We start from the raw sequence: 226693 nt of genomic DNA on the forward strand, positions 1-226693 counted from the left end.
TCGCGTGCCTCCCTCTGAAACCGAGCGAGCGCAGCTCGCTCGGCGCTGGCGTCGCAGCGACGATCCACCGGATCGTCGCCCCCAGCTCCAGCGCGCGGCGACGCGCTCACCTTGGGTCGTTGAAAACGGCCCCCGGTTTTCATGCGCGTGACGTCGTTCTGGCAGTGAAACCGACGCGTCCCCACCGTGCAACTACGCAAATGCGGCAGACCGACCCCTTATACGGCCCCGGTCTGCTTCATTCACGGAGTTACCCGGTCACGCGACCGAGAACCGGGGGCCGTACTCGCCGCGGTAAGGCTGCACGCACGCCAGGACGCGCCGCGCAAGCGGCACGGCGCGTCCTGGCGTGCGCGCAGCATGTCGCGCGCCGCCGGGCAAGGACCGGCGGCGCCTGGTGGTTCGACGCCGCGCAGCGGCATCGAACCACCAGCAGCTAAAGCGGAATATTCCCGTGCTTCTTCGGCGGCAGCGAGGCCCGCTTCGTGCGCAGCGCCCGCAGGGCCTTCGTGACCGAGACGCGAGTGGCCGCCGGTTCGATGACACCGTCGAGCTCGCCGCGCTCCGCCGCGAGGAACGGCGACGCGACGTTGTAGGTGTACTCGTTCGCGAGCTTCGTGCGTACCGCCGCCACATCTTCGCCCGCCTCCTCGGCGCGCTTGATCTCACCGCGGTACAGGATGTTCACCGCACCCTGCCCGCCCATCACGGCGATCTCCGCGGTGGGCCAGGCGAGGTTGATGTCGGCTCCGAGCTGCTTCGAGCCCATCACGATGTAGGCACCGCCGTAGGCCTTGCGCAGAATCACCGTCACCAGGGGCACGGTGGCCTCGGCGTAGGCGTAGAGCAGCTTCGCGCCGCGGCGGATGACGCCCGTCCACTCCTGGTCGGTGCCGGGCAGGTAGCCGGGAACGTCGACGAGCGTCAGGATCGGGATCGAGAACGCGTCGCAGAACCGCACGAACCGGGAGGCCTTCTCACCCGCCTCGATGTTGAGGGTGCCGGCCATCGAGTTCGGCTGGTTCGCCACGATGCCCACCGAGCGGCCCTCGATGCGGGCGAAGCCCACCACGATGTTGGGTGCGTAGAGCGGCTGCGTCTCGAGGAAGTCGCCGCCATCGACGAGGTGCTCGATGACGGTGTGCACGTCGTAGGGCTGGTTCGGCGAATCCGGGATGATCGTGTTCAGCTTGCGGTCGGCATCCGTGATCTCGAGCTCGACCTCGCTGTCGTACACGGGCTGCTCCGCCAGGTTGTTCTGCGGCAGGAAGCTCAAGAGGGCCCGCGCGTAGTCGAGCGCGTCGTCCTCATCCGAAGCCAGGTAGTGCGAGACGCCCGACACGCTGTTGTGCGTGAGCGCGCCACCGAGCTCCTCCATGCCGACGTCTTCTCCGGTGACCGTCTTGATGACGTCAGGACCGGTGACGAACATCTGCGACGTCTTGTCGACCATGATCACGAAGTCGGTGAGCGCGGGGGAGTACACCGCGCCGCCGGCCGCCGGGCCCATGATGATGGAGATCTGCGGGATGACGCCCGACGCGGCCGTGTTGCGGCGGAAGATCTCGCCGTACTTGCCGAGCGCCACGACACCCTCCTGGATGCGCGCGCCGCCGGAGTCGAGCATGCCGATGATGGGCACGCCGGTCTTCAGCGCCAAGTCCATCACCTTGATGATCTTCTCGCCGGCCACTTCGCCGAGCGAGCCGCCGAAGATCGTGAAGTCCTGGGCGTACACCGCCACCTGGCGGCCGTGGATGGTGCCGGTTCCCGTCACCACCGCGTCGCCGTAGGGCCGCGACTTCTCCATGCCGAAGGCGTGGGTGCGGTGCCGAACGAACTCGTCGATCTCCACGAACGAGCCGTGGTCGAGCAACTGCTCGATGCGCTCGCGGGCGGTCTTCTTGCCGCGCTTGTGCTGCTTCTCGATGGCGGCCTCGCCGGATGCCGTCACGGCTTCGTGATAGCGGTTCTTCAGATCGGCCAGCTTGCCCGCTGTGGTGTACATGTCGGGCTGCGTCGTCAGGTCTTCACTCACGCCGTTCACTCTACCGGCCAGTGCTCCGGCCTCCGCGTTGACGAAACCCTACAAATGCGGCTCCCGGGCTTGTGGATGGTCCGGGCGCGCCGCAGGGCGCCCCGGGTAGTTTGGGGCCATGGACCTGCCGCTCTCCGCCCCGCTCTCCCCCCGCCTCGTCTGGATGCCGGAGGCCGGCTCCACCAACGACGTGCTGGTTCAGGCGGCGGGCGGCACGGATTCGGCTGCATGGCCCGAGCTCGCGGTGGTGGCCACCGACAACCAGGTCGCGGGGAGGGGCCGGCTCGGCCGCACCTGGACCGCCCCGGCCGGGCGATGCCTCGCGGTGTCGGTGCTGCTGCGCCCCCGGATGCCCGGGGGCGAGCCGATCCCGGTGGAGCGCTGGGGGGTTCTTCCGCTCCTCGCGGGCGTGGCGATGGCGAAGGCGGTGACCTCTGCGCTGCAGTCGGCACCTCAGAGCGCGGAAGGCGCTCCGGATGCGGCGGACGCGCCAGCGGCGGCCACCGCCTCGCCGACTCCGGCTCCCGCTCCCGCAGCCGTCGCCGTCAAGTGGCCGAACGACGTGCTGATCGGCGAGAAGAAGGTGTGCGGCATCCTCGGCGAGCTCGTGCCCGGCGGTCTCGTGCTCGGTGCCGGCGTGAACCTGAGCCTCGGCGCCGACGAGCTGCCGACGCCGATGTCGACCTCGCTGACGCTGGCGGGAGCGGCATCCGGAGCAGCCACGGCCGACGCGGTGCTCGCCGGCTACCTGAGTGAACTGACGGCCTTGTACCGCCGCTGGCTCGCCGCCGGCGGCGATGCGGTCGAGAGCGGACTGCTCGCCGAAGCCGACGACTGGTCGGCCACCCTCGGCCGGACGGTGCGGATCGAACTGCCCGGCGGAACCTTCCGCACGGGCACGGCGCGAGCCATCGATGAGACGGGACGACTCGTGGTCGACCTGCTCGATTCCGCCGACCCGCTCGTGGTCTCGGCGGGCGATGTGACGCATCTCCGGCACAGCGACAGCTGAATCGGAGCATCCGGGGTGACAATGAGGCCCATGGCCAGACGTCCCCCGCCGCCCGCCACGAGCGACGACTCGTTCGGTGCGCTCCTGCGCGGTGACGCGCCGGGGTCGCCCGCGCGGCGCGATCCCGCCGCCACCGAGCGCTTCGGCTGGGGGGCCGCCGTGGTGCAGCCACCGCCCGCGCCCGCGCAGCCCCGGGCCCACCCGTCCGCGCCGGCCGGCCACGCCGCACACCCGGGCTACGGCGGGTACACCACCGCCGTCGAACCGATCCCCGAGACGGTGATCGCCCGCACCCGCCCGCACGCCAGGCGGCTCACGCTGCCCGTGCTCATCCTCTTCGCCACCGTCACGGCCTTCGGCTGGTACGGCGGCCGCTTCGCCGAGGAGTGGCAGAACTGGACGGCGCTGGGCGTCGCCATCGCCCTCGTGTTCTTCGCCACGCTGCTGCCATTTCTGGCCTGGCTCGGCCACCGCTATACCATCACCACCCGCCGCGTCATCGCCCGCCGCGGGCTCTTCGTGAGCCAGCGGCAAGACGTGTACCTCGCCCGCGTGAGCGACGTGCGGATGCGGCGCACCCCGCTTCAAGCGGCATTCGGCTCGGGTAACATCCGCGTGGTGGCGGGCCCGGAGCTCACGGTCGTGCTGCACGACGTGCCGAGCGCCCGGCTCGTGGCCGACCTGCTCGGCGAGCTCACCGAGCATCCGACCCCGATCGCGCCGCAGCCGCGCGGTACCCTATGACCATGTCGGACTCCACACCCACAGACTTCAACGGCGAGAAGCACGAAGAGATCTTCGTCGGCAATCAGCACGTGGCCAACGTGCGCAAGGCCCCGGGTCACGAGGGCGCCTTCGTGATCGAGGCCGTCGACGGCACGGTTCTGCACGAGGTGGAGCACCTGCACCTGGCCGAGGTCTGGGTGGCGCAACACGCCGACGACATCATCGGCCGCCTGACCTGACCCGCCGGGTCGCATGATTTGTCGCCGGATGCGCGTCTACGCGACATTTTCTGCGACCCCACGCGCACGGCCTAGGCTGGACGCGTGACTTTTCGTGTGGGTGTGATCGGCGGCGGACAACTCGCGAGGATGATGGTGCCCCCTGCCATCGAGCTCGGCATCGACATCCGCGTGCTCGCCGAGACCGAGGGCATGTCGGCGGCCATCGCCGCCACCGCGGTGGGCGACTACACCGACCTCGGCACCGTGCGGGCCTTCGCCCGCGATGTCGACGTGATCACCTTCGACCACGAGCACGTGCCGCAGGCGGTGCTGCGCGCCCTCGTCGAGGAGGGCGTCGCCGTCCATCCCGGCCCGGATGCGCTGCAGTTCGCCCAGGACAAGCTGCGCATGCGCGAGCGGCTCGGCGAGCTCGGCATCCCGATGCCCGACTGGGCCCGCATCGAGACGCCCGCCGAACTCGACGCGTTCATCGCCGACCACGGCGGCGAAGCCGTGGTCAAGACCGCGCGTGGCGGCTACGACGGCAAGGGCGTGCGCGTCGTGTCGTCGGCCGCCCAGGTGGAGGAGTGGTTCTTCGCCCTCGATGAAGACGGCCGTGGCGGCGCGCTGCTCGCCGAGGAGAAGGTCGAATTCAGCCGCGAGCTCGCGCAGCTGGTGGCCCGGCGCCCCTCGGGCGACGTGACGCTCTGGCCGGTGGTCGAATCCGTGCAGCGCGACGGCGTGTGCGCCGAGGTCTTCGCGCCGGCGCCGCGCTCGGCCGGCCGTGTCGCCGAGATGGCCGCGCGCATCGGCACCACCATCGCCGAGGAACTCGGGGTCACCGGTGTGCTCGCCGTCGAACTGTTCGAGACCACGGATGAGCGCCTGCTCGTGAACGAACTCGCCATGCGGCCGCACAACACCGGTCACTGGACCATCGACGGCTCCACCACCAGCCAGTTCGAACAGCACCTGCGGGCGGTTCTCGACCTGCCATTCGGCGCCACCGGGCACGTGGAGCCGTGGTCGGTGATGGTGAACATCCTGGGCGGCCCCGCCGACGGCGATCTGGATGCGCCCGTGGTGGCGGCATCCGCCGACCAGCCGACGGCGAAGATCCACCTCTACGGCAAAGAGGCGCGGCCGGGCCGCAAGATCGGTCACATCACCGTGAGCGGCGAGGAGCTCGACGAGGTCGTGTTCCAGGCACGGGCCGCGGCCGCGTTCTTCCAGGACTGAGGGGATCGACGACGGATGAGAGGTCCACGGGAAAGCCCGAGGCCCGTGCGGATCGTGGTGCACACGATGGAAGGTCTCGGCGCGAGAATGGCCGGGCCGGGCATCCGTGCCCTTCGGATCGCCGAGCACCTGAGCGCGCACGCTGAGGTGCGCCTTATTTCGTCGTCGCGAGCAGAGCTCGACGGCGAAGCGTTCGGAGTTCACCTGGCGGATGACGCGCAGTTGTTCGATCACGCGGCCTGGGCCGATGTCCTCATCCAGCAGCAGCCGCTCACGACTCTCGTGCCCGCCGTGCTCGACCTCGATGTGGTGGTGGTCTCCGATCTTTACGACCCGTTCCTGCTCGAGCAGTTGCAGCGCGGGCTCTACCTCGACGCGCCTGACTCGGCCGACGAGACCTCGCGCACAGTCGCGATGGTCAACGACATGCTCACTCACGCCGACTTCATCGTGTGTGCGTCCGAGAAGCAGCGCGACTTTTGGCTCGGGCAGCTCACATCGCTCGGGCGCATCAACGACCTGACGTACCGTGCCGATCCGTCGTTACGGAACCTGATCGATGTGGTCCCGTTCGGCATCGACGAGGCGCCACCCGTGCAGGAGCGTCATGGCATCCGAGGGGCGGTCGAGGGCATCTCCGAGACCGACAAGGTGGTGCTTTGGGGTGGTGGCATCTACGACTGGTTCGACCCGCTCACACTCATCCGTGCCGTGGAGTCGCTGTCTCGGCGGCACGACGACCTGCGGCTGTTCTTCCTGGCCACACAGCACCCGAATCCGGACATCGGCGCCATGCGCATGGCGGTTGACGCCCGCACGCTCGCCGCCTCCCTCGGCGTTCTCGGCACTTCTGTGTTCTTCAACGAGCGTTGGGTGGCGCACGACCGACGCGCGGACTACTTCCTCGACGCCGATCTGGGTGTGAGCACCCATCTCGACCATCTCGAGACATCCTTCAGCTTTCGCACGCGGCTGCTTGACTACCTGTGGGCGGGACTACCGATCGTGAACTCGGCAGGGGACGCGTTCGGAGGGGTGATCCGCGACGAGCGACTTGGACGGGTCGTGCCGCCGGGCGACGTGGAGGCGCTAGAATGTGCCCTCGAAGAACTGCTTTACGACGCAGATGAGGCGGCTCGGGCTCGGGCGGCCGTGGCGGCGTACGCGCCCGGACTGCGTTGGAGAACCGCCGTCGCGCCGCTGCTCGCGTTCTGCGCGAACCCGGAACCCGCTGCTGATCGGCGGCGGCTGCAGGTCGCCGGTGCGGCTGCGCGCGAGGCGCTGGCCATCGAGGCGCTGGCCTCCGCAGGCGAGCGGGCTGCCCTCCGGAGCGACGCCGACGCCCTGCGTCGCCGCGTGGTCGAACTCGAGTCGAGCACGTCCTGGAAGGTGACGGCGCCGCTTCGCGGTCTCATCCGTGCTGTGCGACCGGGTCGCGAGCACTGAAGCCGAAACTGTTCTCCCGGAACGCTCCTCCGAGCTTGCCCATCCGGCGCGTGCCGTTGCGGCCTTCTTCCAGAACCCGCACTTAGCATGGGGCTCATGCCCGAAGTGAAGCCCCTGGTGGGCGTCGTCATGGGGTCGGATTCCGACTTCACCGTCATGAGCGACGCCGTGCAGACGCTCTCCGATTTCGGTGTGCCCTGCGAGGTGCAGGTCGTCTCCGCCCACCGCACGCCCGAGGCCATGATCGCGTACGGCAAGTCCGCCCGTGAGCGCGGGCTCAAGGTCATCATCGCGGGCGCGGGGGGAGCGGCCCATCTGCCCGGCATGATCGCATCCGTCACCACGCTGCCCGTCGTGGGCGTGCCCGTGCCGCTGGCGCGGCTCGACGGCCTCGACTCGCTGCTCTCGATCGTGCAGATGCCCGCCGGCATCCCCGTCGCCACCGTCTCGATCGGCGGCGCGAAGAACGCCGCGCTGATCGCTGTCAGCATTCTCTCGACCTCGGATGATGGGCTGGCCGCCGCCCTCGACCGCTACCGCACCGGCCTCTCCGAGCTCGTCGCGCAGAAGAACGAAGACCTGCAAGCCCGACTATGACCACTGCGAACATGACCGGTAGCCCCATCCGCTACCCCGATGTGTCCTCCTCGAAGGTCATGACGGTGCGCGGGTGGTGGCTCGTGGTGCTGAACCTCCTCATCCCCGGCTCGGCCCAGGTGCTCGCGGGCAACCGCAAGCTCGGGCGCTTCGGGTTGGGGTTCACCCTCTCTCTTTGGTTCCTGGCCGTCGTGGGCGTGATCGTCTACCTGATCTGGCCACAGGTGATCTTCTCCATCGTCACGCTGCCCATCCCGCTCACCATCGCGCAGATCGTGCTGGTGGCGTACGCGGTGCTGTGGGTGATCCTCACCCTCGACACGCTGCGGCTCGTGCGGCTGGTTCGGGTCGGTCCGCGGGCGCGCCCCGCGCTCGCCGCGTTCTCGGTGCTGCTGCTCGTTCTCACGGCGGGCGGCGCGGCCGGCGCTGCATACTACGCGAACGTGGCCCAGTCGGGACTCGGCAGCGTGTTCTCGGCCTCGGCGCCGCCGGAGCCGCCGGTCGACGGGCGGTACAACATCCTCCTGCTCGGCGGCGACGCCGGCCCCGACCGCGACGGCATGCGACCCGACTCGATGACCGTGGTGTCGATCGAGGCCGACACGGGCCGCGCCACCATGATCGGCGTACCGCGCGACCTGCAGCAGGTGCCGCTCAAGGAGGGATCGCCGCTCATCGGCAGCGACTACGCGCCCGACGGCACCTACGACTGCGGCAGCGACTGCCAGATCAGCTTCCTCTACCCGCGGGTGATGGCCTACGACCAGGACCTGTACCCGAACGCGGAGGCCGAGGGCTCGAACGCGGGAGTCGAAGCCACGAAGGATGCGATCGAGGGCGCCCTCGACATCACCATCCAGTACTACGTGATGATCGACATGCAGGGCTTCTCCGACCTCATCGATGCGCTCGGCGGGGTCGACATCAACGTCACCGAGCGGCTGCCCATCGGCGGGGATGAGCAGCTCAACGAGGTGGAGGGCTGGATCGAGCCCGGGCAGCAGCACATGGACGGATACACGGCCCTCTGGTACGCGCGCTCGCGTCACTCCACGAGCGACTACGACCGCATGGAGCGCCAGCGCGAGCTGCAGACGGCGATCCTCCAGCAGTTCCAGCCGGCGAACGTGCTCACGAAGTTCCAGGGCATCGTGGAGGCGGGCACCCAGGTGGTGCAGACCAACATCCCGCAGTCGACCCTGGCCTACTTCCTCGATCTGGCGCTGAAGACCAAAGACCTGCCGATCGACAACGTCGAACTCACCCCACCCTTGATCGACCCGGAAGACCCCGACTGGGACCTCGTGCGCTCGACGGTGGCCCAGGCCATGGTGCTCTCGACCGCCACCACCTCCCCGTAGCGGCTTGCCACAAGTTGTGGCATGTGGCGGTCGCGCGCAACGTTGAGCGCCAAGTGGATGGGGCGGCGCGCGCGGGTGGGATCGGCTTGCCACAAGTTGTGGCAAGTGGAGCGCGCGTGCAACGTTTGGCGGCAAGTGGGTGGGGCGGCGCGCGCGGGGTGGGGTTGGCTTGCCACAAGTTGTGGCAAGGGGCGGGCGGGCGCAACGTTATGCGGCAAGTCGATGGGACGACACGCGCACTCGGCGAGGCCGCGACGCGGGACGGCTACAGGTCGGCGTGCAGCTGCCAGACCTTGTCGGCGCTGTCGCGCCACGAGAAGGCCCGTGCCCGGTCGAGCCCCGAGATGCTGAGCCGCTGGCGAAGCGCGCTGTCGCTCGTGACCGCTTCGATGGCGTCGGCGAGCTGGCCCGCGTACGCGTCGGCGGTGGTGCGCTCCACGACCTGCGTCGAACCCGCCGCCACCTCGAGCAGTGCCGGCACATCGGCGTGGATGACCGGAGTACCGAAGTTGAACGCCTCGATGAGCGGCAGACCGAACCCTTCGGCGAGGCTCGGGTAGACGAACACGGTGGCGCGCTCCATCACGAGCGCCAGATCGGAGTCGCTGAGGAAGCCCAGAACCCGGATGCGCGAGGCATCGACCCCCGCAGCGGCCGCGACCGTGGCCACGTCGAACTCACCCCAGCCCTCGGGCCCGGCGATGAGCAGCGGCAGGCCTCCGGTGGCGGGCAGCGCCAGCGCCTGGATGAGTGCCGCGAGCCCCTTGCGCGGTTCGAGCGTGCCCACGGCCAGGATGTACCGCGACGGCAGGTCGAGCTCCAGCGCCCGCACCGCGGGATCGGAGGGCAGCCGCAGCTCGTCGCTGACGGCCCCGCCGATCACGCGCACGCGGTCGCCGAAGTTGAAGTACCGCGAGAGCTCTTCGGCCACGGCGTGCGTCGGCACCACGATGGCGTCGGCATAGCGGTGCGCCCGCTTCGCCATGGCCCGGTGCCAGGTGACGCCCCGGGGCGTCAGGGTGGCCGGATGCGTCCACGGAACGACATCGTGGATGGTGACCGCGGTCTGGGTGCCGACGGCGGCCCGGCGGTTGTGCTTGCGCAGCGGCGCGAGCAGAGACGTGGCGTGCACCATGCCCTCGCCGGAGGACCCGATGATGCCGTGCTGCCAGGCGGCCGACAGCTCGCGGCGCGGCAGGGAGGCGCGGTGCAGGCCGGAGAGACCCGGGAGCTTCGCGGTGAGCTCGTCGGCCGTCTCCTGCGGAACAGCCGAGATGATGCCCTCGACGTCGCAATTGCGGGGCGCCGTCAGCACCAGCTGCTTGGTGAGCTCGAGGGTGTAGCGGCCGATGCCTCCGGGAACGGGAGCGACCAGTTGGTCGATGATCACCCGAAGCGTTGCCATCAGTCTCCAAAAACTCCCGAGGTCGCCGCTTCGTGCAAAGCGGCACGCCAGTCTCGCATGGGCTCTAATCCTGCTCGGGACCACGCGTCGTGCCCGAGTACGGAATACGCGGGACGCGGGGCAGGACGGACAAACTGCGAACTGTCTGTGGGCTCGACCTTAGCAGGATCGATTCCGGCTTCCTGAAAGGTTGCCTGGGCGAATTCGAACCAGGATGCCTGCCCGGAGTTGGTGCCGTGATACACCCCGGCAGGGGCATCCGAGTCGGCCAGCAGAACCAGCTGGCGGGCGAGATCGGCGGTCCAGGTCGGCTGCCCGACCTGATCGGCGACCACCTGCACCGAGTCGCGCTCGCGCCCGAGCCGCAGCATCGTGGCGGGGAAGTTGGCGCCGTGTTCGCCGTACAACCACGCGGTGCGCACGACGTAGCCGCCGGCGGGATTCAGCCGCAGAACGGCCTCCTCGCCCTCGGCCTTCGTGCGCCCGTAGGCGTTCAGCGGATGGCGGGGCTCGTCTTCCGGGTAGGGCGAGCCGGCGGTGCCCTGGAACACGTAGTCGGTGGAGAGCTGGAACAGCTTCGCGTCGTTCGCGGCGGTGGCTTCGGCGAGGGTGGCGGGGCCGACCGCGTTCACGCGGCGGGCCGTCTGCTCGTCGGTCTCGGCAGCATCCACCGCGGTGTAGGCGGCGCAGTTGAACACCACGTCGATGCCGGCGAGAGCGGATGCCACGGCGGCAGCATCGGTGATGTCGAGCTCGGCGCGCGAGAGGGCGACGACGTCACGGCCGGCGAGGGCGACCTGCAGGTCGCGCCCGAGCATGCCGGCCGCGCCGGTGATGAGGTAGCGCGTCATGTCCGCACGGAATCCGGGTGGAGGACGGGCTCAGACCAACGCGGCGCGAGCCTTGAGGGGCTCCCACCACTGCCGGTTGTCGCGGTACCACTGCACGACGTCGGCCAGGCCCTGCTCGAAGGGCACGAGTGGCTCGTAGCCGAGCTCGGCCTTGATCTTCGAGATGTCGACCGAGTAGCGCAGGTCGTGGCCGAGGCGGTCGGCGACGCGGTCGACGTACGACCAGTCTCTGCCGGTCGCATCCAGCAGCAACTGGGTGAGCTCCTTGTTGGTGAGCTCGGTGCCGCCGCCGATGTTGTAGATCTCGCCCGCACGGCCCTTGGTGAGCACGAGGGCGATGCCACGGGTGTGGTCGTCGACGTGCAGCCAGTCGCGGATGTTGTTGCCCTCACCGTAGAGGGGCACGTGCTTGTCGTCGATGAGGTTCGTGACGAACAGCGGGATGACCTTCTCCGGGAAGTGGTAGGGCCCGTAGTTGTTGGAGCAGCGCGTGATGGAGACGTTCATGCCGTGCGTGCGGTGGTACGAGCGGGCGAGCAGGTCGCTGCCGGCCTTCGAGGCCGAGTAGGGCGAGTTCGGCTCGAGCGGGCGGTCTTCGGCCCAGGAGCCCTCGGCGATGGAGCCGTAGACCTCGTCGGTGGAGACGTGCACGAAGCGGGGGAGGTTGTTGCGCAGCGCCGCATCCAGCAGCTGCTGAGTGCCCAGCACGTTGGACTCGACGAAGATCGAGGCGTCGCGCACCGAGCGGTCGACGTGCGACTCGGCGGCGAAGTGCACCACGGCGTCGAGACCCGGGAACAGGTCGTCGAGCAGCTGGCCGTTGCGGATGTCGCCGTGCACGAAGGTGAGGCGGGGGGAGTCCTTCACCGGCAGCAGGTTGTCGAGGTTGCCCGAATAGGTGAGCGCGTCGAGCACGACGACCTCGGCCCCTTCGAGACCCGGGTAGGCGTCTTCGAGAGTGCGGCGAACGAAGTTGGAGCCGATGAATCCGGCTCCGCCGGTCACAAGAATCTTCATGGTGGGGGGAGATCTCCTCGAATCGCGGTCACCCGATTCTAGCGGGAGGGTGTCGCGAGGCATTCTCAGGCGCGACCGCCTAGAGTGACACGCGTGACTCAGCAGGGCGAACCAGACGGTGAACAGCGCCCGGGACTCATCCTCCGGCTCGTCAAAGACCAGCGGATAGCGTTCCTCCTCGTCGGCGCCACCAACACCGGCGTGGGCTTCCTGCTCTTCATCTTCTTCGATCTGACGGTCGGCCAATGGCTCGACGCCGCGATGAACGAGACGATCGGCTCGCTGGGCGTGCTGTTCTGCGCCCATGTGATCGGCGTGCTCTTCGCCTTCGTGCTCTACCGCACGTTCGTGTTCAAGGTCAAAGGCCACGTCTGGCGAGACCTCGCCCGATTCGAGAGCGTCTACCTGGTGTCGATCGGCATCAACGCCGTGGTGCTGCCGATCCTCGTGAACATCGGCTGGAACCGCATCCTGGCCCAGCTCTCGATCCTCATCGTCACCACGCTCATCAGCTATTTCGGCCACAAGGGCTTCTCGTTCAAGAGGCCCGCGGAGGCCGCCACCGAGCTCGACCTGGAGCGCGAAGAGGGCATCGAACCGGACCGCCGGTAGACTCGCGGCGTGGAATTCCGCGAACTCAGCATCCCTGACAGCTATGTGATCACCCCGAAGCAGTTCGGAGACGACCGCGGGGTCTTCCTCGAGTGGTATCGCTTCGACAAGCTCGAAGAGGTCACCGGGCGCTCCATCGATCTCGCTCAGGCGAACACGTCGGTGTCGAAGCGCGGTGTGGTGCGGGGCATCCATTTCGCGCAGATCCCGCCCTCGCAGGCGAAGTACGTCACGGTCGCGCACGGCGCGGTGCTCGACTACGTCGTCGACATCCGGGTGGGTTCGCCCACCTACGGTCAGTGGGAGTCGGTGCTGCTCGACGACGTCGACCGCCGCGGTGTGTTCCTGGCCGAGGGTCTCGGGCATGCCTTCGTGGCGTTGACCGACGACACGGTCGTGAGCTATCTCGTGACGGCGACGTTCAATGCCGAGCGCGAGAAGGGCATCAACCCGCTCGACCCCGAGGTGGGGCTGGTCTTCCCGCCCGAGGCGGGCGAGCCGCTGTTGTCGCCGAAAGACACGGATGCTCCGAGTCTCGCCGAGGCGGCCGCATCCGGTCTTCTGCCCACCTGGGACGAGGCGAAGGCCTTCTATTCAACGCTCCGCAAGAGAGAGGACCGCTCGTGAAGGGCATCATCCTGGCCGGCGGTTCCGGCACCCGGCTGTGGCCGATCACGAAGGGCATCTCGAAGCAGCTGATGCCCATCTACGACAAGCCGATGATCTACTACCCCTTGTCGACCTTGCTGATGGCAGGGATCAACGAGATCCTGATCATCACGACGCCGGAGTACAACGAGCAGTTCAAGGCGTTGCTCGGCGATGGTTCGGCCCTCGGCATCCGTCTCGAGTACGCGGTGCAGGCGTCGCCGGATGGTCTCGCACAGGCGTTCATCATCGGCGAGGAGTTCATCGGCGACGACAGTGTCGCGCTGGTGCTCGGCGACAACATCTTCCACGGCACCGGTCTGGGCACGGCTCTCCGCAACAACGAGGGTTTCACCGGGGCTCAGATCTTCGCCTATCACGTGTCGAACCCGCGCGCCTACGGTGTGGTGGAGTTCGATGACGACAACGTGGCCGTGTCGATCGAGGAGAAGCCGGTCACACCGAAGAGCAACTACGCGGTGCCCGGCCTCTACTTCTACGACAACGACGTGGTGCAGATCGCGAAGACCATCGAGCCCTCCGCGCGCGGTGAGCTCGAGATCTCCACGGTGAACGAGCGCTACCTCGATGCCGGTACGTTGCGGGTGCAGGTGCTCGACCGGGGCACCGCCTGGCTCGATACCGGTACCTTCGAGTCGATGATGCAGGCCTCCGAGTACGTACGGGTGATCGAAGACCGTCAGGGCTTCAAGATCGGATGCATCGAGGAGATCGCGTGGCGGGCCGGCTGGATCGACGACGCGCAATTGCGCGCGCTCGCCCAGCCCCTCGTGAAGAGCGGTTACGGCAGCTACATGCTCGGACTGCTCGGCGAGTAGCCGGGCAGTCCGGCCGGGTCAGGCCAGGCCTGCCGAGACGGGTCAGCCCGCCTGGATGCCGCCGACGATGTCGAGCATCGTCGCATGGATGCCCGCGGGCAGCGGCGTGAGCGGCCGCTCGTCGAGCTCGGGCCAGACCACGGAGCGCAGCCGCAGGTCGAGTGCCTGCATCGACACCGTGGGCGAGCTGCCCAGCATGATGTTCGGGTTGTGCCGGGCGACGCCGCGGAAGTAGCCGATCAGCGAGCCGATGGTGACCGCCTGACCCGATGCGATGATCTTGACGACCTGCTGGGCCCGGGCATCCGGCGCATCGGCCGCGCCGCGCGCGACGCCGAGCCGGTCGATCCCATCGCAGATGAGCGCGGCACAGTCGGTGACGTAGATGTAGTCGCGCACCGTGTCGAGCGGCACAAAGATGTTCGCCGGGCTCGGTGAGTACTGGGCCTTGGCCATGTGCGAGATCAGGCCCTGCATCTTGCCGAGCTTCTGACCTGGTCCGTAGACGTTGGCGATGCGGCCGATGAGCAGCGAGATGCCGGAGCGCTCGGAGAACCGAACGGCCACCGCCTCCATCCGCAGCTTCGTGGCGCCGTAGGGCGACAGCGGAACGGGGGCGGTGTTCTCGGTGTAGGGCGGCGAGGCCGAGCCGCCGTAGACGCCACCGGCGGAGGAGGAGAAGAACACCGAGCCGCGCGGTGCGGCGGCTGTTCCGCCGGCCTCCTGGGCCACGACGTCGAGAACCGCGGTGAACTGCTCGATCTCGCGGTCGAGCTGCTCGGGAGAGGTGCCGATGACGCCGGCGCCGGCCGCCCAGATGATGCTCCAGTCGGCATCCGCCTCCGCGGCCTCGTGGATCAGGGCGCGCACGGCGGTGCGGGCGAGGTCGGTGACGGCATCCGGATCGGCCCACGGGAGGGCCGGCGAGGGAAACAGGGTCCAGCCCGGACGCTGGGCGACCTCGACCGCGATGGCGCCGCCGAGCAGACCGCCCGACCCCACCACCCACGCGATCCTGGTCACGCGGAGGTCTCTGGGCCGTCCGGCTGGCGGGATCCGCGCTGGAACTGATGGGCGCGGCCGAGGGGACCGGATGCCGGATCTGTGGTGATGAGGTACGGCGGCTTGCCCATCGCCATGTTCACATTGATGCCGATGTACTCGGCGATGATGCCGAGCGAGAACAGGATGACGCCGGTGCTCACCAGTACCAGCACCGTGGTGGAGGCCCATCCGGCCGGAACCTCGGAGGAGGCGAGACGGGCGATGAGGATGTAGAGCGCCACGAACGCGCCCACCACGGCGAAGAGCACGCCGAGCACGCTGACGATGCGCAAGCCCCGGGTGCCGCTCGAGAGCACCATGCGCCAGAAGTGGGCTATGAGGCGCGGGAGCGAGTAGCCCGACGGACGGTCGCCCTCCTGGCGGAGCGTGACGGGGGCTGTGGCCACCTTGTTGGCCACCCAGCTCATGGCGATGTCGAGGTAGACGCCCGAGCCCGAGTAGGCGGCGACGCTACGGGCGATCGACCCGAGAACGAGGCGGTAGCTCTGGAAGCTCGCCGCGCTGCCGCCGCCGGCGAAGCGGGTCAATACCCACTTGGCGCCCTTCGAGGCGGTGTTGCGGAAAACCCCGTGGGGCGGGGGGTTGATCGGCTTTGCATAGACGACCGCCGCCTGCTCGCGGAGTGCTGTGTCGAGAAGGGTGCCGATTTCGGTGGGGTCGTGCTGGCCGTCCTCGTCGAGCGTGACGATCCACTCACTGCCCGCGGAGGCCATTCCCGCAAGGGTGGCGGCATGTTGACCGGAGTTCTTGCTGAGCCATACCGCTCGAACGAATTCATGCTCTGCCGCGAGTCTGCGCAGCACTGTGGCCGAGTCATCCGGACCGTTGTCGAATACCAGGAGCGTTTCACGAACAACCCACGGGTAGCCCTCGGCGGAAGATTGGATAGTGGTGAGAGGCAGAATCTCCCCGATCAAGTCATCGAGAGTTCTTTCGCCCTGATAGACCGGGATCACGATCGATATCTCGTGCGGCCGGATACCGGCCGTATTCAGTTCATCAACCACGGGAGTCGACATTATCACGGGCCCGATGCGGGAGCTTCGGAAGGCAATCCATCGAGAAAGGCTTGCAGAAGCCCATCTTGCGAGGTGACGTGCGATATCTCGATCGTCACGGGTGCAGAGCTGCTGGACCCAGCGGCCTGGAGGCGGACTTCGCTGGAGCCAGGCTCGAGCACGAAGGCGTGAGAGACTACGACGCCCTCCTTCCCTGCGGCCACTGTCGTCGACTGGCCGTCAGGATAGGTGACGGTCACGTCGCCTGCAGTATCCGGCAGGGACACGGTCATCGTCAACACCACCGGAGTTGCGGAACCTGTCGGATTCACAAGCGTGAAGGCCGGATTGACTGATTTCGAATGAACCGATGTTCCTGCTGTGAGATCCGAAGTGGTGAATCCCGTGAAGTCCGGCTGGAGAAAGGGAGTGACGGGCACCGTTATCCGGGACGCGATCGCATCGAGTTCTGCGGGGTCCACTTCGCTCTCAAGCGACTGCCGGATGGGTCTCAGGTCGAAGAACTCCCACCGGCCGTCTTCGCTGGAGAGCGGCTCTCCGGCGATCGAGCGGAGGGCGGGCTCCAGATCGGTGTCGCCGCCGCGAAGCGCCGCAGTGTCGAGCAGGATGCCTGATGCGCCGGCGGCAGCGGCAAGAGTTGCGATCTCGGACGGTGGTCGTTCCGACAGCCCCTCGGGCCACTCCGACGCTGGACGGCCCTTGATTCCACCTTGCGTCCAGCGGATGCTCGTGGAGTGGAGATAGGGGATCAGTTCTTCGGAGCTCTCGATCCCCGTCGGTGACGTCGATTCCGGGTAGGGCACGAAGGGTAGCTGCAAGACCATCGAATCCGCCGGGAGCTCTGACTCGATCGAGGAGAAGAACTGATCCTGCATCTCGTACTGCTGCTCGATCGACGCGTAGGACGCACTCGGATCACGAGGGGTTTGATCGACGTAGGCCACGCCGATCAGTCCAATAGATACGACGGCGACGAGCGCCACGCGCCACGCGCGACCGAGAGCGGCGCGAGTGACGAACCTCTCGACGACGATGTGAAGCACGACACCGAGGACGGCTAGAGCCAAGGCGGCGATCACGATCGACATCCGATTCCAGCCTCGCAGCGCATCTGTGAGGAACGAGATGAAGGTCGACAGTCCACCGACGGTCGAGAAGAGGAATGCGATGAAGATCAGCGCGGAGAGATGGCTGATGGTGACGGATCGCGGAGAGGCTCTGCGCAAGCCGCGCCTACCCAGGGAGACCGCGGCGTAGGCGAGGAATACGAGCGCGATGACCATGCCGACAGCGCCGAGCAGTCCGAGGGCGGGCTGTTCCGAAACCAGGGGGTACGACGAGTCGTAAGCGGACCTGAGCGACTGCAACGCATCGATCCTGTGACCGGGCCACGGGAGGAGGAGCTGGCTGAGCTTGAGCGCGTAGATCTCCGCTTCAGCATGACCTCGCAGAAATCCGCCCAGGTTCGGGCCGGCGGTGATCGAGTAAAGGATGTCGGGTGCCATGTTGATCAGCATCACCACGACGGTCACCACACCGATTCCGGCGGCACCGAAGAATCGTCGCCAGCTGCGGTCACGAATGAGAACGAGGAGGCCGACAGAGGCGAGGAGTAGGAGGAAGAAGACCGAGTAGTAGGTGGAAGACGTCGCGAGCAAGGCCACCGCCACCACAGCGAACGCGCCTCGACCGGTTAGAACGCCAACTATCCGCCATCGCGACGGCCGGGCGGTCCAGAGGGAATCGCCGCGCAGGATCATGATCAGAAGCCCGAGGCCGAGCGGGATGCAGTAGTACGATGCGAGCCACAGGTGGGCTTCGCCTCTCATGAAGTGGTAAGGGGCGATAGCGTAGGCCACGGACAGGGCCACGGAGATCGCGGGCATGATCCTGCACAGCCGGAGGAGCCAGAAAGCCGACAGCGCCGCGAGCAGAAAGCCTGCAAAGAAGTAGAAGTTGATCGCGACCGGCCAAGAATCGGTGAACAGCCCGATAATCTTGGCCGCGATCATGTGCAGATTGTCTGCGGTGGGGAAGTCATTGTAGACCTGGCCGGACGGTGCACCCAGTGAGGGCTGGTACTCGTACCAACCTTCCTCGAGGACGGTCTTGAAGTGCGCCGCGGTCGAGAGACTATCGCCCTGGTAGAGCCACGGAATATCCAGCCGCGCTGACCATAGGGCGAGCGCGAAATAGGTGACGACGCTGGTGACCCCGGCGGTAAGGGCGTACCACGGGGCATCCGAGCGCAGAAGTCGCCAGAGAGAGGCCGATGGCATCGGGCCGCGGGAACCCGAGGAGTCGACTTCGGTGGATGAGCTCACACGGTCACCTTCATTCGCGCGCGGAGGCGCCAGTAGACGATCCTGCGGAGACGGGCCAAGACAGCCGCCCTGGCATTTCCGATTGCAACGTCGCGCGCGGAGACAACGTCCGGGTGTTCGACTCGCACCCACCGGTGGAATGCGGCAGCCTGGCTCGACTGCTCTTGTGCCAATTCCACGCTCCACTGGGTGTCACTCAGACGGAACGCGGCGAGCGGCACGTCCACCGTGACGAGCGACCCCTGCAGGAGTACTCGTGCATAGGTCGCTTCATCGATCAGGTAGGGGAATCGAGGGTCCCAGAGACCGATCTCGACAAGGGTGGAGCGGCGGATCAGAACGCAGCCCGGCTCACCGAAAAGGTTCGTTCCTGCGGCCACGGTGCGGCGGACGGCGGCCGCACCAGGGGTCGTGCCCGTGAGTCCTCCCAGTCCTCTGTTCGAGATCACCACGGCGCCTCGAGCATCGATGATGTCCCGAGGTGATGCGACCATGGTAACCGAGGGGTCGGTCTCGATGGCCTGGAGCTGGAGGCGGAGGTTGTCGGGGTACACCAGATCATCGCCGCAGACGAGCTTGATGTACTCGCCCTGGGCCGCCTCGGTCACGCGGTTCCAATTGCGAGGCGCGCCCCCTCCCGCGGGAGTGGTGAGAATCGTGACGCGCGGGTCGTCGGCGTACCGCTCGATGATCGCCTTCGTGTCATCGGTCGACGAGTGATCAGCGATGATCAGCTCGAAATCGGTGAACGTCTGCGCCAGCACCGATTCGATCGTCTCCGCAATGAAGTCCGCGTTGTTGTACGCGGGGATGACCACCGAGACCTTGGGGGTAGCCGTCACCACGAAGCGGCACCCGGCTGATTGAGATTCACAGACGGGATACTACTTGGTTGTTGCTGAGTGGATGAACTCATCTCACCTCAGCGGAACACGACAGAAAGGCCGAATACGACAAGCCACACCAGACCGAGACCGAGGAGCCACCGATCGCCCAACACTGTGTCTTCGGGAGCGCCGGCTGTTCCCTTGTCGATGCTGTATGCATAGCGCAGGATGGCCATGCTGAACGGGATGATCGAGACGGCCGGGAGAATGTGGGTGTTGAGATCCCCCAGTACGAAGGCCCACAGCGAGTAACTCACCATCGCGACACCCGCTGACATCGCCCAGACGAAGCGGAGGTAGGACGCGGAGTACTCTTCGAGCGATCTCCTCGTGGCGGCACCGCTGCCTTCCATCTTGATCTTCTCTGAGAACCGCTTGCCCGCGACCATGAAGAGGGAGCCGAACGCGGCCACCAGGAGGAACCACTGGGACACCGGGATCGACAGTGCGATCGCCCCGGCGATGGCCCGGATCAGGAATCCGCTCGACACGATCACGAGATCGATCACGACCACGTGCTTGAACCAGATGCAGTAGGCGATCTGGATCGCTTCATAGAGCACGACGACCGTGAAGAATCCGATCGGGGCGAAGAGGAGGGCTGCAAGCGGGGCAACGACGAGAAGGATGATGCCCGCCGTCCACGCGATGGTGATGCTGAGTTCGCCTGATGCGATCGGCCGCCGCCGCTTCTCCGGATGCTGACGGTCGGATTCGACATCGAGCAGGTCGTTGATGAGGTACACACCCGATGATGCAGCGCAGAAGACCACGAACGTGAGCGTGATGGGCAGCCAGACAACGGGGTCGAACAACACTCCGGCGGCGAGTGGTGCGGCGAAGACCAATACGTTCTTGAGCCACTGGCGAGGACGCATGGCCCGGACGAGGGCTGGAGCTTTCACGACAGGTCCTTCTCCAAATGGCTGAGCGGATAGGGTGGCTAGGGTTTCCGCCCACTGCCCTTAGGACTCTACCGTGCCAACTCGACCGCCCCAGGATGCACGCGTGCGCACCGCGGTCGTTGGTCTCGCAGCGCTCGTGTCCGGGGTCGGTAGCTATGTGCTCCTGATCGTCGTGTCCCGCAGCACGAGCCAACTCGCATATTCCGAGTTCGCGGTCTTCTGGTCGCTCACCGTCACCATCGGACTCGGTATCTTCTACCCAGTCGAACAGGAGACTGCTCGGGAGGTCTCAGGGCGATCGGATGTGCGTAGCGGCGGCCTCACGCGGTTCGTGCTCTCAGCGGCCGGAGCTCTGGCAGCTGCGGCGACCCTACTATCACTCGTGCTCTTCACCCCTCTTGGATTGGCATTCATCGGACTTCCCGGCCTGGTGATCGCCCTCATTGCGTCGTTCATCGCTTATGCCGTCCAGTTCCCGCTTCGAGGCTTGCTCTCCGGCAGTGGCCTGACCACGACCTATTCCGGGGTCATCGCGACAGAAGGGTTGCTCCGGATCGTGCTCCCGCTCGCGCTGGCATTGCTCGGGGTGACCAATCCGGTTGTGTTCGCGTTCGTGGTCGCAGTAGCCGCCGCCGTGGCCGTTGTGCCCGCGCTGCTGGGCTCCGACAGATCCTGGCTCGTCCACACGGCGCCGCGCCGACGGGTCTTCGCTTCGCAGGCCGGCCGTCTGATCGTGGCGGCACTGTCGATCCAGCTCCTCCTCAACAGCAGTACGTTGCTTGCCAAGGCGGTCGCTGAGGGCTCAGACGGCGTGCTCGCCGGGCAGATCCTCACCTGCCTGTCGATAGCTCGAATCCCGATCTTCGTCTACCAGGTGGCTCAGATCCTCTATCTTCCGCGGTTGGCCGGGGAATGGACGAAGGGGGAACTTCGCTCCGTGCGGCGCACTCTGGCGATCGCTCTTGCCGCGGCAGTCGTCGTGGGCGTTCTCATCACAGGAGGCATGGCGACACTCGGTCCCTGGATCACGTCGCTCCTATTCGGCCCGGACCTCGTTCTCTCTCTGCAAGGCACGGTTCTCGTCAGCGCGGGAGTTGCCTTCTTCATGGTGGCCGTCGTCGCGTCCGACGGAGCGGTCGCCTTGGGAGCGCACACCCTCGTGCTCCGCTCCTGGGTGGTTGCAGTGCTCTGCGCTATCCCGGTGGCATTGTTCGCCGGCGACCTGCTGCTTCGCGTCACCGGTCCCTTCATCGTTGGCGCCCTTGCCGCCTTCCTGCAACTGATCGCGGGGGTTGTCCACCGCTACCGGCGCCGGCTCAGAGACCTAGAAGGTTCTGCTCGTTAGTATTGGTCGGATCGCGAGGCCGATCCGCCGAGCGTGGGGATGTCCTCCCGCGGCAAGAGGGGACTGCAATGAAGAAGCGCTATGACGTCGTGATGGCGTTGAACTACTATGCGCCGTACGTCAGCGGCTTGACCGAAGCGGCGCGCGTCGTCGCCGAGTCGATGGCGGCTGAGGGCAAGAAGGTTCTTGTCGTCACCTGCAGGCATGACTCGACGCTTCCCACCCGCGAGGTCGTGAACGGAGTGATGGTTCATCGCACCCCGGTCGTCGCACGCATAGGGAAAGGACTCATCAGTCCCCTCTTCGTTCCCGCAGCGATCCGATTCGGACGGATGGCCCACGTCGTCAACCTCCACCTGCCGATGATCGAGAGCGGGCCGATCTCCGTCGGTCTGCGAGGAGTGCCGATTGTGCTCACCTACCAGTGCGACATCTCGCTCCCGCCGAGCGTGTTCAACCGCCTTCAGTCGACGGTCATGGACTGGTCGAATGCGATTGCCATGCGACTGAGTTCGGCGATCGCCCCATCCAGTGACGACTACGCCCGCGCGTCGCGCTTGGCAGCGCTCATCGTGCCTCCGAAAGAAGTTCCGATCTCCCCACCTACGCGACTCCGTGACGGTGGAAAGCCGTCGTTCCGTCGAGGTGACGGGATGCACGTGGGATTCTTGGGCCGATTGGTTGAGGAAAAGGGTCTCGAGTATCTTGTGGAGGGCTTCAGGAAATTCGATGATCCGGAGGCCCGACTCCTCATCGGCGGCGACTATCTGAAGGTCGCGGGCGGCAGTGTGGTGGAGAAGGTGCGTGCCGCGATGGGGAATGACACCCGCATAGAGCTCCTCGGCTTTCTCGCCGACGATCAGCTCGATGACTTCTACGCGTCTCTCGATGTCTTCGCGCTGCCTTCGGTCAATTCCTTCGAGGCCTTCGGCATCGTGCAGGTCGAGGCAATGAAGGTCGGGGTCGCGGCGCTCGCATCGGACCTTCCGGGCGTGCGCACCCCTGTTCGCAACACAGGGTTTGGAGTGGTCGTCGCGCGAAAGAACTCCGGCGCCATCACGGAGGGGTTGAGAGAGCTCGCTGCTTCACCGCCCGACCGCATAGCCGGAGCGGCCGCTGCGAACCACTGGTACTCGGACGAGATCACCACTCGGGAGTACTCCGAACTCTTCGATCGCGTGCGCGCGGATGGGAAGTAGGCCGACATCGTCGCGATCATCAGTGTCGTAGTCGGCGCGCTTCTTCTCTTCGCCCTCGTGGGTGTCACGGCACTCGTCTGGATTCCACGCGCACAGCGCACTCAGCTGGTTCCCGCCATACCGGTGATCGGAGCCGCCGGTCTCGTGGTGCTCCTGCACGTTACAGGCCTCGTCCTTCCCGTGCGGGTCGGTATCTGGATCATCGTGGCCGCATGCCTCGTCCTTCTCGTGGTCGCCGCGGTGGTCGGGCGTTTCCGATCTTTCGTTTCCGGTCGCTCTCTCATTCACCTTGTGTTGGTGCTCGCGACCGGGGCCATTGGCGCTGTGGTCGCGTTGTGGCCGTCGCTGGCCGCGCGCTCACCGTTGGCCGCGCAGCCGAGCCCCAATAACGACGCCTTCTATTACGTCGGTTCGGCTGACTGGTTCTCGGAGCACAGCGTTCTTCAGTCGCCGTCGATCGGTCAGGGCCCGAGCTCAGGCCTCGATTCCCCCGCGTTCGGTCCGGCAGCCGAGTCGATCCGACTTGGCCTCCGGGTGGGACAGGACATGCTGCACGCGGGCGTGAGTGACGTGCTCTTTCGCGACCCGGTCGCGACCTTCACGCCCCTCATCGCAGTCTATGTGCTGCTGATACCAGGAAGCGCTTGGGTTCTGGGTTCGGCTTTCCGGATCACCGCCGCCGCCAGGGTGCTGTTGGGCGCCGCCCTGGTAACTACGTTTACTCTCGTCAACCAGGTGCAGAATCAGAACGCAGCATCCATTCTGGGGATCGCCATGGTCCCACTGGTCATCGGCGTCGTTGCCATGCGGACCAGGAGGCGCAGCGATGATATCGAGGACACTCGGGTGCCGCTGTGGGTGGCGGCGATTGCGGTTAGCGCTCTCGTCGGCACCTACACCGAGTATGCCGTCTTCGCGGGTGCCGTCATCGCGGGGGTCGTGCTCGTCGGCCCTATCCGCTCCCTTGCGACCAGGCTCAAGCGGGCTGCGGCCGTCCTCGCGGTCGCGGTCGCGGTCGGGCCGCTGATCTGGGTGCGCGCGATCTACGGCATCACGATCACATTCCAGATGACCGCTTCGAATGGCAAGGGCGGATCAGATCTACTGAGCGTGCTCGGTGTGTTCGCCAGTCCCTATGTTGCGCTCCTCAGTGCCCAGCCTCCGACCGTCGTAGGAGAGCTCAGTCGCGTAGCGGTGATCGCGTGCGGGGTGGCGGCAGGTCTAGGGCTGCTGTTCGCCTTGGTGTTCACGTGCTCGCGGGGGCTGGCGGTCGGGATCGTGATCGCCATCGTGGGGGCCGCCTACATCGGCACAAGAGGAAACGACTACGTCACGGGGCGCGCTTCAGATATGGTCACGCCGTTGATCATCTGCGCCGCCGTCATTGGATGGGCCGCACTGGTGGAGCGCTTGCAGGGTGCTGGCCCTTCCGGAGGTGCGGTCAAACGAGTTACCGGTGCAGGGCTCGTGGCCGTGGCGGCTGGTGTAGTCGGCCTCTCGGCGCTGGGAGCCTGGAATTTCGTCGTCGTCAACGGCCCCGACGACAGGTTCGTGACGAACGATTTCTCCGACGCCGCCGGATGGGTGAAAGGCGTCCAGGAAGCTGGTGGCGCCGATATCACAGTCGCTACAGCGAGTCTCTTCGACCAACTCTGGATCTCGGAGTCACTTCGTTCACTCCCGGATGTGAGTTACATCAGTCTTCGCGGTGACCTGGGATACCGGTCGGATCTTGCGATGACTTCTTTCTGGGAGGGGGAACGCGATCGCTACGTGCTGGTCGGGCCCGGCGGCTACTTCGACGGAGACGCTGATGTGATCGAGCGGAACTCCACGTTCGCCTTGCTCGACTTCGACAATCCGGCGGTCGTGGCGACGCCGGTGGTCGACGTCCCTGGCAGTGCGACCTGGGGATATGGGGTCGATCCCGCGGGTGTCATCCGTTCTGGTGGGCATGGGCCTGCGCCGGTAGATCTACTCACCAACCGTGCATCCCTGGAGGGAAGCTCGCTGCTCGTCTCTGTGGACGGTGTACCGACAGGATCTGAGATCGCGGTTGTTCAGGACGGGTTGGTCGTGGACACGGAGGTCGCGTCAGGCGGTGTCGTCGCGCTGGATCTGAGCGGCGTGGCTGTGAATGGAAGCACGGCTCGTGTCTCAATCGAGGTCGTGGGCCAACCCGAGCAGATCATCGGGCTGGTGGGTATAGGTGGTTGAGGGGGTCCGCCGCTTCGTTGATCGCACCCAGCACCTCGTTCCGATTGCGGTGCTAGTTGTTGTCGTCGTACTCGTCTGGGGATGGCCTGTGCTCGGTGACTTCTCGCAGGAGCAGCTGTCGAGCCCCGGTGACTCCGCATCGTTCGCCTACTACCTGACCTGGAATCTGCACGCTCTCACCAGCGGGCTGGATCCGTTTTTCACTCCGAATCTCTACGCGCCGGACGGCCTCGACATCGGGAACGCGATATCGATCCCCTCTGTGTCGATCCTGGTTGCTCCCGTGACGTGGCTGTTCGGCGGCACCGTCGCCTTCAACGTCGCGGTGATCCTGTCCATCGTCTTGTGCGCCCTTTCCGTCTACCTCCTGTCACATGAGCTCTTCCGTAACCGTTCGGGAGCGCTGCTCGCCGGGCTGATTGCGAGCCTCAGCCCCTACTTCGCGGGTCACATCCTCGGTCATCTCAACCTGATGTGGATCTTCGGCCTGCCCCTGCTCGCCTACCTGGTTGCCAGGGCAGCGAACAAGCGTCTGCGGAGGCGCTGGCTCATTCTCGGTGTTGCTCTGATCGTCGTGTTCACCCTGGGGGCATCGACGGAGCTCTTCGTGACCGAGTCGCTTTTCGCCGGAGCGGCGCTCGTGATCGCGCTGGCCGTGGGTTCCGCGCCGACGCGGACCCGACTCGTGCGGCTCCTCTTGCCCATCGGTGCTGGATACGTCGCCGGTGTCGCACTCGGTTTGCCTGTGATCTTCGCCGCATTGAGGTCCGGCGTGCCGAGCGAGCCGGTGAACCCGCCTTCGATCTACGTCACCGAGTTCACAAATCTCTTCATTCCGACAGAGGTCACCGCGATTGGGGGGAATATCTTCACTGATGCACGGGAAGCCTGGCTTGCCGGTGCATCGGAGAACACGGCCTACATTCCGATCACGCTGATCGTGCTCATGGCCCTCGTGCTGCGTGCGATGCGGGAGCGCCGACCCCTGGGAATCGCGGTCTTCGCCGTCGTCTCCCTAGTTGCCAGCTTCGGCCCGCTGCTGATGGTCAACGGGAAATGGACAATCCCGATGCCGTGGGGGCTCATCGTCGAGATCCCGCTGATCGATCACGCTCTGCCTATGCGATTCAGCGCGTTCACGTTCATGGCCCTGGCCGTTCTCGTGGCCTACCTGTGGTCGACGAGGCGCCCGCGCCGGGTCATCACGGGAGCCCTAGCGCTGGCCACATGCGTGCTGCTCATCCCTACCACGGAGGGGATCATCTACCCGGTCCAGGCTCGCGATCCGGAATTCGTGACGAGTGGACAGATCGACGACTACGTGCAGTCTGGAGACAACGTCCTGGTGCTTCCGGCCGGCCAATGGGGACCGGGAATGAGGTGGGTGGCCGAGTCCGATTTCCGGTTCACCACACCGACCGGGAACGGTGGGGGAGCGGCGCTGCCCGCGGCATTGCGCGACCCGACCGGCGTCGCCCTCTACGTGGATGACTTCGACTACGATTTCGCCTCGACCCTTCCCACGTATCTTGCAAAATATGACGTGGACACGATCCTTGTGCCCGAAGAAGAGGCGAACTGGAAGGCCGTTGTAGACGGCGCGATCACGGCCCCCGGAGAGCTGCATGGGGGAGTCTGGGTATACGAACTCGGGCCCTCGCATCAATCACCGCGGTGATGCTTTCGCCGCGCGTCAGGCGACGTGACGCACGGTACTCTGTCAAACTGACAAGGTGAGTATGTTCCGCCGAACCGCCAGCGTTCTCGCTGTTACATGCCTTGCTTTCGCGTTGGCCGGATGCGTCGGGGCGGATGCGTCAGGGTCTACGCCGAGCCCCACCTCCAGCAGCCCTCACGCGACCGCGACCCCGAGCCCTCGACCCACGTCGACTTCACCGTCCGGTGCGACCGCGACGCCGTCTCCAACCGCCGCGGCGACACCTACCCCGGCAAGTGAGCCGAGTGCACCAGCAGAGCCCGCGGTTTCCGAAGCGACCCAGGCGCAGGCCTGGCAGTCGTGCGTCACCGCCAGTCAGCAGCTCTACCCCGAGTGGGCGAGCTACGAGCCGTTCGCTGTTGGAGCAGTCACTGCATCCGGGTCCGACACCTACATCGCGCTGGTCTCGTGGAAGGACGAGTTCCAGGGCAAAACAGCGTCGATGGTCACCACCTGCGAGATCGCATCCGATCTGAGCGTGATAGGGCTGAGCGCGCAGTCCCTCGGCTAGTTCTGAGGGAACCTCTCCCGAGCTCTGATGAGGTATTCGGCGCTCGTGACGATCGCCGTTCTGGCGGCTTGATCGCCCTGACCTGTGATCAGGGGCACCCAGCTCTTCACCCCGGAAGGGTCGACATCCCGTTTCAAGAATTGATTGTAGACCGTGTTCAATCGAATGGTTCCTGACTCGTAGGAATTCCAGATCATCGACACGACGGTGCCAGTGCCTTGGGCTGCCGCTATCTTCACCCAGTTGACGATCTCGCTGTCCGTGGCTTGGCGTCTGAGCATTGTACGGTAGAGGACACCGATGAATGCAGTGTCCGTTCCGCCTGCCGCGAGGTAGTACTCGAGGCTCCGAGTGAAGGTCATCCTGATCTCATCCACACTCGTCGTGCCCGTCTGCATCCGGCGGTGCCAGTCGGCCCGGCCGATCGGATCGGGATCACGGTTGAGGATCTCGCGATAAGCGGCATCGATCCTCTGGAGGTAGTACTCATCGCTGTACAGGATCCCGTTGGCCACGCTCATGGTTGGTGCACCTTGCTTGACAAGGGCATTTCGCCAGGATGCAAGCCCGACTTCATCCGGCTTTCTGACCAGAATGTCCTGGTAGAGGGCGTACACCAGCGACGTAGCGTCAGGCACTGTCATCGCGGAGACGTACGGCTCGATGTCCAGGTTCGAGCCGTCGAACCACCCGCTGATGTGCAGGTGAGGCCCGTACCCGTAGTCAGAGCCGAACCCCGATGCTCCGGATCGAGCGATGACCTGACCGACGGTCACGGTCTGGCCCGCTTGTACATAGAGTTCGGACAGGTGCAGGCTGTCGGTCTGGACCTTCCGATACGGTCCCATCGAGCCGTGGTCGATTCGGATGTAGCGGCCACCGCTGCCGGAGGTGGTCCAGTCGGCGGTGGTGACCGTGCCGTTCGCCATCGCTCTCACCTCGCTCCCATAGATTGCGATGTAATCGGTGCCGCCCGCAGAACCGCGGGCCCGGTGAGCCGCCCAGTCGTCGCTCACGCGCCGTTCGTCGCAGGGATACACGAAGGAGAGAGCGGGCGCGGCCGCCGCGCCCTCGACGCCTGCCGCGCTCACCAGTCCGACCATTGCTGCGGCACCGATCGCTCCCGCCGTCACCTGCCGACGCGTCAGAGTGCGACGGTGGGGCGCGGCAGAGTCATCGTGAGCTGAGGTCATCTGCTATTCCATCACGGGGTTGACGACGACCTGTGGATCGTTTGGATCGCCCTGCACCAGGCACACACGGGTCGCGTCGACCTCTGAGCCGTTCTCGGTGACCTGGCCGGTCAGGTGTACGACATAGCCGTCGAGCGTGGGATCCCAGGTGACGTCGTCGTCGTCGAAGGGGTCGATGCTGCTTCCTTCCGCGAGCGGGAACTCCGCAAGATGCGCTCGATAGCAGGCATCCCACGCTCCCTCAGAACTCCATCCCGCAGAGGTCGGTTCCGGTTCGGGCGTGACGGTGGGAGTGGGGCTTATGGTCGAGGTAGGTGAGGGAGAGTCGACGGGGCCGCTGCCTGTGCCGGCACCGCCCTTCGAGGCGCACCCGCTGAGCAGCATCACGCAGAGGGCAGTCAGTGCCAGAGTTCGCATGCGCATAGCCGTGCCTCCTTATCCTTGTGGGAATCTGTCTCTGGCCTTGAGCAGATACTCGAGGCTACTCACGACTGCCGAGCGCGCGGCTTGATCTCCCTGACTGGTGAGCAGCGGCACCCAGCTGCTGATGCCGCCGGCATCTATGCCGCGATCGAGAAATTGGTTGTAGATCCGTGTGAGCCGGATGGTCCCTGATTCGAACGAATTCCAGATCGCGTTGGCGACATAGCCGTGTCCTTGGAGCCGGATCTGATTTACCCAGTATGCGATGTCGCCCGGTGCGGCATCCCGACCGAGCATGGTGCGATACAGCACGGCGACATACCCGTCGTCTGTTGCCCCTGCTTTGTCGTAGTACTCCTGGCTTCGGGTGAACGTCATGCGGATCTCATCCACACTCGTAGTTCCCGTACGCATCCGATTGAGCCAGTCGGCGCGACCGATGGGGTCGGGTCCTCGGCCGAGCACTTCCTGGTATGCGGCATCGATTCGCTGCAGGAAGTACTCGTCGCTGTACAGGATGCCGTTGGCGACACTCACGGTCGGCCACCCCTGTCCGATCAAGTAGTTGCGCCAGGTATTCACTCCGCCTTCGTCGGGCGTGCGAAGGAGGATGTCGTCGTACAGGGAGTAGATCAAGGACACGGCGTCTTTGGAGTCGATCCCGGAGATCGTGGAGCCGAACCAGTCGGTGTACAGCCTCCAGAAGTTGCGGTTGCCATAGGCTGAGCAGCCGTCGCCGGTGCCGTACAGATTGCTGAGAGCGGCGTCGTTTGGAGTGTACGGGGTGTAGACGTAGAGGCTTGCGGTCGCCTGATTCTCGATGAAGACGTCTTTCGTGCCGCAGGCGCGATTGGGGTTGTACAGGATGCTGTTCACCCGACCGGCGCGGTAATTGAAGAGGGTGGGGTTCTGGGCATAGACCTGGAACTGCCGCGCCGCGTAGTAGACCTGGTAGGCGAATCCTGAATAGCGCGTATCGCACGGCGCGGTGTCAGGGCAGGAGAACCCTGTCGCGGCGTTGTACTGGCCGGTCGTCGGCCAGGTGTCGGTCACGAGGGACTGCTCCTTCTGCAGCAGCACCAGCAGCACTTTCGGGCTGATCCCGCAGCCCACCGCCGCCTTCACGATGATCGCGGCGGCGCTGTCGCGACCGGACGCGGCGAACCCGCCCGGGCAGTACCGATCTGCGGAGATGTTCGGAGTCGCCTGGGCGTAGTCTTTGAGGCAGGTGTATCCGCTGCGGCACGAGGAGACCTGGGAGTTCAGGAATGCCTGGGTCTGATCGACATTCAGCGATGTGGATGCGTAGAACACGGAGTCGCTCACGATCCGCCCCGCATTGAAGTCGCTCCCCGTCGCGGCGTCAGCGGGTGTGGCCGGGCTGACAGCGGCGGACAAGAAGCCGGCGATGAGGGTTGCGACAACACCGACCACGATCTTCTGGATCAGTGATCCACGTGCGCGCCCTGGGGCATTTGATGCGTTCATCATTGTCTGATCTCTCCCCGAGGCAGTGCTGCCAGCAACGCTGGAACACTAGCATTCGGTCGTGTCACGCGCTTGGAGCACACGCCTTGTGGCGGCATCGCCGGACGGCCGAAGGGATGTGAAGCGACGGGATCTGGAAGGATGGACGTCGTGCCCAATCGAATCCATCTCGTGCGCCACGGTGAGGTCCACAACCCCGACGGCCTCCTCTACGGTCGACTACCTGGCTTCCATCTCTCGCGATCAGGCGTTCGGATGGCTCAGCTCGCCGCTGACGAGCTGGTCGCGCAGGGTTACGAGGTGAAGACCGTGATGACCTCTCCTCTGGAGCGCGCTCAGGAGTCGGCCGAGCCCATCGCCGCAGCATTCGGGCGCCCCGCGAGCGTTGATGTGGCGCTCATCGAGGCCTCGAGTCGGCTGGAGGGTGGCCGGTTCCAGATGAATCTCGGCATCCTGGCCAAGCCAGCCGCGTGGCGGTTCCTTGTGAATCCGCTCCGACCGAGTTGGGGTGAGCCCTTCGCCGCGGTCGCGGCCAGGATGATGTCTCTCATCCAGTCGGTGGCGGGTGATGACTCGCCCGGCGACGTGGTCATGGTGAGTCACCAGCTACCCATCTGGATGGCGCATCGCGCGGTCTTGGGCACGAGACTTTTCCACGACCCACGGAAGCGGCGGTGTTCGCTCTCGAGCATCACATCGTTCGAGGTGCGTGACGGCGCAATTCGCGAGGTCGGCTACTCCGAGCCTGCCGCGGCCCTGATCGCTCGTTCGAAGGATGTCGGCGCGGTCTGACAAACTCGAACCGATCACGACTTGAGGCGGGCACGCACGAACAAGCTCATCCTCAAGATCGTGCGGAGTGGCCAGAAATACCAGGCCGAGTACTTCTTACTGAGGTAGAGAGCCGCGCTCGAGTGGTGCGCGATGAGCATCCGACGGGAGTAGCGGGCTGTCGACGATCCCCCTGCATGCTCGACGGTGGCAGCGGGAGCATATATGTTGCTCCAGCCGGCTTCACCGAGGCTCTTACCGAGGTCGACATCTTCGAAGTACATGAAATAGCGCGGGTCGAATCCGCCGATCTCGGTGAAGGCCGTCCGCCGAACGAGAACGCAGGCACCGCTGAGCCAGCCCGCCGGCACCGGATCGGAGCCAGGCCGCTTGTAGACGGACGAACGGAGGTACCGCGCCGTCCACGGATTAGTCGGCCAGACCCGTGAGAACAAAGCATGGCCGGTTCCCGTACGAAGGGAGGGCAGGGAACGGGCCGAGGGGTACACCGACCCGTCGGAGTTCGTGATCCGAGGTCCGACGGAGCCGATTCTCGGGTCGGACTCGCCCACGGCCATGAGGGTATCGATCGCACCCACGCCGAAGACCGTGTCGGGATTCGTGACGAGGATCCACTCGATCTCGGGACCGAGGGTCTCGACGGCCCGATTGACGGCGCGACCATAGCCCAAGTTCTCGCCCGTCTCGATGAAGACGGCCTCCGGATTCTCCGCCATCACCGTTCGCACGCTGTCGTCGCTCGTGGCGTTATCGACCACGACCGTAAGCGTCGGAGAGGTGCTTGCGCCGGGGATCGAAGCGAGGCAGAGCGGAAGGTCGTGTGAGTGGTGGGTCACGATCACCACAGCCACACTCGCGCTCACGTGTTCGCCGCCGCTCTGTCATAAGCGCCTACGTGAGCGATCGCGCTGTTCGTCCATGTGAATTCGCGAGCTCGGATGAGCGCTCGTGACCCGAGCTCGGCTCGCCGATCTGGGTCGGCGAGAAGCGAGGCGAGGCGTCGACCGATCTCGACCGCGGATGTTCCGGTGTAGTCGACGGCGTCGCCCCCGACCTCCGGCAGCGACAGCTCGCGGGTGGTGAGTACGCACGCCCCCGTGGCCATCGCCTCGAGCACCGGGAGACCGAATCCCTCCCCGAGGCTCGGGTACGCCACGATGGTCGACCCTCCGAGGAACGCGCTCAGCTGCTCGAGGGGGAGATATCCGAGTGCCCGCACATCGGCTCCGGCAGCAGCGGCCCGGCGGAGTGCCGGATCGACCTCGTCGTCCCAGCCTGGTCCTCCGGCCAGGAGCAAGGGGGGTGCCTTGCGTTCTGCGTCATGTACCGCCTGGAGGTAGCCGTCGATAAGTGCGACAACATTCTTCCGCGGTTCCAGCGTTCCCAGGAACGCGATCCAGCCCCGATCGCCGGTACCGAGGTCAGCGCGCAGAGCATCTATCGAAATGGTCGATGGGGGTGAGAAGAGTTCGGCGTCAAAGCCCAGGCGTGCGACGACGACACGATCGCCGTTCGCACCTGTCAGCCGTACGTACTCATCTGCGGTAGCGCGGCTCGGGGTCACGATCGTAGCCCGAGCCCGTTTCGTGGCCCGGATCCAGAAACGGAAGAAGCGTCGCTTCACTGCGGTGTGCAGCTCCGGATGAGTGAAGAAGGTCAGATCGTGAACGGTCACCACGTGAGGCAGGCGCGTCGCCAGCGGGAATGTGTAGTGAACAGAGTGGATCACGTCGGCGCCGATCCGACGCGCCAGTAGGGGCAAGCCGAACTGCTCCCAGAGCAGCCTGCCGGCCGTGCTGCTCGTCAGTCGCGGAGCCGGGAACACGTGGGCTCCGGCCTGCTCGAAGTTCGCTAGGTCGCCCGGTTGACTCACGACGCTGAGATCGACACCTGCATTGATGAGGGCAGGGACTAGCCCGTCGACATAGCGACCGACACCACCGCGACTCGCGGGGAGGGCGGTCGCGTCTAGGAGCACGTGTGGAGTGTGTTCGGCTCTCATCCTCGGGTATCTAGGCCGCCTCGAACGAGGCGAACATCTTCGTCGACCATTGCGTCGACAATGCCTTCGAACGTCATCGTAGGCCGCCAGTTGAGTTCTGCCCGGGCCCGCGACGCATCGCCGGACTGCTCGATCGGGTCGACAGGGCGGCTGAACGACTCGTCGATCGACACGACCGACTTCCAGTCGGCGATCCCCACCCGAGCGAAGGCCCGTTCCACGAAATCGGCGATCGAGTGGGTCTCTCCTGTCGCAATCACGTAGTCGGATGCCGTCGGTGCCGTTGCCGCCAACCTGAGGGCCTCGGCGAAGTCGGGTGCCCACCCCCAGTCGCGGCGGGCCGTCAGATTGCCGAGCTCCAACGACTGCTGCAGACCGGCGGCGATGCGGGCGGCGCTCGCGGTGATCTTGCGGGTGACGAACGCTTCAGGCCGGCGCGGGGATTCGTGGTTGTAGAGGATGCAACTTGTCGCGAAGAGCCCGCGCTGGCGGTACACACCTACCATGTGGTGGGCATAGGCCTTGGCGGCGCCGTAGGGACTCGACGGATTGATCGGCGTCGACTCGTTCTGAGGGGAGACGGTGGCCTGGCCGAACAGTTCGGCGCTCGAAGCCTGCGCGAAGCGCACGGGTCGGCCGAGACGTTGCTGGAGACTCCACGCCGACTCGAGGAGCTGTGCCACCGGCAGGGCATTGACTTCTGCCGTGTGCACGGGCTCCTGCCACGAGCGGAACACGCTGCTGACGGCGGCGAGGTTGTAGATCTCGTCGGGCTCCACCTGCGCGACCGCCGCCGAGAGGGCGGCAGGAGCCGCAATGTCGATCTCGTGCAGGGTCACATTCGGATTCTGCAGGGCGGGAAAGTCCTCTGGCGCAGCGGAGCGTACGACACCGTGCACGGTGTAACCGCGCGTGAGCAATGACTCCGCGAGATAGGAGCCGTCTTGACCGGAGATCCCGGTGATGAGCGCGACGGGCATCGGGCTCCTAGAGGCCTGCGAGACGCTTCTGCTCCGCCACGTCGTTCTCCACCATCATGCTCACGAGGGTGGGGAAGTCGACCTTCGGAGTCCAGCCCAGCCTCTCCCGAGCCTTGGTCGAGTCGCCGATGAGGAGGTCGACCTCCGCAGGTCGCATGAAGCGGGGGTCTTGCTTGACGTAGGAAGACCAGTCATCAATGCCGACAGCCTTGAAGGCCAGCTCGAGCAGTTCGCGGATCTCGTGGGTTTCGTTGGTGGAGATGACGTAGTCGTCGGCTTCGTCCTGCTGCAGCATGAGCCACATCGCCTCGACGTAGTCTCCGGCGAAGCCCCAGTCGCGGCGCGCGTCGAGGTTGCCGAGAACGATTTCAGACTGTAGCCCGAGCGAGATGCGGGCGACTGCCTGCGTCACCTTGCGTGTCACGAACTCCGGGCCACGGCGGGGCGACTCGTGGTTGAACAGGATGCCGCTCGAGGCGTGCATGCCATACGACTCGCGGTAGTTGATGGTCATGTAATGGCCGTAGACCTTGGCCACTCCATAGGGTGACCGCGGCCACAGGAGCGTGTCCTCGTTCTGCGGCACGCTCTGCACCTTGCCGAACATCTCCGACGACGACGCCTGGTAGAAACGCACCTTCTGCGGGTCGTCGTGCGAGTAGAGACGAACAGCCTCGAGGGCGTTCAGTACGCCCATGCCTGTGACTTCGGAGGTGAGATGGGCGTTCTCCCAGGAGTAGGCCACGAACGAAATCGCACCGAGGTTGTAGAACTCATCCGGCTGTGACGTCTCGAGGGCGCGGAGGAGGCTCGACAGATCGGTCAGGTCGCCAGTGAGGATGTGAACGCCGGGGACGGTCTGCTCGACGAGCTCCCGCTTGGGGTTGTTCTGCCCGCGCATGAGGCCGTAGACCTCGTAGCCCTTGCTCAGCAAGAGCTCTGCGAGATAGAGGCCGTCCTGACCGGTGATACCTGAGATGAGGGCGCGAGGCATGAAATTCCTTCTGGCTATTGGCGGACGCAGCAGGGCCGCAGTGAGTGTGCAGCTCTCAGCAAAGACGCGGCAACGAACTCCGCCAGTGTACTGGACGCGAACGGATGTCGACATGTGAGCGGATCCGCTCGGAGGGAATACCGCTATAAAGGATTGCATGCCCAACGATCGTCCGATCCGCTCCGAACTGGTGTCATCACGCCAGATCAATTCCTGGTTCACCGGTCTGGGTGCCGCGTTCTTCGCAGGCGATGTCAGCGCGGAGGCGATGAGGTCGAGCGTGAGCTGGCGTGTAACGGCACCGCTTCGCCGGGTTCGAGCGCGTGAGCGGATCGGCCGGCTTCGAGCGGGACGGCTTCCGGTGCTGCCCTCAGGCAGTGAGCAGTTGTTGCTCGCGAGGGCAGCTCTCGAGAGGCGACTTCGAGCGGTCGCCCCCCACTTTCTCGGGGCCTCATCCGAATTGCTGATGGAGGTCGGGCTCGAGGAGTTGCTCGTCTCCCTCGTCGAGCGCGTGCATCCTAGAGACGACACGCATGACGTCTGGTTGCTCCTCGCCGCCGTGAGCGGCTGCATCCCTGACGAGGCGTTCCTCCGTGGCCTCATCAGAGATCTCCGCGGTGCCGACAACGCAGAAGCCGTCCACCGAATTCTGGGCCATTCCGGGGTCTGGATGGGTCGACACGACTCCTTTCTGCGCGAGATCGAGGTCGTGACCGACCGGCCCGTGGTTTTCGTCGATTTCACTGCCCGGCACGGCTTCAACTCGGGAGTGCAGCGGGTCACCCGTGAAGTGGTGCGGGTGTGGACTGCCGAGAAACGGCAACTGACGTTGGTCGGTCTGAGCGACAGCGGTGTGGCCCTTCGGAGACTCGACGCATCCGAGGAGGCGCGAGTACGGGACTGGGACCAGTCGAAAGCCGGCGAACGTTCGGATCGCGTCGAGATGAATGTGCCACTCGTCGTGCCGTGGAAGACGACGGTCTTCGTGCCGGAGAACACCCACGAGGGAGCATCAGCCACCCTCGCGTCGATCGCGCGATTCTCCGCCAATCGCACCGTGGTGCTCGGCTACGACGCCATTCCGGCAACCAGCGGCTCGACGGTTGGCGCGGTGGAACGTCTCCGCTCCGCCGCCTATCTGGCGTTCCTGAAACACGTCGATCTCATCGTCGCCATCTCCGCTTCCGCCGGTGTCGAGTTCTCCGGTTTCACCGACGCGCTGGTGACCCAAGGGCTTCCCGGTCCGCGGGTGACCTCAGTGCTTCTCCCTCTCGAGCGGATTCCAGTCGACGACGATTCGAGCGAGGAGTCCGAGCAGAGAAGCTCGTCACGGGTCGTGCTCGCCGTAGGGAGCAACGAGCGGCGCAAGAACCACCTCACAGTGCTGTACGCGGCCGAGACGCTTTGGCGAGAGGGTCTCGACTTCTCCCTGGTGATAATGGGCGGGGCAGGGAGCCCTGCCTACACTGAGGTGACCGATGCTGCGGCCGCCCTGATCCACCGCGGCCGTCCGCTAGCCGTGCGTCACGATGTCAGTGAGACGGACCTCGCGAGGGCTTACCTCTCGGCCCGGTTCTCAGTCTTCCTCTCCGTCCATGAGGGCTACGGGCTTCCTGTCGCGGAATCGCTCGCGGCAGGCACTCCCGTGTTGGCGACCTCTTTCGGCAGTACGGCGGAGATCGCCGACGGCGGCGGCTGTCAGTTGGTCGACCCGCGCGACGACGAGAAGGTGATTGCGACGATGCGCGTGATGCTGCAGGACGATGCGCTGATCGCTGAACTCGAGCGCCAGATCGCGGCTCGCGATGACTCCAGCTGGACCGACTACGCGCACGCGATCTGGGCCGCGGTCACCGATCCCGGCTTCGCCGACCACGAAGGGGCGCACGCATGACAGCGTCCGACTCGACTCCCTCGGCCGTGCGGAGCGGGGCCGCCGACGTGGTGCGCGAGCACGCTATAGACGTAGCGGGAGATCCCGCCGCTCTCGTGGCGGCACTCGCCCTCCAGCTTGACGTCGGCCCGCCCTCGGACGCGGATATCTGGCTCGCCTGGACAGCCATCCGTGGGGAGTTGCCCCGCGAGGACGATGTGATCGCGCTCCGTCGCAGCATCGCGTTGAACGGAGCGATGTCCGCGCTCACACTGCTCGGTGGCCGCACTGACGCCACGGTGTTCGGCCCGCGCAACGGTTTCGACGTGGTGACCGGGGCGATCCTCGTCGACGTGACGCACGCGAGCAGCACCGACAGCATCTCCGGCATTCAGCGAGTGGTGCGCGAGACGGTGCGCCGATGGGACGGGGCGCATCCAATCGTGCTCGTTTCGTGGACATCGGATTACAGGGCTCTCCGCCATCTGACGTCTTCAGAGTACCGTCGGATCCGCGAGGTTACCGCCGGCACCATCTCGACAGATGTGGCGCGCGGGGGGTCCGACGGTCCCGATGACGCCCCTGCTCTGGTGCTACCCGTCGGAGGGCTGTATATCGTGGCAGAGATCGCCGCCGAGCCCGAGCGCGCCGAGCGGATTCTGGCGCTAGGCCGCTTCGCGCAAGCGCGCGTCGCGGCCATTGGTTACGACATCGTCCCGCTCACCTCGGGCGAGACGGCGACCCCGGCGATGGCCACTCTCTTTCCTCTGTATCTGGAAGCACTCTCCTATGCCGATCGCATCGGCACGATCTCGACGGCGACGGCGACGGAATTCCAAGGATGGAAAAGGATGCTTTCTGCGAGCGGCAAGACCGGCCCGGACATCCGTGCGGTCTTCCTGGGGGGCGACTCTCCGTCGCCCCTGACAGGCGATGACTCGTCAGCGGCGGAGCAGCTCGGCATCCTGGAGGGTGAACCACTCGTGCTCGCCGTGGGCAGTCATGAGCCGAGGAAGAACCACTTGTCGATTCTCACTGCAGCACGGTCGTTGTGGAATCAGGGACTGTCGTTCAGACTGGTCTTCATCGGGAGCGGGACGTGGTCGAACGAGGGATTCAGCGCGCTGGCGGAGGTGATGATCGGGGAAGGCCATCACCTGCAGGTGCTCACCGGATCAACTGACGAGCATCTCGCGGCGGCGTATCGACTCGCCGACGTCACGATTTTCACCTCGACGCACGAGGGGTTCGGCCTTCCGATCGTGGAGTCGCTTCGATCAGGGACGCCCGTGATCGCGTCGGACGTGGGCAGTATGCGGGAGATCGCCGAACATTACACCGGTGTCGTACAGGTGAATCCCCACGACGATCGTGCGCTGGAGCGGGAGCTCACTCGGCTTCTCACATCGCGACCAGCCCTCGATGAGCTCACGACAGCGGCCAGAGCCAACTCGTTCCTCAGTTGGGACGATTACGCTGACGAACTGTGGGACTATCTCACCGCGTGACCTGACTGGGTCGGTCCCGCGGCGTCGGCCCGCTAAACTGATCGCTTGTTTTGACGTGGATCACCGCGTGAGGGCATCCCTGGACCATAGACAGCAAAGGACCAATCGTGTCGGACGACCGTGAAAAGGAACTCGAGCGTGAACTCTCCGAGCTGCGCGATGCTGTTCTCAGCGACTGGGTGAAGGTCGCGTCACATGCCACCGATACCCTCTGGGCCATGGAACAGACTCTGTCCTGGCGCATCACAAAGCCGCTCCGCGCGGCAAAGCTCCTGCGCAACAAGGTTCGGCAGGTCGGGCCCTCGCGCGCTATCCGGATCGCCGGAAACCAGCTGGCCACGAAGTTGAGGCCCGGCCGATGACGTCGACCGAGGCGTTGCAGTCCGCGATGCTCGCCCGGCTCGGAGTGGCAGCAGAAGCCCTCGGTATCGAGGTGGGGGATGTCGCGCCGGGTGATCTCCTCCAAATCCTTTCGCGGCGCATCGTGGAGTCACGTCGAACTGACGAGGCGTGGCTCGTCTACATCGCCGTCTCCGGATCGTTCCCCACTCCTCACCAGCTCACCAACTTCCTGAGTTTGATCGAACTCAGCACTACCGCGACCGCGATGCTCGCGGTTCTCGAAGGCACTCTCGCGGGAGCCTCTCAGCGTCATGTCCTGGGCCGAACGTTGAGAGTTGAGTCGGAACGAGTCGTGGTCGACGCCAATTTCTGCGCCACCCAAGAGCACAACACGGGCATCCAGCGGGTCGTGCGCGAGACACTCCCGAAATGGGAGAGGCAAGGGCGTTCGATACGGATCGTCGCCTGGACCGCAGATTCGACTGTCATGCGCGAGATCGACGAGTACGAGACCGATCGCGTGCTCTCTTGGAACGAGCGGCGCTACCCGGTCGGTCACCGGCACCCGATGGAAAGCGTCGAGTTCACCGAGACAATCGTTGTGCCCTGGAAGACGGATGTCTTTCTGCCGGAAGTGCCGCTGCCCTCCACGACGGCCGCGCTGGCCTGCTTGGCCGAGTTTTCCGGCAATTCCGTCACACTCATCGGTCACGATGCGATTCCCCTCGTGAGCGCGGAGGGCCAGCCCAATTCCGAGTCGGAGCGGTTCGCTCACTTTCTCACTGTGGTGAAGCACGCGCACCGAGTGATCGGTGTGAGTGAGTCGGCCGCATCCGAGTTCAGAGGGTTCGCCTCCGCTGTGCGGGCCCAGGGGCTGGCCGGCCCGTCCGTCACCGCTGTTCCGCTTGCGGGCGAGGTGCCGGCTCGAGCGGCTGGGACCAGGCGACCGGGCCCGCGAGAGCTGCCTCTCGTCCTCTGCGTCGGAAGCCACGAGCCCCGCAAGAACCAAGAGGCGGTTCTGTTCGCGGCGGAGTATCTGCACCATCAGGGGCATCGTTTCCGCATAGTCTTCGTCGGTAGAGGTAGCCGAGCCGTCACGCAGGATTTCGATGCCCGCGTGCGTCGACTCCGGCGTCGCGGGCTCGACGTCCGCTCGCTGCGCTCGCTCGACGACGAAGGGCTCTGGGCGCTCTACCAGGAGGCGCGGTTCACGACCCTTGTTTCCTTGCACGAGGGGTTCGGCCTGCCGGTCGTGGAGTCGCTCGCACTCGGCACTCCGGTACTCACGAGCAATTTCGGAAGTCTCGCGGAGATCGCTGCGCAGGGGGGATGCCTCGCGGTCGACCCACGGAGCGACGTGGAGATCATCGAAGGAATGCGCCGCCTGCTCGACGATGATGACCTCATCGCGCGGCTTCGCAGCGAGGCATCGAATGCGGCGTCACGGACCTGGAGCGAATACGCCCAAGAACTGTGGCAGGCGGCCGACTTCGAACTGGCGGTCCGCGGATGAGCAAAGATGACTTCCTGATCCCGCGCCTGCGCGAGATCGCGCGCGCCCTCGGCATCGCCGTCACCGGTCGATCCGTAGATGCCCTCATCTCGGAGATCGTGCGTGCGACACCGTCGCCCGATGACCTGGTGAGCTACCTCGCCATCGCCGTCATCAATGGTGCCGTGCCGAACCCCCGCCGGGTGGAGGCGCTGACCCGCCGATGGCGCCTCGAGGGACTTGCCGTGCTGCTCAAGACCGAGTGCGACAGGGCGAACCGCAACCGGCTCATCGTGAAGAAGAACTCGTCGCCTGTGCGCGTGTCGGGCGGCGTGATCGTCGATGTCACAGATACCGGGCGGAGCACGTTCACCACAGGAATCCAGCGCGTCGCTCGGGAGACGCTCACCCGCTGGGTGGGCCTGCACGAGGTGCAATGCGTGAGCTGGACTCAGGACGGCCGATCACTTCATCGCGTCACGCCGCTGGAGTACGAGCGCGCGACCCTGCACCCTGCACCCGAGTCGCTCAGCGGGGAGCCGCCCGTCGTGATCCCCTTCCGCGCGACGTTCGTGCTTCCCGAAATCGCCGTGGACCACGAGCGGGCACTGCGTATACGAACCATCGCCGAGTTCAGCGGCTCACGCACGGTCGCTGTCGGCTTTGACACGATCCCGGTCACGAGCGCCGAAACCGCCGGAGCCGGCATGCCGGGCGCCTTCAGCAAGTATCTCGCGACCCTCGCTCGGTTCTCTTCGGTCGCCACCATCTCGTCGGCGGCTCAGATCGAGTATGTGGGATGGCGCAGCATGCTCCCCTCCACGGGCCTCGTGGGGCCCGAAATCGTGCAGGTTGACTTGCCGGCGGGTATCGGGGAGGTCTCGGTCGAAACAGTGGAGCGCGTGAGGCACGACCTCGAACTCGACGACGTGAACGTCGTGCTCGCGGTGGGCAGCCACGAGCCGCGCAAGAATCACCTACGGCTTCTCGTGGCGGCCGAGCTGCGCTGGCGCCAGGGTGATCAATTCGCCCTCGTCATGGTTGGCGGCAACTCGTGGGACACCTCGCGGTTCGATGCCATGGTCGAGCGGCTACGAGCAGCCGGGCGCCCGATCATCCTGCTTTCGAATGCCAGCGACGAGGTCGTTTGGAGTCTCTACCGCATCGCTCGCTTCAGTGTCTTCTGTTCACTCAATGAAGGCTTCGGTCTTCCGATTGTCGAGTCGCTGGCATCGGGAACCCCGGTCGTCACCTCGGATTTCGGCAGCATGCGTGAACTTGGCGAGGGGTACGGTGCCGTGTTGGCCGATCCTCACGACGCCTATTCGATGGCCCGCGCAATGGGCGAGCTGCTCTCGGGTGACGAGGTTCTCGAACGCATGCGCAGGGAAGCCGAGAATCTTCCACTGCGATCTTGGGACACCTATGCAGATCGACTTTGGCTCCTCGTCGATCCGACTACCCGTGACTGACCACCCAGATGCACTACGTACTATTGGCGGGGACGTGTTCGAGTGTCCCGAAATGACGAGGATGAATGACTGACCAGGCAACGGAACGCGCTCAGCGTCTAGCTACCCTTCCCTTCGAGTCGTCCGGACCCACGTCGGTGCGGTCGGTCGGAGGCTTCGTCTCCGCGGTGCGGGAGATCTTCGGGCAGAAGGAGCTCTTGGACCTCCTGATTCGCCGCGAGCTGAAGTCGCGATACAAAGACAGCAGCCTGGGATTCGTCTGGTCCCTCATCCGGCCGCTGACGATGCTGCTCATCTACTACGTGTTCATCGGACAGGTACTCGGCGCCGCGCGGGGTGTGCCAGACTTCGCCATCTTCGTCTATGCAGGCTTGACGCTGTGGGGGCTGTACAGCGAGATTGTCACCGCCGGAACCAGCTCGATAATCACGAATGCGGGTCTGATCAAGAAGGTCTACCTCCCCAGAGAGATCTTCCCTCTCGCCAGCGTCGGCTCGGCGTTGTTTAACTTCGCCATCCAGATGGGCATTCTGCTGCTCGCGACAATCGCCCTGGGGCAGTTCCCGCTCTCCTGGGATCTGCTGTATGTGCCTGTCGCGGTGATCATCGTGATCATCTACGGCACAGCGCTGGCCCTGTTGCTCTCAGCGTTGAATGTGTACCTGCGCGACGTCCAGTACCTGGTCGAGGTCGCTATCCTGTTGTTCTTCTGGGCGAGTCCGATTGTGTACTCGTGGTCGTTCGTGGTCAACGCGACCGTGCAGCGAGGAGCGTCGTGGCTCGGTGAGTTGTATCTGCTCAACCCCATCTCGATCAGCATGATCGCCTTCGATCGCGGTATCTGGAAGGCCGGAAGTGAGCAGCGTGTCATCGAGGGGAACGTCATCCCGGCTCAGCCGTGGCCTGAGCACATGGACATCCGGCTCGTGATCACGGCGATCGTCGGACTCGTCTTCGTCGTGATCGCGCAGCGGATTTTCGCACGCCTTCAGGGCAACTTCGCGCAGGAGATCTGAATGTCCTCACCAGCACCTGAATCGACTCCCGTGGTCGTTCGCGCCTCCGATGTCTCTAAGCGATTCGTGATCCGCAAAGACAAGTCGCTCAAGGAGCGGGTCGTCAACTTCGGCCGGTCGAACAAGCACAAAGATGACTTCTGGGCCCTCCGCGACGTCAGCCTGGAGATATCGGCCGGATCGACGGTCGGTCTAGTCGGCGCAAACGGCTCTGGGAAGAGCACGCTCCTCAAGGTGATCGGCGGAATCATCCAACCCGACACAGGGATCGTGCAACGACGTGGCCGGCTGGCTGCCCTGCTCGAGCTCGGAGCAGGATTCCATCCCGACCTCACTGGCCGCGAGAACGTGTTCCTGAACGGTGCGATCCTCGGGCTCAGCCGCAAGCAGACCGAACAGTACTTCGATTCCATCGTCGAATTCTCGGAGATCGGCGACTTCATCGACACCCAGGTGAAGTTCTACTCATCGGGCATGTACGTGCGGCTCGCATTCGCGATAGCCGTGCACGTCGATCCAGACCTCCTCCTCGTCGACGAGGTGCTGGCGGTGGGTGACGAGCCGTTCCAAGAGAAATGCATGGCGAAGATCCGGGAGTTTCAGAAGGAGGGTCGCACGATCGTGTTCGTGTCGCACAGCTCCGCTCAGATCGAAGACCTCTGTGATCGTGTCGTGGTGCTGTCGCACGGTGAGGCTATTTTCGACGGAGGCACGGTCGATGGACTCGAGGCGCTTCGGGAATCGTTCGGTCGCTGAGTGGCCTCATCCTCAGCGGACAGGTTCACTCGGGTCATCTCGACTTGCGTGCCCGGCGTCGCGCTGCGACGAGACCCGCACGCCACTTGGCGATTCCGATAACGCCTCTGTTGTCGAGGTCATGAAGCCGATGATTCAGTTCATCGGCGCGACTGGTCACGGTCCTGAGCTCGTCTCGCAGGGTCTCAACCTCGGCGATCTTGGTTTCGACCTCGGTCGTTAGGTGCTCCAGCTCGAACTCACGGCGTTCGATGTGACGTTGATGATGCTCGAGCGTGGCCGCCATGGCATCGAGTCGCGCTTCGAGCCAGGCCGCGTAGCGCTGGGCCAGCGAGAGCGCGGTCGACGGGGCGCCTGCGGTGATCTCATCCGCTGTCGGGAGCGTACGCCCGTTCGTGATGGCAGAGGCGTCGCCCCATTCGCGCACCGGGGCGAGGACGCTCAGCGGCGCGTCCGGCTCCGGCGCATGAGCGAGAACGTCCGCCCACCGATCCTGGAACACTCGTGAGCCATGCCACGACGCCCATTCTCGGTATCGGCCACTCGCCGATGTCGAGGCCCCGGAAACGTGCTTCACCTGAGCAGAGGGCTCAAAGATGATGTCGCCGCCCGCGAGGCGCAGTCGGAACTGCAGGTCGACATCCTCGTAGTAGGCGGGCTCGAAGGCCTGGTCGAAGGCGGCGACGGCACGGAACGCGGTGGCCCTGACGAGCAAAGCGGCTGCCGAGCCATAATCGATCTCGCGGCGAGAAAGTAGCCCCTGGGATGCCGCCTCTTCCAGCGACATCCCTCTGCCTAGCTGGGCCGTTCCATCGGCGAGTACGCGGCTACCCGCTTCTTGGAGGGTGCCATCGGTGTTGCGGAGAAGACTTGCAATCGCCGACGCTGACGGTAGGTCGCGCGCCGCAGAGACGAGCCGTTCGAGCCACGACGGATCCACCACCGTGTCATCGTTGAGGAAGATAATGAATTCACCTCGGGCAACGCCAGCTCCGGCATTGCATCCGCTTCCGAAGCCTACGTTGCTCGGCAGATCGACGATGACAGCGCCGGAGACGCGGCTTGCCACGAGGTCGCGGGCGGCCGTGCTCGCGCCATTCAGAACGACGATCATCTCGAACAGCGGGGCGTTTTCGGACATTGCCACCGATTCGAGGCACGCGAGGAGTGTCTCCTCCATCTTCCAGGCGAGGACAACAACGCTGGCGACCGGAGAATTCGATGGTGGGAAGATGACGGGATCGATGAGCGTCAGCCTTTCATTCGCGACAACACTGTCGGCGTTCTATGAGGCACTACAGTATTCGAGGACTGGGTATTGGACGCCCGGGCCGGAAGCGGGTTGACCCGCTCCGCGCCGTTCGCGAGGTCGAGTGACACCGCGGTCTGGTCGAGCTTCGACTTCAGCGCGAACACCACGAGCACGAGCCAGCCGGCGTGCGCGAGCGGCCCGGCGTCGAAGAAGGTCTGCACGATCAGCGCGGTGAACACCAGCGCGGGCGCGAGAGTGATCGGCACCTGACGGATCGGCAGTCCCAGCGAATCGAGCGGATCGTCGATCGCGAACCACCACAGCCGGTGCCAGGTGCCCACCACGAGGGCTGCGGCGAGCAGCACGCCCACCACGCCGAGCTGTGACCAGACGCCGTTCCAGACGTTCTGGGTCTGCAGCGTGGGCGCGAACACGAGAACCGCCACCACGGCGAGGGCCGTGACCACGGCGATCCCCACCATCACGGCCACCCGGCGGCCGGGGCCGAGGCGACGGGCGAGCAGCAGGGCCCCGAGCATCGCGGCCGCGATCACGAGGGCGGCCAGGGCCACGAGCGAGCGGGTGAGGGCGAGGAGTGCCACGGCGATCCCGATCCACACCAGCGTCGGGATGCGACGGCGCAGCCTCTGCGCGAGCTGCACGCCGAGCACCAGCCCGGCGAGCACCGCCACGAAGGCGAGCAGGCCGCTGTCGCCCACGATGCCCTGCACGGGGCCTCCGGTGAAGAGCGCCGCCTGCGTCCAGGGGGTGGTCGAGCCGCCCCAGAACGGCAGGATCGGGGCGCGCACGAACACGGCGGCGATGAGTTCGAACGCCACGGAGAGCCCGAGGATCCAGCACAGTGCCGTGCTCAGGGCGGCCACGAGCCGCGGCCAGCTGAGGGCGACGCAGAGGAAGAGGGCGCCGAGCGTGACGGCGGCCTGCGCGACGAGCCCGAGAGCCGAACCGCCGGGCGATGCCGACCAGGCGACCGACACCACGGCGAAGGCGGCCACGAGCACGAGGGTGCGGGGGAAGCGCCGCGGGTCGAGGCGCCGCCAGAGCCGTCGGCGTGTCATCACGACCGCCACGGCCGCGGTGATCGCCACCGCGAGGGCGAGATGGCCCCAGCCGCCGAGGAGGTTCTGCCAGAAGTCGCCCGCGAACACCGTGAAGAACAGGAGCACGCCGAGCGAGCGCGTGGTGGCGTCGGTCGGGTAGCGCATAGGGAGAAGCCTACTCAGCCGGGGATGCCGGTGCGGCCGCCGCCACCGGGGCGACGACCGTCACACGAAGGCGGCGAACCCGGTGAGACTCCGCCCCACGATCAGCGTGTTCATCTCACGCGTGCCCTCGTAGGAGTAGAGCGCCTCGGCGTCGGCGAAGTGGCGGGCCACGTCGTAGTCGAGAACGATGCCGTTGCCGCCGAGGGCCTCGCGGCACCAGGCCACGGTCTCGCGCATCCGGGCCGTCGTGTAGGCCTTGGCCAGGGCGGAGTGCTCGTCGCGCTGGGTGCCGTCGTCGAGCATCTGCGAGACGCGCACCACCATGCCGAGGCTGGCCGTGATGTTGCCGATCGACTTCACCAGCAGGTCTTGGATGAGCTGGTGCGAGGCGATCGGCTTGCCGAACTGCACGCGCTCCTTGGTGTACCGCAGGGCGGCCTCGTAGGCGCCCACCGAGTTGCCCACGGCGGCCCAGGCCACCTCGGCGCGGGTGAGGCGCAGCACCGCCGCGGTGTCGCGGAAGGAGTTGGCGTTCTGCAGCCGCAGCGATTCGGGGAGGCGCACGTTCTCGAGCGTGATGTCGGCGTTCTGCACGATGCGCAGGCTCTGCTTGTTCTCGATCTTGGTGGCCGTGTAGCCCGGGGTGCTGGTCGGCACGATGAAGCCCTTGACCTGGCCGTCGGCCGCATCCTTGGCCCAGATCACCGTGATGTCGCTGAAGGTGGCGTTGCCGATCCAGCGCTTCGATCCGTTCAGCACCCACTCGTCGCCGTCGCGGGTGGCGATCGTGCGCAGGCCCTGCGCGGAGTCGGAGCCCGACTGCGGCTCGGTGAGGCCGAAGGCGCCCACCACGTCGCCCGAGGCCATCTTCGGCAGCCACTCGGCGCGCTGCTCGGCGGAGCCCGCGATGCTGATCGAGCCCATGGCGAGCCCGTTCTGCACGCCCACGAGGGTGGCGACGGATGCATCGACGCGCGCGAGTTCCAGTGCCACGAAACCGCGGAACACGGCCGAGTTCTCGAACGGCTTCGTCTCGTCCCACGCGAAGCCGAAGACGCCCGTCGCGGCCAGGCCCTTCATGATGCCGTCGGGATAGGTCGATTTCTCCCAGTGCTCGTTCACGACCGGCTTCACCTCGGTCTCGAGGTAGTGGCGGAGGTCGGCGAGTGCGTGCTTCTCCTGGTCGGTGAGGAGGGTCTCGTAGCCGTAGAAGTCGCTGGCGAGGGGCTCGAAGGTCATGTCTGCTCCGTTGCGGGTGGTGGGCCCGGGAGTTGCCCGGGTGGGTTCGGCGTGGTGAGCCTAGTGCGAGGTGCCGCGCGCATCCTGGGCGCTTGGTAGTTTTGTCCAATCCGGCCGAATCCTCGGGAGCCCCGGATTGTAGGTCGCTGATAACAGGAGTGCACCATGTTCGTCCAGATCGTCAACACCCCGCGCGATTACGCCTGGGGATCGACGTCGGCCATCCCCGAGCTGCTCGGCACGGCCGAGACGGGTGAACCCCAGGCCGAGCTGTGGCTCGGTGCGCATCCGGGCAGCCCCTCGCGCATCGTTCGGCCCGAGCAGACCGGCGGAGCGGCCGACCTCGCCGAGTGGATCGCCCGCGAGCCCGGTCGCGCCGTGGGGGAGAAGGGCTCGCTGCCGTATCTCCTGAAGGTGCTGGCGGCGGCCCAGCCGCTCTCGCTGCAGGCGCACCCCACGCTGGAGCGCGCTCGCGAAGGCTTCGCGCGGGAGAACGCTGCCGGCATCCCGATCGACGACCCGTCCCGCAACTACAAGGACGCGCTGCACAAGCCCGAGATCGTGGTGGCCGTGAGCGAGCGCTACGAGGCGCTCTGCGGTTTCCGTCCGCTGGCCGAGGTGCGCGAGATCGTGGAGCTGCTCGTCACCATCGACAACTCGCAGACGGCGCCGCGCTGGGAGCTCTACGGCCCCATCGTGCACCTGCTCGAGGACTCGGTGACCGAGCGCGAGACCGACGCCGAGGTGCTGCGCTCGGTCGTGGCGTGGCTGCTCGCCGGGGGCGACGAGGTCTCGGCGCTCGTGGGTCACCTCGTGCGCACCGCCGAGAAGGCGCTGCACCCGGCGCACGCGCACATGACCGACCCCTACACGCTCGCCCTCGAGACCGTGGTGCAGTTGCACGAGGAGTACCCCGGCGACCCCGGGATCATCCTGTCGCTGCTCCTGAACCGGGTGACGCTGAAGGCCGGTGAGGCGCTGTACCTGCCGGCCGGCAACATCCACGCGTACCTCAAGGGACTCGGCATCGAGCTGATGGCGGCTTCCGACAACGTGCTGCGCGGTGGGCTCACACCCAAGCACATCGACGTGCCCGAGCTGCTCGAGGTGCTGGAGTTCGAGGAGATGCCCGTGCCGTTCCTCGTGCCCGAGCATCCGGCCCCCGGTCTCTCGGTGTTCCGGCCCGACGTGCCCGACTTCGTGCTCACCCGGGTGGAGCTCGGTGGTGGTGGGCCGGGGGCCGGCCACGAGATCGAGGCCGCAGCGCCGGCCGATGGTGTCGTGATCACGCCACAGGGGGCCGCGATCGTGCTCTGCACCGCCGGGTCGATCTCGATCGCGGGAGCCTCGGGACTCTTCTCCCTGGTGCGCGGCGAATCGGTGTTCGTCACCCCGGATGAGGGCGAGCTCGCGTTCACGGGCACGGGCACCGCGTTCGTGGCGGCTCCGGGCGCCCCGGCGGCCGAGCTGCCCTGACCCGTGCGGGAACCGACGGAGAATGGCTGCGACACGCGGCTGAGACTCCGTCGTTGCCGGGATCGGGGCCGAAACTCCGTCGTTGTCCTCGGAGCCTCGGTGCCTCAGGCGGTGGCGCGCAGGGAGAACGTGCGGCGGTACGCCGCCGGCGTGGTGTTGAGGCTCTTCCCGAAGTGGTGGCGCATGACGGCGGCGGTGCCGAACCCGCTCTCTGCGGCCACCGCATCGAGGCCCAGGTCGCTCTCCTCGAGGAGGTGCTGGGCCCGGAGCAGCCGCTGGCGGTTCAGCCACGCGGCGGGCGTGGTGCCGAGGTCGGCTTTGAAGCGCCGGGCGAAGGTGCGGGAGGACATCAGCGCCCGCCGCGCCAGCTCGTCGATCGGCAGCTCCTGATCGAGATGCCGCAGCATCCAGTCGGTGACCTCGGCGAACGAGTCACTGCGAGACACGGGGATGGGGTTGGCGATGTACTGGGCCTGACCGCCCGAGCGCTGCGGGGGCACCACCATGCGGCGGGCCACGACGTTGGCGGCCGCCGCGCCGAGCTCGCTCCGGATGAGGTGCAGGCACGCGTCGATGCCCGCGGCCGTGCCCGCGCTGGTGATGATGCGACCGTCTTCGACGAACAGCACGTCGGGGTCGACCGTGATCTCGGGGAACTCGCGGGCCAGGCGGTCGGCGTGCATCCAGTGCGTCGTGGCGGAGCGGCCCGTGAGCACGCCCGCCCGGGCGAGGGTGAAGGCGCCGCTGCAGATGCTGATGATCCACGCACCGCGGGCGACCGCATCCTGCAGCACCTGCACGATGGCGGGATGCACGGGGGCATCGACGACATGCGCCGGAACCGCGATCAGATCGGCGTCGGCCGCCGCCTCGAGGCCCTCGGTGATGACCATGTCGTAGCCGAGGCTCGTGCGCACGGGGCCGGGCTCGGCGGCCGCGATGGAGAACTCGAATACCGGACCGCCGTGCTCGCTCCGGTCGATGCCGAACGCCTCGCAGACCACACCGAACTCGAAGGGGGCGACACCGGGGATGGCGAGGAGGACGACTTTTCGCAGCATGTCGGCAGGATATCGATGAACCACGAACAAAGTCCACTCGAGAACTGTGGCTGAGTGCTGCCCGCACGTGGCCGACGGATTCTGCACGGAGGCATGATTCGGGCCGTGTCGCAACTCTCGACGACCAGTTGAGGGTTTACGATCTGCGACTTGACGCGGGGGAACTACAACGGTGTAATTAGACAACGGGGTTGTCGGCAGGTCGCAAACGAGTTCAGAGGGTGGAGCGTGATATGGCGTTGTCAGAGTATCGCTCAGGCGTTCCGGATGACTGGTTCGTCGATCCCGTCCGTCTCGGCGTTCCGGGTGTTCGCAAGCCGAGCACCGAGGGAGTCGATGACAACCCTCTCGGCTGGCAGGCCGACTCGCTCTGCGCACAGACCGATCCCGAAGCCTTCTTCCCCGAGAAGGGCGGCTCCACGCGAGACGCCAAGCGCATCTGCACCTCCTGTGAGGTCAAGGCCCAGTGCCTCGACTACGCGTTGCAGAACGACGAGCGCTTCGGTATCTGGGGCGGCCTGAGCGAGCGCGAGCGCCGCAAGCTCCGCAAGAGGGCTGTGTAGCCACTTCCCTTCCGGGTCTCGCTCGGGATTCGGGCCTCACACCGGATTCATAAGATACCGGCACGCCGACCGGGACTGCAGGATGCGGGCATCCGCCCCTTTAGAGTCGTTGCGATATGCACGCCCGAGTCACTGCCGTCCTCGTCGCCTCGAACGGAGCCGACCACCTTCCGCGCACCCTGGAGGCGATCGCGGCGCAGACCCGAGCGCCGGATGCCCTGGTGGTGGTCGACTGCGCCTCCTCGGATGCGACCTCGACACTGCTCGCCGCCGCGCAGCCCACGCGCTTCATCTCGGCCTCGAGCCGGCTCTCGTTCGGCACCGCCGTCACCCACGCGCTCGGCGTGGCCCCGCCGCCCACCTCGGAGAACGAGTGGCTCTGGTTGCTCGCCCACGACACCGCTCCCGAGCCCGGTGCTCTCGCGGCCCTGCTCGCCGCCGTCGAGGTGAACCCCTCGGTGGCCGCCGCCGGCCCGAAGCAGATGGAGTGGGACGACGGCGACTACATCAGCGAGTTCGGCGAGACCATCACCCGCCTCGGCGCGAGCGTGCCCCTCGTGGAGACCGAGCTCGACCAGGCCCAGCACGAGCGTATGAGCGATGTGCTCGGCGTGGGCGCTGCCGGCATGCTGGTGCGCCACACCGTGTGGAACGAGGTGGGCGGTTTCGACCCCGCTCTGCCGACCGCCGACAACGGTCTCGACTTCTCCATCCGGGTTCGGCTCGCCGGCCACCGGGTGATGGCCGTGCCCTCGGCGCGCGTGGCCAGCGACGGCGACGGCTTCTCGGGGCCCGGCCGTTCCACCCGGGGTTCTGCGCGGCGCAAGCGCCAGACCGCCCGACGGGCAGCCCAGCTGCACCGCCGGCTCGTCTACGCGCCGCCCTTCGCGGTGCTCTTCCACTGGCTCTCCCTCGTTCCGCTCGCCGTGGCGCGGTCGCTGTTCCAGCTCGTGCGCAAGCAGCCGGGAGCCATCGGCGGCGAGTTCGCCGCCGCCTTCAAGACCGCCTTCGGCTCGAAGATCGGCGAGGGCCGACGCCGGCTGAAGGCGTCGCGCCGCGTCGGCTGGAAGGCGATCGCGCCGCTGCGGATGCCCGGAGACGAGATCCGGCGCCGTCGCTCCCTGCAGCGCGAGATCGCGCTCACCTACCTCAGGGGCGATCGCGACCGCATCCAGTTCATCGCCTCGGGCGGGGTGGCGACGGTGCTCCTCGTGGCCCTCGTGGGCTTCGTGATCTTCCTGCCGGTGTTCGGCGCGGCCGCCATCACCGGGGGAGGGGCGTTGCCGCTCGAGACCACGGTCGGTGGGCTCTGGTCGCAGATCGGCACCGGATTCCGCGATCTCGGTCTCGGCTTCGTCGGCGCAGCGGATCCGTTCGCCGCCGTTCTCGCGGTGCTGGGCTCCATCACGTTCTGGTCGCCGTCGTTCGCGATCGTCTGCCTCTACCTCGTGGCCCTGCCGCTGGCGGCCCTCGCGGCCTGGTTCTGCGCCGCACGGCTCACCGACCGGCCCGTGCTCCGTTCGGCCGCCGCCGTGCTGTGGGTGCTCGCGCCGTCGTTCCTCGGAGCTCTCGACGCGGGGATGATCGCGCCGATCATCGCGCACCTGCTCCTGCCGTGGCTGGTGCTCGCGGGGCTCGCCGCTCCGAAGTCGTGGTCGGCCTCGGCCATGGCGTCGATCCTGTTCGCCGCCGTGCTCGCCGTCGCGCCCTCGCTGTGGCCCGCGCTGCTCATCCTGTGGCTGGTGGCCACCGTGGCGGCGCGCCGCGATGTCGCGCGGCTCATCGGCATCCCCCTGCCGGCGCTGGCTCTCTTCGCCCCGCTGATCTGGGACCAGTTCCAGCGCGGCACGCCCCTCGCGTTGCTCGCCGACCCCGGACTGCCGGTCTGGCGGCCGCAGGTGCCCGTGATCGAGCTGCTGATGGGGCTGCCCCAGTCGGGCCTCGGCGGGTGGGAATTGCTCGCCGCGACCGTGGGCGTCAGCTCGAGCGTCGTGCTGCTCGTGCTGGCCGTGCTCACCGTGCCTCTCGTGATCACCGCACTGGCCTCGCTCGTGCTCCCCGGCAGCTACCGGGCCGTGGTGGCCGTCGTGATCGCGATCCTCGGTTTCGGCACCGCCGTGGCCGCCGGCCAGCTCTCGCTCGCCACATCGGGCTCGAACGCCGTGTCGATCTGGCCCGGATCCGGCCTCAGCCTCTACTGGCTCGGACTCGTGGGCGCCGCTGTTCTCGGACTCTCGAGTCTGCCGAAGCTGGCGGGGCTGCCCGCGGTGATCGCCTCGGTGGCCGTCGGAGTGATCGTGCTGCCATCGGCGCTCGGTGTGCTCCTCGGCACGGCCGATGTGACACCGGGCAGCGGCCGGCTGCTGCCCGCCTATGTCACCGCCGAGGCCTCCAACTCCCCGCGGGTGGGCACGCTGGTGCTCTCGCCGCAGTCCGACGGCGGGCTCGGCGCCAGCGTCGTGCACGGCGCCGGGGCGACCCTCAACCAGCAGTCGACGCTGGGTGCCACCGCCGATGCAGCCGACGCCGACCGCACGGAGCTCGCCTCGATCGTGGGCAATGCCGCATCCATCTCCGGTGCGGATGTCTCGAGCCGCCTGACCTCGCTCGGTGTCGAGTTCATCCTGCTCGCCCCCGCCACCGCGACGCAGTCGGGTGCCGCGGCCGACGAGATCGTCTCGCGCTCGGCCAACGCTCTCAACAGCAACCCGCAGCTCACGTTCATCGGCGACACCTTCGCCGGGCGCCTCTGGCAGGTCTCCGACGACGGCACCCTGGCATCGCTGCCCGACCCCAGCCCCACCAACACCGGTACTCCGCTCGGCATCCTGGTGCTCGTGATTCAGGGCTTCGTGTTCGCCATGGCGCTGCTGCTCGCCCTGCCGGCCGGCCGTCTGCAGGTGCAGGGCAACCGCGCCGTCAGTGCCACAGCACACGTCGGGCCGGCCGACTCCGTGGAAGAGGAGCTCGCCACGGAGAAGGGCCCCGAGTACGACGACGACGTCCCGGTCGGCGAGGAGCCCGAAGCCCTCGAGACGGTCGAGGAGCAGGACCTGCCTCCGGATGCTGCGGCTCCGGTGGTGGCAGGCGCGACGCTCGCCGCGACCTCCCTGTCCGACGCACCGGCCGCCGGCGTGGACGACGCACCGCCGTCGGACCCCGCCGCAACGAGTGTGGAGACCGCAACCGGCATCTACGCGGCGGAGTACGTGACGGATGCCCCTGTGGCCGACGAGGGGGAGGAGACTCCGGCCGGCGAGCAGGTCGTGTCGACGGAACAGGCGGACACGGAATCGCCGACGCCGGCGCCGACCGGACCCGTGGACCCTGAACCGCCCGTGGAGGCTGAGCCGCCCGTGGAGCCCGAGCCGCCCGTGGCTGTCGAGCCCGCGCTGTCTGCCGAGCCCGCTCCGGCCGTGGAGACCGACCCTGTCGACACGGTGGAAGCCGACTCGGCGCCGGGTGCGCAGCCGGAGCCGGCCGCCGGAATCGAGCCCGAGCCCGGATCTCTCGCCCAGCCCGCGCCGATCCCCGCGATGGACCCCGACTCCGCCGTCGTCCCGACCGAGGTCGGAACTACCGCGGTGCCTGTGGCCGGCGCAGATCCGGGAGCCGAGCGCGACGCCGGCGTCGATGCCGCCCCGGCCGAGCCTGTCTCACTGCCGCCCGCATCCGGAGCCCCGATCGCGCCCGACCTCGACGACTACGACCCCAACGACGAGACCGTGCTGAGCATCCGCGACGCTCTCGACCGCGACGCGGCGAACGACGCCGGCGGCGATGCCGACACCGATCCCGCCCGCCTCGACCCGAAGGGTTCCGACGATGGCCGCTAAGCGCCCCTCCCTGGCCACCGGCGCCCGCATCGTCACGGGCGTCGTGGTGGCGGCCGTCGCCGTGGTGGCCGCCGGTGCCGCCCTGGCACTGCCGTTGCCCTCTGTCACGGCGCAGCCGACTTCCTTCACGGTCGACCCCGCCCCGGCCGAGGAAGTGCGCGCCTGCAGCGGACCGCTCGTGCGCCTCTCCGACGACTCCGGCCAGGATGCCACCGCCATCAGCGGTGTGGGTTCGGCCAAGGTCGTCGCGGCGAGCGGCGACGCGGCCGTGCCGCTCGAGCAGAGCGCGCTCGCCTCGCCCGACGATCGGACCTCCACCGGGTCGAACGCCCCCCAGCGGGTGGCGCTCACCCCCGATGCCTCGGGCGCCGACACGCTGTTCGCGGCCGCTCAGTCGCAGACGGCCTCATCCGGCGATCTCGTGGGTCTCGCGGCGGCCTCGTGCGGCGAGGCATCCGCCGACAGCTGGCTCGTGGCCGGATCGACCACGGTCGGCCGCACGAGCTTCGTGACCCTCGCCAACCCGGCCGACGTGGCGGCGGTCGTCGACCTCTCGCTCTACGGCGACCAGGGACCCATCGTGTCTCCCGGCGCGAAGAACCTCGACGTACCGGCGCGCTCGACCCGGATCGTGTCGCTCGCGGGGCTCGCGCCCGACCAGGCCGACCCCGTGGTGCACGTGGTGGCGAGCGTGGGTTCGGTCACCGCCTCGGTGCAGCAGAGCGTGGTGCGCGGACTCGAGCCGGGAGGCGTCGACGTCGTCGGCGTCACCGCCCCGCCGTCCACCTCGCAGACCGTGGCCGGACTGCAGATCTCCGGCACCTCGGCCATCGCGGAGAAGCTCGCCGACGCGAACTACTCCGACCTCACGAGTGTGCTGCGCCTGCTCGTTCCGGGTGACCAGCCCGCATCCGTCTCCATCCGCATCGCGGAGCAGAAAGACGGTGGCGCGCAGACCGAGTACCAGGTGGGACTCACGCCCGGCGTCGTGACGGAGTTCCCGCTGCAGGATGTGCCCGACGGTACGTACACCGTGACCGCCGACTCCGACCAGCCGATCGTGATGTCGGCCCGCACGTCGACTCTCGCCAACGGCGTCACCGACTTCGCCTGGTACCAGGCCGTGCAACCGCTCGCGACGACGTTCTTCGTGGCCGTGGCCGACGGGCCGAATCCGCAGCTGACCGTGGTCAACGCCGGCGACGCACCCATCGACCTGACCTGGACCGCGCTCGACGGGGGAGTCGGCACCGCATCGATCCCGGTCGGCGCGCGTTCGGTTCCGCTTCAGGCCGGCATGTCGTACACCGTGGCGGCGTCGGCACCGGTCTCGGCGGCGATGACCTACTCGGGCGACGGACTGCTCGCCTCGTTCGGGATCGAGGCGCCGAGCCCCGCTGCGGCGCCGATCGTCGTCTACCCCTGATCCCGCTCCCGAGAACTCGTCTGCTCCGGGTACCTCGGCGGGGCGGCGGATCGCTCGGCCCGCAGGCGGTTCAGAAGTGCCCGAAACGGTCGGGAGCCAGGTCCCACGGGTCTTTGCCGAGCAGTTCGGCCACGGCGCGGAACACGCACGACTCGATGGCGAGACGGCGGTGTACCTCGTCGTCACGGTGGAGGTGCGACATCCGCTCGATGGGCAGGCGGAACAGGATGACGCGGGTCTTCGTCACCGACCACCGGTCGACGTGGTCGGGCGAGCCGAACTGGCCGAACGGCATGGTGGCCACCTCGAAGCTCACGTTCGCGAGCTCGTTCGGCCAGACGCTGCGGAGGTACTCAGCCGTCGACGAGACGGTCATGTCGAAGAGGTCGATGCGAGAGCGCAGGAACGGCAGGTGCGGGCCGGCCGCCGAGGAGCGCAGATCGCGCCCGTGACGGTTCCTGGTGCGTGCCCGGATGGTGGCGGCACGCGGTGCTCTGCGGGAACGGGCCATGCGCTCAGTCTACGGGCGCGAGCGCGACACGGGCGTGGCCTGACGGCGTTCCGCGGGGGCGCGCGGCTAGGGTGGAATCGATGACGATCAGGGAATGCACCCGGCCCTCGTGCCGGGGTGAGGCCACCACCACCCTCACCTACGACTACGGTGATTCACTCATCGTCGTGGGCCCGCTGAGCCCGCTTCCCGAGCCGCACAGCTACGACCTCTGCGCCCGTCACACGGAGCGCCTGTCGGCCCCGCAGGGCTGGCAGATCATGCGCCACGCCTACGTGCAGTAGGCGCCTCCCTAGCGGTCGGGGAAGCCGTTCGGAAGCCCGCGGAGGATGGGGTCGACCTGCTGGAGGCGGGCGCGCTCGAGCATGAGCGCACGGAGCTCGCGGTCGCGGCGGATGGCGGCCACACCCACGAGGAAGGTGTGCGGGTGCACATCGGGCAGCGGGGAGACGTGCGGCGCCGTCTCGGCAGCCAGTTCGAAGGCCAGACGGTCACGGGTGGCGGGAGTCATCCGTTCGACCTGCGTGAGGTACTGCACCACGCGGCGGGCGAGCCGATCGGGCAGCTTCGCCACATCGGCGGTCTGGGCCCACACCATCAGCTCCGGCGGGATCGGGATGGCGAGTGACGGCGGATGCGGCACCCGCTCGTGCTGGCTGTAGGTGCCGGCGAGCAGGTCGCCGAGGCGCTTCGAACGGGAGTTGAGCATCGAGGTCACCACCGCGATACCGCCGAGCGTGGCGAAGATCTCCACGAAGCCGAGCAGCCCGCGGATGACGGAGTGCCGCAGGGTGATGGCCCCGCCGTCGTCACGGACGATGCGCGCGCCGATCGCGAGGCGCCCGAGAGAACGGCCTCGGCTGGCGATCTCGACCACGATCGGCGCGATCACGAGGAAGCCGACGATGAGCGAGACGAGGAGCGCCTGCGCGAGTGCGGGGTCGATCGAGGAATCGGCGAGAGCCACGGCGATGAAGAAGTAGAGAGCGGCGGCGAGAGGTGTGGTGTACACCAGGAAGTCGATGACGCCGCTCGCACAGCGCAACAGGAAGCCCGCGGGCCGCACGTCGAGGGCCACTGCCTCGCCCGTGAGCAGCTCGTCGTCGGCCAGCATCCCGGCCTCGGCAGCACGGAGGCCGGTCGCGCTCTCTGGTCCGAACGGCTGCGTCACGATTATCATCTAAGCAGATGGACCTCGACGCCTACAGTTCCGCGCATCGTGACGAATGGGATCGCCTCGATGAACTCGGGCGACGGCGGGAGTTCACGGGGCGTGAGGCCGACGAGCTGATCGAACGCTACCAGTCGGGGTCGACGCAGCTGTCGGCCATCAAGACGGTGGCCGGGTCGACCGCCCAGGGCGACCGGCTCTCGGTGTCGCTGTCGCGGGCGCGGTTGCGCTTCACCGGGGCGGGCACGAATGTCTTCCGGCAGCTGCCGATGTTCTTCGCCATCCAGTTGCCGGCGGCGCTGTACCGCATCCGGTGGCTGACGCTGGCGGTCGCAGTGGCCACCATCGCCATCGCCGCGCTCTACGCGGTCTGGATCTCGCAGAACCCTGCCGTGCTGGCCGCCCTCGGCGACAACGCCGACCTCAAGAAGTTCGTCGACGAAGACTTCGTCAACTACTACTCCGAGAACCCGGCGGCGTCGTTCGCAGGACAGGTGTGGACGAACAACGCCTGGATCGCCGCCCAGTGCATCGCTTTCGGCATCCTCGGGGTCTACGTTCCGTCTGTCATCATCCAGAACGCCCAGAACCTCGGGATCAGCATGGCGGTCATGTTCGACGCCCAGCGGGGTGACGTCTTCTTCCAGTACATCCTCCCGCACGGGATGCTCGAGCTCACCGCCATCTTCGTGGCCGCGGCCGCGGGGCTGCGCATCTTCTGGGCGTGGGTGGCGCCGGGCCCCCGCACCCGGGCGCAGTCGCTCGCCGAGAACGGCCGCTCGCTCATCACGGTGGCGGTCGGCCTCGTCTTCGTGCTCTTCGTTTCGGGCGTCATCGAAGGCTTCGTCACCCCGGCGCCGTGGCCCGTGTGGGTGAAGATCAGCATTGGCGCGATCGCCCTGCTCGCATTCCTGTTCTACATGATCGTGATCGGTGGGCGGGCTGCGCGGGCGGGCGCCACGGGCGACCTCGACGAGTTCGAGGCGGGGGCCAAGCAGCTGACTAGCTGCTGACTGTTCGTTGCCGCTGTGCGGCGTCGAACAGTCAGGCGCCGCCGGTCCCTGCCCGGCGGCGCGCGACATGCTGCGCGCGCGCCAGAACGCGCCGTGCCGCTTGCGCGGCGCGCCCCGCCCTGCCGCGCGTGCAGCCTTGCCAAGACGAGTACGGCCCCCGGTTCTCGGTCGCGTGACCGGGTAACTACGCGAATGAAGCAGACCGGAGCCCTATCGGGAGTCGGTCTGCCGCATTTTCGTAGTTGCACGGTGGGGACGCGGCGGTTTCACTGCCAGAACCACGTCACGCGCGTGAAAACCGGGGGCCGTTTTCGACGACCCAGGGTGAGCGCGCCGCCGCGCGCTGGAGCTGGGGCGACGATCCGGTGGATCGTCGCTGCGACGCCAGCGCCGAGCGAGCTGCGCTCGCTCGGTTTCAGAGAGAGGCACGCGAACATGTCGCGACCCGCGGCGGCGCCGCCGCGCAGCGGCACAGCCGCCTGCGGCAGCAAACACAGCGGGACACGAGCGACCCACATTCGGGCGGAGCCAATCTAGCGGCCCACTCAGGGGCGGCGCCAACCCCCGCGGCCCGCCGACCCGCGCCCCTAGAGGCGGCCCGCGGCCTTCAGGGCCAGGTACCGGTCGGCCACCGCGGGTGGGAGGTCGGCCGGGGAGCCCGTCACCACATCGGCGCCGTAGCGCTTCAGCACGGTGGTGACGCGGGCGACGTCGAGCAGGGCACGTTCGGCGGCGGCGGCGCGGTAGACCTCGTCGCGGTCGCCGCGCTGCAGCACGCCGGCGAGCACATCCGGGTCGGTGACCGAGCTCACGAGAACGGTGTGGTTGCGTGTGAGCAGCGGCACGATCGCCATCAGCTCGCGCGAGATGCCCGGCGCATCGATGGCGGTGGCGAGCACCACGAGCGAGCGCTGCGTGGTGACCTGCCGCACGAGCCCGGGCACGGCGGCCCAGTCCATCTCGATCAGGTCGGGTTCCACGGGTGCCATCGCATCGACCATGCGCGACAGCAGCTCCGGCCCGGATGCCCCGTGCACCCGCCCTCGCAGCCTCCGGTCGTACATGATGAGGTCGACGCGATCACCGGCCCGGGTGGCCAGTGCGGCGAGCAGCAGGGCGCTCTCGAACGCGGTGTCGATGCGCGGCTCGTCGTCGATGCGGGCTGCTTGCGTGCGCCCGGTGTCGATCACGATCACCACGCGCCGATCCCGTTCCGGCCGCCAGGTGCGCACCATCACGTCGGAGTGCCGCGCCGTGGCCCGCCAGTCGATCGAGCGCACGTCGTCGCCGCGCACGTACTCGCGCAGGCTGTCGAATTCCGTGCCCTGCCCGCGGATCATCACGCTCGTGCGCCCGTCGAGCTCGCGCAGTCGCGCCAGCCGGGAGGGCAGGTGCTTGCGCGAGTTGAACGGTGGCAGAACCCGGATGCGCCCGGCCGAGCGCAGGGTCGCCTGCCGAGCGGCCAGCCCGAGCGGGCCGAACGACCGCACGGTCACGCGTTCGGTGCGCCGTTCGCCACGACGGAACGGTGTGAGCGTGAGGCTGACCATCCGGCGTTCACCGGCGGGGATCTGCACGCTCGAGCGCGTGGTGGAGGCCCCTGCGGAGGGCTGCCAGGCGTCGCGGACGACGCCGCGCAGCATCCGTCGCCCGGTGTTGGTGAGGTAGAGCGAGCTCTGAACGGTTTCGCCGAGACGCACCCGTGCCGGGAGCGCACGGTCGAGGGCGAGCCTGCGGGGTGAGGCGGCGGCGACCAGATCGATCACGACGAGCAGCACGACGAGAGCGATCCAGGCGAGCAGGGCCTCGAGCGCGCGATCGTAGAGCTCGCCGATCAGCACCACCGGCACGACACCGAAGGCGATGAGGGCGACCAGCCGCCCGGAGAGCGTCACGCGCCCCTCCCCACGCGGGCCGTCGTCATCAGATCGGCACCCGCACCTGGGTGAGGATCGAGCGAAGGATGGCGTCGACCGACACGCCCTCCAGCTCCGCCTCCGGCCGCAGCTGGATGCGGTGCCGCAGCACCGGCAGCACCATCGCCTGCACGTGGTCGGGTGTGACCCCGGGCGAGCTGTTGAGCCAGGCCCACGCCTTCGCCGCGGCGAGCAGGGCGGTGCTCCCTCGGGGGCTCACGCCGAGCTTCACCGATGGGCTCTGCCGCGTCGCGCGGGCGAGGTCGACGATGTAGGCGAGCACGTCAGGCGAGATCTGCACGCCCAGAACGGCCTGCTGGGCGAGCTTCAGCTCGGCCGCGCCGATCACGGGGGTGACCCCGGCGGCCACCAGGTCGCGGGGGTTGAAGCCGCCCGCGTGCCGGGCGAGCACCGCCACCTCGGTGTCGCGCTCGGGGAGGTCGAGCACCAGCTTCAGCAGGAAGCGGTCGAGCTGCGCCTCGGGCAGCGTATAGGTGCCCTCGTACTCGATGGGGTTCTGCGTGGCGGCCACGAGGAACGGGTCGGGCAGCAGCCGGGTGACGCCGTCGGCGCTCACCTGCCGCTCCTCCATGGCCTCGAGCAGGGCCGCCTGCGTCTTCGGGGGCGTTCGGTTGATCTCGTCGGCGAGCAGGATGTTCGTGAACACCGGCCCCTCACGGAACGAGAACTCGCCGGCCTTCGCGTCGTAGATGAGCGAGCCCGTGATGTCGCCCGGCATCAGGTCGGGCGTGAACTGCACGCGCTTCGTGTCGAGCGAGAGTGCCTGGCTGAGCGACCGCACGAGCAGCGTCTTCGCCACGCCGGGAACACCCTCGAGCAGCACGTGTCCACGGGCGAGCAGCGCGATGATGAGGCCCGTGACGGCGCCGTCCTGGCCCACCACCGCCTTGCCCACCTCGCTGCGCACGCGCGCGAGCGACTGGCGCAGCTCGTCGGGGCTCGGGGAATCGGTGTGGTCGGTCATCCGGCTTTCCTTACTGTTGGGGCTTCACAGTGCAGCATTTCGGAGTGCAGCATCTCAGAATCGGGCGGCATGTCAGAGCATCCTCGTGACGCGCGTGGTGTCCTGCTCGAGCACGAGCAGCTGGTCGGAGAGCGCCAGCAGCTCGGCCTCGTTCCGAGGCATCGCCCCGACGAGGATCGAGTACACCTCGTCGACGTTCCGGCCCGTCACGGCTGCGACGGCGCGGCTCACCTCGACGACGGATGCGTGCCGTGGCAGCGCGAGCAGCACCGTGAGCCGCGACACGGTTCCGATGCGCAGGGCGTCGAGAGCCCGGGCATGGGCCGACTGTCGTGCGTAGAGGCGGGCACGGCCCTCCATGGTCTCGCTCGCCCGCACCGTGACGGGCAGGTTCTCCACCACGACCGGGCCGAAGCGACGTCCGCGCCAGATGCCGGCGGCCACGACGACGAGCACGAGCAGGAGGATCACGGGCGTGACCCAGCCCGGCGTGAGTGACCCGAGCGTGGCGGGGGCGCCGCCCTCGAGGTCGTCGGGCCCCGGCCGGTACCAGACGAGGGTGTCGCGCTCGCCGAGCACGCCGAGGGCGAGGGCCGCGTTGCCCTCGTCGGTGATGACGCCGTTCGTGAGGGCGTCGCCGGCACCGAACACGGTGACCGATCCGGATGCGGAGCCCACCGGCTGCTCGATGAGTGCGTACGTGTCGTCACCGGCGGGAAAGCAGGCCGCCGTTCCCGCGACGTCGCCGAGGTCGCGGTACACCGCGACGGGGGCGGTGATGGTGCCGGCGCGCTCGGCAGCGGGGAGCGTGCATCCGGAGCTCACGGAGCCGGATGACCCGGGGGCGCCCGCGTTGGCGATGCCGTCGGTGAGGGCGCGCAGCTGAACGGCGTCGGGTTCCACGAGCACCAGACGCGCGCCCTCCTGGGCGAAGGCCTCGACACCGGCCAGATGGTCGGCGTCGAGGTAGGCGTAGGGGTCGGAGAGCAGCACCGTGACACGGCCGCCCGCTGCATCGACGGCATCCTGGGCCTCGGCGAGGCTTCCGGCGGCCACGACGTCGACGCCCTGCTGGCGCAGAACCTCCGCCACCGCGCGGCTGCCCGCGGGGGCGGCATTCTCGATCGAGTAGCGGTTGGCGTCGGTGGTGGCGGAGGTACCGAGCCCGATGGTCACCACGGCGGTGACCAGCGCCACGACCACGACCACGATCCAGAACAGGCGCCGGCGCAGGGTGGTGCGCACCCGGGGCGTCTCGGTCTCGGCATCCGTCACCCCGGTCGTCGCCCGGGCCGCGGCGGGTGCGGATGACGGCGCGGCGCTCACCGCACCACCAGCGTCTCGACGGCCTCGAGGGCGGCCGGGCGCTCGGACTGCACCCGCCGGTCGAGGGCGGCGATGCCGTCGTAGCCCTCGCGGGTTCCCGCCTGGTCGAGGTAGCGCACACCGTCGAACCGGGCGGCTCCGGCAGCCAGCTCGGCCTGCAGGGCCGGGAAGGCCCGACCGGCGCGGCGGGCGAAGTCCTGTGCCGTGGTGCCGGGCGCGGTGCTCAGGACGGTGCGCTCGGCGAGACCCCGGGCGAGCCCGCGGAACGCCTCCTGGATGGCGAGCGTGAAGTCGCCCGCGGCGGCCGCTCGCGCCGCAGCAGCGCGCAGCTCGTTCGCGGAGCGCGCGTCATCCTCACCGAACAGCGCGCCGGCGGAGTACTGGCTCCGGCGGTTCAGCCGTGGCCGGCCGAAGACGAGGAACGCCACCAGCACGAGAATCACCACGATGATCACCACCACGAGGGGGATGAGGCCGCTGAAGCCCGATCCATCCGGCACGCGCAGGGAGGCGATCCAATCGCCGAACGCCTTCGAAGCCAGATCGAACCATGTCGGCCGCGCCTCCTGGTAGGCCGGCTTGCCGAGCTCTCCGAGCAGCAGGTCGCGCGCCGTGTCGGCGTCGGGGTCGACGGGGACGTCGGCCAGGAGGTGCAGGGGGATCATCCGCGGGCCGTGGGGAGGTACGGGTCGGCCCAGACCTCCGAGCCGTCCTGCCGGGCCTCGACGAAGCGCTGAAGCTCGCTGTCGAGCCCTTCTTTGCGCATGCGGAGGTCGATGTAGATCACGGCCACGAGGGCGGCCTGCACCACCGAGGTGACCGCGGAGATCACGATCGTGAAGGCGAGGTAGACGATGTAGACGGCGATGAAGGCGATGATGCCCGATCCGGAGCCGTTCGGGTCGACCACCGACGTCGCGATCGGCGCGAGGAAGGAGAACGGCGCCTGCAGGATCTGAGTGGCGAAGGTGAGGATCAGCCACACCAGCACGAGAACGCCGAGCGTGCGCCAGAAGTGGCCGGTGGTGAGCTGCCACGACCGGCGCATGGATGCGAATACACCGCGTCGTTCGAGCACGATCACCGAAGGGACGAGTGCCAGTTTGGTGCCGATCCAGAAGGCACCCACCACGAAGGCGAGCCCGAGCACCACCGACACGAGGATGGAGATCACGAGGCCGGCGCTGCCGAGCGCGGCACCCAGCGCGACGATTCCCACGATCACGGCGATAGCTGCGAGCAGGGCCAGCCCGATCAGGACGAGCCAGCCGGTGAGCGGGAGGATGCGCTTGAACGCGGCCTTCCAGAGCTCGCCGAGCTTGCGCTCCTCACCGAGGGTGGCCCGGGCCACCTCGATCACCAGCACGCCCTGCAGCAGGGCGGAGGCGAAGAGGGACAGCACGACGGGGATGAGGAGCGAGAGCAGGATGATCGCGTAGTTGCCGGCGGAGATGGCATCGGAGTCCGACGACGAACTGGAGACCGAGCTCCAGCGCGAGAAGGCCCACACCACGGCTGCGCCGAGGAACAGGGCCGTCACGACGCCGACGATCACCTGGATGAGCAGCCCGCTGCCGAAGGTGGCCTTCGGGTTGCGGCGCAGCACCTGGAACGGCGCGCCCAGCAGGGTGCCGAAGCCGAGCGGCCGCAACGGGATGAGACCGGGCTTCGGCGGCGGCGCCCACCCGGTGGGGCCGTGCTGCGCACCGGGCTGTGCGTACTGCCAGGCGGGCTGCTGCGCGGGCGGCGGGGCGGTCTGCCACACCTGGGGCGGAACATACTGCCCGTACTGCGGGGGAGCCGGCGGAGCGTACTGGCCGTACTGCGGCTGCGGGGGAGCCGGCGGCGGGGCGTACTGGCCGTACTGCGGCTGTACAGGAGGAGATGAAGGTGGCGCGTACTGCCCGTACTGCGGCTGTGCGGGAGGAGACGCAGGTGGCGCGTACTGCCCGTACGGCGGCACAGGCGGCAGCGGAGGGGCAGGCGGCACAGCCGCCGCGGGCACGTCGTCGCCCGAGCCAGGTGCCGTCCAGGTGTCGTTATCGCTCATCGGTGGTCCTAACACTCCGCGCCGGTCCCCGACCCGCCTCGTCCGTCCTCGACCATGCTTTCACACTCGTTGAGACTTTTCTCGGCAAGTGTCGAGAAGCCTGCTGGTGCGCTCGACTACTCTTGTCGCAACCCAGCCTGAATCGGGGAACACGCGGTGCCCACCCTCACCGCCGTCCCCCGGATGACGCGAAAGAATCAGCAGACATGGACCCTCGCATTCTCGTGGTCGACGACGACACGGCTCTTGCGGAGATGATCGGCATCGTCCTGCGCGCGGAGGGCTTCGATCCGGTGTTCTGCGCCGACGGCGGAGAAGCGCTCGCCGCCTTCCGCGAGTCGCGCCCCGACCTGGTGCTGCTCGACGTCATGCTGCCCGGCATCGACGGCATCGAGGTGTGCGGCCAGATCCGCGCCGAATCGGGCACTCCCATCATCATGCTCACCGCGCGCACCGACACCTCAGACGTCGTGAAAGGCCTCGAATCGGGCGCCGACGACTACGTGGTGAAGCCGTTCAACCCGAAAGAGCTCGTGGCCCGCATCCGCACCCGGCTGCGTCCCACTCCCGAGTCGACGCCCGAGACCCTGCAGATCGGCGACCTGCACCTCGACGTGGCCGGCCACGAGGTCAAGCGCGGCGACGAGCGCATCAACCTCACCCCCCTCGAGTTCGATCTGCTGCTCGCCCTGGCCACGAAGCCGCAGCAGGTGTTCACCCGCGAGATGCTGCTGGAGCAGGTCTGGGGCTACCACTACAAGGCCGACACGCGTCTCGTGAACGTGCATGTGCAGCGCCTGCGCGCGAAGGTCGAAGAAGACCCCGACAACCCCACCATCGTCATGACGGTTCGGGGCGTCGGCTACCGCGCGGGGAACGCGTGACCCTCTGATGAGCGCCACGGGTGCGCGCAGGAGCCGCCTCGGCCCCACGGTGCTCCGCAACTGGCGGGCCTGGCCGCGTCAGCTGGCGCGCCTGTGGCGGCGTTCGCTGCAGTTCCGCACCATCGTCATCACGGTCACCCTCTCGGCCATCGCCGTGGTGGCCACCGGAACCTACATGTCGATCTCCATCGGCAACGACCTGTTCCAGTCGAGGCTCAATCAGGTGCTCGTCGAGTCGAAGAACGCCACGAATGCCGCGCAGACCATCTTCGACTCCGCGGATGCCTCGGGCGAGGCCTCCACCATCTCCCTCTTGAACTCCGCCAAGTCGGCCATCATCGCCTCCTCGTCGAGCCGACTCATCGCGCTGTACGCGACACCGGGCCAGACCTCCAGTTCGACCACCGTGCTCTCGTTCGCGAGTCCCGAGCTGCCGGGCGTGATCTCCACCGACCTGCGCGATCAGGTGGCGGCGGGCGGCGATTCGGCCCAGCAGTACTGGCAGTCGGTGTCGTTGCCGAGCGAGTCGGGCGGCAGCGATCCGGGCATCATCGTCGGCTCACCGCTCACCATCCCGGGCGCCGGCCGGTTCGAGCTCTACATCGGCTACAACCTCTCCGAGGCCGAGCAGACCCTCGTGTTCGTGCAGCAGACCCTGTGGCTCGGCGGGCTCGCGCTCGTGGTGCTCATCGGTCTGGTGGCCGGGGTGATCGTGCGGCTCGTGGTGAAACCCATTCGCGTGGCCGCCGACACCAGCGAGAAGCTCGCCGCGGGCCAGCTCGAGGTGCGCATCCCCGAACGCGGCGAAGACGTGATCTCCACCCTCGCCCGCTCGTTCAACGGCATGGCCGACAGCATGCAGTCGCAGATCACGCAGCTGGCCGACCTCTCGCTCGTGCAGCAGCGATTCGTGTCGGATGTCTCGCACGAACTGCGCACCCCGCTCACCACCATCCGGCTCGCCGGCGACGTGCTCTACGACCAGCGCGACACCTTCCCGCCCGCCACCGGCCGCACGGCGGAGCTGCTGCACACGCAGACCGAGCGATTCGAGGTGCTGCTCTCCGACCTGCTCGAGATCAGCCGGTTCGACGCCGGATCCGCCTCGCTCGACACCGAGCCCACCAACCTGGTGCGGCTCGCCGAAGACGCCATCGAGCAGATGGAGTCGCTCGCCGAGCAGGCGGGCTCCGATCTGCGGCTGGTGGCACCGGGCGGCTATTTCGAGGCCGAGGCGGATGGCCGCCGCATCCGCCGCATCGTGCGCAACCTGCTCGGCAACGCGATCGAGCACGGCGAGGGCAGGCCCATCGTGGTGAGCGTCGACAGCGATGCGCGCGCGGTGGCGCTCTCGGTGCGCGACTACGGCAGCGGTATGAGCGAGGCGGAGTCGGAGCGGGTGTTCGACCGGTTCTGGCGCGCCGATCCCTCGCGCAAGCGCACCATCGGCGGCACGGGGCTCGGCCTCGCCATCTCGCTCGAAGACGCCACCCTCCACGGCGGCGCCCTCGAGGTGTGGTCGGCTCCCGGCGCCGGCAGTTGCTTCCGGCTCACGCTGCCCCGGGTGCAGGGCAGGCCCCTCGAGAGCTCGCCGCTGCCGCTCGAACCGGCAGATGCCTACGGCGAGGCGCCCGCGGTGGCCGCGCTCCGTCAACCCGGCACGCACACACAGCCCACCGGCCTCGCGGTCGAGGGCTCCCCGCGCGCCGTCAGCAGGGAAGGACGAGCGGATGCGTAGCCCCCGTCGTTGGAACCGCGTCGCTCTCGCCGCCCTGGGTGCCGTCGTGCTCGTGCTCGTCACGGCCTGCAGCGGCATCCCGCGCACCGGCCCGGTGCAGGAGGGCGACGCCATCGGCACCGCCGACGACATCGACGTGATCTTCCTGGCGGCGGGCCCCACGGTCGGCGCGTCGCAGCAGGAGATCCTTAACGGCTTCATCCAGGCCGCGAAGAGCCCGCAGGACGACTACGCCATCGCCCGCCAGTATCTCGAGAAGTCGGCCGCCGACTCCTGGAAGCCGAACGCCGGCACCACGGTCGACATGGGCACCCGCCCCACCACCGCCGTGACCGACACCACACTCCAGATGTCGATCACCCCGGTGGCCGACGTGGATTCCAACGGGTCCTACCTCGAGAGCCCGTCGAGCGCCCCCACCACGCTGCAGTTCGGCTTCACCCAGGTCGACGGCGAGTGGCGCATCAACCAGCTCGCCGATGGCATCGTGATCGAAGACCTCTTCTTCGACCAGGTGTTCAGCCCGCACTCCCTCTACTTCTACGACCCGACCTTCACGTACCTCGTGCCCGACCTGAGATGGTTCCCCACCTCGACGGCGGTGGGCACCCGGGTCGTGAAGGCACTCCTGGCCGGGCCATCCGCGTGGTTGGGCGATGGTGCCGTGGTCACGGCGTTCCCCGACGGCACCCAGACACCGGCCGTGGTCACCACCGGCGGGCAGGCGAGGGTGGAGCTCTCGAGCAACGTGCTGCAGGCCGACACCACCGATCTGCAGCGCATGCAGTACCAGTTGAGCGAGAGCCTCAAAGACCTGGCGTCGGCCTCGAACGTGGCCATCTCGGTCGACCAGAACATCGTGCAGATCCCTGCCAACTCCGTGAAGCAGCCCGACGCGGCTCCTCGGGTGAACGCGCAGCCGCTCGTGCAGCGCGACGGGTCGGTCGGCTACCTCTCCGGATCGGGCGTCACCTCGATCGCCGGCATCACCGACTCCGTCGACGCGCTGCAGCCCGACGCGGTGTCGTACTCGGCCACAGCGGGAACCGCGGCGGTGAGATCGACGGCCGGAGGCGTGTACGCGGTGCGCGCCGGAGCCTCGTCCGGGGTTCTGCTCGATCCCCGCGACGGGCTCGTCGACCCGGCCGTCGATCCGTTCGGCTATGTGTGGAGCGTGCCGGCGGATGCTCCCACCGCACTCACGGCCTACGCGCGCGACGGCAGCGCGGTGCAGATCCCCACCAGCTGGGACGGCGCAACCGGTATCACCTCGCTCGAGATCTCCCGCGACGGCACGCGCGCCCTCGCCTTCCTCACGGTGGGCGACCTCCCGAAGCTCGTGGTGGCCGCCGTGATCCGCTCGCCCGACGGGGTTCCGCAGCGGCTCGGGCAGCCGGTGGAGCTCTCCACCGCCGCGGGCACTCCGGTCGACGCCACCTGGGTCGACCAGCTCTCCGTGGCCTCGGTCACCCGGCTGGCCTCGGGGGAGAGCCGCGCGGTGCTGCAGCAGATCGGTGGGCGCAGCCGCCCGCTGGGGTCGCCTCCGGATGCCGTGTCGATGGCGGGTGGCAACGACGCCGACGGACTGCGGGTGCTGTCATCCGATGGCAGCCTGCTGCAGCAGCGGGGGAGTGCCTGGCAGGCGACGGTCTCGGGGATCACGCGGCTCGGGGTTCAGAACTAGGGCGTCCCTCTTCTCCTGCACATCCAAGGGCCTGGCAGATCCGTCCCCTGATTCCGCCGTCGTGGCCTGCCGTGCGGGCGCGCCGCCGAGCATGGAGGAGTGAATCGCACCCTTCGTCTGGTCTCGCCCCTCGTCGCCTCCGTGCTCGGCGACGCGGCCGCTGTGCTGGCGCCGGTGAGCTGCGCCGGATGCGGGCGGGCCGACCGCGCCCTCTGCGACGCGTGCCGGGTTCAGCTCGCAGTGCGTCCGCGCACGGTGTGGCTGAGTGCGGATGAGGCGCTCGAGCCGCGAGGAGCGCTCGCCGTCGCCGTCTCGCTGAGCTACGAGGGCGTCGCCGCGCGGGTGCTCGGCGCCGTGAAGGAGCACGGCCGAACGGATGCCCTGCCCGCGCTCGCTCCGGCGATGCGTTCGGCGCTCCTCAGAGCAGAGGCGCTGTGCGACGGCCGCCGCGGGCCGCCACTGTTGGCCCCCGTTCCCTCGGCGAGGCGCGCCGTGAACCGGCGGGGGTTCCGGCCGGTCGACGTGCTCATCCGTCGGTCGGGTCGCACGGCTCGGCGCCGTCCGCTGCTCGGTCTCGTGCGCGAGACCGACGATCAGGCCGGGCTCGATGTCGCCGCGAGGCAGGCCAACCTGCGGGGTGCCATGCGCGCATCCGGGGCCGTCGACCGCAGAGACGTCGTGCTCGTCGACGACGTGCTCACCACCGGGGCGACCCTGATCGAGGCCCGGCGCGCCGTGATCGAGGGCGGCGGCCGGGTCGTCGCTGCGGCGTGTCTGGCATACACAGCCAAACGAAAGGTGACCGGCAGGTAATTGGTCGGTGACACTTCGGGGCGCCCGTACTAGCGTGAGCAGAACAAGGACGCGAATGATCCCGACCTTGTCGGATCTGCGTCATCCACATATGGCTAGGAGGTCTCCATGGAAGTCAACATCACTGGAAGAAACCTAGGGATCACTGATCGTTTCCGCGAGTACGCGGGCGAGAAAGCGGAGAAAGTAGCCCATCTGGCCGACAAGGCGCTCGCCCTCGAGATCAAGGTGAGTCGTCATAATTCCGCGAGCGGCGTGCAGAGCGGTGACGATCGGGTGGAACTGACCCTGATCGGCCCGGGCCCCCTCGTGCGGGCCGAGAGTGCGGCCTCCGACAAGTACGCGGCCTTCGACATGGCGCTCGCGAAGCTGATGCAGCGTGTGCGCCGTGCGAAAGACCGCAAGAAGGTGCATCGCGGCCAGCATCGGCCGGTGTCGCTGCACGAGGCGAGCACCGGCGGCTTCAGCATCGTCGATGTGGAGCCGGCAGGCCCGGAGGCGCTCTCGGGTGCGCCCCGAGTCGCGGCAGTGGATCCCGATACCGCTGCGAGCCCCGAGGGGGAGGCCGACGACGAAGCGTACTGCCCCGTCGTCATCCGTAAGAAGGTGTTCGGAGCCACCCCCATGACCCTCGACGATGCCATGTACCACATGGAACTCGTGGGGCACGACTTCTATCTGTTCATCGATTCGGAGTCCGGCCGCCCCAGCGTGGTCTACCGGCGCAAGGGCTGGGACTACGGCGTGATCAGCCTCGACGAGAACGCCGCGGCGTTCGCCGAATTGGAGAACGTCACGGTCGGAGCAGCCTCCCGCTGAGGCGCGCGGCCGACGAGGAGGCCACGGAGCCGCATCCGGTGCGATCGCAGCGAATGCGCTGCCGACGCTCAGGCGCGAGCAACTAGTATGGCTTGTGCTTGCGCGGGTAGCGCAGCGCCGATTGCAGTGGGAGAAGCTCCGTGGCCTCAGTTCTCGAAAAGGTTCTTCGTGTGGGCGAGGGTCGAACCCTTCGCAAGCTCCAGAACTACGCGAAGGCGATCAACGCGCTGGAAGACGACTTCCAGGCCCTGTCCGACGAAGAGCTCAAAGACGAGACTCCGCGCCTGCGGGAGCGTTATGAGGCGGGCGAGAGCCTCGATCATCTCCTCCCCGAAGCCTTCGCCGCCGTGCGCGAGGCATCCACCCGAACCCTGGGTCTGCGTCACTTCGACGTGCAGCTCATGGGTGGCGCCGCCCTCCACCTCGGCAACATCGCCGAGATGAAGACCGGTGAGGGCAAGACGCTCGTGGCCACCACGGCGGCGTACCTCAACGCCATCGCGGGCAAGGGTGTTCACGTCATCACGGTGAACGACTACCTCGCCGGCTACCAGAGCGAGCTCATGGGCCGTGTGTTCCGTGCTCTCGGCATGACCACGGGATGCATCCTCGCCGGTCAGACGCCCGCCGAGCGCCGCGTGCAGTACGAGGCCGACATCACGTACGGCACGAACAACGAGTTCGGCTTCGACTACCTGCGCGACAACATGGCGTGGCAGGCCTCCGACATGGTGCAGCGCGGCCACTTCTTCGCCATCGTCGACGAGGTCGACTCCATCCTGATCGACGAGGCCCGCACGCCGCTCATCATCTCCGGCCCCGCGTCCGGCGAGGCGAACCGCTGGTTCAACGAGTTCGCGCAGATCGCCACGAAGCTCGTTCCCGGTGAAGACTTCGAGGTCGACGAGAAGAAGCGCACCGTCGGCGTGCTGGAGCCCGGAATCGAGAAGGTCGAGGACTACCTCGGCATCGACAACCTCTACGAGTCCGCGAACACCCCGCTGATCTCGTTCCTCAACAACGCCATCAAGGCCACCGCCCTGTTCAAGAAGGACAAGGACTACGTGGTTCTGAACGGCGAGGTTCTCATCGTCGACGAGCACACGGGCCGCATCCTGGCCGGTCGTCGCTACAACGAGGGCATCCACCAGGCCATCGAGGCCAAGGAGGGTGTGGCGGTGAAGGCCGAGAACCAGACCCTCGCCACCGTCACCCTGCAGAACTACTTCCGCCTCTACGAAAAGCTCGGCGGCATGACCGGTACGGCCGAGACCGAGGCCGCCGAGTTCATGTCGACCTACAAGCTCGGCGTCGTGGCCATCCCCACCAACCGCCCGATGCAGCGCATCGACCAGTCCGACCTCGTGTACAAGAACGAGCAGTCGAAGTTCGACCAGGTGGTCGAAGACATCGTCGAGCGGCACGAGAAGGGCCAGCCCGTTCTCGTGGGAACCACGAGCGTCGAGAAGAGCGAGTATCTCTCGCGCCTGCTCGCGAAGCGCGGCGTGCGCCACGAGGTGCTGAACGCCAAGAACCACGCCCGGGAGGCTGCGATCGTGGCCCAGGCGGGTCGCCTCGGCTCGGTCACGGTGGCCACCAACATGGCCGGCCGTGGTACCGACATCATGCTGGGTGGCAACGCCGAGTTCCTGGCCGTGGCCGAGATGAACGCCCGTGGCCTCAGCCCGGCCGAGACCCCCGATGAGTACGAGGCGGCGTGGGACGAGGTGTTCCAGTCCGTGAAGTCGGAGGTCGACACCGAGGCCGAGAAGGTCATCGAGGCCGGCGGCCTCTACGTGCTCGGTACCGAGCGCCACGAGTCGCGCCGCATCGACAACCAGCTGCGCGGTCGAAGCGGCCGTCAGGGCGACCCCGGCGAGAGCCGCTTCTACCTCTCGCTCACCGACGACCTGATGCGTCTGTTCAACGCCGGTGCGGCCGAGAGCCTCATGGGCCGGTCCGGTGTTCCCGACGACCTGGCCATCGAGTCGAAGGTCGTCTCCCGCGCCATCCGCAGCGCGCAGTCGCAGGTCGAGGGCCGCAATGCCGAGATCCGCAAGAACGTGCTGAAGTACGACGACGTGCTGAATCGCCAGCGCGAGGCGATCTACAGCGACCGCCGCCACATCCTCGAGGGTGACAACCTGCAGGATCGCGCACAGAAGTTCATGGAAGACGTCATCGACGCCATCATCGCGGATCACGCCTCCGGGTCGGGCGGCGACGACTGGGACTTCGACGCGCTGTGGGCCGAGCTGAAGACTCTCTACCCCATCTCCATCACCATCGACGAGGTCATCGCCGAAGCGGGCACCAAGGGCCGCATCAACCGCGAGTTCGTGACCCGCGAGATCCTCTCCGACGCCAAGATCGCGTACCAGCGCCGGGAGGAGACCCTCGGCGAGGCAGCCATGCGCGAGCTCGAACGCCGCGTGGTGCTCTCGGTGATCGACCGCCGCTGGCGCGACCACCTCTACGAGATGGACTACCTGAAAGACGGCATCGGGCTGCGCGCCATGGCGCAGCGCGACCCGCTCGTGGAGTACCAGCGCGAGGGCTTCGCGCTCTTCCAGTCGATGATGGGCCAGATCCGCGAGGAGACCGTCGGCTTCCTGTTCAACCTCGAGGTCGAGGTCAACTCCTCGCCCTCCGAGGTGGGCGCCCCGACCGTCGAGGCCAAGGGTCTCGCCCAGCCCACCGCGCCGGCCGAGAAGCTGAGCTTCTCCGCACCGAGCGACTCCGGCGGAGTGGAGGTGCGCAATCAGAAGGGCCAGATCGAACAGGCCGCCACGGCACGCGCGCAGCAGGCGGAGGAGAAGTCGGCTCCGGTGCAGAGCGCGTTCTCGCGCGGCCCCGCGGCCACGCCGCCGCAGGCCACGGGAGGCCGACCTGCATCCAGCGGCGGTTCGAACGCGGGCAAGGGCGGTGCCGCGGCATCGGGCTCCGGCTCAGGCGCACAGAGGCAGGCCCCCGCGGCGAAGTCGACCCCGGCTGCGGGCAACCGCGCCCAGCGGCGCTCGCAGGGCAAGAAGAAGAGCTGACCGCGGCCACAGTCGTTTCGTCGGTCGTGGCGCCCTGCGGCTGCGCGCCCTCCTGAGGGGCGGCCCGCCGGCGTGATGAGGGGCGGATCACGTCACAGCACGTGAACTGCGCTCGCACGCCAGCGGCTCTCGAGCCGCTCGAGCCTGATGGCGACCGCGCGGGAACGCGCTCGCCCGTGCACGATCACGACCGCCTCGACCACGCCCGGCGTGGGCTCGCACATGACCGTCGACCCCATCGTGAAGGTGAGCCGGCCGGGGGACTCACCCCTCGCCGCGCGCGCCCGCGCGGAGATGACGACGCGCTTCAGCAGGTGGGTGTAGACGTCGCTCGACAGCCACCGCGCGATCTGGTCGATCTCGCGGGTGCCCGCGAGGATCTCCACCACGCAGCGAGCCAGGTTCATCGCGAGCGCCCTCGCCTCCCCGGGGCCGGTAGAAGGCACAGGATCGTCGGGAGGTTCGCGCTCGATCGCGGTGGGTGACAGGGCACTCGGCGCCGGCACGGCGAGAGACGTGATCATGGAGCTCCTTCGGTGGACGCGAGCGCATGCCGTAACACAACCCGACGTCGATAAGTAAGCATTGCTCAGTGAATGGTCGAAGGCTGTTACTCAACCAGTGTCGCCGACACCTTGTCCAGCAGCGTTTATGCCCTGTGGAATTCTCCGTAGCGCATCTGGCCTTAGGTGGTAATTGCTCATAACACCCCCTGTTCGGGTGGTGATGGACTGAGGTCACGAAAGAGTGCAGGTTTCCGGCCGGGGTGCCCGTTCCCCCGACCTACCGCATCCCCGGCCGGAATAGAGACGGCTCCCGTGATCGCTTCGTAGGGAAATCGATCACGGGAGCCTGTTCTGTAGGAGCACCGTAGGCTAGTTCTCGTGTCAACACTCAGTGATCTCGTCTCGGCCCACGGCAGCTCAACGGAGGCGGATGTCGAGTGGCTCCATCTGCTCGTCAGCGACTGCCAGCTGCTGGCCGATCTCGCCTTCGCCGACATCGTGCTCTGGGTGCCCACGGTCGACGACACCTTCGTCGCGGTGGCGCATTCCCGCCCGTCGAGCTCCGCCACGCTGTTCTACCGCGACTTCGTGGGCCAGACCATCAAGCCCGAGTGGCGCAAGCAGGTCACCGACGCCTTCGAGACGGCTCAGATCGTCGACACCGCCGCGCCCGACTGGTACGAGGAGACGCCCACCCGTGTGCGTGCCGTGCCGGTGTTGCGGCGCCTGTCGGTCTCCGAGCAGACCACGACCGAGCGTCCCGTCGCCGTCATCACGCGGCACACGAACCTCAGCGAGGCCCGCACGCCGAGCCGCCAGGAGCTCACCTTCAATGAGTGCGCCAACGACCTCTTCGCCATGATCGCCGCGGGAGACTTCCCCGACCTGGGCGCCCCCACCGGGCCGAGGCGGGGCGCTCCGCGCGCATCCGATGGTCTGATCCGGCTCGATGTCGACGGCGTGGTCACCTTCGCGAGCCCGAACGGCCTGTCGGCGTTCAACCGCATGGGCTTCGCCGGTGAGCTCGAGGGCCAGTCGCTCGCCGAGGTCACCACAGGTCTGCTCAGCGGCCGCCTCATCGTCGACGAGTCGCTGCCGCTCGTGGTGACGGGCCGCGCGCCGTGGCGCACCGACATCGAGGCGAAGGGTGTCACGGTGTCGCTCCGGGCCATCCCGTTGCGCACCCGCGGGCATCGTTTCGGCGCCATCGTGCTGAGTCGCGACGTCACGGAGCTGCGTCACCAGGAGCGCGAACTCATCACCAAAGACGCCACCATCCGGGAGATCCACCACCGGGTGAAGAACAACCTGCAGACCGTGGCGTCGCTGCTGCGCATCCAGGCGCGGCGTACGCACTCCGATGAGGCGCGGGATGCGCTCACCCAGGCCATGCGGCGCGTGGCCGCCATCGCCGTGGTGCACGACACCCTGTCGGAAGGTCTCAACCAGAGGGTCGACTTCGATACGGTCTTCGACCGCGTGCTGCTGCTCGTGGCCGAGGTCGCGTCGGCGCACAACACCACGGTTCACCCGAAGTCGTCGGGAAGCTTCGGCGTGCTGCCGAGCGAATACGCCACTCCGCTCGCGCTCGCGCTCACCGAGCTCGTCACGAATGCCGTGGAGCACGGCTTGGCGGGTCAGGAGGGCGAGGTGGAGATCGTGGCCACCCGATCGGAGGAGCTGCTGACGGTGGAGGTGCGCGACTCCGGAACAGGGCTCCCCGAGGGCAAGGTGGGCTCGGGTCTCGGCACTCAGATCGTGCGCACCCTGATCCAGGGTGAGCTGGGTGGCACCATCGATTGGCACACGATGGTGGGCAGTGGCACGGTCGTGACCATCGAGATCCCGTTCCGGTGGCTCAAGAAGCCGTGATCTGCAGTGGCTCGGTCAGCTTCGCGGTGGGTGCGGTAGCGCCTGCACGATCTAAGAGGCGCGGCGCGCCCGTGCGGCGTGCGCGAAGCGGTCAGCTTCGCGGCGGGCGCGGTAGCGCCTGCACGATCTAGGAGGCGCGGCGCGCCCGTGCGGCGCGACGCTTCAGAGCGCGACGCTCGTCTTCGCTGAGGCCACCCCAGACACCCGAGTCCTGACCGGTCTCGAGGGCGTACTGAAGGCAGATCTCGGTCACGGAGCATCGGGCGCAGACGGCCTTCGCCTTGTCGATCTGGTCGACAGCGGGCCCGGTGTTCCCGACGGGGAAGAACAGTTCGGGGTCTGCGGTCAGGCAGGCGGCTTTGTCACGCCAATCCATAGCGGGTAGCTCCTTAATGCATGGTGCTTCTTCGGTCGAACGACCTGGAGAATTCGGGTAGAGATCAATGGCACGGTGGACGTTGCAATCAGAGAAGACTGCACCCGCTCACGTCACTGTGAGCAACATTGACCTCGAATATGGTCGCATACTGGTATTTGCAAATCAAGGGTTTTCTACGGAGCGCACACGCGATGAACGAGCTGAACGACGAAGGAATGCCTCGTGAACCTCGTGTGAACGGCGCATCCGAAGCCCCACGCCGGCCCGCGCTTCTCGTGATCCTCGCGGTCATCGTCGGTGCCGAGGCGCTCGTCATGGCGGGGGTCGTCGCGTGGCTGCTGCTGGAGCTGCTGACCGTGCGGCCGGCTTCCTACGAGACCGCCCTCGCGATCCTGGTGCTGGCCGCCATCTCCGCCGTCTTCCTGGCCGTCGTGGCGGTGCACACGCTCCGTGCGCGGCCGTGGACCCGAGCGGCCACGCTCACCTGGCAGATCCTGCAGCTCGTCATCGCCATCGGCTGCTTCCAGGGCATCGTCGCCACGCCCACGATCGGGGTCTGGCTGCTCGTGCCGGCGGCGCTCGTGATCGTGCTGCTGTTCACCCCCTCGGTGGTTGCCGCTACGCGTCGAGAATAGGCGGATGCGGGTTGCCGCCCGCATCCGCCCTCATCGCGTCTCAGGCGTCGATGTGGAGCTTCTTGCGCAGGGATGCGACGTGGCCCGTGGCCTTCACGTTGTAGAGCGCCAGCGTCACGACGCCCTCGGGGTCGATCACAAAGGTGGAGCGGAGCACGCCCGTCACGGTCTTGCCGTAGAGCGACTTCTCGCCCCAGGCGCCGTAGGCGAGGTGGACGGCCTTGTCGGGGTCGGAGAGCAGGGGGAAGTTGAGGCCCTCCTCCGCGGCGAACCCGGCGAGCTTCTCGGGGGTGTCGCGGGAGATGCCGAGCACGGTGTAACCAGCACTCTTCAGGGAGTTGAGGTTGTCGCGGAAGTCGCACGCCTGGGTCGTGCAGCCCGGGGTTCCGGCCCCGGGGTAGAAGTAGAGGATGACGTTCTCGCCGCGGTAGTCGGCGAGCGAGCGCTCGACTCCTTCGGAGTCGAGGAGGGTGAACCCGGGTGCCGGGGTGCCGGCTTCGATGCGCGCGGTGGTGTCAGTCATGAGTCCAGTATTTCGCATGCCTGAGTAGAGATTGCTCCTCACACCCCTTCAGTGGCGGCACCGAGCATGGGTGCATGACCTCACGTTTCCTTCGCACGCTCGCGTCGGCGGCCGGCCTCTCGGCCCTCGTTGCTCTCGCCCTTTGCGGATGCGCAGAGGCATCGTTCTCCGCCGGCGACAGCCCGACGAACGCTGCGACCGTCGTACCCACCAAGAGTGTGTTCGCGCTCGAGATCGGCGATTGCGTCGATGACACCGATGAGGTCGAACTCCAACACCTCCCGCTGGTCGACTGCGCCGACCCCCACGACTACGAGGTCTTCGACGAGTACCAGATCCCGGATGGCGACTATCCAGGAGACGACGTCATCACCGAGATCGCCCTCGGCTACTGCTCGGGTGCGATGGAGAGCTTCGTGGGCGTGGCGTACGAGGCATCCGCACTCGACATCAACTACCTCACGCCCACCGAGGATTCGTGGACGAACGGCGGAGACCGGCAGATCTCGTGCCTCGTGTTCGACCCCGCGGGCAAGGTCTCAGGAACCCTTCAGGGCGCAGCGCGTTAGCCGGCTCGCACACGCCCGGCGAGCATGCTAATGTTGTCGACTGGCCCGCAAGGCCACGCACCTCTAGCTCAATCGGCAGAGCAACTGACTCTTAATCAGTGGGTTCTGGGTTCAAGTCCCAGGGGGTGCACCACGAACTCCCTCGCGAACCTGTGAAACGGTGTCTCGAGGGAGTTTTTCGTTGCGCCGCCGACGTCACGCTAACGGGCGGAGAAGGTGATCTCCAGGGCGGTGGTGAGGGACTCGCCCGGGGCCAGCAGTCGCCCGGTCTTGCCCTCCTGCGGCCCGTCGGCGTGGCTCGGCCAGCACGTACCGGGCTCGATACCGAGGGCGTAGGAGCCCGCGGCCTCGCTTCGCCAGACGGTCAGGAAGGGCAGCTCCTCCGTGCGGTAGCGCACCGTCACGACGGTGGTCTCGGCGAGCAGTTCGGCCACGCTCCAGCCGTCGTCTCCGGCGACCGCGACGAGCGCGTCGACCTTCTCCGGCTTCTGCGGCTCCGGCGCCCCGAGGTCGCGTCGCCAGAGGGCCTCGGAGGAGTCGCCTGCGGCCGGCTTCGCTGCGGCTTCGACGTGAGCGCCTGCATCCAGCAGGGGCCAGCCGAGGTTGATGTGGTAGAGCAGTTTGACCGGAACGGTGTCGAAACCCTCATTGCGCACGACATCGGAGATCGAGATGCGGCTCTCGCCGTGCTCGGCCGTGATCGTGCGGTCGACGGTGAGATTCTGCTCGAAGATCGCCCCCTCGCGCATCGACCCGGCGACCTCGAGCGCATAGGCGTCGCCGTTCCAGCGACCTTCAGCCCGGGTGACCGTGGCCGACACCAGGTGAGCTCGGCCGTGCATCCCCCCTTCCTCGACGGATGCCCGCCCGACTGCGGTGAGCCCGCACGTCGTGAGGAGCCCCCCGAGCCACCGGCGCCCCCAACTCTCGGCCCGAGCCGAGGTGGAGGGGGTGGTGACCGAGACGGCGTCGCCGTTCCACAGGGCGAGGCCGAGGTCGAGGAACTGGTCGGGCTCCACGGTGACGGAGAGTCCGCCGAGGCCCCGCAGGTCGATCTGCCGCCGCCCGGCCTCCGGGCCGTTCGACGCCTGCACCGTGCGGGGGCCCCAGGCCCGTTCCACGGCGCCGATGCGCGCCTCGATGTCACGGCGGCTGTCGTTCATGGTGTCACCTCTCCATTCGGGTGTCCGTCGCGGCGGCCCGCGATCGGGCTACGCGTCGAGCGTGCGGTCGGCGTCGATGCCCTCGCCCGTGAACGCCAGGGTCGCCACGACCGTCAGCACCGCACCCACGGCCACGAAGACGAAGGCGATCACCGCGAGCCACTCCATCAGGGGCTCGTACGGATTCGTGTCGCTCACCGTTCCGGTGGCCGCGAACTCGGCGGCTGCGGCGTAGCCGGCCACCAGCACATCGGCCACGAAGAGCGCAGCGCCCACGATGTAGGCGATACGCAGCAGGAGCACGAGGCGCCGTGTTCGAGTTCTCACGGGTCAACGATACGACCCCGTCGATCCGGGCTACGTATTTCTACTCACGGCACTACGTAACGCGATCGAAGAACCGCCGTTCGGGGCCGAAAAGTGAGTAAAACCTACTCATACCCAGTTCGCCCGGGGGGACGAACCCACCACCCTCTCGGCCCGAGTCGCGCCGCGTATCCCGCTGCGCGCACAGAGAAAGAAGACACATGGCAGCCAAGACCGTTCCCCAGCTCCCCGATGGTCACCGCCTGCACGGGCGCGACCAGCAGTTCAAGCACCTCCTGCGTCTGATCGACCGCGACCACGCGGCGGCCCGGCCCGGCGCCTTCGTGCTCGTCACGGGCCGCCCCGGTGTCGGCCGCTCGGGCTTCCTCGATGCCGCCGCATCCGCTCTCGCCGGCCGGCGAGAGGTCATCGTGGTGCGCGGTCGCACCCACTTGAGCGCGATTCCGCTGGGCGCCCTCGCCCCGCACCTCGCCACGCTGCCACCCTCCGGGGGCGAGAACGCCGACGTCGTGGAGTTCCACCGCTCCATGAACCGGCCCGAGGTGCTCCTCCTGGTCGACGATGCCGACCTGCTCGACTCCGCCAGTCAGTGCATCCTCGAGCAGGTGGCCGCGGCCGGGGTGGCCAGCATCGTGGTGTCCCGCTCGACCCGGTCGACGCGCTCGCCGTCGATCCTCGGCCAGCGGGCCACCGCCACGATCGAACTCGACCCGCTCTCGTCCGGTGAGGCCCACGCGCTGTTGAAAGACCGTCTCGGCCAGAGCATCGGAGCCCTCGCGGCCGACGAGATGGTGCGGCTCGCCGCAGGCAGCACGAAGCTGCTCGTCGAACTGGCCATGGCGGCCGACGGCGCCTCCGACCTGAACGACCACACCGCCGACTGGCGCACCCGCTGGCCGTACGTCTCCGAGGGCGTGCGCACGGCACTCCCCGCGGACCCGGGCACCGCCGACCCGCTCGTCGAAGACCTGCTCATGGTGCTCGCCGTGGCCGGTGACCTCCCGGTGGAGCAGGGCGGCACCTCGGGTGTGTCCGAGCGGGGTACCGCCCTCGCCGAGAGTGCCGGCTTCGTGATCACGCGACGCGAAGACGGCCGGGTGTGGGTGAGTCTGTCGCATCCGCTCTACGCCCCCGTGGTGCTCTCCTCGATGAGCGAGCAATGGCTCGCGGGTTTCTGTGCGGCGGGAGCCGACATGCTCGACGGGTATCCCGAGCACCGGGTGCGCCGTGCACTCCTTCAACTCGGCGCGGGGCAGACGGTGCGGGCCGACCTGCTGCTCGAGCTCGCCCGTCACGAACTGGGCGCCAAGCGCTACACCACGGCGATGACGCTCGGGGTGCACGTGGTCGACGGATGCGACGACGACCCCGTTCTGCGCTCGACGGGCGAGTTCGTGCAGGCCCAGGCCCTGTCGCAGGCCGGGCGGGTGGAGGAGGCCACCCAGCACTTCGACGCCGCCTGGGATGCACTCGAGGGGGTCATCAGCGGAGTGGACGACGCCTACGTCGTCGCTCTGGCCCAGGCGGAGGGCAACCACCTCGCGTTCCGCACCCTGCGCCCCGAGCTCGCGGTGTCGCGGCTCGAGAAGATCGTGGAGAAGGTCGGCGACCAGGCCCTCCGCGCGCAGGTGGAGTCCGATCTGGCCAAGTGGCGGCTGATGGCCGGCAACGGAGCCGAGGCGAGCCTCGGCTCGCTCCCCGACGCTCTGGCACCCGTCGGCCACGTCGACACTCCGGCCGATCTGAATCTGCTCATCATGACCGCCACACTGCAGACGATGGGGGGCAACCTCACGCTCGCCGCCGAGGCGGTCGATCGCGGCCTCGCCGAGTGCGACCGCTACCGCGACGTGCTGCCGAACGCCAGAGACCTGCTTCAGCTCTCCCAGGTGCTCGTGCTCTCGTTCAGCGGGCAGTTCCCCACGGCCCGCACGGCCGCCCGCGCGAATCTCGCGGCCGCCGAGGAGTCGAATCCGAGCGCGCGAGGCCTGTGGAAGTTCGTGCTCGCCATGATCGAGCTGCACACCGGATCGCCCGCACGCGCGTGGAAGCAGATCGCCGAGGGACGTCGTGATCTCGTGTGGCGCGACATCGCGGGGCTCCTGCCGGCGGCGGATGCGCTCTCCGCGGCCATCGCCGCGCGCACCGGCCGGTTCGCCATCGCCCGCAGCTGGCTGGACCAGGTCGACACCACGGAGGTGCGCGACCCCAAGGTGAAGCTCTATGCGGCGCTCGCCCGCGCCTGGGTCTCATCGGCGTCCGGTCGGCCGGGGTTCGCGATCCGGAGCCTTGCCCCCGTCGTGCACGCCGCCTCGGAGAACGGCCATCGCTACCTCGCCGCGCTCGTGGCGTACGAGGCCGTGCGCATCGAGCCGCTCGTCGGCGCCACGGTCATGCTGCCCACTCTCATCGCGGCCCGCACTGCGTTCCCCATCTGCGAGTCGCACGCCCGTGCGATCGTGGGGAGGCACGACGTGCTGCCCATCGCCAAGCAGCTCGCCGAGGCCGGGCTTCTCGGCCCTGCCATCGACGCGGCGCGCTGGGTGGCCGAGCACTCCGCGAACGACCTCGTTCAGGCCGCCCGGGCGCACCGGCTCGCCGACTCCTGGACGGTGCGCGCCGGAGTGGCCATGACGCCCCGGCAGCGCCAGGCGCATCCGCGGGTCACCCCGCTCACCGACCGGGAGTGGCAGCTCGCGTCGGGCGCCGCCGCCCACCGCACGAGCGCCGAGCTCGCGGCCGAGTACGGCATCTCGGTTCGCACCGTCGACAACCATCTCGCCCGCATCTACAAGAAGCTCGGCATCACCGGGCGGCGTGAACTTCCGGCCGAGCTCAGTGAGCTTCAGCTCGACAGCGCCTACGAAGACTTCGCCACGGGCCGCGGATGAGGCCCGCCCGAGAATTCGAGTAGAAACTACTCATCACACCCCGGCGGAGGTCGGGAACAGAATCGACTCGGGCGTCAAGCCCGATCATCTTCACGCATCCACGGTCACACCAACCAGCGCGGTTCACTCGTCAGTCCTCGCTGCACGTGGGTGCGCGATGATCTGAGAACAGGGGCGGCCTTCGGGTGGTCGTCCCTGTTCTTCTCTCTTCTCGGCACCCCGGGGCGATACTGTGAGGGCTATGACGCAAAAGGTCCAGACGCTGCTCATCTTCGGTGCCAGCGGCGATCTCACAGCACGACTCCTTCTTCCCGGGTTGGCGCAGTTGCTCACCGCGCAGCCCGAGCGCCGGCTCCGCCTGATCGGCGCCGGTGGTGTCGAATGGACCGACGATGAGTGGCGCAAGGTCGTCACGACCTCGTTCGCCGAGGTGAACGCATCCGGAGCCGCCATCGATGCGCTCATGGCGAGCACCACCTACGTCTATGCCGACGTCACCGATCCCGCCGAACTGCAGAAGCTGATCGACCTGGCCGACGGCACCCCCGCGATCTACTTCGCACTCCCGCCGGCGGTGGCCGCCAAAGTAGTGGTGTCGCTGCAGAAGGTCACCTTCCCCGCCGGACTCACGCTGGCGCTCGAGAAGCCGTTCGGCATGGACGTGCCGAGCGCGATGGCGCTGAACGGCGAACTCGCCAAGCTCGTGCCCGAGAACCAGATCCATCGCGTCGATCACTTCCTCGGCCGATCGACCATCTTCAACATCCTCGGGCTCCGCTTCGCCAACCGCATCTTCGAACCCGTGTGGAACTCGGAGCACATCGCGAAGATCGATGTCGTCTACGACGAGCAGCTCGGCCTCGAGGGCCGCGCCGGGTACTACGACACCGCCGGCGCCCTCGTCGACATGATCCAGAGCCACCTGCTGCAGGTGATGGCCGTACTGGCCATGGAGCCGCCGTCGACCCTCGGTCAAGACGATCTGCGCGATGCGAAAGAAATCGTGCTGCGGGCCACGCGCCTGTGGAACGACGACCCGAAGCAGTCGAGCCACCGCGCCCGCTACACGTCGGGCACGATCGATGGACGTACCTTGCCGAGCTACGTCGACGAGAAGGGCGTGGATCCCGCACGCGAGACCGAGACGCTCGCCGAGGTCACGCTCGAGATCTCGACCTGGCGCTGGAAGGGCGTGCCGATCACGCTCCGCTCCGGCAAGGCCCTCGGAGAACGCCGCCGCGAGATCGTCATCACGTTCAAGCCCGCCAACCAGCTGCCCGTGGGCCTCACGGGTGAGAGCAGCCCCACGGTGCTGCGGCTCTACGTGGCACCCGACGCGATGTCGCTCGAGATCGACATCAACGGCCCGGGCGACCCCTACGAACTCGAGCGCGCGAGCCTCGAAGCCACTTTCGGCGATGGCCAGCTGCTCGCCTACCGCGAGGTGCTCGCGGGAATCCTCGACGGCGATCCCACGCTGAGCGTGCGCGGCGACTCGGCGGTGGAGGGCTGGCGCATCCTGGCCCCCGTCATCGCGGCCTGGAAGGCGGATGAGGTTCCGCTCGAAGACTATGCGGCCGGCAGCGAAGGCCCCGACGCCTGGGACCAGGTGGGCTGAGAACCCGGGGCCGGCCTGCTCTCGGGGGCACGAGGAGGCGGCCACGTGCGGAGATCGCCAAGCATCCGCGTGACCTCCGGCCTGAGGGCCGGGGTGCGCGGCACGGGTGCGGAAGTCCGCAGTGGGTGCGCCGGGCGCAGGTGCGACCGACTAGTTCGCGACCGACCAGTCGGCGGCGCCCTGACGTTTCGCGGCGGCCGCGCTGACCTCGGCATGGTGCGCCACCAGCGCGCGCAGGGCATCGTCGTCGCGCGGGTCGGTCTCGACGGCGGGTGCGGCCGCAGAGACCGCGCGGGCGAGGGTGCGCGGCACGAAGACCCGCTCGACCGGAGCCAATGGGGCCACCTCGGCGTGACCGAGCGTGCTGCGCACGGTGATGCCGTGCTCCGCGAGGTTGGCCACGATGTCGTGTGCCACGGAGCGGGCGAGAGCGGTGTGGAAGATGTCGTCGGTGTCGGCCTCGGAACGCCGCGTGATGGCGAACGAGCCGAGCGGCCCGAAGTTCTCCATGAGGGTCTGACTCACCAGCTCGTAGAGCCGTTCGGGGCTGACGGTCTGTTCACGCACGGCCTTCGCTCGTCGTCTCCAGCCGATCATGGCAGCCCTTTCATCCACTCCGTGTGAACAGTGTGCGGGCTGCAGGTGGCCCCGGGGTAATCGACACGCCGGGGTGCGGGATCCAATGGGCTGATTAGGCTGAAAATTCGCGCGCCGGCATCCCGCCGGTGAAGCGCGCGAAACCGGAAGGGATGTCATGCCCATCGAGAGAACCTGGATCGCGCTCGCGATCGCTGCTGTCGTCGCCCTGGTCGTCGCCCTCGTGGTGACCGCAGTGCTGGCCCTGATCATCCGCCTGGTGGGTCGGAGACGGCGCTGGCCCGGTGCGCTCGTGAAGCGAGCCCGGGTGCCGTTCCGCGTGTTCCTCGTGGTGGTGCTGCTCTGGGTCGCTTTCACTGTGAGCGCCCCTGCAGGAGACTGGACCGCGGGCATCGACCAGACGTTCCTGATCCTCACCATCGCCGCGGGCGCCTGGCTCGTCTGCGCCCTGGCGCTCTTCTTCGAGGACGTCGCGCTGGCCCGCTACACGATCGATCGCCCGAACAACCGCATCGCCCGGCGGATGCGCACCCAGGTACTCATCCTGCGCCGGCTCGCGATGGCGGTGGTCATCGTGCTCGCGATCGGTGCCATCCTGCTCACCTTCCCCGGGGCTCAGGCCGTCGGCACGAGTGTTCTCGCCTCCGCCGGGGTGGTGTCGATCATCGCGGGCCTCGCCGCCCAGTCGACGCTCGCCAATGTCTTCGCGGGCATGCAGATCGCGTTCAGCGACGCCGTTCGCGTCGACGACGTGGTGATCGTCGAGAACGAGTGGGGCCGCATCGAGGAGATCACCCTCACCTACGTGGTGGTGCACATCTGGGATGATCGGCGCATGGTGCTGCCGAGCACCTACTTCACCTCGAAGCCCTTCCAGAACTGGACCCGGCGCAACTCCGAGCTGCTCGGATCCGTCGAGTTCGATCTCGACTGGCGGGTGACGCCGGGGGAGATGCGAGCCGAACTCGAGCACATCCTCGCCCGCACCGACCTGTGGGACCAGCGCGTCTCCGTGCTGCAGGTGACGGATGCGGTGGGCGGCTTCGTGCGCGTGCGCATCCTGGTGACGGCGGTCGACGCCCCGACCCTGTTCGACCTGCGCTGCTTCATCCGCGAGGAGATGGTCGCGTGGCTGTACCGCGCGAGTCCTCAGTCGATTCCGCGCACCCGGGTGCGGATGATCGACGAGGAGCCCGACATCGCGCCGCCCGTCTCCGGCGAGGAGCCGGAGGCGCATCCGGATGCCGGCGGCCTCTTCCACGGTGATCGCGACGCCGAGGGGCGGGCGAGCATGTTCACCGGGCCGATCGACATGACTCGCGACCGGTAGTGCTCAGGCGGCGGGCGGGGCTTTCGGCTTGCGGGGAGCGCGGGGTTCGCCGTCTGCGGTCGGCGGGGCGTCGGGGGCGTCCGCCGGGCCTCCGACGGGCGGCACGGGCCAGGTGAACGTCGCCGAGTCGCCGTTCTTCAGGAGATAGAGCTGCGCGGCGCGGGTGCCGAACCAGAGGAACCGCACCAGGAGCACGACCAGCGCAGCCAGCACCACGAAGCCCACGACCGCCGCCGCCACCGAGAGGATGCTGCCGAGAACGCCGAGGACGAGGGAGAGTGCGCCGCCGCCGTAGAACATCAGGAGTCCTCGAGCTCGCGGGCATCCTCGTCCTGCTGCATGACGCTGCCGACCGCGAGCGCCACGGTGATGCCCCAGCTGATCCACATGAGGATGAGCCGCCAGTCGCGCGGACCCTTACGCGTGGTCTGCACGACTCCGACCGCGCCGATGATCGAACTGATGATGCTCGTGTTCAGGATGTACTTGCGCACTGCTACCCCGCTCTTCTCGTTGAGACCACGCTACCCCGGCCGTTGCCAGTATGCCCCTGGTAGAATGGTGGTGCATGCCTTCTTCAGACAGCTCCGCGCCGTTCCCCGGCGAGTTCGACTTCGTGGTCGTGTCGAACCGCCTCCCCGTCGACCGCATCACGGATGACGACGGAAACCCGTCGTTCCGCACCTCGCCCGGTGGCCTCGTCACCGCGCTCGAGCCCGTGATGCGCGAGGCCGATGGCGCGTGGATCGGCTGGACCGGTTCCGCCGACGACCACACCGAGCCCTTCGAGCACGACGGTGTGCACCTCATCCCCGTTCACCTCACGGCCGACGAGGTGGAGAAGTACTACGAGGGCTTCTCGAACGACACCCTCTGGCCTCTGTACCACGACGTCATCGCGCCGCCCGCATACCACCGCGAGTGGTGGGAGAGCTACGTCGTCGTGAACCAGCGATTCGCCGACAGGGCCGCCGAGCTGGCGTCCGAGGGCGCCACGGTGTGGGTGCAGGACTACCAGCTGCAGCTCGTGCCGAAGATGCTCCGTGAGCTGCGCCCCGACCTCACCATCGGCTTCTTCAATCACATTCCGTTTCCGGCATACGGCATCTACTCGCAGCTGCCCTGGCGCACCCAGATCATCGAGGGGCTGCTCGGCGCCGACGTCATCGGCTTCCAGAGAACAGCGGATGCGGGCAACTTCTCCCGCGCGGTTCGCCGGCTCCTCGGCTACCAGACGAAGGGCACCGTCATCGACGTGCCCATCGAAGACGAAGCCGAGGTGTCGGGTTCGTCCCGCCGCATCACCACCGGCCGCGACGGCCGGCCGATGCGCGCCGTGGTCGCTCGCTCCTTCCCCATCTCGATCGACGCGGCGAGCTACGAACAACTCGCCCGACGCCCCGACATCCAGGCGCGGGCTCGGGAGATCCGGGAGGGTCTCGGCAACCCGAAGGTCGTGATGCTCGGCGTCGACCGGCTCGACTACACGAAAGGCATCGGCCACCGGCTGAAGGCCTTCGGCGAATTGCTGGCCGACGGCACGGTCGACGTCGAAGACGTCACGCTCGTTCAGGTGGCCAGCCCGAGCCGCGAGCGGGTCACCGCCTATCAGCAGCTCCGCGACGAGATCGAGCTCACCGTCGGCCGCATCAACGGCGACTACGGCACCATCAGCCACACCGCCATCAGCTACCTGCACCACGGCTATCCGCGCGAGGAGATGGTGGCGCTCTACCTGGCCGCCGACGTGATGCTCGTCACCGCACTGCGCGATGGCATGAACCTCGTGGCCAAGGAGTACGTGGCCTCGCGTTTCGACAACGGCGGTGTGCTCGTGCTGAGCGAGTTCGCCGGCGCGTCCGACGAACTGCGCACCGCGCTCCGGGTGAATCCCCACGACATCGAGGGCCTCAAGGAGGCCGTGCTCCAGGCGATCGACATGCCCGCGAGTGAGCGTGCCCGCCGCATGCGGGCCATGCGCAAACGCGTGCAGGAGTACGACGTGGCGCGCTGGTCGTCGTCGTTCCTCTCGGCGCTCACGAGCTCGAGCGACGATCTCGCGCTGCCGAAGTCGACGGTGCGCACGCCCACTCGTTCCGAGGCGCGCGCCGAGGAGCGCGCGGTCGAGGAGGCTCGATGAGCGAGCACACGAACGCACTCGACGTCGATTCCGAGCTTCTCGCACAGCTCGAGCGCCTCGCCGGTACTCCTGAGCTCCTCGTGGCCCTGGACTTCGACGGCACCCTCTCACCCGAGGTCGACACGCCCGATGACGCGCGGGCTCTGCCCGAGGCGCGTGCTGCCGTGCTGGAGCTGATGGCTCTGCCGCACACCCGCGTCGCACTCGTCTCCGGCCGCGCGATGGAGTCGCTGCTCCACGTCAGCGAGCTGCCCGACGAGGCTCTCCTCATCGGCTCCCATGGTGTGGAGGAGCGGCTGGATGCGCCTGTGCGCCTCGCTTTGTCGGATGAGGAGAAGAGCGGTCTCGCGCGCCTGCACGCCGCCCTCGACGCCGTCGCCGACGACTACGACGGGGTCTGGGTCGAGCACAAGCCTGCCGGTTACGCGCTGCACACGCGCCGGGCGAGCGAGTCCGACCGTGCCGCCGCCCAGGAGCGGGCGCGCACGGATGCCGCCACCGCCGCATCCGGCCTCACCGTGCGGCTCGGCAAGAACGTGCTGGAGTTCTCGGTGCGCGGCACCACGAAGGGCGACGCCGTGCGCGTGCTGCGCGAATTCACCGGAGCCACCGGAGTGCTCTTCGCCGGCGACGACGTCACCGACGAAGACGGATTCGCGGCACTGGGCGCCGACGACTTCGGTCTCAAGGCCGGGCCAGGTGCCACGGTGGCGGCGCACCGGGTCGACGGGCCGCGGGAGGTCGCATCCGTTCTGCAGACGCTGGCGAACCTGAGGGCAGGCACGTCGGCCTGAACGCTCCACAACCCGTGGATGGTGCCGGAGTTGTGCACAGGCTCACAGACGTGCATCAGCACCCCTCTCTCGGTTCTAAACTCGTAACATGCCGGAAATAGACATCAAGCCGCGTTCGCGCACCGTTACCGACGGGATCGAAGCCCTCACCTCGCGCGGAATGCTCCGCGGCGTGGGCATGGGCGACGGCGACTGGGAGAAGCCGCAGATCGGCATCGCCTCGTCGTGGAACGAGATCACGCCGTGCAACCTCTCGCTCGAGCGCCTCGCGCGCGCCTCGAAAGAAGGAGTGCATGCTGGTGGCGGTTACCCGCTGCAGTTCGGCACCATCTCTGTCTCCGACGGCATCTCGATGGGGCACGAGGGCATGCATTTCTCGCTCGTGTCGCGCGAGGTCATCGCCGACTCGGTCGAGACCGTCATGATGGCCGAGCGGCTCGACGGCTCGGTGCTGCTGGCCGGCTGCGACAAGTCGCTGCCCGGCATGCTGATGGCGGCGGCCCGGCTCGACCTCGCCTCGGTGTTCCTCTACGCCGGATCGATCGCACCCGGCTGGGTGAAGCTCTCCGACGGCACGGAGAAAGACATCACGATCATCGACTCCTTCGAGGCCGTCGGCGCCGTGCGCGCCGGCCGCATGTCCATGGAAGACGCGCACCGCATCGAGTGCGCCTTCGCACCCGGTGAGGGCTCGTGCGGTGGCATGTACACCGCCAACACCATGGCGAGCGCCGCCGAGGCCATGGGCATGAGCCTGCCGGGCTCGGCCTCGCCGGCCGCGGCCGACCGCCGCCGCGACTACTTCGCGCACCGATCCGGCGAAGCCGTCGTCAACATGCTGCGTCAGGGCCTCACCGCACGCGACATCATCACCAAGAAGTCGCTCGAGAACGCCATCGCCGTGGGCATGGCCTTCGGCGGCAGCACCAACCTCGTGCTCCACCTCCTCGCCATCGCAGCCGAGGCGGAGGTCGAGCTCACCCTCGCCGACTTCAACAAGATCGGCGACAAGGTGCCGCACATCGGCGACCTCAAGCCCTTCGGCCGCTTCGTGATGAACGACGTCGACCGGCACGGGGGAGTGCCCGCCGTGATGAAGGCGCTGCTCGACGAAGGCCTGCTGCACGGCGACGCCATGACGGTCACCGGCAAGACCATCGAGGAGAACCTCGCCGAGATGGACATCGCGCCGCTCGACGGCGAGGTGCTGCGCCCCCTCTCCAACCCCATCCACAAGTCGGGCGGGCTCACGGTGCTCACCGGCACCATGGCTCCCGAGGGTGCCGTGGTGAAGTCGGCCGGCTTCGACGCCGACGTGTTCGAGGGCCCCGCGCGGGTGTTCGAGCGCGAGCGTGCCGCGATGGATGCGCTCACCGAGGGTCGCATCAACGCCGGCGACGTCGTGGTCATCCGTTACGAGGGCCCGAAGGGCGGCCCCGGCATGCGCGAGATGCTCGCCATCACCGCGGCCATCAAGGGCGCAGGCCTCGGCAAGGATGTACTACTATTGACCGACGGCAGATTCTCAGGCGGCACAACCGGCCTGTGCATCGGCCACATAGCACCCGAAGCGGTCGACGCAGGTCCGATCGCCTTCGTGCGCGATGGTGATCTAATACGGGTCGATATCGCAGCTCGCTCGCTCGACCTACTTGTCGAACCCGCTGAGCTAGCAGCTCGCCGAGACGGCTGGGCTCCTCTTCCTCCGCGCTATACCCGTGGCGTTCTCGCGAAGTACTCCAAGCTCGTGCACTCCGCCGCTGTCGGCGCGATCACGGGCTAGTACCTCGCATCCATCAACCCAAACGTGCTCCATTTGAGGAAAACACATGTCCACGGACGCTTTCCCCGTGCCAACCAAGAAACCGACGACACCCCCATCCGCTGAGCCCGAGATCCTCACCGGATCGGGCGCGGTTCTGCGCACCCTCGAACTCCTCGGCATCAAAGATGTCTTCGGACTCCCGGGCGGTGCCATCATCCCGTTCTACGACGAGCTGATGACGCAGGACAAGATCCGCCACATCCTCGTTCGCCACGAGCAGGGTGCGGGCCATGCCGCCGAGGGCTATGCCGCCGCCAGCAACAAGGTGGGCGTCGCCATCGCCACCAGCGGTCCGGGCGCCACCAACCTCGTCACCGCGATCGCCGACGCCTACATGGACTCGGTGCCGATGCTCGCCATCACCGGTCAGGTGTTCTCGCACCTGATGGGCACCGATGCGTTCCAGGAGGCCGACATCGTGGGCATCACGATGCCGATCACGAAGCACTCCTTCCTGGTGAAAGACGCCGCCGACGTGCCCGCCACGATCGCCGCCGCCTACCAGATCGCCACGACCGGCCGGCCCGGCCCCGTTCTCGTCGACATCACGAAAGACGCCCAGCAGAACTCGATGGAGTTCTCCTGGCCGCCGAAGATCGACCTGCCCGGCTACCGCCCGATCATGAAGGCACACGGCAAGCAGATCCAGGCCGCGGCGCAGTTGCTCGCCGAGGCGAAGAAACCCGTGTTCTACGTCGGTGGCGGCGTCATCCGCTCCAAGGCCTCGGCCGAGCTCGCCGAGCTGGCCGAGCTCACCGGCGTGCCCGTGGTCACCACCCTCATGGCGCGCGGCGCCTTCCCCGACTCGCACCACCTGAACCTCGGCATGCCCGGCATGCACGGTACGGTGCCCGCGGTGCTCGCGCTGCAGGAGAGCGACCTCATCGTGTCGCTCGGCGCGCGCTTCGACGACCGGGTCACCGGCCGCGCAGCCGACTTCGCGCCGAACGCGAAGGTGGTGCACGTCGACATCGACCCCGCCGAGATCTCGAAGATCCGCGTGGCCGACGTGCCGATCGTGGGTGATGCGAAGGAGGTCATCTCCGACCTCATCATCGCCTTCGGCGACATCGCGGGCGACGAGAAGCTCGACCTCACCGACTGGTGGACCTACCTCGACGGCCTCAAGGCGGAGTTCCCCCTCGGCTACACCGAGCCCACCGACGGCCTGATGGCGCCGCAGTACGTGATCAAGCGCATCGGCGAGCTCACCGGCCCCGAGGGCGTCTATGCCGCGGGTGTCGGTCAGCACCAGATGTGGGCGGCCCAGTTCATCAAGTACGAGCGCCCCAACGCCTGGCTCAACTCCGGCGGAGCCGGCACCATGGGCTACGCGGTTCCCGCGGCCATGGGCGCCAAGGTGGCCGAGCCCGACCGCGTGGTGTGGGCGATCGATGGTGACGGATGCTTCCAGATGACCAATCAGGAGCTCGCCACCTGCACGATCAACAAGATCCCGATCAAGGTCGCGATCATCAACAACTCGTCGCTCGGCATGGTGCGCCAGTGGCAGACGCTGTTCTACGACGGCCGCCACTCGTTCACCGATCTCAACACCGGTCACGAGACGCAGATGGTGCCCGACTTCGTGAAGATGGCCGACGCCTACGGTGCGCTGGGCATCCGCGTCACGAAGCCCGAAGACGTGGATGCGGCGATCACGCTCGCACTCGAGACGAACGACCGCCCCGTGGTCATCGACTTCATCGTGTCGGCCGACGCGATGGTGTGGCCGATGGTGGCGCAGGGCACCTCGAACAGCGAGATCCAGTACGCCAAGACACACGCACCCGAGTGGGAAGAGGAGTAAACCCATGAGCACGCACGTTCTCAGTCTCCTCGTGGAAGACAAGCCGGGCCTCCTGACCCGAGTCGCCGGCCTCTTCGCCCGCCGTGGCTTCAACATCGAGTCGCTCGCCGTCGGCCACTCCGAGATCCCGGGTCTCTCCCGCATCACGGTCGTGGTCGACGTCGACGAGCTGCCGCTCGAGCAGGTCACGAAGCAGCTCAACAAGCTCATCAACGTGATCAAGATCGTCGAGCTCGACCCTGCACAGTCGGTGCAGCGCGAGCACCTGCTCATCAAGGTGCGCGTCGACAACACCACCCGCTCGCAGGTGCTCGAAGCCGTGAACCTCTTCCGCGCCCGCGTGGTCGACGTGTCGACGGATGCGCTCGTGATCGAGGTCACGGGCGACTCCGGCAAGACGCAGGCGTTCATCAAGGTGATCGAGCCCTACGGCATCAAGGAGATCGCCCAGTCGGGTCTGCTCGCCATCGGCCGCGGCGGTAAGAGCATCACCGAGCGCGTCTTCAAGAACTGACCGCCGAAGAACTGACCGCTCCAGAACTCAGCAAGTCCCCTCAAACAAGGAGAAAACACAAGTGACCGAGATCTTCTACGACCAGGACGCCGATCTGTCCTTGATCCAGGCCAAGAAGGTGGCCGTGATCGGCTACGGCTCGCAGGGCCACGCCCACGCGCTGAACCTCCGCGACTCCGGCGTCGAGGTCGTCGTCGCGCTCAAGGAGGGCTCGAAGTCGACCGCCAAGGCCGAGGAGGCCGGTTTCACGGTGCTCTCCGTCGCCGAGGCCACCGCCTGGGCCGACGTCATCGTCATCCTCGCCCCCGACCAGCACCAGCGCGGTATCTACGCCGCCGACATCCAGCCGAACCTCGCCGACGGCAAGACGCTCGTCTTCGGCCACGGCTTCAACATCCGCTTCGGCTACATCGAGGCGCCCGAGGGTGTCGACGTCATCATGGTCGCGCCGAAGGGCCCGGGTCACACCGTGCGCCGCGAGTACGAGGCCGGCCGTGGCGTTCCCGTCATCGTGGCCGTCGAGAAAGACGCCACCGGTTCGGCGTGGGACCTCGCCTGGAGCTACGCCAAGGGCATCGGCGGCCTCCGTGCCGGCGGTATCAAGACCACCTTCACCGAGGAGACCGAGACTGACCTCTTCGGTGAGCAGGCCGTTCTCTGCGGTGGTGTCTCGCAGCTCGTGCAGTACGGCTTCGAGACCCTCACCGAGGCCGGCTACCAGCCGCAGATCGCCTACTTCGAGGTTCTGCACGAGCTGAAGCTCATCGTCGACCTCATGTGGGAAGGTGGCATCGCCAAGCAGCGCTGGTCGGTCTCCGACACGGCCGAGTACGGCGACTACGTCTCCGGCCCGCGCGTCATCGACCCGCACGTGAAGGAGAACATGCAGGCCGTTCTCGCCGACATCCAGTCGGGCGCCTTCGCGAAGCGCTTCATCGACGACCAGGACGCCGGAGCCCCCGAGTTCCTCGCCCTCCGCGAGAAGGGTGCCGCGCACCCCATCGAGGCCACGGGCAAGGAACTCCGCGCCCTCTTCGCGTGGAAGCAGCAGGATGCGGACTACACGGACGGCAGCGCTGCGCGCTAGTCGCCGCTGAGTTCTCCAAACCTCCCGCCGACCGCGGCCCTCTCCGGGCCCGGTAGGCGGGAGGTTTGTCGTTGTCCGCGGCGAGGACGGTCGTAGGCAGCGCGATAAGGTGAGGGCATGAGCGACCGGCGGGATGACGACGAGGCCCTCGGGTGGGCGGGCGATGACGATCCCACGCTCTCGCCCGTCGGGGTGCCCGAGACGAGTGGCGGAAGTACGGCTCCGGATGAGGCTCCCGCGGCGGCTGGCGCCAAGTCCGTGCTCGACGAGGCCGAAGACGCGGAAGACCGCGCCGTGGAGCAGGAGTTGGCCGACGCCGAGGCGGCATCCGCCCAGCTGAGTTCCGTCGCCCTCATCGGCCTCGGCATCCTGGGCGGCATCTACCTGCTCTACACGATCGGCTGGGTGATCAGCTTCACCCGCTACGAGGTGGCCTCGGAGTTGAGCCTCGGCGTGTTCACCGAACTCATCTCCCGCACTCTCGCCGTGGCGGCGTCACCGCTGTGGTTCGTGGCCACGCTCCTCCTCACCCAGCGCCGTGGCCTTCGCTACCGCTTCCTCTGGCTCGTGATCGGCGTGCTCGTTCTCGTGCCCTGGCCGTTCCTGATCGGGGGCAAGTAGATGAGCGCCGAAGCGCTGCCGCAGAAGCGCGGATTCCGCACCTTCGGAGGCGCGGGCTGGACCGTCGCGGTCGTGTTCGCCTTCCTGTACGCGTATCACCTGTGGGGCGGCATCGCCAATCTCATCGGGGTGCTGGCCTTGCTCAACAGCGTGGGCAGCAGCGGCGACGCCGTCATCTGGACCCTGGTGATCAGCTACCTCGTGGTGCCCATCGTGGTCTACGCCGCGGCGCTCCTCGTGGGCCGCACGCTCCGCAACGGGGAGCGGATCGTGGTGTTCGTGGTGGGCTTCGCGGTGGTCTCGGTGCTGTCGCTCAGCCTGGCTGCGGTCTAGCGGCTGAGCCCCGGTGGGCCGGGCTAGAGCGGCAGCGCCACCAGCAGCACGAGTGCCGCGAGCACGATCTGCCCGATGAGCCGCGGCCAGAACGGGATGGCCAGCGCGCCGAACGTGTCGCGTCGAGTGGCCGCATAGGCGTTCGCCGGGAAGACGCAGGCCAGGAACACCACCAGTGCGATACCGGCCGCGAGCCGCGTGGGCGGGAAGAGCAGGCCGAGGCCGCCCGCGATCTCGCACACCCCGGTGAGGTACACGAGCGTGAGCGGGGTCACCCGGCCGCCCGCACTGAGGATGCCGGTGCGCATCCGGGGCGGGATCATCGCCGCCATGGTGCGCGCCGACCTCGGCACGAAGTGGTTCGCGCCCATGCCGATGAACACGAGCGCGATCAGGATGCGCAGAACGGTGAGGACGACGTCGAGCGTCACGGAGGACATCCGTCCATTGTGCCTGCACTACAGTTGAGAAGTTCCCCGCCACAGAACCAAAGGACCCGATCCGTGTCGAAGCCGGTCGTGCTGATCGCCGAAGAACTGTCCCCCGCCACTGTCGACGCCCTGGGCCCCGACTTCGACGTCAAGAACGTCGATGGCACCGATCGAGCCGCCCTGCTCGCCGCGTTGGCCGACGCCGATGCCGTGCTCGTGCGGTCGGCGACGAAGGTCGACGCCGAGGCCATCGCCGCAGCGCCCAAGCTGAAGGTCGTCGCCCGCGCGGGTGTCGGACTCGACAACGTCGACATCAAGGCGGCCACCGCCGCCGGCGTGATGGTGGTGAACGCGCCCACCTCGAACATCATCTCGGCCGCGGAGCTCACCGTGGGCCACATCCTGAGCCTCGCCCGGCACATCCCCGCCGCGCACGCCGCGCTGGCGCAGGGGCAGTGGAAGCGCTCCGCCTACACGGGCGTCGAGCTCTACGAGAAGGCGGTGGGCATCATCGGCCTCGGCCGCATCGGCGCGCTGATCACGGCCCGCCTGCAGGCCTTCGGCGTGAACGTGATCGCCTACGACCCCTATGTCACGAGCGCCCGCGCCCAGCAGCTCGGCGTCACGCTGGTGAGCCTGGATGAACTGCTCGAGCAGAGCGACTTCATCACCATCCACATGCCGAAGACGCCCGAGACCACGGGCATGATCGGCGACGAGCAGCTCGCGAAGATGAAGCCCACGGCGTACGTGGTGAACGTCGCCCGCGGCGGCCTCATCGACGAGGATGCTCTCTACCGTGCGCTCACCGGCGGCGTGATCGCCGGCGCCGGCCTCGACGTGTTCGTGAGCGAGCCGCCGAAGGACTCGGCGCTGCTCGCTCTGCCGAACGTCGTCGTCACCCCCCACCTCGGCGCCTCCACCGACGAAGCCCAGGAGAAGGCGGGCGTCTCGGTCGCGAAGTCGGTGCGCCTCGCCCTCTCGGGCGAGCTGGTTCCGGATGCCGTCAACGTGGCCGGCGGGGTCATCGACCAGTACGTGCGCCCCGGCATCCCGCTCATCGAGAAGCTCGGGCAGGTGTTCGCCGGTCTCGCCGAGAGCCCGCTCACGAGCGTCGACGTCGTGGTGAAGGGCGAGCTCGCCGACTTCGACGTGAGCGTGCTGAAGCTCGCCGCGCTCAAGGGCATCTTCACCAACGTCGTGAGCGAGACGGTCTCCTACGTGAACGCGCCGCTCCTCGCCGAGCAGCGTGGCGTGGCCGTGCGCCTCATCACCGACCCCGCGTCGGAGGAGTACCGCAACGTCATCACCCTCACCGGTGCTCTGAGCGACGGCTCGCAGATCTCGGTCTCCGGAACCCTCATGGGCACGAAGCAGATCGAGAAGATCGTCGAGATCAACGGCTACGACGTCGAGGTGCCGTTCGCGAAGCACCTCATCGTGATGATCTACACCGACCGCCCCGGCATCGTGGCGATCTACGGCAAGGAGTTCGGCGAGGCCGAGGTCAACATCGCCGGCATGCAGATCGCCCGGCACGAAGCGGGCGGCAAGGCGCTCAGCGTGCTCACCGTCGACTCCCCGGTTCCGGATGGCCTGCTCACGAAGCTCCGCGCCGAGATCGAGGCCGACGCGATGCTCGAGATCGACATCACCGAGTAGTTGCCGCAGGCAGCTGTGCCGCTCCGCGGCGCAGCCGTCTGCGGGTCGCGCCGGTCCCTACCCGGCGCTCCGCGACATGTTCGCGTGCCGTCGCTCACGCGGCGGCGCGCTCACCCTGGGTTGTCTGGGTGCGGCCTGTTGCGGTGGGATCCATGGTTCTCGACTTTGCAGGTTCGAGAGCGGTAGGGCGAGGGTCGACTGACCGTTCGTTGCCGGTCGGTGGGCGGCTACGGGCGGGTCGCGCGGTACTCGAGTTCCGGGCGGCCAGGGGTGCCATGGCGTTGGGCGCGTTCGGCGACACCTGAATCGGTGAGGTGCTCGAGGTAGCGGCGTGCGGTCACCCGGGAGAGACCGAGTTCTGCACCGATCTCGCCGGCGGAGACGGCTCGAGGAGCGGCCGCGCGCAGGGCCCCGCGCATCCGCTCCAGCGTCTCCGGGGTGAGGCCCTTCGGCAGGGGTGAACCCGCCGAGCGGCGGAGGGCCGCGAAGGAGGAGTCGACCTCCTGCTGGTCGGTGACGACCGACGCGCCCAGCCGGTCGTGGAAGTCGCGGTAGGCCTCGAGCTTCTCGGCGAAGGTGGCGAAGCCGAAGGGCTTGATCAGGTACTGCACGATGCCGAGCGACACCGCGGTGCGCACCACCGCGGCATCCCGAACGGCGGTCACCGCGATCACGTCGGTCTCGATCCCGACCGCCCGGAGGTGCCGGCACAGCTCGATACCGGTGGTGTCGGGCAGGTTCACGTCGAGGAGGATCAGGTCGATCGGTGCGCCCTCCGAATCGCGCAGTGCCCGGATGGCCTCGTGGCCCGAATGGGCGATGCCGGCGACCTCGAAGCCGTCGAGCCGGCCGAGATAGGCCGCGTGGGCATCCGCGGTGATCGGTTCGTCGTCGACGACGAGCACGCGGAGAGCGGGCGCCTTCGCGGCGTGAGCTGCCGACTGGTGCGCCCCGGTCACCGGTCCGCCTCCGCCAGCCGGGTGCTCTCGGCCGTGGCCGGCAGCACCACGGTGAAGCGCGATCCCTCGACGGAGATCGATCCGCCCTGGCGCGCAACGGCCTGCCGCACCAGGGCGAGGCCGATCCCGTGCCCTTCCGTGCGCTTCGTGCTGACCCCCCGCTCGAAGAGCCGGTCGGCGACCTCGGGATCGGGACCGGCTCCGCTGTCGGCCACCGAGATCCGGAGGCCTGCGGATGCTTCGAACGGCTCCACCTCGACGCGGACCACCGCGCCGGCCGACCCGGCCACAGCATCCAGGGCGTTGTCGATCAGGTTGCCCACGATGGTGATGAGCTCCTGCGGGGGCACCGCCGCGCCCGGGATGCGCTGGGGGAGCACGACATCGAGCGTCACCCCCCGCTCCGCGGCCTGCGCCGACTTGCCGAGCAGCAGCGCGAGCAGCACCGGCTCCTCGACGGCGGTGAGGATGCGGTCGGCCAGCCGCTGGCTGAGCTCGAGCTCGGAGACCGCGAGTTCGGCGGCCTCCGGGGCGCGATCGAGCTCGATGAGCGCGATGATCGTGTGCAGCCGGTTGGCGAACTCGTGGGCCTGCGAGCGCAGTGCATCCGACAGGGTGGTCATCGTGGCGAGCTCGCCGGTGAGCTCCTGGAGCCGGGTGTGGTCGCGCAGGGTGGTGACGGTGCCCACGAAGCCGCCGCGGGCCACGATCCGATCGCGGTCGACCACGAGCACATGCGTGGGCGTGATGACGATCTCGTCGACCGCCACGTCGTGCCGGGCGAGCACGGCCGCCACCTCGTCGGCGAGCGGGAGCTTGCCCAGGGGCACGGCCGCCGGGTCTGCCCGGCGATCGGCCCGGATCGGCGGGATGCCGAGCAACTCGGCCGCGCGGTCGTTGTAGAGCACCACGTTGCGCGCGGTGTCCTGCAGCACGAGGCCCTCGCCGATGGAGTGCAGTACGCCCTCGTAGTAGGCGAACATCCGGCTCATCTCCTCGGCCCCGCGCCCGGCCGTGACCCGGCGCAGGTACCGGCTGAGCGCCCAGGATGCGGCGCCTCCCACGAGCAGGGCGAGGGCGGCCGCGATGAGCACGGTGGTGATGCGCTCGCCGAGGGCGATCTGGGTGTTCGACACGGTGATGCCCACGGAGACGAGCGCGATCACGGGGCCGGACCCATCGGAGTCGACGGCCCGGATCGGCACGACCGCGCGAACGGAGGGCCCGAGCGTACCGGTATAGGTCTCCGTGAAGCTCTGCCCGGCGAGGGCGCGGTCGATCGTGCCGATGAACTGCTTGCCGATCTCACTGGGATCGCGGTGCGTGTAGCGGATGCGGTCGGGCGACATGATGGTGACGAAGTCGACCCCGGTGGCCGCCATGATGTCGACGGCGTAGGGCTGGAGGGTGCTCGTCGGATCGGCCTGCGCCACGGCCCGCTCCACGAACGGATCGTGGGCGATGGTCTCGGCCACCGCGAGGCTGCGGTCGGCGGCGTCGCGATCGACGTCGGCCCGGGCATCCGCCCAGATCACGGCGACGGCCCCGGCCGTGAGAGCCAGGATCACGATGAACTGCAGCGCGAACAGCCGCGTGGCGATGCTCCACCGTCTCATCCGTCATCCGCCTGTTCCGCGATGCTCCGTCGCCGCCTGGGTTCCTCCACTGTAGGCGTCCTGTCCGGCGGCGAGAACGAGTTGTGCGCGAACAGTATGAACGCAACGAGCGGCAGCGGATGCGACGGCCGCAGTCTGTCGGGAACGCATCCGGTCATCGTGCTCCTGCAGCGACCGGCCGCACACCGTTCTCGAGGAAGAGGGAAGCAATGGCGCTCCGAACAGACACCGGTACCCGAGGCGCAGGCGTGAAGCCGCGCCGGCGGATCGAATCGCACCACTACCTGTACATCGCCGTGATCGTCGCCGTCGTGGGCGGCGCCATCGTCGGCCTCGCCGCACCGTCGTTCGCGGTGGGACTCAAGCCGGTCGGCGACGCGTTCGTGTCGCTCATCAAGATGATGATCGCACCGATCATCTTCTGCACGATCGTGCTCGGCGTGGGCTCGGTGGCGAAGGCCGCGACCGTCGGCAAGGTGGGCGGGCTCGCGCTCGGCTACTTCATCATCATGTCGACGTTCGCGCTCGGCATCGGCCTGGTGGTGGGCAACCTCATCCACCCGGGTGAAGGCCTCAACATCGGCGCGTCCACCTACGACGCCGCACCGACCGAGGCGAAGTCGACCACCGAGTTCCTGCTCGGAATCATCCCCACCTCGCTGCTGTCGTCGCTCACGGCGGGCAACATCCTGCAGGTGCTGTTCGTGGCGCTGCTCGTGGGATTCGCCCTTCAGAAGATGGGGGCCAAGGGGGCGCCCATCCTCGGCGCGATCCGGCAGATCCAGGCTCTGGTGTTCCGCATCCTCGCGATGGTGATGTGGGTGGCCCCGATCGGCGCGTTCGGGGCGATCGCCGCCGTCGTGGGCGCCACCGGGTTCCAGGCCATCGTGAGTCTCGCCACCCTGATGGTGGCGTTCTACATCACCTGCGCGCTGTTCATCGTGGTGGTGCTCGGGTCGCTGCTCTGGTTCGTGGCCCGGGTCAACATCTTCCGCATGATGAAGTACCTGGCCCGGGAGTACCTCCTGATCGTCTCGACGTCGTCGAGCGAGGTCGTGCTGCCGAGGCTCATCGCGAAGATGGAGCACGCCGGGGTCTCGAAGCCCGTCGCGGGCATCACGATCCCCACCGGGTACTCGTTCAACCTCGACGGCACGGCGATCTACCTCACGATGGCGTCGTTGTTCATCGCCAGTGCGATGGGCACGCCGCTCGCCCTCGGCGAGCAGATCTCCCTGCTGGTGTTCATGATGATCGCCTCGAAGGGGGCCGCGGGCGTCACGGGAGCGGGCATCGCGACCCTCGCCGGAGGCCTGCAGGCGCACCGTCCCGACCTGGTCGACGGCGTGGGTGTGATCGTGGGCATCGACCGGTTCATGTCGGAGGCCCGCGCGCTCACGAACTTCACCGGCAACGCCGTGGCGACCCTGCTCATCGGCACCTGGACGAAGCAGCTCGATCGGCCCCAGCTCGAGGCCGTGCTGTCGGGTGAGCGCCCCTTCGACGAGTCGACCATGAGCGCCGACGACCACCTGGGCGCGGATGAGGCGGCGGAGGTCGCTCGCGAGCAGGGCTCCGACTCCCGCCCGTCGACCGCCGCGATCGCCGCGATCGTGGGCGACATGGAGCGTGAGCGCACCCGCTGATCCGAATTCGCAGCAGGTCGCCATCCAGCGACCTGCTGCGAATCGGCCGGGCACTAATCTTGATCCATGGCACGTACGTTCAAGCTCGCACTCATCCCCGGCGACGGGATCGGCCCCGAGGTCGTCACCGAGGCCGTGAAGGTTCTCGACGCCGTCACCGCCGGTACCGACGTCACCTTCGAGAAGACCGGCTTCTCGCTCGGCGCGGGCCGGTTCCTCGAGACGGGCGATGTGCTCACCGACGACGACCTCGCCGCGATCGCCTCGAACGACGTCATCCTGCTCGGTGCCGTCGGGGGAGTTCCCGGCGACCCGCGGCTGAAGAACGCCAACATCGAGCGGGGTCTGCTGCTGAAGCTGCGGTTCTCGCTCGACCACTACGTGAACCTCCGCCCCACCACCATCTACCCGGGTGTGCCGAGCCCTCTCGCGCAGCACGGCGACGTCGACTTCGTGGTGGTGCGCGAGGGCACCGAAGGCCCCTACGTCGGCAATGGCGGCAGCATCCGCACCGGCACGCCGCACGAGATCGCCAACGAGGTCTCGGTGAACACCGCCTACGGCGTCGAGCGCGTCGTGCGCTTCGCGTTCGAGCTGGCGCAGAGCCGCAGCCGCAAGAAGCTCACACTGGTGCACAAGACCAACGTGCTCGTGTTCTCGGGCTCGCTCTGGCAGTCCACCGTGAACAGAGTGGCCACCGAATACCCCGATATCGCGGTCGATTACCTGCACGTCGACGCCGCGACGATCTTCCTCGTCACCGACCCTGCTAGATTCGACGTCATCGTCACGGACAACCTCTTCGGCGACATCCTCACCGACCTCGCCGGCGCAATCAGCGGCGGAATCGGACTGGCGGCCTCGGGCAACATCAACCCCGACGGCGCGTTTCCCTCGATGTTCGAACCGGTCCACGGATCCGCTCCCGACATCGCGGGGCAGCAGAAAGCCGATCCCACGGCGGCGATCCTCTCGGTCGCTCTGCTGCTCGATCACCTCGGCCAGACGGATGCGGCCGGCGCCGTTCGCGCGGCCGTGGTCGCCGACATCGCGGCACGCGACGGCTCAGCACGCACGACGAGCGAGATCGGCGACGCCATCACGGCGGCGTTGAGCACCCCCGCGGCCGCACTCGCCTAGACACGTTCCGACTCACCTCGACGAAAAGACTCATCATGACCATCGCACCGACCTCCACCTTCCCCCTCCAGTTCGAGCTCACGCCGTCTCAGGATGCGCGTGCCGAGGCCGAGCGCGAGGTCATCCTCGCCGACCCCGGCTTCGGCAAGCACTTCACCGACCACATGGTGAAGATCGACTGGACCATCGCGGATGGCTGGCACGACGCATCCGTCATCCCCTACGGCCCGCTGCTGCTCGACCCCTCGGCCGCCGTGCTGCACTACGCGCAGGAGATCTTCGAGGGACTCAAGGCCTACCGTCACGCCGACGGCTCGATCTGGACGTTCCGGCCCGAGAAGAATGCCGAGCGCCTGCAGCGCTCTGCCCGCCGCCTCGCCCTGCCCGAACTCGCCACCGAAGACTTCATCGAGTCGCTCAAGCAGCTCATCGCGGTCGACGGATCCTGGGTGCCGAACGCCGCCGAGACGAGCCTGTACATCCGCCCCTTCATGATCGCGAACGAGTCGTTCCTCGGCGTGCGGCCCGCGCAGAAGGTGGGCTACTACGTGATCGCGAGCCCCGCGGGCGCCTACTTCGCGGGCGGCGTGGCCCCCGTGTCGATCTGGCTCTCGACCGAGTACTCGCGGGCCGGCCGTGGTGGCACCGGCGCGGCCAAGTGCGGCGGCAACTACGCCGCATCGCTGCTGCCGCAACAGGAGGCCTACGAAAACGGCTGCGCCCAGGTGCTCTTCCTCGACGGCGAGACCGGCCAGCACATCGACGAGCTCGGCGGCATGAACGTGTTCTTCGTGCACAAGGGCGGCACGCTCGTCACTCCGCGTCTCACGGGCACCATCCTCGAGGGCGTGACGCGCGACAGCATCATCCAGCTCGCGAAAGACCGCGGTCTCACGGTGGAGGAGCGCGACATCACGATCCAGGAGTGGCGTGAGGGCGTGGCATCCGGCGACATCGAGGAGGTGTTCGCCTGCGGTACGGCCGCGGTGATCACGCCCATCTCGGCCCTCAAGTCGGCCGACTTCACCATCGGCGACGAGAACGCGCCCGCGGGTGAGCTCACGATGTCGATCCGCCAGGAACTCACCGACATCCAGTACGGCCGCGTGGCCGACCGCCACGGCTGGCTCACCAGACTGGATTGATTGCTGCGCCGCCGCCTCTGCGGCGCAGGCGACATGCTGCGCAGTCGTCGTGCCACGTCGCTTCGCGGCGCAGCCCGGCGCCTGTGCAGCCCTGGGTCGTCGAGTAGGGCCCGTCGCCTAGGCTTGCTTTCATGAAGATCGCACGGTTCAGCCACAAGGGCGCCATCAACTTCGGGATCCTGGATGAGGATGCGCTGGTCGTTCTGAACGGCGACCCCATGTTCGCGGGCTACGACACCACCGGGGAGCGGGTGCCGCTCGCGGATGCCACGCTGCTGGCCCCGGTCATCCCGCGCTCGAAGGTGGTGGCGGTGGGCAAGAACTACCGCGCCCACGCCGAGGAGATGGGCGGCGAGGCGCCGAGCGAGCCCCTGCTGTTCCTCAAACCGAACACCTCCGTGATCGGCCCGGGCGATTCGATCGTGCGGCCGCCGCAGTCGAACCGTGTCGACTTCGAGGGCGAACTCGCCATCGTGATCGGCAGTGTCGCGAAGAATGTGAAGGCGGAGGACGCCGCGCAGGTGATCTTCGGCTACACCATCGCGAACGATGTGACCGCTCGCGACCTCCAGGCCTCCGACGGCCAGTGGGCCCGCGCCAAGGGGTTCGACACCTTCTGTCCGCTCGGCCCCGTGATCGAGACCGAGTTCGACCTGGCCGGATCGACCGTGGAGACCCGCCTGAACGGCGTGCTCAAGCAGAGTGCTCCGCTCACCGACATGATCCACTCGGTGGCCGACATCGTGGCCTACGCCTCGGCCGTGTTCACCCTGCTCCCGGGCGACGTCATCCTCACCGGCACCCCCGCGGGAATCGAGCCCATGGAGTCGGGCGACACCGTCGAGGTGGAGATCTCGGGTATCGGAGTGCTCTCGAACCCCTTCGTCTGACCTCGGGGTTGCGGCATGGGGAGTGCTCCCCATCGACGGATGTCGCGCAGGTGCCCTAGCGTGAGGGAACGATCGCGAAACGGGGGCGAACATGGGGTTCTACGGGGCCGATGTCGGTGAGCTGCGAGCTCTGGCCAAGACCTTCGCCGACGCGGCCGCCCGCCTGAGCGCGACGAAAGCCACCGTCTCGGGCCAGGTGCAGGCGAGCCCGTGGCGGGGTCCGGATGCCGACCACTTCCGTTCGATCTGGGCGGGGCAGTACAGCGCCCAGCTGCTCACCGCGGCGCGGCTGCTCGAGCAGAACGCCACCACGATCGTGGCCAACGCCGACGACCAGGAACGGACCTCGACCGACGGCGGAGGCGGAGCATCCGGAACCGGGTCGGGTGGCACCGGCAGCGGGAGCGGCAGTTCGGGCCCGCTGCCCGATGCGCCCGCACCCGGGTCGGACACCGACGACGTGAAGGACTGGTGGAACAGTCTCTCGCCCGAGGAGCAGCAGCGGTACATCGAGGAGCAGCCGGGGGTCGTGGGAAATCTCGACGGCATCCCCGCAGCGGTGCGCGATCAGGCCAACCGCATCCACCTCGAGCAGGAGCTCGCCCGGCTGCAGAGCCTGCCGACCCCGAGCGACCCGGGGGAGGCCGAGACGCTGCGCCGGGCCATCGATGTGCTCGAGAACGCCCAGGAAGTGCTGGCGAAGACGCCCGACTCGCATCTCCTCCTGCTCGACACGAGCTCGGGTGACCCCGTGAAGGTCGCCGTCTCGGTGGGCGACGTCGACAACGCCGACCACGTGGGTGTGTTCACCCAGGGCATGGACTCGCGCGCCGACACCCCCACAGGACTCTCGGGCCCGGTCGCGAACATGGTGGCTCTCCGCAACGAGACGGATGCGCAGCTCTACGAGGCGGGCACGCAGAACGAGACCACCGCGATGGTGGTGTGGATGGGCTACGACTCGCCGCAGGGCGCCGAGGTGGCCGACCCGTCGTACGGCATCCAGGGCGGTTCCGACCTCGCGAGCTTCGGAGAGGGCATCCGGAGCAACAACGAAGACGGTCATCTCACGGCGCTCGGCCACTCCTACGGCTCGTACACCACGGGCATCGCCCTGCAGCAGACGGATGCGTTCGACGACTTCGTGGCCTTCGGCTCACCCGGCCTCGGCACGAGCGACATCGGCGACCTGCACGTCGACGACGTGTACGTCATCGAGGCCAAGAACGACGCGATCGCCGACCTCGGCTACTTCGGCACCGACACCAACCAGCTGGGTGGCGTCACGAACCTGACGGCGGGCGATCAGAACGGGGTCGCGTCGTCCGGGCACTCCGAGTACCTCATCGACCGATCGACGAGCCAGTACAACATGTCCGCCGTGGTGAGTGGCAACGAGGGCAACGCGATCACGGGCAACAACTCGGGGCTGGGCGACGTGATCCGGGGCTCGCAATACCTCAACATCGATGTGCCGCGGAACATCGCCACCGATGTGGTCGACGCGGCCGTCACCACCGGCACCTACCTGCGGTACGGCTGGGATGCTGTGACAGGCTGGTTCGGATGAGACTCACCGCGCGACACAGAACCACCCGGCTCCTCGGTGCAGGCGCCGCACTCCTCACGGCACTCGTCGTGCTGACCGGTTGTATGAAGGGACCGAGCATGAACGACTCGAACGGCCAAGGCGCCAGCACCGCGGATCGGCTGCCGATCACCACGATGGTGGCCGACTACGACGAGATGCTCGCTCAGATGCGCGAACTCATCACCACGGAGGCGCCCGGGGGAGTGTGGTCGGAGGTCAAGCCCGCTCAGACGCTCGGTGGCGACAAGGCCGTGGCCGGCGACGACGCGACCATCGCGGTGTCGCCCCTGTGGGGGTACGACCTCGCGTTCCCGAGTGACCCGGATGCGCGTGCCGCCCTCGTGGCGGCGCTCGGCGCCATCGGTGAGGCGCACGGCTTCTCGCCCGTGCAGACCTACGTCGACCGGGCCGACGAGGTGCAGGCGGTGGCGGATGACGCCTTCGGCGCCGAGTACCAGATCGGCAGCAAGCTCAACTCGACGTTGTCGTACACGACGGGATCGCACCCCGCGGAGTGACGGCGGAGCGGGGCGGCTGTCAGGCCGGCGAGTTCTGATCGAGCGTCAGCCCGGCCGCGACGTCGAGCGCATCGAGCGCTCCGGCGATCTGCGCGATCTGCTCCTCGTCGAGCTCGTCGAACACCGTGAGCACGCGCTCGGCGCGCTCGGTGCGCGCCCGCAGGATGGCCTCGGCACCGGTGTCGGTGCCGGTGACGAAGAACGAGCGCCCGTCATCGGGATCGGAGGTGCGGGCCACCAGGCCCCGGGTCTCGAGATCGGCGAGCAGACGGGTGATCGTGGGAGCGGCGACCCGTTCGACCCGCGCGAGGTCGCCTGGACGGATGGGGCCGCAGCGCACGATGGTGGCGAGAGCCGACACCTGCCCGGGAGTGAGCTCGCTGTCGGCGCGGATGCGGCGGTTGAGCCGCCCGACCGACTGGGCGAGGCGGGCGGCGATCTCCTCGCGAGGGAGTTCGGCGGATTCAGTCATCGAGTGCGGCTTTCGGTACCAGGGGCTGGGCTGGGCTTCCCTCGAGTCTCGCACATGCTCCCGTCATCGGCCCGCAGCCGTGCGTTCAGTCGGAGCAGCCGGAGCGGCCGGGCATTCCATCGCCCGTGGCCCGCCCTCCGTCAGTCGTTCGCCGTCTGCGTCGTGACGAACGCCAGCACCTCGTCGGCCACTCCTCTCCAGCCGTGGTCGATCGTGAGCGAGTGGCCGCGACCCGGCATCTCGATGAACTCGGTCAGGGCCGGGTTCTTCTGCTGGATTCGGAAGGCCGCCTCGGTCATCGCCCGCGGCACCGTGTTGTCGTGCTCGCCGGAGACGATGAGCAATGGCCCACGCGCCGGATTCCTCGTGTCGACCTTCGTCTCGGTGAACGGGTTGAAATTGGCCGTGGCGGCCTGGAAGAGAGGAACTCCGGATGCCGCCACGTGATAGGTGGTCCAGAGCTGCTCGGCCTCGTCCGCCTCGAGAGTGTTGGCCCAGCCGAACGTGAACTGCTCGAGGGTGAGCGACACCGCCCTGCCGAAATTGAGCGGGTTGGCGAGCACGGGTGCCGACGACTTCAGCGACGACACCGGAAGCGGCAGAACGCCCTGGAACGGAGCCGGGTCGATGGCGACCGTCACCTCGGCGGCGCCGGTGCCGGCGATCTTCTGGGCGATGAGTCCGCCGAACGAGTGCCCCACCACGGCAGGCGCCTGGGTGAGGCCGTCGATCGCCTCGAGGTAGTGATCGGTGACCTGCTTCACCATCTTGTGCGCGAAGACGTCGGGATCCTTCCGTGCCTCTTCCACGCTGTCAGGGTCGTCGGGCCACCCCGGAGCGATCGTGGCGAAGCCGTTCTCCTCGAAGAGGTCACGCCAGGGCGGTTCGGTTCACGGCGACCGTAGCCCCGGAGGCGGGCGGAGGGCAAGGGGTTCCGCGTGGCAAGCTGGTGACGTGAATTCGCGCGGCGCATCCGGGGGTGCGGATGGCTCGTCGTGGCGGGGTTTCGAGCGCGGAGAACCGCAGTACCGGCGAATCGTGCTCGCCCTCTTCGCGGCCGGTTTCGCCACCTTCGCGCAGGTGTTCGACGCCCAGGCGGTTCTGCCGGCCCTCCGCACCGACTTCGGCATCAGCGCGGCGACCGCGGCGCTCACGGTGTCGGCCACCACGATCGGCCTCGCCCTCTCGGTGCTGCCCTGGGCCTCGCTCGCCGACCGGATCGGGCGCACCCGAGCCATGAAACTCTCTCTGCTCGCCGCCACCGTGTTCTCGGTCGTCGTGCCGCTCATGCCGACCTTCGAGGCGGTGGTGGTGGCACGGGGGTTCGTGGGGCTGGCGCTCGGTGCCGTGCCCGCCATCGCGGTGGCCTATCTGGCCGAGGAACTGCACGGCGCCTGGGTGGGGGTGGCTGCCGGAACCTATGTCGCGGGCAACACGATCGGCGGAATCGCCGGTCGCCTCGTCGCCGGCCCGCTCGCCGAGCTCGTGGGCTGGCGCATCGGTCTCGCCGTGGTGGCGGTGCTCGGCGCGGCCGCGGCGGCGGCGTTCTGGCTGCTCGTGCCCGAACCCCGGGGCTTCGTTCGCGCACCGACGGGCGGCGCACCGCTGCGAGCGCGCATCCTCGGCAACCTCCGCGATCCCACGATGCTCGCGATCTTCGCGCAGGGTCTCCTGCTCATGGGGGCCTTCGCGGTGGTCTACAACTACCTCGGCTTCCAGATCGCGAGCCCGGCCTTCGGGGTGCAGGAGACGCTTGTGAGCCTCATCTTCCTGGCCTATCTGGCAGGCACGGTGGCCAGCAGGCTCTCCGGCGCCTTGGCCGAGAGGTTCGGTCCGCTCCGGATGATCCTCGCGGGCACCGCGCTCATGCTCGTGGGCCTGCTGCTGCTCGCCAGCTCCGTGCTCGTGGTGGTGTTCACCGGTCTCGTGGTGTTCACCTTCGGGTGCTTCAGCGCGCATCCGGTGGCCAGCGGATTGAGCGGGCGGTGGGCGCGGGTGGGCCGGGCGCAGGCGACCGCGATCTACCAGCTCTCGTGGCTCGGCGGCACCGCCTTCTTCGGCTGGGCGGTCGGTCTCGTCTACGACGCATCGGGGTGGCAGGCGACACTCGCGACCGTGGCGGGGATGTGTCTCGTGGCGGCGCTGGCCGCCTCGGCGGGCTTGAGGGGTTCTGCCCGCCGCCGCTAATGTGTACACTGTTCACATCGGGTCGACCACCACGGATTCCGATGTCGGTGGAATAAGACAGACTGTCGTCGACGTTCTCCTCACAGACTTCCGGCGTCTGGCCGCGCACCACCCCTTCTGCTCCCGCCCTCATCGACAGGACATCCCCGTGACCGAACAGCTCGCACCCGCCGCCGTCGGCGGCACCGCATCCGGCGACACCGCATCCGCGGAGAGCGCGCACATCGACCGCCGCAACAAGCTCGTGATCAACCTGCTGCTCGTCTCGGCCTTCGTGGTCATCCTCAACGAGACCATCATGGGTGTCGCCATCCCGCACCTCGTCACTGACCTCGGCATCACCGAGGTGGCGGCCCAGTGGCTGTCGACGGCGTTCATGCTCACCATGGCCGTGGTCATCCCGATCACCGGTTTCCTGCTGCAGCGCTTCAACACCCGACCCGTGTTCATCACGGCGATGTCGCTGTTCTCGCTCGGCACGCTCATCGCCGCCAGCGCACCCGGCTTCGAGGTGCTCCTGGTGGGCCGTATCGTGCAGGCCACCGGCACGGCCATCATGATGCCGCTGCTCATGACCACTGTCATGACCGTGGTGCCACCGGCCGTGCGCGGCCGCACCATGGGCAACATCTCGATCGTCATCTCGGTCGCCCCCGCGATCGGCCCCACCATCTCGGGCATCATCCTCAGCACGCTCTCCTGGCGGTGGATGTTCATCCTCGTCCTGCCGATCGCCCTGGGCGCCCTCGTGCTGGGCTTCCTGCGCGTGCAGAACGTCACCACGCCGCGCCCGGTGCCGATCGATGTGTTCTCCATCATCCTGTCGGCCTTCGGATTCGGCGGGCTCGTGTTCGGCCTCAGCAATCTCGCCGCCCCGGGTGCCACGTTCATGACGAACTGGCTGCCGCTCATCGTGGGTCTCGTCGCGCTCGCCGCGTTCGTCTGGCGCCAGATCACGCTGCAGCGGGCCGACCGCGCTCTGCTCGACCTCCGCACCTTCCGCTCCCGTACCTTCACGGTGTCGGTGCTGCTCATGGGAGTGAGCATGATGGCGCTGTTCGGCACCATCATCGTGCTGCCGTTCTTCATGCAGGGCGTTCTGCAGCTGGATGCGCTCACCACCGGGCTGCTGCTGCTGCCGGGCGGTCTCGTGATGGGCGCGCTCGCGCCGTTCGTCGGGCGGCTCTACGACCGGGTGGGCCCGCGCCCGCTCGTCATCCCGGGAGCCATCATCGTGAGCGGTGTGCTCTGGGGTCTCACCCTGGTGAACCAGAACACGTCGATGTGGTGGGTGCTCGCGGCTCACGTGGTGCTGAGCATCGGTCTCGCACTGATGTTCACGCCGCTGTTCACGGCCGGGCTCGGCGCGCTGCGCCCGAAGCTCTACTCGCACGGCTCGGCCGTGATCGGCACCGTGCAGCAGTTGGCCGGGGCATCCGGAACCGCGCTGTTCGTGGCCGTGATGGCGGGTGTCACCGCCACCCAGCTCACGACGGGCAGCAGCCAGATCTCCGCCTCGGCGGCAGGCATCCAGGCCGCGTTCCTGTGCGGAGCGGTCATCTCGCTGTTCGGCGTGGTGGCCTCGTTCTTCCTGCGTCGCCCGGCCGTCTCAGCCGACGATGAGCACCTGCTCGAGGAGGAGGCCGGCGGCGCCGCCGAGGGCGTGCCGATCGGCCACTAGAACGGGTATCGGGAGCAGCTGATCCGCGAACGCTGACCGTCATCCCGCCCGCACCCGCTGCGTGGCGGGTCAGGTCCAGGGGCGGGAGGTGCGGGCGGCCCAGTACTGCTCGGCGGGCTCGGCGAGGCCCGCCAGCAGAGGAGCGGCCGCATCCGGAACCCTGGCCTGGAGGTTCTCACGCAACTGGGCGCGCGTCACTGCGCCGCTCAGCACGATGTCGGCCCACGGATGCGCCACCGCTGCGCCCACAGCGAGGCTTGCCAGCGACTGTGCGTCGGTCTCGGCGAGGGCTGCGGCGGCCTCGGCGAAGGGGTCTCCGGCCACGCCATCGGCGGTGAGCCGGCCATTGGCCAGCACCTCCTTCACCACCACGAGCCAGCGGGCGTCGTTCGCGCGCTCGAGTGCCGCATCCGCCGACTGCTCGAGCAGGTTCCACGTGCTCTGCACGGCGGAGAACGGCGAGTCGGGCAGTGCCAGGGCTGCGTCGATCACGGCGGATTGCTGCGGGCCGCTGGTGGAGAAGCCGATCCGCACGCCGCCCTCGGCCAGCGACCTCAGACGGTCTAGGAGCGCGGCGTCACCGAGGGCCGGGCTGTCGGGGGTGAGCGAGTGGATGAGGTACACGTCGGGCACGGTGCCGAGCGCCGTCTGCGTCTCGGCCCACTGGCGATCGAGCATCGCGAGGGAGTGCTCCTTGCGCTCGTGCGCGGGCGCATCCATCCGCCAGTCGCCGGTGTACTCGTAGCCCCACTTCGATCCGATGGTGAGTTCGTCGCGACGGCCCGGATGCGCGGCCAGCCACGACCCGAGGAACTCTTCGGCGCGGCCGTACGAACGAGCGCAGTCGACGTAACGGATGCCCAACCACCAGGCCGCATCGAGCAGGTTGTGGGCCCGCTCGCGCAGGGCGTCGATCGAGCGGTCGGAATCGCCGCCGAGGTCATGGGCGCGCCCGACCGTGATGTAGGCCGGGCGACCGACGGCGGCGAGGCCGAGGCCGATGCGCGACGCCAGCTGCTGCTCGTCGTCGTCACTCACCCCACAATCGTACTCAGCGCGTGTAGTGGCCTGCGGCGAGGTCGTCGAGGAGCGTGGGGCCGGTCGGCGCCCAGTCGAGCAGCTCCCGCGTGAGCTTGCTCGAGGCCGGCATGTCGACACCCCAGAAGTGACTCATCCAGCCGAAGTGCTCGGCGGCGGCATCCGGGGCGATCGACACCGCCTCGATGCCCAGCTGCTCGGCGATGGCGGCCGAGATGTCGCGCGCCGCGATGCCCTCCTCGCCCACGGCGTGCACCGCCGATCCCGCCGGCGCCTTCTCGAGAGCGAGGTGCACCAGACGTGCGGCGTCGCTGCGATGCACGGCCGGCCAGCGGTTCGAGCCGTCGCCGATGAAGGCGGCGACGCCCTTCTGGCGCGCGATGCCGGCGACCACCGCCATGAATCCGTGGTCGCCCTCGCCGTGCACAGTGGGCGAGAAGCGCAGGCTCACCGGGCGGATGCCTCGTTCCGCGTACGAGAAGGCGAGGTTCTCGGCACCGCCGCGCGGAGCATCCGGCCCGCTGGTGGGGTTGGCGTCGTTCTCGGTGACCACCCGGCCAGGGGCCAGCATGGCCACGCCCGAGGCGAAGAGCAGCGGGCGGTCTGTGCCCTCCAGGGCGGCACCGAAGGTCTCGATCACGGCGCGTTCGGTGCGGCCTGCGCCCGCCATGTCGGAGAAGTCGTGCTTGAAGCCGAGGTGCACGACGCCCTCGGATGCCTCGGCGGCAGCCCGCAGACCTTCGAGGTCGTCGAGGCTGCCGCGAAGGGCTGTTGCACCCGCCGCCGTGATGGCCTCGGCCGAGGCGTCGCTGCGGGCGAGGCCCGTGACCTCGTGGCCCGCGGCCAGGAGCTCGGCCACGACGGCGCTGCCGATCCAGCCGGCTGCTCCCGTGACGAATACGCGCATGATGCTCTCCTTGGTCCCGGCCGCAGTGAGCGGACCGAGGTTGATGTCAGTTGCTGTCATCAGCGTAGCACCTTAATGTCAGTGACTGACATCATTCACGACGAGTTCACTAGAATGGGTCTATGGGCCGATGGGAACCGGATGCAGCCGGGCGCCTCGCGCGCGCCGCGCTCGAGCTCTACAGCGAGCGCGGATTCGATCAGACCACCGCGCTCGACATCGCCGAGCGCGCGGGAGTGACCGAGCGCACCTTCTTCCGGCACTTCGCCGACAAGCGGGAGGTGCTGTTCGACGGGTCGTCGGCTCTGCTCAACGCCGTGGTGGCCTCGATCGCCGCGGCCCCCGAGGCGTCGAAACCCCTCGACGTGATGGGCCAGGCGATGCAGAGCGGAACCGCTCTGCTCGAAGAGCGTCGCGATCACGCCCGGCTGCGCGCCGTGGCGATCGCCGCCCATCCCAGCCTTCAGGAGCGGGAGCTGCTCAAGATGTCCACCCTCGGCGAGGCCTCCGCGGAGGCACTGCGGGCACGAGGCGTGCCGTCACCGGCCGCGGAGCTGGCGGCCGATGCCGGTGTGGCGGTGTTCGGCCGCGGTTTCGAGGCCTGGATCGCGCCGGGTGAGACCCGTACGCTCGCCGAGTGCATCGGCGACGCCCTGGCCGAGCTCAGGCGCCTGACGGCCTGAGCACGCGCCGAGCCGCACGGGCACGGCCGACCCGGCGTGGGTGATGAGGGCGATGAGGGTGGGCGACTCGCCCTTCTCCCTCTCTGCGGCTCAGGCGGCGTGGGTGTGCAGCAGCGCCGACATGCGGCTGGAGGTCGAGGCGATACCCCGCAACTCATCGGCGGAGACGCCGATGCGGCTGAGGCTGATGAGGCCCTGCGACACGAGCACGATGTGGGCGCTCAGCGGCTCGACCTCGGGTGCGGTGAGTGCCATCTCGCCCTCGTCGACGGCCTGCACGACGCGCTTGGCGACCACCTGTTCCATGGCCGTGAGTGTGCTGCGCCCGATCGTGACGACCTCGGGGAAGCGGGCGCCGAGTTCTGCCAGGGAGTTGAGCATGAGACATCCGCGCCGGTCGGCATGCGAGGTGCAGTCGGCCACGATCTCGTCGAGGTAGTGGGCGACGGCCGACTCGAAGTCGCCGTGGTGCGCCGACACCACGCTGTCGACCAGTTCGACACGGCCGGCGCAGTACCGGGCGAAGACAGCGAGGAAGAGCCCGAGCTTGCTGCCGTAGGCCGCGTAGATGCTGCCATTGCCGACACCGGATGCCGCGGCCACCACTTCGATGGTGGTGCGGTCGTACCCGTTCACCCAGAACGCCTCTTGGGCGTGGTCGAGCAGCAACTGTTCGTCGAAGCGCCGCGGCCTGCTCATGGGACCACGTTACCGGGATGCCGGGATTTCCCGGAGAGAGCGCCGGGGGAGCCGGGCATGCTGTTTAATGGAGCGAGCATTCAATAACTCGAGGGGCCCCTGATGACACGCACGATCGGCTTCCTGCTCTTCGACGGAGTGAAGATGCTCGATTTCGTCGGCCCCGCAGAGGTGTTCCTCGAGGCCAATCAGCGGGTCGACGGCTACGAGATCGTGATGCTGTCGCCGGATGGAGCCGATGTCACCACCTCGATGGGCGTGCGGGTGAGCGTGCAGGCCGCCGCCGCCTTGGCGGGCCCCCTCGACACCGTGATCGTGCCGGGCAGCGAGAGTGCTCCCGCCGTGTTCGACGATCCCGCGATCCGCGAGGCGGTCGCGCTCCTGGCGGGCCGTTCCCGCCGCATCGTGTCGATCTGCAGCGGCGCGTTCGCGCTGGCGGCGACCGGTCTGCTCGATGGCCGTTCCGCCACCACGCACTGGAAGTTCGCCGATCGGCTGCAGGCGATGTACCCGGCGATCGATGTCAAACCCGACGCGATCTTCGTGCAGGACGGCTGCGTCTTCAGCTCCGCAGGGGTCGCCGCCGGGATCGACCTCGCGCTGTCGCTGCTCGAGGAGGATCACGGAGCCGACATCGCCCGCAGCGTCGCCCAGTTGCTGCTCGTCTACATGCAGCGCTCCGGCGGCCAGTCGCAGTTCTCCGCGTCGCTGCGCGCCACCCCGCCCCGCACGGCCGTGGTGCGCCGTGTGGCCGACTACATCGCCGAAGACCCGAGTCGCCCGTGCACCCTCCGCGACCTCGCCGTCCACGCCAACGTGAGCCCGCGGCACCTCACCCGCATCATGCGGGACGAGCTGGGCATGACCCCGCTCGAGTACGTGAACTCGCTGCGTCTCGACCTGGCGGTGACACGGCTCGAATCGGGTGTCGGGGTCGCCCGGGCGGCGACGGATGCGGGCTACAGCTCGCCCGTGGCCTTCCGCCGTGCGTTCGTGGCGCGTCTCGGGGTCAAGCCATCCGAGTATCAGCGTCGATTCCAGACGACGCGGCGGTCCGTGTCGCGCTGACGGAGCCGTCGTCTCCGCGGGCGATGCCCTGGGCCAGCTCGGCGAGCGCTGCAGCGGTCGGGGTGCCGGGCTGGGCGAAGAACGTGGTGAGGAACTGTCCCGCATCCCCCGGGAGCTGGAAGCTCTGCCAGTGCAACTCGAGCACCCCGAACGGCTCGACCGGGTGAACGGTGACACCCGTGCTCTGCGGCCGGGCCTCGTGCCGCTCCCAGATGCGGCGGAAGCTCCGGCTCCTGGCCGAGAGGGTGCCGACGATCTCCTGAAGACGAGGGTCGCCCGGGTCGCCGTGATAGCGCAGCGCGGCCACGAGTCCGCGGGCCTCCGGCTCCCACGTGAGGGAGTCCGTTCTGCTCGGGCTGTCGCGTTCGAACGCAGCCATCACGAGGTTCTCGCCGGGCTCGAGCAGGCCGGGGGCGATCACGCGGGCCAGAGCGTTGGCGGCCAGGACGTCGTGATTGCGGTCGAAGAGGTAGGCGGGCGTGGTCGTCCACTGCTCGAGCAGCTCCAGCAGGCCGCGGTCGACCGGGCGCGATGCGGGAGGCCGGCGAAGGGGTGGCCACGGGCGCACCAGCCGGAACAGGTAGGTGCGCGCATCCGTGTCGAGACGGAAGGCGCGGGCGATCGAGCCGAGCACCTGGTCGGAGGGCTGGTGATCGCGGCCCTTCTCGAGTCGCAGGTAGTACTCGGGGCTGATTCCCGCGAGCGCAGCGACCTCTTCGCGCCGGAGACCGGGCACGCGCCGCCCCGGCTCGCGGGGGAGGCCGACCTGCTCCGGCTGGATGCTCTCGCGTCTCGCTCGGAGGAAGTCCGCCAGTGGAGTGCGATCGCTCGACATGCCGCCCCTTCTTTCCGATGCTGACTGCGGATCGTCATTCAGTTCTACGCGCTCTGTCGACACCTGTGGGAGAGCGATCCGGCCGGATGTGGTGCGTTTGAGGACATCTCGTCGCGGTACCCAGCCGAGTCCCAGCGCGAATTCACCTGCCCGTAATCGCTCACCGACATCGTGCCCTGAGCCCGGCGTAGCATGGCTGAGGTGATGCGCCCAACTATCGCAACCACAGGCGAACTGCGTGCCTCGGGGCACGAACTCAGGAGCCTGCGCGCCGAGATCCGACACAACCTCCTCACCGCCCTCCGCGAGGGCCGAGACCCGTGGCCGGGGCTCCATGGCTTCGACTCGACGGTCATCCCTCAGCTCGAGCGAGCACTCATCGCCGGGCACGACATCGTGCTGCTGGGCGAACGCGGGCAGGGCAAGACGCGTCTGCTGCGCACGCTCTCCGGGCTGCTCGACGAATGGTCGCCGGTGATCGAGGGATCGGAGCTCGGCGAGCATCCGTTCGAGCCCATCACCACGCAGAGCGTCCGACGGGCTGCGGAGCTGGGCGACGATCTGCCCGTGGTATGGCGCAGCCGCGAGGAGCGCTACTTCGAGAAGCTCGCGACCCCCGACACGTCTGTGGCCGACCTCATCGGCGACGTCGACCCCATGAAGGTGGCGGAGGGGCGGAGCCTCGGCGACCCGGAGACGATCCACTTCGGCCTCATCCCGCGCAGCCATCGCGGCATCGTGGCCATCAACGAGCTGCCCGACCTCGCCGAGCGGATCCAGGTGGCGATGCTCAACGTGATGGAGGAGCGCGACATCCAGATCCGCGGCTACGTGCTGCGGTTGCCGCTCGACGTGCTCGTGATGGCGAGCGCCAACCCCGAGGACTACACGAACCGCGGCCGCATCATCACGCCGCTGAAAGACCGCTTCGGCGCCGAGATCCGCACCCACTACCCGACGGAGCTCGACGACGAAGTGGCGGTCATCCGCCAGGAGGCCGAGCTCGTGGCCGAGGTGCCGGACTACCTGGTGGAGATCCTCGCCCGGTTCACGCGTGCCCTGCGATCGTCGAGCTCGGTGGATCAGCGCAGCGGTGTGAGCGCGCGGTTCGCCATCGCGGGTGCCGAGACCATCGCGGCCGCGGCCATCCACCGCGCCACGCGGCAGGGTGAACCCGAAGCGGTGGCCCGGCCCGTCGACCTCGAGACCGCCGTGGATGTGCTCGGCGGCAAGATCGAGTTCGAGTCGGGCGAGGAGGGACGGGAGGACGAGATCCTCGACCATCTGCTCCGCACCGCCACCGCGGAGACGGTGCGAGCGCACTTCCGGGGCGTCGACTTCGGTCTGCTCGTCGACGCCATCGAGAACGGGGTGATGGTGACCACGGGTGAGCAGGTGGCCGCTCGCGACTTCCTGGCCGGGCTGCCCTCGCTCGGCGAGTCGGAGCTCTACGACGAGATCTGCGACCGGCTCGGCGCCACGAACGACGGCCAGCGCGCCGGGGCCATCGAACTCGCCCTCGAGGGCCTCTACCTCGGCCGCAAGATCAGCAAGGATTCCGCGGGGGGCGAGACGGTCTATGGCTAGGGCCAACCGGCGGCTCACCCGGGGTTCGCGGTACGGCAAGTACGTCGACGGGCCCGACCCGCTCGCGCCGCCGGTCGATCTCTCCGAGGCGCTCGATGCCATCGGCGAAGACGTGATGGGCGGGTCGTCGCCCGAGCAGGCGCTGCGCGAATTCCTCCGTCGCGGTGGCCGCGACCAGGCCGGTCTCGATGATCTCGCCCGACGGGTCGCCGAACGGCGCCGCGAACTCGCACAGAAGCACAATCTCGATGGCACCCTGCAGGAGATCAAGGAACTGCTGGATTCGGCGGTGCTCGCCGAGCGCAAGCAACTGGCCCGCGATCCGCTGATGGACGAGGGCGAGCGTGCGCTCGCCCAGATGCAGCTGGACAACGTGCCCGCATCGCCCGCCGCCGCGGTGAGCGAGCTGAACGGCTACGACTGGAAGAGCGGCGAGGCCCGCGCCGACTTCGAGAAGATCAAAGACCTGCTCGGCCGCGAGATGCTCGACCAGCGCTTCGCCGGCATGAAGAACGCGCTGGAGAACGCCACGGATGCCGACCGGGCCGCCGTGAACGAGATGATGACCGATCTGAACGCCCTCCTCGACGCCCACAAGCGCGGCGACGACACGTCATCGCAATTCGGGGAGTTCATGGCGAAGCACGGCGAGTTCTTTTCCGAGAACCCCGCCGACATCGACGAGCTGCTCGACGCGCTCGCCGCCCGTGCTGCCGCGGCGCAGCGGATGCGCAACTCGATGACCCAGGAGCAGCGCGACGAACTCGACGCGCTCGCCGCCGAGGCGTTCGGCTCGCCGGAGCTCATGCAGTCGCTCGCCGAGCTCGACGGAAATCTCCGCGACCTCCGACCCGGTGAGGACTGGGGAGGATCGGAGCGGATGGAGGGTCAGGAGGGACTCGGCCTCGGCGACGGCACCGGCGTCTTCCAGGATATCGCCGACCTCGACGAGCTCTCCGAGCAGCTCTCCCAGTCGTACAACGGTTCCCGAATCGACGACCTCGATCTCGACAAGCTCTCGCGCCAGCTCGGCGACGACGCGGTGGTGGATGCGCGCACCCTCCAGCAGCTCGAGAAGGCGCTGCGCGACTCCGGCACCATGAAGCGCTCGTCGGACGGCCGGCTCACCATGACCCCGAAGGCGATGCGGCAGCTCGGCAAGTCGCTGTTGCGCGACGTCTCCGAGAAGATGGGGCGGCAGGGCAACCGCGAGATCCGGCAGGCGGGCGCCGCGGGCGAGCGCTCGGGCGCGACCCGCGAGTGGGCGTTCGGCGACACGGAGCCGTGGGATGTCACGCGCACGATCACGAACGCGATCACGCGCACGGCTGCCGACCGCCTCCCGGGCGGGGGCGTGAGGATTGAGATCGGCGACGTCGAGGTGCAGGAGACCGAGGCCCGCACGCGAGCCGCCGTCGCCCTCCTCGTCGACACCTCGTTCTCGATGGCGATGGACGGCCGCTGGGTGCCCATGAAGCGCACCGCGCTCGCGCTGCACACCCTCATCACCTCACGGTTCCGGGGCGACGACCTGCAGCTCATCGGCTTCGGCCGGCACGCCGAGGTGATGGACATCGAGCACCTGGTGGGCCTCGATGCCCGCTGGGACAAGGGCACGAATCTGCACCACGCGTTGCTCTTGGCCAATCGGCACTTCCGCAAGCATCCGAATGCCCAGCCGGTGCTGCTGATCGTGACGGATGGCGAGCCCACCTCGCATCTCGAGGCGAACGGCGAGGTGTTCTTCGACTACCCGCCGCATCCGCTCACCATCGCCTACGCGGTGCGCGAGCTCGACAACTCGATGCGGCTCGGGGCGAAGACCACGTTCTTCCGGCTGGGGGAGGATCCCGGGCTCGCGCGGTTCATCGACTCGATGGCGCGGCGGGTGGGCGGCACGGTGGTGGCGCCGGAGGCCGACGACCTCAGCGCGGCCGTCGTGGGGTCGTACCTCGGTTCGCGCCGCGGCGACGCCGGCGGCACGGGAGGCGGCTACGACGACCTGTTCGGCCGCGGCTGGGGCTGGCGCGCGAGCTGACCTCGACTTGCCACAAGTTGTGGCAAGTCGCGTCGCGGGCCAACGGTTTGTGGCAACCCGCGGCGGGTGTGGGGGTGGGCGGTCGTTCGGGTTGCCACAAGTTGTGGCAAGTCGCGCCCGGAGCCAACGGTTTGTGGCAACTCGCGGCGGGTGTGGGGGTGGGCGGTCGTTCGGGTTGCCACAAGTTGTGGCAAGTCGCGCCCGGAGCCAACGGTTTGTGGCAACTCGCGGCGGGTGTAGGGGTGGGCGGTCGTTCGGGTTGCCACAAGTTGTGGCAAGTCGCGGGCGGAGACAGCAGGTTGTGGCAACTCGGGCGGCGCCTCAGAAGAGGGGCCAGGGCACCGAGGGCATTTCTCCGCGAGGAGCCGGGAAGACGCCACGCGAGGCCAGCCGTTCGCACCGGGCGGCGAAGGCCGAGAGCTCGGCGGCCGTGAGGAGCGGGGCGAGGGATGCGCCGAGGTCGCCCTCGAGCCGGCCGCGCAGGCGCTCGATGCCCGCGAGCTCCTCGGCGTCGAGTTCGTCGCCCACCCAGCCCCAGAGCACGGTGCGCAGTTTGTGCTCGGCGTGGAAGGTGAGCCCGTGGTCGACACCGTGCCGATGCCCATCCGGCATCTCGAGCACATGGGCGCCCTTGCGGTCGGCATTGTTCACGAGCACATCGAACACCGCCATGCGGCGGAGGGCGGCGCTGTCTTCGTGGATGAGGGCCACCGGCCGCTCGCGCTCGTCGTAGCCCTCGAGCACGAGGCGCCAGCCCGTGTCGGGAACGCCATCCGCCGGCACGAGGTCGACCGCCGACTGCTCGGGATCGGCGTCGCGCCAGAGCTGCACCATGCCCTCGCCGAGCGGCCCGTCGCGGATCCAGGTTCGCGGCACGATGTCCCACTCGAGGGCCTCCGACACGAGATAGGCCGCCACCTCCCGGTGGGCGAGCAGCCCGTCGGGGAAGTCCCAGAGCGGTTTCTCCCCGGCGATCGGCTTGTAGACCACCTCGGTGTCGCCGAGAGCGGCGAGGAACGTGGCGTTCGAGGCCGTGGGGATGCGGCCGGTCAGCTCGAGTTCGGTCACCGACGGGCTCAGCCGTCGTCGCCGGGCGGCCGGCCCGCGGCCACGATCTCGCGCGTGCGCTTCGCGAACGCCCGGGCGGTGCCCACGGGGAAGCGCACGAGCACCATCTCCTCGGGTTCCACCTGGCTCGGGTCGAGCGAGTCGATGTCGACCTCGATCGAGCCGTCGTCGCCCACCTCGACCTCCACCTCGATGAACGGATACGCCTCGATCACGATCTGGGCCGTCGACGGATCCCAGCCGAGACTCAGCGCCCCGGCCCGGAACTGCTCCTCCACCGGCAGCTCGAGCGGATCATCGTCGATGAGCTCGGCCGGAGTGACGGCGGGCACGCTGAAGCGATTGCCGTCGTTCACCATCAGCTCGTCGAGGATCTCGTCGACCTTCTCGGCGAGCAGGGCGGCCTGCTCCTTCTCGAGGGCCACGGCCGACGAGCGGGCGCCGTCGCGCACCTGCAGGTAGAAGGTGCGGGCGCCGGGGAGCCCGACCGTGCCGACGACGACGCGATCCGGCCAGGCGAACTCGTGCACGATTGTGGGCATGGGCCTATTTTAGGAGCGCTCGACGGGAGCCGGCTGCGTGGGTTCGGGCGTTCCGGCCCCACCGCCCAGCTGGGCGACGGCATCCGGTGCTGTGGCGCGAAGCCACGAGAGATCACCGGAGTCGGTGTTGGTGGAGTGCACTACGGGGTCTCCCTCGCCGAACCGCACGATCGACACGGATGCGGGACCCACGCTGATGCGCTGGAACCGGTCGAGCGGCGTGCCGAGCGCGTCGGCGAGGATCGACTTGATCACGTCGCCGTGGCTCACCGCCACCCACACGGCGCCCTTTCCGTGCTCGGCCTCGAAGGCCGCATCATGGCGTGCGATGGCCGCCACCGCGCGCGACTGCATCCCGGCCATCGGCTCACCGCCGGGGAAGGTGACCGTCGAGGGCCTGTGCTGCACCGCGGTCCAGAGTGGCTCCTTCGCCAACTCGGCGAGCGTGCGACCCTGCCAGTCGCCGTAGTCGGCCTCGGTGAGGTCATGCTCGATCAGCAGGGGAGGGGCGTTCCCGTCACGGTGTCGGTTCAGGATGAACGCACTCGTCTCCCTGCAGCGCTCCAGCGGGCTCGACACGACGCCCACCAGCGGCACCACCGCCAGCCGTTCGCCCGTGCGCTCCGCCTGGCTGCGGCCCACCTCGTCGAGATCGACCCCCGGGGAGCGCCCGGCCAGCACCCCGGCGACGTTCGCGGCCGTGCGGCCATGCCGTACGAGGATCACTGTTGCCATCCATCAAGCCTAGGCGCAGAAATCCCAGAGAAACATTTGCAGAATTATGTTTGCAAAGGTATCTTTGCAGTATGGACGACGAACAGACACGCTTCCCGGTGCGGTCGCTCGACATCGACTCGCTGAAGGGACTGGCGCATCCGCTGCGGGTGCGCATGCTCGACGTGCTGTCGACCTACGGCGCCCAGACGGCGAGCAGTCTCGCCGAGCGGCTGGGGGAGTCATCCGGGGTCACCAGCTACCACCTGCGGCAGCTGGCACGGCACAACTTCATCCGCGAGGTCGAAGGGCGTGGCAACGCGCGTGACCGGTGGTGGGAGAGGGTGCCGGGCGGCATCTCGGTCGAGGCGAGCGATCTGCCGCCCACGGCCGCGGCCCGCTCGGCGAACGCGATCGTGATGAACGAGTGGCTGCACTCCCGCGAAGTGCTGTTGAGCGACTTCGTGCGACGAGGTGACGCCGAGCTGCCGAAGGAGTGGAGGGATGCGTCGGCCTACAGCACGTCGAACGTCAGGGTGACGAGCGAGCAGCTGGCGGATCTCACCAGGGAACTCGAGCGGGTGATCGATGACTTCATCGTGCGACACCGCCCGCAACTGTCCGCACCGGTGCCCGGGTCGCGGCCCGTGCAGGTGCAACTCGCCGCCTTCCCGGTGCTCGACGGCGTCGAGACACCGCAGACCGCCGGCCGACCGACGAAGGAGAGTGAATCATGACCGCCCTCGATGCAACACCCCGCGGGATCGACCGATTGGCCATCCGGCTCGGCTCGATGTTGGAGTCGTGGGGGAGGGAGCGCGCCGCTCGGCACGTGCCGCCCATCGATCCGGTCGCGGCGAACCGTCACCGCGCCGAGGTCGAGGCCGCTCGGGCCGCCCGGGAGGCCGCACTCACCCTCACGCGGATGCGCTGAGCGCTCAGGCAGCCGTGCCGGCCACGGCGGGAGTCTCCCCGGCGGCCTCGGGCGCGGTGCCGGCCGGCACCTTCACGGTGAGCCCGCCCGCCTCCACCCAGGTCTTGAGCGACACGGCCTTTCCGAAGCCGTCGCCGTCGAGCTCGATCTCCTCGGGGCGCTGCAGCTTCAGCACGAGCTCCTTGCCCTTGAGGTAGTTGAGCGCGCGCACCTCCTTCGTGAGGCCCATGAGCTTGCGGCCGGCGGTGGAGCGGCGCAGCACGCCGTTCTCCCACAGCACCTTCGTGAAGATCTGCACCCAGCCGAAGAAACCCTCGGGTCGCAGCAGCACGATGTCGAATTCGCCGTCGTCGACGGCAGCATCCGGCAGCAGCAGGATGTTGGCCGGAAGCGACCCGCAATTGCCGATCATGATCGTGTGGGCGCGCACCGATTTATTGCCCGACCCGTCGAGGTTGTAGCGGATGCGCAGCTGGTTCTTGTCGCGCATCACCTGTGCGATGGCCTTCACGTAGGCGAGCCAGCCCACCTTCGCCTTCAGCTCGTCGTCGGTGGCGGCGAGCATCTTGGCGTCGAGCCCGAGGCCGGCCATCACGAGGTAGGCGTGCTCGGCCACCTTGTCGTTCTCGTCGCGGATTCGGATGAGGCCCAGGTCGATCGCCCGGTCGTCGCCGCGGAACGCCGTCTCGAGAGCATTGGGCACGTCATCGAGGGTGAGGTCGAGGTTGCGGGCGAGGAGGTTGCCGGTACCCGAGGGCAGAAGTGCCAGAGGGGTCGAGGAACCCGCCTTCTGGATGGCCTCCGCCACCATCCGCACCGTGCCGTCGCCGCCGGCCGCGATGATGAGCTGCACGTCGGCCGCGAGGGCCTCGTCGGTCTGCCCGCGCCCCGGGTCGTCTTCGGATGTCTCGAGCCAGAGGGTCTCGTCCCAGCCGCTCGCCTGCTCCTCGGCCGACACCGCCGTCTTCAGTGCGTCGAGGTCGACTTTGATGGGGTTGTAGATCAGGGCCGCGCGGCGAGAGGTCATGATTTCGACCGTAGCAGGGGTGCCTGTCGCTGCCATCCCGGGCGTACGCTCGATCGTGCCGACGGCGTCGCCGCGGTTCCCGGGGGTGCAGCCGCAATCCTCGTGGCTCTCCGTCTCGAATCCCTCTCATGACACGACGCATCGCCGGCATCGTCCGGTTGATCGCAGGCCTCGGCCTGGCGGTCACGATCGGTATCCAGATCGGCGACCGGGTGGCGAACGACGCCTTCGATCCGTGGGAGTACTTCAGCTACTTCACCATCCAGACCAGCCTGTTCAACATCGTGGTGCTGCTGGCCGGCGGGATGCTGGCGCTGCGGCGCAGCCGCGACACCCCGCTCTTCACCACCGTGCGCATGGCCACGCTCGCCTACGCCATCGTCACGGCGGGCGTCTACAACCTGCTGCTGCGGGGCATCCCGTCGACCGACTCGTTCGTGTCGCTCTCGTGGCCCAACGAGATCGTGCACGTGTGGGTGCCGCTCCTTCTCGTGATCGACTGGCTGGTCACACCGGGCCGGCCGGCGTTGCCGTGGAGGAGCCTCTGGGTCGTGCCGATCTACCCGGTCGCCTGGGCGATCTACACCTTCATCCGGGCCGCGGCGAGCGGCGGGGAGATCTACCCCTATCCGTTCCTCGACCCGGCCACGGGCGGGTGGATCAGCGTGTTCGCCTACATCGTGGGTCTCACGGCGGGGCTCGTGGGGCTCGGCGCACTCGCCGTGCTGTACAGCCGACGGATGGGACCACCGCGCCCGGCGGGCACGGCTCCGCTCAGCGCCCCTGGCGCTTCTTGAACGGCTTCGGCTCGCCCTTCACCACGGGTGCGCGCCCTTTGCCCTTCGAGGCCTTGGCCTTGCCGCCGGCCTTCGGCACGGGCGCGGGCGCGGCCTTGACGCGGGCGCGGGCGATCGACCGGAAGGCGATCCCGTCGGCCGTGAGCACCACGTCGCCGTTCTCGTCGAGCGCGACCAGGGTCTGACCGAGTTCCTCTTCGAGCCGGGCGACGGATGCCTCCACCGTGGCGCGTGACACGTGCTCCGCGTTCGCGGCGCGCGAGTAGTGCCCCTCGTCCGAGACGGCGAGGAACTGCCGCAGCTGGCTGATGTCCACGGTCCCAGGCTAGTGCCGGTCGGGGCCGGCTCCCCACGGGGCGTAGGTGTGGTCGCCGCGCTGGACCCGATCCCACAGGCGCTTGACGACCATCACGACGCCTTGGGGCTCCGGGCCCAGGTACTCGGTCGTGGACGTCCATGTCCGATCCGAGGAGCGAACCTCCGTGTCCAGCAGGTAGAGGGTGCCCTCGCCTCGCCGGACGGCCTCTCGAACGCGTCCCTCGGCCACCGCGTCGATGAACTCGCCGAGCTCGGCGACGCCGTCGGGGCTCGCGTCGAGCAACCAGGAGCCGTCGCCCGTGGTGACCACGATGCCGTCCTGGTCGGCGACATCCGATCTGGTCCACCGGATCGCGGTCGCGCCGTCGCGTGAGGGCACGGCCCGGCAGCCCTCCCGATCGGCCCACCGGGTGATGTCGGCGACGGAGCCGTAGCGGTTCTCCACCTCGTGTGCGAGAGCCGCGAGCATCCGGCCCACATCGTCTCCGCCTCGGGCTCGGTTCAGGTCGGCGGTCGATTCCTCCTGGCGCCGGCGCGCGGCCCCGGCGTCGCCCAGCGCGTAGGCGGGGAGGTCGGTTCCCTCGGCGATCTCGAGCGTGACGAGGTAGGTATCGGGGTCGTCATCGAGCATCCGTTCGGACCCGTGGCCGACGCTGGTGAGCGGATGCGTCGTGAACCGCGTGGTGTCGAGGCGGAACGATGACGCCCCGGAGGCCACCTCGTCGCGGGCGTACACGACGGCGGCGAGGGCGACGACTTCTCCGGTGATCCTCGCCGACGGCACGTCCTCGGGGATGAGGGCGTGGTAGTCTTCGGAGTAGCGGGGGAGAGCATCCGGATCCCGCTCGTCCGGATCGCCGGCGGAGACCGTCCATGCGACCCGGTCGCCCACGGCGAAGGGATCTCCGCAGCAGGCCTGCTGCCACTGCTCCACCGCGACTTCGATCCGCATGGACTCAGCCTACGAGCGGGCCTCCGCCGATGCATCCGGAGATGCACCATGATGAGTGCAACCGGAAGGAGGGCGATCGTGCAGATCGATGCGCGCGTGCAGCGCCGCCAGCCCGAGGAGCTCGACGAGATCCAGCGGGCCGACTACAACCCCGAGTACCGCATCGATCTCGAGCGGGTGCGCTTCTCGCCCTACTTCTCGCGGCTCTCCGCGGTGACCCAGGTGATCTCGCAGGCGGGGGCGAGCGCACTCATCCATAACCGGCTCACCCACTCGCTGAAGGTGACCGCGGTGTCGCGGGCCATCGCCGTGACGGTCGACAACGCGCTCGTGGGGGCGACCCCCGCGCTGACCTCGCCCGGCGGATGCGACGCCGTGGTGGTGCAGGCGGCCGCCAGCGCGCACGACCTCGGGCATCCGCCCTTCGGACACCTCGGCGAGAACGTGCTCAATAAGATCGCCCGCGACACCCTCGGCCTCGCCGACGGGTTCGAGGGCAACGCGCAGACCTACCGCATCCTCGCGGCGCTCGACGTGTGCGACGGCGCATCCGAAGGGCTCAACCTCACGGCGGCGGTGCGCACGGCCGTCTCGAAGTACCCCTGGACGCCGTCGCTCGACGGGGTCGCCGAAGTCTTCGACGGCGCATCCGCTCTGCCGCGCGGGATCAAACGGGTCGATGGGCGGCTCGTCGCACGCAAGTACTCGGCCTACTTCTTGGAGCACGACGACCTCGCCGAGGCGCGCACCTCGGCCCCTGGGCTCGCACCGTGGGAGCAGTCGCTCGAGTGCTCGGTGATGGACATCGCCGACGACATCGCCTACTCGGTGCACGACGTCGACGACTTCTACCGGGCCGGCATCCTGAGCCAGGTGGCGGTGGCGCGGGAGTTCCGCGGCTGGAGCGAGAACTCGGCGTCCCTCCGGCTGATGGCCGAGCCCGGTCTCGAGGTGGCGGAATTCCGCCCCGGGGCGGCGCTTGAGGAGCTGCGGCGGCGCATCCATCGCGACGACCCCTGGATCGCCGACGACGACGCCTTCGCCGACGCGGTGGCCGTGGTGTCGGAGGATCTGGTGGAGGGCCTTCTCTCGACCGTGTTCGACGGCTCGATCGCGGCGGAACGCGTGCTCTCGACGTTCACCAGCCGCTGGATTGCGCACTTCGAGCGCTCGATCGTGCCCGCGCCGGCCGACACACCGCGCACGGGGGCGATCACCCTCGACACGCGAGCGTGGCACGAGGTGAAGGTGCTGAAGTTCGTGCACAAGCACTTCATCCTGAACCGGCCCGACATCGCGATGTACCAGCGGGGGCTCAGCCAGGTGCTGGTGTCGCTCGTGAGCGCGTTCTCCGACTGGCTGGTCGACGACCACGACGCGAAGCGGGTGCCGAGGCGCCTGCTCGAGATGGTGGACCTGGCCACACGGGGGTACTCCCGGCTCGCGCACGAGCGGCCTGACCTGCTCGAGGACACGGGGGCGGCCAGCATCCGTCGCCTGGGCCGGGGTCGCGGCGTGATCGACTATGTGGCCTCGCTCTCCGACGGCCAGGCCATCGCGGTGGCCGAGGCCCTGAACGGCCGCACCGATCGCCTCTGGGACATCGGCCAGAGCCTCTAGGGCTCCACCCGCCTTCGCGGGGTCGCAGGATTTGTCGCAGCAGAGGCCATCCAGCGACAAATCCTGCGACCCCGCGAGGGGGGCGCTAGGGGAGGGGGGTGAGGTGGGCGCGGAGGAACGCGACCACGCGCTCGCGGGCCACGAGCGCGGGGTGGCCCGGGATGTCGCGCACCTCGTTCGTGAGCACCGAGTGCGCGTTCGGGCCGAAGCCGCCGGGGTTGCCGGGGGAGGAGTCGAGCTCGATCACCTCGAAGGCATCGCCGAGGCGCTGCTTCAAGGCGTCGAAGCGGGGGCGGGGCGCGTTGCGGTCTTCGGAGAAGCGGAGGCCGAGGGCGCAGAAGCCGGCGGTGTCGGCGCGTTCGGCGACGCGGGCCAGTTCGTCGGCCGAGAGGCCGGGGTCGGCGCGACGGGCGGCACCGAGCGGGAACGGGGCCGCCGGCTGGCTGACGACGGATGCGCGCACCGCATCGTCGACGGCCGTGGCGAGTGCGAATCCGCCCGTGAAGCACATGCCGATCACGCCCACGCCCTGCCCGGGAGTGCGGGCATTGAGGTCGGCGGCGACGGCGCGGAAGTACGCGGTGATGGGCCGCTTCGCATCGACGGCGAAGGCGCGGAACTCGGAGCTGACGCAGATGCGGGCCACCGTGCGCAGGATGTAGCCGCCCGACGGCTGCTTCTCCGGCGTGCCGAACGGCGAGGGCACCACAACGGTGAAGCCCTCATCGACGAGGTGCTCGGCGAGCCCGAGTACTTGGGGCGTGACGCCCGGGAGCTCCGGGATGAGCACCACGCCGGGGCCCGCGCCCTTCTCGTAGCAGTCGAAGGTGGTGCGATCGTGGGTGAAGGGCGACTTCGTCCAGCCATCGAGGGTGGATGTGGGGGCGACTCCGGTCATGGGCCAACTCTGCGCGCTGCACCGCGTGCGGTCGTGGCGGCGCGCCGCGGGGAACCCCGCGATCGTGGCGGGAGGGAGCATCCGTTTGGCAGAATTCGAGCATGCTGATTTCGACGATGAACGATGTGCCGGGCCGCCAGATCACGGGAGTGCTGGGGGAGGTGACCGGTCTCACGGTGCGATCGCGCAACGCGGGCGCGCAGTTCGGCGCCGGTCTCAAGTCGATCGTGGGAGGTGAGCTGGGCGGGCTCACCAAGCAGCTCATGCAGAGCCGCGAGGAGGCCAAGCAGCGTCTCGTCGATGCCGCCACCGCGCTCGGCGCCGATGCCGTGATCGCGATGCGGTTCGATGCGAGCGAGGTGGGGCCGAATGCGCAGGAGGTCGTGGCGTACGGCACCGCAGTGACCCTCGCCTGATCCCGCTCAGCTCTCTCGACATCGCGCTTGACACGCGATACGGAGAGGCGGCTAGGGTGACGATAATTCACCTTGAGCCTGGGAGGGCACCATGACAATGGCGGTTATACCGCGTTATACTCACTCGATGAAGACCGCGATCTCCGTTCCGGATGCGACCTACTCCCGTGTCGACAAGAAGGCTGCCGAACTCGGCATGAGCCGCTCGCAGTTCTACAGTGTTGCCGCCGAGCGATACCTGCGCGAGTTGGAGAGCGAAGATCTGACGTCGCGCATCAATGAAGCGCTCGCGCGAAGCGGAGACGCGGCTCGCTCAGAGGCTCTCGAATGGGCGGCATGGTCGACGGCGCAAGCCGGTCGTGGCGTCGAGAACGACGAGTGGTGATCGCTCGAGGGTCCGTGTGGTGGACCGACCTCGGGCCGATCCGCGGGAGCGCTCCGGCGAAGCGAAGGCCTGTCCTCGTGATCCAAAGCGACACATTCAACCGGAGCAGCATCCCGACCTGTGTCGTGGTGGCGATCACGTCCAACACGGCTGTGGCCGAGCATCCCGGCAACGTCTTCGTGCCGTCGAGGGCCTCAGGGCTCGATCGCGACTCGGTCGTCAACGTCTCTCAGCTCTCTACCGTCGACCACTCAGAACTCACATCAGAGGTAGGGCGGCTGCCGCCGTACTTGCTCGAAGAGGTCGACCATGGGCTGCGATTGCTGCTCGCAGTGTGAGCGGTGGCGGGTCAGTTGCGGGCCAGGAGCCAGGCGTAGGGGTCGACCGGGGTGCTGCCCTCGTGGATCTCCAGGTGCAGGTGAGCGCCCGTCGAGGTGCCGGTGTTGCCCACGGAGCCGATCGGCTGGCCCACCAGAACGGGTTGGCCCTCCGAGACGAGGGGCGATCCGGTGAGCATGTGGCCGTACCAGCTGCTGACCGCCTGGCCGTCGATCACGTGGTCGATCACCACGTAGACACCGAGGCCGCCCGCGTCGCTCTGCTGCACGTGGCTCACCACACCCGCCGCGATGGCGTTGATCGGGGTTCCCTGCCCGGGGGTGAAGTCGACGCCCTTGTGGTTCGTGGAGCCGATGCCTCCGGGTGACGAGCGCGGGCCGAAGCGACTGCTGATCGGCACGCCGACGGGGAACGGCCACTGCACGGCGCTGTCGGTGTTGTTGGTGTAGGTCGACGCGGTGCGGTAGCCGGCCGCCGCGGCCTTCTCCGCAGCCACCGCCGCGCGCTCCTCGGCACGCGCCTGGGCGAGCTGCTCAGGCGTGGTGGCCCCGTACCCGTCACGGCTCACGGCCGGCACATCGACGGATGCGGTCAGCAACTCCTGTGGAGTTGGTGCCGGCTCGCCGGTTGCGCCGATGGCATCGGCCTGCACCGACGAGAGCGATCCGCCGGGCGCCACGGTCGACAGCGACGTGGCGGCGGCAAGCAGCGCGGCGAACGACAGCGCGACCGTCGAGCGAACGCGCGAGGGCCTGGCCGTGGGGGCCGGGCCGGCGGCGTCCGGCCGGGGTACAGCCATCGCGGCGGCCGAGCCGGTGCGCGATTCGCGAACGCGGGCAAGGGCACGGCGCTCCTGCTCGCGCAGGGATCGGCGGGTGGGGAGAACGGGTGTGTCGGGCATTGCGGTTACGGTGTCGCTTTCATCGCCCGCAACCCTAGGAGGAGTTCATAGGGATCGCCTGGCAATCCCACAGCTGATCACCCCGTCGGCTCAGTGCGGGTGACCCAGAGCGCGGTGCACCGAGTGCACCGCGCTCGCGCCCTCGCCCACGGCGGCCGCCACGCGTTTCATCGAGCCGCGCCGAACGTCCCCGACCGCGAACAGTGTGGGCACGCTCGTCTCGAAAGGCAGAGGCGCACGCCCGAGCGCGGCCCAGACATCCGAGACGGCGCCGGATGAGACGACCGCCGCGAGATCGGTGTCGGTCAGTACGAACCCGTCGGCGTCGGTCGCCACCGAGGTGAGCCACCCTGTCTCCGGCACGGCCCCCGCGAAACAGAAGAGCCCGCTGCACGGCACCTCCGAGCGGGTGCCCTCCGGCCCGGTCACGGTCACCGAGCTGAGCGTCGTGTCGCCGTGCAGCTCGGTGACCTGCGAGCCCGTGAGTACGGCGATACCCGGATGCGCGCTCAGCCGATCCGCGAGATAGCTCGACATGTCCTTGCCGAGAGAGCTCCGGATGACGATGGTGACCGCACTCCCGGCCGCCGCCAGGTGCAGCGCCGCCTGTCCCGCCGAATTCGCACCGCCCACCACCACGACGGGCCGCGTCTCGCACTCCCGCACCTCGAGGTCGGTGGCGGCGTAGTAGATGCTCGTCTCCTCGAACTCGCTCCACCGGTCGAGAGGCAGCGCCCGGTAGTGGGCGCCGGTCGCGATGATGGCGGCCCGTGGCGCGATCGTGGTGCCATCGGAGAGCTCGAGCGTCAGGGCCCCCGATGCGGTGTCGAGCCGCGTCACCGTGCAGGGTGTGTAGATCTGGGCTCCGAACTTCTCGGCCTGCAGTGCCGACCGTGCCAGCAGCTCGGCCCCGCTGATGCCCGAGGGGAAGCCCAGGTAGTTCTCGATCCGGGAGCTGGCCGCTGCCTGACCGCCCACGGCCACCGAGTCGAGCACGACCGTCTCCAGCCCCTCGGACGCCCCGTACACGCCGGCCGCCATACCGGCCGGACCGGCACCGATCACCACGAGGTCGACGTCGCGCGCACCGATCGGATAGGCGAGCCCCAGAACCTCGGCCAGATCGCCGGGGGTCGCCCGCGCGAAGACCGCCGTGGGGCTCGACACCAGCGGCAGGGCGGCCGTGGTCGACCCCGTGTCGCGCAGTCGCGCCTCGCCCGCCGGGGTGTTCGCCTCCACCCAGATGTGCGGGATGCCCTGCCGCGCCGCGTACGTGCGCAATCGCAGGGACTCACGGGAGTGGGAGTCGCCGATGATCTCGATCGCGCGGGCGACCACGCCCGTGCGCAGCACGGCGCGACGGGCGATCAGCATTCGGAGCAGCGCATCCGAGAGCTCCGCCTCCGAGGCCATGATGCGGCGGAATTCGGCGGCGCCGATCCTGCGCACGACGGATTCCCCCCGCGTCTGCGCGGTGACGAACGAGGTCTGGCCCGTGAGCAGCGCGAGCTCGCCCACGACGCTGCCGGCCGAGTAGCGCACCACCGTGTCGGGCTCGCCGTGAGCGGGGTACCCGACGATGTCGACCCCGCCGCGGACGACCAGGAAGAGCTCCTGCGGATCCTGGCCGGCTCGGTAGAGCACGACGCCGTCGGGCAGCTGCTCCACCTCGCCGTACTGCTCGAGCCGCTGCCGCAACGAGTCGGCGAGCGGGGCGAACGCCTCCGCTACGTCACGCGCGTCGGTGCCTTCGGGGTGCACGAACTCGGCGGCGGGTGGCGGTGTGGTCACGAATCCGACGCTATCGGTCCCCGCAGTCTCTGTCATGGCCCTGAGGGGGCCTCTCTGCGCGAGTCGCCGGATGCGGCGCGCCCTACGACCCGGAGAGTGCCAGGGGCACGGTGTGCACCCCCGATGAGGTCGTGAACGTCGCGGTGCCCACGACGTCCCCGATCGCGGCAGAGAGTGTTCCGTCACTCGACGTGAGCTCGTCGAGCGCGATGGTGGTGGTCACCGGTTCGTCGCCGAACACCACCGCCGACACGGCACCGCTCGCCGATGCCACGAGTTGCACGGGAGCCGCATCCGACCCCGCCTCCGCCGGAACGGTGTACGTACCCAGTGCCTGCCCCGCGGCCACGAGCGGCACCTCCCGCAGTCCCGCCTGCGCGCTCGCGAGCAGCGCCCGCGTCGTCGCGAATCGATCGTCGATCGACGACGTGCCGAGCACGACCGACACGAGTGTCACGGGCGTCGCCCCCACGACGACCTGCGCCGAGGTGAGCAGCGTGTACCCGGCATAGCTCGTCGAACCGGTCTTCAGCCCGTCGACCCCGTTCTCGCCGAGAAGCACGTTCTGGTTGACGATCGTTCCGAGGTCCGCCTGGTCGAGAGAGGTGAGGCCGGCGATCGAGGCGAGCGCGGGGTTCGCATGGGCGAGGGATGCGACGCGCAGCAGGTCTCCGGTCGAGCTCGCGCTGCCCGGGTCCAGCCCGCTCGCATCGGCCAGCGTGGTGGCCGTGAGCCCCTGTTCGGCGAGCCAGGCGCGCGCCGCGGTCAGATAGCCCTCCTGCGATCCGAACGCCCAGAGCGCCACCGACTCCGCGTAGTTGTTGGCGCTCGTGAGCAACGTGATGGCGAGGGCATCGCGCAGACTCACCTCCTGGCCGGCGTACATCGGCTCGACGAACTGGTCCTGTGCCTCGACGGCCGCGGTGATGTCGAGGTCGGCCTGGCCGAGCGTGATCGTCGGCCCCTGATCCACCGTTCCCGCCGCGAGCGATTCGGGGGTGTCGGTGAGCGGATGCGCGTCCAGCACCACGAGCGCCGTGATCACCTTCGTGATGCTGGCGATGGGAACCGTGCCGGTCTCGCCGCCCTGCCCGAGCACGTCGACCGAGCCATCCGGATGGGCGATCCCGACCGCACCCGACCCCACCTGCGGGAACTGGAGGACGGCCGGAGTGCCCGCGGGGATGACGACATCGGTGGGCACCGCTGTCGCGGTCTGCGTGGCGGCCGTCGGTGCGGCGGCGCCACCGGAGGCGGAGGGTGCCGTGCAGCCGGTGACGGTGACGGTCACGGCCACCGCGACGACCGCGATCCCGAGGGTCAGGCGCGAGGGGCGGGTCCAACGGCTCGATCTCACCCCGAGAGTCTAAAGGGGCACCGTGGGTGTCTCTCCGGCCCCGCCCGAGCCGTGCCGGACTACTGTCGACCCATGGCCCTCGACGTGACTCCCCTCGGTGAGAAAGTGACTCTCGCCCAGGTCGCCGCCGACCGGCGGGCGCACGGAGGGTCCCTCACGAGTGATCCCCGGGTCGTGCGCGTCGCGCTCGCCGTGATCGGGGTCGTCGTCATCGTCGTGCTGGCCTGGCTCATCGGTCTCGAGGTGGTGCAGCTGGCTGCCCTCGCCCTGTCGCCGTTCGTGATCGCCGCGCCGATCGCGGCCCTGCTGTTCTGGGCGGGGGCGGTGGGATTCGCGCGGTACTGGCGGTCGGAGACGGCCGACCATCGATTCATCCGCCTCGACCGGTTCGCCGACGCCAATCAGCTCGCCGTCGTGGAGGGACGCTCGGAGTCGCCCGCGACGGGAGTGATCTTCGAGCAGAGCCGCGACCGGTACCTGTCCCTGCGCGTGGTCAGCGGGCGGCATCCGCTGTTCGAGGTGGCGAACCTCGTGTCGGTGGTGCGCATCGACGCTCAGCGCAGTGCGGCCACCAACTGGACCTATCTCGCCGTGCCCCTGGACCGGCCGCTGCCCCACGTGCTGCTCGATTCGAAGCGCAATGACTCGTTCTTCGGGTCCACCCTGCCCGAGGCGTTCCGCCGCTCGCAGGTGCTCTCGCTCGAGGGCGACTTCGACGAGCACTTCACGCTCTACTGCCCCGAGGGGTACGAGCGCGACGCGCTCTACCTGTTCACTCCGGACGTCATGGCCGTGATGATCGATCACGCCGCGGACTTCGACGTGGAGGTGGTCGGCGATCGCGCCTACTTCTTCGTCGACCGCGCCGTCGACCTCGCGTCGCCTGCGTTCTGGACGAGCGTCGACGCCATCCTCGGCAGCATCGCGCCGAAGCTCTCGCGGGTCTCCGACCGCTACACCGATGAGCGGCCCGCGGCCGAGCGCGCGGGCCTGGTGAGGCGCGGGCAGCCGCGGGCGCGCCGGGTTCCGCGCGGGGGCCAGGGCTGATCCGGATGCGGCCGGAACGACCGCGGTCCCTGCGGCGGATGGCCCGCGAGGCGGTCTGGTGGGTGCGAGACTACGCCTACGCGGCCCGCGGGCAGGTTCGGGCGCTCGTGAGCCGAGTCGATCCCGCTGACTTCCTGAGCGGAGATCGCACCCCGATCGTGGTGATCCCGGGCGTGTTCGAGACGTGGCGGTTCCTCCAGCCGCTGATCGACGAGCTGCACGGCCGGGGGCATCCGGTGCACGTCGTCGACGCGCTCGCGTGGAACCGTCGGCCCGTCGTGGAGGCAGCGGGTCACCTCGTGCGATACCTCGAGCGGCGCGATCTGCGTGGCGTGGTCGTCGTGGCGCACAGCAAGGGCGGGCTGGTGGGCAAGTACGCGATGACCCAGGGCGGAGGCGTGAGCAGGATCGACGCCATGCTCGCCGTGGCCGCCCCCTTCGGCGGGTCCTCGTACGCCCGATTCCTGGTGCTGCCGAGCCTCAGGATGTTCCGCCCCCACGACGCCACGATCCTCGCGCTCGCCCGCGAGGCATCCGTGAACGCGCGGATCGTGTCGGTCTTCGGGCGCTTCGATCCGCACATCCCCGGAGGAAGCCGGCTGGAGGGTGCCGTGAACGTGGAACTGGATGCAGGCGGCCACTTCCGCGTGCTGGCGGACCCTCGGGTGATCGCGGAGGTGGAACGCCTCGCTCGCTGAACGCCTATCGTTCGAAGGACTGACCTGTCAACCCCTGTAAGAGTAGTTTGTCGAATAGTTCAGTCCGTGGCATATTCAATGCGTGGCCGATACGGTCGCACCGAACAGCGGAAGAGGGAGATCGTGAGCACTGGGAACCGGACGGTGATCACCGCGACGAGCGGGCTGCGCTGGCGCCTCGCCGATGAGGGCTTCTGGGTCGGCGCCGCGGGCGGGGTGTTCGCCGGCACGATCGATCAGAACGGCACCCATTTCTACGCCCGCAACCAGTTCGGGGAGTACATCGGCGACTTCGTCGACTTCGAGCACGCCCAGGTGGCGCTCGAGTCGCGTCTGCCCGAGATCGCCGCCGTTTCCGCACTGCGAGTGGCGTGATGCCTCAGAACGTCGTTCGCCGCGAGGCCAGGCACCTCTATGCGGCGAATCCGCGGTCCGATGCGGCCCGTGCGGCCGTGGAGGCCCTCCTGTCGCTGCAGAACGCCGAGGAGCGCGAGATCGAGCGCGTGCGCAAGGCCAGCGGACTGAGCAACAACGAGTTCCACGCCCTCCGCTATCTGCTCCAGGCCCAGCGCGAACACCGCGACACCGGGCCTAAAGACCTCGTGGTGATGCTCGGTATCTCGAATGCCTCGGTCACGAACATCGTCGACCACCTCGAACAGCTCGGCGACCTCGAGCGAGAGGTGCATCCGACCGATCGGCGAGCCCAACTCCTGCACCCCACGCCGGCGGCCGCGGCGAAGATCGAGCGGGCCTACAAGCTCTTCCACGAGACGGTCGTGCACTCGATGGACAGTATCGGCGCCGCCGACGCCGAGATCGTGGCACGCACGCTCGACGCGATCACCGAGCGGCTCGAGAACATCGAGCGGTCCGAGAACTCCCACGAGAACACCAACACCCACGATGACACGAACACGGAGAGAGGGTCGGAATCATGAAGACGGTCTGGATGCACTCGGCGGGTCTCACCTTCTTGGTGGAGCGCTACGACGACGGCAGCTACGGCATCCGCATCGACGGATCTCTGATCGGCTTCGTCGTGCGCGACGAGCACGACTACATCGCCATCGGGGGCGAGTCGCACCGTGAGGGCTCAGTGGTCGGCGCGGCCCTCAGCCTCGGGCAGGCGGCGGCTCTGCTCGCCCGGGACGACGCCGAGCCGGCGCGACTCCACCTCGTGCGAGCGGCCTGAGCGCCCGAGCCCCCGGCGATCCGGCTACCAGTCGGACGGCCCCGCAGACCCCGCTTCGTACTCCTCGAGCGGGGTCTCGCCGTTCGACCAGGCCGTGAGCACCGGGGTCACGATGCGCCAGCACTGCTCGGCCACCGTCCCCGGAACCGAGAGCAGCGTGTTCTGCTCCAGCATCCCCGCGAGCACCTGGGCGTAGGGGCCGAGGTCGGCCGCCGGCAGCCGCGCTTCGAGGGCTCTCCGTTCGAGACCGGATGCGTCGCCCACCCCGTTCACGATGAGATCGAGATCGACGTCCCCTCCGTCGAGCGAGAGGCGGAGCGTGGTGTGCGATCCGCCGTCCGGTGGGGTCAATCCCTCCGGAGCAGCCGAATCGCGGAAGTGCACGAGCACCTCCTTGCGCGCAGATCCGATCGCCTTGCCCGATCGCAGCACGAAGGGCACACCGCTCCACCGCGGATTGTCGACCTGCAGGAGCACCTGCGCGAGCGTCTCGGTGCCGCGCTCGGGGTCGACGTCGGGCTCGTCGACGTACGACGGGAAGAAGCGCCCGTCGATCCGCCCCTCGGTGTACCGGGCGCGCCGGGCCGTCGCGGGGTCGTCGCGCCAGAGGCGCACCGCGCCGAGCACCTCGGCCATCCGCTCGTGCACCTCGGCCGCCACGGTGGTGTCGGGGCGTTCCATCGCGGTGAGCGCCAGAACCATGAGCAGGTGGCTCTGCAGCATGTCGCGCAGCGCTCCGGTGGTGTCGTAGAAGGCCGCCCGGCCCTCGAGCCCCAGAGGCTCGTCGTAGACGATCTCGACCTTCTCGATGTGGTCGTGCGACCAGGACGCCTCGAGCAGCCGGTTGCCGAAGCGCAGCCCGAGCATCCCGAGCACGGTGGAATCGCCGAGGAAGTGGTCGATTCGCCAGAGGCGGTCTTCGGGGATCACGGCGGCGAGGTCGCGATTGAGCTCCTCGGCACCGGCGAGGTCGTCGCCGAAGGGCTTCTCGATGGCCACGAGCAGGTCGTCGGGCAGGTCGATCTCGGCGAGCGACGCGGCCACCTCGTGCCCCATCGCCGGGGGCAGTGCGACGTAGAGCACCGGTGCGGTGGGGCAGGCATCGAGAAGGGCCTTGAGCTGGGCGGGGTCGGAGGCATCCGTCGGCACGAACTCGGCGGTGGAGGCGAGCTCTGAGACGGTGCGCTCGGTGACGCCCGCCGACTCCAGGCTGCGGCGCACGAGACCTTGCCACTCCTCGCGCGACTTCGGCGTGCGGGCCGCTCCGATGATGCGCAGATCGAGCGGATGCCCCGCCTCACGGGCGACGTCGGCCACCTGCCCCAGGCCGGGCAGCAGGAGGCGCTCGGTGAGGTCGCCACCGGCGCCGAGGATCGCGATCGTGCGCGAGGCCGTGTCGATGTTCTGCGCGTCGGGGATTCCGGACTGATCGGTCATAGGGGTGCGTGCCTCCTGGATCGGGACGGGTGTCGAGGGGTTCGAGTGGGGGTCACGCGCGCCGGATGCGGATGGGACCCCGTGCCGTCGACGGATCGACGATCTCACCGCCTTGAGTGATCACCACGTCGCCCCGATCCACGAGGTGCCGCGCCGCCTCGCGCACGGGCGCCATGAGCTCGCGCCAGTTGTCGCCGCCGACGGCGCGCGCCACATCCGAGGGGCAGATGGTGGCTGTCGGCGTGCGACGCTCGAGGAGATCGACGATCGCCGCCTCCAGCTCCGCGGCGCGCATGCTGCCTCCGGGGGTAGGGGGGTGGGGAAGGGTGTGCTCTTTCGAGTATGCCCCCGGAGGCCGACGCCCGCCCGTGGCCGGGCAGGGATAGGCTGTGCTCCCCGACGACGAAAGGCGCGCATGACGCTCCCCGATCACCTGCTCGCCCTGCTCGAGCGGCCCGCGCTCTGCTACCTCGCCACCACGATGCCGGCGGGATCGCCTCAGCTCACCCAGACCTGGGTCGACACCGATGGTGAGCACGTGGTGATCAACAGCGTTCTGACGCACCAGAAGGTGCGCAACATCCAGCGCGACCCTCGGGTGGCTGTGGCGGTGTCCGACCCCGAGAACCCGTCGTTCTTCTTCCAGGTGCGGGGCACCGTGCTCGAGGTGCGCCTCGAGGGCGCCGTCGACCACATCGAGAAGCTCTCGCAGAAGTACACCGGTGGGCCCTACCCCTGGTACGGCGGTCGCGACCAGACCCGTGTGATGCTCATCATCGAGGCGCAGCACATCAGCACCCCGCACTGAGCCGGGCGGGGTGCGACCGGGTAAGTATGCAAATAAGGAGGACCGACGCCATATATGGCCTCGGTCCTCCTTATTTGCGTAGTTACCGGTGCAGAATCAGTCGTCGGTGAGCCGCACCGAGCCCGTGCGCACCGAGAGCACCGGCTCGACGGTGGGGTTCGCGCCCGCCGAGAGGGACTCCTCGAGAACCTCGATCCGGTTCAGCGTGTCGGCGTCGGAGTCGCCGGAGTCGCCGGCCGAGGCCGCATCCGCCTCCGCTTTCTCCGCATCGGTCTTCTCCGCATCGGTCTTCTCGATGTGGGTGGCGAGGGGTTTCTCCACCACGAACATCAGCAGCACGGCGGCCACCAGCACGAGCGGCACCATCAGCAGGAAGATCGGCGCGAGTGCATCGTTGTAGGCGTTCACGATCACGGTGCGCGTCGCATCCGGCAGCGCGTTCACGATCGCGGGGGTGAGCGAGTTCGTGCCACCGTCGCCCGTCGACCCGGCCGGCAGGCTCGAGGCGAGGATGTCGGTGAGCCGGGACACGAACAGGCTTCCCACGATCGCGGCACCGAGCGAGGAACCGATCTGGCGGAAGAAGTTGTTCGAGGAGGTGGCCGTTCCCACGATCGCCCGGGGGAACGAGTTCTGCACCACCAGCACGAGGATCTGCATCGACATGCCGAGACCGAGGCCCATCACCGCGAGGTAGAGGCACATGATCCAGATCGCGGTGGTCGCGGTGAGGGTCGACAGGAGGAACAGGCCGAGCGCGGTCACGAACATGCCCACGATCGGGATCAGCTTGTACCTGCCCGTGCGTGAGACGATCTGGCCGGAACCGACCGAGGCCACGAGCAGCGCGCCCATCATGGGGATCATGAGCAGACCCGCATCCGTGGCGCCCACTCCGGTGACCATCTGCAGGTAGGTGGGCATGTAGGCGAGCGCCCCGAACATGGCGACACCGGTGATGAGGCCGGCGGCCGTCGTGAGGTTGAAGTTGCGGTTCGTGAACAGCTTCAGCGGGATGACGGGTTCGGCCGCGCGGCTCTCGATGACGACGAAGAGCACGGCGAACACCACGGTGGAGACGATCAGGCCGATGATGACGGGCGAGTTCCAGTCGTACGTGTTGCCGCCCCAGGTGGTGAACAGCACGAGGCTCGTGGCCGCGAGGGCGAGCACGATCATGCCGGGGAAGTCGATCTTCGGCTTGCTGTAGGCGCGCTTCGGCAGCTTCAGGAAGAAGATGGCCGAGAGGATGGCGAGCACACCGAGGGGGATGTTCATCCAGAACGCCCAGCGCCAGCCGGGGCCGTCGGTGAAGAACCCGCCGAGCAGCGGGCCCGCGACGCTCGAGACGGCGAAGACCGCGCCCATGATGCCCGAGTAGCGGCCGCGCTGACGGGCCGGCACGACGTCGGCGATGATGGCGAGCGCCAGGATCATGAGGCCGCCGCCACCGAGGCCCTGAACGGCGCGACCGGCGATGAGCGTGCCCATCGAGTCGGCGAGCCCGCCCATCACGGAGCCGATCAGGAAGATCGAGATCGCCCCGACGAAGAGCCACTTGCGGCCCACGAGGTCGCCGAGCTTGCCGTAGACGGGCATCACGATGGTGGAGGCGAGGATGTACGCCGTGGTGACCCAGAGCATGTGCTCGACACCGTTCAGCTGCCCCACGATCGTGGGCAACGCGGTGCTGAAGATGGTCTGGTCGAGAGACGCGAGCAGCATCGCCACCATGAGGCCGGCGAAGACCAGCAGGATGGATCGGGTCGACGGGCCGCCTTCCTCGCGCGGGGCGGGGGAGGTCGTGGGTGGGGCAGGGTGGCGCTGTGCGGTGACGGAGGTCGTCATGAGAGTTTCTCCAATACGGTCTTGAGCGAGGCGATGGCGCGCTCGTAGGTCTGTCGGGGGTCGGCGGGGGCGCCGGAGGGGGAGGGGGAGGGGGCGGATGCGGCACCCGTCGCGCCCGGGTCGGCATCGCCGTGCATCGCCCAGCGCTTCATGCTCACGCGTACGGTGGCGAGGCAGATGCCGAGGATCACACGGGCCTCGTCGAGACGCGCCTCGTCGCTGTCGGCGGCGAACGCCGCCTCACTCGACAGCCAGCCGGCGACGATCGCGCTCAGCCGGTCTTCGAGCTCGGCCACGCGCACCATCTGCCGGGTCATGAGCTGGGGGTGCTTCTTGATCACCGCGCGGGTGAGCGCCTTGTTCTTCTGGCCACCGCCGCTCGCCTCGAAGAGGGCGTAGATGAGGTCGAACGTGGAGGCGAGCACGTCGCCCTCGTAGTCGCGCACCCGCTCGAGCTCGAGCGAGACCGCGGTCTCGTCGATGCCGAGCACCGCGTCCTCCTTCGACGAGAAGTAGTTGAAGAAGGTGCGCGTCGACACGTCGGCGCGCTCACTGATGGCATCGATCGTGGTGGCGTCGAGCCCCCGCTCGAGGGCCAGCTCGGCTGCCGCCATGTGGATGGCCTCCGCTGTCTGCGCGCGCTTGCGCTCGCGGAGTCCGGGCTCGGGGGAATCATGCATAACTGCATTATTTCACTCTCTGCATTTTTACACAAACGCAGAATTGCAGTTACCGCAATATTCTCAGGCGGCATGCAGCCCGGTGCTCCGGCGACGAGAGAATCGACCTCGTCACCGGGCTCGCCGCATCCTCACCGCCCGGGGCGCAGGCGGATCAGCCGGTGCGGGCCGTCCTCCTGCAGCTCGGCGAGGTCGTCGCGCGAGGCCAGGAAGTCGGTGAAGGAGCGGTAACCGAGCGGCTTCTCGTTGAACGACGGGTCCATGCGGCGCATCTGGTTCTTCACCGTGCCCGTGTTGAGCCACTCGTCGGCATCGCCCTTCGCGTGCCCGATCTGCAGAGCGCGCACGAGCAACTCGGTGGCCACCGTCTGCGGGTCGATGTCCTCGGCGGGCTCGGGCTCGTCGTAGCCGGCGTCCTCGGTGTGCGAGAACATCGGCACGGTGACCCGGCGCGACTTCGCGGGGGCCTTCTTCGGCGCGGTGTCGGATGCGTCAGACGACTCGGCCGCATCCGGTGCCTCCTGCGCGGCGGAGGGCTGCGACGACTTGCGGCGCGAGCCCGACTTGGCGGCCGGAGCGGTCGTCGTCGCCTCGGTCGGCTTCACCTTCTCGACGCCCGGCAGCGAGTCGTAGTCCTCGAACTCGTCGCAGGCGGCGGCGAGGGAGGTGCTCGTCGATCCGGCCACGCCGATGCCCACCACGAAGCGGCCGAGACGCTTCGACTTCTGAGCCAGCGCGATGTAGTCGGAGTCGCCCGCCACGATGATCACGTGCGTGAGGTCGGGCAGACGGAAGAGGTCTTCCACCACATCGACCGCGAGCCGGATGTCGGCGCCGTTCTTCGTGCCCCGCGTGGTGGTGGTGAACAGCTGCGTGAGGTCGACCGCGCGCGACATCAGCTGCCGCTGGTAGCTCGCGTTCACGGGCACCGACCAGTCGGCGTAGGCGCGGTTCACCACGAGGGTGCCGAACGAGGCGGCGAAGTCGATGATGGCGTTGAAGTCCACCGTGGCGGAGGCGAGGCGGGCGGCGATCTCGGGATCGGCATCCGGATGCGTGCGATCGAAGTCGCGGATGCCGTCGCGCTGGAAGGCATTGCGGCCGTGCAGCTGCTGGTACCGCGAGATCACGATGTTGTCGAAGTCGATGTAGAGGCCGACGCGGGAGTCATTCGGTTCGGTCATGGCCCCAGTCTGCCCCACCGGAGGCTGCGTTGCCGGATCGTGATGCACGGGACATCCGGGGACTGGGATACTGACCGCATGAGAATGACGAAGTTTCTCGCTGCCGCCGCGATCGTCGCCGTCGCCGCCGCCGGGCTCGCCGGGTGCGCCTCCGGGTCGTCCGACACACCCGCCACGCCCATCGGCACGAACGTGATCGCTCCGGTCACCATGGAGGCTAACGACCTGCAGGGTGCCACCGTCGATCTCGTCGTGGGCCAGGTGCTCAACATCAACACCGGCGACTTGGCGGTCGACAGCTACACGGGCGAGGTGGCCGACGCATCCGTCGCGACGTTCGTCGCGGGGCACAAAGACGACGACGTCGAGTTCAACCCGGGCGTGCAGGCGCTCGCCGCGGGGAAGACGGATGTCACGATGACCAACTCCAACGGCGGTATCCAGCCCCTCTCCTTCACCGTGGTGGTGTCGGCGAAGTAGCGGCGGCCCGGCGGCGCAACGGACTGTACGCTTGATGGGTCCGCACCGCGGCTGACCGCCGCGACGACCTGGAAGAGTCTGTTGACCACCTCACCACTCACCGCTCCCGGCCCCCACTCGATTCCCGGGGAGATCGCCCGTTCCTGGCTCCTCGTCTCTGCCCGGCGCACCGAGCAGTTCGACCAGGCGGAGCGCTCCCGCGCCGACCAGATCGTGCTCGACATCGAAGACGCCGTCGACCCCAAGCACAAGCCCGCGGCCCGCGATGACGTGGCCGAGTGGCTCACGAAGGGCGGCAGCGGCTGGGTGCGCATCAACGACCGCGCCAGCGACTTCTGGAGCGACGACGTCGATCAGCTGAAGGGCCTTCCCGGCCTCCGGGGCGTGATGCTGGCGAAGACGGAGTCGGCGGCGCACGTCACCGAGACCTTCGACCGGCTGGGCGGCAACACCCCGGTGCTGGTACTGATCGAGTCGGCCCTCGGCATCGAGGAGGCGGTCTCGATCGCTCGCGCTCGCGGCGCCTTCCGCCTCGCTTTCGGCAGTGGCGACTACCGCCGCGACACCGGCACCAGCGCGGAGGACATCGCGATGGCCTACCCGCGCTCCCGCCTCGTGGTGGCGAGCCGCGTCGGCAACCTGCCGGGTCCCATCGACGGGCCGACGGTCTCGTCGAGCCACCCGGTGCTGCGCGAGCAGTCGGCGGTGGCCGTGGCGCTCGGCCTCACCGGCAAGCTCTGCCTCGACGTCGAGCAGTTGCCGGTCATCAACGAGGTCATCAGCCCGACGCAGTCGGATGCCACCTGGGCCCGCGACTTCCTCGACGACTTCGAAGCGCGCGGTCGCGTCATCCGTGACGGCAGCGACCTGCCCCGCCTCGGCCGCGCCGAGAAGATCGACAAGCTCGCCCGCGCCTTCGGTGTGCAGCCCCTCCCGGGTGGAGCCGGCCCGCAGTGAGCGAGCAGGATCCGAGAAGCATCGCCGGCTGATCCTCGCTACCGTGATGGCACACGCCACCACCGCGACAAAGGGATCGGCCACACGATGAACGCACCTGCAGACAGAGGATTCTCCGCGGAGGAACGGGCCGCGATGAAGGAGCGGGCCGCCGAACTGAAGGCCCAGGGCCGCAGCGGAAAGGCAGCCGAGAAGGCCGCCGCCGACGCGGCGGCGATGCACGCGAAGATCGCCGAGATGCCGCAGCCCGACCGCGGAATGGCCGAGCGCATCCACGACATCGTGACGGGTGCGGCACCCGACCTCCTGCCGAAGCTCTTCTACGGACAGCCCGCCTGGACGCGCGGCGGCAAGCCCGTCGTGTTCTTCCGCAGCGGTCAGGGTGACAAGGAGAGGTATTCCACTCTCGGGTTCGGCTCGCAGGCGAACCTCGACGACGAGGTGGGTCTCTGGCCCACCTCCTACGCGCTCGTGGCGGTGACGGATGACTCGGCCGCGGTCATCCGGAAGCTGGTGGTGAAGGCTGCCGGCTGACCGCGCGAGCAGTCTCGGCGCGCCCGCCGCATCCCGCGAAACGACGGAGAATCCGGCCAAGAACGGGCGGATCCTCCGTCGTCTCCCGGATGCGGGCCGAAACTCCGTCGATTTCGCGCCGTCAGAAGGTGACGAGCACCTTCAGGGCCTCGCGGGCATCCATCGCCGCATAGCCCTCGGGCACGCCGTCGATGGTGACCGTGCGGTCGAAGACCTTGCCCGGTTCGATCGTGCCGTCGAGCACGAGCGGGATGGCGTCTTCCAGATAGGCGCGCACCGGGGCCGGGCCGCCCGTGAGCGTGACGTTCTTGCCGAACAGCGAGCCGAAGCCCACCGGCGCCTCCTCGTACTGCGGCACGCCCACGCGTGAGATCGTGCCGCCGGGGCGCACGATGCCGTACGCCTGCTCGTAGGCGGGCATGTGCCCCACGGCCTCGAGCACGATGTGGCTGCCTTCGCCGTTCGTGAGGTCCATGACCGCGGCGATGCCCTCGTCGCCGCGCTCGGCGACGACATCTGTCGCTCCGAACTCGATGCCGAGGTCGGTGCGCGAGGTGTGCCGGCCCATCAGGATGATGCGCTCGGCGCCCAGCTGCCGGGAGGCGAGAACAGCGGAGAGGCCCACCGCGCCGTCGCCGATCACGGTCACGGTCTTCCCCGGTGCGACGCGGCCCAGGTGGGCGGCGTGGTGGCCGGTGAGGTAGACATCGGAGAGGGTGAGGAGCGAGGGGTAGAGCGCCTCGTCGACGGTTCCCGGCACCTTCACGAGCGAGCCGTCGGCCTGCGGGATGCGCTGCAGCTCGGCCTGCATTCCGCCCACCTCACGGGTGCCGTAGAAGCCGCCGTGGGGGCAGGAGGTGTGGAAGCCCTCGCGGCAGAACACGCAGGTGTTGTCGCTGTAGGCGAACGGGGCGATCACGAAGTCGCCTTTCGCAAGGGTGGCCACATCCGGCCCCACCTCCTCGACCACGCCGATCAGTTCGTGCCCCATGGGGCGACCGCGCTCGGACGCCGCCATGGAGTGGTAGGGGTGCAGATCGGACCCGCAGATGCAGGCCCGCACCACCCTCACGATGGCGTCGGTGGGAGCGGTGATCACAGGGTCGGGAACGGTCTCGATGCGCACGTCGCCGGCGCCGAACATCAGGGTGGCTTTCATGCTCCCATTCAACCCCGCCCCACCTGCGCGAAGGCAGTGTCCCGGAGGCCGGGTACGGCCGGACCCTCCCTCGAGGCGCGGGTAGGCTGGGACGTCGGCCGGCGGGCGAGATGCGCGCTGCCGCCCGACCCGTGAGGAAACCGTGAGCCTGATCCGCCTGAACGATGTCGGCATCGAGTTCGACGGGCGGCCTGTGCTGCGCGAAGGGTTCCTGAAGCTCAAGGCCGGTGACCGCGTCGGGCTGATCGGCAAGAACGGAACCGGCAAGACCACGTTCCTCGAGCTCATCCTCGGGCGCCTCGAACCCACGGCCGGCACCGTCGACATCACGCTCGGAACCACCGTGGGGTACTTCTCGCAGTTCTCCGAACTCGACGGGGAGCGCAGCATCCGCGACATCCTCGGCGATCACTTCTCGGCGGTGCACGAGACCCAGGCGCGGCTCGACGCCATCGGCGAGCAGCTGGGCGACCCGGCCCTGGCCGACGACATCGACGCCATGACCGCCCTCCTCGCCGAGCAGGGCGACCTCTTCGAGCGCATGGACGCCCTCGACGGCTGGTCGTACGAGAACACCATCGACACCGTGCTCACGAGCCTCGGCTTCGACGAAACAAGGCGCGCGGCACCCGTCGACCAGTTGTCGGGCGGATGGCGCAACCGCGCCGCTCTGGCGCAGATCCTCGTGCAGTCGCCCGATGTGCTGCTGCTCGACGAGCCCACCAACTTCCTCGACCTCGACGGCGTGCGCTGGATCGAGACCTGGCTCGGCCGCTATCAGGGCGCCGTACTCGTGGTGAGCCACGACCGCCAGTTCCTCGACGGCGTGGTGACCCGCATCGTGGAGATCGAGAACTACCGTCTGCAGGAGTACGAGGGCGACTACTCCGCCTACGTGCACGCCAAGCAGTCGCGCCTCAAGATGCTCGAGCGCCAGTTCGCCCACGAGGAGGAACTGCTCGCCTACGAGCAGGCCGCCAGCGCGGCCCGGCGCGAGGCGGCGCGCAACCCCTCGAATGCCGTGGCACGACGCCTCGCCGACATCAAGAAGCGCCAGGCACCGCGCCCCATCGACCAGATCATCACCGACATCTACGGCGGCCTGCGCGTCAGCAACGACCTGCTCGAGGTGGTGAAGCTCACGAAGAGCTTCGGCGGACATCCGCTCTTCGAGAACCTCAGCTTCAGCCTGCACCGCGGCGACCGGGTGGCCGTCATCGGCGCGAACGGATCCGGCAAGTCGACACTGCTCGACGTGCTCACGGGTGACACCGAAGCGGATGCGGGCCAGGTGCGCTGGGCGAAGGGCGCCCGCTTCGCCTCCTACAACCGCGTGTACGCCGAACTCGATCTCACCGACACAGTCGGTCACGCCGTGAACGCCTACCCCGACTCGCTCGCGTTCAGCGCCACGAAGAAGAGCGTGGGCCGTTTCCTCGCGATGCTGCAGTTCTCGGATGCCGAGCTGCAGCAGAAGATCGGAACCCTCTCCGGCGGCCAGCGTGCCCGGGTCGCCATCGCCCAGTGCCTGCTCTCAGGCGCCGCCGTGATCGTGCTCGACGAGCCCACCAACCACCTCGACATCACGAGCACCCAGGTGATGGAGCGCGCGCTCACGCATTTCCCGGGTGCAGTGATCGTGGTGTCGCACGACCGCTTCTTCGTCGACAAGCTCGCTGACCGGCTGCTCATCTTCGACCGCTCGCCGCACGTCGTCGAACGGGCGGCGAGCGGCGCGCTCTAGCCTCGGTCGGCGACAGGATGCGGACTTCTGCACGAATCACGGAGACCGGCGCCCTATTCGGCGAGGTCGGCGCGATTCGTGGAGAAGTCCGCATCCCGACGCGTGATCGTCAGGCCGACAGACCCGACTTGACCTGACGCGACACCTCGTCGGCGATGATCTCGTCCACCCCCGCCGCGATGCCGTCGACGGCGATCACCGCGATCTCGGCGGGATCGGTCTTCGGGGCGTCGACCTGCTCGGTCATGTCGGTGTCCATGTAGCCCACGTGCAGCCCCGACACCCGGATGCCGCGCGGCGCGAGCTCCGCGCGGAGCGTGTTGGTGAGCGCCCACGCCGCCGCCTTCGACGCCGCGTAGGCACCCGAGCCCGCGGGGTGCCACCACGACAGCACCGAGAGCACGTCGAGCACGGCGCCGCCGCCGTTGGCCTCGATCACCGGCGCGAACGCGCGTGTCGCGTTCAGCACGCCGAAGTAGTTGGTGTCCATGACGGCGCGCACGCTCTCATCCGGCACATCGAGCAGCCCGCCCTCGCCTCCCCATCCCGTGATGCCCGCGTTGTTCACGAGCAGCGTCGTGGTGGATGCGACGGCGGCGGCCTCGGCGAGGCTGGCCGCATCCGTCACATCGACGCGCACCGGGATGGCGCCTGCGATGTCGACGGTGCCCGGGTCGCGTGCCCCCGCGTAGACCGTGGCCCCGCGACGGAGCAGTTCGAGTGCGATCTGGCGGCCGAGCCCCCGGTTGGCTCCGGTGACGAATGCGACGGATCCTGCGATGTCCATGGTGATCTCCCTGGGATTGAATAGATTACGACTATCATCTATTAATAGCACGGCAGAATCGATGTGGGTCGACGGAGGAGGAAGAATGGGCAGAGTGTCCCGGGTCGAGGCGCAGACGCATCGTGACGAGGTGGTGCGCGCGGCCTCGCACATGTTCCGCGAGCGTGGTGTTCAGGCGGTGAGCGTGGCCGAGGTGATGGCCGACGCGGGGCTCACGCACGGCGGCTTCTACCGTCACTTCCCCTCGAAGGACGCGCTCGTGGCCGAGGCCGCCGGCTCCGCATTCGGCGCGATGGGCCAGAGGCTCGCGGAGGTCGATGCGTCGAGTGACACGCATCCGGATGCCGTCTCCCGGTTTCTCGACGGCTACCTGTCGGTCGAGAATCGCGACGACGCGGCCAACGGATGCCCCACCACGGGTTTCGGGCCCGACGTCGCCCGCACCGATGACGCGGCGGTGCGGGCATCCTTCGCCGAGGGGGTCGAGAGATTCGCCGCCTGGCTGGCCGACGACGGCGAGACCGCCGACGCTGAGTCGCTCGCGCGGCTGTCAACGATGGTGGGAGCCCTGCTTCTCTCCCGCGCCACCTCCACCACCGCCCTGAGCGAGCGGATCCTCGCGGCAGCCCGCGACTCGCTCAGGCGGTGAGCCTCACGGCCTGCAGCGTGAAGCTCAGGGGCATGACGCCGGCGCGCTCGTCGAGGGCGTACTCGCCGTCGGGGCGCTCGACCATCTGACCGGGGAGCGCTTCCCAGGGCACGCTGTCGTGCTCCACCAGCCCGGTGATCGTGAGCCCTGCACCCAGCAGCGCCGTCACGATCTCGCCGAGGCCGTGGTTCCACTCGTAGGTCTTCGTGGCGGTGAGCGGCCGGTCGGTCTCGACGTAACTGCTGTCGTCATCCCACTCGAGGGGATCCTCCTGCTCGAAGTAGGGATAGCGGAGGTGCGGCTCGTCGGTGAGCCGCTCGTCGACCGCCCAGAGGATCGGATGCCCCTCCCGGAGGAACAGGCGACCACCCGGCTTCAGCAGCCCGGCCACCACCCGCGCCCAGTCGTCGATGCGGGGGAGCCAGCAGAGCGCCCCGATACCGGTGTACACGAGGTCGAACGACCCGGGTGGCACCGCGGAGAGCGCCGAGTCGACATCCGATTCCACGAAGTCGACGGCATCGCCTGTCTCTGCCACCAGGGCGCGGGCCTCGGCGAGAGCCACGGGCGAGAAGTCGAGGCCCGTCACCCGGGCTCCGAGTCGGGCGAGCGAGAGGGTGTCGGTGCCGATGTGACACTGCAGGTGCACACTCGTGAGGCCCCGGATGTCGCCCAGGCGCTCCTGGTCGAAGCGCACGACGTCGGAGAGCAGCCCCCGGTCGTCGATGTAGCGCTGCACACCGTAGCCCTGACCCGTGCGCGCGGCGTGGAGGGAGGCGCGATCGTTCCAGTTCGCGCGGTTGGTGTCGAGGTAGTCGTTCATCGTGTCGTGGCCCTGTCCCTGGCCGGATGCCAGCCGATCAGGATACCGGGCCGCCTTGTCACCGTGTCAAGAAGCGGTGATGTTGACGGGGGAGCTCGAAGCGACCGGACTCCCTCTCAGCTCGCGGCCACGGGCGGGCCGAGCCGCAGCACCGAGAGCCCGATCACGCGCGCGGTCGCCTCGGCGATCTCCCTGCCCTCGGGCCCGGCGAACTGCACCGCTCCGAGTGGCGTGTGATAGCCCCAGCCCTCGGCGCGTCCGATGCCCACGAGGGCCGACGGCACCCGCCGCGACACGTGGCCGAAGTCGGTGGGGAAGGGGAGCGCGGGCGGATCGGCGTCGAAACCGCGGCCGGCCGCGGCGAAGGCGTCGGCCACGAGCGCGGTGACGGCCGCATCCGGTCGTACCGCCGGCACGATGCCGGCCTGGGTCCAGGCGGCGGGCCCGAGCAGGCGGCGCACGGGCTCCATCTGCGTCTCGAGGCCCTCTTCGGTCTCGGAGTAGGAGAGGAAGGTGGCTTCGAGAACGGCGCCCGAGCCCTCTTCGACGTCGCCGTCGAAGACGACCCGTTCGATGATGATCTGGGCGGGGTCGGTCTGCTCGGTGATCGTGGCCAAGGCGGCGAGGGCCGCAACGGGGGTCGAGACGCCGTCGCGCGACAAGGTGCGTTCACCGACGACGAGGGCGGTCTCGCGGCGCATCCAGAGCGTCTTCGTCCACACCGTGTCGATGAACTCCGGATGCGGGTACAGCGCCACGTCGATGTCATCCCAGACGCCCTGTGCGGCGCTCACGCCCTTGCCTCCGCCGATCGAGCGGGTGAGGGGCGAGTGGATCTCGTCGGCCGGGCAGCCGACGACGACGAATCGCCCCGCGTGGCTCTGCCGGCCTGCGGCGAACGCAAGCGCTGCGCCCACCACTCCCGCCGACTGGGGCCCGTGCCCGCAGGAGTGGATGGGATCGACCACACCGTCGGCGCGGAGGGAGGCCGGCGCGTCGTACAGGGCCACGACCCCGACCGTGCGGCCCGGCAGCCCGCCGGCGATCTCGGCGCGGAAGGCGGTGGGCATCCCACCGACCCCGGCTGTGACCTCGAAGCCTGCCTCGCGCAGCACCCCCATGAGGTGCGCCGAGCACTCGACCTCTTCGTGGCCCAGCTCGGGGTGGGAGTTCACGAAGTCGACGATGCCGTCGATCGTGGGACGCGCATCCGCCAGCGCGACCAGGAACTCGGTGTCGGATGTCTCGCTCATGGCCCTCGATCTCGCTCAATTTCTCATGAAGTGGAATCGAGTCTCATGGTATGAGTGTGAGTCGGCCGGGGCAATGCTCTGCCGCTAACGATGCGGCTAGCGGCGTCTGAGCGCGAGCACCGCGTCGTCGAGGGTGATGGTGGTGCCATCGGGGCCGCGGCCCTCACGGGTGCGGAGTTCGCTCACGAGCGTGGTCCAGTCGTCGGAGGGCAGGGCCAGGGAGGCCTCGACCTCCTCGAGTGTGGGCGGCTGGACGTGGTCCTCGTGCTGGGCGCGCGAGCCGGCCGGGAAGGTCGCGTGGCCGACCACGAGAAGCACCCCGCCGGGTGCGACGGTGCTCGCCGCCCGGCGCAGCACCTCGTCGCGGGGGAATGTCACGGGGGAGTGCAGGAAGCACGCCGACACGAGGTCGTAGCTCTCGGAGGCTGCGGGCCGCCAGCCGGCCAGGTCGGCCTGCACCCACGTCACGCGGTCCCGGGCGATCCCGCGTTCGGCGGCGTGCTCGGCGGCGCGCGAGAGGGCCGTGGGGGAGATGTCCATGCCGGTGACTCGCCATCCGTTCTCCGCCAGCCACAGCGAGTCGGCTCCTTCTCCGCTGCCGAGATCGAGCGCCCGGCCCGGGATGATGCCGTGGTCGCGGATGAGCGAGCCCACCACCTGCACGAGGGCCACGTTGGGGTTTCCGCTCCAGATGCGGTGACTCTCCTGGTAGCGGCCCTCCCAGAAGGCGGTGGCGTCGGTGGGTGCTTCAGCGTTCATGCGTTCAGCCTGGAGGTCGCGCCCCTTTTCTGCAAACCGCCTTGCCGATCCGGCACACTGGGGCCATGACCCTCACCGTCGATGACCTGCAGCGGATCTGCGCGGCGCTGCCCGCCACCACCGACGAGCGGCCCTTCGGCCCCGAGACGGCGGTGGCCAAGGTGGTGGGCAAGGTGTTCGCCATCACCCCTCTCGAGGGCGACGGGGTGAGCATCACCCTCAAGGCGCAGCCCCCCTACGTCGAGGCGCTGGTGCGCGAGCATCCGTGGATCACGCCCGGCTACCACATGAACAAGAAGCACTGGATAACCGTGCAGGTCGGCCCGGACGCCGACGCGCAGCTCGTGGAAGACCTGATCGTGAATTCCTACGATCTCGTGGTCGCGGGTCTCCCGCGGACGAGCCGCCCGCTATCGTGAACCCGGAGAGCCACGACGAGCACCGAAAGGAGCGTCACATGACCGACGCCACCAGCCCCGACCACCTCAGCCAGCACCACCGCACCACCCTCGAGCACATCGAGCGCCACCCCACCACGCACAACCTGGAGTGGAAGGACGTCATCGCCCTGCTCGACGAGGTGGCCGACGTGCGCGAGGAGCACGACGGCAAGTTCATCGTGAAGCTCGGCGAGGGCCGCATCGTGCTCACGAAGCCCAAGCACAAAGACGTCGACGAGCAGATGGTGCTCGACCTGCGCCGTCTCTTCAAAGACGCCGGCTACAACGCAACCAAGCCCTGAGGTGCGGTTGCCGACGGGCCCTGAGAGAACTTTCCCAGGCGGGTTGCCTAGGCTGTCGGAACCATGGATGACCCTCCCCATCACAGGCCGACGCCCCTTGCAGATCTGAACCGAATCGATTCTCTTCGCAGGGGGCTGCCCCGTGTATGAGTTCATCATGCTCGGCGTGGGAGTGCTGCTCACCGTCGGCACCGGACTGTTCGTCGCCTCCGAGTTCGCCCTCGTCAACCTCGACCGGCACGACCTCGAGGCCCGCCAGGCTCGCGGCGAGAAGCGGCTGCAGCCCACGATCACCGCGCTGAAGATCACGTCGACGCACCTCTCGGGCGCTCAGCTGGGCATCACCCTCACCACGCTCCTCACGGGGTACACGTTCGAGCCGGCCATTTCGTCGCTGCTGCGCGACCCGCTGCTCGCCCTCGGCATCCCCGAGGCGGCGGTGCCCGGCTTCGGCGCCGTGATCGGCATCGTGCTCGCCACGCTCTTCTCGATGGTGATCGGCGAGCTCGTGCCGAAGAACTTCGCCCTCGCCCTGCCCCTGGCCACGGCCAAGGTGGTGGTGCCGTTCCAGACGGTGTTCACCACGGTGTTCAAGCCCGTCATCCTGCTGTTCAACAACACCGCGAACGCCCTCATCCGGGCCATGGGCATCGAGCCCAAGGAGGAGATCTCGGGCGCGCGCTCGGCCGAGGAGCTCAGCTCCCTCGTGCGCCGCTCGGCCCTCGAGGGGATGCTCGACGACGACCACGCCACGCTGCTCAGCCGAACCCTGCGATTCTCGGAGCGCTCGGCGGCGGACGTGCTCACCCCTCGCGTGCGGATGTCGACGGTCACCCCGGCCGACACCGCCCAGCACGTCGTACAACTCGCCCTCTCGACCGGGTTCTCGCGCTTCCCCGTGATCGGGGACAGCGCCGACGACATCGTGGGCGTCGTGCACCTCAAGCAGGCCTTCGCCGTCGACCTCGACGACCGCGCCACCCGCTCGGTCGGGGAGTTCATGATCGACCCTCTTCGCGTTCCCGAGACCATGGGCATCGACACGCTGCTCGGCCTGTTGCGGTCGGGGGGCTTCCAGATCGCGGTCGTCACCGATGAGCACGGCGGAACCGAGGGCATCGTGACCCTCGAAGACCTCGTCGAAGAACTCGTGGGCGAGCTCGAAGACGAACACGACCGGATGCACGCGGGCATCGTTCGCACGGGCCGATCGGTCACCTTCGACGCGAGCCTGCGCCCCGACGAGCTGCGCGAGCGCGCCGGTGTGATCGTGCCCGAGGACGACGACTACGAGACCGTGGCCGGCTTCGTGATCGACCAGCTCGACCGGTTGCCCGAACTCGGCGACGAGGTCGCGATCGAGGGCGGCATCCTGCGCGTCGAGCGCGTCGACGGCGTTCGGCTCGACCGGCTGCGATTCATCCCGGCCACCGAGAACGAGACGGAGCCCGATACCCGCGACGAGACCCGGCGCACCGCGACCGCCACCGCGGTCGCCGAGCTGATGGAGGAGCACTCATGAGCGGCGACATCCTGCCCGGCATCATCTGGCTCGTGGTGCTGCTCGTGGTGAACGCGTTCTTCGTGGGCGCCGAGTTCGCCGTGATCTCGGCACGCCGTTCGCAGATCGAGCCACGCGCCGAAGCGGGCAGCAAAGCCGCGAAGACCACGCTCTGGGCGATGGAGCACGCCACGCTCATGCTGGCCACCAGCCAGCTGGGCATCACCGTGTGCTCGCTCGTGATCCTCAACGTGTCGGAGCCCGCCATCCACCATCTGCTCGAGTACCCCCTCGCACTCACGCCGCTCAGCCCCGAGCTGATCGGCGGCATCGCGTTCGTCATCGCCCTGCTGCTCGTGACCTTCCTGCACGTGGTGTTCGGCGAGATGGTGCCGAAGAACCTCTCGTTCTCGGTTCCCGACCGTGCCGCACTGCTGCTCGCGCCGCCGCTCGTGCTGGTGTCGCGCGTGGTGCGCCCGGTCATCTGGGCGCTCAACGGCCTGGCCAACCTCATCCTCCGTGCCTTCCGCGTGACGCCGAAAGACGAGGCCACGAGCACCTACACGCTCGACGAGGTGGCGTCGATCGTCGAGCAGTCCACCCGCGAGGGTGTGCTCGCGGATGCCTCGGGCACCGTCACCGCGGCGTTCGAGTTCACGGCGAAGAAGGTGGGCGACGTCGAGGTGCCGATCGGTGAGATGGTGCTGCTGGCGGCAGGATCGACACCGCGCGACATCCAGATGGCCGTGTCGGAGCACGGATACTCGCGGTACATCCTCACCGACGACGTAGGCGAGCCCACCGGCTACCTGCACCTCAAAGACGTGCTCGATCTCACCACCCCCGAGTCGTTCGCGGAGGCGGTGCCCGCGAAGCGCATCCGCCGTCTCGCCTCGGTGTCCCGGGACGCCGATCTCGAAGACGCGCTGGCGTCGATGCGCCGCTCGGGCGCGCACGTGGCCCGGTCGCTCACCGCGGAGGGAGTGGTGACCGGCGTGCTCTTCCTCGAGGACATCATCGAGGAGCTCGTGGGCGAGGTGGAGGACGCCACCAGCGCGTAGCAGCTAGAGCCGGGCGATGCGGTCGATGTCCTCGAGGAACTCGGCCGCCACCTCGTCGGAGACGGTGCGCCGGGTCGACGTGACCGCCACCAGGTAGTCGTCGGTCAGTGGACCCTGGTTCTCGGCGGAGACCGCCGCGCCGACGTCCGGATGCAGCGCCCGCTCGAGCGCGGCCTGCGACGCCTTGCGCGCCGCGAACTCGATGTCGGCCGGCGTGAAGCCCGCCGTGTGCTCGACGAGAAGGTCGACGTCGACGGCGGCGGCCACATCCCGCGGCAGGTAGCTCGACCAGATCGATCGGCGGGCGCCGGTGTCGGGCAGCCCGATCGGCACCACGTAGTCGAAGCGGCCGTGCCGGAGGAAGGCGGTGTCGAGCGAGCGGATGAAGTTGGTGGCGCAGATGAGCAGCCGCCCCGACTGCTCGCGGAACTCCGGGATCAGCTTGAGCAGCTCGTTCGTGACGCCCTGGGTGGGGGAGGGCGGCTCGCCCTGCCGGTGGGAGGCGATCTCCTCGACCTCGTCGATGAACACCACCGCGTGCTCGAGCTCGGAGATCTTCTGGAAGGTCTCGCGCAGCGCTCCGGCCAGGCCTTTGGGATCGCCCGCGAGTCGTGACGGGAACACCTCCACGAACGACCACTCGAGCCGCGAGGCGATCGCCTTCGCGAACGTGGTCTTGCCGGTTCCGGGCGGGCCGAAGAGCATCACGGCCCGAGGGGGGACGACGCCGAACCGCTCGGCGAGGTCGGGCTGGGCGAGAGGGGTGACGAGCCGCAGCTCGAGCATCTCTTTCTCTCTCTGCATGCCGCCCACGCCGTCCCACAGCCCGCGGGCCAGGATGCGGCCGCCGAGCTCTCTGAGCACCACGAGCTCTTCGCGCTGCACCGGCAGCTCGCGCTCGACGTAGCGCAGGTTGCGCTTCAACTCGAAGCCCTGGGCGGCGAAGTCGTCGAGCGACGCCTCCGACTCCGGCATCAGCGCGGAGAGGCGGGAGAGCCCGAGGGGTGCCATGTGCCGTTCGAGGGCGGCGAGCATCCGGGCGCCGATGGTGGGGCCCACCGCTGCATCGCGGTCGGTGGCCACAGCAGGGTCGGTGGCGAAGAAGACGATCCATCCCTGCGCGTGCGCCGCGCGGCCGACCGCCGCTCCGACGATGCGATCGCCGAGCGTCGCCACCACCGCGTGGTCGATCTGGCACGAGGCCACCACCTCGGAGAGGGCATAGACGGGCTCGGCACCCGAGGCCCGGGACTGCTCCCACAGGTGCAGGATGCCGTCGAGATCGTCGGGATGGAAGTCCCGGATGTGCGGGGTCGTCATTGACCCCCTCCTCACTCTCCCGGGCGGCCGCGGCCACCGGGAGGTCGGGTCAGTTGTACCAGACCTTGATCTTGCCGACGGTGGCGTAGAGCGCCGAGAGCAGCGCGAGGAACGGCACGAGCATGCGGAGCATGTAGCTCAGCACCGTGATCTCGAGGAAGTCGCCGACCGCGAAGGCGGCCACGGCCACGACACCCGCGATGAGCGTGTTGCCGAAGGCCTTGGCCGAGGTGATCTGCGGGGCGGCGAAGCCGACCGAGAAGAACACGATGCCGGTGTCGATGAGGAATGCACCCCAGCGCGGATCCGTCATGTTCGGGGCCACGATCCAGAGAGCGAGCGCGATGACCCAGAAGAGCACCAGAACGCCGCCGGCGACCTTCTTCGAGAGGTCTTTGCCTTGCCTCACCGGCAGTACGACAGCCGTCACGTCTTCGCTCCTTCGTTCACCCAGAACTACACACAGCACTCTACCGGCTCGCGCGGCCCCGATCGATCAGGGGTTTCCCCGTCATCGGCGTGGCGACGGTTGTCGATGAGCGCGGCATACGGGAGGGTTGAGGTGCAAGTGATCGACGTGAGGGGACCACGCATGTCAGACAAGGCGCAACCGGCGCTCGAACTCACCGGCCTCACGAAGCGCTTCGGCGACAAGGTGGCCGTCGATGCGCTGAGCCTCACGGTTCCGACGGGTTCGTTCTACGGCCTCGTTGGCCCGAACGGCGCCGGCAAGACCACCACGCTCTCGATGGCCACGGGCCTTCTGCGACCGGATGCGGGGCAGTCCCTCATCCACGGCGTCGACATGTGGCGCGAGCCGCTGAAGGCCAAGGCGCTGATCGGCAACCTCTCCGACGGGGTGAAACTGTTCGACCGGCTCACGGGCGAGCAGCTGGTGACCTACAACGGCCTGCTGTTCGGCCTCGACCGGGTCGAGGTGGCCGAGCGGGTGGGCGATCTGCTAAGGCTGCTCGACCTCGAATCCGCGGCGGGAACGCTGGTGGTCGACTACTCCGCGGGCATGACCAAGAAGATCGCGCTCGCCTGCGCCCTGGTGCACGCCCCGAGCGTGCTCGTGCTCGACGAGCCGTTCGAGTCGGTCGACCCCGTGTCGGCGGCGAACATCCGCGACATCCTCACCGGCTACGTCTCGAACGGGGGCACGGTGATCGTGTCCAGCCACGTCATGGACCTCGTGCAGCGCATGTGCGACCACGTCGCCGTCGTGGCCCACGGCCGGGTGCTCGTGGCCGGCACCGTCGACGAGGTGCGGGGCGGGTCGACCCTGGAAGACCGCTTCGTCGAGCTGGTCGGCGGCCGCACACACGCAGAGGGGCCGGAATGGTTGCGACGCTCGTAAAGCTGCGCTTCCTCGTTCTGCGCAACTCCCTGAAGCGCAGCACGTGGCAGCTGGTGGCCGTGATCATCGGCGCCGTCTACGGGCTCGGCGTGCTGGGGCTCGTGGTGGTCGGCCTCATCGCACTCGGCTTCGCGCCGGTCGATCTGACCGCCACGATCATGGTTCTCGCGGGGTCGGCGCTGGTGCTCGGCTGGATCGTGGTTCCGCTCGTGGCCTTCGGCGTCGAGCAGACCCTGGATCCCGCCCGGCTCGTGGTGTTCCCCCTGTCGATGCGGCAGCTGCTGCTCGGGCTCACCCTGACCGGCATCCTGGGAGTGCCGGGCATCATCACCACGATCGCGGCGCTCGCGACCGTGGCCACGTGGATCCGCGAGCCCCTCGCCGCCGTCGCGGCCCTCGTCAGCTCGCTGGTGGGCGTGCTCATCTGCATCGTGGGATCGCGTGCCGTTGCCGCGCTCTCCACCAGCCTGCAGTCGAAGCGGCGGTTCCGCGAACTCGGGGGAGTGCTCGTGCTCATCCCGCTCATCCTGCTCGGCCCCATCATCTCGTTCCTCTCCCGGGGGATCGCCGGCTCGGCGGATGCCCTCCCCGGTCTCGCCCGTGCTCTCAGCTGGTCGCCGCTGGGCGCGCCCTGGTCGGTGCCCGCCGACATCGCGGTGGGCGACTACGGGCCGGCCGCCCTCAAGTTCCTCATCGCGCTCCTCACCCTCGGCGTGCTCGTGCTCGTCTGGCGGCGGGCGCTCGCGGTGGCGCTCGTGACGCCGCCGGCATCCGGTTCGAAGCGCATCGCGAAGGGCAAGACGGGGCTCTTCTCGGTGTTCCCCGCGTCGCCGGCCGGGGCGATCGCGGCCCGCTCGCTCACCTACTGGAGACGCGACCCGCGGTACGCCCGGCAGCTGATCATCGTGCCCCTTGTGCCGATCCTGCTCTGGTTCTATTCGAACAACTTCGACTCTCCGGTGCTGCTCACTCTCACGGGCCCGCTCATCGCATTCTTCCTCTCCGTGTCGATCTACGCCGACATCTCCTACGACGGAACCGCGTTCGCCACCCACCTGGCCGACGGCGTGCGCGGTCGCGACGACCGCGTCGGGCGCGTCACCGCGCTCGCCGTGATCGCGGCGCCCCTCGTGCTGGTCGCCACGATCGTGCCGGTCGCCGTGACCGATTCGTGGGCGGCTCTCCCGACGCTCCTCGGTCTGGCGGCGGCTTCGCTGCTCGGCGGCTTCGGCGTGGTGAGCGTGTCGTCGTCGCGCATCGTCATCCCGGTGCCGCAGGCGGGCGACAACCCGTTCAAGTCGGCCCCGGGAGCAGGGTTCACCACGGCTCTCTCGGGGTTCGCCGTCTGGGGGGTCGCCCTGCTGCTCACCCTGCCGACCGTGGTCGTCGCGGTGCTCGGCCTGGTGTTCTCATCGGCGCTGCTCGGCTGGCTGACACTCCTCGTGGGAGTCGCGCTCGGGGTGGTGTTCCTGCTGGCCGGCATCCGTATCGGCGGAGCCCAGCTCGACCGCGGCGGCCCCGAGGTGCTCGCCCGGCTGAAGTCGCTCAAGAGCGCCTAGGGCTCCGGCGCCGGGCTCAGAGCTTCGCGAGCCGGGCGCGCGCGACCAGGAAGACGCCGTAGGCGATGAGCCCGATGCCCACGAGAACGAGAACCACGATGCCGAACGGCAGGTCGGCCAGGGCCTTCAGTGCGCCGTCGAGCCCGGAGGCCTTCTCGGAGTCGACCGTGAAGGCCGCCACCACGAAGAGGATGCCCACCACACCGAGCGCGATGCCCTTCGCCACGTACCCCACGACTCCGAGCACCACCACCGCCCGCCCCGCGGTGCCGGCGGGCACGCGGATGAGCTTGCGGAAGGTGCGCCGGATGCCGATCACCACGAACCCGACGCCACCGCCGAACACGGCCAGGCCGATCGCCACGAGCAGGAACACGCCCCCGGGGGTCTCGAGGAGACGCGCGCTCAGGGTCTGGCTCGAATCCGATGAGCTCGTCGACCCGCCCAGGGCGAAGGTGAGAGCGGTCACGCCGAGCGCGAGATAGACGACACCCTTTCCGCCCTCCGAGGCGCGCTTGCCCCACTTCTTCTTCGGGTCGGGGTTGCTGATCACCGCCATCTGCACGAGTTGCCAGAGTCCTAGAGCGAACAGCCCGACCACGGCGATCCAGAGCACGAACAGCCCTCCGGGTGTGCTCGACACCTGTTTGAGCGCGCCGGACTGATCGGCCTCGCCGCCGGATCCGCCGCTCGCGGCCACGCCGATTGCGATGGCGCCGATCAGGATGTGCAGGAGTCCGTTCACGGCGAAACCACTGCGGGCGAGAACGTGGAAGGCGCGGTTGCCGCTCACGTCGCGGGCCGTTCCTTGTGCGCGGGAAGTCATGCCTCCAGCGTGCCACCGCCCGACGTAAAGCGGGCGGCCGGCGCCTGACGGCGGGTCTGCCCGCGCACTCCTCACGGTCAGCGCCCTCCCCGTAGAATCGACGGGTCATGACTGATTCCTCCCCGCATCCGGTGTCCCGTCCGTCTTCGTACCCGTTCTCGGGGGCGACCGGCTCCGAGGTGCGGGTGCGCTTCTGCCCGAGCCCCACGGGCACCCCGCACGTGGGCCTCGTGCGCACCGCCCTGTTCAACTGGGCGTACGCACGCCACACGGGCGGCACGATGGTGTTCCGCATCGAGGACACGGATGCGAACCGCGACTCCGAAGAGAGCTACGAGCAGATCGTCGACGCCCTCACCTGGCTCGGCCTCACCTGGGACGAGGGCATCGGTGTCGGTGGCCCGCACGCGCCCTACCGCCAGTCGGAGCGCTACGACATCTACCGCGACGTGATCGCCCGGCTGCTCGAGTCGGGCCACGTGTACGAGAGCTTCTCCAACGCGGGGGAGATCGACGCGCGCAACGAGGCATCCGGCCGGGCCAAGCAGCTCGGCTACGACAACTTCGACCGCTCGCTCACGGAGGAGCAGAAGGAGGCCTTCCGCGCCGAGGGCCGCCAGCCCGCGCTGCGCCTGCGGGTTCCGGATGCCGACCTCTCGTTCGACGACCTGGTGCGCGGCGAGATCACCTTCCCGGCCGGCTCGTTCACCGACTTCGTGATCGTGCGACCGAACGGGCATCCGCTCTACACGTTGGTGAACCCGCTCGACGACGCACTCATGGGAATCACCCATGTGCTGCGCGGCGAAGACCTGCTCTCGTCGACGCCTCGACAGATCGCGCTCTATCACGCCCTGATCGACATCGGCATCACCACGTTCGTTCCGCGCTTCGGCCACCTCCCCTACGTGATGGGAGAGGGCAGCAAGAAGCTCTCCAAGCGCGACCCCGAGTCGAACCTGTTCCACCACCGTGACCGTGGGTTCATCCCCGAGGGGCTCGTGAACTACCTCGCCCTGCTCGGCTGGTCGCTCGCGCCCGACCGCGACGTGTTCTCGATCGACGAGATGGTCGCCGCCTTCGATGTGGAAGACGTGCTGCCGAACCCGGCGCGCTTCGACCTGAAGAAGGCCGAGTCGATCGACGGCGACCACATCCGGCTGCTGGATGTCTCGGACTTCGCGGCCCGGCTGGTGCCCTACCTCGAGGCCGCGGGCGTCGTGTCGGCGCCGCTCTCGGCGTCTCAGGAGTCGGTGCTCGCCGCCGTCGCGCCGCTGGTGCAGACCCGGATGGCGCTGCTCGGCGAGGCGCCCGATCTGCTGGCGCCGTTCTTCGTGGAGGCGTCGGCGCTCTCGTATGCCGACGATGCGCTGGCAACTCTTCCCGACAATGCCGGGCTCGTGCTCGCCGCCGCGATCGGTGCGCTCGAAGACATTCCCGAATCGGAATGGAACCACGAGGCCATCCAGTCGGCACTCGCGGTGGGGCTCATCGAGGGTCTCGCGCTCAAGCCGCGGGTGGCCTACGGCCCCCTGCGGGTGGCGGTCTCCGGGCGCCGCATCTCACCCCCGCTGTTCGAATCGATGGAGATTCTGGGCAAGTCCGAGACGATCGCTCGCCTCGACAGACTCGTGAACACCCTGTGAGCAGGGGAGTCTCCGAGGTTCCCAACCTGAACGACCACTACGACGTCGTGATCGTGGGCGGTGGCCCGGCCGGGCTCTCGGTGGGGCTCAACCTGGTGCGTGCGCATCGCCGGGTGCTCATCCTCGACAGCAATCGGCCGCGGCACTCGGCCACGCTCGTCTCGCACGGCTTCCTGACCCGCGACGGCGTCTCGCCGCTCGAACTGCGCGCGCTCGGCCGTGCGGAGTTCGAGGCGTACCCGTCGGCGGAATTCCACCAGGGCACCGTCGGGTCGATCACCGCCGTCGACACCGCACCGGATGCGCCGCCCCTGTTCGCGGTGACGTCGCGCGGGGTGCGCGGCTCGGCCGACCGCGATCTCACCGCCTCCGTCGTCGTGCTGGCGAGCGGGCTGGCGGAGACCCTGCCGGCGCTGCCGAGCATCCGGGCGTACTACGGCACGAGCCTGCACAGCTGCATCGAGTGCGACGCGTTCGAGAAGAGCGAGGGTGCCCTCGCCCTGATCGGCACCACGCCCGATCTCGCCGAGCGCGCGCTGCTGATCTCGCAGGCCACCGACGACCTGGTGGTGTTCACGAACGGGTCTCCGGATGCGGTCACACCCGCGGAGGAGGCGGGCCTCGCGTCGCGTGGCATCCGCGTCGAACGCCGCGCCCTCGCCGACGTGGTCGGCGACCGCTCGGGTCTCACCGCCGTGGTGCTCGCCGACGGTACGGAGGTGCCGCGCGACGGCGGCTTCGTGCGCCCGCTGTGGTCGGTGCCGCTCGACTTCGCCTCGTCGCTGCCGATCGAGCGCGACGGGGAGGGCCATGTGCTGGTCGACGAGCGCGGCGCGACCTCCGTCACCGGTCTCTTCGCGGCCGGCGACACCACCCCGCCCGGGCCGCAGCAGCTCATCGTGGCGGCGGGCGCGGGCGCCCGGGTGGCCGCATCCGTGAACCGCTATTTGCTCGGGCCCCTCTAGCTCTCGAGGGGCGCTCAGCCCGAGGCAGTAGGGTCGAGCCATGGCGGTCGCTGACATCTTCGGGTTCGAGAGCGCGATCGAAGGTGCGGGCGCCTGGGGCCTGCTCATCGTGTGCGCCATCATCTTCGCCGAGTCGGGGCTGCTCATCGGCTTCTTCCTGCCGGGCGACACGCTGCTCTTCTTCACGGGGCTGCTCACCTTCACCGGTGTGATCCCGCTGCCGTTGCCGGTGGTGATCCTGGCGGTCTTCGTGGCTGCGTTCCTGGGTGATCAAGTGGGTTTCGTCATCGGCCGACGAGCAGGGCCCGCCATCTTCGAGCGCCGGGACTCCGGCTTCTTCAGCCGCAAGAACGTCGAACGCACGCAGTCGTTCTTCGAGCGTTTCGGTGGTTGGGCGGTGACGATCGCGCGTTTCGTGGCGATCGTGCGCACCTTCGCGCCGGTCGCGGCGGGTGTCGGCAAGATGAAGTACGCGCACTTCGTGGGCTACAACGCGCTCGGCGCCTTCCTCTGGTCGGCCGCGATCATCACGGTGGGCTGGGCGCTCGGCTCCATCCCCGAGGTGGCGGCGGTCGTGCAGCAGTACATGGAGTGGGTGCTGATCGGCCTCGTGGTGATCACGGTGGGCTCGGCGGTGATCGCGTTCCTGCGTCAGCGTGCCCAGGCCAGGAAGGCGAACGCATCGGGCGCCGGCGAGCACACCTCGTCAGAGCAGGCGTAGCTTCTTCACGATCCTGTCGACGGTATCGCGCGGCCCCACGATGCTGAGGGCCAAGGACTGCAGGTCGCCGGGGGCGGTGCGCGCCAACTCGGCCTCATAGTCGTCGTGCACCCGCGTGACCTGTGCGTGCAGCGGCATGTCGCCCACCCAGACGCCCTCGGCGGCGACAGCTCGCGCGCGGGTGTTCGCGAGCCGTTCGGCCGAGGCACCGAGCACGGTGCAGCCGGCCCAGGGCAGGCCGGGATGCAGATAGCCGCTGGCATCGGGACACTGCGGGCCGAGCATCCCCGCGATCGCATCCCCGGTCGAGGCGGCGACACAGGCCACGGCATTGGCGAGACGTCCGGGCGGAAGGTCGCTGTCGACCACGATCACCCACTTGAGGCGGGAAGCGCGAGTCGACTCGCTGGTGATGATCTCATCGGATCGATAGCCGGGGATGACGTCGTTCGGATTCACGAGCAAAGAGTAAGCACGAGTGCGACTCCGATACAATTCAGGCGCACATAATACGGATGAAGGGCGGCGAACGTGGGTCTCGACGAACTAGATGCGGCGATCCTGGCCGAATTGCAGTCGGATGCGCGCCGCACGAATCGCGACGTGGCGGCGGCCGTCGGGGTCTCGCCGACGACGGCGCTCGACCGAACGCGCGCGCTCCGCGAGCGCGGCGTCATCCGGGGTGCGCGCCTCGACCTCGACCTGCCGTCGATCGGCCGGCCGGTGCAGGCGATGATCGCCGTGCGCATCCGGCCGCCGTCGCGTCGCAACATCGAGGGCTTCCGCAATTGGGTGAGCGCACTGCCCGACACGCTCGGAGTCTTCGTGACGTCGGGCAACGAGGACTTCCTCATCCACGTCGCGGTTCCCGACAACGACAGTCTCTACGCCTTCGTGATCGACCGCCTGACGGAGCGTCCGGAGGTCGCGGACGTGCGCACCTCGGTGGTGTACGAGCACCTGCGGAACGACCGCATCCGCCCGGTCTGACCGGCACCCCGCTCGGAGTCTCCTAGTCCCGTCGGGGAGGGGTGCCCGCAGGGCCCTTCTGACGGCGGGGCGTCGAAGTTAGGTTGGAGATACCCCGCACTCTGACGGGTGCGGCAGTAGCCGAGCGCAGCTCGGTTCGACACGACGACGGAGGACTGATCATGGCATTTGTGACCACGGATGATGGCGTGGAGATCTACTACAAGGACTGGGGCGACGTCGACGCGCAGCCCATCATGTTCCACCACGGATGGCCGCTGTCGTCCGACGACTGGGATGCCCAGATGCTCTTCTTCCACGCCCACGGCTACCGGGTGATCGCGAGCGACCGGCGGGGCCACGGACGGTCGTCGCAGGTCGGCACCGGCCACGACATGGACCACTACGCCAGCGACGTCGACGCGGTGGTGCGGCACCTCGACCTGCAGAACGCGATCCACATCGGTCACTCCACCGGCGGCGGCCAGGTCGCCCGCTACGTCGCGAAGTACGGAGAGCCGCAGGGCCGCGTGGCGAAGGCCGTGCTGGTGTCGTCGGTGCCGCCGCTGATGGTTCAGACGGACGCGAATCCCGAGGGCACGCCGCTCTCGGTGTTCGACGGGTTCCGGAGCGCCCTGGCCGCCAACCGGGCCGAGTTCTACCAGGCCGTCGCATCCGGCCCGTTCTACGGCTTCAACCGCCCCGGTGCCACCGTCTCCGAGCCCGTGATCGGCAATTGGTGGCGTCAGGGCATGACGGGCAGCGCCCTGGCCCACTACGAGGGCATCAAGGCCTTCTCGGAGACCGACCAGACCGAGGACCTCAAGGCCATCTCCGTTCCGGTTCTCGTGACCCAGGGCGACGACGACCAGGTCGTTCCCTACAAGGATGCGTCGTTGAAGCAGCACGAACTCCTCAGCAACTCCACCCTCAAGATCTACGAGGGCTACCCCCACGGCATGCTGACCACCCACGCCGACGTCATCAACCCCGACCTGCTGGCCTTCATCCAGCAGTAGCCGGTGGGCCGGCCCGCCTGGGGTGTCCCGGGCGGGCCGGCATCGCCTTGCCACAAGTGTTCACAGCGGGTCAGCATCGAGTTGCCACAAGTTGTGGCAAGTCACGCTCCGAGGCAACATCTTCTGGCAAGTCGACGGGGCGGCAGCGCCTCGGGGCGGCAGCGCCTCGGCGCGGTCACGGAGCGAAGGGGTTCTGCTTCCGCGCCGCCTTGTGCGCATAGAGGCGCTGGTCGGCGCGATCCCGGATGGAGTGAGCGGTATCGGCCGGGTCGGCGGTGGCGAGACCGAACGACCAGCGTTCCGGCGTCGTCGCCTCCAGGCGCTCGATCAGGTCGAGCGCCTCACTCTCCGCGGTGGCGGGCAGAACGAGAAGGAACTCGTCGCCCCCGATTCGGGCGACGAGGTCATAGGGCCGGGTGCAGTCGCGCAGTGCGGCGGCGAAGTCCACGAGCAGGCGGTCGCCGGCGGCGTGGCCGCGCTCGTCGTTGATCCGCTTGAAGTCGTCCAGGTCGACGATCACCACCGCGACCGGCAGCCCCGTTCGCGATGCCCGCGCGAGCTCCAGATCGATGCGGGCATCGAGTCCCGAACGATTGAGCAGCCCGGTGAGGGGGTCGGTGGTGATCTCCCGGTCGAGGCGGCCGCGGAGATACCCCGCTGCTTCGAGGCAGAACACCGAGGCGAGCAGGATGTTGAACCAGGTGAGCAGCACGGCATCGAACGGATTCAGCAGCACGGCGGTGAGGGAGAGCGCGAACCCGACCCCGGTCACGGCCCGGGCGACCCACCTCCGGTAGAACCAGCCCAGATAGCAGGCGAGCATCGGATACAGCACGACGTTGTTGATGGAGGCGACCGCTGCGGTGGAGACGGCCAGCTGCAGGGAGGTGATGACGAAGAAGACGCTCGCACCCACGAGGCCGATCCCGTGCACGAAGCGGATGCCCAGCGCGATCGGGGTGCCGGAGAGCACGACGGTCACGGCCACCCAGAACCAGGTCCACCCGCTGCCGAGCGGATTTCCGGTCGAGGTGACGGCATCCAGCAGGCCGCTCGCCGCGATGACGGCTCCCGCGGCCGCGGTGACCCAGGCGAACGGAGGGATGGCCCGCCCGGCCAGCCAGCCCGCTATCCGCCTCATCGCCCTCCCGCCCGAGCTTCATGATTGTGAATGGAAGTCTAACCAGCACACGACGACGGGGCGCCCGGATGTCCCGGACGCCCCGTCGCTGGTGCGCTGGTCAGGCCTTGCGTCGGCCCACGATGAGGCCGTAGATCAACAGCACGATGAGGGAGCCGCCGATGGCGAGCAGCCAGGTCTGGAGGCTGAAGAAGTCCTGCAGAGGGGCGTTGAACAGGATGCCCCCGAGGAACCCTCCGAGGAGCGCGCCGACGACGCCGAGGAGGAGGGTGATGAACCATCCGCCGCCCTGCTTGCCGGGGAGGATCAGTTTGGCGATGGCTCCGGCGAGGAGGCCGAGGAGGAGGAAGCCGAAGAAGCCCATGAGGGTGTCTCTCTTTCGTGGAGGTGGATCGGGATGTGAATTGCGGATGCTGCGCACAGAGATGTGGCCGCCACCGGCGGGTGACGGCCACACGGTGCTGATGCCCGGCGGGTAGCGCGGGCGGTCAGCGCGAGGTGTCAGTGCTTGACGAGGTGTCAGTGCTTGAAGGCGTCCTTGACGTTCTCGCCGGCCTTCTTCGCATCGGCCTTGGCCTGGTCGGCCTTGCCCTCGGCAACGAGCTTGTCGTTGTCGGTGACGTTTCCGACGGCTTCCTTGGCCTTGCCGGCGAGGTCTTCTGCGGCGTTCTTGATCTTGTCTGCTGCGCTCATGATGAGCTCCTTTCGTAGTGGTGTTTCTGGGAAGTGGCGTCTGCGGGTGCGGACGCCGGGAGGTGGTGACGGGTCAGTGCCGCTTGTGCGCGATGCGCTTGGCGGTGTCCTTCGTGGCCTGGGTGCGGGTGCCGATCACGTAGGCGGTGATGCCGAACGCGATGACGACGATCCAGACGATGGGCTTGGGCATGGTGCTCTTCTTCCTACCCCGACGGGGGTGTTCCCGCTATTGCAGGCGGGTGGTGGAGGTGACGCGGGCGCGGAAGCCGCCGCTGATCTGCACCAGCGCCGGCAGTGGCCGGCCGAGGAGCAGGTCGAGAGCGCGCACGGCGTCCTCGACGATGGCCGCGGCATCCTTCGGCGACACGCCCCGGCGGCAGGTGACCGAGATCTTCAGCACCGGAGTGCGCTTCACGCGGTACGTGCTGACGTGCGACGCGACGAACTCCGGCCGGCTGCCGATGGCGTCCTGCAGGGCATGTTCCGCGACCGCCGACTCGATCACGGTGGTTCCGTGCTCGCTCGTGGGCTCGGTCACGGCGATGCCGGTGTGGCCACGCCCCTGCCGAACGATGAACACGATCAGCAGGATGACGGCCACGACGGCGATCACGAGCAGCGCCGGCATGATCCAGCTCACCCCGGTGTCGCCGAGCGGCGTCTGCTGCAACCAGGCGAAGACCTGGTCGCGCACGGCACCCGCTGTGTTCCTCCAGGCATCCTGCACCGACGGGATGAGCGCCGCGGTCGCGGCCGCTGCACCCACGACGACCAGCAGCAGCCCGACGACGAGGATCAGGAGCCGATTCGCGGCTCGATTGGTGGAGTTCATGCGCCGATCCTTCCGCTTGTGGCGATGCGCACCCGGGGGCGCACCGAGGGCGTGAGCCCGTAGGAGTCGAGCTGCTCGGTCACCGTCGAGGTCACCGCATCCCGATCCACGGGAATGCCCGTGGTGGGAGTCAGGTGCACCTCGGCGGTGCGATGCGAGACGGAGACGGATGCGTTGTCGGGGTCGACGTTGCCGGCCAGCGAGGCGTGCCGGGCCAGGGCCGAGGCGATCACCTCGTTGTCCACGACCACGACGGTGCGCTCCGACATCAGCAGGTGACGAGCCCGGCGTCCGGGTGCCACGCCCGCGATCACGAGCACGAGCCCGATCACGGCGACGACGATCCCGGCCGCAGCCACGATCCCGGTAGGGGCGTCGAGCAGGTTCACCGCGGAGGTGAACATGTCGACCGGCGCCACGAGCAGGGCGGGAGCCCCGAGCAGGGCGAGAACGATCTCGGTACCGAGCCAGGCCAGCACCAGGATGAGCGCCACGGCGAGCACGATCGCCAGCAGCGACCGCGGTGAGTGCGTCTCCCGCCGGCCGATGCGCCGGTAGATGCCTCGGTTCGCAGAGACAGTGCCCGTCGGCGACGGCGCGGGTGGCGCATCCGCCTGAGGGGTGAGGGTCGTGCTCATCGGACTCGTTCCTCTTCCTGGATGTCGGCTCCGGAGAGCCGGACGGTGACCCGGCCGATGGCCGAGCCCGTGATCTCGTTCACGCGATCGCGGATGATCTCCTGCGCGCGGGCGGCCCGGTCGACGATGGAACCGCCGGAGCGGCTCACCACGCCGTCGCCGTCGTGCACCCGAGCGAGGGAGACGACCCGGATGGGAGTGGTGACCGTGAGAACGAGCAGGCCCTTCTCATCGGCCAGGTCCACGCCCACCCGAGATGCCTTCACGCCGAGCGCATCGGCCGTGACCGCAGCCACGACCCGGTTCAGAGCCTTCGACGTGATGCGGTTGCGGCCACGATCGCTCGTGGCGCCGGGTGCGGTGACGGGGCGGGCCGCGACGGTGGTCGCGGCGGCGGTCATGACGACGAACGCTTTCCTCGGAACGCGCCGACCAGAGCCGACACGTCGAGCTTGCCCTCGACGATTCGGCCGATCAGTGCGCCGACCGCCATGGCGACCGCCACGAAGAAGAACGCCCAGAAGCCGACGATCACCCAGGTGAGCGCCAGGACGGCGCCCACCAGGATTCCGGTGCGGGTTGCGGTGGTGGTCACTGGACTCGCGCCTCAGCAGCCTGGTCGGCGTCGTCGGAGGGCAGGTGCACGTCGTTCACGGTCACGTTGACCTCGGTGACCTCGAGTCCGACGATGGTCTCCACCGCGCGGATGATGCCCGAACGCACGCCATCGGCGATGTCCTGCAGGGGAGCGGGGTACTCGGCCACGATGGTGACGTCGACCGCCACCTGGGTCTCGCCGACCTCGACGCTGATGCCCTGCGTCTGATCGGTGCCGGCTACGGCCTCACGGATGGCGCCGAACGCGCGGGCCGCTCCGCCACCGAGGGCGTAGACGCCGCGGGCCTCGCGAGCGGCGATGCCGGCGACCTTCGCCACGACGGCGTCGTTGATCACGGTCTTGCCGAGGGCGGTCTGAACGTTCGTGGGGGTGCTCACAGCCGGGGATGCGGGAGTGGTGGGGGTGGCCATGGTGTTTCTCCTTCAGGTCGGCCCCGGAGATGTACCGGGGATTTTCGTGCTTATACAGATGAGACGGGGCGAGTGCATGATTCGTCACACATCCCGGCAAAAAAGTTTTCGCGGCCGAACCCCGGCAGGATTGCTCCCGCCGCGGATTCCGTTCATCCGACCTGTCGAAGGCGTGCTGCGTCGCCGCCGCACCGCCTCTCAGCGCAGGGCGAGGCGGGTCTGCGTGTGCGTCGCCCCGCCGTCGTTCTTGAGGCTGCGCAGGAGCCGGTCGAGGGCGGGGGTGCCGCTCACCCGGATGTGCAGGAGGTAGTCGTAGGCGCCGGTCACGTGAACGGCGTCCCTGATCTCCGGGATGCGCTGAGCCCAGACGAGGAATTCCTCCGAATCGCGGCCGGAATCGAGTCGCACGTCGATGAAGGCTTCCAGTCCCTCGGTGGGATCGGCGGCGTCGGAGCCGAGCACCGCGCGGTAGCCGATGATCACTCCGGCCCTCTCGAGCCGGCGAACCCGCGTTGCCGTCGCGTTCGTGCTGAGCCCGATCCGGCGGCCGATCTCACTGAACGATGCACGGCCATCTTGGCGGAGAATGTCGATGATTTCACTGTCGAGGGCATCCATGCGAGCAATTGTCTCAAGCGACTGACCGAATGAGCGGGCCATGCGAGCGCGGTGTTTCAGAGTCGGGGGTGTGGACATCTCCTTCTTCTTCCTCTCCGGTGCGGCCGCAGGGCTCGCCCTCGCGGTTCCTCTGGGGGCCATCGGCGTGCTGCTCGTGCACGAGGGCGTGTCGCGCGGCCTGCGCCGAGGCATACCGGGCGCCGCGGCGGTCGCGACGGTGGACATCCTGTACTGCGCGGCGGCCGTCGGCGCGGGTGCGCTGGCGGGTCCGGTCGTCAGCGGCTGGACGCCGTGGCCTCAGATCGTCGGAGGCTCAGCTCTCATCGCGATCGGGGTGCGCGGCCTCGTGGGAGTCCGGCGCACCCCGGCGGCCGTCGGTGGGATGGTGACGCAGCCGGGCGGCTCGCTCAGGCGCTACGCGCTCTTCCTCGGACTGACCGCCATCAACCCGGCCACACTTCTGTACTTCACCGCGATCCTCACGGCGCTCGGCCAGGTGTCGCAGGCGCCGGCCACCGCGATCGCCTTCATCGCGGGCGTGGGCATCGCCTCCTTCGGGTGGCAGGCGCTGCTCGTCGCGCTGGGCGCCGGCCTCCGCCACCGGATGCGCCCCTCGTTCCAGCGCGCGACGGCTGCGCTGGGCAACGGTCTGGTCGTCGCGCTCGGTGTCGCGCTGGTGCTTCAGATCAGCGTCGGATGAACGGATCGATGGCGGCCCACGTGGCCGTCGGCGCTTCGAGGTGGGGCAGGTGCCCGGCTTCCGCGATCTCGACGAACTCCGCGTTCGGCAAGGCCTGGGCGACCGCGCGGCCGTACGCGGGGGTGACGACCCGGTCGCTCTCACCCCACACCAGGAGGACGGGCGTGCGCACGGTGTCCAGTCGCGCGAGGAGGGCCGGATCGCTCATGCCCCGGCCCGCGATCACGGCCATCGTGCGCCCGTTCTCCTGGCGCACGGCTCGCTGCTCGTCGGTGAGGGTGGCCGGATCCTGGTACCCGCGGTCGGGGTCGTGCCACGCGACCTCGGCGAGTCCGCGCGCGTCGAGCGAGAAGAAGTCGGTGATGGGCTCGGAGTCCACCACGACGCCCACCCCGTCGATGTCGATGACGGCGCCGATCAGTCCGGCGTACCGTTCGTCGGCCGCAGCCTGAACGGCCATCTCGAGAGCGATCCATCCTCCGATGGAGGATCCGACCACGACGACGTCGCGCCGGCCCTGGTCGGCGAGCAGGGCCAGATAGGCGGCAGCGAGGTCGTCGACAGAAGCGATCGAGTCGGGGCGCGGCGTTCCCTCCCACCCCGGATGCGTCGGTGCCAGGGCGTGCAGGGTGGTGGCGAGATGCGCCACGAGGGGTGCCACGGTCTGGGGCCCGCCGCCACCGTGGAGGATCAGCGCCGTGCGGGCTGTGGGGTCGCCGGCCTCGACGACGGGGAGGTCTGTCGGAAGAGTGGGGTTCATCGTTCTCCTAAATCAATATGTTTATATAGTGATGTTGATACGCTAGCACCATGACGACAGACCTGGAAGCCCTCGGGCAGATGATCAAGCGTGCGCAGTACCGGAACCATCGCACGATGGATACCGCCCTCCAGGACATCGGGGTCAGCCTCGTGCAGTGGGACGCACTGCGGGCCATCGACCGGATGCCCGGCGCATCCGGCCACGATCTCGCCGTCGCGACGTTCCAGAGCGACCAGGCGTTCGGCACACTGGCCACCCGGCTGGTCGCGCGCGGCCTCGTCGAGCGCTCGGCGGGCCGTGGGCGCCGGGTGGAGCACGCGCTGACGGATGCTGGTCGGACCGCCGTCGACGCCGGCCATCGAGTGGCAGCCGCCGTGCTGCATGACCTCTTCGGTCCCCTCGACGAGGCCGAGCGGGCGCTGCTGCTCCAGCTGCTCCAGGCCCTGACCGCAGAGGCCTCGCACGCCTGACGGTGTCACGCTCTTCCGCTCCGCAACTAGGGTCGAAGGGTGACCCGCACCGACAGGCTCTACGCGCTCGTGGAGGAGCTGCGGGCGGTCGCGCCGCGCCCCAGGAGTGCTCGGTGGCTCGCCGACAGGTTCGAGGTCAGCTCGAGAACCATCGAGCGAGACGTGTCGGCGTTGCAGCAGGGTGGTGTGCCCATCTGGGCGGAACCCGGCCGTACCGGCGGCTACTGCCTCGATACGGCGCACACCCTGGCGCCTCTCGGGTTCTCCGTCGATGAGGCGCTCGCCGTGACGGTCGCTCTGGGGGCGATGGGCACGAGCCCGTTCCGCGATTCGGCGCGGTCGGCCCTGCGCAAGGTCGTCGCCGTCACGAATGACCAAAGCGTGCAGGAGACGGCGCACCTCGCCGCCCGCATCCACCTCCTCGGCGAGGAGGATGCGAACGAAGCGCCCCTGGGCATCGCCGAGGCGCTGCGCACAGGACAGGTTCTGCGCATCTCCTACAGCGACCGCGAAGGAGCCGCGACCGTGCGCGATGTCGAGCCGATGGGCTTCGTCGGCAAGGGGAGCACCTGGTACCTGATCGCCTGGTGCCGTCTTCGTGACGGTCTTCGCGCGTTCCGGAGCGACCGCATCCTGCGCGCCGAGCCCTTGAGCGAGCGACCGCCCCGGAGGACGCTCCACGCGGAGGATCTCGGCATCGTCGAAGGTCGGCTGCGAGCGATCGGTCTGGGCGGCGATTCGGCCTAAACACCGACACGACGGTGTCGCTCGGGGAGCCGACGATGGAGGGGTCGAGCCGAACGGCGCGGCGGAAAGGAAAGACATGAACCTCGCATCGATCCGCATCATCACCGGAGACGTCGACCGGCTCGCCGCCTTCTACGAGGCCGTGACGGGCACGACCGCCATCCGGCCCGCCCCGGTCTTCGCCGAGATCCGAACGACCTCGGGCACCCTCGCGGTCGCGAGCACGGCGACGGTCGCCCTGCTCGGCGACGACGCGCCACGACCGGGCCGCAACGACTCGATCATCATCGAATTCCTCGTCACGGATGTCGACGCGGAATTCGCCCGCCTGCAGGAACTGCTCGACGACGTCGTGCTCGAACCCACCACCATGCCGTGGGGCAACAGATCCACCCTGTTCCGCGATCCCGACGGCAACCTCGTGAACCTCTTCTCCCGCCCGGCCGGCGGATGATCAGGCGAGGGTGAGGAACAGCTTCTCGAGTTCCTCGATGGTCAGCCCGCTGCGGGCGGCCTCGGTAGCGCCGTCCGCGTCATCCGGCCTCTCGGTGGGGGTGTCGGTGACGCTGTTCTCGTCGGTGATGCACTCGCGCAGCGCGGTCGAGATGATGGCGAAGCCGGCCCGGTCGATGGCGCTCGAGACCGCGGCGAGCTGCGTCACCACGGCGCGGCAGTCCCCGCCGTTCTCCATGGCGCCGATGACCGCGGTGAGCTGGCCCTGGGCCCGCTTCAGACGGTTGGCGATCTTCCGCACCGCGGCGGCGTCGTGGAGGCGGCCGCTCTCGGATGCTGCTGGGGCGCTCACGACTGGCCGCCCTCTGTCGGGTGCCCGGCCTGGATCCACGCGGTGGTCCCGCCGGCGACGTCGATCGCCTGGATGCCGCTCTGAGCCAGGAAGTCCGTTGCCCGGGCGCTGCGGCCGCCGGCCTGGCAGATGACGTGCACCGGCGCATCCGTCGGGATCTCGTCGACCCTGCTCTGCAGTTCAGAGAGGGGCACGTTCACGGCGCCGGATGCGTGCGAGGCTGCGAACTCGTCGCGTTCCCGCACATCGATGAGAACGGGCTCGTCGAGGGCTGCGAGCTGGTCGACGGTGATCTGGTTCATGCTGCTGTTTTCCGTGGGGTGAGGGGAGTGGAGTGGGAGGAGGCGGTTCCGGCCGCCCAGGTCAGGTAGCCGCCGTCGAGGTTCACGACGTCGCGGCCGAGCTGGCTGAGCAGGCGGGAGGCGGTGTGTCCGCGTTGGCCCACCTGGCAGTGAACCACGATCGGCCCGGCGGGGAGCTCATCTGCCCGGCTGCGGAGGTCGTCGAGCGGCAGGTTGAGGGATCCGGGGATGGATCGGCCCGCGTGCTCGGCGGGGCTCCGCACGTCGATCAGGGTCGCGCCCGCCGCCAGGGCGGCATCGAGCTCGTGCCATTGGAGCGTGCGGGTCATGCCGGTGCGGATGTTGTCGGCGACGTATCCGGCCAGGTTGACGGCGTCTTTGGCCGAGCCGTACTGCGGTGCGTAGGCCAGCTCGAGCTGCGACAGCGCGGATGCGGTGATGCCGCCGGCCATGGCGGTGGCAATCACGTCGATGCGCTTGTCGACGCCGTCGCGGCCGACGATCTGCGCGCCCAGGATGCGGTCGTCGTCGGGATCGATGAGGAGCTTCAGTGCCATCTGCTGCGCGCCCGGGTAGTACCCCGCGTGCGACGACGGATGCGTGTGCACGACGGTGTGCGCCCGCCCGGCGGCCCGGAGCCGCTTCTCGCTCCATCCGACGGTCGCCACGGTGAGGCCGAGAACGCCCACGATCCCGGTGCCGAGCGCGGGAGCCGTGGCGAATTCTCGCCCGTCGGTATCGGCGATCGCGTCGGCTACGGCCCGACCGTGCCTGTTCGCGAGGCCTGCCATCGTGACGAGAACGGGGGAGCCATCGAGGGCGTCGGTCTTCTCGGCGCCGTCGCCCACCGCGTAGATGAACGGATCGCTCGTGCGGTGCCGGCCGTCGATGGAGATACCGCCGGTCGGCCCGATCGTGAGCCCCGCCGCGCGCGCGAGCGCGGACTCGGGGTGCACTCCGCTCGCTTCGATCACCAGGTCGGTTCGCACCTCGGTGCCGTCCGACAGCAGAACCGACCCCTCTCGAGCGCCCGTCACGGTGACGCCGAGCCGCACGTCGACTCCGTGGTCGCGCAGCATCCGCTCCACCGGTGCCGCCATCTCGGGATCGAGGGGCGTCAGCACCTGCGTCCCGCGCTGCACGAGCGTCACCGAAGCACCGCGGGCCAGGAGGTTCTCCACGGCCTCGAGACCGATGTAGCCGCCCCCGATCACGGTGACCGCGGCGGGCTCCGCGGCATCCTGGAGTACGCCCATGATGCCGTCGAGGTCCTCGACGCTGCGGAGCGTGTGGGTGGGCACGATCCCGCGCGTGGGCCCGGAGATCGCGGTCGCGCCGCCGGCGAGGATGAGGGTGTCGTATCGCTCGATGAACTCGCGGCCGGAATCACGGTCGATCACGGTGACGGATCTCGCGTGGGCATCGATGCCGACGACCTCGTGCCGAACCCGCGCATCCAGGGTGAAGCGGGCGGCGAGTGAGGCGGGAGTCTGCAGGAGCAGCGAGCTCCGCTCTTCGATCACACCGCCGAGGTGGTAGGGCAGCCCGCAGTTCGCGAACGACACGTGAGAGCCCCGTTCGAACACGACGATCTCCCGTCGCTCGTCGAGACGCCGTAATCGCGTGGCGACCGACATGCCGCCTGCCACGCCACCGAGAATGATCGTCTTCATGGTTCAGATAATACCCCCGGGGGTATTAGGCTGTCGAGCGTTCCCTCCGGAACGTCAGACAGGAGACCAATCATGTGCAGAGCGGTGACGTGCCGAACGTGCGGCAAGACGACGTGGGCCGGCTGCGGCCAGCATGTCGACGCGGTGATGAAGGGCGTGCCGCGCGCCGATCGCTGCCCGGGGCACGCGGATGACGCACCGCAGGCCGGAGGCGGCTTCCTCTCTCGCCTGTTCGGGCGCCGCTGAGCCGCCCGGGCGGAGCGGGTGGGTCGGTCACGGGCAGACGCGCGCGCTGTGCCCCTCGAAGCCCACGACGTCGCCGAGGTCGAGCTGCCGCCCGCGCCGCCGGTCGACTTCGCCGTTCACGGTGACGAGACCGTCGGCGATCGCCTCTTTCACGGTTCCGCCGCTGTCGAGCAGCCCGGCGAACTTCAGGAACTGCCCGAGACGGATGCCCTCTCCGCCGATTGAGATGTCGTCGATCGGAGTCGGGTTCGCCATGCTGGAATGCTAGCCGAGCACGCCCTCGCTCATCGCTGGGGCATCTGACCGTCGGTGTGAGGCGAGGCGTCAGCCCTGCTTCAGTTCCTGGGCAAGCATCACGATGATGCCGCTCGGGCCGCGCAGGTAAGTGAGCCTGTAGACATCGCCGTAGGTGGCGACGCCCCGGAGCGGGTAGCAGCCGTGGCGCGCCGCGACCTCGAGCGCCGCGTCGATGTCGTCGACGGAGAACGCGACGCGGTGCATGCCGATCTCGTTGGGGAGGGTGGGTTGCGTCTCGATCGCGTCGGGATGGAGGTACTCGAACAGCTCGAGCTGACCGTGCCCGTCCGGTGTGCGGAGCACGGCGATCGTGGCGTGGTTGCCGTCGAGGCCGACGGCGGTGTCGGCCCAGTCGCCGCTGATCGTGTCACGGCCCACGACCTCGAGCCCCAGGTCGGTGAAGAACGAGATCGCCGCCTCGATGTCGCGAACCGCGATCCCGACATTCTCGAGTCTGATTGCCATGCTCCGCATGCTATCGAGAGGGGAGGTCGCCGGCCAGGCGGCGTGAGTCCGGGCGCGGGCGAGTGGCCCCGGCGGCTCAGTCCATCAGGTCGAGCGCTGCCACGCCGGCGCCGAGCGCCCACTCGTTGGTCAATGACGCCAGTTGCGGCACATCCTGAAGTGCGACTCCACCGGAGGTGAGCACGACGACCACGCCATCCCGCACGACCTGCACGCCGGTCACGTCCAGTTGATCGGAGGGGTCGTACGCACCCCCGACCTTCAACGCCCACGCGCCCGCGGCCGCTACCCGCGCGTCGTCGACGTTCCAGCCGAGCGGCTGCATGCTCTCCTCGGTGTAATCGGGGTCACGCGAGATGCCGATCGAGATGCCGCCGTACTCCTCCACGTCGATGTTCGAGCCATCCGTCTCCGGGGTGTGCCAGGCGCATCCGAGAGCGGGCCCGTCTGCTCCCGTCGCCACCCCGTTCTCGCTGCCGGCGAGCTCGATGAGCCCGGCGACCTCGGGGCCGAGTGCTGCTTTGACCTCGTCGCACGTCGGGAATCCGTCGGCAGCGGCGGTCGAGCTCGAGGGATCGTCGGTGGCCGGCGCGGGTGCGGTTGTGGCGCCCGAGGCGACCGGCTGGTCGACGGATGAGGCGCCCGTGCTGCCATCATCGGAACCGCTGCATCCGCTCAAGAGAATTCCCGTCGACATCACTGCGGCCAGGATCAATGCGCTTCGCGGGGTCTGATGGGCAGTCATAGGACAGCTCTCTCCTCGGTGTCGATGTGGGTGGCGGTGACTAACGTTCGGCGGGCGAGAGGTTGAGCACTTCGCCGGTGTAGGCGCTCGGATCCTGCGGGGCCGGGACCCGAGACGGGTTGAGGTAGAAGAGGTCGTCGACGGAGATGCCGAATCTCTCGGCGATGCTGCTCAGGGTGTCGCCGGCGGCGACGGTGTAGCTGCTGGCCGAGCCGGATGCGTCGACCGCCACCGACCCCGTTGCGCCCGTCATCGCGCCCGAATCGGCCACGTCGAGATCCGGTCGCTGAGGACTGAGTGTCCACACGATCGGTGCGGCGGCGAGCACGGTGGCCAGGCAGTCGTTCTGCTCTCGATCGGCAGCGCTGTAGACGGTGAGCACCGCCGAGCCGAAGAAGGTCGGATCGCCGCGAGTGAGGTCGGGCGGCATCAGCAAGGGTCCCGTTCCCAGGGAGTCGAGTGTGCCGGGAGAGTACCGGAATCCGGTGTCGGCGCAGGACTGGGCGGAGTCGATCTCGTAGGGCAGGAACGTGAGCTCGCTCCCCGTCGGACCAACGATGTCGTGCGTCACGATCTCGAAGCTCCCGGCTTCGTCGCCCGCGATGACCGTGAACGACCCGGACGCGTCAGATCCCGATCGGGGCTCGAAGGTGGCGGATGCCACCTCTGTACCCGGCGCGATGGGCGCGGTCGATGAGGGGATCGCTTCGCCCTGGGCGGAGGCAGCATCCGCTCCGTCACTCGCAGCAGGAAGCCCCGGCGACGGTGACGCGCATCCGGCCAGCAGCCCCACGACCGCCGTCAGTGCAACGACCCCGAGGCGACTTCTCCCGCTCATGCCACAAGCCTAAGCGACAGTTGTCGCGAGTGTCATCCGGCCGATCTCGGCTTGGGGGCGCCCTCCGGCCGCCTCGTGCCGGGCCATGTCCGACGCACTCCTCCCTCAGGGATCTGATGGGTCGGGAGCGCTAGACGGGCGGCTGCGGGTCGTACTGGATGCCGCGGCGCACCTCGATGGCCCGCTCGCGCCCGGCCAGGCGATCGACTAGGTGCAGCGCCATGTCGATACCGGCTGAGACACCGGACGACGTGATGAGGTCACCGTCGTCGACGAACCGGTCGTCGCGCCGCACCTCGATGCTCGTGTCGAGCTGCCCGAGAAGGTCGAGCGACTCCCAGTGCGTGGTGGCAGGCCGCCCGGCGAGCATGCCCGCGGCCGCGTACACGAGCGACCCGGTGCACACGCTCGTCATGAGCGGAACGGATGCGCGCTGCTCTCTCACCCAGTCGAGCTCGGCGGGGTCGGCCAGGCGCGGCCGGGTGCCCTGACCGCCCGGGTAGATGAGTACCTCGAGCGGGGGAGCGTCGGCCAGAGCGGTGTCGGGCAGCATCCGGAGCCCTTTGGCGGCGCGCACGGGCTCGAGGGTGTCGGCGAGCATCCGCACTTCGTAGCCGTCGTCGGGGTGGTTGAGGGTCCAGTACGAGAGCACCTCCCACGGGCCCACGGCGTCGAGTTCTTCGACGTTCTCGAACAGCAGGATGCCGATGGTCTTCACGCTCATGGCTTTCACGCTAGCGGCATCGGATGTCGCCCATCGTGCCGTTTTGGAGGCGCCCGGCCGATAGGCTAGGGTAGACGACGGCCCGGACTCCGGTCAGGGCCATTGGGGTATGGTGTAATTGGCAACACGGCTGATTCTGGTTCAGTTGTTCTTGGTTCGAGTCCAGGTACCCCAGCCATACGAACGTTACTCGAACCATGGCCAAAAGAACCGGCTATGGAACGATCTGAACTCCCCGCCTTTGAGCGGGGAGTTTCTGTTTTCGGTTGATTTTCGGATTCGGGGAGCCTCAGCTCGCCACTGATTTCCCGGATCTGATTGTTCACGCCGTGGCGTTCGCCTGTGACGCGAATCTGATTGTCTTCCATCGCGACGACGAGGCGGTCGAAGAACGCAGTAAGAAGGTCCCGTCGCACGGTGTCTGACGCGCGCTTGTAAAGCTCCCCGGGTTCGCGAAGCAGGTCGATGTAGGCAGGCGCAGTGTCGGTGCCGTATTGGGTCGATCCATGGTGCCCCCTTGTTCGTGACGCAACAACCGTGATGGCTGCATCAGTCGACGATATCGAGTTCCGATGAATTCGCAGCTGCGGCTGGCGCTGGATGAAGCAAGTTGCGGACTATCAGCCTGAAGCGCTCGTGCTTGACGTGTCGTAGGTCACTGTCATAATCAGGCTCATCATGGGGGAAGACACCGAAGGCACCGTCCGAAGCGAGGGCTCATCCGCAAGTGAGTGGGATCTGGTCGCACTCACGCCGACTTTCATGGAGTCGGAACATGCCCAGTACGCCAATGCAATCGTCACGGCGCTCAAGAACCCGCTCATCCGCAACATCGCGCTCTCCGGAAACTACGGCGTGGGCAAGAGCAGCATTCTCCAGGAGGTCTCAAGGCTGAAGGGCGATGAAGTCGTCGAGCTGTCCCTGTCGACCCTCGCCCCGATCGAGCAGTCAGACCTCGATGACTCGGTGCCACGGCAGGCGACCACTCCGACGAACCGCATTCAACAGGAAATCGTCAAGCAGCTGCTCTACCGAGAGGAGCCGGACAATGCGGCGGGGTCGCGGTTTCGCCGCATCGAACGGTTCAATCCGTGGCGAGAGACCGTCCTCGCAGCGTTGGTTGGGCTCGTCATCACGCTCATTTTCCTCATTGCCGGATGGGGCGCGACCATCGTCAAAACGCTCGAGCCGCTGGGCGAGATCGGATTGTGGGTGTATCCCGGAGTCTTCCTCGTCGCGTCCGGGGCGGCTTACCTTGCCCGCTGGCTCCTGCACGGCCGCGTCCACATCAAGCAGTTTTCCGCCGGACCGGCTGCAGTGACGCTCGACGAAAAGTCAGTCTCCTACTTCGACCAGTATCTCGACGAGATCGTCTACTTTTTCGAGACTTCTAAACACCGTGTGGTCATCTTCGAGGACATCGACCGCTTCAACGACTCGCACATCTTCGAGACGCTCCGCTCGCTCAACACGCTGCTGAACTCTGCGCCGCAGATCGAGAACCGGCCTGTCCGTTTCATCTACGCGATCAAGGACAGCATCTTCGACCGGATCGGCCTGGAGCAGGAGGGACGAAAGGCCGACACAACGCTCGTCGATGTCACCGACCCGGCGCAGGCTGAGACCATCCGGGCGAACCGTACAAAGTTCTTCGATCTGGTCATCCCGGTAGTGCCGTTCATCACGCACCGCAGCGCCCGCAACCTGACGACGCAGATTCTCCGCGGCATCGATCACAAGGTCTCCGATGACCTCGTCGACCTTGCGGCACGCTTCGTTCCCGACATGCGGCTGCTGAAGAACGTCCGGAATGAGTTCGTGGTTTTCAGAGATCGGATCTTCTCGGGCGACGGTGAACAGCTCAAGCTGAGCGAGACCGACCTCTTCGCCATGATGCTCTACAAAAGCACGCACCTCAGCGATTTTGAGGTCATTCGCCTCGGCCAGAGCAAGCTTGACCGGCTCTACGAGGCCAGCCGCTCGCTCGTCACCGACAACGTCACGCGCATAGAACGCGAGATACGAGTCGCGAAGCACCAGCTGGCGCGCGCAGGAAACGCCGGGAACCGGGCGCAGCGGCTGGGGGACAAGCTTTTCGTCCAACTCGACATCATGATCCGGTCGGCGAACCTGACTCGCTACAACGAGCGATATGAGTACGCAGGTGTCGTGCGGACGGCGGACTACTTCAGTACGAGCGCCTTTTGGAAGGACTTCGTCGAGGGCGATGGAACGTCTCCCGTGATCTGGCGGAACATGTATCACGGCCAGGTTGTGTCGATCACTCGCCCCGATGTCGCGACAGCCCTCGACGACACCCTGAACGTGGAGACCTGGAAAGAGGTCGATCGCGAGGCAATCAACGAACGGATCGCGGAGCACCAGCAGGAGCTCGAGTTCCTCCGCTCCGGCGACATGGGCGACCTCATCAAGCGGCCGGAGTTCCTTGTCGACTTTGAGGACGAGGAACTTCCGCTCACCGACGTAGCGGAACGACTTCTCGCTCGCGGGCTCGCATTCGAATTGATCCGCGCTGGGTTCATCGACCGCAACTTCACGCTGTACACGTCGACGTTCCACGGCGACCGCGTCAGCCCCGCTGCGACGAATTTCATCATCCATCACGTCGAGCGTGGTCGTATGGATGAGCATTTCAAGCTGAGCGGTGAGGACGTCGACGCAGTTGTTCGCGAACGCAAGGCGCATTCGCTCGGCGATCCAGCCCTGTTCAACATCGCGATACTTGATCACCTGCTTGCGACGAACAGTCCGTACGCCGAGTCGATGGTGTCGGCGATCGCACGTCTGGAGCCGGACGCTCGCCGCTTCGTTCAGAGTTACTTCGAAGCCGGGAGTCAATCGCGCGAGCTTGTCGCTCGGCTCACGGTCGCGAGTCCACGAACGCTCGCTTACCTGGTTTCGGAAGTCGATCTGGACGACGAGAAGCGGCTCCAGCTCGTCAGCAACTGCCTCGAGAGCCTGCATGACGGCGCCCGACCCCGCACTGACGATGCCTGCAAGCAGTACCTCGCCGCGAACTACGCGCAGCTTCCGGCGCTCACGGAAATTGAGCTGTCTGTCGCTGCTGCGCGACGGGTCGCACAACTTTTCAAGACCATGGCGATCTCGATTCCCGATCTCCGCCTCCTCAGCGACTCGGCTCGTGCGGCGTTCGTGCGACAGGGGCTCTACGACCTTACGTTCGACAATCTGAGCTCGGCCCTCGGTGGCGGTGAACTTTCGCTCGATGTCATCCGCGAGAAGAATCCGCAGCACGTGTACCCCAAGGTCCTGGGCGAGTTGCCTGCTTACCTTTCAGCGGTCGACGGACGGGTGCCGTCGAACGCGAGTGCCGAACAGTTCGCCGTACTGATCGCCGCCGTGCATGAGGCTGCGCCTGGCTCCGTCGAACGGTTCATAGCGGCTGCATCGGACGACAGCATCGTGCAGAACATCGATGACGTACCGGAAGAGACCTGGGAAGCGCTCGGCACGAATGAACGGTTCACCGCGACATTCGCAAACGTGACCAAGTACATCGCCCACGCGGGGAGCGTCGATCAACCGCTCGCGGCAGTTCTCGCTGGCGCCGACACCATCTCCGGCATTGATGGAGTGGAGGAGGCGGCGAAGCAGGAACTCGCCGTGACGCTGATCGGTGCTGCGCCTCTGCTCAGGCCTGTGCTTCGCGCAACGCTCGCGGAGAGCCTGAATCTCAAGCGCTGGGTGGACGTTAGCCGTCTGCCGCAGGAGAGCGGGGTTCTCTTTGGGGAGCTGCGGGAGCGCCTGGTCATCGCAGACGATGCGGCGACGTGGGCGCATCTCGCCAATACCGACTGGGCGACGAAGGAGAGAGTTCTTCGCGCTTCGCCGAAGTTCGCGGAGTGGGCAACTCCCGAACTGGTGCCGGGCGATCTCGGGCAGATTCTGGCCAGCTCCGCGGCGTCCGACGCAGCGAAGCGCGTCATCGTCGGGCAAGCCGAAGCGTACGCGCCGCACGGCGGAATCGCCGGCCTCAAGCAGCTTGCGCGCTTGGCCCTCGATTTCGGCGTCGCCGTGAAGTACCCGCTCATCGTTCAGTTTGCCGCGGCGAGAGTTCCGGCGGATCAGGTGCTGACGCTTCTGCTTCCGTATCTCGGGAATGCGACCGGAGAGCATCTCCACGCTGTGCTCAGTGCGCTGGGAGGGGAGTACGAGAAGCTCAGCTACGTCGGGTATCAGAAGCCCAAGATCCCGAACTCTCCTGCCGCGCTCCTGCTCCTAGACCAACTGAGCACCAAGGGACACGTCGCGAGCTTCGACCGCACCCAGAATCCGATCAAGGTCAACAAACGCCTAAAGTGAGGCGGTTACCGAGGCGTGGACCAGAGACGGCGAAGAAGGCTGTAGACTTCTAGCTTGCTCCGCCTCCCGTGGCGTTGAGCAAGAAGCTGATCGGCACGGCGATCAGTGCGCATCACTCTCTCTGACGAGAAGAACTCGCTCTCAACAAGAGGATCTTTTCTATGCGCCGTTTCCGAACCGAAGGCGACAACCCCAACGAGTATTGGGCAGTTTGCGATGATTGCGATGGCACGGGGTCTGTGAACGTGGTCGTGCTCAATGACGATGAGTCCTTTAACGAATTGATCACTGAAGCCGGCACTTGTCCGGCATGCGACGGCGTGAGTTTCATTGAGGCGGAGGCCGACGACTTCGACTAACGCCGAGATACCGTGAGCCGGGAACAATCACCGACCTAAGTTTGTGTACCGTTTAGGTCGGCGCAGAGTCAGGTATCGACGACGGGCTGCCGGTCGCAGCCCGTCAAGATTTGCGGCGCGGAGCCTTCGCTCGCATCTCAACGCCCGTGCGGTGGAGCGCCCGAAGCACTGCACCGTGCGATAGCTTGAATGACTTCTCGAGCTCCGCGATCGTGTTGCCTGCATCATATGCTCGAGCAAGCGCCTGCTCGTCTTCGGCGGTCACCTTGGACTTTCGGACCGAAACACCCTCCTCGCGGAGCATTCTTGTTAGCGCTGAGTTTGCGACGCCAAGTTCCTGCGCTAACGACCGAGCACTCTCACCTGAGTTCGCACGGCGGACGATCTCGCTCAATTTCTTGGCGCCAAGTCGTCTAGAGAGTTCGTGGGCTCGGTACTCAGCAGAGCCCTTCGAACCCTGGTCTCTGTCACCTACTTCGGCCAATTTCCGCAGTTCTACAGGGGTGAATGGCAATTCCCAATGGTTAGAACAGAGAGTCTTTATGCCAGCAAGGTCAGGCTCCTCATCGAGGAGCCTTTTTTGTTGCCTGTTTTCCTCCGCTGGTGTGCGGATCGCAACCTCGCCTTCTATTCGGGCGACCATGCATTCAGAACACATTCTGAAGTGCGATGGGGGCATGGCCGCCTCATCCGCAATGCGCGTTTTTCCCTCATCCGATCTCAGCCGGCATGCTCCGCGCGTGTTTGCGGCCGCGGAGGAGAGCCCCGTCAACGTGACTCGCCGCAACGGGGAGGGCCTTGTTCTCATGTCCAAGTGTAAGGCGGATGCTCGCGAGCAACCGCTTCAGTTCGCGGCTCAACTGAATGCGGTCGCGACCGATGATCGCGGAACGCTGGCTGACCGCATGGCGAATGCCTTCCCGTGGATGCTCGCACTGAATGAGTCCGATCGCACGCAGTGCGCCCGAGAGCTCGTCGACGCGGCTCGCGCATCGTTCGCGACGGGACAGGCTCACTTGGTCGCCGCTGAACTCACCTCCTGGCGCGAAACCGCCACCGTGATAGCAGCCGGACTCGCAGATACGCCCGTTGAATGGCTCGACGTCGCGATCACTGCCGAGCGGCCTTGAGCGTGGCGAAGAGCACCAAGGTCGGACGACCGGCCAAGAAGAGCGATTACGAGATCCAGTTCGCGTCGGTTCAGGCCCAAAAAGGGTGGGCCGATCCGTGCGACAGGTCGCAACACTCTGACTGACGCGTGGGATTTCCTGAGCAGCGACTACTGCACGCTGGGCCGTCACGAGTTGGCCATTCTCGCTTGTGACCGTGGGTGCAGCCGGCGAGTTCGAAGCATTCACGCCTGAAATGATGCCGACGGCGTATCGGTCCTGCTCGGGTGGGATTGTCTCAAATCTCACTAGTATCGGTCTTGAGGGGGATTGACATTCCAGTCGTATTGATCGGGTCGTGCTGTGGCTGATAAGCGTGGTTTCTGGCTGAGCGTCCTTGGCGCTCTCGCTGCGGGCAGCGGTTTTCTCGTTCTCCAGTTCGTGCGCCTTTCTCGCCAGGAGCCGGGTAGTCCCCAGATAGCATGGATCACTGTCGGCGCAATGGTCGTCACGCTGATCGTCGTGATGGTCGCGGGCAGCGCAGGAATAGCGTGGATCGCCGGCTGGGCTAGAAGGGATGCCTATCTCAGATCCATGGGCACCTGGGATGTGGTCGCACCCGCACTTCGCACAGATCGCATCGCCGAAGATCTACGACGCCTCGGGCGAACGGAACGTCGTATGCCGTGGGGATTGACCGTGACGGCGAATTCCGAAGGCATCGGGTTCTGGGGAGGCCGGTCGCAGATCACCTGCGAGCTCTGGCTTCCGAGGGAGAACGTTCTCCGCGTGTACCCGAGTACGGCCAAGAACGGGCTTCAGTCCCTCCGGGCGCTCGGGATCGGCGTGCTCTGGGGCGGATACGAGGTGCGCTTCGACGTCCCGATCGCGGGGAGCTTTCCTTTCGGATCGCGCCCGGCAACCGCGGAGGAGATCGAGCGCATCATCGATCAGCTGAAAACGACCACCTTGCAACCGAGCGGCTGAAATGCACGAGAGTCACTGTCGTTGGAAAGCCGGCGACTCATTCCGAGTGCTCGGACACCTGGAATCCGTGCTCTGATACTGCCCACGAAAGTGGAGGATCATCGCGGAAGACGCAGTTGAAGATTGGGTGACACCGTGTGGTCGACCGGAGCTAATCGCGTCCGGCCCTGAGGTCCGGCCACGGCTGGGGGAGTACCTCGTCGAGCGTCGCTCCGAGAACCTGGGCTAGGGCCATTACGTTGCGCAGAGACGGATTCGCGGGAGAGCCGGGCATCGACTCGCCGCGCTCGAACTTCTGGTAGGTGTAGCGACTCAGGCCGGCTGCGTAGGCGACGGCCTCCTGGCTGAGGCCGCGCTTGCGGCGGAGTCGCTCCAGGGAGAGGCCCAGCTCGCGTGCGAACTCGGGCCAGGAACCTTGGGGAGTTCGGCGGGGCATCCCGTCAGCATTGCCGATTGTGCACCTATGAATGGCCTCGTGTATATGGCAAAATGATCCATGGGGCAACATCATGAGAGGACGGAGGCACCGATGTCTATTCACGCACTGCCTACCCCGAGGCGGCTTCGTCGATGTCGTCATTGCGGCATCCGAGTTCCGCGTGCGGAAATGATCTACGGCGGGCGAGCCTGCTCAGAGGATTGCGCCGACGAGTTGTGGATCAGGGCTGGATCGCCGCCCGAAGTCGGCAAGACGTGGCTCGCTTTTATCGGAAGCTAGGGGTGATCGGCCGACATCACTCGTCGATGCGGATCCGTTTCAGGCGCGAGGTGTGACCCGAGACGACGGCGACGTCCGCCCGCCGAACGCCGAAGTGGTCGGCGAGGAGGCGCACCACGGCGTCGTTCGCGGCGCCCTCGACGGGGCGCTCGGGCACTCGCACGATGAGGTCGTACTGCTCCGGATGCTCCGACGCCGTCACCGAGGCGCCGCTCCGTGCGCCCGGCTTCACCCAGACGGTGACATTCATGGTCGACCGCCCGGCGTGGGCAGGGTGGACACGACGACGTGGGTGCGGGCGTGCGCCACGGCCGCGTCGAGGTCGTCGAAGAGGTGGTTCGGGTGGCGGAGGGCGGCGAGCACACCGACGCGGGTGGTGAGGGGCAGGTGCTCCGGGCGGATGCCCTTGACGAGAACCGTGATGCCGCGACGTTCGAGGGTGGTCACGAGCTCGGCGACGGTGTGGGCGCCGGTCGAGTCGAGGATCTGCAGCTGGGAGAGTCGCAGGATCACGACCTGCGTGCCATCGATCGAGCCGATCTGCCCGATCACCCGTTCTGCGGTGGCGAAGAAGAGGGCGCCGTCGAGCCGGAGCAGGGCGATCTGGTCGTCTCCCGCTCGGGCCGCACCGGGAAGCGGCTCGCGCTGCACCCCGCCGGATCGGGCCAGGGCTCGCAGCGCGAAGAACGCAGCCACGAGGATGCCGATGACCACCGCGTAGATCAGGTCGACGCTGACGGTGACGATCGCCGTCACCACGAACACGACGGCGTCGGAGCGACTCGACCGGAGCACTGTGGTGACGGTCGACCACGGCAGCATCCGGGTGGCGGTGACCATCAGCACACCCGCGAGGGTGGCGAGCGGGATCACGGCCACCACGGTGCTGGCGGCATAGACGATCAGGAGCAGCACGAGGCTGTGGGTGATCGCCGCCACCCGGGTGCGAGCGCCGGAACGGGCGTTGACCGCGGTGCGGGCGATCGCACCGGTGGCCGGCATGCCGCCGAAGAGACCGGATGCGATCGAAGCGAGGCCCTGCCCGACGAGTTCTCGGTCGGGGTCGTAGGCCCCGGCATCCGTCATCGACGACGCCACACGCGCCGACAGCAAGGACTCGATCCCGGCCAAAGCCGCCACCATCGCGGCGGGTACGACCAACGACGAGAGCGTGCCCGGGTCGATCGCCGGGACCTGCGGGGCGGGAAGCGTCGAGGGAAGGGCGCCGATCCGCGCCACGGGTGCCCCGAGCAGCACGGCACCCAGGGTCACGAGCACGACGGCGACGATCGATCCCGGCAGGCGAGGGTGCAGTCGCGGCGCCAGCGTCATGATCACGGCGACGGCGGCGACCATGCCCAGGGTCCACAGGGCCGTGACCGCGTCGACGTGGGCGAGCGATTCCACGGCGGCGATGGCGGCGTTGCTGCTCGCGCCCGCCGGGGCGCCGATCGCGGAGGGGACCTGCTGGAGGAAGATGATCGCCGCGATGCCCAGCGTGAAGCCCTCGATCACGGGCCAGGGGATCAGCGCGACCACCCGGCCGATCCGCGTCACGCCGACGGCGACGAGGATGAGGCCGGCCATCAGACACACCACGGGCAGCACGCCCATTCCGTGTGCGGCAATGATCGGCCCGAGCACCACGACCATCGCCCCGGTCGGCCCGGAGACCTGCAGGTTCGACCCACCGAACACTGCGGCGACGACGCCGGCGACGATCGCGGTGATCAGGCCGCTCTCCGCACCCGCTCCGGAGCTCACTCCGAACGCCAGGGCCAGCGGCAGCGCCACGATGCCGACGGTGAACCCGGCGATCAGGTCGCCGCGAAGGCTCCGCTTCAGCCCGCGGTAGTCGGAGCGGGAGGGGAGGAAGGCCCGCGCCCGGCGGGCGACGTCGGCGATCACGGCACTACGCCGACGGGGCCGCGAGGGCCGGGAGGTGCTGGGTGGACACCAATTGATCGTGGGTCGTCTCGAGGATCTGCGCGAGCAGGATCCGTGCCACCCGCAGCAGGTCGGCGACCTCCGGGTACGCCAGGCGATAGAAAACCTGGCTCGCCCGCCGCTCCGCGACGACGAGGTGGTTCTTTCGCAGCACGGAGAGGTGTTGCGACATGTGGGATGCTTCGAGCCCGGTCTCTGAGATCAGCTCCGACACCGAGACAGGCTCCCCGGGGAGGAGCAGTTCGAGCACACGGACGCGCAGCGGATGCGCCAACCCTTTGAACAGGTTGGCTTTCACCTCGTACAGGGGCCGGTCGGATCCGGACAGAAAGGGTTCCACGTCGCTCCGAATCGTCGAATGATGACTTCATCATACGGCCAAGTCGGACTCGGGTGCACCGACGCACACGGCCCGCTCCCTCGCTGCCGGAGCAGTGCGGGAGCGGGCCGGTGCGGCTCAGCCGTTCGACGGCGGCGGCTTCACCGTCAGCCGATGTCGACCTTCCGCGGGCGTACGCGCCGGTTGCGGCGCAGGAGCCACAGGCCGGTGCCGAGCGCCAGCGCGGCGAGCCAGGCGGCGATCACGCTCGCGGCTCCGTCGCTACCGGTTGACGCGAGCGATCCGCTGCCGGTTCCCGCGACGGTGCTCGTGCCGCCACCGCCACCGCTGCCGTTACCGGTCACCGTGCCGGTTCCCGTTCCCGTGCCTCCATCGGTTCCCCCGGAGCCGCCTCCCTGCGCGGCGACGACGGTGAGCGCCAACCTCGCGAGCTCCGTGTCACCGTCGCGCAGCACGATGTGATGCGCTCCCGGTGCGATGTCCGCCGGAATCACCACGGTGCTCTCCAGGCTCCCGTCGACGACGGTCGCCGTGCCGAGGGCGCGGTACTCGCTCTCGATGCCGATCTCGACCTCAGCTGCGTCGGCGCCGGTCGCGGTGACCGTGACGGAGTCGCCGGCTGCGACCTCGGTGCGCGAGAGCTGCGCGGAGAACTCCGTGCCCTCGCCGCCGTCCTCGCCCGTGAACGCCCAGTTGTCGACCTCGAACAGGTCGGCTTCCGCATCGGCACCCTCGGGGCCGGCGAACACGAAGAACACGTCGTGCTCGCCCGTCGCACCGGTCACGTCCGCCTGCACGGTCGTCCACTCTCCGACGGTTCCGTCGACGGGGATCTCCGCGACGACCGCACCATCGACGTCATCGAGGCGCACCTGGATGCTGCCCCCGGCGACCAGCGGCTTGACCTTCGCCGAGACCGTCTTCGCGCCGGCGCCGAAGTCGACACCCGAGATGGCCGAGAAGTCGCCGTCGTCGATGCTCGAGAGCACCATGTTGCCGCTGCCGTTGTGCTCCGGGAACTCCACGGATGCGACATCCGTGCTCGCGGTGCTGATGCCCAGCTGCCAGGCGAGCGTCTCGGCCTCGAAGGTGCGGTACGGGTCGAAGCTCTCGACCTGATCGACTCCTGCCCGAGTACCCGTGATCGGCTTGATGGTGCCGTCGTCGTTGAAGTCGAGCTTGTCGATGTGCACCGACCGGTAGCCCTGCGTCGCACCGGGAGTGCCGAGCGCTGCCGCCCAGGCCGCTCCACGGGTCTGCGCGTGGTAGGTGAAGTAGGTCTCTCCCTTGTAGGTGAACATGTCGGAGTGGTTGTTGCCGCCGTTGCCGGCGCCGAAGAAGTTCCCCTGGTTCTGGAACGCGACACCCGCGTACTTCGAGGCCGAGAGATCCATCGGGTCGTCGGTCATCATGTACGCGATGGCACCGGTCGACGGGTACTTGCCCGGCTCTTCACGAACCTGGAAGTTCGACGAGTAGGAGTAGTAGTAGGTGTCGCCGTGCTTGAACAGGCTCGAGGCCTCGAACATGCCGGGGCCGTCGATCTCGACGGGGTCGCCGTCGAGGGTCACCATGTCGTCCTTCAGCTTGACCACGCGGGTCGACTTCGGGTTCTGCGGCCCCTGCACGTTCGGTGCGGTGCCGATCTGCGAGTTGCCGCCGAAGTACAGGTAGCCCTGGCCGTCGTCGTCGATGAACACCTCGGGGTCGAAGAGCCACATCCCCGCGGGGAAGCCGCCGTTCGCGATGTAGTCGGTCGACACGGTGTCGGGGATGATCTTCTTGCCCAGCGGGTCCTCCCAGGGTCCGAGCGGCGATCCGCCCACCACCACGGCCGTGCCGGTGCCGCTGTCGCAGAAGTACAGGTAGACCTTGCCGTCCTTCTCGATCGCGGCGGGTGCCCACGAGTTGCGGCTCCACGGGGCCGCTCCACCCTCGCGGGCGATCGGGATGGTGCCGTGGTCGACCCAGTTCACCATGTCGCTGGTCGACATCACGTTCAGTCGGGTGATGCCGCCGTAGCCGTTCGACTGCGTCGGCAGGCCATTGGCGTCTTTCGAGTTCAGCTCGTACTGCTGCGTGTCATCGGTCGAGTAGATGTAGAGACGACCGTTGTACACGAGGTGGTGCGGATCGGCGCCGAACTTGTGGCCCACCAGCGGGTTGTGGTCGCCGACGGGCTTGGTCTGCACGGTCTCGAGGCTCGTGAACTCCGGCTCGGCCGGGGCATCCGCGATCTTCACCAACGACAGGTCGTCGACACGGAAGTCCTGCAGTGCGCTGGAACCCCACGGCGTCTCCACGAAGAACCAGGATGCGCCGACATGGCGCGCCTCGGCCGTGAACTCCTGCGAGAACGTGCCCCACTCGCCCTTGGCGAAGGTGTGGCCGGAATCGATGCAGCCATTGAAGTTCGTCGGGCAGAAGGTGAAGTTGAACTGCTGCGTGTCGTTGCCCTCGTCGTACTTGAGCGAGCCCGTCATGCGGTAGGTGGCACCCAGCTCGAGCTTGTCTGCGACGTCGGCGAAGGGGCCCGACTGGGTGTTCTCGCGACCGGACACCTGCAGGGAGTGCGCTCCGCTCGAGGCGTCGTCGGAGAGCGTCAGGGTGCCCCCGCGGGTGTTGGTCCACCCGGTGGTGTCGGAGACGAATCGGCCGTCGGGCAGCAGGTTGCCCGGAACCGCCGGCGGCTCGGTGGTCGCGGGCGCGCCGTCATCCGTGGTGAGGGCGACATCGTCGATGACGAAGCTCTGCACATCGGTGTTCCACGGGGTCTCGACGAACATGATGTCGTAGTTCGCGGCGAGCGGTGTGAACGTCTTCTCGATCGTGGACCACTCACCTGCGGTGGCCGTGGTCGACGCGACGACATCGCACTGGCTCCGCGTGGAGGTGCAGAGCACGACGTTGAAGGCCTGCGTCGCCCGCCCGGTGTCGAACTTCAGCGCGAGACTCAGGTCGTACGACTGGTCGGTCTTCAGGAGACCGGTGACGGTGGCAGTCGGACCGGACTGGAAGCTGGAGCGGTCACTGATGGCGAGGGCCTTCGTGCCGGTCTTGGAGTCGGTGCTCTGCGACAGCGTTCCGCCCAGCGGGGCCGTCCAGCCGGTGATACCGCTCTCGAAGGTTCCGTTGGTGATGATGCTCACGGGTGCCGCGGAGGCCGCACCTGCGGCGGCGGTCGCTGTCATCGCTGACGCGACGAGCGCGACGACGCCCAGGAGCGCTGCTCCGCGCGACGCCGGCCGACCTCTTCGGCGGCCGTCGTGATTCTGCTGAGGTTTCATTTCGTTCTCCTTTGTTCGTTCGATCCGCGCGGGGGCGCGCAGAATCGACTCGTCATTCGACCTGCGCGGGGGCACGCAGAATCGACCGCACTCCCGCTCGAAACGGGATGCAGCGTGACCGTCGCCGTCAGGCGAAGGTGTGGAAGGGTGGCCGGGCCCGCCGTCCTCGTCGGAGGATCACAGCAGGGTGACTATCGGTCATATTCCGAACGGCTGGCGTGAGCTCCAGGGGAGGGGCGTGCCGAAGCGAGCCCCTCATCACGCGTGCGCGTCTACCGGAGGTCGCCGGCCTTCCTCGCCGGGTCGATGACGGTCGGAGCGACCTCGTCGGCCTGGTGTACCGCGATTGAACAACGCATTCATTCTCCTCTTTGAGATGCCACTGGTCGGGGGCGGAAAGCGCTGAGCTCACCCAGTGGTGATCGTTATCACTGGGATGCTATCGAATAATGTGATCGATCACAATTGGTGTGGCGTGTCCCCTGGTACCCGGCGAACGCGGTCTCACGAACGGAGCGCGCGGCCCGACGTGCACAGCTCGGCCCGCCCGAAAAAGCGATCGGATCAGGACTATTGCTTGTGTGCGACGGCCTCGGCAGTGTATAATTGAGGTACGCTCATGAACTTTCCCACCGCTTCCGCACCTTCCCCCCTCTGCGCCGATGCGCGCGCGGTCGGGAGGCCGGAATCGGTCACGGAGACCCGCGATTCGTTGCTGCGGGGGATCGGCTTCGACGCCGACGAGGCGGCGGTGATCCAGCGGGAGCAGGCGGCACTCGAAGCCGCTGCAGTGGTGCGGCTCGCCGCTGCCGCGCGCAAGGCGAACTGGCTGGCGAATCTGCCCGGGTGGTCGCTCGAGCACGCACGCCGTTCGCTGGTCGCAGAGGTTGCCACCACTCTCCTGATCCCCGAGTCGACGGCGGCCCGGCGCATCGACGACGCCGAGATGCTCTGCGACTCTCTGCCGCTCACGCTCGCCGCCCTGACGCGGGGTGACATCGGTTATCGCCACGCTCAAGCGGTCGTGCGGCAGGCGGCGTCGCTGCCGGAGTCGGCGCGCGCGGAGTTCGAAGCCGTCGTCATGTCGAATGCCGCGGTGCAGACCAGCACCCAGCTCGGCGCGCACGCCCGAGCGGTGCGGGAGCGCATGCATCCCGAGTCGATCGACACCCGTCACCGTCAGGCTCGCGAAGAGCGGGCGGTCTGGGTCGAGAAGGAGCGCGACGGCATGGCCACTGTGGTGTGCCATCTGCCCGCCGCATCCGCTTTCGCGATCGACGACACCCTCGACCAGCTGGGGCGGGCCCTGCGGTCACCCGATGAGACGCGAACCCACGCCCAACTCCGCGCCGATGGCCTCGTCGAGCTGCTCCTCCACCGTGACGGTGAGACCGCCGGCCGGGCGTCCGGCATCACCGCGAACGTGGCCGTCACCGTGCCCGTCATGACTCTTCTCGGCCAGTCGGATGAGCCCGCCGAGCTCCAGGGCCACGGGCCCATCGATCTCGAGACCGCCCGCCGGCTCGCGGCCGGCGCGCCCTCGTTCATCCGCATCCTCACCGACCCGATCACGGGCGAACGGCTCTCGGTGGGTCGCGATCGCTACAAGGTGCCGGCCGATCTCCGGACGGTGGTGATCCTCGACGACGAGACCTGCCGCTTTCCCGGTTGCCGCCGTCGCGCCGACCGCTGCGACCTCGATCACACCCAAGACTGGGCGAAAGGCGGCGAAACCAGCCTCGCCAACCTCGCCGCCTTGTGTCGCCGACATCACACGCTGAAACATCAGGGCGGATGGCGGGTCAGATCCGGTGAAAGCCGGGCATTGCACTGGACGTCACCGGCCGGAGCCCTTCACACCACGAGGCCCACGGGTCACGCGCCGACTCGCCGTGCCTTCTCCACGCCGCCTGACCCATCGAGTCGCCGCGAACTCGGTGGCGACCCCGCACCCTTCTGAACCGCCGACTCCGTGCGGGTGTGATCGAGAATGCATGTCCGCACGGATGAGCGCTCAGGAAGTCGGATGCTCGCTCACGAGGTCGGATGCGCGCTCAAGGCGTGGAGGCGCGCACGAACGACAACGCGTAGATGGTGGGCGCCCCGTCGACACTGAGCTCCGAGACGAGACCGGGGGTGGCCGTGGCCGCGTCGAACGCGATGGTGCTGTTCTGGCAGACCACGGGTTCGGCCTCGGGCTCGGCGTCGATGGGGTGCACGGACACCGTCAGAGTTCCGTCGCCGCGGCAGGCGATCTGAACCTGGTAGGTTCCCGCGTCGATCGTGTGATCGGTGTTGGTCTGGTGTCGTGACGAATTCTGGCTGAGCCAACCTGAATAGGTTGACTGGTGGCCCTCGGTATCGGTACCGGGCACAGCGGCCTCGGCCCAGTCGCGGATGTCCTCCACCGGCATCGGCAGAAGCTTCTCGTCGGCTGCTGCAGCGGCGATCGCGGCTGCGGTCGGGTCGGGAGTGGGGGTGGCCGACGATGGACTGGGCGCGGGAGGTTCGGCGACCTCCGAACCGGCGACGCACCCGCTGAGTGTCACCAGCCCCGCGGCCATGGCGGTCGCTCCGGAAATTCTCACGCGTCGCATAGAGACCATGCGGGCACGCTATTCGACGAACGTTGAAGCAGCATCTGAGCGGTTCGGGACTCGGAGTGGTAGTGGCGCGGGGGTTTCGCGGAGCCCTCGGCCCCGGCCGAAAAAGGGATGTGGGGCCCCACGCGGGGCCCCACATCGGTCCGGTCACCTCAGGCGAGTCGGGGGTGATCTCTCCCGGTTGCGCCCATGGTGACGCCATCCCATTCGCCCCCGCAACCACACCGAGGGGGAGTGCTCACGGTGACCGCGTTCTGTCGACGGGGATGGCGGATTCGTGCAGCCGGTTTTCACTACAGGGGGTCTGTTCGCGCGAACGATCTCCCAGAACACGCGATCGACATCGTCTTGGCCCCACTCGAGGGCGAAGACCCGCTCTTCGACCGGCTCTCCCGCGCGGGGAGTGGCTGCGTACACGATCATCACCTCCACCACAGAAGAAGAGCGCGTCGGACTAGCTGGTGAGCGTCTTCTGCTCGTCGACCGGCGCGGTCTGTGACTGCACCTCGATCTTGCGCGGCTTGGCCTTCTCGCTCACCGGGATGATCACGCTGAGCACCCCGTTGTCGTACGACGCCGAGATGCCGGCCGTATCGACGCCTTCGCCGATGCTGAACTGCCGCAAGTAGCTCCCTGCCGGGCGCTCCTGGGCCAGCCACTTCGCGCCGTCAGCGGATGCCACGGTGCGCTGCGCGCGGATCGTGAGCAGTTGGCCGTCGACATCGACATCGACCGATCCCGGATCGACACCGGGGAGGTCGGCGTTCAGCACGTAGCGATCCTGGTCGCGGTAGAGATCCACCGGCATCACCCGAGGGGCCGAGCGCCCCTGGAGAAGGCCGGCGGCGAGCCGGTCCAGCTCGCTGAAAGGATCAAAAGACATCGCCATAATGAATCGTTCTCCTTCCGAATCGAAGACCTGAGCGCTCATCGCTCAAGTACTCACAATTTAGCACTCGGCCGAGGGGAGTGCTAAGTCTCCCTGGCTCAAAAAAACCTGAAAATCTGCTCGTTCGTCTACGCCGGGACAGTGGATGATTCGCGGGCGAGGTGGTCGCGAACGAGCTGCGCCCACGTGTTGAGCAGTGGTTCGTCGGCGGGGTCGCGGGGGCTGAACGCATAGGTCAGCGCCGCGCCCCGCATGCTGGAGATGAGCAGGTTTCGGAGGGCGACGAACGAATCAGAAGGGCCCGGGGAGTCGGGTGTGCCGGGGTGGTCGGGTGTGCCGGGTGCCGCATGATCCCTGCCGAACAAGCGGCTGAACGCCTCGTCGACGAACTGGCCCAGTCTTCTGGCTTGCGGATAGATCTCCCGGCGCAGGTCGGGGTCGGTGCGCGCCGCGACCCAGAGTTCGATCGACGACCAGAAGTAGCGCATCCGGAACGTCTGCCAGAGCACCTCGACGATGTGCTCCGGCTCCGGCGCCCGCGCCTCGGGGCCGATCGAGTGCGACAGGTCGTTCATGCCCTCGGTCACGAGATGGCTCATCGCGGCCAGGAGCAGGGCCTCCCGCGACGGGAACTGGTGAAGGAGGCTGCCCCGTGAGACACCCGCGCGGGACATCACGGCGACCGTCGTGGTGCGCGCGTACCCGACCTCGATCAGGCTGTCGATCGCGGCGTCGAGGAGCCGCTGCCGGGTGTCCCTCGATCGCGCCTGCTGGGGCTCTGCCATGGTCGCCTTCCCAAATTAGTCAGCTCTGACTATTATACAGAGACGCCATGAACTCCAGGCGCGAACGGGAGGTACGCATGTCTGAGCGGGTATTCGTCGTCGGTGTGGGCATGACCAAGTTCGAGAAGCCCGGTCGCCCCACCGAGCACGAGGCGCCGTGGGACTACCCGTCGATGGCGCACGAAGCCGGCACGGCAGCGCTCGCGGATGCGCGCATCCGCTTCGACGACGTGCAGCTGGCCGTCGCCAGCTACGTCTACGGTGACTCCACGTCGGGCACCCGCGCGGTCTACGAGCTCGGTGAGACGGGCATCCCGGTTCTCAACGTGAACAGCAACTGCTCCAGCGGGTCGAATGCGCTCTACCTCGCGCGGCAGCTGCTGCGGTCGGGCGAGACCGACGTCGCACTGGCGCTCGGCTTCGAGAAGATGCAGCGCGGCTCGCTGTCGGAGGGTTATGCCGATCGGGAGAGTCCGCTCCGCCGCATCCGCGAGTCGGTCGAAGCGCGGTACCCGTCGTCGGGGATGCCGATGACCCTCGAGATCTTCGGTGCCGCGGGGCTGGAGCACATGGAGCGCTACGGCACCACCGCGGAACAGTTCGGCAGAGTGGCGGAGAAGAACCATCGGCACTCCCGCGACAACGCCCGCTCCCAGTTCCGCGACGTCTACTCGCTCGACGAGATCATGGACTCGCCGGGCTACTACGGGCCACTGACGAAACTGATGTGCTCGCCCACGAGCGACGGGGCCGCGGCTGCGATCCTGATGACCGAACGCGGGGTGGAGCGCTACGGCCTCGCAGCGCAGGCCGTGGAGATCGTGGGGCAGGCGCTGGTGACCGATCAGCCCGACTCCTTCGACGGCTCATCCGCCATCGCCGCCTCGGGCGCGGGGTTGACGCAGCGGGCCGCGCGACAGGTCTACGACGCGACGGGATACGGGCCCGAGGATGTCGACGTGATCGAGCTGCACGACTGCTTCGCCACCAACGAGTTGATCAGCTACGAGGGTCTCGGGCTGTGCGGAGCCGGTCAGGGCGGAGCGCTGATCGACTCGGGGGATGCGACCTACGGCGGCCGATGGGTGATCAACCCCTCGGGCGGTCTCATCGCGAAAGGGCACCCGCTGGGGGCCACCGGCATTGCCCAGTGCGCGGAACTCACCTGGCAGCTCAGGGGCCTCGCGGGCGAGCGTCAGGTGGATGGTGCCGCCCGGGCGCTGCAGCACAACATCGGGTTGGGCGGATCCGCCGTGGTCAGCATGTACGCGGCCCCCGCCGCCTGACCGCCGGCTCGAGGCCGAGGGGGGGCGCCTCATCGCGAGGCGCCCCCGTGGCGGTGATCAGGAACCCATGCCGCCGTCGACGGCCAGGCCGGTACCCGTGATGAACGAGGCCGCGTCGGAGGAGAGGAAGACGACGGCGTTGGCCATGTCCTGCTGCTCGCCCAGGTGGCCGAGCGGCGTGAGGCCGACGACCCCGCCCACCGCGGTCTCGACGTCGGGGAACAGTCCGATCTCCACGACGTCGGTGGCGAGCTTGAGCCCCATCTCGTTGGCGATCAGCCCCGGGTAGATGCAGTTCACCCGCACCCCGTAGCCCAGCGCCCCGGACTCCGCCGCCGCGATCCGCGTGATGCGGTCGACGGCCGACTTCGACCCCGAGTAGCCCGAGAGCGCGGGAAACGCGATCAGGGCGGCCACCGAGGCGATGTTCACGACCGCGCCGCCCGCGCCGGCGATTCCACCGGGCTTCATGGCGTTGAAGGCGTTCTTGATGCCGAGCGAGGTTCCCACGACGTTGACGTCGAACATCGTGCGGAGTGCGTCGGGGTCGAGGTCGGCGAGCAGCGAAGTGACCTCGATGCCTGCATTGTTGACCAGGATGTCCAGTCCGCCGAGCTTCTCCACCACCTGGGGGATCGCCGCGTTCCAGCTGGCCTCGTCGGTCACGTCGAGGTGCACGAAGGCCGCCGTCGCGCCGGAATCGCGGAGCGAAGCCGCGGTCGCCTCGCCCACGTCGTCTTTGAGATCGCCGATGGCGACGGATGCGCCCGCGTCGGCGAGTGCTTTCGCAATGGCGGCCCCCAGGTTCTGAGCGCCGCCCGTGACCAAGGCCTTACGGCCGGTGAGATCAAACTGACTCATCCCGAACTCTCCTTTGAGTTGTCCGTCGGTCATCTCACGCTGTTTCGCGCGGACCCGACGATGGCTTCACCCTAACGCTCGAACTTGACAACTGTCCAAGGTTTTTCATCCACTAGTCCAGTTTTGGGCGCGCCGAAGCGCAGAGACTCCGTGCGGGTGAGTCGGGAGGGCTCAGGCGAGGGCGCTCTTCAGCAGCCCGCGCACCTCGATGCTCAGGTTCTCGACGGCCTGGGTGTCGCCGCGCAGGAAACGGATGAGCGTGTTCTGGAACACTCCGTCGAAGAGTGCGTATGCCAGCGGCGGAGTGAGTGCCGGCGCCACCCCCTCGAGCTCGGCGAAGCGGCTCACGACCGCCCAGACCATCTCCTGCAGGAGATCATCGATCGCCACGATCGTGTCGCGGAACCCCGTGTTGAACATCGCCTGGTTGCGCAGGTCGTACCAGAGGCGGTGCAGCGTGGCCTCATCCCGCAGCGTGCCGGTCATCGTGCTCGCGAAGCGGTCGGCGAACTCCTCGGGCGTGCGTGCCGTCGCGATGATGTCGTCGTACCGGCGCGCGCATTCCGACTTGTAGTTCCACACCGCGAGGGCGATGAGGTCGTCTTTGTCTTCGAAGTAGTAGTGCAGCGAACCGTGCGACAGCTCGGAATGCTGGGCGATGGCCCGGAGGCCGGTCTCGGCGTAACCCTGCTCGGCGATCGCCTTCAAGGCGGACTCCGCCAGCATCTGCCGACGCTGTGCGAACTTGTTCACGGTCGAACGGGCGACGCGCTCGGCGGTTGCGCTCATGGTCTGCCCCTCCACTGATCGTCGTCGAGCCTCACAGGTTGAACCCATAGTACGCACCCGGGCGCGGAAGTGGGCATCCGTCTGGCAATTCTCGGACAGGCGTCAAAAAAACACTTGTCACCTGTCCAAATTTCTGATCTGCTGTGACACACCCACCCTCGACGACGAGCTGGAATCTCCGCTGGAGCCGACGCCCGTCTGTCGACGGCTCGATGTCAATCAAAGGAGATAGATGATGAGCACAGACAAGCCCGTGGTCGTCTACGGCGTGAGCGGATACACCGGACGCCTCATCTGCGAGTACCTGCGCGAACTGGGCGTTCCCTTCGTGGCAGCCGGTCGCGACGCCGATCGTGTGCGAGCGGTCGTGGAGAAGATCCCCGGCATCGAGACGGCCGACTACGAGGTGGTCGGCGTGGAGAACGACGCGGACGCCCTGGCCGAGGCCTTCGACGGCGCGCGAGTGATCTGCAACACCGCGGGGCCGTTCATCAAGTTCGGGCCCGAGGTGGTTCAGGCGGCGCTGAAGATCGGAGCGCACTACACCGACACGACCGGTGAGCAGGACTGGGTGCTGCACGCCCGCGACACCTGGGGCGACGCCTTCGCCGACGCCGGACTCCTCCTGTCGCCGGGCATCGCGCACATGTACACCGTGAGTGAGATCGCGGCCAACATCGCCCTCGAGCCGGGCGGGTACGACACCCTCGACATCCTCGTGCTCTGGAAGGGCCTGCCCACCTACGCGTCGACGCAGACCATCTTCACCATCCTCAAGGCCAACTGGTACTACCTCGAGCAGAACAAGCTCATCGAGTGGGATCACCTGTCGGCGTTCGACGTGCCCGTACCCGGGTACCACGAGATGGGGATCGCCGTTCCGTGGGGTGGGATGTCGCATCCGATCTGGTTCCAGAACGACCCCCGCGTGGCCAATGTGCGCTCGATCGGCGGGGTGCTCAACCGCGCGGTGATGGAGGGCGTCGGGCAGACGGTGCAGATGTTCGAGGAGCAGCTCCGCCCGCTCGATGCCGCGGCGCAGGAGAAGGCGCTGGGCGACATCGCGGCTTCGCTCCAGGCCGATATGCCGCCGCGTGAGAATCCGCGACTGAACCGATCGGTCGACTCGGTGCACGCCTCCGGCCCGCTCGGACGCTCGCACGTCGTCATCCACGGCAACAGCAACTACAAGCAGACCGGGCTCCTGCAGGCGTTCGCCGCGTTCTCGCTGATCCAGCAGGCGCCCCGGCGCGTGGGATTCGCCTCGGCCTGCCAGGCATTCGGCCACACCGAGCTGCTCGGTCAGCTGCGCGGCTTCGGACTCGTGGCCGAGCCGGTGGTCACCCGCAACTGACCCAGGGCGGGGCCGGCGACGAGACCGGCCCCGTCTCCGTCCGACGACCATCGAGGAGTCACCGTGACACTGACCGACCTTCCCGAGGCGCGCGCGAGCGAGGCGCCCGACGAGCTCTGCATCACCGACGACAGCGGCACCTACACGAACTCCGCCTTCGCGCGGCGGGTGCGGCAGGCGGCGGCCGCGCTGGCGGCATCCGGCATCCGTCGAGGAGATGTGGTCGCGGTGAAACTCCCGAATCGCATCGAGCTGATCATCGCCGTGTTCGCCGCGTGGCGGCTCGGAGCCGTCGTGACGCCGATCAACCCGGCGCTCGGGGAGGCGGAGACGACCTTCCAGATCACCGACTCGGGCGCCGCGATCGTCATCATGGATCCGGATGCGGAGCCCGACGCGCACTGGGCGACGCAGGTCGTTCCCGTGGGGAGCCTCGCCGGCGAGCGTGAGCCCGCGGTCGTGCCCGTCTCGCCGGAGGACATCGCCTTGCTGATCTACACCAGCGGCACGACCGGCAGCCCGAAGGGGGTGATGCTCACCCACGCGAATCTGGATGCGATGACCTCGTCGTTCATCGAGTGGTTCGCGCTCGGGCCGCACGACCACAGTCTTCTCGTGCTCCCGCTGTTCCACGCCAACGGCATCGTGCTCGGCACCCTGAGCCCGCTTCGCGCCGGGGGGAGAGTGACGATCGTGGGGCGATTCTCTCGGGACAGGTTCTTCTCCGACGTGGAGAAGCACCGGCCCACGTTCTTCTCGGCCGTGCCCGCCATCTACGCGATGCTGAGCGCGCTCCCCGACGAGGTGCAGCCGGACACGTCATCGCTGCGCTTCGCGGTCTGCGGCGCAGCGCCCATGCCGGCCGACCTCATCCGCCGCTGCGAGGAGCGGTTCGGCTTCACGATCGTGGAGGGCTACGGGCTCAGCGAGACCACCACGGCGTCGACGATCAATCCGCTCGACGGTGTGCGCAAGCCCGGATTCGTGGGGCTTCCCCTTCCGGGCCAGCGGGTGCAGATCGTGGGTCTCGACGGCCGGCCGGTTCGGGCCGGCGAGAGAGGTGAGGTCGTGATCGCGGGCCCCGTGGTGATGGCCGGGTACCTCAACCGCCCGGATGCCACCGCGGAGGCGATCGTCGACGGGTGGCTCCACACCGGCGACATCGGCCGTTTCGACGACGACGGCTACCTGCAGATCGTCGATCGGGTGAAGGACATGATCATCCGCGGCGGGGAGAACGTCTATCCCAAGGAGATCGAGAACGCCATCTACTTGAACGAGGACGTGTTGGAGACCGCCGTGGTCGGCCGGCACGATGACGTGATGGGCGAGGTGCCGGTCGCCTACGTGACCCTCCGCGCACCGGGCGCCGTGACACCGGACCAGCTCATGGACCTCTGTGCCACGCACCTCGCCGGCTTCAAGCGCCCGGTCGCCGTGCACGTCGTCGAGGAGATTCCGAAGAACGCCGTGGGAAAGATCGACAAGCGCCGGCTCCGCACCCTCGCGGACTCCACGTGAGCGCCGCGAGCGCGCCGGGCGTAATCGGGGCATGGTGGTGGGGTGAAGCAGATTACTTACGCGGGTGAGTCCGTCATTACCTCGGATGAAATCGGAACCGTGCTGGTGGAACTGACCGCCGCGCTGGCCAAGAAGGGCCTGGCGGAGGCCGTGGTCATCCCGATCTGCGACGCATCCGGGCTCGATCACCGCACCGCCGAGCTGGTGATCGGCCAGGGCAACGATGTTCTCGCGGTGCCGGTCGACAGTGACGTCGACGAGCCCGATTTCGCGGCCGAGACCGAAGAGCTCCGCACTCAGCTCCGAAAGCTGAACACGAGCAACCGCACGTCTGCCACGGCGTACGCCACGTCATCCGACGAAGGAGCCGGGGCCGAGTTCGACTACGACCTCGACCTCGCCGTCTTCGACGACTTCGACGGGGACGCCGACCCGAAGTAGCGCGCCGGCACGTCGGTCGTCAGCGTCGGATCAGCAGGGCGCTCTGGATCGTGCGGATGGTGGCGCCGAGGGTTCCTGACGCCAGGAGGCCCGCACCGAGTGGGCCCGAGTTGTCGGCGCCGAGGAGCGGGAGGTGGCGCAGGGCATCTCTCGCGGGATCGCTCAGCTGGTCCAGCTGCCAGGAGATCTGCGCGTCACCGGCATCCGGAGTCGCGTTCGCGGCGATCATCACGGCCTTCGTGGCATAGGCGGCCGCGCCCAGGGCGTGTGCCCCCATGTGCGCGACCCCGGATGCCTGCGCCGCCGACCAGGCGGCCGCCTTGGCCGCGGGCGATGTGACCGCATGAGCGGCACGCCCGGCGACGAAGCGCCGGCGGATCTCGCCCGCGGCCTCCAGCTCGCCCTGCGCGAACGCCCGTGCTCGCGCGATCGCATCCCGAGGCCGGCCATCCGCCGGAGCCTCGTCTTCGAACAGGTGCAGCACCCGTTCTGCGCAGTCGGCCGCCCAGGCGGCGACCAGCCGGCGCTCATCCAGGCTCAGCGACTGCGACGAGGGCATGGGAGCACCTTCTCATATTCCGGCCGGCATCGCGTCACTCGTGCTCCGGGAGCAGCGGGGTCGACCAGCCCGGGTCGCGGTCGAGGTGGGCGGCGCGGGCGACCGAGGTCGCGCCGAAGCGGTCACGCACCGCATCGAGCACGGAGTCGAGTGCGGCCTGATCGTTCCAGTCGATGGGGAGCTCGGGCGTGAGGGTGTCGGCGCGTGCCAGGTGCGACAGGGAGACGCCGATGAGGGTGATGCCGCGGGCGGCGATCTCGTCGTGCGTCGTGGCGAGCAGCTCCCGGGCGACACCGAGCAGCACCGTCGTGCGGTCGGAGCCCGACCGCACGGTACGCGATCGGGTGGCCTTCGTGAAGTCGCCGAAGCGGAGGCGCAGCACCACCGTGCGGCACACGCGGTCGCCGTCGCGGAGGCGCCGGGCCAGGCGATCGACGATCTGGGTGAGGATGAGGTCGAGCTCGCCCGGTGAGCGCGGCCTGCTGCCGAGTGCACGCTGCGAGCCGATGGAGGCGCGACGACGGGTGGTGTCGACGGGTCGCGGGTCGCGGAGCCGGGCCAGAGCATGGAGGTGCGCGCCCGTCGCACGGCCGAGCAGGCGCTCCGCCGTGGCGGATTCGAGCTCGGCCAGCTGACCGACGGTACGGATGCCTAGACCGTGCAGCTTCGTCGCAGTGGCATCGCCGACTCCCCACAGCCGTTCCACCGGGAGGGGTAGCAGGAAGTCGTGTTCCCGGTCGGGCTCGACGATGAGCAGTCCGTTCGGCTTGCTCACCGCGCTGGCCACTTTGGCGAGGAACTTCGTGCGGGCGACCCCCACCGAGATGGCCAGGCCGACCTCCGCGAGCACCCGCTCGCGCAACCGGACCGCCACCTGCTCGGGAGTGCCGGCGATGCGCCGGAGTCCGCCCACCTCCAGGAACGCCTCATCGATCGACAGGCCCTCCACGAGCGGTGTCGTGTCGCGGAAGATCGCGAAGACGTCCCGGCTGGCCGCCGCGTACGCGTCCATCCGCGGAGGCACGATCACCGCATCCGGACACAGGTCGAGGGCCTGCCGCCCGCCCATCGCGGTGCGCACTCCGCGGGCCTTCGCCTCGTAGCTCGCCGCCAGAACCACTCCGCCGCCGACGATGACGGGCCGGCCACGAAGCGCGGGGGCGTCGCGCTGCTCGACCGAGGCATAGAACGCGTCGAGGTCGGCGTGCAGCACGGTCGCTTCTCCGCGCATCCGGTCTCCCTCCGATCGGTCCTCGGGCGATCGTCGCACGCACCGGCGACACCGATGGGTGCGGAACATCCGCGGGTGCACGAGCGTTGCACCGCACATGACGGGGTTCGAGCGCAGCGCCACGGTCGTCGTGATCGGCGCCGGTCAGGCGGGCCTCTCGGCGGCGTATCACCTGCAGCGGCGGGGATTCCTGAGCGCTCTCGAGCAGACCCCGGCCGGGGCCGGCGACCTGCCCACCTTCGTCGTGCTCGACGCCGATGTCGCGGCCGGGGGCGCGTGGCAGCATCGCTGGGAGTCGCTGCGGATGGCGACCGTGAACGGGATCTTCGACCTGCCCGGGGCGCCACAGCCGGCGCCCGATCCGGATGAGCCGAGCAGGGCCGCCGTGCCGCGCTACTTCGCCGCCTACGAGCGAGAGCACGGCTTCCCGATCCTTCGGCCGGTGCGGGTCACCTCGGTGAGCCCCGACGGCGACCAACCCGATGCGCCGCTGCAGGTGGAGACGGATGCCGGATGCTGGCGCGCCCGGTTCGTGGTCAACGCGACCGGCACGTGGACGAACCCCGTGCATCCGGTCTACCCCGGGCAGGAGTCGTTCCTGGGTCGGCAGCTGCACACGAAGGACTACGTCGACCTCGAGGAGTTCCGCGGCCACCGGGTCGCCGTGGTCGGCGGCGGCATCTCGGCGGTGCAGCAGCTCGAGGAGATCTCGCGGGTGGCCACCACCGTCTGGTACACGCGGCGCGAGCCCGTGTTCATCGAGGGCGGATTCCAGCGCGAGACCACCGGGCGGGACACGATCGCGCAGGTGACCGCCGAGGTCGAGGCCGGCAGGCCGAGCCGCAGCATCGTGTCGTACACGGGGCTCAGCTGGACTCCGTATGCGGTCGCGGCCCGTTCCCGGGGCGCGTTGCAGCGCCGCCCGATGTTCACCGCGATCGAGCCCTACGGGGTGCGCGAGGCCGACGGTTCGTTCACCTCGGTCGACACCATCCTGTGGGCGACCGGGTTCCGGCCGGCGCTCGAGCACCTCGATCCGCTGCACCTGCGCAATGACCTCGGAGGGATCGCGCTGCGGGGTACGGAAGTGCTGGCCGATCCGCGCATCCACCTCATCGGGTTCGGGCCGTCGCAGTCGACCGTGGGAGCGAATCGTGCGGGCCGGGATGCGGTGACCGCGATCGCGCGGCGGCTCCGGGAGGAGTCGGCCCTGAGCGCCTAGGCAGTCGCCGCAGCGGTGCGGATCCGCACCTCGCGCTCCATCCGCTTCTCGTGCCGCTCCCGGCCCTTGACGGCCTCCATCTCGCGGCTCTTCGGCGGCGCGGTGGTCACGAGCTCGTCGAGCATGATCCGCGTCGCGGCGGCGATCTCGTCGATCGCACGGTCGAAGGCGGCGGTGTTCGCCCGTGACGGATGAGTCGAACCGCTCACCTTGCGCACGAACTGCAGTGCCGCCTCGCGCACTTCGTCGTCGGTCGTGGGGGGTTCGAAATTGTGGAGCACACGGATGTTCCTGCACATGCGGGCGAGGATACTCCGGGGGCCGCAGGGTGTCCACGGCGCGCAACCCACGGCGCGCAACCCGCGGATCGGCGCGCGTGAGGACGGTGTGCGGTGCGATACTCGTTACACCCTGCACCGAGCCGTCTCCGGAACGGCGCGGCACTGAGTTCGAAGGCGAAATCATGAATCCCACGACACTGCGTCCCGACGACGGAGAACTGGTGCGCCAGGCCACCCGCACGCTACGGGTCGCGACCGGGGCGGATGTCGTCTTCGCGGGTCTGCGGGGGGAGCGGGGCATCCGCATCTCCTCGTATTCGGGAGCCTGGTCGGATCGGCTCGGCAGCATCGAGGTGCAGCCCGCCCGGGGCCTGGGCGGGGTGTCGTGGGAGACCCGGCGCGCGATCCTCGTCGACGACTACCGCGGAGCGCGCACGATCACGCATCACTTCGATCCGCAGATCCTCGGCGAGGGCATCCAGAGCCTGGCGGTGGCGCCCATCGTGGTCGGCCGGCATGTGCGAGGCCTCCTCTACGCGGGCAACCGCGAGACGGCGGCGAGCGAGATCCGGCCCGGCGAACTCGTGCGGGCCGCCTCCCTCGTGGCGGAGGAGCTGCGCATCCGGGACCTCGTCGACGAGCGCCTCGAGATCAAGGTGCGTCAGACGGCCGCGGGGGTGCCCGACCAGCTCCGGTCGCAACTCCGGCAGGTGGCGGCCGAGACCCAGGATCCGGAGACCGCGCGACGGCTCGTCGAACTCCTGGGCGGGATGCCCGGAGCGGAGCCGGCCATCTCCTCGCCCGACGGCGGTCTGACCCGGCGTCAGCAGGACGTTCTCGGCCTCGTGGCCTACGGCCTCACGAATGCCCAGATCGCGACGCGACTCGGCATCTCCGAGGTCACGGTGAAGAGCTACCTCCGCACCATCATGTCGCGCTTCTCCGTGCGAACCCGCAGCCGAGCGGTCATCGAAGCCCGTCGGCTCGGCCTGCTCCCTGCGTGGCCGAACGACTGACCTGCGGGTCAGCGCATGGTGTCGGTGATGGCGGTCATGACGCTCGTGTCGGCGAGCGTGGTCGTGTCGCCGATCTCACGGCCCTCGGCGAGGTCTTTGAGAAGGCGGCGCATGATCTTGCCGGAGCGGGTCTTGGGCAGCTCGTTCACGATGAACACCTGACGGGGCCGGGCGATGGCACCGATCTGCTGGGCGACGTGCGCACGCAGCACCGCCGCGGCGTCGTCTTTCGCCGCGTCATCCGCATGGCTGGCCTTCGTGATGACGAACGCCACGACGGCCTGACCCGTGGTCTCGTCACTGGCTCCGACGACGGCGGCTTCGGCGACCATCGGATGCGACACCAGGCTGGATTCGATCTCCGCCGTGGAGAGGCGGTGGCCTGAGACGTTCATGACGTCGTCGACGCGGCCGAGGAGCCAGATGTCGCCGTCCTTGTCGCGGCGCGCTCCGTCGCCGGCGAAATAGGTGGTGGGACCGAATTTCGACCAGTACGTGTCGACATACCGCTCGGGGTCGCCCCAGATGCCACGGAGCATGCTCGGCCAGGGCTGGGTGACGACGAGGAGACCGCCCTGGTCGGGTCCGGTCGAGTGCAGTCGTTCGTCGACCACGTCGATGGCGATACCGGGGATGGGGATCTGCGCGGACCCGGGTTTGAGGGTCGTGATGCCGGGCAGGGCGGAGATCATCATCGCGCCGGTCTCGGTCTGCCACCAGGTGTCGACGATGGGGGTCTTGCCGGCGCCGATGACGTCGCGGTACCAGACCCAGGCCTCGGGGTTGATGGGCTCGCCAACGCTGCCGAGCAGTCGCAGGCTCGACAGGTCGAACTGCTGCGGGATCTGCCGGCCGAGCTTCATGAAGGTGCGGATGGCGGTGGGCGCCGCGTAGAGGATGCTCACCTTGTACTTCTGGATGATCTCCCACCACCGCCCGGGGTGCGGGGTGTCGGGGGTTCCCTCGTAGATCACCTCGGTGGCGCCGTTGGCGAGGGGGCCGTAGACCACGTAGGAGTGACCGGTGATCCAGCCGACGTCGGCGGTGGACCAGTAGACATCCGTCTCGGGCTTGAGGTCGAAGACGTTCTTATGGGTGAAGGCGACCTGGGTGAGGTAGCCGCCGCTCGTGTGCAGGATGCCCTTGGGCTTCCCCGTGGTGCCGGAGGTGTAGAGGATGAACAGGGGGTTCTCGGCCGGGAACGGCTTCGCCACATGCTCGGAATCGACCTGCGCGATCTCGTCGTGCCACCAGAGATCGCGGCCCTCCTGCCAGCCGGCGACGGATGTCTCGTCGCCGGTGCGCTTGACGACCAGCACCTTCTTCACGGTGGTGGCCTGACCGGCCTCGTCGGGCGCGAGCGCCTTGTCGACCGTGGGCTTGAGCGGGAACGCGCGGCCCTTGCGGTATCCGCCGTCGGCCGTGATCACGAGGCTGGCCTCGGCGTCGTTCACCCGGTCACGGATGCTCTCCGCGCTGAACCCTCCGAAGATCACGGTGTGGATCGCGCCCAGCCGGGCGACGGCGAGCATCGCGATCACGGCCTCGGGGATGAGGGGCAGGTAGATCGCGACGCGATCGCCCTGGCGGATGCCGAGAGCGGTGAGCAGGTTCGCCGCCTTCTTCACCTCCGCCGTGAGCTCGGCGTAGGTGAAGGTCTTCGAGTCGCCGGGCTCGCCCTCCCAGTGGAACGCGACCCGATCGCCGTTGCCGGCCAGGACGTGGCGGTCAAGGCAGTTGTAGGCGACGTTCAGTTCGCCGTCGTCGAACCAGGTGGCGAACGGCGGGTTCGACCAGTCGAGGGTCTGCGTGAAGGGTGTGTGCCAGTGCAGGTCGCGCGCCTTCTCGGCCCAGAAGGCCTGGGGGTCTGCATCGGCCGTCGTGTAGAGGTCGGCCTTCGCGACGGCCTGGGCGCGGAACTCGTCGCTCGGCGGGAACCGCCGGCTCTCGTGCAGCAGGTTGTCGATCTCGTTCGATTCGCTCACATTGACCTCCTTGTCGATGTGCGCCGACGGCGTGAGCCGTGTGCGCTTCTCGATATCCTCGCGGTACCTCCTCCGTCGCGCTAGGTTCCGAAGGAGGTACGGCGAGGTCACTCGCCCGGGTGCGTCCGTGGAGTCAGTTGCGGGCGTCGGCCACGTCGCGGGCCTTGAGATAGCGGAACGTGGAGACGGGGTGCGTGGCGAGCACGACTTTGCCTCGGGAGTGCAGCTTGTCGAGGTCGGCGTAGGCGAGCGCGACGTCGCCGAGCGGGTAGAACCCGGAGATCAGCAGGCTGAACGCCTGCTTGTCGGCGAGGTCGACGAGGGCCGCGAGTTGCCGGGTCGCGTGCTGCACCGTCTCCGGGTCGCTCCTGAGGAGCTTCAGCTCGAGTTCGCGCCGGTCGTCGCTCGACCGGTACCGCGAGGCTGGCACCCCGAGTTCGCGGGCGAGTTCGTGGCCGTCCTGGCCGAAGTTGTCGATGAAGGCGGTCACGCCACGGGGGGCGGCGGCCTGGATCCGCTCGGTCATACCGGGCCCGTACTGGATGGGGGTGATGCCGAGCTGGCGGAGGTAGTCGAAGTTGCGCTCGCCGCAGGTGCCGATCACCTTCGCACCCCGATAGCGCGCCAGCTGTGCCTCGATGCTCCCCACCGCGCCGGCTGCGGCGGAGATGACGATGGTGTCACCCTCGGCGATGTGGAGGGCATCCAAGGTGTCGAGGGCGGTGACGCCGGCGAGGTAGAGGCCGCCCGCGGTCTCCCAGGTGACGTGCTTGGGCTTCTTCACGAGGGCGTCGGCGGAGACGGTGAGGTAGGTCGCGTGGGCACCAGAGCGCACATGGCCCACCACCTCGGTGCCGCGGGGGAAGCGCGGGTCGGCCGAATCGACCACGACTCCGGCGAAGTCGGACCCGGAGGCACGGGGGAAGGGCTCTGCCGCCCAATCGGGTTCCTGACCGGTGCGGATGAACCCGTCGATGTGGCTGATTCCCGCCACGATCACCTCGACGGTGACTTCGCCGGGTTCCGGCGCGCGAAGCGGACGCGTTCTCGCCTGCAGGACATCGGCACCGCCGACCTGGTCGTATTCGATGACGCTGGTTTCACTCGGCTTCTTTGCCATGACAACCTCACTCTTCGAGTCAGGTTTCAGGCTATTCAGCCTTGGGTGTCGCGTCTACGGCGATCGGCGGAATCGCCTCACGAGGTACGATTCCGCCCTCCACCGCGCACCCGCGAGCCTATCCGAAAAGAACGGTCTGATCAGCAGTTTGTCTTGTTCTCGGGCGCACCGGTCGATATACTTGAGAGACGCTCATGAAACAGTCACCTCATCCCTCATTCGCCCGACCGAACGGTGGCGTGCCGTCGATGCGGGAGGAGCGCGAAGCGCTGCTTCGGGGGATCGGGTTCGATGCCGATTCGGTCGCGGTGATCCGGCGGGAGCAGGCCGTGCTTGATGCGCGATCGGTTGCGTCGCTCGCTGCGGCCGCTCGCAAGGCGAACCGGTTGGCGGCTCTGGCCGGCGGCTCGCTCGAGCACTCCCGGCGTTCGCTCGTCGCCGAGGTCGCCACCACCCTGCTGCTCCCGGAGTCGACAGCGGCGCAACGCATCGACGAAGCCGAGATCCTCACCGGGTCGCTGCCCGCCACCCTCGCTGCGCTCACCCAGGGTGACATCAGCTACCGGCACGCCCAAGCCGTTGTGCGGCAGGCGAAGTCGCTTCCGGAGCAGGCGCGTGCCGAGTTCGAGGTGGCTGCGCTGGCCAAGGCGACCTCGCAGACCAGCACCCAGCTCGCCACGCATGCCCGCGCGGTGCGTGAGCGGATGCATCCCGAGTCGATCGACACCCGCCACCCCGAGGCTCGCGATGAGCGGGCCGTCTGGGTCGAGAAGGAGCACGACGGGATGGCCACGGTGGTCTGCCACCTGCCCGCCGTGTCGGCGTTGGCGATCGACGACACGCTCGACCAGCTCGCGCGCTCCCTCGGCACCGCCGAGGAGGCCCGAACCCACGCTCAGCTGCGCGCCGACGGGCTCGTCGCGATGCTGCTTCACCGCGACGGTGACACCGCGGCCCGTGCCCGCGGCATCACCGCGAACGTCGCCGTCACGGTTCCGGTCATGACGCTGCTCGGACACTCTGATGACCCGGGCGAACTCCGCGGCTACGGGCCGATCGACCTCGAGACCACCCGTCGTCTCGCCGCGGGCGCACCCTCGTTCCTCCGCATCCTCACCGACCCGATCACGGGGGAGCGGCTCTCCGTCGGTCGTCGGCGCTACACGGTGCCCGCCGACCTGCGCATAGCGGTCGTTCTCGATGACGAGACGTGTCGCTTCCCGTGCTGAGTTCGCCCTGCCGACCGGTGCGATCTCGATCACACCCACGACTGGGCGAAGGGTGGCGAGACCGCTCTCGCGAACCTCGCGGCACTCTGCCGACGACATCACACCCTGAAACACCAGGAAGGATGGCGCGTCAGTCCCGGCCGAGGCCGCGCACTGCACTGGACCTCACCGTCGGGGGCCGTGCACACCACCAGGCCACCCGACCACGCGCCGAATCGGTCGCAGCTCACACCGCACCTCTCTGACCTGTCCCGACCGGGCGAGAACCCCGGTGCTGACATCGCGCCCTTCTGAGAAGACTGCTTCTGCGCCGCGCGTGTTCCCGCTGTGCAGTTCCCTGACGTCGCGGTCGATCGCGGTCGCTCAGGTGCTGTCGGTTGTCGCGGTGACGGGCATGGTCAGCCAGGCGCACAGTGCCGGGGTGCGTCACTCCGAGCCACACGCTCTCGGGTCGGCAGGGGTTCTGCCAGACTACGAAGGGGAGCATCCCGCCTGGCCGTTCCCCACCACGGTGACGCGGCGGGGGCGGGCGACGAACGGGGGCGTTGTGGGTTCGAGAGTCGAGCAATTCGGTGGCTGATTCGACGCGACACGTCGAGCGCGCGGTGGTCGAGGGTCGTCATCGGCTGGTGCTGTTCTGGCTGGCAGGCGGGCAGCACGTGAACCCTCGGGATCTCACCCCTTCGAGACGGCTCGCGTTCGGAGGTGACCAACCGACGAACGTCGGGAAGGCCATCGACAGCGCATTCCGGCGAGGCGCCCAGGGCGCGGCCATCGCTCTCTTCCCTCTGCTCGTTCTCGCCGTGAGTTCCGCGCTCGGCGACGCGCGCGATGCTCCCGGCTGGATCACGTGGGTCTGGTGCAGCGCCCTGTGCGCGATCAACCTCGTCTTCCTGATCGGCGGTCCCGTGCTCTGGAACGCCTTGATCACGGCCGGCATCGCCATCGATCAGCTGGCCATGTCCCGCGAAGACAACCACGCTGTCGCGGCCTGGGTGCGAGGCCACTACGCGTCCCGAGTGGTACAGGGCATCTTGATGCTTCTGGGAGCCGGCGTCGGGATGGGGTTGCTCGTGTTCATCGACGGCGCCTCGGAATCGGCGTTCACGCTCGGGCCGGGTGAGTTCGTGACGATGGCGTGGACGGCCGGACTCGCCGTGAACGGCCTGTGGATACTCTGGTGGATCGCGGGGCTCATCCCGGTGCTCGGCCGGCGGGAGAGTCTGCGACTGGACTGGCACAATCCCGCCAGAACCCCGGCCGTGGTGTTCCTGAACCGGGCACTGTGGAAGGCGGGCGGTGCCATTTCGCTCGGCATGGTCCTTCTCGCGGTCGCCGTGCAAGGGCAGCCCTCGCCCTTCACCTTCGCGGGCGGCATCCCTCCGGCCTGGGTGGCGGCGGTCATCGTGGAGTATCTCGCCTTCGTGATCGTCGCGTGCGTCTTCGTGAGAGGCGGCTTCTGGGCCCAGTGGAAGGTGTTCCGCCTCGTGCGCGTGCACATCGACCGCGGGCGCGCCCCCGTCGATGCGCAGTTGATCTCGCTCACGGATGAGTACCCGAAGCACAACCGCCGCAGTGCGAAAGTGCAGTACTACGCCGAGCTCGACCGGCATTTCGACTCCCTGCGCACGGTGGACCTGAAGCTCGGATGGGCGCTCGCCTGGGCGACGAGCATCTTCGGTGCCGCCGCGAGTGTGTTGTCCTCGGCCATCTCGATAACGCCCAACTGACCGCATCCCCGCTGTCCGGCCGACCCGCCACGAGGTGGACACCTCCATCTGCGCGGGGTCTGTCAGACTGAGAAGGGAAGGATTTCGTCATGCCGTTTCGCAGCAAGGAGACACTCGAGCGCTGGGTCGGCGACTTCGGGTCGCAGGGCCACGACGTCGTCGGAACCGTGGTCGTGCTCGACCACGAGGGTGACGACGGAGGCGACACGGGGCTCGTGGTCGTGCACCTCGACGATGTGCCGATCGACGTCTTCTTCGAGCCCCTTGCGCTCGGCGATCCCCGCTGGACCGTGACGTTCACGAGCCGCGACTCCGATCTCACGATGGACGCCGCGATGCTGGCCAAGCTCGTGGTCGAGCTCGGTCTCGCCTCCGAGCTGTGCACCTACCTCGAGATGCGCTCGCGCGAGCACATCGCGACACATTCCTAGAGCGCGTTCAACTTCCCGCCCCTGGCGGTTCACCTTCCGTTCGCCCGCTCTCGGCACGGTGGGACGGTGCTGAAGACCGCCTCTCGTCCCCTTGCCCTCTCGGCCGGAGCAGCCCTCGTGCTCGCCGGCCTCGTCGCCTTCCCGGTGACCGCCTCCGTCGCATCCGCCGCCCCCGCCGCGGCCGACGTGCGCATCACCGAATGGGAGTACAACGGCTCCGAGTTCGTGGAGTTCACGAACCTCGGCACCGCCTCCGCCGACCTCACGGGCTGGTCGTTCTCCGACAGCGCCGCCCACGCCGGCGATGTGAGCCTCAGCTCGGTGGGCACGGTCGCCCCCGGGGAGTCGTTCATCGTCAGCGAGGCCTCCGCCGCCGCGTTCCGCACCGAGTGGAAGCTGCCCGACACCATCAAGGTCGTCGGCGGCAACAGCACCAACAACCTCAGCCGCAGCGACGCGGTGAACCTCTACGACAGCACCAGCACGCTCGTCGACACCCTGACCTACAGCGACCAGGCGAGCAACGGTCCCCGCACCGACACCGCCAGCGCCTGGCCCTCCATCGAGGCCGTCATCGGCACCAACACCGCCGCCTCCTGGACCCGCTCCACCGAGAGCGACGCCGAGGGCAGCTGGAAGTCGGTGTCCGGATACATCGGCTCGCCCGGTGTCAGCCAGTACGGCGCCCCGGTCGGTCTTCTGCGCATCAACGAGATCGAGACCGACGGCAGCCCCGACTGGGCCGAGCTCGTGAACCTCGCGCCGCGCGCTCTCGACGTCTCGGGCTACGTGCTCACGGGCCGCGCCAACGCGGTGACCCTCACCATCCCGAGCGGCACCGTCATCCCGGCCGGCGGCGTGTACACCGCCGAGAGCTCGACGTTCAAGCTCAAGAAGGGCGACAAGCTGAGCCTCTTCGCACCGGATGCCGCCACTCTGCTGGATTCCTACGAGTGGGGCGACTTCCACCTCGACACCTACGGCCGCGTGCCGAACGGCACCGGCGAGTTCGTGCCGCAGGCGGCCGCATCGAAGGGCGCGCTCAACCCCGACACGACGACGCCGACGGATCCGACCGACCCCACGGATCCGACCGACCCGACCGACCCCGGCACGGGATGGCAGTCGATCACGATCAACGAGGTCACGTCGGCCAACGACAACCCGTACCACGACGCCTACGAGCTCGCGAACTCCGGCGACACGGATGTCGATGTCGCCGCCTGGAAGCAGGCCGACAGCGCCAGTAACCCGGCCGCGCTGAACGCTCCGAACGGCACCGTGGTCCCCGCTCACGGCTACCTCGTGCTGCTCTCCAACCAGGGTCTCAGCTCCGGGGGCGACTCCGTGAAGCTCTACCTGCCCGACGGCTCCACCATCGTCGACACGGCCAGCTGGGGTGCGAACGATGCTCAGCCCGGCACCTGGTCGCGCTGCGCGGACGCGACAGGCACCTGGGTGCACACCGCCGCGTCGAGCTGGGGTGTGTCGAACGCCACGGCGTGCGCCGGTGAGATCATCCCGCCGAGCACCCCGACCGGCCCCACGGTGCCGTGCCAGACCGAGCTCCCTTCCGGCAGCGGCGCTGCCCTCGCCGGTGGGCTCGCCTGGCCCGGTGGCCAGTCGGCGATCAACTCCGACAACCCGTGCCAGTTCGTCACCTCGCTCTCGGGCCAGGACGTCTCCGGCCTCGACATCGACCCCAGCGCGCCCGACGTGATGTGGGCCGTGAAGAACAAGAGCCACGTGTACCGTCTCGTGAAGACCGAGGCCGGTCTCTGGGTGCCCGACACCGCCAACGGCTGGACGGCCGGCAAGGACCTCGTGTTCCCGAGCGGCAGCGGACAGCCGGATGCCGAGGGCATCACGGTCGGACCCGACGGCTTCCTCTACATCACCACCGAGCGCGACAACAGCGCGAGCGGCGTGCCGCTCGACAGCGTGCTGCGCTTCGACCCGAGCGAGACCGGTACCACGCTGCATCCCACGAACCAGTGGATCCTCACCGCCGACCTCTCCGACGTGATCTCCACCGTGGGCAGCGCCGACTCCAACCTCGGGTTCGAGGGCATCACCTGGGTGCCCGACTCGTACCTCACGACGAACGGTTTCGTGGATCAGAGCACGGGCGCCACGTACGACCCGGCCGACTACCCGGGTCACGGCGAAGGCCTCTACTTCACCGCCCTGGAGAAGAACGGCCACCTCTACGCCTACGCCCTGAAGGCCGACGGCTCGTTCAGCCGCATCGCCTCGATCGACACCGGTCTGCCGCTCATCGCCGACACCCAGTGGGACCCGGATGCGCAGCGCATCTGGGCCGTCGCCGACAACAGCGTGGCGGGTTCGTCGACCCTGCTCAAGATCGACTCCGAAGGCGCCTTCGCGGTCGACCGCATCTACGACCGCCCCACGGGCCTGCCGAACTACAACAACGAGGGCTTCGCCCTCGCGCCGAACTCCACCTGCGCCGACGGCGTGAAGGAGGTCATCCGCTCCGATGACGGCAACAACGGCGGTCACTCGCTCTGGTCGGGCACGATCGCCTGCGACCTCGAGCTGGGCCCGCAGGGCGTGACGCCGCCGGCATCCGCCCAGCCCACCGTCTCCACGAACCTGCCGAGCGTCAAGGCGGGCGACCCCATCACGGTCACCGCCACGGGCCTCACCGCAGGAACCGTGTACTCGATCGTGCTGCACTCCGACCCGGTGACCCTGGGCAGCGGAACGGCCGACTCGAGCGGCACGCTGACGCTCACCGCGGTCATCCCGGCCGGCATCACTCCGGGAGCACACACCCTCACCCTCGTGTCGGCCGCCGATCCCTCCGTGGTGATCGCGAGCGTTGCGCTCACGGTGACCGCCGCCACGACCGTGACCCCGGTGACGACCACCACGACCAGTACCGGGACCACGTCGGCGCTCGCCTCCACCGGTGCCGAGCCCGCCCCCTGGCTCGCGATCGGCTCCCTGATCGTGCTCCTCGGAGCCGGTCTCGTGCTGATGCGGGTGCGGATGCGCCGCGGCGACGTCTGACCCGACAGCACCCCCGACAGCGCGGCCCTCTCCCTCCGGGGAGACGGGCCGCGCTGTGCGTCGGAGGTACCTCTGCACGGTGGCCCGCGACAGCCGGGACGCGGCAGACTGAGTACATGGACCTGGATCCGAGCGCGCCGCCGCCCCGCCGCACGAACGGGAAGGCGGCTGCCCGTGGCTGAGGCGGTGCGCGGTGCGCAGCTGGTGTCGAAGATCGGGCGCATCCTGCAGGCGGTGGCGCAGCATCCCGATGGCATCTCCGCCGCCGCGGCCGCGCACGCCACCGGGCTCACCCGGCCCACCACCCACCGGCTGCTCACCTCGCTGGCCGCGGAGGGGTTCGTCGACCACGATGCGTCCCGCGGACGCTGGTTTCTCGGGCCGGAGCTGTATCTGCTCGGCTCGCTCGCCTCGGCCCGGTACGACATCCCGGATGTCGCCCGCGAGAGTGTGCGGCTGCTCGCCCGGGAGACCGGGGAGAGTGCGTTCTTCTCCGCACGGCGCGGTACCGAGACGGTGTGCCTGTTGCGGGAGGAGGGGAGCTTCCCCATCCGTTCGTTCGTGCTCTACGAAGGCGTCCGGTTCCCCCTCGGTGTCGCCTCCGCGGGACTCGCCATCCTGTCGTACCTCCCCGACGAGGAGATCGACTCCTATCTCGCCGGCGCCGATCTCGAGAGCCGCTGGGGAGCGCAGCATTCCGCCCCGGCCGTGCGCGAACGCATCGCGGCGACCCGCGAGACGGGTTACGCCGTCAACCCCGCGTTGATCCTCGAGGGCAGCTGGGGCATGGGCGCCGCGGTCTTCGACGCAGCCGGCCGGCCCGCCTGGGCGCTCAGCCTCACGGGTGTGGAGTCACGCTTCCGCCCCGAGCGCCAGCAGGAACTCGGCGCCCTGCTGCTCGAGCGGGCGCACGTGATCAGTGCCGGCCTCTGAGCGGGTCAGCCCGCCGCGTCCCAGATCGGTTTCAGGCGCATGAGCTGCTCGTCGCGCCAGCGCACGCGGTCGTCCCACTGCTCGAGCGGCAGTGCCGCGCGTCGCTGCGCGGCGACGGATGCCACGAGCTCCGGCGTCCACGGATCGTGCTGCCCGCGTTCGGCCCCCATGCGCTCGTAGGCCGGGCCCATCTTGTCGGCGTGCGACTCCACTCCTCCGCGGGTGTTGAGGTCGACGGTCTCGAACGGCCCGATGAAGCTCCAGCGTCGGCCCAGGCCGCTGCGCACCACCTCGTCGATGTCGTCGACCGAGGCGACCCCGTCGCGCACGAGCGCGTACGCCTCGCGGAGCACCGCACCCTGCAACCGGTTGAAGAGGAATCCCTCGATCTCGCGGCGCACGAGCACGGGTTTGAGGCCGGCCGACCGGTAGACCTCCGTTGCCTGCTCGACGAGGACAGGATCAGTATCGGGCGAGGGCACGACCTCGATCACCGAGAGGAGATAGGGGGGATTGCCCGGATGCCCCACGATCAGCCGGCGGGCCAGTCGCGGATCGCCTTCGGCGATGGAGCTGGGCACGATCGCCGAGCTCGAACTCGCCAGCGCGGCGTCCGCGGGCGCGACGGCGAGCACGGCCTGGAAGAGGGCCCGCTTCAGCTCGACCCGCTCGGGAGCGCACTCCTGCACCAGCACCACGTCGGCGACCGCACCTGCGAGGTCGGCGACGAAGACCACCCGGGCTCCGACGACCTCGGCGGGCTCGTGGAGCAGGCCGAAGTCTGCCAGCAGGCCGAGACGGGCCGTCAGCTCACCGCGCGCGCGGTCGAACGCCTCGGGGAAGGCATCCCAGACGCGCACCGGGCGCCCCGACGCGGCGAACAGCACCGCGAACGCGACGCCGATCGATCCGGCACCGGCGATCGCCACGGGGCGCGTGGGACCGTGAGGGTCGTCGGCTGCGGGTGCCTTCTCGCTCACACCTCCCACCAGGTGCGGTCGTTCGCGTAACCGCGCTCCAGAATCGCCACCACGAGTTCACGGGTGAGCGTTCGGGGATTGTTCGCGGTGAGGCGGGTGGCCAGCATCGCCTGGTCGGCGACGAAGCCGAAGTCGTCGGGGGAGAGCCCGAGCGTCTTGAGGTCGAGCGGAGCGCCGAGGGCCGCGAGCAGCTCCTCCACCCGGAGGATGCCCGCATGCGCCTGCTCGAGCTCGGATGACGCCGGATCCGCCACCCCGAAGATCCTCCCGATCTCGGCGAACTCCGCCACGCGTTCGGGCAGGTTGAACCGCATGACGTAGGGCAGCAGGGCGCTGATGCCGAAGCCGTGCGGCGTGTGCGTCAGGTTGCCGATCGCGCCCTGGATGGCGTGAGCCCCGGCCGTGCCCGCCGTGTTGATCGACATGCCCGCCGTGTAGGAGGCGAACATGGTGTCGGAGCGGGCGTCGAGATCGGAGGGGTCGGCGGCGACCGCCTCCAGGGAGTGGTTCAAGAGGCCCAGGCCGGTGCGGCAGAAGACATCCGTCAGCGGGTTCTTGCCGATGTAGAGCTTCGAGTCGATCTCCTCGGGCGTCGGCGTCTTCACGCGGTCGGTGAAGGCCTCGACGAGGTGGGAGAGGGCGTCCGCCCCGGTCGCCGCGGTGAGGCCGGGCGGGCAGGTGAGCGTGAGCTCGGGATCGATCACGGCCGTGTGCGCTTCGAGGAAGGGGCTCGCGACCCCGACCTTCATGCCCTTCTCCGTGTCGAAGACGACCGAGATGCAGGTGACCTCCGCGCCGGTTCCTCCCGTGGTCGGGACCGTGATCACGGGCACACCGGGCCCGGGCACGAGGAACTCGCCGTAGTAGTCGCGCACGTCGCCGCCGTTGGCGAGCACGATCGAGGCGACCTTGGCGAGGTCCATGCAGGAGCCGCCGCCGATGCCGAGGATGGCATCGACCTGGGTGTGCCCGAAGCGCTCCACCACGGCCATCACGTCTTCACGGGGCAGGTCGGGTTCGGCCTCGGCGTAGATCGACACGTCGACGCCCGCGGCCCTGATCGCTTCGATCAGCTCGATGAACTCGGGGGTCGTGGCCATCCGCGCATCGGTGGTCACCAGCAGGTGCTCGGCGATGGCCTTGACCAGGAAGGGGATCTGGTGCCGTCGGCCCGGGCCGAACAGCACGGTCTTCGGTTGACGCAGGATGCCCAGGGTTGCGGTGCTCATGCTCTATTCCAGTCCTTTGCTCTCATCGACGGTGATGGCGAGGTATTTCGGTTCGAGGAACTCGTGGATGGCGTGGTGCCCGCCCTCGCGGCCGAGCCCCGACGACTTGACACCGCCGAAGGAGGCGGCCGGGTCGGCCATGATGCCGCGGTTGATACCCACCATGCCCGAGTCGAGCCGCTCGCTCACCGCGATGGCGCGCGAGAGGTCGCGGGTGAACACGTAGGCGGCGAGGCCGTAGCTCGTGTCGTTCGCCACCTCGATCGCCTCGCGTGTGGAGTCGACCGTGTAGATGGTGGCGATCGGAGCGAAGAGCTCGCGGTTGCAGACGTCGTTGTCGCGGTCGTTGATCGCGAAGACGGTGGGTTCGAAGAAGTAGCCTTCGCCCTCCACCGGGGATCCCCCCGTGAGCAGCTCGGAGTCGATCGAGCCGAGCTCGGCCACGAGCCGCGCCACCCCGTCGCGCTGGGCGGCGGAGATGATCGGGCCGACATCGACGCCCTCGGAGAAGCCGTCGCCCACGCGCAGGTTCTTCGCGAGCTCGACGAAGCGCCGGGTGAACTCCTCCGCGACCGCGGAGTGCACGATGATGCGGTTCGCGGCCACGCAGGCCTGGCCCGCGTTGCGGAACTTGCAGAGGATGGCCTGCTGGGCGGCCAGTTCGACGTCGGCATCGTCGAGCACCACGAAGGGGCCGTCGCCGCCGAGTTCCATCGACGCGTTCACGATGCCGGGTGCCGCCTGCTTCAACAGGGTGCTGCCCACGCCCGTGGAGCCGGTGAAGCTCACCTTGCGCAGGCGCGGATCGGCCATGACCGCGGCGGAGACATCCGCCGAGTGAGTGGTGTGCACGAGGTTCACGACGCCCGGGGGGAAGCCCGCGTCGTGCAGGGTCTCGACGAACAGGGCGCAGGTGAGCGGCGTCTCCTTGGCCGACTTCACCACGATGGTGCAGCCGGCACCGAGGGCCGCTCCTGCTTTGCGCGCGATCATGAGCAGCGGGAAGTTCCACGGCGTGATGAGCAGCGAAGGGCCGACGGGCTGATGCGTGGTGATCACCCGGTAGCCGCCCCGCGAGCCCTCGGCGTAGGTGCCGTGGAGGTGGGCCACCTGCTCGGCGTACCAGAGGAAGAAGTCGGCGGAGAGCTGGAACTCGCCCCGGGCCTCGGCGAGCGGCTTGCCGCTCTCGAGGGTCATCGTCTCGACGATGGCATCGGCGCGGTCGAGCAGCAGGCGGTGCGCGCGGTGGAAGAGGTCGGCGCGGTCGCGCGGGGCGACGTGACCCCAGGCATCCTGCGCCGCGGCGGCCGCATCGAGCGCGGCGAGGGCGTCGGCATCGGTGCCGTCGGCCAGCTGAGCGATCACGCCGCCGGTCGCCGGGTTCACCACGTCGAACGTGGTGGAGACGGGCCGCCACTGCCCGGCGATGTAGAGGCCGACCGGGATGGTGTGGCCTCGGAGGGTCACCGTCGCGGCAGTCGTCGCCTCGTCGGTCTCGCTGCTGAGAATCGTCATTGAATCCGTCCCTTCGGGTATTCTCGTATTACGGTACGATGCAATCACCCCGCACGGGCACGATGAGTCAAATTGAGAAAGGGCGACGGATGCCCCCCACCAAGATCGAGCGCCACGCCGCCCCGTTGCGGCAGCAGGTGGTGCAGAATCTGCGCGACGACATCCTCGACGGGCTGCTCTCGCCGGGCGAGCGACTGCTCGAGAACGCGCTCTGCGAGAGCTACGGCGTCTCGCGCACGGTCGTGCGCGAGGCCCTCCGGCAGCTCGAGAGCGAGCGGCTCATCACCATGCTGCCCGGGCGCGGCCCGATCGTGACGGTGCTCACGAAGCACGACATCCAATCGCTCTACGAGGTGCGTCGAGTTCTGGAAGGGCTCGCCGGCGAGCTGTTCGCCCGCAACGCCGACGACGAGCAGGCCGCCGGTCTGATCGCACTCCTCGAGCGGATGGAGACCAGCTACCTGCACGGAACGGTGGAGACGCGCGAGCAGAGCAAGGCGGAGTTCTACGACCGCCTGCTCGATGGCGCCGGCAATCCCGTGCTCGCGAGCAATCTGCGCGGCGTGCACACCCGCATCGGGCTGTTCCGCCGCTACGCCTTCCTCGACGAGCACCGGGTGGCGCTGTCGATGGAGGAACTCCGGCTCATCGTGCACCAGGCGGCCGCGGTGCGCGACCCCGACAGCGCCCGCCGGCACTGCGAGCAGCACATCCAACTGGCCGGCGAACTCGCCGTTCTGGAGTACAACAAGCGCCTGCAGCGCAGCGAGACCGACGCCGTCGAGATCGCGATCTAACCGTTACTTGACCTGCACCCGAGGAGCCGTGATGATGACGTTACGTTCCGCTCACCCGGCGTGCACGCACCCAACCGGTCCTGTGTTCTCGACGACGAGGCAACCCGCGTCGTTCGAGCGCGCGGACAGACCCCAGGAGTAAACCGTGCCTCTCCATTTCGACGCGAATCGCGTGCAGAAGGTCAAAGACGACTTCCTCGCCGCGGACGACCTCACCAAGACCCTCAACCCCGAACTGCTCAAGTCATGGCAGCGATCCCGAGCGGCCATCGGCGTGCCCGCCAACATCCGCGACGTGCCCCGGGTCGACGGCGACCTGCTCGACGCGCACCTCCTCGACATGTTCCAGGCGCCGCTCACCCGGGTCTCCGACGACCTCGACGGAACCGGCATGGGGCTGCTGCTCGCCGACTCGCAGGGCCGCATCCTGCAGCGCTGGTCGCACGACCACAGCGCGCTCGACCACCTCGACCGGCTCGGCACGGTGCGCGGCGCCATCCTCGCCGAAGACGTGGTGGGCACGAACGGAGTCGGCACCGTGGCGGCCACCGGGAAGAGCGTGCAGATCTCGGGTGTCGAGCACTTCGCCGACTTCTACAGTGGCGCCGTGTGCACCGGCTCGCCCGTGCGGCATCCGGTCACCGGCAAGCTCCTCGCCGTGGTGACGCTCTCCAGCAAGATCTCGGACCGCAGTGTGCTGCTGCGCCCTCTCATCAACGCGGTCACCATGCAGCTCGAGCAGCAGGTGCTCGATGTCGAGCGGCCGGTCGCCCGCGTGATCTTCAACTCCTTCCTCGAGGCGTCGCGGTCGCACACCGGCCCCGTGGTGGCCTTCGGGCCGCAGGGCCTCGTGATGCAGAGCCAGAAGGCCGGCCGGCTCACCGTGGCCGACATCAATCTGATGCAGCAGCACTGCATGGACGAGGGCCGAACGGGGCAGTTCACCCTCGAGCTCTCGACCGGCACGGTGGAACTGCGGGTGAGCTCGCTCGAAGACGGTGCGGGTTCGATCGCGGTGCTCGAGAGGGAGCACCGCGCCACCACCACGAGCATCGGCCCCGCCCGGCCGCAGCTCGTGGGGCGCTCGCCGGAATGGCTGACGGTGGCCCACCAGGTCGCGCGGCACCGCGAGCTGCGCAAGCCCCTCGTGATCGCGGGCGAGAACGGATCCGGCAAGGCGTCGCTGGCGCTCGGTCTGCCGTTCCGCGCGGGCACCGCCATGACCCAGCGCATCGTCACGGATGCGGCCGAGCGGCACGTGCTGGGCAGCCGCAAGTGGCTGCAGCGCCTCGCCGAGCGGCTCGCGGCATCCGCACCCGTGGTGATCCGGGGCATCGAGACGCTCGACCCGCACACGATCGACGGGGTGAAGTCGCTGCTGGAGAGCGGATCCGGCCGTGGTCCCGTGCTGCTCACCCTCTCGGCCGACGACCGCTCCGAGGCCGAGACGCTGTCGGCACGACTCGGGGTCTCGATGATCTGGGTGCCCCCGCTGCGGGAGCGCAGCTCCGACCTCGCCGCGTTGTGGCGCGTGATCGCCGACCAGCTCGCCCCCGGAGCAGGGCTCGAACTGCGGGCCGACGCCCTCGACGTGCTCACCGCGTACCAGTGGCCCGGCAACCTCACCGCGCTCCGCGGGCTCATCGAGCAGCTGACCCTGAGCGGCAAACGCGGAGGCGTGCAGGCGGCCGACCTGCCGGCATCGATGCAGGGCGCCCGCGTGCTCTCGATGATCGAGCGTGTCGAGCTCGAGGCCATCCGCAAGGCGCTCGCGGAGGCGGATGGCAACCGGTCGAAGGCGGCCGAGATCCTCGGGCTCTCCCGGGCCACGGTGTACCGCAAGATGAAGGCCTACCGCCTCACCGCCTGAGGCGGCGACTCCGGCTACACTCATCCACATCGGCGGCTCGGATCCGCGCGTCAGGGTGAGGTGAAGTGGCCGGAATCGATCGATTCGTGCGGCGGCGCAGTCGTGCCGCATTCGCGATCTGGGTCGCGCTCTACACGCTGCTCGTGGTGCTGCCGTTGCCGCTGGCGCTCATCCGGCTCGATCCGGGGCGCGGGTTCTGGATCAACCTCTCGGTGGCCTTCGGTTTCGTGGGGCTCGCCATGTTCGGGCTGCAGTTCGTGATGGTGGCGCGCTCGTTCGTAGTGGTGCATCCGGTGGGCATGGACCTCGTGCTGGGTTTCCACCGGCAGATGGCCTACCTCGCCACCCTGCTGGTGTTCGCGCATCCGATCATCCTCTTCGTGGTCGACACCCGGTTCCTGGGGTTGCTCGACGTGTTCACGTCGCCCATGAGAGCCAAGTTCGCCGTGGCGTCGTGCGCACTGCTGCTCGCCATCATCGTGCTCTCGGTGTTCCGGCGGCGGCTGCGAGTGAGCTACGAGGCGTGGCAGATCACGCACGCCGTGCTCGCGCTGGCGGTGGTGGTGACGGCGCTCGCGCATGTGCTGCTCGTGGGCTACTACGTGCGGGAGTGGTGGGAGCAGGCCCTGTGGATCGTGCTCAGCGCGGCGTTCGTGGGGCTGGGCGTCTGGGTGCGGCTGCTGAAACCGGTGCTGCGGAGGCGGAGGCCGTGGGTGGTGGAGTCGATCGATCGCGACATCGACGCGGTGACCACCATCACCATCCGGCCGAAGCAGACGGCGGATGCCGTTCGGCCCGGCACGCACTCCGGCCCGGCCGACCTGGCGGGCGGCCTCTGGCGCCCGTTCCACTTCGAGCCCGGGCAGTTCGCCTGGCTGCAGGCCCGGCGGTCGGCCTTCGCCCTGACCTACCACCCCTTCTCGATCTCGTCGAGCGCGGAGCACCCCGAGCACATCCGCTTCTCCATCAAGGCGCACGAGAACTTCAGTCGCGACATCGCCGAGCTCGTGCCGGGCGACACCGTGTACGTCGACGGGCCGTTCGGCGCCTTCGTGCTGCCACCGGCCGGCCCGATCGTCTTCGTCGGCACCGGAGTGGGCGTGACGCCGCTGCTGAGCATGCTCGAGACCCTCGCCGACCGGGGCGACACGAGGCGCTGCGAGTTGTGGCTCGGCAACCGAGACGAGCGCAGCATCGCCGGGCGGTCGCAACTCGAGGCGCTCGAACAGCGTCTCGACCTGTCGGTGGTGCACCTGCTCTCGCGGCCGTCGGCCGAGTGGCAGGGGCCGAAGGGCCACATCGATGCCGCGTTCGTGCGGGCGCGTCTGCCTCTGGCCGCCGAGGGCTCCTCGTTCTGCATCTGCGGTCCCGACGCGATGATGGACGAGGTGGAGCGCACCCTCGCCGATCTCGGAGTGCACCACGACGTCATCCACTCCGAGCGCTTCGGGATGGTGTGAGATGTGGCGGGAGCGTGCCGCCCTCCGGGCCATGATCGTGGTGACCCTCGTGGTGCTCGCCGCGTGTGTCGGGTGGGCTGTGCTCGCGCAGACCGTCGTGCCCTCGGCCTGCGTGCTCAGCACCGCGCCAGCGGATGCCGGGCCGCTCATCTGCCCGACATCCGCCCCCTGATCACTCGGCCGATTGCCGCCGGGATGCTCGTCTCCGGAGGAAGGCCGGAACGAGCTCCCGCACGAGCACCACGGCGATCAGCACCACCGACTGCGCGATCAGCTGCAGCGCGTCCTGCCAGCCCACCGAGCGCAGCAGCTGGCCGAGCTGGGTCAGGAAGAGCGCCGCGATGCCCGTGGAGACCACGCTCGCGATCCCCCCGGTGAGCGCGGTGCCACCGAGCACGACAGCGGCCACGGAGGGCAGCAGGTAGGAGTCGCCGAGGAACAGTGCCGGGGTCTTCGTGTAGCCCGCCAGCAGCACACCTCCCGCCCCGTAGCAGAGACCCGCGAAGGCGTAGGCGAACATCTGATAGGCGTTGACCCGCACCCCGAGGGCGGCGGCGGCCCGCTCGCTCACGCCGACGGCGGTGAGCCGACGGCCGATGATGGAGCGCTGCGTCACGAGCCCCGCGATCACCACGATCACGATCGCGATGAGCAGGGTGTTCGGGATGCCGAGGGTGCGGTCGAGCGCGAAGCCGTTGAGCTCCGCGGTGGCTCCGGATGGCGTGCCGTCGGCGATGAAGAACACGGTGCCGAGCAGCACGGCGTTCATCCCGAGCGTCACCACGAGGGGCATCACCCGGAAGAACGTCACGAGCACGCCGTTCACGAGCCCCACGATCCCCGGGCCCACGATGCCGGCGATCACCGCCGCCCAGAGCGGCCATCCGTAGTTCTGGGGGAGACCCGTGGAGAGCACGGCGGCGAGGGCGATCATGCCGGGTACCGAGAGGTCGAGACCGCGCTGCTGCACCACGAGCGTCTGCCCGGCCGCCACGATGGCGAGCACGGAGGCGAACGGGAGCATGCTGAGCAGCGGTGCGG

At 68.3% G+C, this 226693-nt stretch carries 220 protein-coding genes, 2 tRNA genes and 3 pseudogenes (1 of these 225 cut by a window edge); 118 read left to right on the plus strand and 107 right to left on the minus strand.

The genetic code is table 11. From position 1 onward, the window contains the following. Positions 1–436: 436 nt before the first annotated feature. Positions 437–2008, minus strand: a complete 1572-nt coding sequence (locus EPO52_RS03180) for an acyl-CoA carboxylase subunit beta (RefSeq protein ID WP_290802586.1) — start codon at positions 2006–2008, stop codon at positions 437–439. Between the two features lie 148 nt (positions 2009–2156). On the opposite strand from EPO52_RS03180, the gene EPO52_RS03185 reads away from it, so the two are divergent. The 7 genes from EPO52_RS03185 (at position 2157) to EPO52_RS03215 (ending at position 8640) form a co-directional block, all read left to right on the plus strand. After that, positions 2157–3050, plus strand: coding sequence for a biotin--[acetyl-CoA-carboxylase] ligase (locus EPO52_RS03185; RefSeq protein WP_290801834.1), 894 nt, complete (start codon positions 2157–2159; stop codon positions 3048–3050). Positions 3051–3080: 30 nt separating this feature from the next. Further along, positions 3081–3794, plus strand: coding sequence for a PH domain-containing protein (locus tag EPO52_RS03190; protein WP_290801837.1), 714 nt, complete (start codon positions 3081–3083; stop codon positions 3792–3794). A 2-nt stretch (positions 3795–3796) separates the two neighbouring features. Continuing rightward, positions 3797–4015, plus strand: coding sequence for a hypothetical protein (locus EPO52_RS03195; protein ID WP_290801839.1), 219 nt, complete (start codon positions 3797–3799; stop codon positions 4013–4015). 84 nt (positions 4016–4099) lie between these two features. After that, on the plus strand, positions 4100–5236 hold the full coding sequence (locus EPO52_RS03200) for a 5-(carboxyamino)imidazole ribonucleotide synthase (RefSeq protein ID WP_290801843.1): 1137 nt from the start codon (positions 4100–4102) through the stop codon (positions 5234–5236). Between the two features lie 66 nt (positions 5237–5302). Then, positions 5303–6682: a glycosyltransferase family 1 protein gene (locus tag EPO52_RS03205; protein WP_290801846.1), complete on the plus strand. Its 1380-nt coding sequence runs from the start codon at positions 5303–5305 to the stop codon at positions 6680–6682. An 87-nt stretch (positions 6683–6769) separates the two neighbouring features. After that, positions 6770–7279, plus strand: coding sequence for a 5-(carboxyamino)imidazole ribonucleotide mutase (gene purE, locus EPO52_RS03210; RefSeq protein WP_290801849.1), 510 nt, complete (start codon positions 6770–6772; stop codon positions 7277–7279). Between the two features lie 11 nt (positions 7280–7290). Continuing rightward, positions 7291–8640, plus strand: coding sequence for an LCP family protein (locus EPO52_RS03215; RefSeq protein ID WP_290801852.1), 1350 nt, complete (start codon positions 7291–7293; stop codon positions 8638–8640). A 265-nt stretch (positions 8641–8905) separates the two neighbouring features. Here the strand turns inward: EPO52_RS03215 and EPO52_RS03220 are convergent, their stop codons facing one another. The 3 genes from EPO52_RS03220 to rfbB are packed head-to-tail and all read right to left on the minus strand — an operon-like array spanning position 8906 to position 11913. Then, complete coding sequence (locus tag EPO52_RS03220; protein ID WP_290801855.1) at positions 8906–10045, minus strand: glycosyltransferase family 1 protein; 1140 nt, start codon at positions 10043–10045, stop codon at positions 8906–8908. Then, positions 10045–10896 (minus strand): dTDP-4-dehydrorhamnose reductase, encoded by an 852-nt coding sequence (rfbD, locus tag EPO52_RS03225; protein WP_290801858.1) that lies wholly within the window; start codon positions 10894–10896, stop codon positions 10045–10047. The genes EPO52_RS03220 and rfbD overlap by 1 nt, the downstream gene beginning before the upstream one ends. A 30-nt stretch (positions 10897–10926) precedes the next feature. Next, the gene (gene rfbB / locus EPO52_RS03230; protein WP_290801860.1) at positions 10927–11913 is read right to left on the minus strand and encodes a dTDP-glucose 4,6-dehydratase; all 987 of its coding nucleotides are present in this window, start codon (positions 11911–11913) and stop codon (positions 10927–10929) included. Positions 11914–12006: 93 nt separating this feature from the next. On the opposite strand from rfbB, the gene EPO52_RS03235 reads away from it, so the two are divergent. The 3 genes from EPO52_RS03235 to rfbA are packed head-to-tail and all read left to right on the plus strand — an operon-like array spanning position 12007 to position 14012. Continuing rightward, positions 12007–12525 (plus strand): GtrA family protein, encoded by a 519-nt coding sequence (locus tag EPO52_RS03235; RefSeq protein WP_290801863.1) that lies wholly within the window; start codon positions 12007–12009, stop codon positions 12523–12525. Positions 12526–12534: 9 nt separating this feature from the next. Further along, a complete protein-coding gene (gene rfbC / locus EPO52_RS03240) occupies positions 12535–13152 on the plus strand; it encodes a dTDP-4-dehydrorhamnose 3,5-epimerase (protein WP_290801866.1) in 618 nt (205 codons plus the stop codon). Continuing rightward, positions 13149–14012 carry a glucose-1-phosphate thymidylyltransferase RfbA gene (rfbA, locus tag EPO52_RS03245; RefSeq protein ID WP_290801869.1) on the plus strand — a complete coding sequence of 288 codons (864 nt, stop codon included), beginning with the start codon at positions 13149–13151 and terminating at the stop codon, positions 14010–14012. Before rfbC ends, rfbA begins: the two co-directional genes overlap by 4 nt. 42 nt (positions 14013–14054) lie before the next feature. Here rfbA and EPO52_RS03250 read toward each other — a convergent pair whose 3' ends face one another. The 5 genes from EPO52_RS03250 to EPO52_RS03270 form a co-directional block, all read right to left on the minus strand. Then, positions 14055–15035 carry an NAD-dependent epimerase/dehydratase family protein gene (locus EPO52_RS03250; protein ID WP_290801872.1) on the minus strand — a complete coding sequence of 327 codons (981 nt, stop codon included), beginning with the start codon at positions 15033–15035 and terminating at the stop codon, positions 14055–14057. Then, positions 15032–16096: a glycosyltransferase gene (locus EPO52_RS03255; RefSeq protein WP_290801874.1), complete on the minus strand. Its 1065-nt coding sequence runs from the start codon at positions 16094–16096 to the stop codon at positions 15032–15034. Before EPO52_RS03255 ends, EPO52_RS03250 begins: the two co-directional genes overlap by 4 nt. 2 nt (positions 16097–16098) lie before the next feature. Further along, complete coding sequence (locus tag EPO52_RS03260; protein WP_290801878.1) at positions 16099–18420, minus strand: hypothetical protein; 2322 nt, start codon at positions 18418–18420, stop codon at positions 16099–16101. Further along, on the minus strand, positions 18417–19265 hold the full coding sequence (locus EPO52_RS03265) for a glycosyltransferase family A protein (protein WP_290801881.1): 849 nt from the start codon (positions 19263–19265) through the stop codon (positions 18417–18419). The genes EPO52_RS03260 and EPO52_RS03265 overlap by 4 nt, the downstream gene beginning before the upstream one ends. Before the next feature lie 77 nt (positions 19266–19342). Next, positions 19343–20212, minus strand: coding sequence for a decaprenyl-phosphate phosphoribosyltransferase (locus tag EPO52_RS03270; protein WP_290801885.1), 870 nt, complete (start codon positions 20210–20212; stop codon positions 19343–19345). 382 nt (positions 20213–20594) lie between these two features. Here EPO52_RS03270 and EPO52_RS03275 point away from each other — a divergent pair, with 382 nt between their 5' ends. The 5 genes from EPO52_RS03275 to EPO52_RS03295 all read left to right on the plus strand — a co-directional run bounded on the left by EPO52_RS03275 (position 20595) and on the right by EPO52_RS03295 (position 26930). Then, a complete protein-coding gene (locus EPO52_RS03275; protein WP_290801887.1) occupies positions 20595–21557 on the plus strand; it encodes a hypothetical protein in 963 nt (320 codons plus the stop codon). Positions 21558–21625: 68 nt separating this feature from the next. After that, the gene (locus EPO52_RS03280) at positions 21626–22756 is read left to right on the plus strand and encodes a glycosyltransferase family 4 protein (protein WP_290801890.1); all 1131 of its coding nucleotides are present in this window, start codon (positions 21626–21628) and stop codon (positions 22754–22756) included. 57 nt (positions 22757–22813) lie between these two features. Beyond that, positions 22814–24973 (plus strand): hypothetical protein, encoded by a 2160-nt coding sequence (locus EPO52_RS03285; protein ID WP_290801892.1) that lies wholly within the window; start codon positions 22814–22816, stop codon positions 24971–24973. A gap of 88 nt (positions 24974–25061) precedes the next feature. Then, entirely contained in the window at positions 25062–26651 is a 1590-nt protein-coding gene (locus EPO52_RS03290) for a glycosyltransferase family 39 protein (RefSeq protein WP_290801893.1), read from the plus strand. A 120-nt stretch (positions 26652–26771) separates the two neighbouring features. Continuing rightward, a complete protein-coding gene (locus EPO52_RS03295) occupies positions 26772–26930 on the plus strand; it encodes a hypothetical protein (protein ID WP_290801895.1) in 159 nt (52 codons plus the stop codon). Positions 26931–27197: 267 nt separating this feature from the next. Here the strand turns inward: EPO52_RS03295 and EPO52_RS03300 are convergent, their stop codons facing one another. From EPO52_RS03300 to EPO52_RS03310, 3 genes are read right to left on the minus strand one after another with little or no spacing between them, the layout of a single operon-like run. Next, positions 27198–28394 (minus strand): DUF4214 domain-containing protein, encoded by a 1197-nt coding sequence (locus EPO52_RS03300; protein WP_290801898.1) that lies wholly within the window; start codon positions 28392–28394, stop codon positions 27198–27200. 3 nt (positions 28395–28397) lie between these two features. Then, positions 28398–28817: a hypothetical protein gene (locus tag EPO52_RS03305; RefSeq protein ID WP_290801901.1), complete on the minus strand. Its 420-nt coding sequence runs from the start codon at positions 28815–28817 to the stop codon at positions 28398–28400. Between the two features lie 12 nt (positions 28818–28829). After that, positions 28830–30131 carry a DUF4214 domain-containing protein gene (locus EPO52_RS03310; RefSeq protein ID WP_290801904.1) on the minus strand — a complete coding sequence of 434 codons (1302 nt, stop codon included), beginning with the start codon at positions 30129–30131 and terminating at the stop codon, positions 28830–28832. 315 nt (positions 30132–30446) lie between these two features. Here EPO52_RS03310 and EPO52_RS03315 point away from each other — a divergent pair, with 315 nt between their 5' ends. Next, positions 30447–31097 carry a histidine phosphatase family protein gene (locus EPO52_RS03315; protein ID WP_290801906.1) on the plus strand — a complete coding sequence of 217 codons (651 nt, stop codon included), beginning with the start codon at positions 30447–30449 and terminating at the stop codon, positions 31095–31097. Positions 31098–31111: 14 nt separating this feature from the next. Here the strand turns inward: EPO52_RS03315 and EPO52_RS03320 are convergent, their stop codons facing one another. The 5 genes from EPO52_RS03320 to EPO52_RS03340 all read right to left on the minus strand — a co-directional run bounded on the left by EPO52_RS03320 (position 31112) and on the right by EPO52_RS03340 (position 35755). Continuing rightward, a complete protein-coding gene (locus EPO52_RS03320) occupies positions 31112–31960 on the minus strand; it encodes a glycosyltransferase family 2 protein (RefSeq protein ID WP_290801908.1) in 849 nt (282 codons plus the stop codon). Beyond that, on the minus strand, positions 31957–33099 hold the full coding sequence (locus EPO52_RS03325) for a glycosyltransferase family 1 protein (RefSeq protein ID WP_290801911.1): 1143 nt from the start codon (positions 33097–33099) through the stop codon (positions 31957–31959). The genes EPO52_RS03320 and EPO52_RS03325 overlap by 4 nt, the downstream gene beginning before the upstream one ends. Then, entirely contained in the window at positions 33096–34079 is a 984-nt protein-coding gene (locus EPO52_RS03330; RefSeq protein ID WP_290801914.1) for a GDP-mannose 4,6-dehydratase, read from the minus strand. The genes EPO52_RS03325 and EPO52_RS03330 overlap by 4 nt, the downstream gene beginning before the upstream one ends. A 7-nt stretch (positions 34080–34086) precedes the next feature. Then, positions 34087–35073 (minus strand): GDP-mannose 4,6-dehydratase, encoded by a 987-nt coding sequence (locus EPO52_RS03335; RefSeq protein ID WP_290801917.1) that lies wholly within the window; start codon positions 35071–35073, stop codon positions 34087–34089. Positions 35074–35524: 451 nt separating this feature from the next. Continuing rightward, positions 35525–35755 (minus strand): hypothetical protein, encoded by a 231-nt coding sequence (locus EPO52_RS03340; protein WP_290801920.1) that lies wholly within the window; start codon positions 35753–35755, stop codon positions 35525–35527. 27 nt (positions 35756–35782) lie between these two features. Between EPO52_RS03340 and EPO52_RS03345 the strand changes: the two genes are divergently transcribed. The 7 genes and pseudogenes from EPO52_RS03345 to EPO52_RS03375 all read left to right on the plus strand — a co-directional run. Beyond that, positions 35783–36967: a glycosyltransferase gene (locus EPO52_RS03345; protein WP_290801923.1), complete on the plus strand. Its 1185-nt coding sequence runs from the start codon at positions 35783–35785 to the stop codon at positions 36965–36967. Further along, a complete protein-coding gene (locus EPO52_RS03350) occupies positions 36964–38454 on the plus strand; it encodes a glycosyltransferase family 1 protein (RefSeq protein ID WP_290801925.1) in 1491 nt (496 codons plus the stop codon). Before EPO52_RS03345 ends, EPO52_RS03350 begins: the two co-directional genes overlap by 4 nt. Positions 38455–38561: 107 nt before the next feature. After that, a complete protein-coding gene (locus EPO52_RS03355) occupies positions 38562–38816 on the plus strand; it encodes a hypothetical protein (RefSeq protein ID WP_290801927.1) in 255 nt (84 codons plus the stop codon). 332 nt (positions 38817–39148) lie between these two features. Then, complete coding sequence (locus EPO52_RS03360; RefSeq protein ID WP_290801930.1) at positions 39149–40309, plus strand: glycosyltransferase family 1 protein; 1161 nt, start codon at positions 39149–39151, stop codon at positions 40307–40309. Between the two features lie 128 nt (positions 40310–40437). Next, entirely contained in the window at positions 40438–41760 is a 1323-nt protein-coding gene (locus EPO52_RS03365; RefSeq protein ID WP_290801933.1) for a glycosyltransferase family 1 protein, read from the plus strand. Between the two features lie 167 nt (positions 41761–41927). Continuing rightward, a complete protein-coding gene (locus EPO52_RS03370; RefSeq protein WP_290801935.1) occupies positions 41928–42776 on the plus strand; it encodes an ABC transporter permease in 849 nt (282 codons plus the stop codon). Further along, a pseudogene (locus EPO52_RS03375) lies at positions 42777–43484 on the plus strand (ABC transporter ATP-binding protein); the annotation flags it as partial. Positions 43485–43566: 82 nt separating this feature from the next. Here EPO52_RS03375 and EPO52_RS03380 read toward each other — a convergent pair. The 3 genes from EPO52_RS03380 to EPO52_RS03390 are packed head-to-tail and all read right to left on the minus strand — an operon-like array spanning position 43567 to position 47249. Beyond that, positions 43567–44787, minus strand: coding sequence for a glycosyltransferase (locus EPO52_RS03380; protein ID WP_363339280.1), 1221 nt, complete (start codon positions 44785–44787; stop codon positions 43567–43569). Beyond that, a complete protein-coding gene (locus EPO52_RS03385) occupies positions 44784–46010 on the minus strand; it encodes a hypothetical protein (RefSeq protein WP_290801939.1) in 1227 nt (408 codons plus the stop codon). The genes EPO52_RS03380 and EPO52_RS03385 overlap by 4 nt, the downstream gene beginning before the upstream one ends. Before the next feature lie 60 nt (positions 46011–46070). Then, positions 46071–47249: an acyl-CoA dehydrogenase family protein gene (locus EPO52_RS03390; RefSeq protein WP_290801942.1), complete on the minus strand. Its 1179-nt coding sequence runs from the start codon at positions 47247–47249 to the stop codon at positions 46071–46073. Between the two features lie 165 nt (positions 47250–47414). Here EPO52_RS03390 and manA point away from each other — a divergent pair, with 165 nt between their 5' ends. Beyond that, positions 47415–48725 (plus strand): mannose-6-phosphate isomerase, class I, encoded by a 1311-nt coding sequence (gene manA, locus EPO52_RS03395; RefSeq protein ID WP_290801945.1) that lies wholly within the window; start codon positions 47415–47417, stop codon positions 48723–48725. Between the two features lie 104 nt (positions 48726–48829). Here manA and EPO52_RS03400 read toward each other — a convergent pair whose 3' ends face one another. Then, positions 48830–49786 (minus strand): helix-turn-helix domain-containing protein, encoded by a 957-nt coding sequence (locus EPO52_RS03400; protein ID WP_290801948.1) that lies wholly within the window; start codon positions 49784–49786, stop codon positions 48830–48832. A 233-nt stretch (positions 49787–50019) separates the two neighbouring features. On the opposite strand from EPO52_RS03400, the gene EPO52_RS03405 reads away from it, so the two are divergent. From EPO52_RS03405 to EPO52_RS03415, 3 genes are all read left to right on the plus strand, one after another. Next, on the plus strand, positions 50020–50349 hold the full coding sequence (locus tag EPO52_RS03405) for a WhiB family transcriptional regulator (protein ID WP_290801951.1): 330 nt from the start codon (positions 50020–50022) through the stop codon (positions 50347–50349). A 116-nt stretch (positions 50350–50465) separates the two neighbouring features. Next, complete coding sequence (locus tag EPO52_RS03410) at positions 50466–54185, plus strand: glycosyltransferase (protein ID WP_290801954.1); 3720 nt, start codon at positions 50466–50468, stop codon at positions 54183–54185. Continuing rightward, positions 54175–55611 carry a DUF5719 family protein gene (locus EPO52_RS03415; protein WP_290801957.1) on the plus strand — a complete coding sequence of 479 codons (1437 nt, stop codon included), beginning with the start codon at positions 54175–54177 and terminating at the stop codon, positions 55609–55611. The genes EPO52_RS03410 and EPO52_RS03415 overlap by 11 nt, the downstream gene beginning before the upstream one ends. Before the next feature lie 70 nt (positions 55612–55681). On the opposite strand, the gene EPO52_RS03420 is transcribed toward EPO52_RS03415, so the two are convergent. Beyond that, positions 55682–56122: a metallopeptidase family protein gene (locus EPO52_RS03420; RefSeq protein ID WP_290801959.1), complete on the minus strand. Its 441-nt coding sequence runs from the start codon at positions 56120–56122 to the stop codon at positions 55682–55684. An 80-nt stretch (positions 56123–56202) separates the two neighbouring features. On the opposite strand from EPO52_RS03420, the gene EPO52_RS03425 reads away from it, so the two are divergent. After that, the gene (locus tag EPO52_RS03425; protein WP_290801962.1) at positions 56203–56406 is read left to right on the plus strand and encodes a DUF3499 family protein; all 204 of its coding nucleotides are present in this window, start codon (positions 56203–56205) and stop codon (positions 56404–56406) included. Positions 56407–56414: 8 nt separating this feature from the next. Here EPO52_RS03425 and EPO52_RS03430 read toward each other — a convergent pair whose 3' ends face one another. Beyond that, positions 56415–57293, minus strand: a complete 879-nt coding sequence (locus EPO52_RS03430) for an RDD family protein (protein WP_290801965.1) — start codon at positions 57291–57293, stop codon at positions 56415–56417. 17 nt (positions 57294–57310) lie between these two features. Between EPO52_RS03430 and EPO52_RS03435 the strand changes: the two genes are divergently transcribed. Beyond that, a complete protein-coding gene (locus EPO52_RS03435; RefSeq protein ID WP_290801968.1) occupies positions 57311–58306 on the plus strand; it encodes a stage II sporulation protein M in 996 nt (331 codons plus the stop codon). Positions 58307–58893: 587 nt separating this feature from the next. On the opposite strand, the gene EPO52_RS03440 is transcribed toward EPO52_RS03435, so the two are convergent. The 5 genes from EPO52_RS03440 to EPO52_RS03460 all read right to left on the minus strand — a co-directional run bounded on the left by EPO52_RS03440 (position 58894) and on the right by EPO52_RS03460 (position 64583). Next, on the minus strand, positions 58894–60201 hold the full coding sequence (locus EPO52_RS03440) for a DUF58 domain-containing protein (RefSeq protein ID WP_290801971.1): 1308 nt from the start codon (positions 60199–60201) through the stop codon (positions 58894–58896). A gap of 28 nt (positions 60202–60229) precedes the next feature. Further along, positions 60230–61207: a MoxR family ATPase gene (locus EPO52_RS03445; protein WP_290801974.1), complete on the minus strand. Its 978-nt coding sequence runs from the start codon at positions 61205–61207 to the stop codon at positions 60230–60232. Positions 61208–61279: 72 nt separating this feature from the next. Further along, on the minus strand, positions 61280–62533 hold the full coding sequence (locus EPO52_RS03450; RefSeq protein WP_290801976.1) for a DUF4350 domain-containing protein: 1254 nt from the start codon (positions 62531–62533) through the stop codon (positions 61280–61282). Further along, positions 62530–63198: a DUF4129 domain-containing protein gene (locus EPO52_RS03455; RefSeq protein ID WP_290801983.1), complete on the minus strand. Its 669-nt coding sequence runs from the start codon at positions 63196–63198 to the stop codon at positions 62530–62532. Before EPO52_RS03455 ends, EPO52_RS03450 begins: the two co-directional genes overlap by 4 nt. Then, positions 63195–64583 carry a glycerophosphoryl diester phosphodiesterase membrane domain-containing protein gene (locus EPO52_RS03460; protein ID WP_290801984.1) on the minus strand — a complete coding sequence of 463 codons (1389 nt, stop codon included), beginning with the start codon at positions 64581–64583 and terminating at the stop codon, positions 63195–63197. The genes EPO52_RS03455 and EPO52_RS03460 overlap by 4 nt, the downstream gene beginning before the upstream one ends. Before the next feature lie 206 nt (positions 64584–64789). On the opposite strand from EPO52_RS03460, the gene mtrA reads away from it, so the two are divergent. The 6 genes and pseudogenes from mtrA to secA all read left to right on the plus strand — a co-directional run. After that, on the plus strand, positions 64790–65467 hold the full coding sequence (gene mtrA, locus EPO52_RS03465) for an MtrAB system response regulator MtrA (protein WP_290801987.1): 678 nt from the start codon (positions 64790–64792) through the stop codon (positions 65465–65467). Between the two features lie 7 nt (positions 65468–65474). Continuing rightward, positions 65475–67205, plus strand: coding sequence for an MtrAB system histidine kinase MtrB (gene mtrB / locus EPO52_RS03470; RefSeq protein WP_290801990.1), 1731 nt, complete (start codon positions 65475–65477; stop codon positions 67203–67205). After that, positions 67198–68889 carry an LpqB family beta-propeller domain-containing protein gene (locus tag EPO52_RS03475; protein WP_290801993.1) on the plus strand — a complete coding sequence of 564 codons (1692 nt, stop codon included), beginning with the start codon at positions 67198–67200 and terminating at the stop codon, positions 68887–68889. The genes mtrB and EPO52_RS03475 overlap by 8 nt, the downstream gene beginning before the upstream one ends. A 99-nt stretch (positions 68890–68988) precedes the next feature. Then, positions 68989–69702, plus strand: coding sequence for a phosphoribosyltransferase family protein (locus EPO52_RS03480; protein WP_290801995.1), 714 nt, complete (start codon positions 68989–68991; stop codon positions 69700–69702). A gap of 108 nt (positions 69703–69810) precedes the next feature. Further along, a complete protein-coding gene (gene raiA, locus EPO52_RS03485) occupies positions 69811–70521 on the plus strand; it encodes a ribosome-associated translation inhibitor RaiA (RefSeq protein WP_290801997.1) in 711 nt (236 codons plus the stop codon). Positions 70522–70661: 140 nt separating this feature from the next. Then, positions 70662–73325 (plus strand): annotated as a pseudogene (gene secA, locus EPO52_RS03490) (preprotein translocase subunit SecA); the annotation flags it as partial. Positions 73326–73654: 329 nt separating this feature from the next. Here secA and EPO52_RS03495 read toward each other — a convergent pair. Then, positions 73655–74086, minus strand: coding sequence for an Rv3235 family protein (locus tag EPO52_RS03495; RefSeq protein WP_290802002.1), 432 nt, complete (start codon positions 74084–74086; stop codon positions 73655–73657). 360 nt (positions 74087–74446) lie between these two features. Between EPO52_RS03495 and EPO52_RS03500 the strand changes: the two genes are divergently transcribed. After that, positions 74447–75940: a PAS domain-containing sensor histidine kinase gene (locus tag EPO52_RS03500; protein ID WP_290802005.1), complete on the plus strand. Its 1494-nt coding sequence runs from the start codon at positions 74447–74449 to the stop codon at positions 75938–75940. Positions 75941–76067: 127 nt separating this feature from the next. Here the strand turns inward: EPO52_RS03500 and EPO52_RS03505 are convergent, their stop codons facing one another. Further along, on the minus strand, positions 76068–76316 hold the full coding sequence (locus EPO52_RS03505) for a WhiB family transcriptional regulator (protein WP_137835978.1): 249 nt from the start codon (positions 76314–76316) through the stop codon (positions 76068–76070). A gap of 218 nt (positions 76317–76534) precedes the next feature. Here EPO52_RS03505 and EPO52_RS03510 point away from each other — a divergent pair, with 218 nt between their 5' ends. Further along, positions 76535–76954, plus strand: coding sequence for a hypothetical protein (locus EPO52_RS03510; RefSeq protein WP_290802015.1), 420 nt, complete (start codon positions 76535–76537; stop codon positions 76952–76954). A gap of 40 nt (positions 76955–76994) precedes the next feature. On the opposite strand, the gene bcp is transcribed toward EPO52_RS03510, so the two are convergent. Further along, complete coding sequence (gene bcp / locus EPO52_RS03515) at positions 76995–77477, minus strand: thioredoxin-dependent thiol peroxidase (protein ID WP_290802018.1); 483 nt, start codon at positions 77475–77477, stop codon at positions 76995–76997. Between the two features lie 74 nt (positions 77478–77551). Here bcp and EPO52_RS03520 point away from each other — a divergent pair, with 74 nt between their 5' ends. Both EPO52_RS03520 and EPO52_RS03525 read left to right on the plus strand, forming a co-directional pair. Then, positions 77552–78046 (plus strand): septum formation family protein, encoded by a 495-nt coding sequence (locus EPO52_RS03520; RefSeq protein WP_290802021.1) that lies wholly within the window; start codon positions 77552–77554, stop codon positions 78044–78046. Between the two features lie 57 nt (positions 78047–78103). Continuing rightward, a tRNA-Lys gene (locus EPO52_RS03525) sits at positions 78104–78179 on the plus strand. A 67-nt stretch (positions 78180–78246) separates the two neighbouring features. Here the strand turns inward: EPO52_RS03525 and EPO52_RS03530 are convergent. Both EPO52_RS03530 and EPO52_RS03535 read right to left on the minus strand, forming a co-directional pair. Continuing rightward, on the minus strand, positions 78247–79209 hold the full coding sequence (locus tag EPO52_RS03530; protein ID WP_290802024.1) for a DUF4432 family protein: 963 nt from the start codon (positions 79207–79209) through the stop codon (positions 78247–78249). A gap of 48 nt (positions 79210–79257) precedes the next feature. Next, positions 79258–79536 (minus strand): hypothetical protein, encoded by a 279-nt coding sequence (locus EPO52_RS03535; RefSeq protein WP_290802027.1) that lies wholly within the window; start codon positions 79534–79536, stop codon positions 79258–79260. Positions 79537–79736: 200 nt separating this feature from the next. Between EPO52_RS03535 and EPO52_RS03540 the strand changes: the two genes are divergently transcribed. Both EPO52_RS03540 and EPO52_RS03545 read left to right on the plus strand, forming a co-directional pair. Further along, entirely contained in the window at positions 79737–82427 is a 2691-nt protein-coding gene (locus EPO52_RS03540) for a LuxR C-terminal-related transcriptional regulator (protein WP_290802030.1), read from the plus strand. A gap of 241 nt (positions 82428–82668) precedes the next feature. Beyond that, positions 82669–84045: a glucose-6-phosphate dehydrogenase gene (locus tag EPO52_RS03545; protein ID WP_290802033.1), complete on the plus strand. Its 1377-nt coding sequence runs from the start codon at positions 82669–82671 to the stop codon at positions 84043–84045. 150 nt (positions 84046–84195) lie between these two features. Here the strand turns inward: EPO52_RS03545 and EPO52_RS03550 are convergent, their stop codons facing one another. Beyond that, entirely contained in the window at positions 84196–84612 is a 417-nt protein-coding gene (locus tag EPO52_RS03550; protein ID WP_290802035.1) for a hypothetical protein, read from the minus strand. A gap of 187 nt (positions 84613–84799) precedes the next feature. Between EPO52_RS03550 and EPO52_RS03555 the strand changes: the two genes are divergently transcribed. Further along, on the plus strand, positions 84800–85972 hold the full coding sequence (locus tag EPO52_RS03555) for a mechanosensitive ion channel family protein (protein ID WP_290802038.1): 1173 nt from the start codon (positions 84800–84802) through the stop codon (positions 85970–85972). A 3-nt stretch (positions 85973–85975) separates the two neighbouring features. On the opposite strand, the gene EPO52_RS03560 is transcribed toward EPO52_RS03555, so the two are convergent. Next, entirely contained in the window at positions 85976–86272 is a 297-nt protein-coding gene (locus EPO52_RS03560; protein ID WP_290802040.1) for a hypothetical protein, read from the minus strand. After that, positions 86272–86466, minus strand: a complete 195-nt coding sequence (locus EPO52_RS03565) for a hypothetical protein (RefSeq protein WP_290802043.1) — start codon at positions 86464–86466, stop codon at positions 86272–86274. The genes EPO52_RS03560 and EPO52_RS03565 overlap by 1 nt, the downstream gene beginning before the upstream one ends. Before the next feature lie 74 nt (positions 86467–86540). Between EPO52_RS03565 and otsA the strand changes: the two genes are divergently transcribed. The 8 genes from otsA (at position 86541) to EPO52_RS03605 (ending at position 95096) form a co-directional block, all read left to right on the plus strand. Further along, positions 86541–88112 carry an alpha,alpha-trehalose-phosphate synthase (UDP-forming) gene (gene otsA / locus EPO52_RS03570; protein ID WP_290802047.1) on the plus strand — a complete coding sequence of 524 codons (1572 nt, stop codon included), beginning with the start codon at positions 86541–86543 and terminating at the stop codon, positions 88110–88112. Beyond that, entirely contained in the window at positions 88109–88906 is a 798-nt protein-coding gene (gene otsB, locus EPO52_RS03575; protein WP_290802049.1) for a trehalose-phosphatase, read from the plus strand. Before otsA ends, otsB begins: the two co-directional genes overlap by 4 nt. An 88-nt stretch (positions 88907–88994) precedes the next feature. Beyond that, on the plus strand, positions 88995–90689 hold the full coding sequence (ilvD, locus tag EPO52_RS03580; RefSeq protein WP_290802052.1) for a dihydroxy-acid dehydratase: 1695 nt from the start codon (positions 88995–88997) through the stop codon (positions 90687–90689). Between the two features lie 46 nt (positions 90690–90735). After that, on the plus strand, positions 90736–92541 hold the full coding sequence (locus EPO52_RS03585; RefSeq protein ID WP_290802055.1) for an acetolactate synthase large subunit: 1806 nt from the start codon (positions 90736–90738) through the stop codon (positions 92539–92541). Positions 92542–92545: 4 nt separating this feature from the next. Continuing rightward, positions 92546–93055: an acetolactate synthase small subunit gene (gene ilvN / locus EPO52_RS03590; protein ID WP_290802057.1), complete on the plus strand. Its 510-nt coding sequence runs from the start codon at positions 92546–92548 to the stop codon at positions 93053–93055. Positions 93056–93116: 61 nt separating this feature from the next. Then, on the plus strand, positions 93117–94142 hold the full coding sequence (ilvC, locus tag EPO52_RS03595) for a ketol-acid reductoisomerase (RefSeq protein ID WP_290802060.1): 1026 nt from the start codon (positions 93117–93119) through the stop codon (positions 94140–94142). A 117-nt stretch (positions 94143–94259) separates the two neighbouring features. Beyond that, positions 94260–94763 (plus strand): DNA polymerase III subunit gamma/tau, encoded by a 504-nt coding sequence (locus EPO52_RS03600; protein WP_290802063.1) that lies wholly within the window; start codon positions 94260–94262, stop codon positions 94761–94763. Further along, on the plus strand, positions 94764–95096 hold the full coding sequence (locus tag EPO52_RS03605) for a hypothetical protein (RefSeq protein ID WP_290802066.1): 333 nt from the start codon (positions 94764–94766) through the stop codon (positions 95094–95096). Between the two features lie 23 nt (positions 95097–95119). Here the strand turns inward: EPO52_RS03605 and EPO52_RS03610 are convergent, their stop codons facing one another. Continuing rightward, complete coding sequence (locus tag EPO52_RS03610; RefSeq protein WP_290802069.1) at positions 95120–95536, minus strand: DoxX family membrane protein; 417 nt, start codon at positions 95534–95536, stop codon at positions 95120–95122. 63 nt (positions 95537–95599) lie between these two features. Between EPO52_RS03610 and serA the strand changes: the two genes are divergently transcribed. Beyond that, complete coding sequence (gene serA, locus EPO52_RS03615; RefSeq protein ID WP_290802072.1) at positions 95600–97189, plus strand: phosphoglycerate dehydrogenase; 1590 nt, start codon at positions 95600–95602, stop codon at positions 97187–97189. Positions 97190–97416: 227 nt separating this feature from the next. Here the strand turns inward: serA and EPO52_RS03620 are convergent, their stop codons facing one another. Continuing rightward, complete coding sequence (locus EPO52_RS03620; RefSeq protein ID WP_290802074.1) at positions 97417–98148, minus strand: response regulator; 732 nt, start codon at positions 98146–98148, stop codon at positions 97417–97419. Further along, the gene (locus tag EPO52_RS03625; protein WP_290802078.1) at positions 98145–99764 is read right to left on the minus strand and encodes a sensor histidine kinase; all 1620 of its coding nucleotides are present in this window, start codon (positions 99762–99764) and stop codon (positions 98145–98147) included. Before EPO52_RS03625 ends, EPO52_RS03620 begins: the two co-directional genes overlap by 4 nt. Positions 99765–99973: 209 nt before the next feature. Between EPO52_RS03625 and EPO52_RS03630 the strand changes: the two genes are divergently transcribed. The 6 genes from EPO52_RS03630 to EPO52_RS03655 all read left to right on the plus strand — a co-directional run bounded on the left by EPO52_RS03630 (position 99974) and on the right by EPO52_RS03655 (position 106694). Continuing rightward, positions 99974–101410 carry a cation:dicarboxylase symporter family transporter gene (locus EPO52_RS03630; RefSeq protein WP_290802081.1) on the plus strand — a complete coding sequence of 479 codons (1437 nt, stop codon included), beginning with the start codon at positions 99974–99976 and terminating at the stop codon, positions 101408–101410. A gap of 66 nt (positions 101411–101476) precedes the next feature. Next, positions 101477–102550 carry a 3-isopropylmalate dehydrogenase gene (locus EPO52_RS03635; RefSeq protein ID WP_290802083.1) on the plus strand — a complete coding sequence of 358 codons (1074 nt, stop codon included), beginning with the start codon at positions 101477–101479 and terminating at the stop codon, positions 102548–102550. A gap of 35 nt (positions 102551–102585) precedes the next feature. Further along, positions 102586–103695, plus strand: coding sequence for a branched-chain amino acid aminotransferase (locus EPO52_RS03640; RefSeq protein WP_290802086.1), 1110 nt, complete (start codon positions 102586–102588; stop codon positions 103693–103695). Positions 103696–103826: 131 nt separating this feature from the next. Further along, on the plus strand, positions 103827–104585 hold the full coding sequence (locus tag EPO52_RS03645; RefSeq protein ID WP_290802089.1) for a fumarylacetoacetate hydrolase family protein: 759 nt from the start codon (positions 103827–103829) through the stop codon (positions 104583–104585). A 91-nt stretch (positions 104586–104676) separates the two neighbouring features. Next, positions 104677–106155, plus strand: a complete 1479-nt coding sequence (locus tag EPO52_RS03650; RefSeq protein WP_290802092.1) for an alpha/beta hydrolase — start codon at positions 104677–104679, stop codon at positions 106153–106155. Between the two features lie 98 nt (positions 106156–106253). Beyond that, positions 106254–106694: an LppA family lipoprotein gene (locus EPO52_RS03655; RefSeq protein WP_290802094.1), complete on the plus strand. Its 441-nt coding sequence runs from the start codon at positions 106254–106256 to the stop codon at positions 106692–106694. A gap of 19 nt (positions 106695–106713) precedes the next feature. Here the strand turns inward: EPO52_RS03655 and EPO52_RS03660 are convergent, their stop codons facing one another. Both EPO52_RS03660 and EPO52_RS03665 read right to left on the minus strand, forming a co-directional pair. Further along, positions 106714–107166 carry a MarR family transcriptional regulator gene (locus EPO52_RS03660; RefSeq protein ID WP_290802096.1) on the minus strand — a complete coding sequence of 151 codons (453 nt, stop codon included), beginning with the start codon at positions 107164–107166 and terminating at the stop codon, positions 106714–106716. Positions 107167–107306: 140 nt separating this feature from the next. Further along, positions 107307–108008 carry an alpha/beta hydrolase gene (locus tag EPO52_RS03665; RefSeq protein WP_363339282.1) on the minus strand — a complete coding sequence of 234 codons (702 nt, stop codon included), beginning with the start codon at positions 108006–108008 and terminating at the stop codon, positions 107307–107309. A 112-nt stretch (positions 108009–108120) separates the two neighbouring features. On the opposite strand from EPO52_RS03665, the gene EPO52_RS03670 reads away from it, so the two are divergent. Both EPO52_RS03670 and EPO52_RS03675 read left to right on the plus strand, forming a co-directional pair. Next, complete coding sequence (locus EPO52_RS03670; protein WP_290802101.1) at positions 108121–109353, plus strand: MFS transporter; 1233 nt, start codon at positions 108121–108123, stop codon at positions 109351–109353. Positions 109354–109576: 223 nt separating this feature from the next. Further along, a complete protein-coding gene (locus tag EPO52_RS03675; RefSeq protein ID WP_290802592.1) occupies positions 109577–111034 on the plus strand; it encodes an MDR family MFS transporter in 1458 nt (485 codons plus the stop codon). 69 nt (positions 111035–111103) lie between these two features. Here the strand turns inward: EPO52_RS03675 and EPO52_RS03680 are convergent, their stop codons facing one another. After that, positions 111104–112072, minus strand: a complete 969-nt coding sequence (locus EPO52_RS03680; protein ID WP_290802103.1) for an aldo/keto reductase — start codon at positions 112070–112072, stop codon at positions 111104–111106. 13 nt (positions 112073–112085) lie between these two features. Then, a complete protein-coding gene (locus tag EPO52_RS03685) occupies positions 112086–113039 on the minus strand; it encodes an SDR family oxidoreductase (RefSeq protein ID WP_290802105.1) in 954 nt (317 codons plus the stop codon). Between the two features lie 62 nt (positions 113040–113101). On the opposite strand from EPO52_RS03685, the gene EPO52_RS03690 reads away from it, so the two are divergent. Next, on the plus strand, positions 113102–113662 hold the full coding sequence (locus EPO52_RS03690; RefSeq protein WP_290802108.1) for a TetR family transcriptional regulator: 561 nt from the start codon (positions 113102–113104) through the stop codon (positions 113660–113662). A 90-nt stretch (positions 113663–113752) separates the two neighbouring features. On the opposite strand, the gene EPO52_RS03695 is transcribed toward EPO52_RS03690, so the two are convergent. Further along, entirely contained in the window at positions 113753–114361 is a 609-nt protein-coding gene (locus EPO52_RS03695; RefSeq protein WP_290802110.1) for a TetR/AcrR family transcriptional regulator, read from the minus strand. A 102-nt stretch (positions 114362–114463) separates the two neighbouring features. On the opposite strand from EPO52_RS03695, the gene EPO52_RS03700 reads away from it, so the two are divergent. After that, a complete protein-coding gene (locus EPO52_RS03700) occupies positions 114464–115429 on the plus strand; it encodes a DJ-1/PfpI family protein (protein WP_290802114.1) in 966 nt (321 codons plus the stop codon). Here EPO52_RS03700 and EPO52_RS03705 read toward each other — a convergent pair. After that, positions 115371–116264, minus strand: coding sequence for a helix-turn-helix domain-containing protein (locus EPO52_RS03705; RefSeq protein WP_290802117.1), 894 nt, complete (start codon positions 116262–116264; stop codon positions 115371–115373). The genes EPO52_RS03700 and EPO52_RS03705 overlap by 59 nt on opposite strands. 192 nt (positions 116265–116456) lie before the next feature. On the opposite strand from EPO52_RS03705, the gene EPO52_RS03710 reads away from it, so the two are divergent. Further along, a complete protein-coding gene (locus EPO52_RS03710; RefSeq protein WP_290802120.1) occupies positions 116457–117851 on the plus strand; it encodes an AAA family ATPase in 1395 nt (464 codons plus the stop codon). Further along, positions 117844–119889, plus strand: a complete 2046-nt coding sequence (locus tag EPO52_RS03715) for a VWA domain-containing protein (protein WP_290802123.1) — start codon at positions 117844–117846, stop codon at positions 119887–119889. The genes EPO52_RS03710 and EPO52_RS03715 overlap by 8 nt, the downstream gene beginning before the upstream one ends. Before the next feature lie 321 nt (positions 119890–120210). Here the strand turns inward: EPO52_RS03715 and EPO52_RS03720 are convergent, their stop codons facing one another. From EPO52_RS03720 to EPO52_RS03730, 3 genes are read right to left on the minus strand one after another with little or no spacing between them, the layout of a single operon-like run. After that, positions 120211–120957, minus strand: a complete 747-nt coding sequence (locus EPO52_RS03720; protein ID WP_290802126.1) for an SCO1664 family protein — start codon at positions 120955–120957, stop codon at positions 120211–120213. 8 nt (positions 120958–120965) lie between these two features. Further along, the gene (locus EPO52_RS03725; protein ID WP_290802128.1) at positions 120966–121499 is read right to left on the minus strand and encodes a DUF3090 family protein; all 534 of its coding nucleotides are present in this window, start codon (positions 121497–121499) and stop codon (positions 120966–120968) included. 9 nt (positions 121500–121508) lie between these two features. After that, a complete protein-coding gene (locus tag EPO52_RS03730) occupies positions 121509–122234 on the minus strand; it encodes an MSMEG_4193 family putative phosphomutase (protein WP_290802131.1) in 726 nt (241 codons plus the stop codon). A gap of 71 nt (positions 122235–122305) precedes the next feature. Here EPO52_RS03730 and EPO52_RS03735 point away from each other — a divergent pair, with 71 nt between their 5' ends. Next, on the plus strand, positions 122306–122950 hold the full coding sequence (locus tag EPO52_RS03735; protein ID WP_290802134.1) for a helix-turn-helix domain-containing protein: 645 nt from the start codon (positions 122306–122308) through the stop codon (positions 122948–122950). Then, entirely contained in the window at positions 122947–123147 is a 201-nt protein-coding gene (locus tag EPO52_RS03740) for a hypothetical protein (RefSeq protein WP_290802136.1), read from the plus strand. The genes EPO52_RS03735 and EPO52_RS03740 overlap by 4 nt, the downstream gene beginning before the upstream one ends. Positions 123148–123151: 4 nt before the next feature. On the opposite strand, the gene EPO52_RS03745 is transcribed toward EPO52_RS03740, so the two are convergent. Next, positions 123152–124174, minus strand: coding sequence for a diacylglycerol kinase family protein (locus EPO52_RS03745; RefSeq protein WP_290802139.1), 1023 nt, complete (start codon positions 124172–124174; stop codon positions 123152–123154). A 128-nt stretch (positions 124175–124302) separates the two neighbouring features. Here EPO52_RS03745 and EPO52_RS03750 point away from each other — a divergent pair, with 128 nt between their 5' ends. Beyond that, on the plus strand, positions 124303–124971 hold the full coding sequence (locus tag EPO52_RS03750; protein ID WP_290802142.1) for a Pr6Pr family membrane protein: 669 nt from the start codon (positions 124303–124305) through the stop codon (positions 124969–124971). On the opposite strand, the gene EPO52_RS03755 is transcribed toward EPO52_RS03750, so the two are convergent. Both EPO52_RS03755 and EPO52_RS03760 read right to left on the minus strand, forming a co-directional pair. Beyond that, the gene (locus EPO52_RS03755) at positions 124949–125287 is read right to left on the minus strand and encodes a LysR family transcriptional regulator (RefSeq protein ID WP_290802145.1); all 339 of its coding nucleotides are present in this window, start codon (positions 125285–125287) and stop codon (positions 124949–124951) included. The two genes, EPO52_RS03750 and EPO52_RS03755, sit on opposite strands and share 23 nt — an antisense overlap. A 9-nt stretch (positions 125288–125296) precedes the next feature. Continuing rightward, positions 125297–126241 carry a DUF6578 domain-containing protein gene (locus tag EPO52_RS03760; RefSeq protein WP_290802148.1) on the minus strand — a complete coding sequence of 315 codons (945 nt, stop codon included), beginning with the start codon at positions 126239–126241 and terminating at the stop codon, positions 125297–125299. A gap of 78 nt (positions 126242–126319) precedes the next feature. Here EPO52_RS03760 and dgt point away from each other — a divergent pair, with 78 nt between their 5' ends. Then, positions 126320–127861, plus strand: a complete 1542-nt coding sequence (gene dgt, locus EPO52_RS03765; protein WP_290802151.1) for a dGTP triphosphohydrolase — start codon at positions 126320–126322, stop codon at positions 127859–127861. An 85-nt stretch (positions 127862–127946) separates the two neighbouring features. On the opposite strand, the gene EPO52_RS03770 is transcribed toward dgt, so the two are convergent. After that, complete coding sequence (locus tag EPO52_RS03770) at positions 127947–128759, minus strand: dienelactone hydrolase family protein (protein WP_290802153.1); 813 nt, start codon at positions 128757–128759, stop codon at positions 127947–127949. Between the two features lie 101 nt (positions 128760–128860). On the opposite strand from EPO52_RS03770, the gene EPO52_RS03775 reads away from it, so the two are divergent. From EPO52_RS03775 to EPO52_RS03785, 3 genes are all read left to right on the plus strand, one after another. Continuing rightward, a complete protein-coding gene (locus EPO52_RS03775) occupies positions 128861–129175 on the plus strand; it encodes a YbjQ family protein (protein ID WP_290802156.1) in 315 nt (104 codons plus the stop codon). Between the two features lie 127 nt (positions 129176–129302). After that, on the plus strand, positions 129303–129560 hold the full coding sequence (locus EPO52_RS03780; protein ID WP_290802159.1) for a CopG family transcriptional regulator: 258 nt from the start codon (positions 129303–129305) through the stop codon (positions 129558–129560). Beyond that, on the plus strand, positions 129512–129898 hold the full coding sequence (locus EPO52_RS03785) for a type II toxin-antitoxin system PemK/MazF family toxin (RefSeq protein WP_290802596.1): 387 nt from the start codon (positions 129512–129514) through the stop codon (positions 129896–129898). Before EPO52_RS03780 ends, EPO52_RS03785 begins: the two co-directional genes overlap by 49 nt. Before the next feature lie 11 nt (positions 129899–129909). On the opposite strand, the gene EPO52_RS03790 is transcribed toward EPO52_RS03785, so the two are convergent. From EPO52_RS03790 to EPO52_RS03800, 3 genes are all read right to left on the minus strand, one after another. Next, positions 129910–130800: a M23 family metallopeptidase gene (locus EPO52_RS03790; RefSeq protein WP_290802162.1), complete on the minus strand. Its 891-nt coding sequence runs from the start codon at positions 130798–130800 to the stop codon at positions 129910–129912. Between the two features lie 90 nt (positions 130801–130890). Further along, positions 130891–132591: a cyclic nucleotide-binding domain-containing thioredoxin-disulfide reductase gene (locus EPO52_RS03795; protein WP_290802165.1), complete on the minus strand. Its 1701-nt coding sequence runs from the start codon at positions 132589–132591 to the stop codon at positions 130891–130893. Between the two features lie 82 nt (positions 132592–132673). After that, complete coding sequence (locus EPO52_RS03800; protein WP_290802168.1) at positions 132674–133948, minus strand: hypothetical protein; 1275 nt, start codon at positions 133946–133948, stop codon at positions 132674–132676. Between the two features lie 72 nt (positions 133949–134020). On the opposite strand from EPO52_RS03800, the gene EPO52_RS03805 reads away from it, so the two are divergent. From EPO52_RS03805 to EPO52_RS03825, 5 genes are all read left to right on the plus strand, one after another. Beyond that, the gene (locus EPO52_RS03805; RefSeq protein WP_290802171.1) at positions 134021–134995 is read left to right on the plus strand and encodes a hypothetical protein; all 975 of its coding nucleotides are present in this window, start codon (positions 134021–134023) and stop codon (positions 134993–134995) included. A 38-nt stretch (positions 134996–135033) separates the two neighbouring features. Next, positions 135034–135693, plus strand: a complete 660-nt coding sequence (locus tag EPO52_RS03810; RefSeq protein WP_290802174.1) for an alpha/beta hydrolase — start codon at positions 135034–135036, stop codon at positions 135691–135693. A 123-nt stretch (positions 135694–135816) separates the two neighbouring features. Then, on the plus strand, positions 135817–136068 hold the full coding sequence (locus EPO52_RS03815; RefSeq protein ID WP_290802177.1) for a hypothetical protein: 252 nt from the start codon (positions 135817–135819) through the stop codon (positions 136066–136068). Further along, complete coding sequence (locus EPO52_RS03820; RefSeq protein WP_290802180.1) at positions 136068–136634, plus strand: MarR family transcriptional regulator; 567 nt, start codon at positions 136068–136070, stop codon at positions 136632–136634. Before EPO52_RS03815 ends, EPO52_RS03820 begins: the two co-directional genes overlap by 1 nt. Beyond that, positions 136631–136888, plus strand: coding sequence for a hypothetical protein (locus EPO52_RS03825; RefSeq protein ID WP_290802184.1), 258 nt, complete (start codon positions 136631–136633; stop codon positions 136886–136888). The genes EPO52_RS03820 and EPO52_RS03825 overlap by 4 nt, the downstream gene beginning before the upstream one ends. 24 nt (positions 136889–136912) lie before the next feature. On the opposite strand, the gene EPO52_RS03830 is transcribed toward EPO52_RS03825, so the two are convergent. Continuing rightward, on the minus strand, positions 136913–138325 hold the full coding sequence (locus tag EPO52_RS03830; RefSeq protein ID WP_290802187.1) for a glucose-6-phosphate dehydrogenase: 1413 nt from the start codon (positions 138323–138325) through the stop codon (positions 136913–136915). A 52-nt stretch (positions 138326–138377) separates the two neighbouring features. After that, entirely contained in the window at positions 138378–138620 is a 243-nt protein-coding gene (locus EPO52_RS03835) for a DUF3253 domain-containing protein (protein ID WP_290802190.1), read from the minus strand. A 120-nt stretch (positions 138621–138740) separates the two neighbouring features. On the opposite strand from EPO52_RS03835, the gene EPO52_RS03840 reads away from it, so the two are divergent. Further along, on the plus strand, positions 138741–139133 hold the full coding sequence (locus EPO52_RS03840; RefSeq protein ID WP_290802193.1) for a PPOX class F420-dependent oxidoreductase: 393 nt from the start codon (positions 138741–138743) through the stop codon (positions 139131–139133). 96 nt (positions 139134–139229) lie between these two features. On the opposite strand, the gene EPO52_RS03845 is transcribed toward EPO52_RS03840, so the two are convergent. The 3 genes from EPO52_RS03845 to EPO52_RS03855 all read right to left on the minus strand — a co-directional run bounded on the left by EPO52_RS03845 (position 139230) and on the right by EPO52_RS03855 (position 142845). Beyond that, on the minus strand, positions 139230–140981 hold the full coding sequence (locus tag EPO52_RS03845; protein WP_290802196.1) for an MDR family MFS transporter: 1752 nt from the start codon (positions 140979–140981) through the stop codon (positions 139230–139232). Then, the gene (locus EPO52_RS03850) at positions 140978–141661 is read right to left on the minus strand and encodes a TetR/AcrR family transcriptional regulator (RefSeq protein WP_290802199.1); all 684 of its coding nucleotides are present in this window, start codon (positions 141659–141661) and stop codon (positions 140978–140980) included. The genes EPO52_RS03845 and EPO52_RS03850 overlap by 4 nt, the downstream gene beginning before the upstream one ends. 131 nt (positions 141662–141792) lie before the next feature. Continuing rightward, positions 141793–142845 carry an NYN domain-containing protein gene (locus tag EPO52_RS03855; RefSeq protein ID WP_290802202.1) on the minus strand — a complete coding sequence of 351 codons (1053 nt, stop codon included), beginning with the start codon at positions 142843–142845 and terminating at the stop codon, positions 141793–141795. Positions 142846–142923: 78 nt separating this feature from the next. On the opposite strand from EPO52_RS03855, the gene EPO52_RS03860 reads away from it, so the two are divergent. The 3 genes from EPO52_RS03860 to EPO52_RS03870 all read left to right on the plus strand — a co-directional run bounded on the left by EPO52_RS03860 (position 142924) and on the right by EPO52_RS03870 (position 144816). Continuing rightward, positions 142924–143325 (plus strand): hypothetical protein, encoded by a 402-nt coding sequence (locus tag EPO52_RS03860; RefSeq protein ID WP_290802205.1) that lies wholly within the window; start codon positions 142924–142926, stop codon positions 143323–143325. 81 nt (positions 143326–143406) lie between these two features. Further along, positions 143407–144282 carry a CoA ester lyase gene (locus tag EPO52_RS03865; protein WP_290802208.1) on the plus strand — a complete coding sequence of 292 codons (876 nt, stop codon included), beginning with the start codon at positions 143407–143409 and terminating at the stop codon, positions 144280–144282. An 87-nt stretch (positions 144283–144369) separates the two neighbouring features. Continuing rightward, positions 144370–144816 carry a DUF1801 domain-containing protein gene (locus tag EPO52_RS03870; RefSeq protein ID WP_290802210.1) on the plus strand — a complete coding sequence of 149 codons (447 nt, stop codon included), beginning with the start codon at positions 144370–144372 and terminating at the stop codon, positions 144814–144816. Between the two features lie 121 nt (positions 144817–144937). Here the strand turns inward: EPO52_RS03870 and EPO52_RS03875 are convergent, their stop codons facing one another. Then, positions 144938–145975 (minus strand): alcohol dehydrogenase catalytic domain-containing protein, encoded by a 1038-nt coding sequence (locus EPO52_RS03875; RefSeq protein ID WP_290802213.1) that lies wholly within the window; start codon positions 145973–145975, stop codon positions 144938–144940. A 142-nt stretch (positions 145976–146117) separates the two neighbouring features. On the opposite strand from EPO52_RS03875, the gene EPO52_RS03880 reads away from it, so the two are divergent. Then, positions 146118–147719, plus strand: coding sequence for an ABC-F family ATP-binding cassette domain-containing protein (locus EPO52_RS03880; protein ID WP_290802216.1), 1602 nt, complete (start codon positions 146118–146120; stop codon positions 147717–147719). Between the two features lie 109 nt (positions 147720–147828). Here the strand turns inward: EPO52_RS03880 and EPO52_RS03885 are convergent, their stop codons facing one another. Next, a complete protein-coding gene (locus EPO52_RS03885) occupies positions 147829–148506 on the minus strand; it encodes an SDR family oxidoreductase (RefSeq protein WP_290802219.1) in 678 nt (225 codons plus the stop codon). A gap of 85 nt (positions 148507–148591) precedes the next feature. On the opposite strand from EPO52_RS03885, the gene EPO52_RS03890 reads away from it, so the two are divergent. Then, positions 148592–149155: a TetR/AcrR family transcriptional regulator gene (locus EPO52_RS03890; RefSeq protein WP_290802222.1), complete on the plus strand. Its 564-nt coding sequence runs from the start codon at positions 148592–148594 to the stop codon at positions 149153–149155. On the opposite strand, the gene EPO52_RS03895 is transcribed toward EPO52_RS03890, so the two are convergent. The 3 genes from EPO52_RS03895 to EPO52_RS03905 form a co-directional block, all read right to left on the minus strand. Next, the gene (locus tag EPO52_RS03895; RefSeq protein WP_290802225.1) at positions 149145–149978 is read right to left on the minus strand and encodes a class I SAM-dependent methyltransferase; all 834 of its coding nucleotides are present in this window, start codon (positions 149976–149978) and stop codon (positions 149145–149147) included. The two genes, EPO52_RS03890 and EPO52_RS03895, sit on opposite strands and share 11 nt — an antisense overlap. Before the next feature lie 116 nt (positions 149979–150094). Then, a complete protein-coding gene (locus EPO52_RS03900) occupies positions 150095–151231 on the minus strand; it encodes a M20/M25/M40 family metallo-hydrolase (protein WP_290802229.1) in 1137 nt (378 codons plus the stop codon). A 96-nt stretch (positions 151232–151327) separates the two neighbouring features. After that, positions 151328–151990, minus strand: a complete 663-nt coding sequence (locus tag EPO52_RS03905; RefSeq protein WP_290802232.1) for a class I SAM-dependent methyltransferase — start codon at positions 151988–151990, stop codon at positions 151328–151330. 65 nt (positions 151991–152055) lie between these two features. Here EPO52_RS03905 and EPO52_RS03910 point away from each other — a divergent pair, with 65 nt between their 5' ends. The 4 genes from EPO52_RS03910 to EPO52_RS03925 all read left to right on the plus strand — a co-directional run bounded on the left by EPO52_RS03910 (position 152056) and on the right by EPO52_RS03925 (position 155294). After that, complete coding sequence (locus tag EPO52_RS03910; RefSeq protein ID WP_290802235.1) at positions 152056–152409, plus strand: MmcQ/YjbR family DNA-binding protein; 354 nt, start codon at positions 152056–152058, stop codon at positions 152407–152409. 38 nt (positions 152410–152447) lie between these two features. Then, positions 152448–152732 (plus strand): hypothetical protein, encoded by a 285-nt coding sequence (locus EPO52_RS03915; RefSeq protein WP_290802238.1) that lies wholly within the window; start codon positions 152448–152450, stop codon positions 152730–152732. Positions 152733–152874: 142 nt separating this feature from the next. Further along, positions 152875–154254 carry a hemolysin family protein gene (locus EPO52_RS03920; protein WP_290802241.1) on the plus strand — a complete coding sequence of 460 codons (1380 nt, stop codon included), beginning with the start codon at positions 152875–152877 and terminating at the stop codon, positions 154252–154254. Continuing rightward, positions 154251–155294, plus strand: coding sequence for a hemolysin family protein (locus EPO52_RS03925; protein WP_290802244.1), 1044 nt, complete (start codon positions 154251–154253; stop codon positions 155292–155294). Before EPO52_RS03920 ends, EPO52_RS03925 begins: the two co-directional genes overlap by 4 nt. Before the next feature lie 3 nt (positions 155295–155297). Here EPO52_RS03925 and EPO52_RS03930 read toward each other — a convergent pair whose 3' ends face one another. Both EPO52_RS03930 and EPO52_RS03935 read right to left on the minus strand, forming a co-directional pair. Further along, positions 155298–156614, minus strand: a complete 1317-nt coding sequence (locus EPO52_RS03930; protein ID WP_290802247.1) for an ATP-binding protein — start codon at positions 156612–156614, stop codon at positions 155298–155300. Positions 156615–156663: 49 nt separating this feature from the next. After that, the gene (locus tag EPO52_RS03935) at positions 156664–157044 is read right to left on the minus strand and encodes a hypothetical protein (RefSeq protein ID WP_290802250.1); all 381 of its coding nucleotides are present in this window, start codon (positions 157042–157044) and stop codon (positions 156664–156666) included. 162 nt (positions 157045–157206) lie between these two features. On the opposite strand from EPO52_RS03935, the gene EPO52_RS03940 reads away from it, so the two are divergent. After that, positions 157207–157974, plus strand: a complete 768-nt coding sequence (locus tag EPO52_RS03940; protein ID WP_290802253.1) for an ABC transporter ATP-binding protein — start codon at positions 157207–157209, stop codon at positions 157972–157974. Then, entirely contained in the window at positions 157956–159533 is a 1578-nt protein-coding gene (locus EPO52_RS03945; protein ID WP_290802256.1) for a transporter, read from the plus strand. Before EPO52_RS03940 ends, EPO52_RS03945 begins: the two co-directional genes overlap by 19 nt. A 16-nt stretch (positions 159534–159549) precedes the next feature. On the opposite strand, the gene EPO52_RS03950 is transcribed toward EPO52_RS03945, so the two are convergent. Next, complete coding sequence (locus EPO52_RS03950; protein ID WP_290802259.1) at positions 159550–160359, minus strand: DUF1206 domain-containing protein; 810 nt, start codon at positions 160357–160359, stop codon at positions 159550–159552. A 107-nt stretch (positions 160360–160466) separates the two neighbouring features. Between EPO52_RS03950 and gltX the strand changes: the two genes are divergently transcribed. From gltX to EPO52_RS03965, 3 genes are read left to right on the plus strand one after another with little or no spacing between them, the layout of a single operon-like run. Next, a complete protein-coding gene (gene gltX, locus EPO52_RS03955; protein ID WP_290802262.1) occupies positions 160467–162005 on the plus strand; it encodes a glutamate--tRNA ligase in 1539 nt (512 codons plus the stop codon). After that, positions 162002–162970 (plus strand): NAD(P)/FAD-dependent oxidoreductase, encoded by a 969-nt coding sequence (locus EPO52_RS03960; protein WP_290802265.1) that lies wholly within the window; start codon positions 162002–162004, stop codon positions 162968–162970. The genes gltX and EPO52_RS03960 overlap by 4 nt, the downstream gene beginning before the upstream one ends. Before the next feature lie 40 nt (positions 162971–163010). After that, positions 163011–163691: a VTT domain-containing protein gene (locus EPO52_RS03965; protein WP_290802267.1), complete on the plus strand. Its 681-nt coding sequence runs from the start codon at positions 163011–163013 to the stop codon at positions 163689–163691. Here the strand turns inward: EPO52_RS03965 and EPO52_RS03970 are convergent. Continuing rightward, positions 163677–164150, minus strand: coding sequence for a DUF2000 domain-containing protein (locus EPO52_RS03970; RefSeq protein WP_290802271.1), 474 nt, complete (start codon positions 164148–164150; stop codon positions 163677–163679). The two genes, EPO52_RS03965 and EPO52_RS03970, sit on opposite strands and share 15 nt — an antisense overlap. A gap of 72 nt (positions 164151–164222) precedes the next feature. Between EPO52_RS03970 and EPO52_RS03975 the strand changes: the two genes are divergently transcribed. Together EPO52_RS03975 and EPO52_RS03980 are read left to right on the plus strand one after the other, a co-directional pair. Next, complete coding sequence (locus EPO52_RS03975) at positions 164223–164681, plus strand: Lrp/AsnC family transcriptional regulator (RefSeq protein WP_290802275.1); 459 nt, start codon at positions 164223–164225, stop codon at positions 164679–164681. A 161-nt stretch (positions 164682–164842) separates the two neighbouring features. Continuing rightward, the gene (locus tag EPO52_RS03980) at positions 164843–165679 is read left to right on the plus strand and encodes an alpha/beta hydrolase (RefSeq protein WP_290802278.1); all 837 of its coding nucleotides are present in this window, start codon (positions 164843–164845) and stop codon (positions 165677–165679) included. Between the two features lie 175 nt (positions 165680–165854). On the opposite strand, the gene EPO52_RS03985 is transcribed toward EPO52_RS03980, so the two are convergent. The 9 genes from EPO52_RS03985 to EPO52_RS04025 all read right to left on the minus strand — a co-directional run bounded on the left by EPO52_RS03985 (position 165855) and on the right by EPO52_RS04025 (position 170633). After that, entirely contained in the window at positions 165855–166820 is a 966-nt protein-coding gene (locus tag EPO52_RS03985) for a GGDEF domain-containing protein (protein ID WP_290802281.1), read from the minus strand. A 100-nt stretch (positions 166821–166920) separates the two neighbouring features. Further along, positions 166921–167184, minus strand: coding sequence for a GlsB/YeaQ/YmgE family stress response membrane protein (locus tag EPO52_RS03990; RefSeq protein ID WP_290802284.1), 264 nt, complete (start codon positions 167182–167184; stop codon positions 166921–166923). 155 nt (positions 167185–167339) lie between these two features. Then, positions 167340–167513, minus strand: a complete 174-nt coding sequence (locus EPO52_RS03995; protein ID WP_290802287.1) for a CsbD family protein — start codon at positions 167511–167513, stop codon at positions 167340–167342. Positions 167514–167742: 229 nt separating this feature from the next. After that, positions 167743–168348, minus strand: coding sequence for a hypothetical protein (locus EPO52_RS04000; protein WP_290802289.1), 606 nt, complete (start codon positions 168346–168348; stop codon positions 167743–167745). Next, a complete protein-coding gene (locus EPO52_RS04005) occupies positions 168345–168986 on the minus strand; it encodes a DUF6286 domain-containing protein (protein ID WP_290802292.1) in 642 nt (213 codons plus the stop codon). The genes EPO52_RS04000 and EPO52_RS04005 overlap by 4 nt, the downstream gene beginning before the upstream one ends. Further along, positions 168983–169387, minus strand: coding sequence for a hypothetical protein (locus EPO52_RS04010; RefSeq protein ID WP_290802295.1), 405 nt, complete (start codon positions 169385–169387; stop codon positions 168983–168985). The genes EPO52_RS04005 and EPO52_RS04010 overlap by 4 nt, the downstream gene beginning before the upstream one ends. Then, on the minus strand, positions 169384–169581 hold the full coding sequence (locus EPO52_RS04015; RefSeq protein ID WP_290802298.1) for a DUF2273 domain-containing protein: 198 nt from the start codon (positions 169579–169581) through the stop codon (positions 169384–169386). The genes EPO52_RS04010 and EPO52_RS04015 overlap by 4 nt, the downstream gene beginning before the upstream one ends. Continuing rightward, positions 169578–170015 carry an Asp23/Gls24 family envelope stress response protein gene (locus tag EPO52_RS04020; RefSeq protein ID WP_290802300.1) on the minus strand — a complete coding sequence of 146 codons (438 nt, stop codon included), beginning with the start codon at positions 170013–170015 and terminating at the stop codon, positions 169578–169580. Before EPO52_RS04020 ends, EPO52_RS04015 begins: the two co-directional genes overlap by 4 nt. A 198-nt stretch (positions 170016–170213) precedes the next feature. Then, on the minus strand, positions 170214–170633 hold the full coding sequence (locus tag EPO52_RS04025) for an Lrp/AsnC family transcriptional regulator (protein WP_290802303.1): 420 nt from the start codon (positions 170631–170633) through the stop codon (positions 170214–170216). 70 nt (positions 170634–170703) lie between these two features. On the opposite strand from EPO52_RS04025, the gene EPO52_RS04030 reads away from it, so the two are divergent. After that, the gene (locus tag EPO52_RS04030) at positions 170704–171333 is read left to right on the plus strand and encodes a LysE family transporter (protein WP_290802307.1); all 630 of its coding nucleotides are present in this window, start codon (positions 170704–170706) and stop codon (positions 171331–171333) included. Here the strand turns inward: EPO52_RS04030 and EPO52_RS04035 are convergent. Next, complete coding sequence (locus EPO52_RS04035) at positions 171320–172093, minus strand: alpha/beta hydrolase (RefSeq protein WP_290802310.1); 774 nt, start codon at positions 172091–172093, stop codon at positions 171320–171322. The two genes, EPO52_RS04030 and EPO52_RS04035, sit on opposite strands and share 14 nt — an antisense overlap. 50 nt (positions 172094–172143) lie before the next feature. Between EPO52_RS04035 and EPO52_RS04040 the strand changes: the two genes are divergently transcribed. From EPO52_RS04040 to EPO52_RS04050, 3 genes are all read left to right on the plus strand, one after another. Further along, entirely contained in the window at positions 172144–172566 is a 423-nt protein-coding gene (locus tag EPO52_RS04040) for a MarR family transcriptional regulator (protein ID WP_290802312.1), read from the plus strand. A gap of 39 nt (positions 172567–172605) precedes the next feature. Further along, the gene (locus EPO52_RS04045; RefSeq protein WP_290802316.1) at positions 172606–173313 is read left to right on the plus strand and encodes a WYL domain-containing protein; all 708 of its coding nucleotides are present in this window, start codon (positions 172606–172608) and stop codon (positions 173311–173313) included. Between the two features lie 76 nt (positions 173314–173389). Then, on the plus strand, positions 173390–173767 hold the full coding sequence (locus EPO52_RS04050) for a VOC family protein (protein WP_290802318.1): 378 nt from the start codon (positions 173390–173392) through the stop codon (positions 173765–173767). Here EPO52_RS04050 and EPO52_RS04055 read toward each other — a convergent pair whose 3' ends face one another. The 8 genes from EPO52_RS04055 to EPO52_RS04090 all read right to left on the minus strand — a co-directional run bounded on the left by EPO52_RS04055 (position 173768) and on the right by EPO52_RS04090 (position 179408). After that, entirely contained in the window at positions 173768–174118 is a 351-nt protein-coding gene (locus EPO52_RS04055) for a metal-sensing transcriptional repressor (RefSeq protein ID WP_290802321.1), read from the minus strand. It lies immediately after the preceding gene. Continuing rightward, positions 174115–174420 (minus strand): rhodanese-like domain-containing protein, encoded by a 306-nt coding sequence (locus EPO52_RS04060; RefSeq protein WP_290802323.1) that lies wholly within the window; start codon positions 174418–174420, stop codon positions 174115–174117. The genes EPO52_RS04055 and EPO52_RS04060 overlap by 4 nt, the downstream gene beginning before the upstream one ends. Next, complete coding sequence (locus EPO52_RS04065) at positions 174417–176093, minus strand: FAD-dependent oxidoreductase (RefSeq protein WP_290802326.1); 1677 nt, start codon at positions 176091–176093, stop codon at positions 174417–174419. The genes EPO52_RS04060 and EPO52_RS04065 overlap by 4 nt, the downstream gene beginning before the upstream one ends. Before the next feature lie 273 nt (positions 176094–176366). Beyond that, positions 176367–176594 (minus strand): RNA-binding S4 domain-containing protein, encoded by a 228-nt coding sequence (locus EPO52_RS04070; RefSeq protein WP_290802329.1) that lies wholly within the window; start codon positions 176592–176594, stop codon positions 176367–176369. A gap of 69 nt (positions 176595–176663) precedes the next feature. Next, a complete protein-coding gene (locus EPO52_RS04075; protein WP_290802332.1) occupies positions 176664–177101 on the minus strand; it encodes a VOC family protein in 438 nt (145 codons plus the stop codon). A gap of 76 nt (positions 177102–177177) precedes the next feature. Next, positions 177178–177846, minus strand: coding sequence for a hypothetical protein (locus EPO52_RS04080; RefSeq protein ID WP_290802336.1), 669 nt, complete (start codon positions 177844–177846; stop codon positions 177178–177180). 40 nt (positions 177847–177886) lie between these two features. Then, on the minus strand, positions 177887–178684 hold the full coding sequence (locus tag EPO52_RS04085) for a LysM domain-containing protein (protein WP_290802339.1): 798 nt from the start codon (positions 178682–178684) through the stop codon (positions 177887–177889). 130 nt (positions 178685–178814) lie between these two features. Next, positions 178815–179408, minus strand: a complete 594-nt coding sequence (locus tag EPO52_RS04090; RefSeq protein WP_290802341.1) for a DJ-1/PfpI family protein — start codon at positions 179406–179408, stop codon at positions 178815–178817. Between the two features lie 103 nt (positions 179409–179511). Between EPO52_RS04090 and EPO52_RS04095 the strand changes: the two genes are divergently transcribed. From EPO52_RS04095 to EPO52_RS04105, 3 genes are all read left to right on the plus strand, one after another. Then, positions 179512–179586 (plus strand) — tRNA-Gln (locus EPO52_RS04095). 500 nt (positions 179587–180086) lie between these two features. Further along, a complete protein-coding gene (locus tag EPO52_RS04100; RefSeq protein ID WP_290802344.1) occupies positions 180087–183752 on the plus strand; it encodes a DNA-binding protein in 3666 nt (1221 codons plus the stop codon). Between the two features lie 161 nt (positions 183753–183913). Beyond that, the gene (locus EPO52_RS04105) at positions 183914–184111 is read left to right on the plus strand and encodes a hypothetical protein (RefSeq protein WP_290802347.1); all 198 of its coding nucleotides are present in this window, start codon (positions 183914–183916) and stop codon (positions 184109–184111) included. Positions 184112–184214: 103 nt separating this feature from the next. Here the strand turns inward: EPO52_RS04105 and EPO52_RS04110 are convergent, their stop codons facing one another. Further along, the gene (locus EPO52_RS04110) at positions 184215–184754 is read right to left on the minus strand and encodes a hypothetical protein (RefSeq protein WP_290802350.1); all 540 of its coding nucleotides are present in this window, start codon (positions 184752–184754) and stop codon (positions 184215–184217) included. A gap of 34 nt (positions 184755–184788) precedes the next feature. Between EPO52_RS04110 and EPO52_RS04115 the strand changes: the two genes are divergently transcribed. Next, positions 184789–185241 (plus strand): prevent-host-death protein, encoded by a 453-nt coding sequence (locus EPO52_RS04115; protein ID WP_290802354.1) that lies wholly within the window; start codon positions 184789–184791, stop codon positions 185239–185241. 342 nt (positions 185242–185583) lie between these two features. Next, positions 185584–186207 carry a hypothetical protein gene (locus tag EPO52_RS04120; protein WP_290802357.1) on the plus strand — a complete coding sequence of 208 codons (624 nt, stop codon included), beginning with the start codon at positions 185584–185586 and terminating at the stop codon, positions 186205–186207. A gap of 151 nt (positions 186208–186358) precedes the next feature. Here the strand turns inward: EPO52_RS04120 and EPO52_RS04125 are convergent, their stop codons facing one another. The 5 genes from EPO52_RS04125 to EPO52_RS04145 all read right to left on the minus strand — a co-directional run bounded on the left by EPO52_RS04125 (position 186359) and on the right by EPO52_RS04145 (position 192499). Continuing rightward, positions 186359–186643, minus strand: coding sequence for a helix-turn-helix transcriptional regulator (locus EPO52_RS04125; RefSeq protein WP_290802359.1), 285 nt, complete (start codon positions 186641–186643; stop codon positions 186359–186361). A 298-nt stretch (positions 186644–186941) separates the two neighbouring features. Next, the gene (locus EPO52_RS04130; protein ID WP_290802362.1) at positions 186942–187175 is read right to left on the minus strand and encodes a DUF167 domain-containing protein; all 234 of its coding nucleotides are present in this window, start codon (positions 187173–187175) and stop codon (positions 186942–186944) included. After that, complete coding sequence (locus EPO52_RS04135) at positions 187172–188833, minus strand: SulP family inorganic anion transporter (protein WP_290802365.1); 1662 nt, start codon at positions 188831–188833, stop codon at positions 187172–187174. Before EPO52_RS04135 ends, EPO52_RS04130 begins: the two co-directional genes overlap by 4 nt. Positions 188834–188837: 4 nt before the next feature. Beyond that, a complete protein-coding gene (locus tag EPO52_RS04140) occupies positions 188838–189212 on the minus strand; it encodes a metalloregulator ArsR/SmtB family transcription factor (protein WP_290802368.1) in 375 nt (124 codons plus the stop codon). A gap of 146 nt (positions 189213–189358) precedes the next feature. Next, positions 189359–192499, minus strand: a complete 3141-nt coding sequence (locus EPO52_RS04145) for a carbohydrate binding domain-containing protein (RefSeq protein ID WP_290802371.1) — start codon at positions 192497–192499, stop codon at positions 189359–189361. 619 nt (positions 192500–193118) lie between these two features. Between EPO52_RS04145 and EPO52_RS04150 the strand changes: the two genes are divergently transcribed. After that, a complete protein-coding gene (locus EPO52_RS04150; protein ID WP_290802374.1) occupies positions 193119–194459 on the plus strand; it encodes an HNH endonuclease signature motif containing protein in 1341 nt (446 codons plus the stop codon). A 94-nt stretch (positions 194460–194553) separates the two neighbouring features. On the opposite strand, the gene EPO52_RS04155 is transcribed toward EPO52_RS04150, so the two are convergent. The 3 genes from EPO52_RS04155 to EPO52_RS04165 form a co-directional block, all read right to left on the minus strand. After that, positions 194554–195087 carry a hypothetical protein gene (locus EPO52_RS04155; protein ID WP_290802378.1) on the minus strand — a complete coding sequence of 178 codons (534 nt, stop codon included), beginning with the start codon at positions 195085–195087 and terminating at the stop codon, positions 194554–194556. A gap of 469 nt (positions 195088–195556) precedes the next feature. Then, entirely contained in the window at positions 195557–195991 is a 435-nt protein-coding gene (locus tag EPO52_RS04160; protein ID WP_290802381.1) for an Hsp20/alpha crystallin family protein, read from the minus strand. Between the two features lie 128 nt (positions 195992–196119). Beyond that, entirely contained in the window at positions 196120–196776 is a 657-nt protein-coding gene (locus tag EPO52_RS04165; protein ID WP_290802384.1) for a TetR/AcrR family transcriptional regulator, read from the minus strand. A 77-nt stretch (positions 196777–196853) separates the two neighbouring features. Here EPO52_RS04165 and EPO52_RS04170 point away from each other — a divergent pair, with 77 nt between their 5' ends. Continuing rightward, positions 196854–198062, plus strand: a complete 1209-nt coding sequence (locus EPO52_RS04170; protein WP_290802387.1) for a beta-ketoacyl synthase N-terminal-like domain-containing protein — start codon at positions 196854–196856, stop codon at positions 198060–198062. A gap of 57 nt (positions 198063–198119) precedes the next feature. Here EPO52_RS04170 and EPO52_RS04175 read toward each other — a convergent pair whose 3' ends face one another. Both EPO52_RS04175 and EPO52_RS04180 read right to left on the minus strand, forming a co-directional pair. Further along, positions 198120–198923, minus strand: a complete 804-nt coding sequence (locus EPO52_RS04175) for an SDR family oxidoreductase (protein WP_290802390.1) — start codon at positions 198921–198923, stop codon at positions 198120–198122. Between the two features lie 171 nt (positions 198924–199094). Next, entirely contained in the window at positions 199095–199712 is a 618-nt protein-coding gene (locus EPO52_RS04180; RefSeq protein WP_290802393.1) for a TetR/AcrR family transcriptional regulator, read from the minus strand. Between the two features lie 235 nt (positions 199713–199947). On the opposite strand from EPO52_RS04180, the gene EPO52_RS04185 reads away from it, so the two are divergent. The 3 genes from EPO52_RS04185 to EPO52_RS04195 all read left to right on the plus strand — a co-directional run bounded on the left by EPO52_RS04185 (position 199948) and on the right by EPO52_RS04195 (position 203028). Further along, on the plus strand, positions 199948–201066 hold the full coding sequence (locus tag EPO52_RS04185; RefSeq protein WP_290802395.1) for a DUF5938 domain-containing protein: 1119 nt from the start codon (positions 199948–199950) through the stop codon (positions 201064–201066). Positions 201067–201129: 63 nt separating this feature from the next. Continuing rightward, the gene (locus EPO52_RS04190) at positions 201130–202587 is read left to right on the plus strand and encodes an AMP-binding protein (RefSeq protein WP_290802398.1); all 1458 of its coding nucleotides are present in this window, start codon (positions 201130–201132) and stop codon (positions 202585–202587) included. A 42-nt stretch (positions 202588–202629) separates the two neighbouring features. After that, a complete protein-coding gene (locus tag EPO52_RS04195; RefSeq protein WP_290802401.1) occupies positions 202630–203028 on the plus strand; it encodes a hypothetical protein in 399 nt (132 codons plus the stop codon). A 19-nt stretch (positions 203029–203047) separates the two neighbouring features. Here EPO52_RS04195 and EPO52_RS04200 read toward each other — a convergent pair whose 3' ends face one another. Both EPO52_RS04200 and dinB read right to left on the minus strand, forming a co-directional pair. Next, the gene (locus EPO52_RS04200) at positions 203048–203587 is read right to left on the minus strand and encodes a putative immunity protein (protein ID WP_290802404.1); all 540 of its coding nucleotides are present in this window, start codon (positions 203585–203587) and stop codon (positions 203048–203050) included. A gap of 34 nt (positions 203588–203621) precedes the next feature. Further along, a complete protein-coding gene (dinB, locus tag EPO52_RS04205) occupies positions 203622–204818 on the minus strand; it encodes a DNA polymerase IV (protein WP_290802407.1) in 1197 nt (398 codons plus the stop codon). 97 nt (positions 204819–204915) lie between these two features. Here dinB and EPO52_RS04210 point away from each other — a divergent pair, with 97 nt between their 5' ends. Then, positions 204916–206040 (plus strand): NAD(P)-binding domain-containing protein, encoded by a 1125-nt coding sequence (locus EPO52_RS04210; RefSeq protein WP_290802410.1) that lies wholly within the window; start codon positions 204916–204918, stop codon positions 206038–206040. Here EPO52_RS04210 and EPO52_RS04215 read toward each other — a convergent pair. Further along, positions 206037–206339, minus strand: coding sequence for a DUF2277 domain-containing protein (locus EPO52_RS04215; RefSeq protein WP_290802413.1), 303 nt, complete (start codon positions 206337–206339; stop codon positions 206037–206039). The genes EPO52_RS04210 and EPO52_RS04215 overlap by 4 nt on opposite strands. A gap of 164 nt (positions 206340–206503) precedes the next feature. Between EPO52_RS04215 and EPO52_RS04220 the strand changes: the two genes are divergently transcribed. Beyond that, positions 206504–207337: a LuxR C-terminal-related transcriptional regulator gene (locus EPO52_RS04220; RefSeq protein WP_290802416.1), complete on the plus strand. Its 834-nt coding sequence runs from the start codon at positions 206504–206506 to the stop codon at positions 207335–207337. A gap of 8 nt (positions 207338–207345) precedes the next feature. Here the strand turns inward: EPO52_RS04220 and acs are convergent, their stop codons facing one another. Together acs and EPO52_RS04230 are read right to left on the minus strand one after the other, a co-directional pair. Next, on the minus strand, positions 207346–209322 hold the full coding sequence (gene acs / locus EPO52_RS04225) for an acetate--CoA ligase (protein ID WP_290802419.1): 1977 nt from the start codon (positions 209320–209322) through the stop codon (positions 207346–207348). 133 nt (positions 209323–209455) lie between these two features. Continuing rightward, positions 209456–210442, minus strand: a complete 987-nt coding sequence (locus EPO52_RS04230; protein ID WP_290802422.1) for an NADP-dependent oxidoreductase — start codon at positions 210440–210442, stop codon at positions 209456–209458. Between the two features lie 194 nt (positions 210443–210636). On the opposite strand from EPO52_RS04230, the gene EPO52_RS04235 reads away from it, so the two are divergent. The 6 genes and pseudogenes from EPO52_RS04235 (at position 210637) to EPO52_RS04255 (ending at position 217801) form a co-directional block, all read left to right on the plus strand. Then, a complete protein-coding gene (locus EPO52_RS04235; protein ID WP_290802424.1) occupies positions 210637–211671 on the plus strand; it encodes a DUF222 domain-containing protein in 1035 nt (344 codons plus the stop codon). A 24-nt stretch (positions 211672–211695) separates the two neighbouring features. Further along, a pseudogene (locus EPO52_RS17800) lies at positions 211696–211965 on the plus strand (HNH endonuclease signature motif containing protein); the annotation flags it as partial. Positions 211966–212243: 278 nt separating this feature from the next. After that, positions 212244–213401, plus strand: a complete 1158-nt coding sequence (locus EPO52_RS04240; protein ID WP_290802427.1) for a hypothetical protein — start codon at positions 212244–212246, stop codon at positions 213399–213401. A gap of 89 nt (positions 213402–213490) precedes the next feature. Then, positions 213491–213832 carry a hypothetical protein gene (locus tag EPO52_RS04245; RefSeq protein WP_290802430.1) on the plus strand — a complete coding sequence of 114 codons (342 nt, stop codon included), beginning with the start codon at positions 213491–213493 and terminating at the stop codon, positions 213830–213832. Positions 213833–213898: 66 nt separating this feature from the next. Continuing rightward, entirely contained in the window at positions 213899–216868 is a 2970-nt protein-coding gene (locus tag EPO52_RS04250) for a lamin tail domain-containing protein (protein ID WP_290802433.1), read from the plus strand. 174 nt (positions 216869–217042) lie between these two features. Continuing rightward, positions 217043–217801: an IclR family transcriptional regulator gene (locus tag EPO52_RS04255; protein ID WP_290802436.1), complete on the plus strand. Its 759-nt coding sequence runs from the start codon at positions 217043–217045 to the stop codon at positions 217799–217801. 5 nt (positions 217802–217806) lie between these two features. Here EPO52_RS04255 and EPO52_RS04260 read toward each other — a convergent pair whose 3' ends face one another. Genes EPO52_RS04260 through EPO52_RS04270 form a run of 3 tightly spaced genes read right to left on the minus strand, consistent with a single transcriptional unit; the run spans position 217807 to position 221525 of the window. Further along, positions 217807–218781: a 3-hydroxyacyl-CoA dehydrogenase gene (locus tag EPO52_RS04260; RefSeq protein WP_290802439.1), complete on the minus strand. Its 975-nt coding sequence runs from the start codon at positions 218779–218781 to the stop codon at positions 217807–217809. Further along, positions 218778–220010: an iron-containing alcohol dehydrogenase gene (locus EPO52_RS04265; protein ID WP_290802441.1), complete on the minus strand. Its 1233-nt coding sequence runs from the start codon at positions 220008–220010 to the stop codon at positions 218778–218780. Before EPO52_RS04265 ends, EPO52_RS04260 begins: the two co-directional genes overlap by 4 nt. Positions 220011–220013: 3 nt before the next feature. Then, positions 220014–221525 (minus strand): NAD-dependent succinate-semialdehyde dehydrogenase, encoded by a 1512-nt coding sequence (locus tag EPO52_RS04270; protein WP_290802444.1) that lies wholly within the window; start codon positions 221523–221525, stop codon positions 220014–220016. Positions 221526–221614: 89 nt separating this feature from the next. Between EPO52_RS04270 and EPO52_RS04275 the strand changes: the two genes are divergently transcribed. The 4 genes from EPO52_RS04275 to EPO52_RS04290 all read left to right on the plus strand — a co-directional run bounded on the left by EPO52_RS04275 (position 221615) and on the right by EPO52_RS04290 (position 225824). Beyond that, positions 221615–222322, plus strand: a complete 708-nt coding sequence (locus EPO52_RS04275) for a GntR family transcriptional regulator (RefSeq protein WP_290802447.1) — start codon at positions 221615–221617, stop codon at positions 222320–222322. Positions 222323–222467: 145 nt separating this feature from the next. Beyond that, complete coding sequence (locus tag EPO52_RS04280; protein ID WP_290802450.1) at positions 222468–224192, plus strand: helix-turn-helix domain-containing protein; 1725 nt, start codon at positions 222468–222470, stop codon at positions 224190–224192. A gap of 65 nt (positions 224193–224257) precedes the next feature. After that, positions 224258–225652: a ferric reductase-like transmembrane domain-containing protein gene (locus EPO52_RS04285; protein ID WP_290802452.1), complete on the plus strand. Its 1395-nt coding sequence runs from the start codon at positions 224258–224260 to the stop codon at positions 225650–225652. A 1-nt stretch (position 225653) separates the two neighbouring features. Continuing rightward, the gene (locus EPO52_RS04290; RefSeq protein ID WP_290802455.1) at positions 225654–225824 is read left to right on the plus strand and encodes a hypothetical protein; all 171 of its coding nucleotides are present in this window, start codon (positions 225654–225656) and stop codon (positions 225822–225824) included. Here EPO52_RS04290 and EPO52_RS04295 read toward each other — a convergent pair whose 3' ends face one another. Next, on the minus strand, positions 225825–226693 hold the 3' portion of the coding sequence (locus tag EPO52_RS04295) for an ABC transporter permease (protein WP_290802458.1). The gene runs 178 nt beyond the window's last position; only the last 869 of its 1047 coding nucleotides appear in the window; its start codon lies beyond the right edge, outside the window; its stop codon occupies positions 225825–225827.

Source organism: Herbiconiux sp. (assembly GCF_004297105.1).
Classification (GTDB): domain Bacteria; phylum Actinomycetota; class Actinomycetes; order Actinomycetales; family Microbacteriaceae; genus Herbiconiux.

Coding starts and splice junctions, on each gene's coding strand:
- gltX (WP_290802262.1), top strand. CDS start 160,467: ATGACTGATTCCTCCCCGCATCCGGTGTCCCGTCCGTCTTCGTACCCG.
- EPO52_RS03635 (WP_290802083.1), top strand. CDS start 101,477: ATGGCACGTACGTTCAAGCTCGCACTCATCCCCGGCGACGGGATCGGC.
- EPO52_RS03330 (WP_290801914.1), bottom strand. CDS start 34,079: ATGCCCGTCGCGCTCATCACCGGGATCTCCGGTCAAGACGGCTCCTAT.
- otsA (WP_290802047.1), top strand. CDS start 86,541: ATGCCTTCTTCAGACAGCTCCGCGCCGTTCCCCGGCGAGTTCGACTTC.
- EPO52_RS03885 (WP_290802219.1), bottom strand. CDS start 148,506: ATGGACATCGCAGGATCCGTCGCATTCGTCACCGGAGCCAACCGGGGG.
- EPO52_RS03895 (WP_290802225.1), bottom strand. CDS start 149,978: ATGAACGACTACCTCGACACCAACCGCGCGAACTGGAACGATCGCGCC.
- rfbB (WP_290801860.1), bottom strand. CDS start 11,913: ATGAAGATTCTTGTGACCGGCGGAGCCGGATTCATCGGCTCCAACTTC.
- EPO52_RS04165 (WP_290802384.1), bottom strand. CDS start 196,776: ATGGCAGAGCCCCAGCAGGCGCGATCGAGGGACACCCGGCAGCGGCTC.
- EPO52_RS04175 (WP_290802390.1), bottom strand. CDS start 198,923: ATGAGTCAGTTTGATCTCACCGGCCGTAAGGCCTTGGTCACGGGCGGC.
- EPO52_RS03730 (WP_290802131.1), bottom strand. CDS start 122,234: ATGGCAACAGTGATCCTCGTACGGCATGGCCGCACGGCCGCGAACGTC.
- EPO52_RS03610 (WP_290802069.1), bottom strand. CDS start 95,536: ATGTCCTCCGTGACGCTCGACGTCGTCCTCACCGTTCTGCGCATCCTG.
- EPO52_RS04245 (WP_290802430.1), top strand. CDS start 213,491: ATGCCGTTTCGCAGCAAGGAGACACTCGAGCGCTGGGTCGGCGACTTC.
- otsB (WP_290802049.1), top strand. CDS start 88,109: ATGAGCGAGCACACGAACGCACTCGACGTCGATTCCGAGCTTCTCGCA.
- EPO52_RS03705 (WP_290802117.1), bottom strand. CDS start 116,264: ATGTCGAGCGATCGCACTCCACTGGCGGACTTCCTCCGAGCGAGACGC.
- EPO52_RS03820 (WP_290802180.1), top strand. CDS start 136,068: ATGCCTCAGAACGTCGTTCGCCGCGAGGCCAGGCACCTCTATGCGGCG.
- EPO52_RS03630 (WP_290802081.1), top strand. CDS start 99,974: ATGGCGCTCCGAACAGACACCGGTACCCGAGGCGCAGGCGTGAAGCCG.
- EPO52_RS04160 (WP_290802381.1), bottom strand. CDS start 195,991: ATGGCGATGTCTTTTGATCCTTTCAGCGAGCTGGACCGGCTCGCCGCC.
- dinB (WP_290802407.1), bottom strand. CDS start 204,818: ATGCGCGGAGAAGCGACCGTGCTGCACGCCGACCTCGACGCGTTCTAT.
- EPO52_RS03990 (WP_290802284.1), bottom strand. CDS start 167,184: ATGGGCTTCTTCGGCTTCCTCCTCCTCGGCCTCCTCGCCGGAGCCATC.
- EPO52_RS03915 (WP_290802238.1), top strand. CDS start 152,448: ATGACCGACGCCACCAGCCCCGACCACCTCAGCCAGCACCACCGCACC.
- EPO52_RS03190 (WP_290801837.1), top strand. CDS start 3,081: ATGGCCAGACGTCCCCCGCCGCCCGCCACGAGCGACGACTCGTTCGGT.
- rfbD (WP_290801858.1), bottom strand. CDS start 10,896: ATGACGCGCTACCTCATCACCGGCGCGGCCGGCATGCTCGGGCGCGAC.
- EPO52_RS04145 (WP_290802371.1), bottom strand. CDS start 192,499: ATGAAACCTCAGCAGAATCACGACGGCCGCCGAAGAGGTCGGCCGGCG.
- EPO52_RS03325 (WP_290801911.1), bottom strand. CDS start 33,099: ATGAGAGCCGAACACACTCCACACGTGCTCCTAGACGCGACCGCCCTC.
- EPO52_RS03510 (WP_290802015.1), top strand. CDS start 76,535: ATGCCTCGTGAACCTCGTGTGAACGGCGCATCCGAAGCCCCACGCCGG.
- EPO52_RS03385 (WP_290801939.1), bottom strand. CDS start 46,010: ATGCGCTACCCGACCGACGCCACCACGCGCTCGCTCGGCGTGCTCCTG.
- EPO52_RS03995 (WP_290802287.1), bottom strand. CDS start 167,513: ATGAGCGCAGCAGACAAGATCAAGAACGCCGCAGAAGACCTCGCCGGC.
- EPO52_RS03540 (WP_290802030.1), top strand. CDS start 79,737: ATGGCAGCCAAGACCGTTCCCCAGCTCCCCGATGGTCACCGCCTGCAC.
- EPO52_RS04010 (WP_290802295.1), bottom strand. CDS start 169,387: ATGACCGCCGCCGCGACCACCGTCGCGGCCCGCCCCGTCACCGCACCC.
- EPO52_RS03185 (WP_290801834.1), top strand. CDS start 2,157: ATGGACCTGCCGCTCTCCGCCCCGCTCTCCCCCCGCCTCGTCTGGATG.
- EPO52_RS03475 (WP_290801993.1), top strand. CDS start 67,198: ATGCGTAGCCCCCGTCGTTGGAACCGCGTCGCTCTCGCCGCCCTGGGT.
- EPO52_RS04090 (WP_290802341.1), bottom strand. CDS start 179,408: ATGAGCGTGAAGACCATCGGCATCCTGCTGTTCGAGAACGTCGAAGAA.
- EPO52_RS03530 (WP_290802024.1), bottom strand. CDS start 79,209: ATGAACGACAGCCGCCGTGACATCGAGGCGCGCATCGGCGCCGTGGAA.
- EPO52_RS03460 (WP_290801984.1), bottom strand. CDS start 64,583: ATGAGCGATAACGACACCTGGACGGCACCTGGCTCGGGCGACGACGTG.
- EPO52_RS03690 (WP_290802108.1), top strand. CDS start 113,102: ATGGGCCGATGGGAACCGGATGCAGCCGGGCGCCTCGCGCGCGCCGCG.
- EPO52_RS03300 (WP_290801898.1), bottom strand. CDS start 28,394: ATGACCTCAGCTCACGATGACTCTGCCGCGCCCCACCGTCGCACTCTG.
- EPO52_RS04040 (WP_290802312.1), top strand. CDS start 172,144: ATGACGACAGACCTGGAAGCCCTCGGGCAGATGATCAAGCGTGCGCAG.
- EPO52_RS03600 (WP_290802063.1), top strand. CDS start 94,260: ATGAGCGACCGGCGGGATGACGACGAGGCCCTCGGGTGGGCGGGCGAT.
- EPO52_RS03640 (WP_290802086.1), top strand. CDS start 102,586: ATGACCATCGCACCGACCTCCACCTTCCCCCTCCAGTTCGAGCTCACG.
- raiA (WP_290801997.1), top strand. CDS start 69,811: ATGGAAGTCAACATCACTGGAAGAAACCTAGGGATCACTGATCGTTTC.
- EPO52_RS03950 (WP_290802259.1), bottom strand. CDS start 160,359: ATGACTTCCCGCGCACAAGGAACGGCCCGCGACGTGAGCGGCAACCGC.
- EPO52_RS04180 (WP_290802393.1), bottom strand. CDS start 199,712: ATGAGCGCAACCGCCGAGCGCGTCGCCCGTTCGACCGTGAACAAGTTC.
- EPO52_RS04005 (WP_290802292.1), bottom strand. CDS start 168,986: ATGAGCACGACCCTCACCCCTCAGGCGGATGCGCCACCCGCGCCGTCG.
- EPO52_RS03315 (WP_290801906.1), top strand. CDS start 30,447: ATGGACGTCGTGCCCAATCGAATCCATCTCGTGCGCCACGGTGAGGTC.
- EPO52_RS03195 (WP_290801839.1), top strand. CDS start 3,797: ATGTCGGACTCCACACCCACAGACTTCAACGGCGAGAAGCACGAAGAG.
- EPO52_RS03835 (WP_290802190.1), bottom strand. CDS start 138,620: ATGCGCGCCGCGGAGCTGGAGGCGGCGATCGTCGATCTCCTCGAGCGT.
- EPO52_RS03785 (WP_290802596.1), top strand. CDS start 129,512: ATGGTCGACGGCGCAAGCCGGTCGTGGCGTCGAGAACGACGAGTGGTG.
- EPO52_RS03295 (WP_290801895.1), top strand. CDS start 26,772: ATGCGTCGGGGCGGATGCGTCAGGGTCTACGCCGAGCCCCACCTCCAG.
- EPO52_RS03750 (WP_290802142.1), top strand. CDS start 124,303: ATGACACGACGCATCGCCGGCATCGTCCGGTTGATCGCAGGCCTCGGC.
- EPO52_RS04150 (WP_290802374.1), top strand. CDS start 193,119: ATGAACTTTCCCACCGCTTCCGCACCTTCCCCCCTCTGCGCCGATGCG.
- EPO52_RS04275 (WP_290802447.1), top strand. CDS start 221,615: ATGCCCCCCACCAAGATCGAGCGCCACGCCGCCCCGTTGCGGCAGCAG.
- EPO52_RS03860 (WP_290802205.1), top strand. CDS start 142,924: ATGAGAATGACGAAGTTTCTCGCTGCCGCCGCGATCGTCGCCGTCGCC.
- EPO52_RS03825 (WP_290802184.1), top strand. CDS start 136,631: ATGAAGACGGTCTGGATGCACTCGGCGGGTCTCACCTTCTTGGTGGAG.
- EPO52_RS04070 (WP_290802329.1), bottom strand. CDS start 176,594: ATGGCGAACCCGACTCCGATCGACGACATCTCAATCGGCGGAGAGGGC.
- EPO52_RS03965 (WP_290802267.1), top strand. CDS start 163,011: ATGGCGGTCGCTGACATCTTCGGGTTCGAGAGCGCGATCGAAGGTGCG.
- EPO52_RS03805 (WP_290802171.1), top strand. CDS start 134,021: ATGGCCCTCGACGTGACTCCCCTCGGTGAGAAAGTGACTCTCGCCCAG.
- EPO52_RS04035 (WP_290802310.1), bottom strand. CDS start 172,093: ATGAACCCCACTCTTCCGACAGACCTCCCCGTCGTCGAGGCCGGCGAC.
- EPO52_RS03180 (WP_290802586.1), bottom strand. CDS start 2,008: ATGTACACCACAGCGGGCAAGCTGGCCGATCTGAAGAACCGCTATCAC.
- EPO52_RS03830 (WP_290802187.1), bottom strand. CDS start 138,325: ATGACCGATCAGTCCGGAATCCCCGACGCGCAGAACATCGACACGGCC.
- EPO52_RS03400 (WP_290801948.1), bottom strand. CDS start 49,786: ATGCTGCGAAAAGTCGTCCTCCTCGCCATCCCCGGTGTCGCCCCCTTC.
- EPO52_RS04105 (WP_290802347.1), top strand. CDS start 183,914: ATGCGCCGTTTCCGAACCGAAGGCGACAACCCCAACGAGTATTGGGCA.
- EPO52_RS03855 (WP_290802202.1), bottom strand. CDS start 142,845: ATGACCGAACCGAATGACTCCCGCGTCGGCCTCTACATCGACTTCGAC.
- EPO52_RS04115 (WP_290802354.1), top strand. CDS start 184,789: ATGGCCGCCTCATCCGCAATGCGCGTTTTTCCCTCATCCGATCTCAGC.
- EPO52_RS03735 (WP_290802134.1), top strand. CDS start 122,306: ATGGACGACGAACAGACACGCTTCCCGGTGCGGTCGCTCGACATCGAC.
- EPO52_RS03695 (WP_290802110.1), bottom strand. CDS start 114,361: ATGAGCAGGCCGCGGCGCTTCGACGAACAGTTGCTGCTCGACCACGCC.
- EPO52_RS03560 (WP_290802040.1), bottom strand. CDS start 86,272: ATGTTCTACGGCGGCGGCGCACTCTCCCTCGTCCTCGGCGTTCTCGGC.
- EPO52_RS03660 (WP_290802096.1), bottom strand. CDS start 107,166: ATGACTGAATCCGCCGAACTCCCTCGCGAGGAGATCGCCGCCCGCCTC.
- EPO52_RS04200 (WP_290802404.1), bottom strand. CDS start 203,587: ATGCCCTCGTCGCAGTCGCTGAGCCTGGATGAGCGCCGGCTGGTCGCC.
- EPO52_RS04085 (WP_290802339.1), bottom strand. CDS start 178,684: ATGAGCGGGAGAAGTCGCCTCGGGGTCGTTGCACTGACGGCGGTCGTG.
- EPO52_RS03410 (WP_290801954.1), top strand. CDS start 50,466: ATGCACGCCCGAGTCACTGCCGTCCTCGTCGCCTCGAACGGAGCCGAC.
- EPO52_RS03495 (WP_290802002.1), bottom strand. CDS start 74,086: ATGATCACGTCTCTCGCCGTGCCGGCGCCGAGTGCCCTGTCACCCACC.
- ilvD (WP_290802052.1), top strand. CDS start 88,995: ATGCCGGAAATAGACATCAAGCCGCGTTCGCGCACCGTTACCGACGGG.
- EPO52_RS03425 (WP_290801962.1), top strand. CDS start 56,203: ATGACGATCAGGGAATGCACCCGGCCCTCGTGCCGGGGTGAGGCCACC.
- EPO52_RS03945 (WP_290802256.1), top strand. CDS start 157,956: ATGGTTGCGACGCTCGTAAAGCTGCGCTTCCTCGTTCTGCGCAACTCC.
- EPO52_RS04060 (WP_290802323.1), bottom strand. CDS start 174,420: ATGAACCAGATCACCGTCGACCAGCTCGCAGCCCTCGACGAGCCCGTT.
- EPO52_RS03870 (WP_290802210.1), top strand. CDS start 144,370: ATGAACGCACCTGCAGACAGAGGATTCTCCGCGGAGGAACGGGCCGCG.
- EPO52_RS03985 (WP_290802281.1), bottom strand. CDS start 166,820: ATGAGGCGGATAGCGGGCTGGCTGGCCGGGCGGGCCATCCCTCCGTTC.
- EPO52_RS03435 (WP_290801968.1), top strand. CDS start 57,311: ATGGACCTCGACGCCTACAGTTCCGCGCATCGTGACGAATGGGATCGC.
- EPO52_RS03780 (WP_290802159.1), top strand. CDS start 129,303: ATGAAGACCGCGATCTCCGTTCCGGATGCGACCTACTCCCGTGTCGAC.
- EPO52_RS04235 (WP_290802424.1), top strand. CDS start 210,637: ATGAAACAGTCACCTCATCCCTCATTCGCCCGACCGAACGGTGGCGTG.
- EPO52_RS04075 (WP_290802332.1), bottom strand. CDS start 177,101: ATGGCAATCAGACTCGAGAATGTCGGGATCGCGGTTCGCGACATCGAG.
- EPO52_RS03940 (WP_290802253.1), top strand. CDS start 157,207: ATGTCAGACAAGGCGCAACCGGCGCTCGAACTCACCGGCCTCACGAAG.
- EPO52_RS04220 (WP_290802416.1), top strand. CDS start 206,504: ATGAATCCCACGACACTGCGTCCCGACGACGGAGAACTGGTGCGCCAG.
- EPO52_RS03390 (WP_290801942.1), bottom strand. CDS start 47,249: ATGACCTTCGAGCCCCTCGCCAGCGACTTCTACGGCTACGAGACCCTC.
- EPO52_RS04080 (WP_290802336.1), bottom strand. CDS start 177,846: ATGACTGCCCATCAGACCCCGCGAAGCGCATTGATCCTGGCCGCAGTG.
- EPO52_RS03305 (WP_290801901.1), bottom strand. CDS start 28,817: ATGCGCATGCGAACTCTGGCACTGACTGCCCTCTGCGTGATGCTGCTC.
- EPO52_RS03655 (WP_290802094.1), top strand. CDS start 106,254: ATGAACGACTCGAACGGCCAAGGCGCCAGCACCGCGGATCGGCTGCCG.
- EPO52_RS03845 (WP_290802196.1), bottom strand. CDS start 140,981: ATGACGACCTCCGTCACCGCACAGCGCCACCCTGCCCCACCCACGACC.
- purE (WP_290801849.1), top strand. CDS start 6,770: ATGGGGCTCATGCCCGAAGTGAAGCCCCTGGTGGGCGTCGTCATGGGG.
- EPO52_RS04270 (WP_290802444.1), bottom strand. CDS start 221,525: ATGACGATTCTCAGCAGCGAGACCGACGAGGCGACGACTGCCGCGACG.
- EPO52_RS04210 (WP_290802410.1), top strand. CDS start 204,916: ATGACGGGGTTCGAGCGCAGCGCCACGGTCGTCGTGATCGGCGCCGGT.
- EPO52_RS03520 (WP_290802021.1), top strand. CDS start 77,552: ATGACCTCACGTTTCCTTCGCACGCTCGCGTCGGCGGCCGGCCTCTCG.
- EPO52_RS03335 (WP_290801917.1), bottom strand. CDS start 35,073: ATGCCTCGCGCCCTCATCTCAGGTATCACCGGTCAGGACGGCCTCTAT.
- EPO52_RS03545 (WP_290802033.1), top strand. CDS start 82,669: ATGACGCAAAAGGTCCAGACGCTGCTCATCTTCGGTGCCAGCGGCGAT.
- EPO52_RS03900 (WP_290802229.1), bottom strand. CDS start 151,231: ATGAGCGAGACATCCGACACCGAGTTCCTGGTCGCGCTGGCGGATGCG.
- bcp (WP_290802018.1), bottom strand. CDS start 77,477: ATGACTGACACCACCGCGCGCATCGAAGCCGGCACCCCGGCACCCGGG.
- EPO52_RS03980 (WP_290802278.1), top strand. CDS start 164,843: ATGGCATTTGTGACCACGGATGATGGCGTGGAGATCTACTACAAGGAC.
- EPO52_RS03415 (WP_290801957.1), top strand. CDS start 54,175: ATGGCCGCTAAGCGCCCCTCCCTGGCCACCGGCGCCCGCATCGTCACG.
- EPO52_RS04050 (WP_290802318.1), top strand. CDS start 173,390: ATGAACCTCGCATCGATCCGCATCATCACCGGAGACGTCGACCGGCTC.
- EPO52_RS04125 (WP_290802359.1), bottom strand. CDS start 186,643: ATGCCCCGCCGAACTCCCCAAGGTTCCTGGCCCGAGTTCGCACGCGAG.
- EPO52_RS03840 (WP_290802193.1), top strand. CDS start 138,741: ATGACGCTCCCCGATCACCTGCTCGCCCTGCTCGAGCGGCCCGCGCTC.
- EPO52_RS03555 (WP_290802038.1), top strand. CDS start 84,800: ATGCCCATCGAGAGAACCTGGATCGCGCTCGCGATCGCTGCTGTCGTC.
- EPO52_RS04215 (WP_290802413.1), bottom strand. CDS start 206,339: ATGTGCAGGAACATCCGTGTGCTCCACAATTTCGAACCCCCCACGACC.
- EPO52_RS03645 (WP_290802089.1), top strand. CDS start 103,827: ATGAAGATCGCACGGTTCAGCCACAAGGGCGCCATCAACTTCGGGATC.
- EPO52_RS03875 (WP_290802213.1), bottom strand. CDS start 145,975: ATGAAAGCCACCCTGATGTTCGGCGCCGGCGACGTGCGCATCGAGACC.
- EPO52_RS03745 (WP_290802139.1), bottom strand. CDS start 124,174: ATGACCTCTCGCCGCGCGGCCCTGATCTACAACCCCATCAAAGTCGAC.
- EPO52_RS03280 (WP_290801890.1), top strand. CDS start 21,626: ATGAAGAAGCGCTATGACGTCGTGATGGCGTTGAACTACTATGCGCCG.
- EPO52_RS03910 (WP_290802235.1), top strand. CDS start 152,056: ATGACCCTCACCGTCGATGACCTGCAGCGGATCTGCGCGGCGCTGCCC.
- EPO52_RS03215 (WP_290801852.1), top strand. CDS start 7,291: ATGACCGGTAGCCCCATCCGCTACCCCGATGTGTCCTCCTCGAAGGTC.
- EPO52_RS03205 (WP_290801846.1), top strand. CDS start 5,303: ATGGAAGGTCTCGGCGCGAGAATGGCCGGGCCGGGCATCCGTGCCCTT.
- EPO52_RS04110 (WP_290802350.1), bottom strand. CDS start 184,754: ATGGTCGCCCGAATAGAAGGCGAGGTTGCGATCCGCACACCAGCGGAG.
- EPO52_RS04290 (WP_290802455.1), top strand. CDS start 225,654: ATGTGGCGGGAGCGTGCCGCCCTCCGGGCCATGATCGTGGTGACCCTC.
- EPO52_RS03740 (WP_290802136.1), top strand. CDS start 122,947: ATGACCGCCCTCGATGCAACACCCCGCGGGATCGACCGATTGGCCATC.
- EPO52_RS03850 (WP_290802199.1), bottom strand. CDS start 141,661: ATGCATGATTCCCCCGAGCCCGGACTCCGCGAGCGCAAGCGCGCGCAG.
- EPO52_RS04130 (WP_290802362.1), bottom strand. CDS start 187,175: ATGAATGTCACCGTCTGGGTGAAGCCGGGCGCACGGAGCGGCGCCTCG.
- EPO52_RS03420 (WP_290801959.1), bottom strand. CDS start 56,122: ATGGCCCGTTCCCGCAGAGCACCGCGTGCCGCCACCATCCGGGCACGC.
- EPO52_RS03445 (WP_290801974.1), bottom strand. CDS start 61,207: ATGACCGACCACACCGATTCCCCGAGCCCCGACGAGCTGCGCCAGTCG.
- EPO52_RS03710 (WP_290802120.1), top strand. CDS start 116,457: ATGGCTGAGGTGATGCGCCCAACTATCGCAACCACAGGCGAACTGCGT.
- manA (WP_290801945.1), top strand. CDS start 47,415: ATGTTCGTCCAGATCGTCAACACCCCGCGCGATTACGCCTGGGGATCG.
- EPO52_RS03925 (WP_290802244.1), top strand. CDS start 154,251: ATGAGCGGCGACATCCTGCCCGGCATCATCTGGCTCGTGGTGCTGCTC.
- EPO52_RS03775 (WP_290802156.1), top strand. CDS start 128,861: ATGCTGATTTCGACGATGAACGATGTGCCGGGCCGCCAGATCACGGGA.
- EPO52_RS03405 (WP_290801951.1), top strand. CDS start 50,020: ATGGCGTTGTCAGAGTATCGCTCAGGCGTTCCGGATGACTGGTTCGTC.
- EPO52_RS03770 (WP_290802153.1), bottom strand. CDS start 128,759: ATGACCGGAGTCGCCCCCACATCCACCCTCGATGGCTGGACGAAGTCG.
- EPO52_RS03685 (WP_290802105.1), bottom strand. CDS start 113,039: ATGACAGCAACTGACATCAACCTCGGTCCGCTCACTGCGGCCGGGACC.
- EPO52_RS03455 (WP_290801983.1), bottom strand. CDS start 63,198: ATGATCCCCCTGCACCTCCTGGCCGACGTCCCCGTCGACCCCGACGCC.
- ilvN (WP_290802057.1), top strand. CDS start 92,546: ATGAGCACGCACGTTCTCAGTCTCCTCGTGGAAGACAAGCCGGGCCTC.
- EPO52_RS04170 (WP_290802387.1), top strand. CDS start 196,854: ATGTCTGAGCGGGTATTCGTCGTCGGTGTGGGCATGACCAAGTTCGAG.
- EPO52_RS04100 (WP_290802344.1), top strand. CDS start 180,087: ATGGGGGAAGACACCGAAGGCACCGTCCGAAGCGAGGGCTCATCCGCA.
- EPO52_RS03790 (WP_290802162.1), bottom strand. CDS start 130,800: ATGCCCGACACACCCGTTCTCCCCACCCGCCGATCCCTGCGCGAGCAG.
- EPO52_RS04020 (WP_290802300.1), bottom strand. CDS start 170,015: ATGGCCACCCCCACCACTCCCGCATCCCCGGCTGTGAGCACCCCCACG.
- EPO52_RS03700 (WP_290802114.1), top strand. CDS start 114,464: ATGACACGCACGATCGGCTTCCTGCTCTTCGACGGAGTGAAGATGCTC.
- EPO52_RS04185 (WP_290802395.1), top strand. CDS start 199,948: ATGAGCACAGACAAGCCCGTGGTCGTCTACGGCGTGAGCGGATACACC.
- EPO52_RS03725 (WP_290802128.1), bottom strand. CDS start 121,499: ATGCCCACAATCGTGCACGAGTTCGCCTGGCCGGATCGCGTCGTCGTC.
- mtrA (WP_290801987.1), top strand. CDS start 64,790: ATGGACCCTCGCATTCTCGTGGTCGACGACGACACGGCTCTTGCGGAG.
- EPO52_RS03905 (WP_290802232.1), bottom strand. CDS start 151,990: ATGAACGCTGAAGCACCCACCGACGCCACCGCCTTCTGGGAGGGCCGC.
- EPO52_RS03650 (WP_290802092.1), top strand. CDS start 104,677: ATGGGGTTCTACGGGGCCGATGTCGGTGAGCTGCGAGCTCTGGCCAAG.
- EPO52_RS03350 (WP_290801925.1), top strand. CDS start 36,964: ATGACAGCGTCCGACTCGACTCCCTCGGCCGTGCGGAGCGGGGCCGCC.
- EPO52_RS03930 (WP_290802247.1), bottom strand. CDS start 156,614: ATGACGACCCCGCACATCCGGGACTTCCATCCCGACGATCTCGACGGC.
- EPO52_RS04265 (WP_290802441.1), bottom strand. CDS start 220,010: ATGAGCACCGCAACCCTGGGCATCCTGCGTCAACCGAAGACCGTGCTG.
- EPO52_RS04065 (WP_290802326.1), bottom strand. CDS start 176,093: ATGAAGACGATCATTCTCGGTGGCGTGGCAGGCGGCATGTCGGTCGCC.
- mtrB (WP_290801990.1), top strand. CDS start 65,475: ATGAGCGCCACGGGTGCGCGCAGGAGCCGCCTCGGCCCCACGGTGCTC.
- EPO52_RS03220 (WP_290801855.1), bottom strand. CDS start 10,045: ATGGCAACGCTTCGGGTGATCATCGACCAACTGGTCGCTCCCGTTCCC.
- EPO52_RS03810 (WP_290802174.1), top strand. CDS start 135,034: ATGGCCCGCGAGGCGGTCTGGTGGGTGCGAGACTACGCCTACGCGGCC.
- EPO52_RS03255 (WP_290801874.1), bottom strand. CDS start 16,096: ATGTCGACTCCCGTGGTTGATGAACTGAATACGGCCGGTATCCGGCCG.
- EPO52_RS03585 (WP_290802055.1), top strand. CDS start 90,736: ATGTCCACGGACGCTTTCCCCGTGCCAACCAAGAAACCGACGACACCC.
- EPO52_RS03505 (WP_137835978.1), bottom strand. CDS start 76,316: ATGGATTGGCGTGACAAAGCCGCCTGCCTGACCGCAGACCCCGAACTG.
- EPO52_RS03625 (WP_290802078.1), bottom strand. CDS start 99,764: ATGAGACGGTGGAGCATCGCCACGCGGCTGTTCGCGCTGCAGTTCATC.
- EPO52_RS03715 (WP_290802123.1), top strand. CDS start 117,844: ATGGCTAGGGCCAACCGGCGGCTCACCCGGGGTTCGCGGTACGGCAAG.
- EPO52_RS04230 (WP_290802422.1), bottom strand. CDS start 210,442: ATGGCAAAGAAGCCGAGTGAAACCAGCGTCATCGAATACGACCAGGTC.
- EPO52_RS03760 (WP_290802148.1), bottom strand. CDS start 126,241: ATGCGGATCGAAGTCGCGGTGGAGCAGTGGCAGCAGGCCTGCTGCGGA.
- EPO52_RS04000 (WP_290802289.1), bottom strand. CDS start 168,348: ATGAACTCCACCAATCGAGCCGCGAATCGGCTCCTGATCCTCGTCGTC.
- EPO52_RS04025 (WP_290802303.1), bottom strand. CDS start 170,633: ATGGATGCCCTCGACAGTGAAATCATCGACATTCTCCGCCAAGATGGC.
- EPO52_RS03890 (WP_290802222.1), top strand. CDS start 148,592: ATGGGCAGAGTGTCCCGGGTCGAGGCGCAGACGCATCGTGACGAGGTG.
- EPO52_RS03605 (WP_290802066.1), top strand. CDS start 94,764: ATGAGCGCCGAAGCGCTGCCGCAGAAGCGCGGATTCCGCACCTTCGGA.